The sequence below is a fragment of the Isoptericola sp. 178 genome (assembly GCF_030586525.1).
GTDB lineage: Bacteria > Actinomycetota > Actinomycetes > Actinomycetales > Cellulomonadaceae > Isoptericola > Isoptericola sediminis.
This window is the reverse complement of the sequence record NZ_JAUQYN010000002.1, coordinates 529569-760254: the sequence shown is the minus strand read 5'-3', so window position 1 is coordinate 760254 and position 230686 is coordinate 529569. Positions and strand designations below refer to the sequence as shown.

215 protein-coding genes, 7 tRNA genes and 1 other RNA gene (2 of these 223 only partly in view) are annotated in these 230686 nt (G+C 72.8%); 90 read left to right on the top strand and 133 right to left on the bottom strand.

The window, feature by feature from the left end; translation table 11 throughout:
* From Q6349_RS08050 to Q6349_RS08030, 5 genes are all read right to left on the bottom strand, one after another.
* Positions 1-1377, bottom strand: the 5' portion of a protein-coding gene (locus tag Q6349_RS08050; protein WP_304603612.1) for a BPTD_3080 family restriction endonuclease. It extends 1755 nt beyond the left edge of the window; only the first 1377 of its 3132 coding nucleotides appear in the window; it begins with the start codon at positions 1375-1377; the stop codon falls past the left edge of the window.
* Between the two features lie 180 nt (positions 1378-1557).
* Entirely contained in the window at positions 1558-5106 is a 3549-nt protein-coding gene (locus Q6349_RS08045; protein WP_304603611.1) for a helicase-related protein, read from the bottom strand.
* Complete coding sequence (locus tag Q6349_RS08040) at positions 5103-6917, bottom strand: phospholipase D family protein (protein WP_304603610.1); 1815 nt, start codon at positions 6915-6917, stop codon at positions 5103-5105. The genes Q6349_RS08045 and Q6349_RS08040 overlap by 4 nt, the downstream gene beginning before the upstream one ends.
* Positions 6917-8116 (bottom strand): DUF6361 family protein, encoded by a 1200-nt coding sequence (locus Q6349_RS08035; protein ID WP_304603609.1) that lies wholly within the window; start codon positions 8114-8116, stop codon positions 6917-6919. The genes Q6349_RS08040 and Q6349_RS08035 overlap by 1 nt, the downstream gene beginning before the upstream one ends.
* A 71-nt stretch (positions 8117-8187) precedes the next feature.
* Entirely contained in the window at positions 8188-8901 is a 714-nt protein-coding gene (locus Q6349_RS08030) for a hypothetical protein (RefSeq protein WP_304603608.1), read from the bottom strand.
* A gap of 385 nt (positions 8902-9286) precedes the next feature.
* Between Q6349_RS08030 and ddaH the strand changes: the two genes are divergently transcribed.
* A complete protein-coding gene (gene ddaH / locus Q6349_RS08025) occupies positions 9287-10048 on the top strand; it encodes a dimethylargininase (RefSeq protein WP_304603607.1) in 762 nt (253 codons plus the stop codon).
* A 50-nt stretch (positions 10049-10098) separates the two neighbouring features.
* On the opposite strand, the gene Q6349_RS08020 is transcribed toward ddaH, so the two are convergent.
* Together Q6349_RS08020 and Q6349_RS08015 are read right to left on the bottom strand one after the other, a co-directional pair.
* Positions 10099-10533: a hypothetical protein gene (locus Q6349_RS08020; protein ID WP_304603606.1), complete on the bottom strand. Its 435-nt coding sequence runs from the start codon at positions 10531-10533 to the stop codon at positions 10099-10101.
* A gap of 93 nt (positions 10534-10626) precedes the next feature.
* A complete protein-coding gene (locus Q6349_RS08015; RefSeq protein WP_304603605.1) occupies positions 10627-11268 on the bottom strand; it encodes a TetR/AcrR family transcriptional regulator in 642 nt (213 codons plus the stop codon).
* Between the two features lie 81 nt (positions 11269-11349).
* On the opposite strand from Q6349_RS08015, the gene Q6349_RS08010 reads away from it, so the two are divergent.
* From Q6349_RS08010 to corA, 5 genes are all read left to right on the top strand, one after another.
* Positions 11350-12297, top strand: coding sequence for an NAD(P)-dependent alcohol dehydrogenase (locus Q6349_RS08010; RefSeq protein ID WP_304603604.1), 948 nt, complete (start codon positions 11350-11352; stop codon positions 12295-12297).
* A 122-nt stretch (positions 12298-12419) separates the two neighbouring features.
* Complete coding sequence (locus Q6349_RS08005; protein WP_304603603.1) at positions 12420-13106, top strand: histidine phosphatase family protein; 687 nt, start codon at positions 12420-12422, stop codon at positions 13104-13106.
* 49 nt (positions 13107-13155) lie between these two features.
* Positions 13156-13797 carry a maleylpyruvate isomerase family mycothiol-dependent enzyme gene (locus Q6349_RS08000; RefSeq protein ID WP_304603602.1) on the top strand — a complete coding sequence of 214 codons (642 nt, stop codon included), beginning with the start codon at positions 13156-13158 and terminating at the stop codon, positions 13795-13797.
* Positions 13798-13902: 105 nt separating this feature from the next.
* The gene (locus Q6349_RS07995) at positions 13903-14946 is read left to right on the top strand and encodes an alcohol dehydrogenase catalytic domain-containing protein (protein WP_304603601.1); all 1044 of its coding nucleotides are present in this window, start codon (positions 13903-13905) and stop codon (positions 14944-14946) included.
* Between the two features lie 292 nt (positions 14947-15238).
* The gene (gene corA / locus Q6349_RS07990) at positions 15239-16396 is read left to right on the top strand and encodes a magnesium/cobalt transporter CorA (protein ID WP_304603600.1); all 1158 of its coding nucleotides are present in this window, start codon (positions 15239-15241) and stop codon (positions 16394-16396) included.
* A 9-nt stretch (positions 16397-16405) separates the two neighbouring features.
* Here corA and Q6349_RS07985 read toward each other — a convergent pair whose 3' ends face one another.
* Complete coding sequence (locus Q6349_RS07985) at positions 16406-16840, bottom strand: cold-shock protein (RefSeq protein WP_304603599.1); 435 nt, start codon at positions 16838-16840, stop codon at positions 16406-16408.
* A 114-nt stretch (positions 16841-16954) separates the two neighbouring features.
* Between Q6349_RS07985 and Q6349_RS07980 the strand changes: the two genes are divergently transcribed.
* Positions 16955-18175 (top strand): AI-2E family transporter, encoded by a 1221-nt coding sequence (locus Q6349_RS07980; RefSeq protein WP_304603598.1) that lies wholly within the window; start codon positions 16955-16957, stop codon positions 18173-18175.
* A gap of 36 nt (positions 18176-18211) precedes the next feature.
* Here the strand turns inward: Q6349_RS07980 and Q6349_RS07975 are convergent, their stop codons facing one another.
* The 4 genes from Q6349_RS07975 to Q6349_RS07960 form a co-directional block, all read right to left on the bottom strand.
* On the bottom strand, positions 18212-19000 hold the full coding sequence (locus Q6349_RS07975; protein ID WP_304603597.1) for an alpha/beta fold hydrolase: 789 nt from the start codon (positions 18998-19000) through the stop codon (positions 18212-18214).
* A 99-nt stretch (positions 19001-19099) separates the two neighbouring features.
* Positions 19100-19882 (bottom strand): coenzyme F420-0:L-glutamate ligase, encoded by a 783-nt coding sequence (gene cofE / locus Q6349_RS07970; RefSeq protein WP_304603809.1) that lies wholly within the window; start codon positions 19880-19882, stop codon positions 19100-19102.
* 53 nt (positions 19883-19935) lie between these two features.
* Entirely contained in the window at positions 19936-20946 is a 1011-nt protein-coding gene (locus Q6349_RS07965; RefSeq protein WP_171246802.1) for a TIGR03557 family F420-dependent LLM class oxidoreductase, read from the bottom strand.
* A 27-nt stretch (positions 20947-20973) separates the two neighbouring features.
* Positions 20974-21870: a GNAT family N-acetyltransferase gene (locus Q6349_RS07960; RefSeq protein ID WP_304603596.1), complete on the bottom strand. Its 897-nt coding sequence runs from the start codon at positions 21868-21870 to the stop codon at positions 20974-20976.
* A gap of 109 nt (positions 21871-21979) precedes the next feature.
* Between Q6349_RS07960 and valS the strand changes: the two genes are divergently transcribed.
* Positions 21980-24766 (top strand): valine--tRNA ligase, encoded by a 2787-nt coding sequence (gene valS, locus Q6349_RS07955; RefSeq protein WP_304603595.1) that lies wholly within the window; start codon positions 21980-21982, stop codon positions 24764-24766.
* Between the two features lie 87 nt (positions 24767-24853).
* Here valS and Q6349_RS07950 read toward each other — a convergent pair whose 3' ends face one another.
* The 7 genes from Q6349_RS07950 to Q6349_RS07920 form a co-directional block, all read right to left on the bottom strand.
* Entirely contained in the window at positions 24854-26095 is a 1242-nt protein-coding gene (locus Q6349_RS07950) for a hypothetical protein (protein WP_304603594.1), read from the bottom strand.
* A 180-nt stretch (positions 26096-26275) separates the two neighbouring features.
* Positions 26276-26653 carry a chorismate mutase gene (locus Q6349_RS07945; protein WP_171246798.1) on the bottom strand — a complete coding sequence of 126 codons (378 nt, stop codon included), beginning with the start codon at positions 26651-26653 and terminating at the stop codon, positions 26276-26278.
* A 77-nt stretch (positions 26654-26730) separates the two neighbouring features.
* Entirely contained in the window at positions 26731-27996 is a 1266-nt protein-coding gene (clpX, locus tag Q6349_RS07940) for an ATP-dependent Clp protease ATP-binding subunit ClpX (protein ID WP_171246797.1), read from the bottom strand.
* Positions 27997-28149: 153 nt separating this feature from the next.
* Positions 28150-28863: an ATP-dependent Clp protease proteolytic subunit gene (locus tag Q6349_RS07935; RefSeq protein ID WP_304603593.1), complete on the bottom strand. Its 714-nt coding sequence runs from the start codon at positions 28861-28863 to the stop codon at positions 28150-28152.
* A 50-nt stretch (positions 28864-28913) separates the two neighbouring features.
* On the bottom strand, positions 28914-29534 hold the full coding sequence (locus Q6349_RS07930; RefSeq protein WP_304603808.1) for an ATP-dependent Clp protease proteolytic subunit: 621 nt from the start codon (positions 29532-29534) through the stop codon (positions 28914-28916).
* A gap of 201 nt (positions 29535-29735) precedes the next feature.
* Positions 29736-31151: a trigger factor gene (gene tig / locus Q6349_RS07925; RefSeq protein WP_304603592.1), complete on the bottom strand. Its 1416-nt coding sequence runs from the start codon at positions 31149-31151 to the stop codon at positions 29736-29738.
* A 222-nt stretch (positions 31152-31373) separates the two neighbouring features.
* Positions 31374-31799: a DUF4190 domain-containing protein gene (locus tag Q6349_RS07920; protein WP_304603591.1), complete on the bottom strand. Its 426-nt coding sequence runs from the start codon at positions 31797-31799 to the stop codon at positions 31374-31376.
* A gap of 33 nt (positions 31800-31832) precedes the next feature.
* On the opposite strand from Q6349_RS07920, the gene Q6349_RS07915 reads away from it, so the two are divergent.
* From Q6349_RS07915 to Q6349_RS07895, 5 genes are all read left to right on the top strand, one after another.
* A complete protein-coding gene (locus Q6349_RS07915; protein WP_370375604.1) occupies positions 31833-32321 on the top strand; it encodes a YidH family protein in 489 nt (162 codons plus the stop codon).
* On the top strand, positions 32318-32668 hold the full coding sequence (locus Q6349_RS07910; RefSeq protein ID WP_304603590.1) for a DUF202 domain-containing protein: 351 nt from the start codon (positions 32318-32320) through the stop codon (positions 32666-32668). The genes Q6349_RS07915 and Q6349_RS07910 overlap by 4 nt, the downstream gene beginning before the upstream one ends.
* A 74-nt stretch (positions 32669-32742) precedes the next feature.
* Positions 32743-33528, top strand: a complete 786-nt coding sequence (locus tag Q6349_RS07905) for a methyltransferase domain-containing protein (protein ID WP_304603589.1) — start codon at positions 32743-32745, stop codon at positions 33526-33528.
* Entirely contained in the window at positions 33525-35198 is a 1674-nt protein-coding gene (locus tag Q6349_RS07900) for an FAD-dependent oxidoreductase (protein ID WP_304603588.1), read from the top strand. Before Q6349_RS07905 ends, Q6349_RS07900 begins: the two co-directional genes overlap by 4 nt.
* Positions 35195-36433, top strand: a complete 1239-nt coding sequence (locus Q6349_RS07895; protein ID WP_304603587.1) for a cytochrome P450 — start codon at positions 35195-35197, stop codon at positions 36431-36433. The genes Q6349_RS07900 and Q6349_RS07895 overlap by 4 nt, the downstream gene beginning before the upstream one ends.
* On the opposite strand, the gene Q6349_RS07890 is transcribed toward Q6349_RS07895, so the two are convergent.
* A complete protein-coding gene (locus Q6349_RS07890; protein ID WP_304603586.1) occupies positions 36376-36786 on the bottom strand; it encodes a hypothetical protein in 411 nt (136 codons plus the stop codon). The two genes, Q6349_RS07895 and Q6349_RS07890, sit on opposite strands and share 58 nt — an antisense overlap.
* Positions 36787-36827: 41 nt before the next feature.
* Between Q6349_RS07890 and Q6349_RS07885 the strand changes: the two genes are divergently transcribed.
* Positions 36828-37955, top strand: a complete 1128-nt coding sequence (locus tag Q6349_RS07885; protein WP_304603585.1) for a lycopene cyclase family protein — start codon at positions 36828-36830, stop codon at positions 37953-37955.
* A gap of 239 nt (positions 37956-38194) precedes the next feature.
* Here the strand turns inward: Q6349_RS07885 and Q6349_RS07880 are convergent.
* Positions 38195-38271: transfer RNA gene (locus tag Q6349_RS07880), tRNA-Pro, on the bottom strand.
* 161 nt (positions 38272-38432) lie between these two features.
* Here Q6349_RS07880 and Q6349_RS07875 point away from each other — a divergent pair.
* The 5 genes from Q6349_RS07875 to Q6349_RS07855 all read left to right on the top strand — a co-directional run bounded on the left by Q6349_RS07875 (position 38433) and on the right by Q6349_RS07855 (position 42137).
* Positions 38433-38503, top strand: a tRNA-Gly gene (locus tag Q6349_RS07875).
* Between the two features lie 505 nt (positions 38504-39008).
* A complete protein-coding gene (gene cysK, locus Q6349_RS07870; protein ID WP_171247605.1) occupies positions 39009-39941 on the top strand; it encodes a cysteine synthase A in 933 nt (310 codons plus the stop codon).
* Positions 39942-39946: 5 nt separating this feature from the next.
* Positions 39947-40579 carry a serine O-acetyltransferase gene (gene cysE, locus Q6349_RS07865; protein ID WP_304603584.1) on the top strand — a complete coding sequence of 211 codons (633 nt, stop codon included), beginning with the start codon at positions 39947-39949 and terminating at the stop codon, positions 40577-40579.
* Positions 40580-40770: 191 nt separating this feature from the next.
* Positions 40771-41127, top strand: a complete 357-nt coding sequence (locus tag Q6349_RS07860) for a GntR family transcriptional regulator (RefSeq protein ID WP_304603583.1) — start codon at positions 40771-40773, stop codon at positions 41125-41127.
* Positions 41124-42137, top strand: a complete 1014-nt coding sequence (locus Q6349_RS07855; RefSeq protein WP_304603582.1) for a DUF1648 domain-containing protein — start codon at positions 41124-41126, stop codon at positions 42135-42137. Before Q6349_RS07860 ends, Q6349_RS07855 begins: the two co-directional genes overlap by 4 nt.
* A gap of 3 nt (positions 42138-42140) precedes the next feature.
* Here the strand turns inward: Q6349_RS07855 and Q6349_RS07850 are convergent, their stop codons facing one another.
* On the bottom strand, positions 42141-42530 hold the full coding sequence (locus Q6349_RS07850; protein ID WP_304603581.1) for an MmcQ/YjbR family DNA-binding protein: 390 nt from the start codon (positions 42528-42530) through the stop codon (positions 42141-42143).
* 108 nt (positions 42531-42638) lie between these two features.
* On the opposite strand from Q6349_RS07850, the gene Q6349_RS07845 reads away from it, so the two are divergent.
* The gene (locus tag Q6349_RS07845; protein ID WP_304603806.1) at positions 42639-43670 is read left to right on the top strand and encodes an LLM class F420-dependent oxidoreductase; all 1032 of its coding nucleotides are present in this window, start codon (positions 42639-42641) and stop codon (positions 43668-43670) included.
* A gap of 1 nt (position 43671) precedes the next feature.
* On the opposite strand, the gene Q6349_RS07840 is transcribed toward Q6349_RS07845, so the two are convergent.
* Entirely contained in the window at positions 43672-44001 is a 330-nt protein-coding gene (locus tag Q6349_RS07840; protein WP_304603580.1) for an MGMT family protein, read from the bottom strand.
* Between the two features lie 64 nt (positions 44002-44065).
* Here Q6349_RS07840 and Q6349_RS07835 point away from each other — a divergent pair, with 64 nt between their 5' ends.
* Both Q6349_RS07835 and Q6349_RS07830 read left to right on the top strand, forming a co-directional pair.
* Entirely contained in the window at positions 44066-44515 is a 450-nt protein-coding gene (locus tag Q6349_RS07835; protein WP_304603579.1) for a GNAT family N-acetyltransferase, read from the top strand.
* On the top strand, positions 44437-45372 hold the full coding sequence (locus Q6349_RS07830) for a sterol carrier protein domain-containing protein (protein ID WP_304603805.1): 936 nt from the start codon (positions 44437-44439) through the stop codon (positions 45370-45372). The genes Q6349_RS07835 and Q6349_RS07830 overlap by 79 nt, the downstream gene beginning before the upstream one ends.
* A 9-nt stretch (positions 45373-45381) precedes the next feature.
* On the opposite strand, the gene Q6349_RS07825 is transcribed toward Q6349_RS07830, so the two are convergent.
* Both Q6349_RS07825 and Q6349_RS07820 read right to left on the bottom strand, forming a co-directional pair.
* On the bottom strand, positions 45382-46374 hold the full coding sequence (locus tag Q6349_RS07825) for an Fpg/Nei family DNA glycosylase (RefSeq protein WP_304603578.1): 993 nt from the start codon (positions 46372-46374) through the stop codon (positions 45382-45384).
* Between the two features lies 1 nt (position 46375).
* Positions 46376-46837, bottom strand: coding sequence for a ribose-5-phosphate isomerase (locus Q6349_RS07820; protein ID WP_171247592.1), 462 nt, complete (start codon positions 46835-46837; stop codon positions 46376-46378).
* A gap of 74 nt (positions 46838-46911) precedes the next feature.
* Between Q6349_RS07820 and Q6349_RS07815 the strand changes: the two genes are divergently transcribed.
* Positions 46912-48924, top strand: a complete 2013-nt coding sequence (locus tag Q6349_RS07815; RefSeq protein WP_304603577.1) for a M13 family metallopeptidase — start codon at positions 46912-46914, stop codon at positions 48922-48924.
* A gap of 90 nt (positions 48925-49014) precedes the next feature.
* Here Q6349_RS07815 and Q6349_RS07810 read toward each other — a convergent pair whose 3' ends face one another.
* Complete coding sequence (locus Q6349_RS07810; protein WP_304603576.1) at positions 49015-49746, bottom strand: hypothetical protein; 732 nt, start codon at positions 49744-49746, stop codon at positions 49015-49017.
* Between the two features lie 522 nt (positions 49747-50268).
* On the opposite strand from Q6349_RS07810, the gene pepN reads away from it, so the two are divergent.
* A complete protein-coding gene (gene pepN, locus Q6349_RS07805) occupies positions 50269-52842 on the top strand; it encodes an aminopeptidase N (protein WP_304603575.1) in 2574 nt (857 codons plus the stop codon).
* Positions 52843-53084: 242 nt separating this feature from the next.
* Here pepN and malQ read toward each other — a convergent pair whose 3' ends face one another.
* Positions 53085-55259 (bottom strand): 4-alpha-glucanotransferase, encoded by a 2175-nt coding sequence (gene malQ, locus Q6349_RS07800; RefSeq protein WP_304603574.1) that lies wholly within the window; start codon positions 55257-55259, stop codon positions 53085-53087.
* A gap of 137 nt (positions 55260-55396) precedes the next feature.
* Between malQ and Q6349_RS07795 the strand changes: the two genes are divergently transcribed.
* The gene (locus Q6349_RS07795) at positions 55397-56410 is read left to right on the top strand and encodes a mechanosensitive ion channel family protein (RefSeq protein ID WP_304603573.1); all 1014 of its coding nucleotides are present in this window, start codon (positions 55397-55399) and stop codon (positions 56408-56410) included.
* A 75-nt stretch (positions 56411-56485) separates the two neighbouring features.
* On the opposite strand, the gene Q6349_RS07790 is transcribed toward Q6349_RS07795, so the two are convergent.
* The gene (locus Q6349_RS07790) at positions 56486-56725 is read right to left on the bottom strand and encodes a glucose PTS transporter subunit EIIB (protein ID WP_171247583.1); all 240 of its coding nucleotides are present in this window, start codon (positions 56723-56725) and stop codon (positions 56486-56488) included.
* Positions 56726-56851: 126 nt separating this feature from the next.
* Between Q6349_RS07790 and Q6349_RS07785 the strand changes: the two genes are divergently transcribed.
* The 3 genes from Q6349_RS07785 (at position 56852) to Q6349_RS07775 (ending at position 60020) form a co-directional block, all read left to right on the top strand.
* Complete coding sequence (locus Q6349_RS07785) at positions 56852-57235, top strand: globin (RefSeq protein WP_304603572.1); 384 nt, start codon at positions 56852-56854, stop codon at positions 57233-57235.
* Between the two features lie 205 nt (positions 57236-57440).
* Positions 57441-58337, top strand: coding sequence for an acyl-CoA thioesterase II (locus Q6349_RS07780; RefSeq protein WP_171247580.1), 897 nt, complete (start codon positions 57441-57443; stop codon positions 58335-58337).
* Positions 58338-58406: 69 nt separating this feature from the next.
* A complete protein-coding gene (locus Q6349_RS07775) occupies positions 58407-60020 on the top strand; it encodes an SDR family oxidoreductase (protein WP_304603571.1) in 1614 nt (537 codons plus the stop codon).
* 100 nt (positions 60021-60120) lie between these two features.
* Here Q6349_RS07775 and Q6349_RS07770 read toward each other — a convergent pair whose 3' ends face one another.
* The 8 genes from Q6349_RS07770 to Q6349_RS07735 form a co-directional block, all read right to left on the bottom strand.
* Positions 60121-60618 (bottom strand): thioesterase family protein, encoded by a 498-nt coding sequence (locus Q6349_RS07770; RefSeq protein ID WP_304603570.1) that lies wholly within the window; start codon positions 60616-60618, stop codon positions 60121-60123.
* Positions 60619-60655: 37 nt separating this feature from the next.
* Entirely contained in the window at positions 60656-62332 is a 1677-nt protein-coding gene (locus Q6349_RS07765; RefSeq protein ID WP_304603569.1) for a GTPase family protein, read from the bottom strand.
* On the bottom strand, positions 62329-64392 hold the full coding sequence (locus Q6349_RS07760; RefSeq protein ID WP_304603568.1) for a dynamin family protein: 2064 nt from the start codon (positions 64390-64392) through the stop codon (positions 62329-62331). The genes Q6349_RS07765 and Q6349_RS07760 overlap by 4 nt, the downstream gene beginning before the upstream one ends.
* A gap of 184 nt (positions 64393-64576) precedes the next feature.
* A complete protein-coding gene (ettA, locus tag Q6349_RS07755) occupies positions 64577-66259 on the bottom strand; it encodes an energy-dependent translational throttle protein EttA (RefSeq protein WP_304603567.1) in 1683 nt (560 codons plus the stop codon).
* 83 nt (positions 66260-66342) lie between these two features.
* Positions 66343-66852, bottom strand: a complete 510-nt coding sequence (locus Q6349_RS07750; protein ID WP_304603566.1) for a single-stranded DNA-binding protein — start codon at positions 66850-66852, stop codon at positions 66343-66345.
* Positions 66853-66905: 53 nt separating this feature from the next.
* Positions 66906-68489, bottom strand: a complete 1584-nt coding sequence (locus Q6349_RS07745) for a GTP-binding protein (protein ID WP_304603565.1) — start codon at positions 68487-68489, stop codon at positions 66906-66908.
* Entirely contained in the window at positions 68486-70141 is a 1656-nt protein-coding gene (locus Q6349_RS07740) for a GTPase (protein ID WP_304603564.1), read from the bottom strand. Before Q6349_RS07740 ends, Q6349_RS07745 begins: the two co-directional genes overlap by 4 nt.
* 82 nt (positions 70142-70223) lie before the next feature.
* The gene (locus tag Q6349_RS07735; protein WP_171247566.1) at positions 70224-70544 is read right to left on the bottom strand and encodes a DUF3467 domain-containing protein; all 321 of its coding nucleotides are present in this window, start codon (positions 70542-70544) and stop codon (positions 70224-70226) included.
* 245 nt (positions 70545-70789) lie between these two features.
* Here Q6349_RS07735 and Q6349_RS07730 point away from each other — a divergent pair.
* The 8 genes from Q6349_RS07730 to Q6349_RS07695 all read left to right on the top strand — a co-directional run bounded on the left by Q6349_RS07730 (position 70790) and on the right by Q6349_RS07695 (position 76050).
* Positions 70790-70863 (top strand) — tRNA-Arg (locus tag Q6349_RS07730).
* 604 nt (positions 70864-71467) lie between these two features.
* Positions 71468-72106 (top strand): oligoribonuclease, encoded by a 639-nt coding sequence (gene orn, locus Q6349_RS07725; RefSeq protein ID WP_304603563.1) that lies wholly within the window; start codon positions 71468-71470, stop codon positions 72104-72106.
* A 58-nt stretch (positions 72107-72164) separates the two neighbouring features.
* A tRNA-His gene (locus tag Q6349_RS07720) sits at positions 72165-72240 on the top strand.
* Between the two features lie 94 nt (positions 72241-72334).
* The gene (locus Q6349_RS07715; protein ID WP_304603562.1) at positions 72335-72811 is read left to right on the top strand and encodes a GyrI-like domain-containing protein; all 477 of its coding nucleotides are present in this window, start codon (positions 72335-72337) and stop codon (positions 72809-72811) included.
* Positions 72812-72907: 96 nt separating this feature from the next.
* On the top strand, positions 72908-73741 hold the full coding sequence (locus Q6349_RS07710) for an ABC transporter ATP-binding protein (RefSeq protein ID WP_171247561.1): 834 nt from the start codon (positions 72908-72910) through the stop codon (positions 73739-73741).
* On the top strand, positions 73738-74376 hold the full coding sequence (locus Q6349_RS07705; protein ID WP_171247560.1) for an ABC transporter permease: 639 nt from the start codon (positions 73738-73740) through the stop codon (positions 74374-74376). The genes Q6349_RS07710 and Q6349_RS07705 overlap by 4 nt, the downstream gene beginning before the upstream one ends.
* A gap of 1 nt (position 74377) precedes the next feature.
* Positions 74378-75061: an ABC transporter permease gene (locus Q6349_RS07700; RefSeq protein ID WP_304603561.1), complete on the top strand. Its 684-nt coding sequence runs from the start codon at positions 74378-74380 to the stop codon at positions 75059-75061.
* A 74-nt stretch (positions 75062-75135) separates the two neighbouring features.
* Complete coding sequence (locus Q6349_RS07695) at positions 75136-76050, top strand: ABC transporter substrate-binding protein (protein ID WP_304603560.1); 915 nt, start codon at positions 75136-75138, stop codon at positions 76048-76050.
* A gap of 94 nt (positions 76051-76144) precedes the next feature.
* Here the strand turns inward: Q6349_RS07695 and Q6349_RS07690 are convergent, their stop codons facing one another.
* Together Q6349_RS07690 and Q6349_RS07685 are read right to left on the bottom strand one after the other, a co-directional pair.
* A complete protein-coding gene (locus Q6349_RS07690; RefSeq protein WP_171247555.1) occupies positions 76145-77059 on the bottom strand; it encodes a RimK family alpha-L-glutamate ligase in 915 nt (304 codons plus the stop codon).
* 65 nt (positions 77060-77124) lie between these two features.
* Positions 77125-78609 carry an NAD(P)/FAD-dependent oxidoreductase gene (locus Q6349_RS07685; RefSeq protein ID WP_304603559.1) on the bottom strand — a complete coding sequence of 495 codons (1485 nt, stop codon included), beginning with the start codon at positions 78607-78609 and terminating at the stop codon, positions 77125-77127.
* Positions 78610-78824: 215 nt separating this feature from the next.
* Here Q6349_RS07685 and Q6349_RS07680 point away from each other — a divergent pair, with 215 nt between their 5' ends.
* Genes Q6349_RS07680 through Q6349_RS07660 form a run of 5 tightly spaced genes read left to right on the top strand, consistent with a single transcriptional unit; the run spans position 78825 to position 83219 of the window.
* Positions 78825-79418, top strand: coding sequence for a biotin transporter BioY (locus tag Q6349_RS07680; RefSeq protein ID WP_304603558.1), 594 nt, complete (start codon positions 78825-78827; stop codon positions 79416-79418).
* Complete coding sequence (locus tag Q6349_RS07675; protein ID WP_304603557.1) at positions 79419-80834, top strand: class I adenylate-forming enzyme family protein; 1416 nt, start codon at positions 79419-79421, stop codon at positions 80832-80834. It begins immediately after the preceding gene.
* Positions 80831-81928, top strand: coding sequence for a thiolase family protein (locus Q6349_RS07670; protein ID WP_304603556.1), 1098 nt, complete (start codon positions 80831-80833; stop codon positions 81926-81928). The genes Q6349_RS07675 and Q6349_RS07670 overlap by 4 nt, the downstream gene beginning before the upstream one ends.
* On the top strand, positions 81925-82617 hold the full coding sequence (locus Q6349_RS07665) for an energy-coupling factor ABC transporter ATP-binding protein (RefSeq protein ID WP_304603555.1): 693 nt from the start codon (positions 81925-81927) through the stop codon (positions 82615-82617). The genes Q6349_RS07670 and Q6349_RS07665 overlap by 4 nt, the downstream gene beginning before the upstream one ends.
* The gene (locus tag Q6349_RS07660) at positions 82614-83219 is read left to right on the top strand and encodes an energy-coupling factor transporter transmembrane protein EcfT (RefSeq protein WP_304603554.1); all 606 of its coding nucleotides are present in this window, start codon (positions 82614-82616) and stop codon (positions 83217-83219) included. The genes Q6349_RS07665 and Q6349_RS07660 overlap by 4 nt, the downstream gene beginning before the upstream one ends.
* Before the next feature lies 1 nt (position 83220).
* Here the strand turns inward: Q6349_RS07660 and trmB are convergent, their stop codons facing one another.
* The 5 genes from trmB to Q6349_RS07635 all read right to left on the bottom strand — a co-directional run bounded on the left by trmB (position 83221) and on the right by Q6349_RS07635 (position 87128).
* The gene (gene trmB, locus Q6349_RS07655) at positions 83221-84033 is read right to left on the bottom strand and encodes a tRNA (guanosine(46)-N7)-methyltransferase TrmB (RefSeq protein ID WP_304603553.1); all 813 of its coding nucleotides are present in this window, start codon (positions 84031-84033) and stop codon (positions 83221-83223) included.
* 35 nt (positions 84034-84068) lie between these two features.
* Positions 84069-84476, bottom strand: a complete 408-nt coding sequence (locus Q6349_RS07650; RefSeq protein WP_171247546.1) for a pilus assembly protein CpaE — start codon at positions 84474-84476, stop codon at positions 84069-84071.
* 103 nt (positions 84477-84579) lie between these two features.
* Positions 84580-85230 (bottom strand): hypothetical protein, encoded by a 651-nt coding sequence (locus Q6349_RS07645; protein ID WP_304603552.1) that lies wholly within the window; start codon positions 85228-85230, stop codon positions 84580-84582.
* Positions 85231-85305: 75 nt separating this feature from the next.
* Positions 85306-86232: a hypothetical protein gene (locus Q6349_RS07640; protein WP_304603551.1), complete on the bottom strand. Its 927-nt coding sequence runs from the start codon at positions 86230-86232 to the stop codon at positions 85306-85308.
* 191 nt (positions 86233-86423) lie between these two features.
* Positions 86424-87128 (bottom strand): type II CAAX prenyl endopeptidase Rce1 family protein, encoded by a 705-nt coding sequence (locus tag Q6349_RS07635; RefSeq protein ID WP_304603550.1) that lies wholly within the window; start codon positions 87126-87128, stop codon positions 86424-86426.
* Positions 87129-87164: 36 nt separating this feature from the next.
* Between Q6349_RS07635 and Q6349_RS07630 the strand changes: the two genes are divergently transcribed.
* Together Q6349_RS07630 and Q6349_RS07625 are read left to right on the top strand one after the other, a co-directional pair.
* A complete protein-coding gene (locus Q6349_RS07630) occupies positions 87165-87809 on the top strand; it encodes a DUF2975 domain-containing protein (protein WP_304603549.1) in 645 nt (214 codons plus the stop codon).
* The gene (locus tag Q6349_RS07625; protein WP_304603804.1) at positions 87809-88099 is read left to right on the top strand and encodes a helix-turn-helix transcriptional regulator; all 291 of its coding nucleotides are present in this window, start codon (positions 87809-87811) and stop codon (positions 88097-88099) included. Before Q6349_RS07630 ends, Q6349_RS07625 begins: the two co-directional genes overlap by 1 nt.
* Positions 88100-88146: 47 nt before the next feature.
* Here the strand turns inward: Q6349_RS07625 and Q6349_RS07620 are convergent.
* The 3 genes from Q6349_RS07620 to Q6349_RS07610 all read right to left on the bottom strand — a co-directional run bounded on the left by Q6349_RS07620 (position 88147) and on the right by Q6349_RS07610 (position 88756).
* Positions 88147-88222: transfer RNA gene (locus Q6349_RS07620), tRNA-Lys, on the bottom strand.
* A gap of 71 nt (positions 88223-88293) precedes the next feature.
* Positions 88294-88369 (bottom strand) — tRNA-Lys (locus Q6349_RS07615).
* A 90-nt stretch (positions 88370-88459) separates the two neighbouring features.
* On the bottom strand, positions 88460-88756 hold the full coding sequence (locus Q6349_RS07610; protein WP_304603803.1) for a co-chaperone GroES: 297 nt from the start codon (positions 88754-88756) through the stop codon (positions 88460-88462).
* 178 nt (positions 88757-88934) lie between these two features.
* Between Q6349_RS07610 and bcp the strand changes: the two genes are divergently transcribed.
* The 4 genes from bcp to Q6349_RS07590 all read left to right on the top strand — a co-directional run bounded on the left by bcp (position 88935) and on the right by Q6349_RS07590 (position 92412).
* The gene (gene bcp / locus Q6349_RS07605) at positions 88935-89417 is read left to right on the top strand and encodes a thioredoxin-dependent thiol peroxidase (RefSeq protein ID WP_304603548.1); all 483 of its coding nucleotides are present in this window, start codon (positions 88935-88937) and stop codon (positions 89415-89417) included.
* A 36-nt stretch (positions 89418-89453) separates the two neighbouring features.
* Positions 89454-89538, top strand: a tRNA-Leu gene (locus Q6349_RS07600).
* A 90-nt stretch (positions 89539-89628) separates the two neighbouring features.
* Entirely contained in the window at positions 89629-89886 is a 258-nt protein-coding gene (locus Q6349_RS07595) for a hypothetical protein (RefSeq protein ID WP_171247534.1), read from the top strand.
* 210 nt (positions 89887-90096) lie between these two features.
* The gene (locus Q6349_RS07590) at positions 90097-92412 is read left to right on the top strand and encodes a glycosyl hydrolase (protein WP_304603547.1); all 2316 of its coding nucleotides are present in this window, start codon (positions 90097-90099) and stop codon (positions 92410-92412) included.
* A 72-nt stretch (positions 92413-92484) separates the two neighbouring features.
* On the opposite strand, the gene trxA is transcribed toward Q6349_RS07590, so the two are convergent.
* Positions 92485-92862: a thioredoxin gene (gene trxA / locus Q6349_RS07585; RefSeq protein ID WP_171247532.1), complete on the bottom strand. Its 378-nt coding sequence runs from the start codon at positions 92860-92862 to the stop codon at positions 92485-92487.
* 144 nt (positions 92863-93006) lie between these two features.
* Between trxA and Q6349_RS07580 the strand changes: the two genes are divergently transcribed.
* Positions 93007-93576, top strand: coding sequence for an NUDIX hydrolase family protein (locus Q6349_RS07580; RefSeq protein ID WP_171247531.1), 570 nt, complete (start codon positions 93007-93009; stop codon positions 93574-93576).
* A gap of 27 nt (positions 93577-93603) precedes the next feature.
* Here the strand turns inward: Q6349_RS07580 and Q6349_RS07575 are convergent, their stop codons facing one another.
* Complete coding sequence (locus Q6349_RS07575; RefSeq protein ID WP_304603546.1) at positions 93604-95229, bottom strand: ABC-F family ATP-binding cassette domain-containing protein; 1626 nt, start codon at positions 95227-95229, stop codon at positions 93604-93606.
* 149 nt (positions 95230-95378) lie between these two features.
* On the opposite strand from Q6349_RS07575, the gene Q6349_RS07570 reads away from it, so the two are divergent.
* Positions 95379-96323 (top strand): ABC transporter ATP-binding protein, encoded by a 945-nt coding sequence (locus tag Q6349_RS07570; protein ID WP_304603545.1) that lies wholly within the window; start codon positions 95379-95381, stop codon positions 96321-96323.
* Entirely contained in the window at positions 96320-97957 is a 1638-nt protein-coding gene (locus Q6349_RS07565; protein WP_304603544.1) for an ABC transporter permease, read from the top strand. The genes Q6349_RS07570 and Q6349_RS07565 overlap by 4 nt, the downstream gene beginning before the upstream one ends.
* A gap of 76 nt (positions 97958-98033) precedes the next feature.
* Here the strand turns inward: Q6349_RS07565 and Q6349_RS07560 are convergent, their stop codons facing one another.
* The 3 genes from Q6349_RS07560 to Q6349_RS07550 form a co-directional block, all read right to left on the bottom strand.
* Complete coding sequence (locus tag Q6349_RS07560; RefSeq protein WP_304603543.1) at positions 98034-98546, bottom strand: DUF1697 domain-containing protein; 513 nt, start codon at positions 98544-98546, stop codon at positions 98034-98036.
* Positions 98547-98729: 183 nt separating this feature from the next.
* Entirely contained in the window at positions 98730-100406 is a 1677-nt protein-coding gene (locus Q6349_RS07555) for a sodium:solute symporter family protein (RefSeq protein ID WP_304603542.1), read from the bottom strand.
* A complete protein-coding gene (locus Q6349_RS07550) occupies positions 100403-100726 on the bottom strand; it encodes a DUF4212 domain-containing protein (protein ID WP_171247526.1) in 324 nt (107 codons plus the stop codon). Before Q6349_RS07550 ends, Q6349_RS07555 begins: the two co-directional genes overlap by 4 nt.
* A 275-nt stretch (positions 100727-101001) precedes the next feature.
* On the opposite strand from Q6349_RS07550, the gene Q6349_RS07545 reads away from it, so the two are divergent.
* The 7 genes from Q6349_RS07545 (at position 101002) to rdgB (ending at position 107111) form a co-directional block, all read left to right on the top strand.
* Entirely contained in the window at positions 101002-101463 is a 462-nt protein-coding gene (locus Q6349_RS07545; protein ID WP_246246648.1) for a hypothetical protein, read from the top strand.
* Positions 101464-101525: 62 nt separating this feature from the next.
* A complete protein-coding gene (locus Q6349_RS07540; RefSeq protein WP_171247525.1) occupies positions 101526-101855 on the top strand; it encodes a hypothetical protein in 330 nt (109 codons plus the stop codon).
* Entirely contained in the window at positions 101852-103546 is a 1695-nt protein-coding gene (locus tag Q6349_RS07535; RefSeq protein WP_304603541.1) for a cation acetate symporter, read from the top strand. Before Q6349_RS07540 ends, Q6349_RS07535 begins: the two co-directional genes overlap by 4 nt.
* Positions 103533-104867 carry a histidine kinase gene (locus Q6349_RS07530; RefSeq protein ID WP_304603540.1) on the top strand — a complete coding sequence of 445 codons (1335 nt, stop codon included), beginning with the start codon at positions 103533-103535 and terminating at the stop codon, positions 104865-104867. The genes Q6349_RS07535 and Q6349_RS07530 overlap by 14 nt, the downstream gene beginning before the upstream one ends.
* Before the next feature lie 5 nt (positions 104868-104872).
* The gene (locus Q6349_RS07525; RefSeq protein ID WP_304603539.1) at positions 104873-105664 is read left to right on the top strand and encodes a LytTR family DNA-binding domain-containing protein; all 792 of its coding nucleotides are present in this window, start codon (positions 104873-104875) and stop codon (positions 105662-105664) included.
* A gap of 45 nt (positions 105665-105709) precedes the next feature.
* Positions 105710-106447, top strand: coding sequence for a ribonuclease PH (gene rph, locus Q6349_RS07520; protein ID WP_304603538.1), 738 nt, complete (start codon positions 105710-105712; stop codon positions 106445-106447).
* A gap of 1 nt (position 106448) precedes the next feature.
* The gene (gene rdgB / locus Q6349_RS07515; protein ID WP_304603537.1) at positions 106449-107111 is read left to right on the top strand and encodes an RdgB/HAM1 family non-canonical purine NTP pyrophosphatase; all 663 of its coding nucleotides are present in this window, start codon (positions 106449-106451) and stop codon (positions 107109-107111) included.
* Positions 107112-107202: 91 nt separating this feature from the next.
* Here rdgB and Q6349_RS07510 read toward each other — a convergent pair whose 3' ends face one another.
* The 5 genes from Q6349_RS07510 to clpS all read right to left on the bottom strand — a co-directional run bounded on the left by Q6349_RS07510 (position 107203) and on the right by clpS (position 110280).
* Positions 107203-107574 (bottom strand): DUF3054 domain-containing protein, encoded by a 372-nt coding sequence (locus Q6349_RS07510; RefSeq protein WP_304603536.1) that lies wholly within the window; start codon positions 107572-107574, stop codon positions 107203-107205.
* A gap of 26 nt (positions 107575-107600) precedes the next feature.
* Positions 107601-108407, bottom strand: coding sequence for an MBL fold metallo-hydrolase (locus tag Q6349_RS07505; RefSeq protein WP_171247519.1), 807 nt, complete (start codon positions 108405-108407; stop codon positions 107601-107603).
* A complete protein-coding gene (gene murI, locus Q6349_RS07500; RefSeq protein ID WP_304603535.1) occupies positions 108404-109207 on the bottom strand; it encodes a glutamate racemase in 804 nt (267 codons plus the stop codon). The genes Q6349_RS07505 and murI overlap by 4 nt, the downstream gene beginning before the upstream one ends.
* 93 nt (positions 109208-109300) lie before the next feature.
* Positions 109301-109969 (bottom strand): DUF2017 family protein, encoded by a 669-nt coding sequence (locus Q6349_RS07495; RefSeq protein ID WP_304603534.1) that lies wholly within the window; start codon positions 109967-109969, stop codon positions 109301-109303.
* Positions 109966-110280, bottom strand: coding sequence for an ATP-dependent Clp protease adapter ClpS (gene clpS / locus Q6349_RS07490; protein ID WP_171247516.1), 315 nt, complete (start codon positions 110278-110280; stop codon positions 109966-109968). Before clpS ends, Q6349_RS07495 begins: the two co-directional genes overlap by 4 nt.
* 96 nt (positions 110281-110376) lie before the next feature.
* Here clpS and Q6349_RS07485 point away from each other — a divergent pair, with 96 nt between their 5' ends.
* Entirely contained in the window at positions 110377-111807 is a 1431-nt protein-coding gene (locus Q6349_RS07485; protein WP_304603533.1) for a nicotinate phosphoribosyltransferase, read from the top strand.
* Between the two features lie 30 nt (positions 111808-111837).
* On the opposite strand, the gene Q6349_RS07480 is transcribed toward Q6349_RS07485, so the two are convergent.
* The 9 genes from Q6349_RS07480 to Q6349_RS07440 form a co-directional block, all read right to left on the bottom strand.
* Positions 111838-113619 carry a DEAD/DEAH box helicase gene (locus Q6349_RS07480; protein WP_304603802.1) on the bottom strand — a complete coding sequence of 594 codons (1782 nt, stop codon included), beginning with the start codon at positions 113617-113619 and terminating at the stop codon, positions 111838-111840.
* 65 nt (positions 113620-113684) lie between these two features.
* On the bottom strand, positions 113685-114002 hold the full coding sequence (locus Q6349_RS07475) for a DUF3039 domain-containing protein (protein ID WP_171247513.1): 318 nt from the start codon (positions 114000-114002) through the stop codon (positions 113685-113687).
* A 360-nt stretch (positions 114003-114362) separates the two neighbouring features.
* A complete protein-coding gene (gene nagB, locus Q6349_RS07470; protein ID WP_304603532.1) occupies positions 114363-115145 on the bottom strand; it encodes a glucosamine-6-phosphate deaminase in 783 nt (260 codons plus the stop codon).
* A 22-nt stretch (positions 115146-115167) separates the two neighbouring features.
* A complete protein-coding gene (locus Q6349_RS07465; protein WP_304603531.1) occupies positions 115168-116481 on the bottom strand; it encodes an extracellular solute-binding protein in 1314 nt (437 codons plus the stop codon).
* Positions 116482-116565: 84 nt separating this feature from the next.
* Positions 116566-117561, bottom strand: a complete 996-nt coding sequence (locus Q6349_RS07460) for an ROK family protein (protein WP_304603530.1) — start codon at positions 117559-117561, stop codon at positions 116566-116568.
* Between the two features lies 1 nt (position 117562).
* Positions 117563-118468, bottom strand: coding sequence for a carbohydrate ABC transporter permease (locus tag Q6349_RS07455; RefSeq protein WP_171247510.1), 906 nt, complete (start codon positions 118466-118468; stop codon positions 117563-117565).
* Positions 118465-119406, bottom strand: coding sequence for a carbohydrate ABC transporter permease (locus Q6349_RS07450; RefSeq protein WP_304603529.1), 942 nt, complete (start codon positions 119404-119406; stop codon positions 118465-118467). The genes Q6349_RS07455 and Q6349_RS07450 overlap by 4 nt, the downstream gene beginning before the upstream one ends.
* Positions 119407-119505: 99 nt before the next feature.
* Entirely contained in the window at positions 119506-120852 is a 1347-nt protein-coding gene (locus Q6349_RS07445; protein WP_304603528.1) for an extracellular solute-binding protein, read from the bottom strand.
* A 74-nt stretch (positions 120853-120926) separates the two neighbouring features.
* Complete coding sequence (locus Q6349_RS07440; protein WP_304603527.1) at positions 120927-122081, bottom strand: ROK family transcriptional regulator; 1155 nt, start codon at positions 122079-122081, stop codon at positions 120927-120929.
* 175 nt (positions 122082-122256) lie between these two features.
* Here Q6349_RS07440 and Q6349_RS07435 point away from each other — a divergent pair, with 175 nt between their 5' ends.
* Positions 122257-123225, top strand: coding sequence for a DUF4349 domain-containing protein (locus Q6349_RS07435; RefSeq protein ID WP_304603526.1), 969 nt, complete (start codon positions 122257-122259; stop codon positions 123223-123225).
* 169 nt (positions 123226-123394) lie between these two features.
* Here Q6349_RS07435 and Q6349_RS07430 read toward each other — a convergent pair whose 3' ends face one another.
* The 11 genes from Q6349_RS07430 to Q6349_RS07380 form a co-directional block, all read right to left on the bottom strand.
* A complete protein-coding gene (locus Q6349_RS07430; RefSeq protein ID WP_304603525.1) occupies positions 123395-125191 on the bottom strand; it encodes a BCCT family transporter in 1797 nt (598 codons plus the stop codon).
* A gap of 199 nt (positions 125192-125390) precedes the next feature.
* Positions 125391-125759: a transfer-messenger RNA gene (ssrA, locus tag Q6349_RS07425) on the bottom strand.
* A 143-nt stretch (positions 125760-125902) separates the two neighbouring features.
* Positions 125903-126409, bottom strand: a complete 507-nt coding sequence (gene smpB / locus Q6349_RS07420; protein ID WP_171247504.1) for an SsrA-binding protein SmpB — start codon at positions 126407-126409, stop codon at positions 125903-125905.
* Between the two features lie 98 nt (positions 126410-126507).
* Positions 126508-128061 carry a M23 family metallopeptidase gene (locus Q6349_RS07415; RefSeq protein WP_304603524.1) on the bottom strand — a complete coding sequence of 518 codons (1554 nt, stop codon included), beginning with the start codon at positions 128059-128061 and terminating at the stop codon, positions 126508-126510.
* 6 nt (positions 128062-128067) lie between these two features.
* A complete protein-coding gene (gene ftsX, locus Q6349_RS07410; RefSeq protein ID WP_304603523.1) occupies positions 128068-128979 on the bottom strand; it encodes a permease-like cell division protein FtsX in 912 nt (303 codons plus the stop codon).
* A gap of 3 nt (positions 128980-128982) precedes the next feature.
* Entirely contained in the window at positions 128983-129885 is a 903-nt protein-coding gene (gene ftsE, locus Q6349_RS07405) for a cell division ATP-binding protein FtsE (protein WP_171247501.1), read from the bottom strand.
* Between the two features lie 259 nt (positions 129886-130144).
* Positions 130145-131254 carry a peptide chain release factor 2 gene (gene prfB / locus Q6349_RS07400; RefSeq protein WP_171247500.1) on the bottom strand — a complete coding sequence of 370 codons (1110 nt, stop codon included), beginning with the start codon at positions 131252-131254 and terminating at the stop codon, positions 130145-130147.
* Positions 131255-131276: 22 nt separating this feature from the next.
* On the bottom strand, positions 131277-131645 hold the full coding sequence (locus Q6349_RS07395) for an ankyrin repeat domain-containing protein (RefSeq protein ID WP_171247499.1): 369 nt from the start codon (positions 131643-131645) through the stop codon (positions 131277-131279).
* 59 nt (positions 131646-131704) lie between these two features.
* Complete coding sequence (locus Q6349_RS07390; protein WP_304603522.1) at positions 131705-132922, bottom strand: globin domain-containing protein; 1218 nt, start codon at positions 132920-132922, stop codon at positions 131705-131707.
* 44 nt (positions 132923-132966) lie between these two features.
* Entirely contained in the window at positions 132967-133422 is a 456-nt protein-coding gene (locus Q6349_RS07385; RefSeq protein WP_304603521.1) for an Rrf2 family transcriptional regulator, read from the bottom strand.
* A gap of 84 nt (positions 133423-133506) precedes the next feature.
* Positions 133507-134622, bottom strand: a complete 1116-nt coding sequence (locus Q6349_RS07380; protein WP_304603520.1) for a magnesium and cobalt transport protein CorA — start codon at positions 134620-134622, stop codon at positions 133507-133509.
* A gap of 111 nt (positions 134623-134733) precedes the next feature.
* On the opposite strand from Q6349_RS07380, the gene Q6349_RS07375 reads away from it, so the two are divergent.
* From Q6349_RS07375 to Q6349_RS07365, 3 genes are all read left to right on the top strand, one after another.
* Positions 134734-135519, top strand: a complete 786-nt coding sequence (locus Q6349_RS07375; RefSeq protein ID WP_304603519.1) for an HNH endonuclease family protein — start codon at positions 134734-134736, stop codon at positions 135517-135519.
* A gap of 52 nt (positions 135520-135571) precedes the next feature.
* Entirely contained in the window at positions 135572-136264 is a 693-nt protein-coding gene (locus Q6349_RS07370) for an SRPBCC family protein (protein WP_304603518.1), read from the top strand.
* A 70-nt stretch (positions 136265-136334) separates the two neighbouring features.
* Positions 136335-136688, top strand: coding sequence for a hypothetical protein (locus Q6349_RS07365; RefSeq protein WP_304603517.1), 354 nt, complete (start codon positions 136335-136337; stop codon positions 136686-136688).
* Positions 136689-136784: 96 nt separating this feature from the next.
* Here Q6349_RS07365 and Q6349_RS07360 read toward each other — a convergent pair whose 3' ends face one another.
* The 13 genes from Q6349_RS07360 to Q6349_RS07300 form a co-directional block, all read right to left on the bottom strand.
* Positions 136785-138506 (bottom strand): vWA domain-containing protein, encoded by a 1722-nt coding sequence (locus Q6349_RS07360; protein WP_304603516.1) that lies wholly within the window; start codon positions 138504-138506, stop codon positions 136785-136787.
* Between the two features lie 161 nt (positions 138507-138667).
* Positions 138668-139555, bottom strand: a complete 888-nt coding sequence (gene cysM / locus Q6349_RS07355; protein ID WP_370375610.1) for a cysteine synthase CysM — start codon at positions 139553-139555, stop codon at positions 138668-138670.
* 127 nt (positions 139556-139682) lie between these two features.
* Positions 139683-140510: a hypothetical protein gene (locus Q6349_RS07350; RefSeq protein WP_304603514.1), complete on the bottom strand. Its 828-nt coding sequence runs from the start codon at positions 140508-140510 to the stop codon at positions 139683-139685.
* A gap of 268 nt (positions 140511-140778) precedes the next feature.
* Positions 140779-141567, bottom strand: coding sequence for an FAD:protein FMN transferase (locus Q6349_RS07345; RefSeq protein WP_304603513.1), 789 nt, complete (start codon positions 141565-141567; stop codon positions 140779-140781).
* Complete coding sequence (locus Q6349_RS07340; protein ID WP_304603512.1) at positions 141564-142109, bottom strand: FMN-binding protein; 546 nt, start codon at positions 142107-142109, stop codon at positions 141564-141566. Before Q6349_RS07340 ends, Q6349_RS07345 begins: the two co-directional genes overlap by 4 nt.
* A 6-nt stretch (positions 142110-142115) precedes the next feature.
* The gene (locus Q6349_RS07335) at positions 142116-143528 is read right to left on the bottom strand and encodes a ferredoxin reductase family protein (protein ID WP_304603511.1); all 1413 of its coding nucleotides are present in this window, start codon (positions 143526-143528) and stop codon (positions 142116-142118) included.
* 98 nt (positions 143529-143626) lie between these two features.
* Entirely contained in the window at positions 143627-144052 is a 426-nt protein-coding gene (locus Q6349_RS07330) for a hypothetical protein (RefSeq protein ID WP_304603510.1), read from the bottom strand.
* Between the two features lie 26 nt (positions 144053-144078).
* Positions 144079-144561 carry a pilus assembly protein gene (locus Q6349_RS07325; RefSeq protein ID WP_304603509.1) on the bottom strand — a complete coding sequence of 161 codons (483 nt, stop codon included), beginning with the start codon at positions 144559-144561 and terminating at the stop codon, positions 144079-144081.
* Entirely contained in the window at positions 144558-144908 is a 351-nt protein-coding gene (locus tag Q6349_RS07320; RefSeq protein ID WP_304603508.1) for a TadE/TadG family type IV pilus assembly protein, read from the bottom strand. The genes Q6349_RS07325 and Q6349_RS07320 overlap by 4 nt, the downstream gene beginning before the upstream one ends.
* 68 nt (positions 144909-144976) lie before the next feature.
* A complete protein-coding gene (locus tag Q6349_RS07315; RefSeq protein ID WP_304603507.1) occupies positions 144977-145171 on the bottom strand; it encodes a hypothetical protein in 195 nt (64 codons plus the stop codon).
* A 20-nt stretch (positions 145172-145191) separates the two neighbouring features.
* Positions 145192-146124, bottom strand: a complete 933-nt coding sequence (locus tag Q6349_RS07310) for a type II secretion system F family protein (protein WP_304603506.1) — start codon at positions 146122-146124, stop codon at positions 145192-145194.
* Complete coding sequence (locus tag Q6349_RS07305; RefSeq protein WP_304603505.1) at positions 146121-146978, bottom strand: type II secretion system F family protein; 858 nt, start codon at positions 146976-146978, stop codon at positions 146121-146123. The genes Q6349_RS07310 and Q6349_RS07305 overlap by 4 nt, the downstream gene beginning before the upstream one ends.
* On the bottom strand, positions 146978-148240 hold the full coding sequence (locus tag Q6349_RS07300; protein WP_304603504.1) for a CpaF family protein: 1263 nt from the start codon (positions 148238-148240) through the stop codon (positions 146978-146980). Before Q6349_RS07300 ends, Q6349_RS07305 begins: the two co-directional genes overlap by 1 nt.
* Before the next feature lie 220 nt (positions 148241-148460).
* On the opposite strand from Q6349_RS07300, the gene Q6349_RS07295 reads away from it, so the two are divergent.
* Complete coding sequence (locus Q6349_RS07295) at positions 148461-148997, top strand: hypothetical protein (protein WP_304603503.1); 537 nt, start codon at positions 148461-148463, stop codon at positions 148995-148997.
* 80 nt (positions 148998-149077) lie between these two features.
* Complete coding sequence (locus tag Q6349_RS07290; RefSeq protein ID WP_304603502.1) at positions 149078-150289, top strand: aminotransferase class I/II-fold pyridoxal phosphate-dependent enzyme; 1212 nt, start codon at positions 149078-149080, stop codon at positions 150287-150289.
* 225 nt (positions 150290-150514) lie between these two features.
* Here the strand turns inward: Q6349_RS07290 and Q6349_RS07285 are convergent, their stop codons facing one another.
* From Q6349_RS07285 to Q6349_RS07275, 3 genes are read right to left on the bottom strand one after another with little or no spacing between them, the layout of a single operon-like run.
* Positions 150515-151132 carry a LysE/ArgO family amino acid transporter gene (locus tag Q6349_RS07285; RefSeq protein WP_304603801.1) on the bottom strand — a complete coding sequence of 206 codons (618 nt, stop codon included), beginning with the start codon at positions 151130-151132 and terminating at the stop codon, positions 150515-150517.
* 28 nt (positions 151133-151160) lie between these two features.
* Positions 151161-152501, bottom strand: a complete 1341-nt coding sequence (locus Q6349_RS07280) for an LCP family protein (protein WP_304603501.1) — start codon at positions 152499-152501, stop codon at positions 151161-151163.
* Positions 152502-152557: 56 nt separating this feature from the next.
* A complete protein-coding gene (locus Q6349_RS07275) occupies positions 152558-153787 on the bottom strand; it encodes a multidrug effflux MFS transporter (protein WP_171247466.1) in 1230 nt (409 codons plus the stop codon).
* Between the two features lie 96 nt (positions 153788-153883).
* Between Q6349_RS07275 and Q6349_RS07270 the strand changes: the two genes are divergently transcribed.
* On the top strand, positions 153884-154666 hold the full coding sequence (locus Q6349_RS07270; protein WP_304603500.1) for an SOS response-associated peptidase: 783 nt from the start codon (positions 153884-153886) through the stop codon (positions 154664-154666).
* 4 nt (positions 154667-154670) lie between these two features.
* Here Q6349_RS07270 and Q6349_RS07265 read toward each other — a convergent pair whose 3' ends face one another.
* Together Q6349_RS07265 and Q6349_RS07260 are read right to left on the bottom strand one after the other, a co-directional pair.
* On the bottom strand, positions 154671-155711 hold the full coding sequence (locus Q6349_RS07265; protein ID WP_171247464.1) for an adenylate/guanylate cyclase domain-containing protein: 1041 nt from the start codon (positions 155709-155711) through the stop codon (positions 154671-154673).
* Positions 155712-155776: 65 nt separating this feature from the next.
* Complete coding sequence (locus tag Q6349_RS07260; RefSeq protein WP_304603499.1) at positions 155777-156637, bottom strand: biotin--[acetyl-CoA-carboxylase] ligase; 861 nt, start codon at positions 156635-156637, stop codon at positions 155777-155779.
* Positions 156638-156772: 135 nt separating this feature from the next.
* On the opposite strand from Q6349_RS07260, the gene Q6349_RS07255 reads away from it, so the two are divergent.
* From Q6349_RS07255 to Q6349_RS07195, 13 genes are all read left to right on the top strand, one after another.
* Positions 156773-158350 (top strand): acyl-CoA carboxylase subunit beta, encoded by a 1578-nt coding sequence (locus Q6349_RS07255; RefSeq protein WP_304603498.1) that lies wholly within the window; start codon positions 156773-156775, stop codon positions 158348-158350.
* Positions 158351-158375: 25 nt separating this feature from the next.
* Positions 158376-158918 carry a hypothetical protein gene (locus Q6349_RS07250; protein WP_304603497.1) on the top strand — a complete coding sequence of 181 codons (543 nt, stop codon included), beginning with the start codon at positions 158376-158378 and terminating at the stop codon, positions 158916-158918.
* The gene (locus Q6349_RS07245; protein WP_304603496.1) at positions 158915-159154 is read left to right on the top strand and encodes an acyl-CoA carboxylase epsilon subunit; all 240 of its coding nucleotides are present in this window, start codon (positions 158915-158917) and stop codon (positions 159152-159154) included. Before Q6349_RS07250 ends, Q6349_RS07245 begins: the two co-directional genes overlap by 4 nt.
* Complete coding sequence (locus Q6349_RS07240) at positions 159151-159708, top strand: hypothetical protein (protein ID WP_304603495.1); 558 nt, start codon at positions 159151-159153, stop codon at positions 159706-159708. The genes Q6349_RS07245 and Q6349_RS07240 overlap by 4 nt, the downstream gene beginning before the upstream one ends.
* Positions 159709-159805: 97 nt before the next feature.
* Positions 159806-160021, top strand: coding sequence for a DUF6458 family protein (locus Q6349_RS07235; protein WP_304603494.1), 216 nt, complete (start codon positions 159806-159808; stop codon positions 160019-160021).
* Positions 160022-160120: 99 nt separating this feature from the next.
* The gene (locus Q6349_RS07230; protein ID WP_304603493.1) at positions 160121-160903 is read left to right on the top strand and encodes a tyrosine-protein phosphatase; all 783 of its coding nucleotides are present in this window, start codon (positions 160121-160123) and stop codon (positions 160901-160903) included.
* Positions 160900-162648 (top strand): DUF885 domain-containing protein, encoded by a 1749-nt coding sequence (locus tag Q6349_RS07225; protein WP_304603492.1) that lies wholly within the window; start codon positions 160900-160902, stop codon positions 162646-162648. Before Q6349_RS07230 ends, Q6349_RS07225 begins: the two co-directional genes overlap by 4 nt.
* 1 nt (position 162649) lies before the next feature.
* A complete protein-coding gene (locus Q6349_RS07220; protein ID WP_304603491.1) occupies positions 162650-163570 on the top strand; it encodes an AEC family transporter in 921 nt (306 codons plus the stop codon).
* 105 nt (positions 163571-163675) lie between these two features.
* Positions 163676-164338, top strand: a complete 663-nt coding sequence (locus Q6349_RS07215; protein WP_304603490.1) for a nucleoside triphosphate pyrophosphatase — start codon at positions 163676-163678, stop codon at positions 164336-164338.
* A 158-nt stretch (positions 164339-164496) separates the two neighbouring features.
* The gene (locus Q6349_RS07210) at positions 164497-166290 is read left to right on the top strand and encodes a biotin carboxylase N-terminal domain-containing protein (RefSeq protein WP_304603489.1); all 1794 of its coding nucleotides are present in this window, start codon (positions 164497-164499) and stop codon (positions 166288-166290) included.
* Between the two features lie 15 nt (positions 166291-166305).
* The gene (locus Q6349_RS07205) at positions 166306-166803 is read left to right on the top strand and encodes an NUDIX domain-containing protein (protein ID WP_304603800.1); all 498 of its coding nucleotides are present in this window, start codon (positions 166306-166308) and stop codon (positions 166801-166803) included.
* Positions 166800-168818 (top strand): endonuclease/exonuclease/phosphatase family protein, encoded by a 2019-nt coding sequence (locus Q6349_RS07200; RefSeq protein WP_304603488.1) that lies wholly within the window; start codon positions 166800-166802, stop codon positions 168816-168818. The genes Q6349_RS07205 and Q6349_RS07200 overlap by 4 nt, the downstream gene beginning before the upstream one ends.
* A gap of 170 nt (positions 168819-168988) precedes the next feature.
* Positions 168989-169516, top strand: a complete 528-nt coding sequence (locus tag Q6349_RS07195; protein ID WP_304603487.1) for a hypothetical protein — start codon at positions 168989-168991, stop codon at positions 169514-169516.
* Positions 169517-169639: 123 nt separating this feature from the next.
* Here the strand turns inward: Q6349_RS07195 and Q6349_RS07190 are convergent, their stop codons facing one another.
* Positions 169640-171088, bottom strand: a complete 1449-nt coding sequence (locus Q6349_RS07190; RefSeq protein ID WP_304603486.1) for an NAD(P)H-quinone dehydrogenase — start codon at positions 171086-171088, stop codon at positions 169640-169642.
* 59 nt (positions 171089-171147) lie between these two features.
* Between Q6349_RS07190 and Q6349_RS07185 the strand changes: the two genes are divergently transcribed.
* Together Q6349_RS07185 and Q6349_RS07180 are read left to right on the top strand one after the other, a co-directional pair.
* Complete coding sequence (locus tag Q6349_RS07185; protein WP_171247451.1) at positions 171148-171999, top strand: purine-nucleoside phosphorylase; 852 nt, start codon at positions 171148-171150, stop codon at positions 171997-171999.
* Positions 172000-172012: 13 nt separating this feature from the next.
* Positions 172013-173779 carry a phospho-sugar mutase gene (locus Q6349_RS07180; protein ID WP_171247450.1) on the top strand — a complete coding sequence of 589 codons (1767 nt, stop codon included), beginning with the start codon at positions 172013-172015 and terminating at the stop codon, positions 173777-173779.
* A gap of 157 nt (positions 173780-173936) precedes the next feature.
* Here the strand turns inward: Q6349_RS07180 and Q6349_RS07175 are convergent, their stop codons facing one another.
* From Q6349_RS07175 to Q6349_RS07120, 12 genes are all read right to left on the bottom strand, one after another.
* A complete protein-coding gene (locus Q6349_RS07175) occupies positions 173937-174755 on the bottom strand; it encodes a siderophore-interacting protein (protein ID WP_304603485.1) in 819 nt (272 codons plus the stop codon).
* A 53-nt stretch (positions 174756-174808) separates the two neighbouring features.
* Positions 174809-175546: a deoxyribose-phosphate aldolase gene (gene deoC / locus Q6349_RS07170; protein ID WP_304603484.1), complete on the bottom strand. Its 738-nt coding sequence runs from the start codon at positions 175544-175546 to the stop codon at positions 174809-174811.
* Positions 175543-176646 carry an adenosine deaminase gene (locus Q6349_RS07165; protein WP_304603483.1) on the bottom strand — a complete coding sequence of 368 codons (1104 nt, stop codon included), beginning with the start codon at positions 176644-176646 and terminating at the stop codon, positions 175543-175545. The genes deoC and Q6349_RS07165 overlap by 4 nt, the downstream gene beginning before the upstream one ends.
* Positions 176647-176709: 63 nt before the next feature.
* Positions 176710-176958: a hypothetical protein gene (locus tag Q6349_RS07160; protein ID WP_171247447.1), complete on the bottom strand. Its 249-nt coding sequence runs from the start codon at positions 176956-176958 to the stop codon at positions 176710-176712.
* A 41-nt stretch (positions 176959-176999) separates the two neighbouring features.
* Entirely contained in the window at positions 177000-178295 is a 1296-nt protein-coding gene (locus Q6349_RS07155; protein WP_304603482.1) for a thymidine phosphorylase, read from the bottom strand.
* Entirely contained in the window at positions 178292-178687 is a 396-nt protein-coding gene (locus Q6349_RS07150; protein WP_171247445.1) for a cytidine deaminase, read from the bottom strand. The genes Q6349_RS07155 and Q6349_RS07150 overlap by 4 nt, the downstream gene beginning before the upstream one ends.
* Before the next feature lie 4 nt (positions 178688-178691).
* Positions 178692-179987: an ABC transporter permease gene (locus tag Q6349_RS07145; protein ID WP_304603481.1), complete on the bottom strand. Its 1296-nt coding sequence runs from the start codon at positions 179985-179987 to the stop codon at positions 178692-178694.
* Complete coding sequence (locus Q6349_RS07140) at positions 179984-181282, bottom strand: ABC transporter permease (protein ID WP_304603799.1); 1299 nt, start codon at positions 181280-181282, stop codon at positions 179984-179986. Before Q6349_RS07140 ends, Q6349_RS07145 begins: the two co-directional genes overlap by 4 nt.
* A gap of 56 nt (positions 181283-181338) precedes the next feature.
* The gene (locus tag Q6349_RS07135) at positions 181339-182859 is read right to left on the bottom strand and encodes an ABC transporter ATP-binding protein (RefSeq protein WP_304603480.1); all 1521 of its coding nucleotides are present in this window, start codon (positions 182857-182859) and stop codon (positions 181339-181341) included.
* A 117-nt stretch (positions 182860-182976) separates the two neighbouring features.
* Positions 182977-184077 (bottom strand): BMP family protein, encoded by a 1101-nt coding sequence (locus Q6349_RS07130; RefSeq protein ID WP_171247442.1) that lies wholly within the window; start codon positions 184075-184077, stop codon positions 182977-182979.
* 174 nt (positions 184078-184251) lie between these two features.
* Positions 184252-185430: an amidohydrolase gene (locus tag Q6349_RS07125; protein WP_304603479.1), complete on the bottom strand. Its 1179-nt coding sequence runs from the start codon at positions 185428-185430 to the stop codon at positions 184252-184254.
* On the bottom strand, positions 185427-186542 hold the full coding sequence (locus tag Q6349_RS07120) for a mannose-1-phosphate guanylyltransferase (RefSeq protein WP_304603478.1): 1116 nt from the start codon (positions 186540-186542) through the stop codon (positions 185427-185429). The genes Q6349_RS07125 and Q6349_RS07120 overlap by 4 nt, the downstream gene beginning before the upstream one ends.
* A gap of 214 nt (positions 186543-186756) precedes the next feature.
* Here Q6349_RS07120 and sdhC point away from each other — a divergent pair, with 214 nt between their 5' ends.
* The 4 genes from sdhC to Q6349_RS07100 are packed head-to-tail and all read left to right on the top strand — an operon-like array spanning position 186757 to position 190211.
* Complete coding sequence (gene sdhC / locus Q6349_RS07115; RefSeq protein ID WP_216077620.1) at positions 186757-187092, top strand: succinate dehydrogenase, cytochrome b556 subunit; 336 nt, start codon at positions 186757-186759, stop codon at positions 187090-187092.
* Positions 187092-187544 (top strand): succinate dehydrogenase hydrophobic membrane anchor subunit, encoded by a 453-nt coding sequence (locus tag Q6349_RS07110; RefSeq protein WP_171247438.1) that lies wholly within the window; start codon positions 187092-187094, stop codon positions 187542-187544. The genes sdhC and Q6349_RS07110 overlap by 1 nt, the downstream gene beginning before the upstream one ends.
* A gap of 58 nt (positions 187545-187602) precedes the next feature.
* Entirely contained in the window at positions 187603-189438 is a 1836-nt protein-coding gene (gene sdhA, locus Q6349_RS07105) for a succinate dehydrogenase flavoprotein subunit (protein WP_171247437.1), read from the top strand.
* Positions 189438-190211, top strand: a complete 774-nt coding sequence (locus Q6349_RS07100; protein ID WP_171247436.1) for a succinate dehydrogenase iron-sulfur subunit — start codon at positions 189438-189440, stop codon at positions 190209-190211. The genes sdhA and Q6349_RS07100 overlap by 1 nt, the downstream gene beginning before the upstream one ends.
* Positions 190212-190280: 69 nt before the next feature.
* Here Q6349_RS07100 and Q6349_RS07095 read toward each other — a convergent pair whose 3' ends face one another.
* The 7 genes from Q6349_RS07095 to sigE form a co-directional block, all read right to left on the bottom strand.
* Positions 190281-191291 carry a YihY/virulence factor BrkB family protein gene (locus Q6349_RS07095; RefSeq protein WP_304603477.1) on the bottom strand — a complete coding sequence of 337 codons (1011 nt, stop codon included), beginning with the start codon at positions 191289-191291 and terminating at the stop codon, positions 190281-190283.
* 67 nt (positions 191292-191358) lie between these two features.
* The gene (locus tag Q6349_RS07090; protein WP_304603476.1) at positions 191359-191922 is read right to left on the bottom strand and encodes a 2'-5' RNA ligase family protein; all 564 of its coding nucleotides are present in this window, start codon (positions 191920-191922) and stop codon (positions 191359-191361) included.
* Positions 191919-192974 (bottom strand): tryptophan--tRNA ligase, encoded by a 1056-nt coding sequence (gene trpS, locus Q6349_RS07085; RefSeq protein WP_171247434.1) that lies wholly within the window; start codon positions 192972-192974, stop codon positions 191919-191921. The genes Q6349_RS07090 and trpS overlap by 4 nt, the downstream gene beginning before the upstream one ends.
* Before the next feature lie 80 nt (positions 192975-193054).
* Positions 193055-193519, bottom strand: a complete 465-nt coding sequence (locus Q6349_RS07080; RefSeq protein ID WP_304603475.1) for a twin-arginine translocase TatA/TatE family subunit — start codon at positions 193517-193519, stop codon at positions 193055-193057.
* A 48-nt stretch (positions 193520-193567) separates the two neighbouring features.
* On the bottom strand, positions 193568-194926 hold the full coding sequence (locus Q6349_RS07075; RefSeq protein WP_304603474.1) for a S1C family serine protease: 1359 nt from the start codon (positions 194924-194926) through the stop codon (positions 193568-193570).
* Positions 194923-195816 (bottom strand): zf-HC2 domain-containing protein, encoded by an 894-nt coding sequence (locus Q6349_RS07070; RefSeq protein WP_304603473.1) that lies wholly within the window; start codon positions 195814-195816, stop codon positions 194923-194925. Before Q6349_RS07070 ends, Q6349_RS07075 begins: the two co-directional genes overlap by 4 nt.
* Entirely contained in the window at positions 195813-196367 is a 555-nt protein-coding gene (gene sigE / locus Q6349_RS07065) for an RNA polymerase sigma factor SigE (RefSeq protein WP_304603472.1), read from the bottom strand. Before sigE ends, Q6349_RS07070 begins: the two co-directional genes overlap by 4 nt.
* Before the next feature lie 15 nt (positions 196368-196382).
* On the opposite strand from sigE, the gene Q6349_RS07060 reads away from it, so the two are divergent.
* Positions 196383-197102, top strand: a complete 720-nt coding sequence (locus tag Q6349_RS07060) for an O-methyltransferase (protein WP_304603471.1) — start codon at positions 196383-196385, stop codon at positions 197100-197102.
* 98 nt (positions 197103-197200) lie between these two features.
* Here Q6349_RS07060 and Q6349_RS07055 read toward each other — a convergent pair whose 3' ends face one another.
* The 3 genes from Q6349_RS07055 to Q6349_RS07045 all read right to left on the bottom strand — a co-directional run bounded on the left by Q6349_RS07055 (position 197201) and on the right by Q6349_RS07045 (position 199179).
* The gene (locus tag Q6349_RS07055; protein ID WP_171247429.1) at positions 197201-197368 is read right to left on the bottom strand and encodes a DUF3117 domain-containing protein; all 168 of its coding nucleotides are present in this window, start codon (positions 197366-197368) and stop codon (positions 197201-197203) included.
* A 102-nt stretch (positions 197369-197470) separates the two neighbouring features.
* Entirely contained in the window at positions 197471-198403 is a 933-nt protein-coding gene (gene folP / locus Q6349_RS07050) for a dihydropteroate synthase (protein WP_304603470.1), read from the bottom strand.
* Positions 198400-199179, bottom strand: a complete 780-nt coding sequence (locus Q6349_RS07045) for a TIGR00730 family Rossman fold protein (protein WP_304603469.1) — start codon at positions 199177-199179, stop codon at positions 198400-198402. Before Q6349_RS07045 ends, folP begins: the two co-directional genes overlap by 4 nt.
* 154 nt (positions 199180-199333) lie before the next feature.
* Between Q6349_RS07045 and Q6349_RS07040 the strand changes: the two genes are divergently transcribed.
* Together Q6349_RS07040 and Q6349_RS07035 are read left to right on the top strand one after the other, a co-directional pair.
* Entirely contained in the window at positions 199334-202441 is a 3108-nt protein-coding gene (locus tag Q6349_RS07040) for a prealbumin-like fold domain-containing protein (RefSeq protein WP_304603468.1), read from the top strand.
* A 253-nt stretch (positions 202442-202694) separates the two neighbouring features.
* On the top strand, positions 202695-208907 hold the full coding sequence (locus tag Q6349_RS07035; RefSeq protein ID WP_304603467.1) for a prealbumin-like fold domain-containing protein: 6213 nt from the start codon (positions 202695-202697) through the stop codon (positions 208905-208907).
* A gap of 80 nt (positions 208908-208987) precedes the next feature.
* Here the strand turns inward: Q6349_RS07035 and dapE are convergent, their stop codons facing one another.
* Positions 208988-210133: a succinyl-diaminopimelate desuccinylase gene (gene dapE, locus Q6349_RS07030; RefSeq protein ID WP_369810833.1), complete on the bottom strand. Its 1146-nt coding sequence runs from the start codon at positions 210131-210133 to the stop codon at positions 208988-208990.
* 38 nt (positions 210134-210171) lie between these two features.
* Between dapE and dapD the strand changes: the two genes are divergently transcribed.
* Complete coding sequence (dapD, locus tag Q6349_RS07025; RefSeq protein WP_171247813.1) at positions 210172-211140, top strand: 2,3,4,5-tetrahydropyridine-2,6-dicarboxylate N-succinyltransferase; 969 nt, start codon at positions 210172-210174, stop codon at positions 211138-211140.
* On the top strand, positions 211140-212027 hold the full coding sequence (locus Q6349_RS07020) for a hypothetical protein (RefSeq protein ID WP_370375373.1): 888 nt from the start codon (positions 211140-211142) through the stop codon (positions 212025-212027). The genes dapD and Q6349_RS07020 overlap by 1 nt, the downstream gene beginning before the upstream one ends.
* A gap of 143 nt (positions 212028-212170) precedes the next feature.
* On the opposite strand, the gene Q6349_RS07015 is transcribed toward Q6349_RS07020, so the two are convergent.
* The 3 genes from Q6349_RS07015 to fdxA form a co-directional block, all read right to left on the bottom strand.
* Complete coding sequence (locus tag Q6349_RS07015) at positions 212171-213472, bottom strand: citrate synthase (protein ID WP_171247814.1); 1302 nt, start codon at positions 213470-213472, stop codon at positions 212171-212173.
* Between the two features lie 171 nt (positions 213473-213643).
* A complete protein-coding gene (dapC, locus tag Q6349_RS07010) occupies positions 213644-214792 on the bottom strand; it encodes a succinyldiaminopimelate transaminase (RefSeq protein WP_304603466.1) in 1149 nt (382 codons plus the stop codon).
* Between the two features lie 13 nt (positions 214793-214805).
* Entirely contained in the window at positions 214806-215123 is a 318-nt protein-coding gene (gene fdxA / locus Q6349_RS07005; RefSeq protein WP_171247815.1) for a ferredoxin, read from the bottom strand.
* A gap of 70 nt (positions 215124-215193) precedes the next feature.
* Between fdxA and Q6349_RS07000 the strand changes: the two genes are divergently transcribed.
* Positions 215194-215490, top strand: a complete 297-nt coding sequence (locus Q6349_RS07000) for a DUF6725 family protein (protein ID WP_304603465.1) — start codon at positions 215194-215196, stop codon at positions 215488-215490.
* 106 nt (positions 215491-215596) lie between these two features.
* On the opposite strand, the gene Q6349_RS06995 is transcribed toward Q6349_RS07000, so the two are convergent.
* The 12 genes from Q6349_RS06995 to Q6349_RS06940 form a co-directional block, all read right to left on the bottom strand.
* Positions 215597-216610, bottom strand: coding sequence for a prephenate dehydrogenase/arogenate dehydrogenase family protein (locus Q6349_RS06995; protein ID WP_304603464.1), 1014 nt, complete (start codon positions 216608-216610; stop codon positions 215597-215599).
* Positions 216607-217542: a prephenate dehydratase domain-containing protein gene (locus Q6349_RS06990; protein WP_304603463.1), complete on the bottom strand. Its 936-nt coding sequence runs from the start codon at positions 217540-217542 to the stop codon at positions 216607-216609. The genes Q6349_RS06995 and Q6349_RS06990 overlap by 4 nt, the downstream gene beginning before the upstream one ends.
* Positions 217539-218429, bottom strand: a complete 891-nt coding sequence (locus tag Q6349_RS06985) for a hypothetical protein (RefSeq protein ID WP_304603462.1) — start codon at positions 218427-218429, stop codon at positions 217539-217541. Before Q6349_RS06985 ends, Q6349_RS06990 begins: the two co-directional genes overlap by 4 nt.
* A complete protein-coding gene (locus Q6349_RS06980; RefSeq protein WP_304603461.1) occupies positions 218429-220711 on the bottom strand; it encodes a VanW family protein in 2283 nt (760 codons plus the stop codon). The genes Q6349_RS06985 and Q6349_RS06980 overlap by 1 nt, the downstream gene beginning before the upstream one ends.
* Before the next feature lie 99 nt (positions 220712-220810).
* Complete coding sequence (locus tag Q6349_RS06975; protein ID WP_304603460.1) at positions 220811-221224, bottom strand: DUF6113 family protein; 414 nt, start codon at positions 221222-221224, stop codon at positions 220811-220813.
* Positions 221225-221234: 10 nt separating this feature from the next.
* Positions 221235-222131 carry a PIG-L family deacetylase gene (locus Q6349_RS06970; RefSeq protein ID WP_304603459.1) on the bottom strand — a complete coding sequence of 299 codons (897 nt, stop codon included), beginning with the start codon at positions 222129-222131 and terminating at the stop codon, positions 221235-221237.
* Positions 222132-222208: 77 nt separating this feature from the next.
* On the bottom strand, positions 222209-224119 hold the full coding sequence (typA, locus tag Q6349_RS06965; RefSeq protein ID WP_304603458.1) for a translational GTPase TypA: 1911 nt from the start codon (positions 224117-224119) through the stop codon (positions 222209-222211).
* Between the two features lie 55 nt (positions 224120-224174).
* Complete coding sequence (locus tag Q6349_RS06960) at positions 224175-225971, bottom strand: BCCT family transporter (RefSeq protein ID WP_304603457.1); 1797 nt, start codon at positions 225969-225971, stop codon at positions 224175-224177.
* A gap of 104 nt (positions 225972-226075) precedes the next feature.
* Entirely contained in the window at positions 226076-227827 is a 1752-nt protein-coding gene (locus Q6349_RS06955) for an ABC transporter ATP-binding protein (RefSeq protein WP_304603456.1), read from the bottom strand.
* Positions 227824-228807 carry an ABC transporter permease gene (locus Q6349_RS06950; protein WP_171247824.1) on the bottom strand — a complete coding sequence of 328 codons (984 nt, stop codon included), beginning with the start codon at positions 228805-228807 and terminating at the stop codon, positions 227824-227826. The genes Q6349_RS06955 and Q6349_RS06950 overlap by 4 nt, the downstream gene beginning before the upstream one ends.
* On the bottom strand, positions 228800-229726 hold the full coding sequence (locus Q6349_RS06945; RefSeq protein WP_171247825.1) for an ABC transporter permease: 927 nt from the start codon (positions 229724-229726) through the stop codon (positions 228800-228802). Before Q6349_RS06945 ends, Q6349_RS06950 begins: the two co-directional genes overlap by 8 nt.
* A gap of 225 nt (positions 229727-229951) precedes the next feature.
* A protein-coding gene (locus tag Q6349_RS06940; protein WP_304603455.1) for an ABC transporter substrate-binding protein crosses the window boundary here: on the bottom strand, positions 229952-230686 show its final stretch. The gene runs 870 nt beyond the window's last position; only the last 735 of its 1605 coding nucleotides appear in the window; the start codon falls outside the window, past its right edge — the gene reads right to left on this strand; the stop codon is at positions 229952-229954.

The following is a 230686-nucleotide window of genomic DNA, read 5'->3' as shown; positions in this document are numbered from 1 at the left end:
GCTACGCAGCGACCCCTCAAGCTCGCCCGGCAGCTGCCACGTGCCCGGACGGGCGTCGGCGGTCTTGCGCTTCGGCAAGATCTTGCCGACGTGGTCCCACAGATTCAGGTACGTGACGCGGTCGTCCTGGGCGTCGTCGTCGACCGGGGTACGCGGCACCTTGACGATCCCGGCCTCGATCGCGTCCATGAGCGAGTAGTCGCTGACCACCCACGGGAAGATCAGTCCCTCCCGGTACCCCGAGCCAGAGATGTAGAAAGGCGTCGCCGAGAGATCGTAGACGGTCTTGATACCGACGCGCTTCATGACCCACTCAAGGCCCGTGAACCAGGTGCCAGCCTCCTTGTTGGCCTCCTCCTGGTCCTTGGAGAGCTTCTCCGCCAATTCCGGGTTGTACCGATAGCAGTGATGAGCCTCGTCATTGAACACGACGATCTCGCTGCCGAGCGACTTCCGGTTCTTGCCGGCGGGAAGCGTGAAGCCTCGCAGGACCCGCGAGACCACTGCGTCCGGCGTCTCACGGAAGGGATCGTCCTGCGTATATGCGGCGCCCCCCAGCAGGATCTGCCGCGTCGACTTGGCGACGCCCTTGATCTCCTTCGCGTCCCGCTGCTGGAACGCGTGGTAGTTGGTGATGACGACTTGTGCCTCACGCAGCGCCTTCTGGTACTGGGCCGGCACGAGGTCGCGGGCGTCATAGTAGTTGCCCGGCTCGCCGGGCTGCAGCACACGGAGTCTGTCGCGGATCGTGATGCCGGGCGCGACGATGAGGAACCGCTTGGCGAACCGGCCGTCGCGTGGGCTCATCACCTTGTTGATCGTCAGCCAAGCGATGAGCATCGCCATGACGACGGTCTTTCCCGAGCCGGTCGCCATCTTGAGCGCGACACGTGGCAGGCCCGCGTTGTACTCAGCGTTCGCACCGGCGAGAGGCTTGCGCCAGTCGGTGTTGCCCGCGCGGCCAGCCGCCTCGGCGAGGTAGATCGCAGTCTCTGCCGCCTCGCGCTGGCCGAAGAGGACCCGGTTCTCCCTGCCTTCGTCAGCCCAATGCTCCAGGAGCGTGCGGGTAGCCGGGGTGACGTGCGAGTAGCCATGGAGCCGCCACAGCTCGACCTCACGTCGGATGTCGTTGATGAGGTCGTTCCTGTCCACCCGCTCTCCGGTGAGCTCCAGGTCGAACGAGTCCTGGTGGACGTTCTCTGCCGGCTTGCGGCCCCGCTTCTTTGCCCGAGCGATGGGAACGAACGACTCACTGCGACGTCGACCCGGCAACACCACACCGGTCGGGCCCTGTGGCCCCAGTTCGAAGTGCGCCTCCGGAGCGTCATACGGGCCGTTGAGGATGGGGTTGGCGAGCGTGGCCACGGTTTCGCTCACTTCCGCCTCCTGACAATTCGTCGCTCCACGTACCGACCCTATAGTCCCAGGTGGCAGCCATCAGTCGTTGATGGATGTCTCGGGCTAGTTTCACCCGAACACGATCGCCCGGACACCACTCAGCAGCCATGACTCGGTGGGGTGGATCAGTCGGGCCCACCGTCTCCTCGCGGCACAATCTCACCACGCCAACTCGTCCGGTAGGTCCACGCCCAGCGCGTGCGCGCTCGCCTCCAGTTCCGTGCGACCGATGAACGTCAGCCACAGGCCGCCGTCGGTCCCGCGCGTCGCCCGCGTCCCGGCGACGCCACGCCCGTCGCCGTACCCGGCACGGCGTGCGATGTCCCGGTGCTCGGTCGGCGTCGCTCCGCGCCCCTCCCGGACGTTGATCGCGAGCAGCCCACCGTCGTACAGCACCTGCGACCACAGAACGGGCTCGCCGCTCCCCCACGGGTCCGGCAGGACGGGCGGCTCGTCCTTGACGGGGTCGAACACCGGCCGGTCCGCGGCCGGCGCCCTGCCGTCGGCCGCAGGCACCTCGACCGGCTCCGGCGTGAGGTCGACGCGCAGCCACGAGGCATCGGCCCCGCTCTCCCCCACGTACTGCAGCAGGTCGTCCTGGCGCGGCTGCCCGATCACCATCCGGTACGCCCCGACCGTGCGCTGGAGCCGGCGGTAGTGCTGCTTCTCGCGACTCAGCGGGAGCGCCGGGACGTACCGCTCGATCGCGGCTCCGCCGTCGCGCGCGTAGACCCAGTACGGCGTGATGTCCGACCCGTCGGTTGCGCACGCCCGTGACGCCGCGGCGAACACACCCGCCCACGGATCGCCGTCGAGGCCGCCGTCGAGGCCGTCGAGCACGGCCCCGCCGTGGTCGTCCGCGACGTTCTTGCGCACCGCGTGCCCCTTGTACCGGTGCACGCGCCCCTCGCGCTGCTCGAGGTCCACGGGGTTGCTCGGCAGGTTCCAGTGCACCAGGGCGTGGCTGTAGGTATGGAAGTCCAGGCCCTCCTGCCCCACCGACGTCGAGGCCAGCACGAACGGCCGGAACGGCGAGTTGTACGCCACGCGCACCGTCGACTCGCGCACCGCCGTCTGCTCGCTGGTCGCTGCCCGCCCGTACCGAGCCGCGAAGTGGCTCGCCATGCGGTGCTCGTCGAGCGCGATCCGGCCGTCGGCGACCCGCACCTGCTCGACGACGTTCGTCGCCGCGCGGATCGTGAGCGCCTCGGTCATGACGTCCGAGATCGTCACGGCCCGCTCCAGCCGATGCGCCTCCTGCAAGCCTTCGGACTCCACCAGCACGTGCGCGTACTCGTCGAGGACGGACTGCAGCACCCCGTCGAGGCAGTGGTCGAGCACGGCACGCCAGTAGCGCTCGTCGTCCTCCGCGCGCAGGATCGCCACGATCTCCGGCTTGTTGAACAGCGACCGCAGCCCCTGGGCGACGAAGAACGCCTCGCGCCGGATCACCGGATGACCGAGCGCCCGCTCCCCACCGGTCACCCGTGACAGCGCCCGCAACGCACACACTCCCGGGCCCGCCACCGCCATCTGCGCGAGCACCGTCGCCAGGTCGGCGGGCCGCCGGCCCAGCTCGAGCTCGGTGACCTGCTGCGCGAGCCGCAGGTGCGCGCCGAAGGCGGACCCGTCGTCGTGGCGGTCGTCGTCGCCGTCGGCGAGGAGATGCCAGAACGCTCCGTCGTCGTGCTCGCCCGCCAGGTCGAGCAGCATCGGGGCGGCCCAGTACCAGCGCCGGTCGACGTCACCGCTCTCACCGCCCGGGGGCAACGCGGCGAGCAATGGCTCGAGACGTCCGCGGACGACGTCGAGCACCGCCTGCGCGTCCGCGTCCAGCGAGCCGAACTCACGGGCGACGTCGAGCGGGTCCCCCAGCCGAGCGAGCACCGGGGACGGGTGGAGCAGCCCGAGCGTCGACATCGCTCCCGGTCGCGGATCGTCACCGGAGGTCATGCGGAACTGCAGCGGCGGCGTGACCGGACGGTCGTCGTACCGTCGCCGCGGCCGGCCGGCCGCGGGCGTGTCGCCCGACGACGCCTCCATCGCGCGCCGCTCGGAGCCGTAGCTCATCATCACCGCGACCGCCTTGGGCACCACCGCCCACGCGGAGAAGACGAGCCGCTTGGTGAACGACCGCAGCGCGGGATCCGCGTACGCCCCGGCCGGGGCGTAGTAGGGCAGCGACGGCGGCACCCACGCCAGCCGCCACGCACCGCGGTCCAGCACGTCGCTGACCAGCCCGCGCATCTTGGCGTTGCCCGGGTCGATCGCCCGGTAGTGGCGCACGTCGTCCCAGTTCAACAGCCCGGTCGCCTGCGCGAGCGCCGCGGCGACGTCCGGGTCGCCCCGCTCGACGGCTGCCTGGAACCGGGTCCGCACCTGGTAGGAGTCGCGTTCCATGAGGTTGAGCGGGTACGGCGTGGAACGCCAGTACTCGAAGACGTCGTGCCGGTCGATCTGCCGGGCCACGTCGTCGAAGGTCCGCCAGGAGCGCAGGTCGTCGGGCGTGAGGCGCACGTCGAGCGGCTTCTCGCAGAGCATGCCGTCCCGGTCGGGCGTCGCGGCGAGCCGTTCGGTGCGGCACATGACCTGACGCAGCTCGTGCTGGACGCGGTCGCGGGCGGCGCGGGCGCGGTCGGGGTCGCCACCGGCAAGAACCTCCGCGCGCAGGGTGCGCAGCTCGCGTTCGACGACGGCAGCACGCTCGTCGCCGCCGAGGAACCGGATAGTGCGGGTGAAGTCCCGGTAGTGGTCGTCGCCCTCGGGCTCGTCGGGCAGCGTGTACATCTTGTACGGCGTGGCCGAGAGCAGGAGCACCTTGGCGTCCGGGTGGTCGAAGACGGCGTGCGCCAGTCCGGCCCCCTCGTCGTCGGCACCCGCGTCGAGCAGATCCTTGAACCGCTGGAACTCGTCGAGGATCACCAGGTCCGGTTCCAGGTGCTCGACGGACGCGCGCGCGACGAGCTGGCGCAGCGTGCCGACGAGCCGGTCCCGGCGCCGGGCGAGCTCGCCCTCGGCAGGGCGGCGACGGTAGGCGAACTCGTCGACGCATGCCTCGAACTCGGCGGTGAGCGGTCCACCGCCGGGTCCGGTGGCCTGCGCGATCTCCTCGTCCAGCGACCGGCACAGCTCGTCGTCGAGGTCGTCGCGGTCGACGGTGGCGAGGCGTCGTTCGAAGTTCTCAAGGCTCATCCAGCCCTGGAAGAACTTCTTCCAGGCGTTGCGCCGGGTGAACTCGCCGCCGCGACTCTTGGCGAGCATCTGGTACAGCAGCGCCCGCTCCTCTGCCTTGCCGCCCGTGCTGCTCACCTGGAACGAGGTGCCCGGTGTGAACGAGACGAAGTTCAGTCGACTCCGGCGCAGGTCCCGGATGACGTGCGGCAGCAGGGTGAGGCGATCGGCGTGGCGCAGCTCGGTGCCGCCGACGACGTTGAGCCGGGACAGGTTCTGCCGGGCGATCTGGCTGTTGGAGCAGATGTAGACGATGTCGATGCGCCGGTCCGGGTCGTCCCACAGGTGGTCGACGGCCCGGGCGATGACTCCCTTGGCGACCATCGTCTTGCCGAGCCCGACCTCGTCCGCGACGAGGAACCGCTTGGTGGCGTCCTCGTCGGTGAACAGGCGCCGGAAGGCGTGCTCGACGGTGGCGCGCTGGAAGTCCTTGAGGCTCGCCAGCGTGCGCTCGACGTCGGGCCGGGTCTCGGTCATGCGCGTCCCTCCTGGTGCACCTGCCACACCACGTCCCACAGCTCGTCGAAACCGTCCGGCACGAGGTCCTCGGCGCGGTCGAGCTCGCGCAGCTCCTCGACGAGGCTGGCCACCCGCGCCAGGGCGTCCTCGTCACGGCCGGTGGCACGCACCAGCGGTTCGAAGAGCGCGACGTCCTCGACCGATTGCCCGGACCCGTCGTGGAAACCGGCACCGTCGACGCCGGCGAGCTGTGCGAACAACGCGTCGTACGAGTGATCACCGAGCAGCAGGACGAGGTAGCGCAGCACGTCGGCCTTGCTCTGCAGGACCGAGGCGACGGCGTCCTGCCGGCGCGAGTCCACCGCGCCGGTCAGGTCCGCCTTGATCACGCAGCGCCGCGTGGCGCGGGCGTCGCCGCTGCCCGCGGTGGTCTCCACGGCGACGAACGGGATGACGTGGGACGGGGCGACGGTCCACTCGACCTGGTCGGCCAGGGTCCGGGACTGGCCGTCCCCGGGCAGGGAGGCGAGCCAGACGCGGGTCTCGCCCGGCATGTCGTCCGGCAGGGTCAGCGTCAGCGTGGCGCGGACTCGCTCGTCGTCGAGCGGCTCGACGTGCAGGACCGGCCCACCCACCGCGAGCGCCCGGTGGAACGCCTCCAGGGCGTACGAAGTCTCGATCGCGGCGTCGTCGGCGCCCTCGGCCGTGGACACCGCGTGCTCGGCAAGCATCCGGCGCAGCCCGGGGGCCTCGTCGGACCCGTCGAGCGTCGCCGCCACGCCGCAACGCGCCGTCGGGCCGGTGAGGACGGCGTCGAACTCGACGCTGCGGCCCCAGGGCGCCGCGGTGAGGTTGGCGCTGCCGGTCACGGTCATCGACTGCGACCGCGGCATGTCGAGCACGAACGTCTTGGCGTGCAGGCCCTCGCCGACGGCGAACTCGTCGGGTGCCGACGGCGGTGCGTCGACGTCGGTACCGGCCTCGACCTCCGCCAGGCGCTGCAGCACGGTGGCCTCCCACCCCGCCAACGCCTGCGAACCGATGAGCTCCAGGGACTCGGGGCGGGAGACGAGCACCCGGTCGGTGCTCAGCGCGCCGAGCCGGCGCACCGCGTGCCGGGTCAGGAACGGGCTGATCGCGAGCAGCCGTCGCGCCTCCTCCGGGAACGGCCACACCGGCTCGTCCGCCAGACCGATCGGCAGCAGCCGGCCGCCGGTGAAGGGCTCCGGCGGCGAGAGGCTCACCTGGGCCAGCGTCGTGGCCAGGTCGTCGACCTGGGCGGCGCGGTCGGGCTGCAGCTCGCGGAGCGCCAGTCCGGGGAGTCCCCGCAGGAAGTCCGCGGCCGATGCCGCCTCGATCGTGCCGCCGTCGGACTCGTCCAGGACCAGTGCGGTGTCCCACGAGCGGTCGAAGGTCAGGTTCCGACTCAGCACCACCACGCGGTGCGAGAAGGCTCCGTCAGGTCCGGCGAACCGCAGCGCCCACACCTTGGGGTGGAACAGCGTGCGTCCCTCGGGCGGCATCACCTCGAGCACGCTGTCCTCGACGAACGTGTGGATCGGGCGGTAGGCCGCCGGGACGTGGATCCCGCCGGCCTGGCAGAACACGGTGGTGCGGGCGGTGTGCCGGCGCACCGCCTCGAGCAGGCGGACCGGGTCGACGGCGAGGACGTCGTCGCCGGAGTGGTCGTAGAGCGCGAACGACAGCGGCGCGAGCAGCAGGGCGGTGAGATCGAGCGAGTAGGAGGTCCCGACGGCGGTGTCGACCCGGTAGCCGGCGGGCGGACGCAAGGCGTCGGTGAGCATGACGCGGGTCTGGGGCGTGAGCATCAGGCCGCCACCTCGATCCCGCGGGCGCTGTAGAGGTCTTCGAGGTGGGACCGCGCCACGAGCCAGCGGAAGTCGTGGCGGCCGGTGCCGCTCGCGCCGGTCCACCGGTCCAGTGCCGACTGGTTGAGGAGGCGGGCACGGCCGCCTTTGATGCTCTTCTCCCGCGTGCTCACCAGGGTGCGCGCCTCGCCATTGTCGGTGACGCCGTCGTGCGCGGCGATCAGGTCGAGCCATCGATCCACGAAGGCGCGTGTCACCGCGCGGACCCGTGGGTTGCTGGCGTGGACCGTGGCCCAGAAGTCGGCGCGGTCCCAGCCCACGAGCGCCCGGGTCGCCTCCAGCTCGGAGCGCCAGTCACCGAGCGCGTCGCGGTAGGCCTCCACGAGCTCCTCCTGCTCGGAGGCCTCGGCCAGGAGCAGGTTGTACAGGAGCGCTGCCCCGTGGATCGCCAGGCTGTAGCGGCGGGCGTGGTCGACCGCGACGCGGAGGTGTTCCGGGGCCTCGTCGAGATGCTCGAGGTCCCACACCCGCCGCGGGAGCTCGCCCGGCGGGTGGTGGACGAGCCAGGCGAGCATCGAACCGCGCGTCGACGCCGCGATGCGGTCGGAGAGGTACTGCTCCTCGGCCGGTGCGAGAGCGAGACCCGTGGCGTTCAGCAGTTCGTCCGGTGCCGGCGGCAGGTGCTGGTCGATCCCCGACGCCGGGACGAAGGCACGGGATTCCGGGTCGTCGGTCGCGGCCGTGCGGCGCTGCAGGGCGCGCGTGTCGTGCATCCGGCGGAAGTACGCGTCGGCCGTCGCGACGTCGCGGACGCCCCACGCGTCGAGCGCCGACCAGTACATCGCGCTGGGCAGCTGCTTCAGATTCGTCCGCGCACGGTTCCCGATGACTCCCTGAGTCTCACCGCCCGCCATCAGGCTCGTGATCAGGCGGAACTCGAGGCGTCGGAACTCGGCACTCATCTCCGTCGGGCTGCTCTTGTGGGCGGCCCGCTGCATCAGCCACGGGACGAACAGCACGTACCTCAGCCGGGTGTGCAGCACGGAGGTGCCAGGGAAGAGCAGGTCGGAGATCGCGTCGCGGATGGTGCCGACCCCGAGGTCGTCGACCGTGCCCTGCTCCCGGAAGAGGTCCACGACCTCGAGCATCTTCTGCCGTTGCTGGGCATCGACGTCGAGCCAGCCGAAGGAGGACACCATGGGGTGATCCTTGCCGACCTGCCGGACGTGTGACCAGAGCACGCGTCCGGTTTCACCCGGTTGACGTGCTCCTACGTCAGCGACTTGCCATGCTCGAAGTACGCGTGCTGCACCTCGTCGCCCCGCACGGTGCGGCCGAGCTCGATCGCGGCCAGCCACGCCTGCTCCGCGGCGACGTCGAGCCACCGGGCGTACAGGTCGGCGGTCCACGGACCGTCCTCGGGCACCGACCACCCGTGGAGGTCGTTCAGTGCCCGGACCACGAACCGGTCCAGGATCAGCGCGTCACCGCCCCGCACCGTCCCCCGGGCACCGAAGTCCGCGACGTACAGGAACGTGGTGGCGAGCGTCGGGCCGAGGTGCTTCACGTTCGCCGACCCACCCCGGAGCATCGCGCGGTAGGCGTCGACGGCTCCGCGACCAGTCCCGAGGTGCTTGGCGGCCAGGCGCAGCCGGGACAGCAGCGCGGACGGATCCGTTCCGCCGAGGGCTCGCGCGCCGCGGCTCGCCACGAGGGCCCGGTCCCCCGCGCTCCACACGCCGGCCGCCAGCAGCGCCCACGCCTCCCAGTCGTCGGAGCCGTCGGCGGCGGCGAGCACCCCACCGCGCGATATCCGGCGGTACTCCCGACCGTCCGGGTCCTCGGGCAGCTCGTCGAGCCACCCCGACGCCGGTACGCGCGCCGTCCACCAGCGCGGACGGAACCGGACGTCCTGCTCGAGCAGCGCCTCCCGGCCAGGGAGTCGGTCGAGCAGGGACTGGCCACCGGCCAGGCGTGTCGCCATGGTCGTTGATGCTCCTTCGGAAGGCGTCGGACGGAGAGGGCTCGCCCCGTCACCGGAACGTGCGGGTCACGAGAAGAATCGTGGCGGACGGGACGCTGGGTGGCCAGTACCGAACGTCGCGATGCTTCGGCGTGTTGGCGGGGCGGTCGAACTCGTTGCGGATCGGCAGCCACGTCGGATGATCCGGCCGTACCCGGTCGTGGTCGACGCTTCCGCAGCTCAGGCCGCCATCCAGGCTGGACGAGGGCTCGCTACGCTACAGATAGCAGCGTCTCTACGCTGCAGATGGCAGAACGCCGGCACGACAGTTCGACGACGTGCACCCGTGCGGCGCCACGCCGCCCGTGGCGTCAGCGGCCAGGCGGCGGCACGCTACGGTCGCCTCATGCCCGGCACCCTGCTCGTCCGCCCACCGTCACCCCGTCTCGCCGAGGGTGAGCTGACCCACCTCGACCGCGTCCCTGTCGACGCCGAGCTCTCCCGCCGGCAGTGGCACGACTACGTCGAGGGGTTCCGGACCCGCGGCTGGGAGGTCCACGAGCTCCCGGCGGCCGACGAGCACCCGGACGGGGTCTTCGTCGAGGACGCCGTCGTGGTGTTCGACGACCTCGCCGTCCTGACCCGCCCCGGGACCGCGTCGCGCCGGGGTGAGGTCGCGAGCATGCGCCCTGTCGTCGAGTCGCTCGGCCTAGACGTCGCCGCGATCGAGGCACCCGCCACCCTCGAGGGCGGCGACGTCCTCAAGGTCGGGCGCACGGTCTACGTCGGGCGGAGCAGCCGCACCGACGACGACGGCGTGGAGCAGCTCCGCACGCTCCTCGAGCCGCGGGGGTGGCGGGTCGTGCCGGTGCCCGTGACGCGGGTGCTGCACCTCAAGAGCGCAGTGACCGCGCTGCCGGACGGCACCGTCATCGGCCACGAGCCGCTGGTCGAGGCTCCCGAGCTGTTCGATCGCTTCGTGCCGGTCCCCGAGCCCGAGGGGAACGCCGTCGTCGTCCTCGATGACCGCACGGTGCTGCTGTCCGCGAGCGCGCCGCGCACCGCGAACCTGCTCCGGGACCGTGGCCTGGACGTCGTCACCACACCGGTGACGGAGTTCGAGAAGCTCGAGGGGTGCGTGACCTGCCTGTCGGTGCGGGTGCGCTGACTCGCCGCCGATCGTCCTGACTCGCGGCCGGACGTCCTGACTCGCGGGGATCAGGCCGCCAGGGGCGGCTCGGCGATCAGGTCGCGCAACGGGACGCACCCGCTGGTCCCGAACGACGCCGCGGCGAGGCCACGCCGGACGGAGTCGACGAGCAGGTCGTGGCCGACGATCGCCGTCGCCCGGTCGGGGTAGGACTCCTCGTGCGTCGTCTCGTCGGTGAGCAGCAGCGAGACCGGGCTGTCGTCGTCGGCGCCCGCGGGCAGCACGTACCCCAGCGGGTGCACGGTCACCCGGTAGATCAGCGGGCGCTCGTGCCGGGCCTCCTCCCGGTCGACACCGACCCAGCGGACCTCGACGACGTAGTCGGCGCCCACCAGCGTCTGCGCCACGAGCCGCTCGGCCGTGTGCCACATGACGGCCCAGCGCGCCTGGGAGATGGGCATGCCGTCCAGGTCGTAGTAGCGCGGTCCGATCAGATCGTCCATGCCCCTGGCCCCTCGTCGACGTGCCCGACCCGGGAACCGTAACCTCGCGGACCGCCGTGCGGAACCCCCGGCGGCGGACGGGTTCCTTCGGAATCAGGCGTCGGCCAGCCGCCGCTCGAGGCCGTCCAGGACGAGTGCGAGCCCATCGTCGAACTGGTCGGCGAAACGGTAGTCGCCGCCGACCACGAGCTCGCCGACCATCTCGGCCAGGTGCGGGTACTCCGCCAGCGGCAGGTCGACGGCCGCCACGAACTCCCCGGCGTCCTCACCGGCCTCGAACGGGAGGCTCTGCTCGGTGAGGACGAACCCGTAGACGTAGGCGTCGATGGCCGCGAAGGCCTGGCTCGCGAGCACGACGGAGAAGCCGCCGGCACGCAGGCACCCGAGCACGGTGTCGTGATGGTGCAGCAGAGCGGGGCCGGGAGTGCGCCGTGACTCGACGAGGCCGAGGGCCCAGGGATGCGCCGCCAGGACCGTTCGCGCCGACTCGGCCCGGGCCGCCATCGCCGGTCGCCACGGGTCGCCGACGGTGGGCAGGGCGATCCGGGTGAACACCCAGTCGGCGAGCTGGTCGAGCAACGCCTCCTTGTTCGCGACGTGGTGGTAGAGCGACATCGCCTCGACGCCGAGACGTCGTCCGACGTTGCGCATGCTGACGGCCGTCAGCCCGCCCTCGTCGGCGACCTGGACCGCCGCTTCGACGATCTTCGTGCTGCTCAGCGTCGTGCGTGCCACGAATCCTCCCTGGACCCTTGCCGTTCTTACAGCTGTAAGCCTACAGTGGAGCCACCAGCCTTACACCTGTCAGGAGAGATCATGCGCGCAGCAGTCGCCCGGCGGTACGGCCCGCCCGACGTCGTCCACGTCGACGACGTCCCCGATCCGGTTCCGGGACCGGGCGAGGTGCTCGTCCGCGTGCGGGCCGCCGCGGTCACCGTCGCCGACGCCCGCATCCGGGGGTCGCGGTTCCCCGCCGGGTTCCGCCTCCTCGCCCGGCTCGGCCTCGGCCTCCGCCGTCCGCGCCGCCCGATCCTCGGCGGCGTCTACTCCGGCGTCGTGGAGGCGGTCGGTCCGGACGTGACCGGCCTCTCCCCCGGCGACGAGATCGCCGGGATGACCGGGGGCCGGATGGGGACCCACGCCGAGCTCGTCGTCGTCCCCGCCGAGCGGGCCGTCCCGAAGCCCGGGGGCGTCAGCCACAAGGACGCCGCGGCCGTGCTGTTCGGCGGCACGACGGCCCTGCACTACCTGACGCGCCGGGCGACGGTCACCGACGGCACGACGGTGCTCGTGGTCGGTGCCTCCGGCGCGGTGGGCACGAGCGTCGTCCAGCTCGCCCGCCACCTCGGCGCGACGGTCACCGGTGTCACGAGCACGGCCAACCTCGACCTGGTCCGGCGGCTCGGCGCCCAGCACGTCGTCGACTACACGACCACTGCCGTGGACGAGCTCACCGGCCGCTACGACGTCGTGGTCGACGTCGTCGGGGCGCTGAGCACCCGGGCCGGACGACGCCTGCTCACCGAGAACGGCGTCCTGCTGCTCGTCACCGGCACGTTCGGCCAGACGATCACCTCGTTCGGCCGGGTCCGTTCCGGCCCGGCACCGGAGAAGCCCGAGGACGTCGCGGAGCTGCTCCGCCTCCTCGCCGACGGGGAGCTCGACCCGGTCGTCGAGTCCGTCGGCGGGCTCGACGACGTCGCCGCCGCGCACGCACGTATCGACACCGGCCGCAAGGTCGGCAACATCGTCGTCACGCCCTGAGGGACAGGCGCCACGCATCCGCCGTCGGACCGCCGGCGCGCGTACACCGGCCGGCCACCGGCGGTCCACCCCGCGGCCCTACCGTCGAGGAGGAAGACACCCGACGAAAGGTCACACCGACGATGACCCTCACGCTCACGCTCGTCCGCCACGGGCAGACGACGCTCAACGCCCGACGTCACCTGCAGGGCGCCTGCGACTCCCCGCTGACACGGACGGGCCGCGCCGGCGTCCGCGTCACGGCGCAACACCTGGCCGACCGGTCCTTCGACGCGGTCTACTCCTCCCCGCAGGGCCGCGCCGTCCAGACCGCCGCGGAGATCCTCCAGCACCACCCCGGCCACCGGCTCCGCATCGAGGAGGGGTTGCGCGAGCTGTCGTTCGGCAGCTTCGAGCGGCGCCCGGAGCGCACCCTCGACGCCGAGGTCCCGTGGTCGGAGCTCGTCCCGGCCATGCTCGCGGGCACCCACCCGGGTGTCGGCGGGGGCGAGTCCGGCGGTGACTTCATGGACCGGGTGCGCTCGGTGTTCGCGCGCATCGTCGCGGCCCACGCGGCGCCGGACGGCGGCGCGACCGGCGCCGGTCGCGCCGACGGGAAGCACGTCCTCGTCGTCGGCCACGGCCTGACGCTGGCCGCCTACCTGTGGACGGTGGAGCCGTCCCGGCTGGCAGCCCTGCCGAACGCGTCGGTCTCGACGGTCGAGGTCTCCGACGGCGTCACCCGCGTCGTGCAGGCGGGCGTCGACGTCGCCGGCCACGGCGCGGTCGTTGCCCGTCCGGCCCCGGTCCCGGCGGCGGCCGCGCGCTGACGGCCGCCCCGGAGTGGCCCGCTCGCCGCCGATGCGCTGGGATAGGCGGGTGACGACGCACCACGAGCGCCTCTGGGCGCTGGTCCACACCGAACGGTCGGCGCTGGCCGACGACCTCGCCGAGGTCGACGACGCGCAGTGGCGAGCGCGCTCCTTGTGCAGCGACTGGACCGTCGAGGACGTCGTCGCCCACCTGGTTGCCGGGGCGAGTCTCGGGCGGTGGGCCTGGCTGCGCAGCATGGTCGGCGCCGGCCTCGACCCGGACCGCCACAACGCCCGCCGCCTGGCCGAGCACCGCGGGAGCACACCCGCGGAGACCCTGGCCCGGTTCCGGGCCGTCACCGCGAGCACGGTGGCGCCGTCCCGCGACGTCGGCGCCTGGCTGGGGGAGGTCGTCGTGCACGGCGAGGACGTGCGCCGACCGTTGGGCCTGGTCGGGGGGCCGTCCGTCGAGTCCGCCGTCGAGGTGGCGCAGTTCTTCGTGACCAAGGACGCCGCCGTGGACAGCCGCAGTGTCGCACGCGGCCTGGAGCTGGTCGCCACCGACTCTCCCTTCCGGCACGGGGACGGTCCGGTCGTCCGCGGTACGACGCTCGCCCTGGTAATGGCGATGGCCGGCCGGGCCGCGTTCCTCGACGAGCTCGATGGAGCAGGCGTCGAGCTGATGGGCGACCGCACGCGCGCTGCATGAGAACTGCCCCACCGGACCGTCCGCCCACGTGCGATCATCGCGACATGCCAACCGCAGCCCGTCCCCGCGCCGCGTCGCCCCGGCCGATGGCCGAGGAGGCCTGAGGTGCGCGCCGTCGTCTACGACGCCTTCGGCGGCCCCGTGACCGTGCGCGAGCTGCCCGACCCCGTCGCGCCCGACGGCGGCGTCGTCGTGCGGGTGCACGCCACCGGGCTGTGCCTGAGCGACTGGCACGGGTGGGCCGGCCACGACGGCGACATCACCACGTTCCCGCACGTCCCCGGGCACGAGCTCGCGGGCACGGTCGCCGCCGTCGGCGCGGGGGTGCAGCGGTGGCGCGTCGGGGACCGGGTCACCACGCCGTTCGTGTGCGGCTGCGGGCGCTGCGCCTGGTGCCGCGCCGGCGACGCCCAGGTGTGCCCGGACCAGACCCAGCCCGGGTTCACCCACCACGGTTCCTGGGCCGAGCTGGTGGCGCTGCACGCCGCGGACACCAACCTCGTCGCCGTGCCCGACGACGTCACCGACACCACCGCAGCCGGACTGGGCTGCCGGTTCGCCACCGCGTTCCGCGCGGTCACGCACCGGGCCCGGGTGCGTGCCGGCGAGCAGGTCACCGTCGTCGGGGCCGGCGGCGTGGGGCTGAGCGCCGTCATGGTCGCCGCCGCCCGCGGGGCCCGCGTCATCGCCGTGGACCGCGACCCGGCCGCGCTGGAGGCCGCGCGCCGGGCCGGCGCCGACCACACGCTCCTCGCCGACGGCGGCGACACGGTGGCGGCGATCCACGAGCTGTCCGACGGCGGGACGCACGTCGCGCTCGACGCCGTCGGCTCCCCGGAGACCTGCGCGACGGGGATCGGCGCGCTGCGCCGGCGCGGCCGGCACGTGCAGGTCGGGCTGCTGCCCGCCGTCGAGGGTCATCCCCCGGTGCCGATGGACCGTGTCATCGCGCTCGAGCTCGACCTGCTGGGCTCGCACGGCATGCCCGCCGCCGACTACCCCGCGATGATGGCCCTGGTCGCCGACCGCACCCTGCGCCCCCAGGACCTGCTCGACGACGTGGTCGACCTGGACACCGCCGCCCGCCTGCTGCCGGACCTGCGGACCACGAGCCGGGCGGGCATGACGGTCTGCGACCCGCGGCGCTGACGCGTGACCGATGCCACGGCGCCCGGCTCGGGCACCGTGAACAGGCCCGGAGTAGACTGACCTCGGCCAGGAGTCGGCGGCGCGAGCGCCGCCCGAACGTGAAGGAGGTACGCGCATGACCCGCAGCGAGCCTCCCAGTAGTCCGAGCCGCGACTGACCCGGCTCGACACGACCCGTCCGTCATCGGGCGGGTGATGCCACCGCTCCCCCACGCCGTCGGCACGGCGCACTCGTCGTCAGTCGCGGGATCCAGCACGCAGACCACCGTTCCTGCACGCCTGGGAGTCCCCTCATGGCCTTCAGCTCCAACCGTTCCGTCCGTACCCGCCAGATGCTGGGTGCCCTGCGCCCGCGTCGTCCCGGCGCGCCGGGCACGCCGCCGTACGCCGCGGAGACCCCGACCCCGCCGACGCCGATCCGCCCGCGCTCCGCGATGGTGGCCGCCGCCGTCTACGACGAGGAGGGGCACCGCAGCGCGAGCGTGACCCGGCTCGCCGACGCGTTCCGCGCGCTGCGCTCCACGCCGGGCGGCATGGCCTGGATCGGGCTCGAGCGCCCCGACGAGCACGAGCTCGCCGCCCTGGCGCGGGAGTTCGACCTGCACCCGCTGGCGATCGAGGACGCGATCCAGGCCCACCAGCGCCCGAAGATCGAGCGGTACGGCGACACGCTCTTCGTCGTCCTGCACGCCGCGCGCTACCTGGACTCGATCGAGGAGGTCGAGTTCTCCGAGCTGCACCTGTTCGTGGGACCGGACTTCGTGGTCTCGGTGCGGCACGGGGACTCCCCCGACCTGACCGCCGTGCGCGCCCGGCTCGAGTCGACGCCGCAGATGCTCGCCCGCGGCCCCGAGGCCGTGCTGTACGCGATCATGGACCGCGTCGTGGACGACTACGCGCCGGTCGTCTCCGGGCTCGACTACGACATCGACCAGATCGAGGGCGAGGTCTTCTCCGGTGACGCCCACGTGTCGCGGCGCATCTACGAGCTGTCCCGCGAGCTCGTCGACTTCCAGCGCGCGGTGCGCCCGTTGCAGAGCGTCTGCCTGTCCCTGGCCAAGGGGGCCGAGAAATACCAGGTCGACGAGGAGCTGCAGGCCTACCTGCGCGACGTCGCCGACCACCTCACGGAGGTCGCCGAGTCGGTGGAGACCTACCGCGTCGCGCTGCGCGACATCCTCACGGTGAACGCCACCCTCGTCGCCCAGCGGCAGAACGAGGAGATGACGCACCTGACCGAGGTGTCGATCCAGCAGGGTGAGGAGGTCAAGAAGATCTCCGGCTGGGCCGCGATCCTGTTCGCCCCGACCCTGGTGGGCACCGTGTACGGCATGAACTTCGACATCATGCCCGAGCTGCACTGGGCCTGGGGCTACCCGGTCGCGCTGGTGCTCATGCTCGGCGTCAGCGTGAGCCTGTTCGCCGTGTTCCGCTGGAAGAAGTGGATCTGACGACGTCCGTCAGGCGTCCAGCCAGCCGTGGCGTCGCGCCATCTTCTCGACCGCGGAGCGCACCGCCAGCACCTGCCGGCCGGTGAGGTCGCCGACCGTCGACAGCAACGTCTCGGTGACCTCGGACCGCAGCTCGGCGGTCGAGAGCACGTCGGCGTACCCGTCGTGCTGGTCGCCCGAGGCGGCGGGACTCGCCGGCGCGGCACCGTCTCGCGACGGTCCGCCCATCGCGGCATGCACCGCGTCCGCCACCGGGGAGGAGATCAGCGAGGCGCTCACCGCCCGCGGGCCGCGCTCGCCCATCTCGTGGGTGAAGTCGACGACGGTGCCGACCGCCATCAGCGCCTTGTCGAAGTCGAGGTCGTTGACGTGCAGGAACACGTCCTCGTCCAGCTCGTCGGACGCGACGAACGCGTAGCCCTTGATCGCGTCGTACCGCACCACGTCACCGCGCACCGTCCACCGCCCCCTGTCGCCGTCGCCCCGTCTCACTGCAGCATAACCGCGGGACGGCGCGGCGGCGGGCTGGAGAGTACACCCCGCGGCTAGGGTCGCCGTGTGACGTCCACGCCCGGCTCCCCGGCCAGCAGCACGCCTCCCCCGCACGGCGACCGCCGGTCGGCCGGGCCCGGGCCCGCGTCGTCCCCGGCGTCACGCACGCTGCTGGCCCTGGCCTGCGGCGTCGTGGTGCTCGCCGGCCTGCACGCGGCCGCCGAGGTGATCGCCCCCCTGTTCCTCGCCGCGGTGATCATCATCATCTGTCACCCGGTCCGGTTCCCGCTGCTGGCGCGGGGCTGGCCGCGCTGGCTGGCCACCACCGCCGTCATCGTCGTCGCGTACCTGATCCTCGCCGCGCTCCTGGCGATGCTGGTGTGGTCCGGCTTCCGGTTCGCCGCGCTGGTGCGCGACTTCGTGCCGCAGCTCCGCGACGCGGTCTCCGAGGTCGAGACCTGGCTCGCCACCGCCGGGCTGGACACCCAGATCGCCGACGCGGTCACCTCCTGGCTGCGGCCGACGAACATCCTGTCGCTGGCGGGCGGCGTGAGCGGGACGGCGCTGAGCATCGGGACCGCGTTCTTCTTCGTGCTCGCCTACGCGGTGTTCATGGCGGCCGACGCCGGCCGGTACGCCACCGCCCCCCGGTACTTCGGCGTCTCGCGTGCGGGCGCGATCGAGCGCGCCACCCGCTTCAGCAGCGGGGTGCGCCGCTACTACGTCGTCAACGCCACCTTCGGCGCGGTCGTGGCGGTCGTGGACGGGATCGCGCTGTCGCTGCTCGGGGTCCCGGGTGCCGCGATCTGGGCGATCCTGGCGTTCGTCACCAACTTCGTGCCGAACATCGGTTTCATCCTGGGCCTCGTGCCACCCATGGTCATGGCCTTCGTCGTGGGCGGGTGGCAGCTCGCCCTGGCCGTGGTGGCGATCTACTGCGTGGTCAACGTCGTCCTGCAGGTGTTCGTCCAGCCGAAGTTCGTCTCGGACGCCGTCTCGCTCTCGCTCACCCTGAGCTTCGTGTCCGTCGTGTTCTGGACGTTCGTCATCGGCCCGCTCGGCGCGATCCTGTCGATCCCGCTGACGCTGCTGGTCCGGGCCCTGCTCCTCGAGGGCGATCCCCGTCAGGACTGGCTGCGCTGGCTCTCCGGTGACGACGTCGAACCCGCGGCGGAGGACCGGGCCGCCCCGGACCCCGTGGTGGCGGCACCGGACCGGCCCGCCACCGCCCCGCAGGATCCGGAGGGCCCCGCCCGGGGCGACGCCGACGACGACGCGCCGCGCTGACCCCGGTCGGCGCACGCGCCGCCGCGTCGGCAGGACTCAGGTCTCGTCGCGGACGAACTGCACGATCTGGTCGGCCATCGCCCCGACGTCCCAGGTGTGGTCGGCGCCGGCGACCTCCCGTGCCTGGCCGCGGGTGACGGCGTCCGCGACGCGCTGGGCGGCGACCGGCATCTCGTCGAAAGTCCGCGTGCCGTAGGTCGCCAGGACCGGGACGGCGAGCTCGCGCAGGAGGTCCGCCTCGATGAGGTCGGTGGCCCGCACCAGCGCCTGGCCGTCGGCGCGCTGGCTGATCGAGGCCCGTGCGATCTGCTCGAAGTCCGGCGAGGCGCGCAGCCCCTCGAGCCACTCGCGCGGCAGGTCCTTCATGTACTGCTCGAGGGCGCCCACGTAGTCCTCGGCGTCCAGCCGCTTCTCGAACTCGGTGATCCACTCGTAGGTGTCGTCGGCAGACCGCGCCAACGGCGCCTCCCACAGCACGAGCCCGCAGACCGGCATCTCCGCGTCCGCGGCGCACAGCGCGAGCGCGGCGCCCGAGGAGTGACCGACCAGCACCACCGGCGCACCGGCGGCGTCGATGACGGCGTGGAGGGCGGACAGCTCACGCTCCAGGTCGAGCACCCCGTCCGCCGGGCTGTCGCCCCGACCCAACCGGTCGTACACCACCGCGGTCAGCCCCTGCCGCGCGCACCGCTGAGCGGTCTCGGTGGTCACGGGGTCGATCGCCCGGTACGGCCCCGCCCCGGCGACGAAGACCACCGCGGGCCCCTCGCCGTCGCGGTCGAACCCGACCCTGTCTCCGGCCACGCTCGTCACGTGGTGGGTCATCTCCGTCTCCTTCCCGCCGGGTGGTCGACCCGGTCGCCAGGGCCATAGTGCAGCACCCGGCGCCGCTCGGCGACGGGACGCCCCACCTCGTGAGGCCCGTCACCCCCGGCCGTCCGCCAGTCCCCGGGCGTACGCCTCGGCGCTCCCCTCGCGGAACAGGTCGTCGGGACCGGTCCGCGCGAGGCGGCGCGCGCCCGGTCCCGCACCGTCGTCACCGCCGAGCACGAACCGCCCGACGCCGCGCACCACGGCGACCGCCCGGCCCGTCGCCTTGCCGCGGACCAGCTCCGAGGCGGCGGCGATCTCGTCGGCCACCGCGGTGACCGTCACCGAGATCGGCCGCCCGTGGGAGTCCGTGCCGCCGCGCAGGTCGTCCAGCACCGTCAGACCGGCCGCGCCGATCGCGATGTCGGTGACACCCTCCCGCCACGGGCGCCCCGCGGTGTCGGTGACGACGACGCCGAGCCGGTCCAGCCCGTACCGTGCCCGCAGCCCCGCCCGCACCGAGCGCGCGGTGGCGTCCGGGTCCTTGGGCAGCAGCAGCACGGTGCCGTCGGGCGTGTTCGAGGCGTCGACCCCGGCGGCGGCCATCACCAGCCCGAGCCGGTTCTCGACGATCCGCAGCGGTGGCAGGCCGTCCGGCCGCTCGCGCGTGGCGACGACCCGCACGGTCTCGTCGGTGATCGCCTGCTCGCGGTCCGCGGCGCGCACCACGCGCCCCTCGGCCTTGGAGACGATCTTCGACGTGACGACGACGACGTCACCCTCGGCGAGGGCGTCACCGGTCCGGTCGGCGTCGGCCGCCAGCAGGTCGCCGACCAGCAGGGCGAGATCGTCGCCCGGGCGGACCTCGCCCAGGCCCGGCGGCGCCCAGAGCATCATCCGGGCGCCGTCGAGCAGGGCCGTGGCGCCGTGCGCCGCGTCGTCGGGACCGGTCACCGGACCAGCTTCGGCAGCACCTCGCGCCCGAAGACCTCGATCCACTGCTTCTGGTTCCGGCCCACGTTGTGCAGGTAGATGCGGTCGAACCCGAGGTCGACGTACTGCTGGATGGCCTGGCGGTGCTCGTCCGGGTCGGCGGAGACCACCATGCGCCCGGAGAAGTCCTCGGGGCGGACCAGCTTGGCCATCTGGGCGAAGTCGTGCGGCGACCGGATGTCGGCCTTGGGGAACTTCATGCCGCCGTTCGGCCACTCGGTCATGGCGTTGGCCATGGCCTCCTCGTCGGTCTCCGCCCAGGACATGTGCACCTGGAGGACCTTCGGCATCGTCGAGGCGTCCCGACCGGACTCCTTGACGCCCGCGTCGAACCGGCCGAACAGCATCTCGATCTTCTCCAGCGGCGCCCCCACCGTGATGAGGCCGTCCGCGTGCTTGCCGGCCCGCTTGGCCGTGATCGGCCCGGCGGTGGCGACGAGGATCTCCGGCGGGACCTCGGGCATGGTCCACAACCGCGTGGACTCCATCTTGTAGAACTGCCCGGAGTGCTTGACGTCCTTGCCCTCGACGCCGGAGGCGAAGAGCTTCTTGATGATGTCGATGGCCTCGAACATCCGGTTGATGCGCTCCGGCGCCTCCGGCCAGTAGCCGCCGGTGACGTGCTCGTTGAGCGCCTCGCCGGAGCCCAGCCCGAGCCAGTGCCGACCGGGGTACATCGCGGCGAGGGTCGCCGAGGCCTGCGCCACCATCGCCGGGTGGAACCGGAACGACGGGCAGGTCACCCCCGGACCGATGTCACCGCGTGTGCGCTCGCCGAGGGCGGTCAGCACGTTCCACACGAACGCGGCCTCCCCCTGCTGCGGCACCCAGGGCTGGAAGTGGTCGGCGGCCATCACGCCGTCGAATCCGTGCTCCTCGGCGTAGGCCGAGTAGTCGACCACGTCGGTGGGGTGGAACTGCTCGAGCATCGCGGCGTAGCCGACGGTCAAGTCCTTCGAAGCTGCCATGGGGACGACCATACGCCGCCGCGGACATCACGTGGTCAGGTCCTTGGCGAAGACGTGCGTCGCGGACGGGTCGTCGTCGTAGCGCTGGACCTGCCGGTAGCCGGCCTCCTCGGACATCACGACCGCATCGCCGAGGACCCCGTTCGTGTCGAGCACGACCTCCCTGTGCCCGAGCTCGACCGCGAGGTCCTCCAGGCGGCGCAGCAGTCGCGAGCCGAGCCCCGCACCGCGCCACGCGGGGTCGACCCACATCCGCTTGATCTCGGCGACACCGTCCCCCAGGTCCTGGACACCCCCGCAGGCGACCGGGTCCCCGCCGGAGGCGGCGACGACGAACCCGCCGAGCGGCGGGACGAGCCGTTCGGCGTCCGCGGCGAGCGCGGCGTCGACGTCGAACACCGCGGTGCCGCCGATACGGTCGCCGACCTCCGCGAAGAACGCGAGCACGGCCCGCCGCGCGACGGGATCGTCCGGCGCGACCGTCACCAGATCGACGGTGGCGGCGCGGACGAGGAGGTCCGCCTCGCCGAGCGCCGCCGAGAGCCGGGCACGCTGCCGCGCGGTGAGCGGGTCGACGAGCCGACGGGCCCGCTCGTCGGAGCGTCGGTCGAGCTCCTCCCAGGCGGTACGGCCCGCCGGCGTCAGGGTGACCCGCCGACGGCGCGGATCCTCCGGGTCGGGCGCGACGCTCACCAGCCCCTCCTCCTGCAGCCGACGCAGCAACCGACGCAGGTACTCGCGGTCCAGGCCGAGCCGCGCGCGCAGGGCGCGGGTCGTGTCCGGGGCGGCGCCGATCTCGTACAGCAGCCTCGCGGTGCCGAGCGCCATGCCCAGGCCCAGGAAGGACTCCTCCAGCACGCCCACCCGCTGGGTGTAGCTCCGGTTGAACCGCCGCAGGACGTCGACGTGACCCCTCACGCTCATGGGCCCGACCCTAGCCAGTCGTGCCGCTCGAGCACCACGCCCCACCCCGCGTTCCCCCGTGTCGGGCGGGCGTCCGCCCGCCCCGGGGGATCTGGGACAATGAGGCACCATGAGCGACTTCCCGAACCCCGGGGCGCCCGCCGCGCCCGCACAGACCCCCGCAGCGAACGCGACCTCCGGCAGCCAGGCCGAGCAGGTAGCCGACGTCGTGCGCGCGGTGGTCAGGGAGGTACCGGACAAGGTCAGCACGGACGGTCTGGAGCAGAAGTTCGACGAGCGGTGGGCCGCCGAGGGCACGTTCGCCTTCGACCGGTCGGCCACCCGCGACCAGATCTTCTCGATCGACACCCCGCCCCCGACCGTCTCCGGCTCGCTGCACGTGGGCCACGTCTTCAGCTACACCCACACCGACGTCGTCGCCCGGTTCCAGCGCATGCGCGGCAAGGAGGTCTTCTACCCGATGGGGTGGGACGACAACGGCCTGCCCACCGAGCGCCGCGTGCAGAACTACTACGGCGTGCGCTGCGACCCGTCGCTGCCCTACGACCCCGACTTCACCCCGCCCCACCAGGGCACCGAGGGCAAGAAGGTGAAGCCGGCGGACCAGGTGCCGATCAGCCGCCGCAACTTCATCGAGCTCTGCGAGGAGCTCACCGCCGACGACGAGCGCCAGTTCGAGGAGCTGTGGCGCCTGCTCGGCCTGTCCGTGGACTGGTCGCAGACGTACCAGACCATCGACTCGACCTCGCGCGCGGCCTCCCAGCGGGCGTTCCTGCGCAACCTGGACCGGGGCGAGGCCTACCAGGCCGAGGCGCCCGGGCTGTGGGACGTCACGTTCCAGACGGCCGTGGCCCAGGCCGAGCTCGAGGCCCGGGAGTACCCCGGCCACTACCACCGCGTCGCGTTCCACCGCGACGGCGGCGAGCCGGTCCACATCGAGACGACCCGCCCCGAGCTGGTGCCGTCCGTCGTGGCCCTCATCGCCCACCCGGACGACGAGCGCTACCAGCACCTGTTCGGCACCACGGTCACCTCGCCGCTGTTCGGCGTCGAGGTGCCCGTGCTGGCCCACCACGCCGCCGCGATGGACAAGGGTGCCGGCATCGCCATGTGCTGCACCTTCGGCGACCTGACCGACGTGCAGTGGTGGCGCGAGCTGCAGCTGCCGACCCGCTCGGTGATCGGCCGGGACGGCCGGCTCGCCCGCGAGACGCCCGAGTGGATCGCCGGCGGCCCCGGCGCCGACCTCTACGCCGAGGGACTGGCCGGCAAGACGTCGTTCAGCGCCCGCACCGCCGTCGTGGACGCGCTGCGCGAGTCCGGCGACCTGGACGGCGAGCCGACCCCGACCCAGCGCATGACGAACTTCTACGAGAAGGGCGACAAGCCGCTCGAGATCGTCACCTCGCGCCAGTGGTACATCCGCAACGGCGGTCGCGAGTGGAACGCCGACGGGACCCGGCGCGACCTGAAGGCCGAGCTGCTCGGACGGGGCAAGGAGCTGGACTTCCACCCCGACTTCATGCGGGTCCGCTACGAGAACTGGGTCAACGGCCTCAACGGTGACTGGCTCATCTCCCGGCAGCGGTTCTTCGGCGTGGCGGTGCCGGTCTGGTACGGCGTCGACGAGCACGGCGACGTCGACCACGACCGCCTCATCACGCCGTCCGAGGCCGAGCTCCCGGTGGACCCGACGTCGCAGGCCCCGGCCGGCTACGACGAGTCCCAGCGCGGGGTACCGGGCGGGTTCGTCGGCGACAACGACGTGATGGATACCTGGGCGACGTCCTCGCTGACGCCGCTCATCGTCTCCGGCTGGGAGCGCGACGCCGACCTGTTCGACCGCGTCTTCCCCATGGACCTCCGCCCGCAGGGCCAGGACATCATCCGCACCTGGCTGTTCTCCTCGGTCGTGCGCTCGCACCTCGAGTGCGGCGTGCTGCCCTGGAAGCACGCGGCCATCAGCGGCTGGATCCTCGACCCGGACCGCAAGAAGATGTCCAAGTCCAAGGGCAACGTCGTCACCCCGATGGACCTGCTGGAGCAGCACGGGTCCGACGCCGTGCGGTACTGGGCGGCCGCGGCACGCCTCGGGACGGACGCGGCGTTCGAGATCGGTCAGATGAAGATCGGCCGGCGCCTGGCGATCAAGGTGCTCAACGCCTCGAAGTTCGCGCTGACCTTCGGCGTCGACCCGGAGACCGGTGCGGGCGAGATCGCTCTGGACCCCGGGGCCGTGACCGTCGACCTGGACCGCGCCATGCTGGCCGGGCTGGCCGACGTCGTCGACCAGGCGACCACGGCGCTCGAGTCCTACGACCACACCCGGGCCCTGGAGCTGACCGAGTCGTACTTCTGGGCGTTCTGCGACGACTACCTCGAGCTCGTCAAGGACCGCGCCTACGGCGCCGACGGCACGGTGACCGCCGACACGCTCTCGGCCCGCACGGCGCTGGCGATCGCGCTGGACGTCATGCTCCGCCTGCTGGCGCCGTTCATCCCGTTCGCCACCGAGGAGGTCTGGTCCTGGTGGCGCAGCGGGTCCGTGCACCGCGCGGAGTGGCCGACGGCCCGGCCGCTGCGCGACGCCGCGGCCGGCGTCGACCCGACCGCCCTGACCGCCGCGGGCCACGCGCTGGCGGCGCTGCGCAAGCTGAAGTCGGCTGCCAAGGTCTCCATGAAGACCCCGATCCTGTCCGGGACGGTGGCCGTGCCCGCGCACCTGCTCCCGGGCGTCGAGTCCGCCGTGGTGGACCTGCGCGGCGCCGGCCGGGTCACCGGGCCCCTCGAGCTCGTCGAGGCCACCGACGGCCAGGGCGACCCGGACGTCCAGGGCGGCATCGTCGTGGTCGACCACGAGCTCGGCGAGCCGCCGGTCAAGAAGCCGCGCGGCTGAGCCCCCGGGCGCTCCTCCGCGGACACCCGCGACAGCACGAGGCCCCGGCACCCTTCCCAGGGTGCCGGGGCCTTGTCGTGCGACCTCTCAGTGGGCCATGGAGACCCGTCCGTCGTCGCCGCTCATCGTGGCCGCCGACTCGTGCGGCGTGCCGCCGTCGTCCCAGCGCAGCGTCGCCGCGACGCCGTCGCGCAGCTCGACCGACCCGGTCGGCGCGAAGACCAGCCCGGCGTCCTGGCCGATGGCGGCACGCAGCAGGGCCGTCGCGGCCGGGAGCTCCTCGAGGTCCCCGACCCCGTCGAGCTCGGTCCGCGAGGCCGCGATGTGCATCGGGTCCGGTCCGATCCAGAGCTGGAAACCGTTGAGCAGCCCACCGAGCCCGGGCTCGTCGACCGAACCGTCGACCCACGCGTGCAGCGCCCGGGCCGCGTCGTCCGCAAGCTCCTCGGAGAGCACGAGCTGCTTCACCTGGCCACGGGCCAGCACCTGGGCGACGTCACCGATGCTCGTGACGGCACCGGACTCACGGCCCAGGCCCTCACGCAGCGCGGCCAGCACCGCCTCGCGGCGGCGCTCCCGGAACGAGTCCAGCGCCTCGGCGACGGTCTCGGCGAAGTGCCCCGCGTGCACACCGTCGTCCCGGCCGCCGCCGGACACCTCGACGGTCAGCTGAGCCGCCTGCTGGCCGAGCGCGTCCCGGACCATGCTCACAGCCCTCACGTCGCCGGTGAGCAGCAGGATCTCCGGTCGGGAGGCGGCCACGCGGCGGTCGATCTCGCCGGCCATCGCCTCGGCGTTGCGGTGCCAGGAGTCCTCGGCCCGCGACTCGATCACCGACCGCTTCGTCGAGGTGCTCGAGGTCTTCGACACCTCGTCGTCGGGGCCCTCGAACGTCTCCTTGTCCCCGGACGGGAACCCGTCGGACCCCACCGGGAAGAAGTCGGCCCCCAGCCGGTCGACGGCGACGACCAGCGCGTCCACCTCCTCGTCGGCCGAGCGTGCCGCCTGCAGCAGGCTCGGCACGCGGTGCCAGACACCCGCCATCACCGGCGGCGGCTCCTTCAGCACCCGGTCGACGAGAACACCCTCGTCGTCGGCGATGAGCACTCGACCGTGCGGCCCGTGCACCCACGTCGGGCGGTCCACGGCGTCGTCCAGGTCGTTGAGGACCTGGTCCGTGGCACCCTGCTTGGCGAGCGAACGGCGCACGGAGCGCCAGCGGTTCGCCACATCCTTGTCACCGGCTTCGACCGAACGCGTGGCGTCGAGATAGACGGTCGCGAACGGGCCGGGGCGGCCGACCAAGGGCTTGAGCCAATCGATCTTCATGCAGTTCCCCCTCGGGTCCGTCGACTGTGAACCTCCAGCCTGCTCCGGATCGGCGCAGTGCGCATCCGCGATGGCGAAAAGGCCTTCTCACCAGGGGCGATGCACGGAGGGGCGCAGGTCCGCCGTGAACCGGGGCCGGGCGCGGCGAGGTGCTCGGGCGGCTCAGAAGCCGCCACCTCTTCAACTGTAGGTGTCCAGGGGTGGTACCTCGTCGGCACGCCCGGCGGCGGCGTGCTCGGCCGCGATGCGCTCGTGGCGGCGGATCACCTCGGAGACGATGAAGTGGCGGAACTGCTCGGCGAACTCGGGGTCGAGCCCGGCGCCCGAGGCGATGGCCTTCAGACGGTCGATCTGCTGACGGTCACGCTGCGGGTCCGCCGGCGGCAGCCCCTCGGTGGCCTTGAGCTCCCCGACGCGCTGCGTCGCCCGGAACCGCTCAGCGAGCAGGTGCACCAGGGCCGCGTCGATGTTGTCGATCGTGCTGCGCAGGCCGAGGATCTCGGTCGGCAGCGCACGACCGGTCTCGGGCACGGGCGCTTCGTCGAAGGGCTCAGCCATGGCTCGATCCTACGGGCGTCGACGTCAGCGCGACGGCCCGGCCACGATGTGGCCGCCGGCCGTCCGAGGCGGTGCGATCAGGCGGACTTGCGGTTGCGCACGGGACCGGAGGACCGCGGCACGATCGTCGGGTTGACGTTCTCCTCGACGACCTCGCGGGTGATGACCACCCCTTCGACGTCGTCGCGGCTCGGCACGTCGAACATCACCTGCTGGAGGACCTCCTCCATGATCGCGCGCAGCCCGCGTGCACCCGTCCCGCGCAGGAGCGCCTGCTCGGCGATCGCGTCGATCGCGTCGTCGGCGAACTCCAGGCGCACGCCGTCGATCTCGAACATGCGTTGGTACTGCTTGACCAGGGCGTTGCGCGGTTCGCTGAGGATGCGCACCAGGGCGTCTCGGTCGAGCGGCGAGACGGAGGAGATCACGGGCAGTCGACCGATGAACTCGGGGATCAGTCCGTACTTGTGCAGGTCCTCGGGCCGGACCTCCGAGAAGAGGTCGACGTCGGTGGTCGACTCCATCGGGGCGGAGAAGCCGATCCCGCGCTGCCGCGCCCGCGAGGCGATGATGTCGTCCAGACCCGCGAACGCTCCGGCGACGACGAACAGCACGTTCGAGGTGTCGATCTGGATGAACTCCTGGTGCGGGTGCTTGCGCCCGCCCTGCGGGGGCACCGACGCGCTGGTGCCCTCGATGATCTTCAGGAGCGCCTGCTGCACGCCTTCGCCCGAGACGTCCCGCGTGATCGACGGGTTCTCGGCCTTGCGGGCCACCTTGTCGATCTCGTCGATGTAGATGATGCCGGTCTCGGCCTTCTTGACGTCGTAGTCGGCGGCCTGGATGAGCTTGAGGAGGATGTTCTCGACGTCCTCGCCCACGTACCCGGCCTCGGTGAGCGCCGTGGCGTCGGCGATGGCGAACGGGACGTTGAGCATCTTCGCGAGCGTCTGCGCCAGGTACGTCTTGCCCGTCCCCGTGGGGCCGATGAGCAGGATGTTGGACTTGGCGATCTCCACCGCGTCCTGGTCGTCCTTCGCCGCCGGCGCCGCCTGCACGCGCTTGTAGTGGTTGTAGACCGCGACGGCCAGGGCCCGCTTGGCCGGCTCCTGGCCGATGACGTACTGCTCGAGGAAGTCGAAGATCTCTCGCGGCTTCGGCAGCTCGGTCAGCCCCAGCTCCGTGGTCTCACCGAGCTCTTCCTCGATGATCTCGTTGCACAGGTCGATGCACTCGTCGCAGATGTACACACCCGGCCCAGCGATGAGCTTCTTGACCTGCTTCTGCGACTTCCCGCAGAAGGAGCACTTGAGCAGGTCTGCACCGTCACCGATTCTCGCCACCGCGGGCCTCCTTGTTCTCGTGCGCGTCTCCGACCATTCCACACCACCCGGGCCCGGTTGTCAGCCGAGAACTCCGGTGTGGCGCGACCCGGGTGCCGACACGACGGTCGGCACCCGGGTCGCGAGCGGTGTCGTCACCGGTGAACCGGCTGCTCAGACACCGAGCTGAGCGGGCTTGCGGGAGTCGAGGACCTGGTCCACCAGGCCGTACTCCTGGGCCTGGGCGGCGGTGAGGATCTTGTCGCGCTCGATGTCGTCGCGGATCTCCTGCACGGGCTTGCCCGTGTGGTGCGCCAACGCCTCCTCCAGCCACTCGCGCATCCGGATGAGCTCGTTGGCGTGGATCTCGATGTCGGACGCCTGGGCGTAACCGCCACCCTCCATCGCGGGCTGGTGGATCAGCACCCGGGCGTTGGGCAGCGCGAGACGCTTGCCCCGCTGCCCGGCGGCGAGCAGCACGGCCGCCGCCGAGGCCGCCTGCCCGAGGCAGACGGTCTGGATCTGGGGCTTGATGAACTGCATCGTGTCGTACAGGGCGGTCATCGCGGTGAAGGAGCCGCCCGGGGAGTTGATGTAGATCATCACGTCGCGGTCCGGGTCCTGGGACTCCAGGACGAGCAGCTGGGCCATGATGTCGTCGGCCGACGCGTCGTCGACCTGGACGCCCATGAAGATGATGCGGTCCTCGAACAGCTTGGTGTACGGGTCCTGGCGCTTGAAGCCGTACGGCGTGCGCTCCTCGAACTGCGGCAGGACGTACCGCGACGACGGGGCGCCGTGCGGCAGCGCGATCCCGCCCGGGCGGGCGGCGTCGCCGGCGAGACGCGCGGCCCGCTCGGCGAACTGGTACTCGGCGGAGTAGCTCATGGTTCTCCTCGGTGGGAAATCAGCTGGGGTCTCGGTCGACCGTGGTCGGGTCACTCGGCGGTCGTGCCGCCGCCCCCGGACACCGAGGAAGCGTTGGCGACGACGCGGTCCACGAAGCCGTACTCGAGCGCCTCGTCGGCCGTGAACCAGCTGTCGCGGTCGTTGTCCTTGAGGATCTTCTCGAGCGGCTGGCCGGTCTGCTCGGCCGTGAGCTCCGCGAGCACCTTCTTCATGTGCATGATCAGCTGGGCACCGATCCGCACGTCGGTCGCGGTGCCGCCGACGCCGCCGGAGGGCTGGTGCATCAGCACGCGGGCGTGCGGCGTGATGTAGCGCTTGCCCTTCGCGCCGGAGGACAGCAGGAACTGGCCCATCGAGGCAGCCATCCCCATCGCGACGGTGGCGACGTCGGGCTGGATGAACTGCATGGTGTCGTAGATCGCCATGCCGGCCGTGATCGAGCCGCCCGGGGAGTTGATGTAGAGGTAGATGTCCTTCTCGGGGTCCTCCGCCGCGAGCAGCATCATCTGGGCGCAGATGGCGTTCGCGTTGTCGTCGCGCACCTCCGAACCCAGCCAGATGATGCGCTCCTTGAGGAGCCGGTTGTAGATGGAGTCGTTGAGGCCGAAGCCCTGGCCCTCGGCGCGGGCCTGCGGTGCCACGTCACCCATCTGCAGCAAGTCGTTCACGTCCGTCTCCTTCGCTTCGCTGTCGCTCGACCCTAACGTGCACCGGGTGCCCGCAGAGTCCCGGGAAGCGCCGGTTTCGCTGCAGGCGCACAGGCGCCGGGGCCCTCCGGACGGCCCGGGGACGACGACGGCCCGCACCCTCCGCGCGGAAGGTACGGGCCGTCGTCGTGCGGTGCGGGACCGTCAGGCCTTGGTGGCCTCGTCCGCGGACTCGCCGGAGTCCGCCGAGTCGGGCGAGTCGGCCGACGCCGCGGAGTCGCCGGACTCCGCATCGGCGATCTCGGACTGCGCCGCCTCGGTGGCGGCCGCAGCGGCCTCGTCGTCCTCCTCGGAACCGATGAACTCGGTCAGGTCGACGACGTTGCCCTCGGAGTCCTTGACCTCGATGTCGCGCAGGGCGACGGCGAGCGCCTTGGACCGGGCGACCTCGCCGACCATGGCCGGGATCTGACCGGACTGGTCGAGGGTCTGGATGAACTGCTGCGGCTCCATGCCGTACTGCTGCGAGGCCTGCACCAGGTACTCGATCAGCTCGCCCTGGCCCACCTGGACCTCAAGCTTCTCGGCGAGGGTGTCGAGCAGGATCTGGTTCTTGATCGCCTTGGTGGCGTCCTCGGTGACCTCGGCGCGGTGCTCGTCGTCCTCGAGACGACCCTCCTGCTCGAGGTGACGGTTCACCTCGGCCTCGACGACACCGGACGGCACCGGCACCTCGACGGCGTCCAGCAGCTTCTCCAGCAGGGCGTCGCGGGCGGCGACGGCCTGGTTGGAGGACTTCGACGACGCGACCTGCTCGCGCAGGTCCGCCTTGAGCTCTTCGAGGGTGTCGAACTCCGAGGCCATCTGGGCGAAGTCGTCGTCCGCCTCGGGCAGCTCGCGCTCCTTGACGGAGGTGGCGGTCACCGTGACGGTCGCCTCCTCGCCCTGGTGGTCGCCACCCGCGAGGTTGGTGGTGAAGGTGGTGGTCTCGTCGGCGGAGAGACCGGTGAGGGCCTCGTCCAGGCCGTCCAGCATGTTGCCGGCACCGATCTGGTAGGAGACGCCGGAGACCGAGTCGACCTCCTCGTCGCCGACGACGGCCTTGAGGTCGATGACGACGTAGTCGCCCTCGACGGCCGGACGGTCGACGCCCACGAGGGTGCCGAAGCGCTCGCGCAGCGAGTCGAGGCGCTCGGCCACGTCCTCGTCGGAGACCTCGGTGGAGTCGACGGTCAGCTCCATGGCGGACAGCTCGGGCAGCTCCAGCTCAGGACGGACCTCGACGTGGGCCACGAACTCGAGCTGGCCCTCGCCGGCCTTCTCGGGGATCCCGGTGACCTCGACCTCGGGCTGACCCAGCGGGCGCAGCTCCTCGGCGCTGACGGCGTCGCGGTAGAAACCGGAGAGGCCCTCGTTGACGGCGTGCTCGATGACGGCACCCCAGCCGACGCGCTGGTCGATGATGCGCGGGGGGACCTTGCCCTTGCGGAAGCCGGGGATGTTCACCTGCTCCGCGATGTGCTTGTAGGCGTGGTCGATGCTCGGCTTGAGCTCGTCGTACTCCACCTCGACGGTCAGCTTGACCTTGGTGGGCTCCAGGGTCTCGACGGCGCTCTTCACTTCGATGGTCTCCAACTGTCGGGTGCGTGCGCGCGCGTCGTGCCGGAGCGGGCCGGCGCGGTGTGCTGCGGCGCGGGGATGCTTGCGATGCTTGTCGAACCACGCCCGGAGGACGGGCGCACGGGCAACCCGACGATCATACGCCACGCGCCCCAGGGGACGACACCGCCCGTCCAGTGGCACACCCCACGGTGTGGCGCCCCGCCCCCCGGGAGACGGCCCTCAGAGGCCGACCGGCGCCAGGGCGACGGGGACGAGGAAGAGCATCATGAGACCGAGCGTCGCGACGCCGACCCACCCGAGCACGACGCCGGCGATCGCGATGCCACGGCCCTCCTGCGGGGCGTGCGGGGGCGCGTTGCTGATCTGTCTCAACGCCACGTGACCGAACACGACGGCCAGGACGCTGCCGACCCAGCCGAGCCACAGGATGCCCAGGACCAACGAGGCGACCGCCAGGCCGTTGGTGCGGCGCACCGGGTAGTGCCAGCCGGCGCCGGGATGGCCCGGCGCCGGACCGGCGGGGCTCGGGTACGACGGCGGTGCGGCGGGCGTGGCCGACGAGTGCGGCGGCACCGGCCGCGTCGGGCGCTGCTGCGGGTGCTCGCCGCCGTCGGGTGCGGCGTACGGGTCGTTCGGCACGGTCACGACGTCGACCCTAGCGGTCGCGACGGTCCAGCGGTGCGGCACCCCGCGCCGGTGGACCGTCCGGGTGCCACGATGGCCGGGCACCCCGCTCCCGACCCGGAGGCCACGTCGACCATGCCGCACGAGAACACCTCGGACGAGCGCCGCGACGCCGGGCGTCCGCGCACGGAACGCTTCCCGCGGTGGGTCTACGCCCGAGGCGACGAGCCGGACGCGCGCTTCTCGCTGGCGAACGAACGGACCCTGCTGGCCTGGATCCGCACCTCGCTGGGCCTCATCGCGGCGGGAACGGCTCTGGAGGCCCTCGACCTGCCGATGGAGCCGCACCTGCGGCTCACCGCGGCGGTGGTGCTGCTGCTCGCCGGTGTCGCCGTCCCCCTGGTGGCCGCTGTCGAGTGGGCACGCACCGAGCGGGCGATGCGCCTGAGCGCCGAGCTGCCCGGCGCGACGACCGGGTTCGTCCTCGTCGCGACGATGGCCGTCGTCGGCGTGCTCCTGCTGCTCGCGCTGCTCCTGCGATGAGCTCCCCCACCGCGCAGGATCCGGCGGGGCCGGAGGTCCCGGGCCGCTGGGCCGAGCGCACGGCGCTCGCGTGGCGCCGGACCCTGATCTCCTTCGCCGCCGCCACGCTCGTGGCGATCCACGCCTTCCCCACCGTCCAGGGCGCCGAGGCCCTGGCCGCGGCCGCCGTCGTCGCCCTCGTGCTCGTCACGCCGGGCTGGTGGTTCACCGCGCGTCACGCCCGCCACACGCGGACCGGTCTGGAGCAGGAGGTTCCCCGCCTGCGGCACGGGCGGCGGATCGTGACCGTCTGCGCCGCCACGAGCCTGCTCGCCCTGGGCGCGCTGCTGCTCGTCCTGCTCGCCTGAGGAGGTCGCGGACCGTGAACCGGACACGTCCGCAGGAGCCCGGACATCACGGACCGACGCCGTAGGCTGAGCCCGTGCTACGCAAACGCCCCGCCGCCGTAGGCCATGTCGAGACGCGCGGAGCGCAGCTCGCCGACGAGTTCGACCGCGCCGCCGACCGCTACGACCTGCTGACCCGGCTCAACCCGGGCTACCACGACGCCCTGCACGCCGCGGCGCGCGAGATGGTCTCGCTGCTGCCGCGGCGCTCCCGCGAGGAGCCGCTCGTGCTCTGGGACCTGGGGTGCGGTTCCGGGCTGTCGACGCGCGCCGTGCTCGACGCGGCCGGCGAGGACGCCCGCGTCGTCGGGCTGGACGCCTCCGCCGGGATGCTGAGCCGCGCCCGGGCCAAGGCCTGGCCGCAGGGTGTGCGGTTCGTGCAGGCGTTCGCCCAGGCCCTGCCCGAGGTGGCGAGCGACCACGGCCAGCGGGACGCGGACGGCGCGTTCGCCGCCTACCTCCTGCGCAACGTGCCCGAGGACCAGCGCGACGAGGTCGTGGCCGCGATCCGCGACGAGGTGCGGCCCGGCGGCTGGGTCACGCTGCAGGACTACCACGTCAAGGGCGACCGCGTGGCCCAGGTCGTCTGGACCGCCGTCTGCTGGGCGCTCGTCATGCCCCTGGCCGTCGTCCTGCGCGGCAACCCGTCGATCTACCGCTACCTGTGGCGCAGCGTCGTCGACAACGACAGCACCGCCCAGCTCCAGGCCCGCCTCGAGCGGGCCGGCCTCACCGACATCCGCTGGCGCACCGGCACGGGATGGCAGCGGGGCATCCTGCACACCGTCCTGGCCCGCCGACCCGAGAAGGACCTGACATGACCCGCCCCGTCCCGCCCGGCCGCGACGGCGCGGCCGTCCTCCACCCGGCCGCACCCGGCGCCGAGCGCGTCGCCGACGACCAGCACGTCGTCGTCGTCGGGGGCGGCATCGCCGGCCTCGCCGCGGCCGCGATCCTGGCCGAGCGGGGTGCGCGGGTCACGCTGCTCGAGGCCTGCGACCAGCTCGGCGGCCGGGTCCGCGCGTGGCCCGTCCAGGAGCACGCCGAGGACCCGGAGGGGCCCGCGGACGGCGACGGCCGCACGATGAGCCGCGGCTTCCACGCCTTCTTCCGGCAGTACTACACGCTGCGCGCGCTGCTGCGCCGCTCCGACCCGGAGCTCGACCACCTGGTGCCCGTCGCGGACTACCCGCTGCGCCGCGGCGACGGCCTCACCGACAGCTTCGCGGCGCTGCCGCTGACGCCGCCGGTCAACCTCGCGGCCTTCGTCGTCCGGAGCCCCACCTTCCCCGTCTCGGCGCTGCCCAAGGTGCACCTGCCCAGCGCCGTCGAGCTCGTCTCGGTCTCCTACCCCGCGAGCCACGAGCGCTACGACGGCGAGTCCGCCCAGGACTTCCTCGACCGCCTGCGCTTCCCCGAGGGCGCACGGCACCTCGCCCTGGAGGTGTTCGCCCGGTCCTTCTTCGCCCATCCGACCGACTTCGGAGCCGGCGAGCTGGTGGGCATGTTCCACACCTACTTCGCGGGGTCGTCGGAGGGTCTGCTCTTCGACGTCCCGGACGACGACTACGACACCGCGTTGTGGGCCCCGCTCGGCCGCTACCTCGCCGGGCTGGGCGTCGACGTCCGCACCGGCACCCGCGCGGAGGCGCTGGCGCGGGCCGAGGACGGCACGTGGCACGTGCACGCCACCTCCGGGGACCTCACCGCGGACGCGGTCGTGGTCGCCACCGATCCGCGGGTGACCCGTGAGCTGCTGGCGCCGCTGGCCGACGAGGCGGACGGCGGCGCCGGGACCCCGGAGCGCCAGGACTGGCACCGCCGGGTGGCCGCGGGCCGCAACGCCCCGCCCTTCGCGGTGCTGCGGCTGTGGCTGGACGGCACGGTCGCGCCGGAGCGGGAGGCGTTCCTGGGCACCAGCGGCTACGACCTGCTCGACAACGTCACCGTCCTGGAGCGTTTCGAGCAGGGAGCGGCCGACTGGAGCCGTGAGCACGGGGGCTCGGTCGTGGAGCTGCACGGCTACGCCGTCGACCCCGAGCGGGATCCCGACCTGGCCGGCGACGGGCCGCGCGGGCTGGACACCGAGCGGCTGCGCACCCGGCTCCTCGACGCGCTGCACGAGGTCTACCCCGAGACGCGCACCCTGCAGGCGGTCCACGAGGAGCTCCTCGTCGAGGACGACTGCGGCCTGGTCGGCACGGGCCCGTGGCGCGACCGGCTGACCGTCGACACCCCGTACCCGGGCCTGGCCCTGGCCGGGGACGGCCTGCGCGTCGACTGGCCGATCGCCCTCATGGAACGCGCCGCCGTGACCGGTGTGCTCGCGGCCAACCACCTGCTGCAGGGCTGGGGCGTGCGGGGCGAGGACGTCTGGACCGTCCCGCTGCAGGGCGTGCTGCGGCGTCGACCGGACCTGTCGGCGGCGGGCGCTGCCGTGGCCCGCGCGGCACGGTCCGTGCGTGACCGCCTCCCCGTCGGGCGGCGATGACGGCGCGACGGCGGGCCGTGCGCCCGGACGAGCCGAGCTCACCCCGCGTGGAGCGGCAGGGCGCCGACGGCAGCCCCGGGGTGAGCACCGTGTGGCGTATCCGGTCGCTGGAGGCCGCCCGGCAGGTGCTGCGCGCCCGGCACGCCACGACCCAGGCCGGCTTCACCGCGGAGGCGATCCCCCAGGGCCGGCTCAAGCACCACCCGATCCTCGTCTCCGACGGGCCGCTGCACGACGAGCAGCGCCGCAAGGTCGCCCGCTTCTTCGCGCCCGTGGTCGTGGCCGAGCGCTACACCGCGCAGATGGAGGAGTGCGCCGACCGCCTGCTCGGGGAGACCAAGCCGGGCGGCCGCCTGGAGCTCGACGAGCTCGCGCTGCACTACACCGTCGAGGTCACCGCCGAGGTGGTGGGGCTGACCGAGTCGTCGGTGCCGCGGATGTCGCGCCGCCTGGTGAGCTTCTTCCGCCAGCCGCCCTTCGACATCACCCGCCGCGACCTGGGCCGCACCCGACGCCAGTGGATGCGGGCGGCGTTCAACGGGCTGCTGCCGATCGGGCGGTTCTTCCTGGCGGACGTGCGCCCGGCCATCCGGGAGCGCCGCCGCGAGAGCCGCGACGACATCATCAGCCACCTGGTCGACGAGGGCTACACCGACGTCGACATCCTCGTCGAGTGCGTCACCTACGGCACGGCCGGCATGGTGACCACGCGCGAGTTCGTGACGATGGCCGCCTGGCACCTGCTGCGCGACGACGCCCTGCGCGCGCGCTATGCGGTCGCGGGGCAGGAGGAGCGCTTCGCGATCCTGCACGAGATCATCCGGCTGGAGCCGGTCGTCGGGCACCTGTACCGGCGCGCGCAGGACCCGATCGGCGTCACCGACGGCGACGGCTCGTGGACGATCGAGGCCGGCGACCTCGTCGACGTGTGCGTCCGGTCCGCCAACGCCGACCCGCAGGCGCAGGCTCCGGACGAGGACGGCCTGGACCTGTGCCCGGGTCGCTCCCTGCCGCGCGGCGTCAACGCCGCGGGGCTCAGCTTCGGCGACGGCGCCCACAAGTGCCCGGGCCAGCCGCTGGCGATCCTGGAGTCCGACGTGCTGCTCACCCGGCTCCTGGCACGCTCACCGCGTCTCGTGCGGGAGCCCGAGGTGGGTTGGGACGACCTCATCGAGGGTTACACGCTGCGGGGGCTGGAGCTGGAGCTGCCGGCCACCTCCTCCGGCAGCCGGTGACGGTAGGTCCACGACGTCAGCGCCGTCACGAGCACCGCGAGCAGCACGCCGACGAAGATGTGCAGCGCCCGCAGGTCCCCGCCGAGCCGACCGAGGGTGAACTGCACGGTCACCAGCACCGCCACCGCCACGGCCAGCGCCACGTTGACCGGACCCGCGGCACGCCGGAGCACGAGGTAGACCACGACGGCCAGCCAGGCGACCGCCAGGGTGACCCAGGCGCCCACCCGGTGCTGGTCGAGGTAGCCCGGCTCTCCGCCGAGGTAGGCCGAGGCCCAGCCGGCCTGCGCGATGACGCAGCTGATGAGCACGGTCGCGGCGCTGCGCAGCCAGATCAGGTGCGGGTGGGGCATGGCGATCTCCTGTCGACATAGGGTGTGGCCCGGAGGTGGACATGGCGGACGTGGCAGTGGTCGGGCTGGGCCCGGCAGGGCGTGCGCTCGCCTCGCGGTGCGCGGCCCACGGCCTGTCGGTGATCGCGGTCGACCCGCGGCCCACCGCGACGTGGACGCCGACGTACGGCCTCTGGGCCGACGAGCTCGGCGACCTGCCCTCCTCCGTGGTGCGCGCACGCGCGGAGAACCCCGAGCTGAGGGCCCTCGGCGTGCACCCGCTCGAGCGCGCCTACCTCGTCCTCGACAACGCGGCGCTGCAGACGGCCCTGCCCCTGGACGGCGTCGAGGTGCGCGCCGGACGACTCGACGACGCGCAGGTCGGCGCCCTGCGCGCCGAGGCCGCGGTGGTCGTCGACGCGCGCGGCGCACGACCCGCGGGCCTGCGCCCCGACGACCCGGCGCCGATGCAGACCGCCTACGGCGTCGTCGTGCCGGCCGAGGCTGCCGAGCCGGCCCTCCAGGGTGCCGAGTCGCTGCTGATGGACTGGCGCACCGACTGGTCGGCGCAGGAGCGACCGACCGCCACCCCGACCTTCCTCTACGCCATCCCGGTGGGTGCCGGCCGGATGCTGCTCGAGGAGACCTGCCTGGCCGCCGCGCCGGGCCTTCCCGTCGCCGAGCTGCGGACGCGGCTCCGACGGCGCCTGCTGGCCCGCGGTGTCGACCCGGCCGTCGTGGAGGACCCGCTCGACCGGGAGGTCGTGCGCATCCCCATGCGCGGCCGCGACGCTCCCCCACCGCCGGGGGTCCTGGCGGTCGGCACCGCGGGACGCGGCGGGCACCGCATCACCGGCTACTCCGTGGCGCACTCGCTGCGTCGCGCCGACGAGCTCGCGCGGGCCCTCGTACAGGGGGACGTGCCGGACGACGCCGACCCGATGGACGCCGCCGAACGCCTCCGGGAGGTCGGCCTGAACGCACTGCTGCGGCTGAGCACGCAGGGCACGTTGGAACTCTTCGAGGGCTTCGGCCGCCTCCCCGCCTCTCGGCGTCGCGAGCTCCTCGCCCGCGGCTCCGGAGCGGGCGAGCTGGCGCGCACCATGTGGGGGATGTTCACGCACATGCCGTGGGCCGCCAAGAGAGAGCTCGTCCGCGCCTCGCTGGGCACCACGCGGCCGCGCGGCTGACCCACGCTCCGTCGCGTACGTCGTTGCCGCGTCGCCGATGCCGAGGACCTCGTCGGCTGCGTCCACACCCCGCTCCTCGCTCTCGGACCCAGCCTTGCACACGGCCGTCCCTGAACGCGGCACTGGTCGCGGTGGTGCCACGATCTGCCGAGGATGCACCTGACCTGGCCTCGATGCCCGCGGGGACGCGTGAAGGGCCGCCGGCCCTGCACGACGCAGGTCGACGGCCCTTCGCTGTCTGGTCGGGGTGACAGGATTCGAACCTGCGACCCTCTGCTCCCAAAGCAGATGCGCTACCAAGCTGCGCCACACCCCGTGGTACCCGTCCGCCCGGGGACGGCGGGTCCGGTGGGTCAGTGTAGTGCGCGACGGCGGCACACCCGCCGCCGTACCGCGTGCGGAGGCACGGGTGCGACTTTGCTAGGCTGGCGCCCGCCGTCCGACGGGTTCGCCGTCGCGACCTGCTGTCGGACCGGTGCGGGCGTAGCTCAATGGTAGAGCCTCAGTCTTCCAAACTGATTACGCGGGTTCGATTCCCGTCGCCCGCTCGCTGGAGTCGGAACGGCCCCGGTCACCGCGGTGATCGGGGCCGTTCTGCGTCCCGGCCCCCTCCACGCACGCGTGGGCGGACGTCGCCGGGTGCCGCTGGAACCCATCGAACCGCTCGATATGTGAGCGTGATCTTGTCGATCGGACCGCACATGGTTAGGCTCGTCACTGCGGGACGTCCGACGCCCGCCGGAGCACTGCGCCACCGCACACCGCGCACCAGGAGGAGGGACGCACGATGATCATCGCACCCTCCCCCGTCTCCGGCCCCGACACCTCCGCCGCCGCTCTGCCCGAGCGGCGGCCGACGTGCGTCGGCCCCGCCGCCTGCTGCTGTCGGTAGAGCGTCCGCCTCACGCCTGACCCCCCCGGGGTCGTGGCGACCGCGCGACGCTCGCAGCCTGCTGGCCCCTGGACACCCGGGACGGCCCCGGCCGACGAGAACCTGCCGTCGGCGACCGGACACGACCACCGCATCACCCGACAAGTGAGGAACCTCCACCCATGACCATCTACGAGGACGCGACGAAGCTCATCGGCCGGACCCCGCTGGTGCGGATCAACCGCCTCACCGAGGGCGCCGGGGCGACCGTCGCCGCCAAGCTCGAGTTCTACAACCCGGCCAGCTCGGTCAAGGACCGCATCGGCGTCTCGATCATCGACGCGGCCGAGGCCTCCGGCGAGCTCCAGCCCGGCGGGACGATCGTCGAGGGCACCTCCGGCAACACCGGCATCGCCCTCGCCTTCGTCGGTGCCGCCCGCGGCTACCACGTCGTGCTGGCGATGCCCGAGACCATGTCCAAGGAGCGCCGCGCGCTGCTGCGCGCCTACGGCGCCGAGCTCGTCCTGACCCCCGGCTCGGAGGGCATGAAGGGCGCCGTCGCGGCGGCGGAGAAGATCGCGGCGGAGCGCCCCGGCGCGGTCCTGGCCCGGCAGTTCTCCAACGAGGCCAACCCGAAGATCCACCGGGAGACCACGGCCGAGGAGATCTGGGCCGACACGGACGGCGAGGTCGACATCGTCGTGGCCGGCATCGGCACGGGCGGCACCATCACGGGTGTCGGCCAGGTCCTCAAGGAGCGCAAGCCCGAGGTCCAGATCATCGCGGTCGAGCCCGAGGAGTCCCCCATCCTCAACGGCGGCGCCCCCGGCCCGCACAAGATCCAGGGCATCGGCGCGAACTTCGTCCCGGAGATCCTCGACACGGAGATCTACGACGAGGTCATCGACGTCAACGCCGAGACGGCCGTCGAGTGGGCGCAGCGCGCCGCCCGCGAGGAGGGGCTGCTCGTCGGCATCTCCTCCGGTGCGGCCCTGGCCGCCGCCGCCCAGGTCGCGAAGCGCCCGGAGAACGCCGGCAAGACGATCGTCGTCATCATCCCGAGCTTCGGCGAGCGCTACCTGTCCACCGTGCTGTTCGCGGACCTGCTGGACTGATCCCCATGTCCGACTCCCCGGCGCGCGCGTTCCTCCGCCTCCTCCGCGAGGACGCGGAGGTCGCGCGCGCCCAGGACCCGGCGGCGGACTCCCTCGTCTCGGTGATGCTGACGTACCCGGGCGTGCACGCCGTGTGGCACTACCGGATCGCCCACGTGATGTGGCAGTCGCCCGGCCTACGCATGCCGGCGCGCCTGCTGTCCCTCGCCTCCCGGCTGTTCACCGGTGTCGAGATCCATCCGGCGGCCCGGATCGGGCGGCGGCTGTTCATCGACCACGGCATGGGCGTGGTCATCGGCTCCACGGCCGAGGTCGGCGACGACTGCCTCCTCTTCCACGGGGTGACCCTCGGCGGGCGCACCATGAATCCCGGCAAGCGGCACCCCACGCTCGGCGACCGGGTCATGGTGGGATCGGGCGCGAAGGTGCTCGGGCCTCTGTGGATCGGCGACGACGCGAAGATCGGCGCCAACGCCGTGGTCACCAAGGACGTCCCGCGCGGTGCCGTGGCCGTGGGCGTGCCCGCCCGCAACAAGGTCCCGGCCCCGCCGGTGCCCGACACGTCCTCGAACGGCGAGTCCCGCAGCGCGCCGCGAGTGATCGAGGACCCGTCCCAGCTCATCGAGTACGTCATCTGATTGCGATTCGGCAACGGGACTTGAACGTCTGTGGCCCGTGCCACTAAGAAGGATAGTGGTGCGGCGCAATGGCGCGTTGCACCACTTACCTGTCTGACGCCCCATCGAGGCATCGGCCCCCTCCTGACGTCAAGAAGACGTCACGTGGACATCGTTTGTTCTAGTTGTCATAGAACTAGTATGCTCGTGCCGTGCTCTGGACCATCGACACGGGAAGCGACGAACCGCTGTACGCCCAGCTCGTCGCGCAGACCCATCTCGCCGTCGCACGGGGCGATCTCGCGCCCGGTGACCGACTGCCCGCCGCCCGTGAGCTCGCCACGTCGCTCGAGCTGAACGTGCACACGGTGCTGCGCGCCTACCAGCAGCTGCGGGACGAGGGACTCGTCGACCTCCGGCGCTCCCGCGGCGCGGTGATCACCGCCGCCGCCGCGAGGGACCTGACCGCCGTCGAGGACGCCCTGCGCACGTTCGTCGCGGCCGCCCGCGAGGCGCGCCTCTCCCCCGAAGCCACCACCACCCTCCTCCAGGAAGAGCTGAAGCGATGACCACGCCCCTCGACACGGTCCGCACCGACTGGCACCGACGCGCACGCCGCTCGACCCTCTGGTCCTCCGTGGCCGGGCTGGGGCTGACCCTCGCGGCAGCGGCCGTCGTGCGGAGCTGGCGGGACGACCTGCCCGCCCGGGTCGCCACCCACTGGGGCCCTGACGGCACCGCGGACGCCACGATGACGGTCACCGGACTCGTGACGGCCGTGCTCGCGCTCACCGTCGGGCTCCTCGCCCTGTTCGCCGTCGTCGGTCTGGTCTGGGGCAGCAGCGCCTCGACCCGCCGGATGGCGGCCGGTTCCGCCGTCTGGTCCGGGGGTCTCGGCGCCACCCTGCTGCTGGTCGGCGCCGGCGCCCAGCGCGGGCTCGACGACGCCTCGTCGGCGACCCTGTCGGGCTGGGCGGTGGCGGCGACGATCCTGTTGCCGCTGGTGCCGGCCGTCGTCGCCGCCCTGGTCGTCCCGGGCGACGCCCGGCAGCCCGCCGACGGCCCCGTCCCGCCGGAGGCGGCACGCACGCACCTGCGCGCGGACGAGCGGGCCGTGTGGCTGCGGACCGCGCAGGGCGGCACGGGCCTGGCGGTCGGCGCGGCCGCCGTCGTCGTCACGACCGTGCTCGCGGTGCTGACGCGCCAGTGGCCGTTGCTGCTCGTCCCGGCCGTGCTGACCCTGCTGTTCGCCGCGATGTTCGCGTTCCGGGTGCGCGTCGACGCCACCGGCCTCACCGCGCGCTCCGTCCTCGGGTGGCCGGGGACCCACGTCCCGGCGGACGAGGTCGTGGCGGCCTCGGTCGTCCACGTCGACCCCTTCCGCGAGTTCGGGGGCTGGGGCTGGCGCGTCGGGTTCCGGGGCGGACGGATCGGGATCGTGCTGCGCGCCGGTGAGGCCCTGCTGGTGGAGCGCACCGGGGAGCGGTCTCTCGTCGTCACCGTCGACGACGCGGCCACGGGCGCCGCGCTGCTCAACACCGTGGCCGACCGGTCCCGCGAGAACCGCACGCCCCACTGACGGTCAGCGATCAGGGCGGTACCGGGCGACCGTCGAGCGCGGGGCCCGGGCCGCCCACGCGTCCTCGACCGTCTCGGCGAGCACGTCGTCGTCCACCGCCTCCAGACGCACGAGCACCGCGGCGTGCCCCTCGAAGTGCGGGATGGTGAAGTGCGACCCGGGATGCTCCGCCAGGACGGCTTGCTTCTCGCCCAGGTCCTCGACGGCGGCCGCGAGGATCGGACCGGCGGGCACCGGATCGTCGCCGAACCGGCGCAGGTCCGCCTTCCGGAACGGTCGCTCCCAGACGAACTGGCGGCCCTCGACCTTCCACACCCGCCACCCGCGCGAGGTGACCTCGGTGGTGCCCGGCAGGTCGAGCGCCGTGCGCGCCACGTCGTCGAGGGTCGCCATCACTCCAGGGTGCGAGGCGCGGGCCGCACGCGCACCTCGGCTACAGTGACTTGTCCGAGACCGCACGTCCCGGATAACACCGACTCGACGAGGAGCCCCATGACCACCCTGCGCATCGGCATCCAGACCGGCTACTGGTCCCGCAAGCCGCCGGCAGGCATCGTCGAGGCCCTGCAGCAGGCGGAGGCCGCCGGTCTGGACTCCGTGTGGACCGCCGAGGCCTACGGCTCCGACGCGTTCACCCCGCTGGCGTGGTGGGGGTCGCACACCTCGCGGCTGCGGCTCGGCACCGGCATCGCGCAGATGGCCGCCCGCACCCCCACCGCCACCGCGATGCAGGCGATCACGCTCGACCACCTCTCCGGCGGGCGCTTCGTGCTCGGTCTCGGCGCCTCGGGTCCCCAGGTCGTCGAGGGCTGGTACGGCCAGCCCTACAAGCGGCCGCTCGCCCGCACCCGCGAGTACGTCGACATCGTGCGCGAGGTGATTTCCCGCGAGCGCCCCGTCGCGTACGACGGGGAGTTCTTCACGCTGCCGGTCGGCGAGGACACGCCCGGCGCGACCGGGCTCGGCAAGGCGCTCAAGCCGACCGTGCACCCGCTGCGGTCCGAGATCCCCATCCTGCTGGCCGCGCAGGGGCCCAAGAACGTCGCCCTCGCGGCCGAGATCGCCGACGGCTGGATGGCGGGCTTCTACGCCCCGAGCGCGGACGCCGAGCACCGCGAGCTCCTCGAGGCCGGGTTCGCCCGCCGCGCCGAGGAGCGGTCCCGGCCCGAGGACTTCGAGGTCGCGGCCACCATCCCGGTCGTGGTCCGCGACGACGTCGAGGCCGCGGCCGACCTCGTGCGCCCGCACATCGCCCTGTACGCCGGCGGCATGGGTGCCAAGGGCGCCAACTTCCACAAGGCGTCGCTGGACCGGCTCGGGTACGGCGAGGTCACCGACGAGGTGCAGCGGCTGTACCTGGAGGGCCGCAAGGAGGACGCGGCCCGGGCGGTACCCACGGAGATGGTCGAGGAGGTCGCCCTGGTCGGGCCGCCGGCCAAGGTCCGCGCGGACCTCGCCCGCTGGGAGCAGACGGCGCTGACGACGCTGCTGGTCCAGGGCGACCCGGCGTCCGTGGCGGTCCTGCTCGGCTGACTCAGGGCAGCCAGACGGCGCGGCGCAGGTCCACCCGGCGTCCGTCGCGGGTCATCGGGCAGCCCTCGGCGCGCAGCTCGGTCAGGGCCTCGTCGAGGTGGTGGGCCGGCGGCGAACCTGCCGCGTTGACCACCCGCCACCACGGCAGGCCCCCACCGGCCCGCGCCATGACCTGACCCACCTGTCGCGGCCCGCCCCGGCCGAGGACCTCGGCGACCGCCTCGGCGACGAGCCCGTAGGTCGTGGCGCGGCCGGGCGGGACCCGCTCCACGACCGCGAGCACCTCGGCGAGGTACTCGTCGGCGGAGCTCGGTCCGGTCGCGGTGGCCATGGCGCGAGGCTACCGGCGGGGATATCCCCTGGCGTGCCCCGGAGGGTCGGGCGAGGATCGAGCCATGCGCCTGGACACCCCCCTCCCGGACGGCTACCGCTTCCGGCCGCTCACCGCCGACGACCACCACGACGTGCTCGACCTCGACGCGTGGGCCTTCCCGGTCCCGGTCGAGACCGAGGAGATGGCGAAGATGCCCTCGCCGCTGACCTGGGAACGCGCCGTCGGCGTGCAGGTCGACGGGGACACCCCGGACGGCTCCCCGCTGGCGGCGATGCACGCCTCCTACCCGTTCACGCAGTTCCCGGTGCCGGGTGGCACCCTGCCGACCGCCGGGCTGACCTGGGTCGGCGTCCACCCGCAGCACCGACGGCGGGGTCTCGCCTCGGCGATGATCGACCTCCACCTGGCCCGTGCCGCGAGCGCGGGGAGCCGCTGTCGGCCCTGTACGCGGCGGAGTACGCGATCTACGGACGCTTCGGCTACGGGCGGGCCGCCGACGACGTGCGGGTGACCCTCCCCCGTGGGGCGGCGCTGCGGGACGTCCCCGGCGCGTCCGAGCACACCGTGCGCATCGAGCACGCCGACGCCGAGCGCCACCGGGACCTGGTGCTCGGCATCCACCGTGCCGCCGGGCAGGACGTGGGCGGGCTCGGGCTGAACCGGCCGGGCTGGGCCGGCCCGGAGACCGCGGAGCTGCAGGCGCACCGCTGGTACGACCCGGCCGCCTTCCGCCAGGGCTTCGAGTCCCGCCGGCTGGTCGTCGTCGAGCGCGACGGCGAACCCCGCGGCTACGCCCTGCTGCGGCGCAAGCTCGACTGGGACGTGACCGGACCCCGCGGCACCGTGAACGTGGCGGAGGCCGTCGCGCTGGACACCGCCTCCTCGCGCGCGCTGTGGGGCGTGCTCGTGGACCTGGACCTCATGAGCGAGACCAAGCCGTTCCTCGTCGCCCCCGACGACCCGCTGCTCAGCCTGCTCGTCGACCGTCGCGGCGCCGACCTGCGGATCTCGGACAACGTGTGGGTGCGGGTCGTCGACGTCCCGACGGCGCTGGCCGGCCGCCGGTACGCGGCCGACCTCGACGTCACCCTGGCCGTCACCGACACCCGCCTGCCGGACAACGAGGGCGTCTGGCACCTGCGGGCCGAGGCCTTCGGCCCGGCGTCCTGCACCGCGTCGGAGACCGCTGCCGAGGAGGCCGACCTGGCACTGGACATCCGGGAGCTCGGCGCCGCCTACCTGGGCGGCACGGCGTTGACGGCGCTGGCGGCCGCCGGGCTGGTCACGGAGCGGACCCCCGAGTCCCTGGCGCGGGCGTCGACCGCGTTCGGGTGGCCGGTCGCGCCGATGTGCTCCTGGGTGTTCTGACCGGACCGCTCAGGCCTGGCAGACGCCGCACCAGTACAGGGTGCGGCCGCCCAGCTCCTTGAGCAGCACCGGCGTCGCGCAGACCCGGCACGGCAACCCGTCGCGGTGGTAGACGTAGAACGCCTGCTCGGCAGGCACCGCGTCCGGGTCGTCGTCGGTGTTCTGCCGGGTCCGTCCCCGCCCTCCCGCCCCGGGCGGCGGATGCGCGCCGGTGTCCCGGTCCCCGGGACGCGTCGTGACGATCCGTCCGGTGCCGGCGCCGTCGCGCATCAGCACCACGAGGTCGTCCCAGATCGCGGCGAGCGTGTCCGCCGGGACCTCGCGGCCCGGCCGCAGCGGGTCGAGGCCGGCCCGGAAGAGCGCCTCGGCCCGGTAGATGTTGCCGACGCCGGCGATCACCGCCTGGTCCATGAGCTGCTGGCCGACCGTGACGCGCGAGCGCCGGACCCGGGCGACGAACGCCTCGCGGGCGGCCTCGGCGGACGCCCGGCCGCCGTCGGACCGGATCGGGTCCGGCCCCAGACGCGCCACGACGTCGTCCTTCTCCGCCGCGGTGAGCACCTCGCAGGCGGTCGGGCCGGTCAGGTCCGCCACCGCGTGCGCACCCAGCAGGCGCACCCGGACCGCACCCCGGGGCGCGGGCGGGGTCCACTCCCCCGCGGACGTCCGGTCGGGCGACCCCGCGGGGGTGCTGTCCCGCTCGCCGATCCGCCGGCGGGGCGCCCCGATGGCGTGCACGACGTCGGCGCTGCCGTCCCCGGCGAACGTCCAGGCGCCGTAGAGGCCGAGGTGGACCCGGAGCCAGCGGTCGTCCCCGGCCCCGGCGTCGAAGCGACAGAACAGCTGCTTGCCCCACGCCTCGGCCCCCGCGAACGGCATGCCGTCGAGCAGCGCGGCGCCGGCGTCGAACCGCCCCTGCGGGCTGCTGACGGCGACCCGCTGCCCGGCGAAGAGCTCGTCGAGCGTCCGGGCCAGCCGATGGACGGTGTGCCCCTCGGGCACGTCAGGACGCGGTCGGCCGGGCGGCCTCGTAGGCGGCGAGCTGGTCGATCCGGCGCTGGTGGCGGGCGTCGCCGGAGAACGGCTCCGCGACGAACGCCTCGACCAGCCCGGTCGCCTCGTCGAGGGAGTGCATGCGACCGCCGACGGCGACGACGTTGGCGTCGTTGTGCTGTCGGCCCAGACGTGCCGTCTCCGTCGACCAGGCGAGCACCGCGCGCACGCCCGGCACCTTGTTCGCGGCGATCTGCTCCCCGTTGCCGGACCCGCCGATGACGACGCCGAGCGACCCCGGCTCGGCGACGACGGCCTCACCGGCCGCGAAGCAGAACGCGGGGTAGTCGTCCTGCGCGTCGTAGGTGTGTGCCCCGTGGTCGACGACGTCGTGCCCGGCGGCGCGCAGGTGCTCGACGAGGTGGGACTTGAGCTCGAATCCGGCGTGATCGGCGGCGATGTGCAGACGCATGGCCCCATTGTCCACGACGAGGGCCACGGGCGACGCCGCGTCTCGCCGCCCGGGCGGCCGCGTAGTGTGGCGACATGACGACCGACGCGACCGGGCTGAGGTCCGGCATCGACACCGCTGCACTCGACGAGAACGTCCGGCCCCAGGACGACCTGTTCCGCCACGTGAACGGGCGCTGGCTCGCCTCGCACGAGATCCCGGCCGACCGCGCCATGGACGGCGCGTTCCGGGAGCTGCACGACCAGGCCGAGGACCAGGTCCGCGACATCATCACGGACGCCGGCGAGGCCGTGCGGTCCGGGACCGCCACCGGACCCCAGAAGCAGATCGGCGCGCTGTACGCCGGCTTCATGGACACCGAGCGCATCGAGGAGCTCGGCACGACCCCGATCGTCCAGGAGCTCGCCGCCGTCCGCGACGCCACCGACCGCGAGGGCCTGACCCGGGTCCTGGGCGCCCTGCAGCGCACCGGGGGCGGCGGGGCCGTCGCCTTCGGCGTGGACAACGACGCCAAGGACCCCGAGCGGTACGTGACGATCATGGTCCAGGGCGGCCTCGGCCTGCCCGACGAGGCGTACTACCGCGAGGACCAGTACGAGCCGGTCCGGGCCGCGTACACCCCGCACGTGGCACGGATGCTCGCGATCGCCGGCGTCGGCACCGACGACTGGGGCGTCAGCCCGCAGGAGGCCGCCGAGCGCGTGGTCGCCCTGGAGACCCGGCTCGCCACGCACCACTGGGACGTCGTCCGCGACCGTGACGCGACGCTCACGTACAACCCCATGTCCTTCGCCGACCTGGTCGAGTCGGCCCCCGGGTTCGACTGGGCGGCCTGGGCCGACGCGCTCGGCGCCCCCGCCGGGGCGATGGACGCCCTGGTCGTGCGCGAGCCGTCGTTCGTCACCGGCCTGGCCGAGCTGTGGTCGAGCCTCCCGCTGCAGGACTGGCAGCTCTGGGCGGCGTACCACCTGGTCACCGCCCGGGCCCCGTACCTCAGCGACGACATCGTCCAGGCGAACTTCGACTTCTACGGCAAGGTCCTCTCCGGCGCCGAGCAGGTGCGCGAGCGCTGGAAGCGTGGCGTGAGCCTCGTGCAGGGCGCCCTCGGCGAGGCCGTCGGCCAGGAGTACGTGGCCCGGCACTTCCCGCCGGAGCACAAGGAGCGCATGGACGTCCTGGTCGAGCACCTCATCGCCGCGTACCGCGAGTCGATCGAGAACCTCGACTGGATGACCGAGGAGACCAAGCAGCGTGCACTGACCAAGCTGGCGAAGTTCACCCCGAAGGTCGGCTACCCGGTCAAGTGGCGCGACTACAGCGGCCTGGAGCTGTCCGCGGACGACCTCGTCGGCAACGTGCGTCGGGCCCACGCCTTCGAGCAGGACTACGAGCTGGGCAAGATCGGCAAGCCGCTGGACCGCGACGAGTGGTTCATGACGCCGCAGACCGTCAACGCCTACTTCAACCCGGGGATGAACGAGATCGTCTTCCCCGCCGCGATCCTGCACCCGCCGTTCTTCGACCCGGAGGCCGACGACGCCGTGAACTACGGCGGCATCGGTGCGGTCATCGGGCACGAGATCGGCCACGGGTTCGACGACCAGGGCTCGAAGTACGACGGCGACGGCCGCCTCGAGGACTGGTGGACCGAGACCGACCGCACCGAGTTCGAGAAGCGCACGAAGGACCTCGTCGCCCAGTACGACCAGTTCCGCCCGGCCCAGCTCGGCGAGGACGGCCCGACCGTCAACGGCTCGCTCACCATCGGCGAGAACATCGGCGACCTGGGTGGCCTGTCCATCGCGATCGAGGCGTACCGGATCGCACTGGGCGGCTCGCTCGACGACGCCCCCGTCATCGACGGCTACACGGGCCTGCAGCGGGTGTTCCTGTCCTGGGCGCAGGTGTGGCAGGCCAAGGGCCGCGACGCCGAGGTGGAGCGCCGCCTGGCGACCGACCCGCACTCCCCGAACGAGTTCCGCTGCAACGGGGTGGTGCGCAACGTCGACGAGTTCTACCGCGCCTTCGACGTCACGGCGGACGACGCGCTCTTCCTGCCCCCGCAGGAGCGCGTCAGCATCTGGTGACGGCCACCGGCTGACCACCGCGGCGGACGCACGGACGCCCCGGACCCTCGAGGGTCCGGGGCGTCCGTCGTCGTGCCGGAGAGCTACCGGTCAGAACGTCCCGACGCCGGCCCGGGCCAGGGAGAACCCGTTGCCGCTGGGATCGTGCTGGCAGTACATGCCGTCGGTCTCGCTGGTGCAGGTGAAGTCGCCCTCGGTGCGGGACTCGCCGTAGGGCAGCTGCTCCATGTTCTTCGGCGCCTTCTTGGGCTTCTCCCCCTTGGCCAGGCACGGCAGCGAGACCTCGCCGCCGCCGGTCAGCGTGACGGCGTACCCGCTCGTCCCGTCGCAGTCCTCCACCGGGACGGGCTGCTGGTCCCGCTCGGCCAGACCGCAGGTGACCTGGTCGGCGTAGACCTCGCAGGTGATGTTGCGCGACGGCGAGGCGAACTCGGTCACCAGCTCACCCGGCCCGGAGTCGGCGTCCTGCTCGGCACCGCCCTGACCGTCGCCGTCGCCGTTCGCAGCGCCCTCGCCGGCGGCCTCCGCGGTGCCCTCGGCCTGGGTGTCGGGGAGGTCCGACCCGCCCAGCGCGCCCACCGCGAACACGAGGGCGACGACGAGGAGGACGGCGTCCAGCGCGATGAACGCGATCCAGCCGGCGCTGAGCCGACGGCCCCGCCCGCCGACGGACGGCTGCTGCGTCGTCCCGGACGGCGGGGTGCCGCCGCCGGGTGCGGCCGACGGCTGCTGGTAGGCGTACTGCTGCGGCGTGTAGCCGTACCCGTACTGCTGCGGAGGCATACCCGCGGGAACCCGCGACGGGGCCTGCTGCGGGGGCACGGGAGCCGAACCTGCCACCGGGGCGGTCGCGTTCCACGCGGTCGTCTGCGCGGCGTGCGGGGACGGGGACGCGGGCGAGGCCGTGGACGGCGAGGACGCCCCCGGGGCCGGGGGCACGGGGGCGTGCGGACGGGTCGCCTGCTCGTCCGGTGTCGCCGTCGTCTCCCGCCGACCGGCGCCGCGCGGCGCGAACGACGGCGGCGCCGCCGGGGCGGCGGAGGCCCGTCGGGGCGCCGCGGCGGGCGAGGACGCGCCACCGGGCTCCTGGGGACCAGGGCCGGGCGGCGGGGGTGGCGGCACCGTGCCGGACATCAGTTCTCCCTCCCGCGCCGGTCGGTGCCGACGCGTCACATGCATCGAGCAGGATGTCACGAGCGCGTGTCGGGGGTCGAACCCTTCCCCCGGACACCGGCTGACACCTCGCGAATCCGTTCGGTCGGGCACCCAGGAAGTGGCATGATCGTCGGCGTGCCGCGACGACCTCGCGACACGCCGCCACGACCACCATGCGAGGGAGCACCCGTGCCCGGAGAGAACCTGACCCGTGCCGAGGCGATCGCCCGTGCCGACGTCGTCACCGCCGTCGAGTCCTACGCGATCGACCTGGACCTGACCACCGGACCCGACACGTTCGCGTCGACCACCGTCATCCGGTTCTCGGCCACCGAGGGTGCGGGCACGTTCCTCGACCTCGTCGCCCCGCGGGTGCACGAGATCGTGCTGAACGGCCGGTCGCTCGACGTCGACGCGGTGTTCACCGACTCGCGGATCGCCCTCGACGGCCTGGCCGCCGAGAACGAGGTGCGCGTCGTCGCCGACTGCGCCTACATGAACACCGGCGAGGGCCTGCACCGGTTCGTCGACCCGGTCGACGACGAGGTCTACCTGTACACCCAGTTCGAGGTCCCGGACGCGCGCCGCGTGTTCGCCACCTTCGAGCAGCCCGACCTCAAGGCACCCTTCCAGCTGTCGGTGACCGCACCCGCCCGCTGGCAGGTCGTCGCCAACCAGCCGACCCCCGAGCCGACCCCGGCCACGCACGCGACCGACACCGGCGTCGAGGCGGCCCGCTGGGAGTTCGGGCCGACCCCGCGCATCTCCACCTACCTCGTGGCGCTCGTCGCGGGCCCCTACGCCGTCGAGCGCGGCGAGGCGACGTCGTCGGACGGCCGCGTGGTCCCGCTCGGCGTCTACTGCCGCGCCTCGCTCTCCGAGCACCTGGACGCCGAGGCGATCATGGAGACCACCCGGCAGGGCTTCGGCTTCTACGAGGAGACGTTCGGCGTCGCCTACCCGTTCGACAAGTACGACCAGCTGTTCGTGCCCGAGTACAACATGGGCGCGATGGAGAACCCGGGCTGCGTCACCTTCACCGAGTCCTACGTGTTCCGCTCCCAGGTCACCGACGCGATCCGCGAGCGCCGCGTCGTGACGATCCTGCACGAGCTGGCGCACATGTGGTTCGGCGACCTCGTCACCATGAAGTGGTGGAACGACCTGTGGCTGAACGAGTCGTTCGCCGAGTACGCCTCCACCCTCGCCACCGCCGAGGCCACCGAGTGGGAGGCGGCGTGGACCACGTTCAACGCCATGGAGAAGACGTGGGCCTACCGCCAGGACCAGCTGCCGTCGACGCACCCGATCGTGGCACCGATCAACGACCTGGAGGACGTCCAGGTCAACTTCGACGGCATCACCTACGCCAAGGGTGCGTCGGTGCTCAAGCAGCTCGTGGCGTGGGTCGGCCGTGACGAGTTCGTCGCGGGTGTCTCGGCCTACTTCCGCAAGCACGCCTGGGGCAACACCGAGCTGCGGGACCTGCTGGTCGAGCTCGAGGCCACCAGCGGCCGCGACCTGTCCGCATGGTCGCAGGCCTGGCTGGAGACCGCCGGGGTCAACACCCTGCGCCCCTCGATCGAGCTGGACGCGCACGGACGCATCACCTCGTTCGTCATCGAGCAGTCGGCGCACGAGGACTACCCGACGATCCGTCCGCACCGGCTCGGGATCGGCTTCTACGACTTCGACACCGCCGGGAACGTGGTGCGGACGCGGTCGGTCCAGGTGGACGTCGACGGCGAGCGGACCGAGGTGCCCGAGCTCATCGAGCTCGACCGGCCGGCCCTGGTGCTGATCAACGACGACGACCTGGCCTACGCCAAGGTGCGGCTGGACGACGCCTCGCTGACCTTCGCGGTCGAGAACCTGTCGCGGATCGCCGACCCGCTGGCCCGCTCGCTGGTGTGGAGCTCGGTGTGGGACGCGGTGCGCGACAGCGAGACGCCGGCCTCGGCGTACGTCGACCTGGTGCTGGGCAACATCGCCGCCGAGACCGAGTCGACGACGGTGCGGACGACCCTGGCGCAGCTCGGCCTGGCCACCCGCACGTACGTGGCGCCGGAGCGGCGTGCCGGGACGCTCCAGCGGGTCGGCGACACCCTGTGGGCCCTCGCCCAGAAGGCCTCGCCCGGCTCCGACCTGCAGCTGCAGCTCGTGAAGTACTTCTCGGCGCTGGCGTCCACCGAGGACCACGTCGCACCGCTGCGCGGCCTGCTGGACGGGTCGGTCGTCCTCGAGGGGCTGTCGGTGGACACCGACCTGCGCTGGGAGCTGCTGCAGGGACTGGTGCTGCTCGGCGCCGCCGACGAGGCGGAGATCGACACCGCCCAGGCCGCGGACGACACCGCGACCGGTCGTCAGGCCGCGGCCCGGGCCCGTGCGACGATCCCGACGACCGCCGGCAAGGAGCGCGCCTTCGCCTCCGTGGTCGACGACTCGGACGCACCGAACGCGATCATCCGCGCCACGGCCTCCGGGTTCGTGCACGTGACGGACCCGGCGGTGCTGGAGCCGTTCGCGCAGCGCTACGTCGACGCCCTGCTGCCGATCTGGGACAGCCGCAGCTACCACATCGCAGAGGAGCTCGTGGAGGGTCTCTACCCGGCCCCGCTGGCCTCGGTCGAGCTGCGGGACACCGTCCGCGGCTGGCTCGAGACGCACCCCGACGCACCGGCGGCGCTGCGCCGCATGGTCGTCGAGGGGCTCGCCGGTACCGAGCGGGCCCTGGCCGCGCAGGCGGTCGACGCCGCCTCCTGACACCCGTGCGTGGAGGAGGACGCGGGCTCGGCCGGATCGCTCCGGCCGGGCCCGCGTCCGTCACCGCGAGTCAGCGCGATTCCTCGCGAGTCAGCACGTCGAGGGCCGAGTCAGGACGCCGCGGCCGAGGCCCACGTCCGCACCCTCGCCGGTCTGACTCGTCGAGAACCGTCCTGACTCGCCGCCCGCGGCGCTGACCTGCGGGAGCCGGTGCTGACTCGCGACGGGCGGTGCCGACCTGCCTAGCGGGCGGAGGCCACCGCGGCGAACAGCGAGCGGAGCCGGGCGTTGTCGAACAGGTCCTCGACCAGCACGTTGTTGCCCGCCGAGTCGCCGAGCGGCACCTTCCAGTTCGGGTACTCGGTGTCCGTGCCCGGCTGGTTCTGCGAGCGCCGCTCCCCCACGGCGTCGACGAGCTGGACCCCGACCAGCGCGGCGCGTGACCGGCGCAGGTACCGGTGCAGCCCCTCGACGACCTCTCGCTCGGACGGCGAGTCCCCGACCAGTCCGCGCTGGGACAGGGCCACCACGGCCGCCTGCCGTTCCGCCCGCGCCTGCGCCCGCAGGACCTGGGGGTCCTCCGTGAGCAGTCCGAGCCGGTCGCGCAGGTCGACGTGCTCCCCGGCGAGGTACCCGGCCGTGGGCGGCATGTCGTGCGTGCCGACGGTGGCGAAGGTCAGGTGCCGGTAGTCCTCCGGCGGGGTGGGCCGCCCGTCGGACTTCTCGAACCAGAAGACCGAGGTGCCCAGCACCCCGCGCGAGGCGAGGTAGTCACGGACCCACGGTTCGAACACGCCCAGGTCCTCGCCGATGACGACGGCGCCGGCCCGGTGGGCCTCGAGGCAGAGGATCCCGACCAGGGCGTCGTGGTCGTAGCGCACGTAGGTGCCCTCGGTCGGGCGCATGCCGTCCGGGACCCAGAAGAGCCGGAACAGGCCGAGGACGTGGTCGACGCGCAGGGCGCCGGCGTGCCGCAGCGCCGTGCGCAGCATGTCCCGGTACGGGGCGTAGCCGGCCTTGGCGAGCATCCGCGGGTTCCACGGCGGCTGGGACCAGTTCTGCCCCTGCTGGTTGTACATGTCGGGCGGGGCGCCGACACCCACGCCTCGCGCCAGCACGTCGCCGAGGGCCCAGACGTCCGCGCCGTCCGGGTGCACACCCACGGCGAGGTCGTGCATGATCCCGAGCCGCATCCCGGCCTCGAGGGCGGTGCGCTGCGCGGCGTGCTTCTGCTCGTCAAAGACCCACTGCAGCCAGCAGTAGAAGTCGATGCGGTCGCCCAGCCGCTCCCGGGCCGCCGCCACGGCCGGTGACGCCGGGTCGCGCACGTCGTCGGGCCACGGCGCACCGGCCAGCTCCTCGGTCAGGGCGCACCACGTGGCGAAGTCCTGCAGCCCCTGCCCCTGCGAGGCGACGAACGCCTCGTAGGCGGCCTGCCGGGCCGCCCGGCGGGGGGCGGTGTGCACGACCTCGAGGGCTGCCTTCTTCGCCTCCCAGACCGCGTCCCGGTCCAGCGCGCCGGCGTCCGTGTCCAGGTCGCGCACCGGGTCGGCGGCCCACTCCACGAGCGACCGGTCCGCCGCGGAGAGGTAGGCGGTCTCGAGGATGTCCTCGACCCGGACGTAGATCGGGTTGCCGAACCGGCGCGACGTCGGCAGGTACGGCGACGGCGTCATGGGGACCGTGGGTTCGGCCGCAGACAGGGGGTTCACCGCGACGAAGTCGGCGCCGGCCTGGTGCGCCGTCAGCCAGGCCAGGTCGGCCAGGTCCGCCAGGTCGCCCATGCCCCACGAGGTGCGGGACCGGACGGAGTACAGCTGGGCGAGGACACCCCAGGCCTGGTGCCGCTCCAGGTCGTCGCCCAGCTCGAGCCGGGCGGGGGTGACCACCAGCGTGGCGGACCACTCCTGCCCCTCGGTCAGGGCGTGCAGGGTGTGCCAGCCGAGCGGCAGGCCGTCCGGCACGGCGAAGGTCGCGCGCCCGACCGGGCGGCCGTCGACCTCACGCGGCGGTACGAAGACGTCACGCTGCTCCAGGTCCCGGCGACGTCGCAGCTCGTGCGGGCGGGCCTCGGGCTCGGCCCCGTCGAGCTCGACCCAGACGTGCACGGACGCGCCGTCGCTGACGTGCACGGCGACGTCGCGCGGCTCGCCCTGGCGCACCACGACGGTCGGGGGCAGCACCGCGCGCCACTCCTCGTCGCGGGCCCGGCGCAGGCTCTGGGACACCTCCTGGCGCGTCGTCGCGGCGATGCCCAGCGCGGTCAGCACCGCCACGAGGGTGGCGTCGGAGACGTGGGCGACGCCACCGCCGAACTGGTGGTACTCGGTGAGCACACCGTGCGCCGCGGCGAGCTCGTGCAGCTCGCTGGGCGCATCGTCGTCGGAAACGGCCGAGGTCTGGTCGTCGAGGCTCACACGACGATCCTGCCACCATCGGCCCGGCCAGGCCGACACCGCGCGCCGGTCGAGGCGCTTCCGCCCAGGTCGGCCGACCCGTCTGGCCGCCGGGACGGCCTACCGAGCCGCGTCGGCAGGACGTTACCGTGTCCTGCGTGCGTGATGAATCCGTGATCTTGTCCCTGTCGTCCGACACCACCCCGGCACCCGAGCCCAGCACCTCCGAGGGGGTGCTGGAACTGACCCAGGAGGCCGGTAGCTCCTTCTGGGAGTGGTTCACCGGCTGGCCGCTGCAGGTCGTCCTCATCCTGCTGGTCGGCACGATCGTGCTGGTGGCGCTGCGCCGCGTCATCCGGCACACCGCCGAGCGCATCGCGACCGGCGGCGACAAGGCCCCCGCCGCCTCGCAGCGCGACGCGAAGAGCTGGTTCGGCTCCCCGCTCGTCGAGGACGCCGTGACCGTGGCGAACCCGCTGTCCAACGCACGGCGCGCCCAGCGTGCCCGCACCGTGGGATCGGTGCTCACCTCCACGGCGAACATCGTCGTCGGCGTCGTGGTGCTGCTCAGCGTGCTGTCGACGGTCGGCTTCGAGGTGGGACCGCTGCTGGCCTCCGCCGGTGTGGTCGGTGTCGCCATCGGTTTCGGCGCCCAGTCGCTGGTGCGCGACTTCATCTCCGGCATCTTCATCCTCATCGAGGACCAGTACGGCGTGGGCGACTGGGTGGACCTCGGTTCCGGCGCCGAGGGCGAGGTCGAGGAGGTCCAGCTGCGGACGACCAAGCTGCGCGCGCTGGACGGCACGCAGTGGTGGGTGCGCAACGGCGAGATCCTGCGCGCGGGCAACCGCACGCAGCGCTGGTCGCGCGCGCTGGCCGAGGTGCACGTGCCGGTGGACGCCGACGTCGACGGGGTGCGTGCGGCGCTCGGCCGGGCCGGCGACACCGTCGCGCGCAGCGAGGAACTGGGTCACGAGCTCCTCGAGCAGCCGTCGGTGCGCAGCGGCGTGGACTCGGTGTCGGACTTCTCGATGTCCTTCACGATCATGGCGCAGACGCGACCCGGCGCCCAGTGGACCGTGTCCCGTGCGCTGCTGCGGGCCGCGCAGGACGAGCTGCACACGATGGGCGCGGTGCGCGGTGAGCGCGTCGACGCCCCCGACAAGGCCTGATCGCAGACTGCTGCGGGCGGGTCCGGACGTCGCGACGACGCCGCGCCGGACCCGTCCGCCGGGGTCGCCGTGCCGTCAGGCCGAGGCGAGCCGTCCGTCGAGCTCGGCCGCGAGGTTGTCGGCCTCCGGGCCGACGATGACCTGGATGATCCGGCCGGACCGCACGACGCCGAACGCCCCGGACTCCTTGAGCGCCGGCTCGTCGACCTTCCCCGGGTCAGACACCTGGACGCGCAGCCGCGTGATGCACGGCTCGAGCTCGACCACGTTCGTGGTCCCGCCGAGTGCTGCGAGGATGTTCTCCGCCTTGCTCATTCGGTCTCTCCCCAAGGTGTCGTCGGATTGCGCCGTTGCAGTTCCGTGATCAGCCTAACCCCTCGCCGCCTCCGACGGTGACCTCGGCCACGGTGGGACGGCCCCGTCGTCTGGGAAGATGTGCGCGTGACGACCCCCACCTTCTACGACGACGTCGGCGGACACGAGACGTTCGTCCGGCTCGTCGACGTGTTCTACGAGGGCGTGGCGACCGACGAGGTGCTCCGCCCGATGTACCCCGAGGAAGACCTGGGCCCCGCGAAGGAACGTCTGACGATGTTCCTCGAGCAGTACTGGGGCGGGCCGACGACGTACAGCCAGCAGCGGGGACACCCCCGGCTGCGGATGCGCCACGCGCCGTTCAAGGTGAACCCCGACGCCCGGGACCGCTGGCTGGCGCACATGCGCACCGCCGTCGAGTCCCTGGACCTGGCCCCGGCCCTGGAGTCCCAGCTGTGGGACTACCTGGAGCGCGCGGCGTTCAGTCTCATCAACACCTTCGAGGAATGATGCGGAGCGAGGCGAGGGTGGGCCCGAGGAACGAGGGCCCGTCCCGACCCGAGCACAGCAGCATTCCGAGCAACCAGCACCAGGAATGATGCGGAGCGAGGCGAGGGTGGGCCCGAGGAACGAGGGCCCGTCCCGACCCGAGCACAGCAGCATTCCGAGCAACCAGCACCACCCCGCCCCGACGACCCGAGGAATGTGAACGAGCGTGAGCGACGCCCCCCACGGCCCCCTGGACCGGCTCCTGGCCGCCCTCGACCTGCGCGAGATCGAGGGCTGGGGCCCACGTGGCGAGGAGGACGTCTGGCGGGGTGAGTCCGTGCCCGGTCCCGGGCGCCGGGTCTACGGAGGACAGGTCCTGTCCCAGGCGCTGCTGGCCTGCGGCCGCACGGTGGAGGACGACCGGCTGCCGCATTCCCTGCACGCCTACTTCCTGCGGGAGGGGGCGCTGGACTCGCCGATCGACTTCGCCGTCGAGCGGCTGCGCGACGGCCGGTCCTTCAGCGCGCGCCGGACGCACGCCATCCAGGCGGGCCGACCGATCCTGTCGCTGACGGCGTCGTTCCAGGTGGACCAGCCGGGCTACGAGACGCAGGCCGCCATGCCCGCCGACGTCCCGCCGCCGGAGGAGGTGACCTCGGCGTTCGAGGCCCTGCGCGGCATCGACCACCCGGCGGCGCGGTACTGGGCGTTCGACTCGGCCTTCGAGCTCGCGCACATCGGGGGCGCGCTCTACGTGGGGCCCGCCGACGACCCCCGACCGGAGCAGATGGTCTGGATGCGAGCACGGCACGCGATCGACTCGGACGACCTGCTGCTGCACCGGGCACTGCTGGCGTACGGCTGCGACCAGGTCATGCTGGAGCCGGTCCTGCGGGCCGCCGGCAAGTCCTGGGCGGACGTCGGCGGCACCGTGCCGATGGCGTCGCTGGACCACGCGATGTGGTTCCACCGGGACGCCCGGGCCGACGAGTGGCTGCTGTACGTCCAGGAGTCGCCGGGGGCGCAGGGCGGTCGCGGCCTGGGCCTGGCCCGCGTCTACGACCGCGCGGGCGCCCTGGTGGCCACGATCGCCCAGGAGGGCATGGTCCGCCTGCCCGCCTGATCCTCACCGCGTCGCAGCCGGCGCAGCGTTCAGGCTGTGCCCGAGGCGTTCGGGCGGCAGACTGACGAGGTGCGAACCGACGACTCCCCTGCCCCGGACCCGGTGACGGCCGCGGTCCCGACCGCCACCCCCGCCACCGTCGCCGTCACCGGCGTGACCGGTTACGTCGGTGGACGGCTGGTGCCCGAGCTCCTCGAGGCCGGGTACACGGTCCGCGCCCTGACGCGGAACCCCGACCGGCTCGCGGGCCGCCGCTGGGCCGACGACGTCGAGGCGGTGCGCGTGGACGTCTCCGACCTGGATGCGACGCGGCAGGCGCTCGACGGCGTCGACGTCGCCTACTACCTGGTGCACTCCCTCGGGACCGGGCGCACCTTCGAGGTGCGTGACCGCCGCAACGCCCTGACGTTCGCGCGCGCCGCCCGGGAGGCGGGCGTCGGGCGGATCGTCTACCTCGGCGGTCTCTACCCGGACGTGCCCGAGGGTGAGCTGTCGCCGCACCTGTCCTCCCGCAAGGAGGTCGAGGAGATCCTGCTCGCCTCCGGGGTACCGACGACGGTGCTGCGGGCCGCGGTGATCCTCGGCTCCGGGTCGGCGTCGTTCGAGATGATGCGCTACCTGACCGAACGACTGCCCGCGATGACGACGCCCCGCTGGGTGGACAACCGCATCCAGCCGATCGCGATCCGCGACGTGCTGCGCTACCTGGTCGGTGCGGCCGCCATGCCCGCCGACGTCTCCCGCGGCTTCGACATCGGCGGCCCGGAGATCGTCACCTACCGGGAGATGATGCAGCGCTACGCCGAGGTGGCGGGTCTCCCCCGGCGCCTCATCGTCGGCGTCCCGGTGCTGACACCGCGGCTGTCGAGCCACTGGGTCGGGGTCGTGACGCCGGTGCCGTCCGGGATCGCGCGACCCCTGGTCGAGTCGCTGCAGCACGAGGTCGTGTGCCTCGAGGACGACATTCGCGAGTACGTCCCCGATCCGCCCCACGGACGACTGGACGTCACGCGCGCCCTCGAGCTGGCCCTGACGCGCATCCACGACGGCGAGGTGACGACCCGGTGGACGTCGGCCTCGGTCCCGGGTGCGCCGTCGGACCCGTTGCCGACGGACCCCGACTGGGCGGGCGGGTCGCTCTACGTCGACGAGCGCAGCACGGTCGTCGAGGCGCCGAGCGAGGTGCTGTGGCAGGTCATCGAGGAGATCGGCGGCCAGGACGGGTGGTACTCGTGGTCGCTGGCCTGGAGGATGCGGGGCCTGCTGGACCGGATCGTCGGCGGGCCGGGACTGCGGCGCGGCCGCCGCGACGAGCACCGCCTGCGGGTCGACGACGCGCTCGACTTCTGGCGGGTCGAGGCGCTGGAACCGGGACGTCGGCTGCTGCTGCGGGCGGAGATGCGGCTGCCCGGCCTGGCCTGGCTGGAGCTCCGGGTCGACGAGTCGGCTGCCGAGATGACCGACGAGGACACGACGGGACCAGCTCCCGAGGAGGCCGACGGACCGCACCGGACGTACTTCGCTCAGCGGGCACTGTTCTACCCCCACGGCCTGCTCGGCCAGGCGTACTGGTGGTCCGTCGCCCCGTTCCACGGGATCGTGTTCGGCGGCATGCAGCGCAACGTCGCCCGGGCTGCCGAGCAGCGGGCCGCGAAGCAGCACGACGCCGACTCGGGCGCCTGAGCGCTCCGCGAGCGCCGGCCCGCCGCGTTGTGGGTATGAAATCTGCAGCTCCGGACAGGTCCAGAGCTGCAGATTTCATGCCCACAACGGGTGGGGTGGGTCAGCGGCGCCGGCGGAACTCGATCGGGTCCTCCGCGAACCGCTCGAAGACGGACCGCTCCTCGGGCGTGATCCGCCGCGGCCGACCCGAGGCGGCGTCGATCACCACGATCGTCGTCGTGGCCCGGGTGTAGGGCTCCAGCCCCGACGCGGGACCCGTCCGCGGGAAGCCGCCGTGCGCCCCGTCGTACACCTCGTAGCAGACCTCGAGGGACGCGCCCCCGATCGCACCGATCCACATCTCCACGCGGACGGGGTCGCGCGTGAATCCCAGCGGACGCAGGTAGTCGGCCTGCTGGCCGGCCACCAGGGTGTGCGAGGTCGCGTGCGGACCGGTCTCCAGGACCGCTGTCGGCCACGGGTCCTCGGCCTCCGGGTGCCGCCAGAACGCGGTGATCCGCGCGTCCTCGAGCAGCCGGAGCATCGCGACGTTGTTGACGTGCTGGTAGGCGTCGAGGTCCGACCAGCGCAGCGAGACGGGGACGTGCAGACGAGTCATGGCGGCATCGTCGCACGCCGACGGCCGGCGGCCGTCCTCAGGCGGCGGCGACCGCCGCCGCCTCCCGGCACGTCGCCAGCGCCTCCATCTCGGCCGCCACCGGGCGGCGGACCTCGGCCTCGGCGACCTCGCTCACCGCGGCCCGGAGCCGCCGCCGGACCCGACCGGCGCGCCGTCGGGCACCCAGGGCGCCCGCCCCGCGGGAGAGGAGGGCGAGCAGCAGGCCGGCCACGATCCCTCCGAGGGCCAGGGCCGTGGGCCACGGCAGCTCGAAGGTTCCGCCGCCCCGGTCCGTGAGGTCCACGGTCAGGTCCGGCACGAGCAGCGGCGGCAGCTGGAAGTACGACAGCACGGCCGCGAGTCCGAGCCAGCCGAGCCCCACCACCGCCGCGGCGAGCAGCAGCCACTGCAGCACCCCGACGACCCGCCACCACAGGGGACGACGTTCCTCCTCGAGACGCGTGCCCGCGACGGCCTGGTCCAGGGCGTCGGGCAGGCGGTCGATCGCCGTCGACCCGCGGTCCCGGGCGGCCAGCACCCAGGCGTCCGGCGCCCCGTCGGTGACGTGGTCGACGTAGGAACGCACCGCGGTCGCCGTGGCCGCCCGCACGCTCGGCCGGGTCTGCGGCAGGGACGTGCGCGCGAGATCCGGACGGTCGACGGGAACGCGCAGGTCGTCGCGTCGCAGTCCGAGCCGACGCAGGGGGTCGTGGCGAGTCCGTCCGATCCAGCGGGTGACCGGCCAGCCGGTGGCCAGCCGCGCGTCCCGACGCGCCGACCTCCGCACCGCCTCGACCACGGTCGTCGCCCCGGCCGCGTCCTCGAGAGCGTCCACGAGCGCGCCCTGGGCACGGTCGGCGGCCCGGGCCGGCGGTGCCTGCCCGCTCTCGTCGAGGACCCGTCCGGCCACGGCTCGCACGTCGGCGGTCAGCCGGGCGGTGGACGCCTCGCGACGACGCGCCGCCTCGGCCAGCAGACCGCGCAGCGCGTCGATCCCCTGCCCGGTGCGGGCCGACACCGGCAGCACCCGGGCACCACCCAGACCGTCGGCGGCCACCAGACGACGCAGGTCCGCGAGGAGAGCGTCCGTCTCCGCCGACGACAACCGGTCGACCTGGTTCAGCGCGATCACGACCACCTCGGACCGCCCCGCCAACGGGCGCAGGTATCGCTCGTGCAGCGCGGCGTCGGCGTACTTCTGCGGGTCGACGACCCACACCAGCAGGTCGGCCCGTTCCACGAGACGCTCGGCACGCACGCGGTGCTCGACCACCACCGAGTCGTGGTCGGGCAGGTCGAGCAGCACGAGACCCGTCGAGATGCCGGCCGGCCGGGTGCGACGCAGCACGCCGGTCGCCGGTGCCTGTCCTTCGACGGGCTCCATCTCGTGCCGACGCGGCACGTCCAGCCAGTCCAGCAGCTCGTCGGCGCCCTCGCCCCAGACCGCGGCGAGCGCGTGCGCCGTCGTGGGCCGCTGGACGCCCGGCTCGGCGACGTCGGCGCCGGCGACGGCGTTGAGCACGCTCGACTTGCCGGACCCGGTGGCTCCGGCGAGCGCCGCGACGGTGTGCTCGGCGCTCAGCCCGCCGCGTTCGCGGGCACGCTCGACCACGCCGCGCGCCGAGTCCGCCAGCTCGCGGTCCAGCCGCCCCTGCCCGGCCTCGACGGCACGGTCGAGCGCCGCGGTCCGGGTCGACAGGTCGGGGGCCTTCATGCACGGTCCTTCCGTCGCCAGCGCTTCCAGAACGGTCGGCGGGGTTCCTCCCCGGACGGCGTGGCGCCCGTGTCCCGCCCGGCGAGCGTCCCCGGCACGCGGGGGACCCCGTCGGGACCGGTCGGGGGGCGGAACGTCCCGGCACCCCGCAGCAGGCCTCCGCTCCAGGGCCGGGTGAGCCCGTCGGCCGGGCGCTCGCGCCCCGAACGTTCCGTCCGGGCCGCCTCGGCGACGTCCTGCGCCGCGTCCCGGAGGCGCCGTCCGTCGGCCCGGTCGGCGCCGAGGGCGTCGAGCTGGGCGGTGTAACGGGCCGCCTGCCCGCGCAGCACGGTGTCCACGCGAGCGGTGAGCCGTTCCTTGGCCTGCGCCGCCAGGCGCCGCACCGCGTCGTCGCCGAACACCGCCTCGAGGAGCTTCTGCGCGGCCACGGCCGTGCCGCCGGCGATCCCGATCTCCAGGCCGGTCAGGCCGGCGGTCGAGGCGAAGACGAGCACCATGAGGCTCACGCCGAGGGCGTTGACACCGAAGGACAGCACCCGGGCGGTTCCCCGGCGCCCCTCCCCCTGCTCGCGCACCAGGGCCAGGACGTCGCCCTGCCAGCCGCGGATGGCCTCGGCAACCTCGGCGCGCAGGTTCGGGGCGGTGCGGGACAGCTCGAGGCCGTCGAGCAGGGCGGAGCCGGCGACGTCGTCGCGCCAGTCCGCGTAGGTGCGTTCGGCAGCCTGCTCGGCCCCGTCGAGGAGCACGGACTCCAGGCCGTGGGCGATGGCCTGCTCGACCTGCGGCGCCTCCTTGGGGCGGCCCCGGAAGAACCGGCCGAGGGCGTCGCGGACCTTGCCGACACCGGCCTCGAGCGACCGGAAGAACTCGCCGGTGCCGATGAAGTCCTGCCACCGGGCGAGGACCTCCCCGCGCAGCAGGGCGCCGTCGGACGTGGCGGCCTCCACCTGGCGCAGCGCCTCACGGTGGTGCCGCTCGACGGCGCCGCGCAGTCGGGCGTCGGCCGCCTGCTGGGCGTCGGCGGCGTCGGCCAGGGCGTTGGTGCGGCGCACGAGGTCGTCCACCACGCCGTCGCGGGTGGCGGTGATGACGCGGGCGCGCGAGTCCGGGTCCCCGCCGACGCCGGACAGCCAGGTCGCCAGCTCGCTCACGGCGGACTCGGGCAGCAGCCCGTCGATCATCCGCTCCTCGCCGACGGCACCGGTCTCGGGCACGACGAACAGCGAGGCCTCGCCCAGGCCGTGCTCGGTCATGAGGCGCCGCAGGTCGGCGGCGACCTCCTCCGTCCCCGGGTCGACACGGTCGAGCACGAGGGCGACCTGCGCCCGGCGCGACGCGGCGGTGGTCAGCAGCTCCCAGGGGACGGCGTCCGCGTACCGCGCCGCGGTGGTGACGAACAGCCACAGGTCGGCCGCGCCGAGGAGCTGGCCGGCGAGCTCGCGGTTGGCCTCCTCGACGGAGTCGACGTCCGGGGCGTCGAGCAGAGCCAGCCCCTGGGGCAGGTTGGCGCTGGGCACCAGGCGCAAGGTCCGGGTTCGCGCCCCGGCTCCGTCGGGGTCCGGGGACGCCTCGGTCGACCCGCCGTGCGTCGCGACGCGTGCGAGCCCGGGCAGCACGCGGTCGGCACCGAACCAGCGCGCGTCCAGAGGATGGTGGACGAGCACCGGTGACCGGGTGGTGGGTCGCAGCACGCCGGGTGTCGTGACCTGTTCGCCGAGCAAGGAGTTGACCAGGGTGGACTTGCCCGCGCCGGTCGACCCGCCGACGACGGCGAGCAGGGGTGCGCGCTCGGCCCGGAGCCGGGGCATCAGGTAGTCGTCGAGCTGGTCCGTGGCCCGGGCCAGGTCCTCGCGGGCGTGGGCGGCCCCGGGGACCTCCAGGGGGAGCCGCAGCGCACCGAGCCGGGCGCGCAGCCCCTCGAGCGCGTCGACGAGGGCGGCGGTGGTCGCGTCCGAGGTCAGCGCCGAGCTCGCCGAGACCGGCTGCTCGGCGGGTGCGGTGGTGTCCTCGGGGGTCGACGACGGCTCGGCGGGTTCCTCCTGCGGGCCGGTCTGCGTCATGTGCCCAGTCTGCACACTCCGGACGTTCGGTGCAGGGGCGTCCCGGTGTCCGTGTCGTCCCCTGCTGCGGCCCACCGGGTGACGATGCTGGTCAGGAGCGCCGTCGCTGCTCCGTGACCCGGAGCACGGCGAAGCCCGTGACCCGACGTCGTCGAGGTCACGGGCTTCGCCCGCGAGGGGAGGATCAGTCGCGGGTCAGGCGACGGTAGGTCACGCGGTGCGGCCGAGCCGCCTCGGCGCCGAGCCGCTCGACCTTGTTCTCCTCGTAGGAGGCGAAGTTGCCCTCGAACCAGTACCAGTTCGCGGGGTTCTCCTCGGTGCCCTCGTAGGCCAGGATGTGCGTGGCCACGCGGTCGAGGAACCAGCGGTCGTGGGACACGACGACGGCGCAGCCGGGGAACTCGAGCAGCGCGTTCTCCAGCGAGCCGAGGGTCTCGACGTCCAGGTCGTTGGTGGGCTCGTCGAGCAGCAGCAGGTTGCCGCCCTGCTTGAGGGTCAGCGCCAGGTTCAGACGGTTGCGCTCACCACCGGAGAGCACCCCGGCCGGCTTCTGCTGGTCGGCACCCTTGAAGCCGAAGGACGCCACGTAGGCGCGCGAGGGGATCTCGACGTTGCCGACCTGGATGAAGTCGAGACCGTCCGAGACGACCTCCCACAGTGACTTGTCCGGGTCGATACCGCCGCGGGACTGGTCGACGTAGGAGATCTTGACCGTCTCGCCGACCTTGAGGTCGCCGCCGTCGAGGGGCTCCATGCCGACGATCGTCTTGAACAGCGTCGTCTTGCCGACACCGTTCGGCCCGATGACGCCGACGATGCCGTTGCGCGGCAGCGTGAAGCTCAGGCCGTCGATGAGCTGGCGGTCGCCGAAGCCCTTCTGCAGGTTCTCGGCCTCGAGCACCACGTTGCCCAGCCGCGGACCGGCCGGGATCTGGATCTCCTCGAAGTCGAGCTTCTTGGTGCGCTCCGCCTCGGCGGCCATCTCCTCGTAGCGGGCCAGACGCGCCTTGGACTTGGTCTGCCGACCCTTGGCGTTCTGCCGCACCCAGTCGAGCTCGTCCTTGAGGCGCTTGGACAGCTTGGCGTCCTTCTTGCCCTGGACCTTGAGGCGCTCCTGCTTCTTCTCCAGGTAGGTGGAGTAGTTGCCCTCGTAGGGGTAGAGGCGGCCGCGGTCGACCTCGCAGATCCACTCGGCGACGTGGTCGAGGAAGTAGCGGTCGTGGGTGACCGCCAGGACGGCGCCCGGGTAGGTGGCCAGGTGCTGCTCCAGCCAGAGGACGGACTCGGCGTCCAGGTGGTTGGTGGGCTCGTCCAGCAGCAGCAGGTCGGGCTTCTCGAGCAGCAGCTTGCACAGCGCGACGCGGCGGCGCTCACCACCGGACAGCACCGACACCTCGGCGTCCGGCGGGGGGCAGCGCAGCGCGTCCATCGCCTGCTCGAGCTGGCTGTCGAGGTCCCAGGCGTCGGCGGCGTCGATGGCCTCCTGGAGCTCACCCATCTCGGACATCAGGGCGTCGAAGTCCGCGTCGGGCTCGGCCATGAGAGCGGAGATCTCGTTGAACCGGTCGACCTTCGCCTTGATCGGGCCCACCCCCTCCTCGACGTTCCCGAGGACGGTCTTGGACTCGTTGAGCGGAGGCTCCTGCTGCAGGATGCCGACCGTGTAGCCCGGGGAGAGGCGCGCCTCGCCGTTGGAGGGCTGGTCGAGCCCGGCCATGATCTTGAGGATCGTCGACTTCCCGGCGCCGTTCGGGCCGACGACGCCGATCTTGGCGCCGGGCAGGAAGTTCAGCGACACGTCGTCGAGGATGACCTTGTCGCCGTGCGCCTTGCGCGCCTTGTACATGGAGTAGATGAACTCAGCCACTGGCTTGCTTCCACCGTTCGATCGCGCTTCGTCTGGGGTTCCGGCAGACACGCCGCCTCGCGGCGTGCGGCCGGTGACCCAGCCTACGCGACGGCGGCCTCCGCGGCGGGATCGAGGGCATCTTCGGGGTCGTGGGCTCCGTCGCGGTCCTCCGCCGCGTCGGCCCCGCCGTCCCAGGGGTCGGGCGGGGTCGCCGAGCCGGACGGCGTCCGCTCCGTGGCCGGGTCGTCGTGGGTCACCTTGGTGAACCGCGTCAGTCCACGGGTCGCGTCGGGGCCGACGGCGTCGGCGTCGATGATCAGCGCGTACCGGTCCCGGCCCTCCTTGTCGACCCACTCCTCGGTCGAGGGGCGGCCCGTGACGACGACGGGCTGTCCCGGCGTGATCGACTCGCAGATCGTGCGCGCCGCACCGCGGAAGGCCTTGACGGTGAACCACGTGGTCCGTCCGTCGCGCCACTCCCCCGTGGCGGCGTCACGCAGCCGCCGGGTGCTGCCCACCCGGAAGCTCGTCCACGGCACGTCGTGGGCCGACAGGTGCAGCACCGGGGCCGTCCCGACGTAGCCGGTCACGGTCACCTTCGCGTCGCTCATCGCGTCCTCCTGGGATCCTCGGGCCGGCGCGGTGCCGGCCGTCCGCCCCAGGTTCACGTCACGGCGCCGGCTCGGTCCCCCTCGTCGGTCGCGTCGGTGGACGACGCGGCGATCTCGTCCGCTGTGGGTAGCCGGTGGCTCCCGGTCAGCGGTGCCGCCGACGGCAGCTCCCGCACGGACAGGGCGTGGTCGCGCACCTGTCGGTGCTCGCCGAGCACGCGCTCGGTGGGCTCACCCAGCCGGGCCACCAGCACGTCCCGGACGGCCCGCCGCCCTTCGGAGCGCACCTCCTCCTGCCGACGCCGAGCCTTGCGACGACGCTGCACCACCCGCACGACCGCGAGCACCGCGGCCGCCACCACCAGGGCACCGCCGGACGCCGCCAGCACCAGCCCCCACGGCTGGGCCAGGGTCAGCACGTCGCCGAGCGCGAGCCCACCGACCACCCCGAGCACGACGCCCAGGGCGAGGCAGACCCACGCCACCCGGCGCAGCGCCCGCGCGTGCCGCGGGCCGCTCACGTCCAGGTCGACCTCACGCAGCGCCGCGGTCACCGCGGCGCGCAGCTGGTCGGCGGAGGCGGCCGACTCGGCCAGCGACCGCTGCCACCCGGGACGCAGCGACGCCCCGGCGCGGGTCAGCCAGCGTGCGCGCGCCAGGGCGATGGCGTCCCGGTCCGGCGCGGGCAGCTCCGGCATCCCGTACCGGTTGCGCACCGCGGCACCCACCTGGCTGGCCACGGCGTCGAGACCGGTCGCGGCCACCACCGGTTCGAGCTCACGGTCGACCGCCGCGTCGAGCCGCCAGGGCACGTCCGCCGGCGTCTGCGCCAGCAGCGCGGCCCCGGCGGCGTCGAGCTCGGCCGCGGCCCGCCCGGCTGCGACGGACCGGCGCGCGCAGGCCTCCTCGAGCACCTCGCGCACCCGGGCGACACCTTCACCGGTGCGCGCGGAGACCGGCTGGACGAGGACGTCGTGCAGGCCGTCGTCGGCGAGCAGCCGCTCCAGGTCCTCCACCAGGTTGTCGCGCTGGGAGTCCGGGACGGTGTCGACCTGGTTCAGGACCACGACCATCGAGGACTCCGAACCGACCTGGGCACGCAGGTAGCCGGAGTGCAGGGCGTCGTCGGCGTACTTCTGCGGGTCCACGACCCACACCAGCAGGTCGACCAGCGGCAGCACCCGGTCCACGACCTCCCGGTGGGCCGGCTCGACGGAGTCGTGGTCGGGCAGGTCGAGCAGCACCAGACCCGCCATGGCCCCGGCGCCGTCCCCCTCGAGGACCTCGGAGTGGGTGATGCGCCGCTCGCGGTCGACGCCGACCCAGTCCAGCAGCGGATCGGCCTCGTCGGACCACGAGCAGGCCGTCACGCGGGCGGTCGTCGGCCGCTTGACGCCCACGTCGGCGAACGACAGCCGGGAGATCTTGTTGAACAGGCTCGACTTGCCCGATCCGGTGCCGCCGGCGAGCGCCACCACGGTGTGGTCGACGCCGAGGTCGAGGCGTTGCCGCACTCCCTCGACCGCGGTCCGGACCCGCTCGGCGGTCGCGGCGTCGAGACGCGGGCCGGCGAGGTCGAGGGCCCGGGCGAGGTCCTCGGTGCGGGCCCGCAGGGTCGCGTCGTGCGAGGGGTTCACGTGAGCCTCCTCAGCTCGGCGAGGCGCAGGCGCAGCGGGGAGGCCGCGTCGTCGGCCAGGTGGGGTGAGTCCAGGCCCTCCAGCACGGCGTCGACCTCGCGGTCGACGACGGCGGCGGCCCGGTCGGCGAGGTCGTCGCGCAGTGCGTCGACCTGGTCGTCCAGCACGTCCCCGAGCACGCGGTCCAGCAGCCGGCGCGCGTCGTCGCTGCCGGCCGCCGCGGCGAGCAGCAGGGTCGCCAGACCGCGCTCCCCGAACGCCCGGGCGGCCGCGGTGACGGGTCGGGACGGCTCGGCGCCGAGGACGTCGGCGACCCGGCGGTCGGCCTCGTCGGCCCAGGCGGAGACCGTCGCGGGGACGGCCTGCTCGCGGTCGGTCGCCCGGTCGTCCGCGTCCGGCAGGACGGCCGCGCCACCGGGCGGCGCGGCCGGACCGTCCAGCACGGCACGCAACCGGTCGGCGACACGGGCTCCGGAGGCCGTGAGGGTGTGCTCGGCGGCCTGCCGGATGTCCTCGCGCAGCACGTCGAGACCCGCCGAACGGATCCGCCCGGCACGACGCGTGCTGCGGACGTGGTCACCGCGGAACTTCAGCCGGTCGATCCGGGCCGTGCCCGACAGCTCGCGCCACCGTGCCTCGACCGCGGCACCCGCGACGACGCCGGCGCCGACGGCGTCCCGGGCGAGCCCCCGGGCGGCGGGCACCTCGGCCTCCACGGTGCGACGGAGCGTCGTCGCGGCCGCGGCCTGGGCCTCGACGGCGTCGGCCAGGGACGTCACCCAGCCCGGCAGGGCGTTCAGGGATCCCTTGAGCGTGCGCACCACGACGGCACGGGACCGCTCCGGCCCGGCCAGCATCGTGAGCCAGCGCTTGACCTGGGCGACGGGCTTGTCCTCGAGCAGCCCCTCGTGGGGTCCGACGTCGGGCACGACGAAGAGCGGCGTGTCGACCATGCCGTGCGCACGGAGCCGGCTCATGAGGTCCCCGCGGATGGTGACCAGGTCCTCGCGCGGGACGCGGTTGAGCACCATCGCCACGGAGGCGCCGCGTTCGGTCGCCCGCGCCAGGGCCTGCCAGGGCAGCGCGTCGCCGTACCGGGAGGCCGTGGTGACGAACAGCCACAGGTCGGCGGCCTCGAGGAGCTGCTGGGCCGTGGACCGGTTCTCCTGGACGAACGAGTCGAGGTCGGGGGCGTCGAGCAGAGCCGTGCCGCGGGGCACGCCCTCGTGGTGCACGACCCGGGACAGCTCGGTGACCGGCCCCTCGGCGATGACGTCGGCGTCGGCCGGGTTGAAGGCGAGCACCGGTTCACGGGTGGTCGGGCGCAGCACGCCGGCGGCGGAGATCTCCTCCCCCAGCAGCGAGTTGTACAGCGTCGACTTGCCGGCGCCGGTGGAACCCGCGACGACGACGATCGCGGGCGAGCTGAGCTCGGCCATCCGCGGCAGGAGGTGCTCGTCGAGCTGGGCGAGCAGCCGGTCGCGCGAACCCTCCGCCTCGGCGGCTCCGTCGAGGGGCATGGGCAGCCGCACCGCGGCGACGTCGCGCCGCAGGTCCTTGGCGACGTCGTAGACGGTGAGACCGATCTCCGCGTCCGCATCGGCGCCGGACCGTCCACCGAGGAACCGGCTCGAGCGCATGGAGGTAGTCACGCCAACATCCTGGCCTGCCGGGCGGTCGGTGCCAAACGCGCGCGCCGACCGGCCGACGTTTCCGCCGTCCGGACCAGGGCGGTCAGTCCTTCGGACCGGACCCGTCCGCCTTGTGACCAGTCTCCCGCTCCCACGCGTCGAGCTGCTGGGTCAGGGCGCGCGCCAGCTCGAACACCTGCTGCGGCGGGATCCGCACGCGGGAGACGACCCGGGCGGGCATCACCCTCCCGCCCGTCTCGGCCCCGGTCGTCTTGTCGACGGCCGCCTTGGCCGGGGACTTCGCGGCGACGAAGTCGAGGACGAACGAGGCCGACGTGTGCCACACGGAGGCGAAGTCGGCGGGCACCCCCGTCTCGTGCTCGGTGGGCAGGTCGACCTGGAGCCGGAGCTCGCTGCTGGCCATGACGGTCCTCTCGCGACAGGGAGTCGGTCCCCTCGACCGTACCCGGCCGACACACCGCGATCGGGGAAGCGCGACACGATCGGCGAGACTCCGGAATCCGGCGGCGTCCAGCACCCTGGACCGCCGGCCGTCCCTTCTGGAGGCCCCCGAGGGAGGCCCCGTCGGTCGTTGCGGACGGACCGGGCGACGGACCGTGCTCGAGCCCGCTCGGACCGTCCGGGTGCTCCGCTAAACTCGGCACGCTTGCCTCCGTAGCTCAGCTGGACAGAGCGGGTCACTTCTAATGACTAGGTCGCGGGTTCGAATCCTGCCGGGGGCACCGACACAGCGACGCACGACGTCGTCGGCTCGCCGACCGCCCTCGTGACCGGGACATCCCGGGACCCACCCCGGCCGGCCGCGGTGGGTGAAGTCGGGCCCGAAACGTACTCCGGACGCCTCCCCCGGCTCCCTGTCAGAAAAGACCGTGCATTCGGTCCACCCCTCGAGGCATCCTCGAACCACACCGCGGTGACGTCGTCCGGACCCTTCCGGGCGCACGGGTGGCCCCTGGCCCGGGCCATATCTCCCCACGTCACGAAAGAAGTCGATCCATGCATCCCCTCGAAGCACATGCCGTCGCCCGAGCCCTCCACGAGGAGCGGCAGGCGGAGGCAGCACGTGCCCGGCATGCCCGGGAGCGGCGCGCCGCCCCGCAGGCGTCAGCATCCCCGCGGCGGCCGCGACTGCGGCACCTGTTCCCGGTGCGGCGGCCGTCCGTCGGCCACGTGTCCGGCGTCCGTGTGGCATGACGCCCCGGCACGACCACCCGTCCACCGAGCCCCGGCGGACCGCGACCTCTCCGAGCGTCCGGACCGCCGGGGCTCCTTGCTGCGGCGGGCCGCTCCCCCGACCCGTGCCGCGCGGAACGTAGGCTGATCCCCGTGAGCCCGAGCAACCCGAACGACCGCATCGTGTGGATCGACTGCGAGATGACCGGCCTCGACACCCGGGCGGACGCCCTGGTGGAGGTGGCCGCCGTGGTCACCGACTCCGAGCTCAACGTGCTCGGGGACGGCGTCGACGTCGTCATCCGACCGCCGGCCGAGGCCCTGGAGCAGATGAACGACTTCGTGCGCGAGATGCACACGACGTCCGGCCTGCTCACCGAGTTGGAGAACGGCACCACGCTGGCCGACGCCGAGGCTCGTGTGCTGGCGTACGTCCGCGAACACGTGCCCGAGGTGCGCAAGGCGCCCCTGGCCGGCAACTCCGTGGGCACCGACAAGGTGTTCCTGGAGCGGGACATGCCCGAGCTGACGGGCCACCTGCACTACCGGATCGTCGACGTGTCCTCCGTCAAGGAGCTCGCCCGCCGCTGGTACCCGCGGGTCTACTTCGCCTCCCCGCCCAAGGACGGGGGCCACCGCGCGCTGGCGGACATCCTGGAGTCGATCGACGAGCTGCGGTACTACCGCGAGGCGCTGTTCGTGCCCCAGCCCGGTCCGGACACCAAGACCGCCCGCCAGGTCGCTGCCCGGATCAAGGAGACCTCGGTCACGAACTCGACCTCGATGTCCTGATCACGTCCCTGACCATGTACACTTTTCGACGGCCGCAAAGCTCTGCGCGGCGGCCGTGGTGGCTATAGCTCAGTCGGTAGAGCGCCTGGTTGTGGTCCAGGAGGTCGCCGGTTCAAGCCCGGTTAGCCACCCCATCGAGACGGTCTCGGCGCGACGCGCCGGGACCGTCTCCTCGTCTCCCGGCTCGCTAGGATCGATCCCACCGCACCGACGCGAGGGAGTCCGACCATGTCCGCACCGTCGTTCACCGACCCCACGATCGAGACCCGCGGCGAGCAGCACCTCGCGGTGGTCCGCGAGACGGTCGCCCTCGCCGACATCCCCGCTCTCTACGACCGGGCCTTCCCGCTGATCTTCGCGGCCCTGGGCCGCGCGGGCGTCGAACCCGTCGCGCCGCCGCTGGGCATCAGCCACCGCATGCCCGCCGAGACCCTCGACCTGTCGGTCGCCGTCCCGGTCGCGGAACCGTTCGCCGACGACGGCGAGGTCGCCGGCGAGACCCTGCCCGCCGGCCGGGCGGCCACGGTGCTGGTACGCGGCGAGTACGACCAGATCGCGCCCGCCTACGAGCACCTCTTCGGCTGGGTCGCCGCCCAGGGCCTCGTCCCGACCGGGATCGCCTGGGAGCAGTACCTCACCGAACCGTCGCCGGGCGGCGACCCGTCCCGCACCGAGACGCTCGTCGGCGTCGATCTCGTGGGCTGAGAGCCGCCGCGACCGGCGGGTTCGCTCGCACACCGCGCCCAGGTGTGATCGGCTGGGGCCGGTATCCCCGCGAGCGCCCGGAGGCGAGCAGACCCGATGATCGAGTTCCGGTCGGTCACCAAGACCTATCCCGACGGCACGCACGCCGTCGACGACTTCTCCCTGGTCGTGCCCGCCCACACCACGACGGTGCTGGTCGGTTCCTCCGGCAGCGGCAAGACCACCCTGCTGCGGATGATCAACCGCATGGTGGAGCCGACGTCGGGCACCATCGAGATCGACGGCGAGTCGATCGCGGAGCGCGATCCCGTGCGGTTGCGGCGCAGCATCGGGTACGTGCTGCAGAACGGCGGCCTGCTCCCCCACCACCGCGTCGTCGACAACGTCGCCACCGTGCTGCGGCTGGAGGGCACGCCCAAGCAGCAGGCCCGGGACCGCGCGATGGAGGTGCTCGACGTCGTCGGCCTGGACCGCTCGCTGGCCACCCGCTACCCGAGCCAGCTCTCCGGGGGCCAGCAGCAGCGCGTCGGGGTGGCGCGCGCGCTGGCCGCCGACCCGAACATCCTGCTCATGGACGAGCCGTTCGGCGCCGTCGACCCGATCGTGCGGGCCGAGCTGCAGACGGAGACGCTGCGCCTGCAGCAGGAGCTGCACAAGACCGTCGTGTTCGTCACCCACGACATCGACGAGGCGTTCCTGCTCGGGGACCAGGTGGTGATCCTCGAGACCGGTGCGCAGGTCGCCCAGATCGGCTCCCCGAGCGAGATCATCGAGAACCCGGCGAGCGAGTTCGTGGCCAGCTTCATCGGCACCGAGCGGGGCGCCCGGGCGCTGCGCACCAAGGAGACCGGTCACGGCACGGTGCTGGTGGACGCCACGGGCCGCACCCAGGGGCGGCTGGTCGGGGACGACGACGAAGGCACCGCATGAGCTGGGTCGTCGAGAACCTCGACCTCATCGGTCGGCTGACGGTCGAGCACCTGCGGCAGAGCGCGCTGCCCATCGTCCTGGGGCTGCTGCTGTCGATCCCGGCGGGCTGGTTCGCGTTCCGCTTCCGCCTCACCCGCGGCGTGGTGCTGACAGCCGTGGGCCTGCTGTACACGATCCCGTCGCTGGCGCTGTTCGCGCTGCTGCCGCCGCTGCTGGGCATCAGCTTCCTGTCGGAGGTCAACCTGATCGTCGCGCTGACGATCTACGCCGTGGCGATCATGACCCGGTTCGTCGCCGACGCGCTGTCCTCCGTCGAGCCGTCCGTGCGGCAGGCGGCCGACGCCGTCGGGTACGGCACGTGGCGGCGGTTCTGGCAGGTGGACCTGCCCCTGGCCGGCCCGGTCGTGCTGGCCGGCCTGCGGGTGACCGCGGTGTCGACCATCTCGCTGTGCACCGTCGGCATCCTCATCGGGATCGACAACCTCGGCTACCTGTTCACCAACGGCTACCAGCGCCAGATCATCCCCGAGATCCTCGCCGGCGTGGTCGCCGTCGTCGTCATCGCGCTGCTGGTGGACTGGCTGCTGGTGCTCGCGGGGCGGGCGCTCATGCCCTGGACCCGGAAGGGGGCGTGAGATGGACCTCTTCGCCGACGCGATCGCCTGGATCTTCTCCCCCGACGCGCAGTCGGGTTCGCTGCCTCTTCCCGAGGCGATCTGGACCCACCTGGCGTTCACGTTCGTGTCCGTGCTCATCGCCGCGGCCGTGGCCGTCCCGGCCGGCTGGCTCGTCGGGCACACCGGCCGGGGTCGCGAGGCCGCGGTCGCGCTGTCGGGCGCGGCGCGGGCGGTGCCGTCGTTCGGTCTGGTGCTGCTGCTCGTCCTGGTCTTCGGGGTCACCCACAAGGTGGGGGCGTCGACGACGGCGTTCGTCCTGCTCGCGATCCCGCCGATCCTCGCAGGCGCCTACTCCGGCGTGGAGGCCGTGGAGCGCCGGGTGGTCGACGGCGCACGGGCGGTCGGCATGACGTCACGTCAGGTGCTGGGCAAGGTGGAGATCCCGCTGGGTCTACCGCTGCTGATCGGCGGCCTACGCTCGGCGACCCTGCAGGTGGTGGCCACGGTGACGCTCGCCGGGTACGTCGGGAGCTGGGGGCTGGGCTTCTACATCGTCCAGGGCATCCAGATCCGCGACTTCGCGCAGATCCTCGGTGCGGCGCTGGTCATCGTGGTGCTCGCCGTCGTGCTCGACCTGCTGTTCGCGCTGCTGGAGCGCGCGGTCGTGCCGCACGGTGTCGCGGCCCGACGCTCCGCCGACTGAACAGGACGAACCGGGCACCCCGTGCTTGACTGGGACGGCCCACGCCGACCTGGCACCTGGAAAGAGGCACACAGATGCGCACCATCCGACGCACCACCGCACTCGTGGCCGGCGCAGCAGCGGCACTGCTGACCCTCACCGCGTGCGGGGGCGACTCGGACCCGCTGGAGCAGGACACGGGCGACGGCGGCGAGGAGACGTCCTCCGACACGATCGTCGTCGGCTCGCAGGCCTACTACTCGAACGAGATCATCGCCGAGATCTACGCCCAGGCCCTGGAGGCCGACGGCTTCACCGTCGAGCGCAACTACTCCATCGGCCAGCGGGACGCCTACATGCCGGCGCTCGAGGCCGGCGAGGTGCAGGTCTTCCCGGAGTACACCGGCAACCTGCTGCAGTACTACGACCCGGAGACGACCGCGACCTCGGCGGACGACGTCTACGCCGAGCTCGCCGACGCCCTGCCGGAGTCGCTGACCGTGCTGGACCAGTCACCGGCCACCGACCAGGACTCCTACAACGTGACGGCCGCGTTCGCCGAGGCCGAGGGGCTGACCTCGATCGGGGACCTCGCCGGCCTCGAGGACCTCACGCTCGGCGGTCCGGCCGAGCTCGAGGAGCGCCCGTACGGTCCGCAGGGGCTGTCGGAGGTCTACGACGTCGACGTCGCGTTCGAGGCCACCGGTGACACGACCGTGCAGGACCTGGTGGCGGGGACGGTGGACGTCGCGAACGTCTTCAGCGCCGACCCGCGCATCCAGACCGAGGACCTCGTGACGCTGGAGGACCCCGAGGGTCTGTTCCTCGCCTCCAACGTCGTGCCGCTGGTCAGCACCGACGTGGCCGACCAGGTGGCGGACGTCATCAACCCGGTCAGCGCCGCCCTGACCCCGGAGGGTCTGGTCGACCTCAACGTCCAGTCCACCGAGGAGCAGCGCTCCAGCGAGGACATCGCCGCCGACTGGCTCAGCGAGAACGGTCTCGCCTGACCGTCCCGCACGCACATCGAGCGTGCTCGCTCGGGCCCTCATTCGCTCAGGAAAGGGCCCGAGTGAGCACGCTCGATGCGTGTCCGGGGTGGCCTCAGCCGAGGCGGGCGACGATCGCGTCGGCGAGACGCTCCGCGGTCCCCGCGTCACCGGCGTGCTTGAGCCACAGCGACGGCTCGGTGAGCTCCAGCTCGATGACGGTCGGGGTGCCGTCCTCGCCCGTGACCAGGTCGACCCGGGCGTAGAGGAACGGCTTCGTCACCCCGAGGCGGTCGTGCGCCACGGCGATCGCCCGGCGGGCCACGTCGACCTGCGCCGCGGTGGGCTCGACCGGCTCCATCTGCTCCTTGCGGTACAGCCCCGCGGTGGGCCGGCTCGGGCCGGTCAGCAGCGCGTTCTTGCGCACCGCGTGCTGCACCTCGCCGTCGACGAAGACCAGGCAGGTCTCCCCGGCGGTGTCGACGCTGGTGACGTAGGGCTGGATCATCACGGCACGGCCGTCGTCCAGCAGCGCCTTGGCGTGCTCGATCGCCAGGGCCCGCGACTCGGCGCTCACCGGCTGGTAGCGGCCGGTGTCCTTCGCGCCCGCCGACACGACCGGCTTGACGACGAAGTCGCCGAAGGCCGGCATCCGGGTGTGGATGGCGCGCTTGCCGAGGTGGCGCTCGGGGTCGAGCCAGATCGTGGGGATCACCGGGACGCCCGCCTCGTCGAGGGTCTGCAGGTAGGTCTTGTCGGTGTTCCAGGCGATGACGTCGGCGGCGTTGGCCAGGTTCGGCACCGACCGGGCCCACTCGATGAACTCGTCGCGGCGCGGGGAGTAGTCGTAGGTGGATCGCACCACGACGAGGTCGTAGGACGACCAGTCGACGTCCGGGTCGTCCCACACGACCGGCTCCGCGGTCACGCCGCGTGCGGCGAGCGCGGGGAGGATCGGACGGTCGTCCGCGTCGAGGTCGGGCAGGACGGAGCAGGTGGCGAGTCCGACTCGCTTCGTCGTGGTGGTCACGGGCCCCAGGATATCGGGGCCTCGCGGGACCGGGCGCGAGCGACCGGCAGGCGGACCGCCCTGGCTCACAGGCCGTAGGCCTCCAGCAGGCGCAGCCACATCTCGCTGACCGTGGGGAAGGCGGGCACCGCGTGCCACAACGTGCCCAGCGGCACCTCGGCCACGACGGCGATGGTGGCGGCGTGCAGCATCTCGGCGGCGTCCGGACCGACGACGGTCGCCCCGACGATCACCTCGCGCTCGGTGTCGACGAGCACCTGGACGCGTCCGGCGTAGTGCGGCGAGGTGACCGCGGCGCCGGCGACGCCGCCCAGGTCGACGGAGACCGTCCGCACCGGCAGGCCGGCACGGGTCGCCTCGGCCTCGGTCGGACCGACCCAGGCGACCTCGGGGTGCGCGAACACGACGTGCGTGCGCGCCCCGTGGTCGGCCCGGGCGGCGTACCGGCTCCACCCGGAGCCCGACGACGCGGCTGCCGCCTCGCCGTCCCCGCCGGACCCGTAGAGGGCGGCGATCACGTCCCCGGCCACGCGCGCCTGGTACTTGCCCTGATGGGTGGTCCCGACCCGCCCCGTCACGTCGCCGCACGCGAACAGCCACGGGTGCCCGACGACGTCGCGTGCGACGCCCTGCACGGCGGTCGAGTCCTCGATCGTCAGGGGCGTGCCCGGCTCCAGCCCGACGCTGTCCAGCCCGACGTCCCCGGTGCGGGGACGCCGGCCGGTGGCCACGAGCAGCTCGGCCCCGGTGACGGGCCCGGGCCCGTCGTCACCGGCGACCGTCACGGTGACGGGCCCTCCGGGTGCCGGTCGCTCGACCCGCCGGGCCTCGACCCCGAGGCGCACGTCCACCCCGGCGGCACGCAGCGCGTCGGCCACCATCTCCCCGGCGAAGGGTTCGGCGCCCTCGAGCAGCCCCTCACGGGCGAGCAGGGTGACCCGCGCGCCGAGGTCGGCGTAGGCGGTCGCCATCTCGACCCCGACGACGCCCCCGCCGAGGATCACCAGGGACTCGGGCACGGCCTCGGCCGCGGTGGCCTCGCGCGAGGTCCACGGGTTGGCGGCGGCGAGTCCGGGTACGTCCGGGACCACCGGCGCGCTCCCCGTGGAGACGACGACGGCGCAGCGCGCGGCCAGCCGGTGCGTCTCCCCCTCGGCGTCGTCGTCGACACCGGTGGCCGGGACCACCTCGACGAGGCGTTCACCGACGAGACGGCCGTGGCCCCGCACCAGCGTGATGCCCACCGAGGCGAGCCAGTCCTCCTGGCCGGAGTCGTCCCCCTCGCCGGTCATCTCGTCGCGCCGGGCGAGCACCGCCGACACGTCCAGCGGGCCGGGGTCGGCGACGCCGGCCGCGTCGCGCGCCACCTGCCGGGCCGCCCCGGGGTGCAGCAGCGTCTTGGAGGGGATGCATGCCCAGTACGAGCACTCCCCACCCACCAGCTCGGCCTCGACGACCGCGACGGACAACCCGCCGCGCGCCGCCCGGTCGGCCGCGTTCTCCCCGACGGGGCCGGCCCCGATGACGATGACGTCGTAGGTCTGCTCCATCGGTGCATCGTGTCGCGTCGCGGCGGGTTCCGCAGCGTGAGTCGTGCTGCGGTGTCCCACCACCCGGGGACCGCGAGGTTGGCCGAACCCGACAACCGCTTGTGGGATTCGTGCACGATGGTGGGGCCGGGCTGGCCGACCGGACCGGCGCCCCGCACGCGGCGGGGACAGCAGAGTGGGATCGCCCCCGCACCGCGCACGACGAAGGAGCACCGTTGACCGACACCGTCGCCGGGACCACGACCCGGACCACCACCACCGCCGACGCCGCGCGGATCGCGACCTTCGCCGCCCTCATCGCCGTCCTCGGCCTGCCGGGGTCGATCGCGCTGTTCGGCAACGCCGTCCCGATCACCCTGCAGACGCTGGGGGTCATGCTCGCCGGGGCGATCCTGGGCGCGCGGCGTGGTGCACTGGCCGTGCTGACGCTGCTCGCCCTCGTGGCGGCCGGACTGCCGCTGCTCGCGGGGGGCCGCGGCGGCCTGGGCGTGTTCGTCGGCCCCTCGGCCGGATACCTCGTCGGGTTCGTCGCGGGCGCCTTCGTCGTGGGCTGGCTCGTCGAGCGGCAGCGCCGCGTGACCTTCCTCGGGGTGCTGGCCGCCGCGCTCGCCGGCGGGGTGGGCGTCGTCTACGCCGTCGGGATCCCCGTCCAGGCCCTGCTGACCGGCGTCCCCCTGCCCGAGACGGCGATGCTGTCGCTGGCCTTCCTCCCCGGGGACGTGCTCAAGGCGCTGGCCTGCGCCGCCGTCACCGCCGCCGTGGCACGGGCGTACCCGTCGGCGCTGCGCCGGCCGGGGCAGGAGGGCTGAGTGCCGGTCGCCCACCACGTCCTGCGCCACGCGCACGGCCCCGCCGCCGACCGGGTCGCCGTGCGCGGCGGCGAGCGCAGCCGCACCTACGCCGAGCTCGCGGCCGACGTCGTCGCGGGGGCCGGGCACCTGCGGGCCACCGGCACGGTCACCGGCGACCTCGTGGTGCTGTCGCTCCCCGACCCGCTGGACACCCTGGTCGCGCTGCTGGCCGTGGACCACGCGGGCGGCGTCGGACTGGTCGGCGACCCCGCCTGGCCCGGGCACCAACGGTCCGAGGTGCTGCGCGCCCTGGCTCCGGCCACCGAGGTGCGCACCCCGCTCCCCCGCGGCCACGGCGGTCCTCCCCCGTCCCCCGGGCCCGCCCCGGACCTGTCGACCCCCGCCTGGGCCGGGTTCTCCTCGGGCAGCACCGGGCGCCCGCGGGCGGTGGTGCGCAGCCGCGGGTCGTGGACGGCGTCGTTCGAGCACGTCTCCCGGCTGACCGGGACCCGACCCGAGGACACGGTGCTGGTCACCGGGCCGCTCACCAGCTCGCTGCACTGCTTCGCCGCGGTGCACGCCCTGGCGACCGGTGCCGGCGTGACGCTCGCACCCTCCGCCCCCGCCACGACGGCGGCGCTCGCCGCGGCCGACGTCGCCCACCTGGTGCCGTCCCGCCTCGACGACGTGCTGGACGCCCTCGACGCCGGGATGCCCTCCCGGCTGCGCACCGCCGTGGTCGGCGGGGCCGGGACGGACCCCGTCCAGCACGAGCGGGCCCGCGCCCACGGGGTAGAGGTCGTCACCTACTACGGCGCGGTCGAGCTGAGCTTCGTGGCGATCGACACCGGAGCCGGGCTCGTCCCGTTCCCCGAGGTGGAGGTCCAGGTGCGTCCGCAGCCGGGCACCCGCCTGGGCGAGGTCTGGGTGCGCTCGCCCTGGACGGCGACGGGGTACCTCGCCGGCGCCTCCGGGCCGCTGCGCACGGAGGACGGCTGGTGCACGGTCGGCGACCTGGCCGACCTGCCGACCTCCGGCGCCCCGTCGCTGCCCGCCGACGGCGCGCTGCGGCTGCGCGGCCGTGGTGACGGCGCGATCCTCACCGCCGGCGCCACCGTGGTCCCCGAGGACGTGGAGGCGGCGCTGCGCCCGGTGCCCGGGGTGCGCGACGTCGTGGTCGTCGGGGCGCCGCACCGCCGGTTCGGCGCGGTCGTCGTCGCCGTGGTCGAGGCCGACGAGCGGTCCGGCCTGCGCGCGCACCTCGAGCGCGTCGCACGCGCGACGCTCACCCCCGCGCAACGGCCTCGCCGCTGGTACCGGCTCGCCGCGATGCCCCGGACCTCCAACGGCAAGGTTGCGCGGTCCGCGCTGGGCGCGGCCGTGGCGGGACACGACCCGTCCGCGCGCGTCGGCGACCTCACGGTGCTGCGGTGAGCGTGGTCGTCGCGGCACGCCGCACCTGGGTCGGGCGTCCTGCCGCCGGGCACGCCCACGCGGACGAGACACGGCTGGCCGCCGCCGTGCTCAGCGCCGCGGCGCAGGACGCGTCCGCCGGGCGGGTGGACGACGTGGTGCTGGGCAACGCCGCCGGGCACGGCGGGAACGTGGCCCGGCGGGCGGCGCTCGCCGGCCTCGGCCTCGCCGTGCCCGGGATCAGCGTGGACCGGCAGTGCGCCTCCGGGCTGGCGGCCGTGGCGACGGGCGCGGCGCTGGTCGACGCCGGTCACGCGGACGTCGTGCTCGCTGGTGGGGTGGAGAGCACGACCCGCGCACCGGCGCGGTCGCACGGCCGCCTCGACTACCGCCGGGCCTCGTTCGCCCCGCCCCCGTGGGCCGACCCGGAAGCGGGTCAGGCCGCGGACCGGCTCGCCCGCGCTCGCGGCGTCACCCGCGAGCGCCAGCACGCCTACGCCATCGCCTCGCACAGCCGCGTACGAGCGGCCCACGAGGCCGGGTGGTTCGGGCCGGAGGTCACCGGCGTCGGCGGCCTGGACCGCGACGAGCACGCCCGACCGCTGCCCGGCCGGGTCCTGGACCGGCTGCCGGGCGCCTTCGACCCCGACGGGTCGGTGACGGCGGCCTCGGCGGCCCCGGCCGCCGACGGGGCCGCCGCCGTGGCGCTCGTCCCCGACGGACCCCCCGGGCTGCGCGTCCGCGGTGCGGCCACCGTCGCGTGCGGTCCGGACATGCCTCTGCTCGCGCCGGTGCGGGCGGTGCGCACGGTGTGCGAGCGCACCGGTGTCGGGCCGGCGGACCTGGCGGCGGTCGAGCTGGTCGAGGCCTTCGCCGTCCAGGCGCTCGTCGTGGCCGAGGACCTGGGGCTGGACCCGCTGGGTGACCCGCGCTGGAACCCGGACGGCGGCGCGCTGGGGGCCGGGCACCCCTTCGGGGCGAGCGGGGCGATCGCCGTCGTGCGGCTGTACTCCCGCCTGGTCCGCGGCGGGGCACCGGCCGGGGCGCTGGGCGTGGCCACGGCCGCCGGCACCGGGGGCGTCGGCGTGGCGCTGCTGCTGGAGGTCGTGCGATGAGCGAGATCGTGCTCGACGACGTCCACGTGCGGCGCGAGGGCCGGCACGTGCTGCGCGGGGTGTCGGTGCGGCTGACCGAGCGGCGGGTGGCGGTGATCGGCGCCAACGGGTCCGGCAAGTCGACCCTGGCCCGGCTGCTCAACGGACTGGTGACCCCGACGTCGGGCCGCGTGCTGGTCGACGGGCTGGACGTGCGGCGGCACGGCCGGGCCGTCCGTCGCCGGGTCGGGTTCGTCTTCACCGACCCGGACGCGCAGATCGTCATGCCGACCGTCGCCGAGGACGTCGCCTTCTCGCTGCGCGGCTCGGGGCTGTCCCGCGCGCAGGTCCGGGACCGGGTGGCGGCCGAGCTGGCACGGCACGGGCTGGCGGACCACGCCGGCCACCCGGCGCACCTGCTCTCGGGCGGGCAGAAGCAGCTGCTCGCGCTGTCGAGCGTCCTCGTGACCGCCCCCGACCTGGTGGTGGCCGACGAGCCGACGACGCTGCTGGACCTGCGCAACACCCGGCTGATCGCGGACCGGCTGGCGGCCCTGGAGCAGCGGGTCGTGCTCGTCACCCACGACCTGGACCTCGTGGACGGCTACGACCGGGTGCTCGTGGTCGACGAGGGTCGCGTCGTGGTGGACGACGTCCCGGCGGTGGCCGTGCCGGCCTACCGGGCGCTGATGGCGGCCCCGGTCCGATGACCGGGACCACCTCCGCGGCCCCGACCGGCGGCTCGCCCGTGCACCGGCTCGGCGCCGGCCCGAAGCTGGTGGCGCTGTGCCTGTGCTCGCTCGCGCTGCTGGGCGTGCGCGGTCCGCTCGGGGCGGGGATCGCCGTCGTCGGTGTCGTCGCGCTGCACGCGCTCGCCGGTCTCGGCCCCCGCGTGCTGTGGGCTCACGTCCGCCCGCTGCGCTGGGTGGTCGTGTGCCTGCTGGCGGTGCAGTGGTGGCTGCTGGGCCCGGTCGAGGCCGTCGTGCTCAGCACCCGGCTCGTCGCCCTGGTGGCCCTCGCCGGTCTCGTGACGGCCACCACGGCGACGCAGGACGTCCTGGACACCCTGGAGAGCGCGCTGCGGCCGGGCCGCCGGTGGGGCGTCGACCCCGAGCGGGTGGCGCTCGTGCTGGCCCTGACGCTGCGTTCGGTACCGGTCCTGGCGGACCTGGCCGCGCGGGTCCGGGACGCCCAGCGGGCGCGGGGCCGGGAGGCGGACGTGCGCGCGTTCGCCGTCCCGCTGGTCGTCGGGTCCCTGCGCCGGGCCGACGCCCTCGGCGAGGCCCTGCGGGCCCGTGGGCTGGACGACTGAGTCAGACCCGGACGTACTCCAGGTCCGTCACCGAACGGCCGGCGTTCAGGCCCTTGCGCTCGAAGCTGGTCATGACCCGGCCCTCGAAGCGCGGCGCCCGGCCGCCCGGTCCGTGGGCGTTGCGGAAGCCGTCGGCGGCGTCGCCGACCTCCAGCATGACCTCGCCGTACTCGGCCCAGTCGGTCGCCAGCCGCCATCGGCCGCCGGGCCGGATCGCGCGGGCCGCCAGCTCGGCGAAGGCCGGGGTCACGAGGCGGCGCTTGTGGTGCCGCTTCTTGGGCCACGGGTCCGGGAAGAACACCCACAGCTCGTCCAGGCTGCCCTCCGGCAGCCCGTGACCGAGCAGCTCGGCGGCGTCGACCTGCATGATCCGCAGGTTGTCGAGCTCGTGCCCGGGGTCCCCGCCGGCCACCGCCGGGTCGGCACCGGCGTGCCCGGCCCGCACGATGGTCTGCGCGACGCCCGGCCGGTAGACCTCGACCGCCAGGTGGTCACGCTCGGGGTGGGTCGCCGCGGCGTGCACGACGCACTCGCCGAGGCCCGTCCCGATCTCGAGCACGAGCGGGGCCGTGCGGCCGAACTCCGCGACCGGGTCGAACTGCCAGTCGGGGTGCACCGAGAGGTCCCGGTGCTCGTGCGGGACGTCCACCAGGTAGCGGTGACGGCGCGTGTCCCACGCCTTCTGCTGCCCCGGGGTCAGACGCGCGGTGCGCCGCACGAAGCTGAGCGGACGGCGGTGGTGACGGGTGTCGACGGTGTCGTCTCCCGGGGTGTCCTGCGGGGTCCCGGGGTTCTCCTGCGATGGGTTCGGCACCGGACCAGGGTAGTCGTGCCCGCCGCCGGCGCGGGTCACACCGAGGACAGCCCGATGAGCGCCAGCAGCGCCTCCCCGTAGGCGTCGGACGCGTCGCGGGCCTCGAAGACGCGCTGCTCGCCGAGCAGCTCGACCTCGACGGCGAATACCTCTCCGTCGTACCGCAGGGCCCGGAAGGTCCTGCCGAGCAGCTCGCGGAGCTGGTCCTCGCGCGGCAGCCACAGCGTGTCGTCGAGGTCGACGGAGTCCAGCGCCCACTCGGTGGTGCCGTTGAACCCCAGGATCGTGCCGGTGTCGAAGTGGTGCGCCTCCACCACGAGCGTCGAGACCGTGAAGACGTCCTCGAGGAGGTCGGGCGCGTCGATGTGGAAGCGGTCGCCGTCGGCGGGCTTCCAGAGGAGTCCCGCGTCGCGCAACCGGGTGGCGAGCTCCGTGGAGATCATCACCCCATCGTGCACCGTCAGGCCGTGGACGCCAACGGGTCGCCGGCGGCGCGGGCGGCCCGGCCGGGGTGCGCTCCCGGCCGGGCCGCGGCTCCTCGACGGGTCAGCCCTGCGGGTGGATCCCCACCTGCTGGACCGGCTGCGGCCCGGACTCGTACAGCACGGGCTTCACAGGTCCGTGCACGAGCTCGTTGACCTGCACGTCGACCAGGTCGTGCCCCGCGACCTGCGAGACGTCCGTCAGGTGGATCCTGACCTGCACCGCGCTTCCGCGGGGCAGCCCGGTGCTCCCCGGGTCGCGCAGCACGGCCTGCCCGCTGACGACGGCCTGCTGCCCGGCGCCGTCCACGGCCGCGTCCGGGAAGGCCAGGTGGCCGTCATGGCCGTCATGGCCCCCGCCGTGACCGCCGCCGGGGCCGTGACCGCCGCCTTCACCGCCGACCATGACGCGGTGGACCTCGAGGTCCGCCAGGCGCAGCCCGTCGGACCCGGGCGTCTGCAGGACCAGCGAGCCCCAGCAGTCGATGGTCGCGTCCTGCGGCCGGCACGACGTCACGCCGTCACCGTCCGTCCCGCTGTGCGCCGTCAGGGCGATCCGCAGCCCGCCGTCGCGCAGCGCGGACGCCGGGTTGACCGCCGTCATGGTGACCCCGGGGGTGGACTCCCCCTCCGCCGCCGCGGCCACCTGGGCGGAGGCTCCGACGAGGAGCACCGCCAGCAGGGTCCGCGACACCCTGCTCACCATCCTGGACATGTCCCACTCCTCTCCGCCAGCCGGCCGGGTCGGGTGCCACCCGTGGCGGCACCCGACCCACGCGGCCCGGCCGGATCAGCCCCGGCCGAGGGCGTTGCCGCCGCCCTGGCCGCCGTTGCCACCTCGGGGACGGTCGGCCGGACGGCCGCCGTTGCCGCCACCGTTGCCGCCGCCCTTGTTCCCGACGTTCACCACGAGGGTGACCGTGTCGTCGACGCCGTCGCCGTCGCTGTCGCTGAGCGTGCCGGCATCGGTCGCCCCGAGCCCGACGGCCGGCGTCGTCACGGTGATCAGGTACTCACCGCCGACGGGCTTCTGCCAGTTGTACCCGTAGACGACCCGGCCGGTGGAGTTGACCTCGGCGCCGTAGGCGATCTCGTCCGCCACCACGACCGAGCCGTCGGTGGTGCGGATGTCGAGGGTGGCGCCGCCGTCCCAGGCCCGGACCTCCGGGTACGGGGACTCCTCGACACCGAGCGTCCCGTAGTGGGACTCGCGGTCCAGCAGCGTCGGGTCCAGCTTCACCACCGTGTACCCCGGCATCGGGAACGCGGTCGGGTCGGCGAACAGGCCGATCTCCACCCGGATCGGGGTCCCGGCCTTCAGGGGGGCGTTCTGCAGGTTGTCCCCCCACTCGGCACCGACGGTCAGCGTGTCGGCCGCGGCCTCGGCGCAGTCGGCCTGCCAGGTGGCGATCCCCTGGACCCAGTAGTCCAGGTGCTCGTCGGGGATCCCGTCACCGTCGGTGTCGACGCCCTTCGTCCCGGCCGGGTCGACCGAGTCGTCGCCGTCCGTGCAGGTCCCCCCGAACGGCGACCCCGCCGCGCCGGGCACGAAGACGGTCGGGACGGACAGGTTGTTGGCCCCCAGCTCGCCCTCGTCGCCCGGGGGATGGGGCGGGCCGCCGCCCCCGGGCGCCGCCTGGACGCCGGTGATGCTCATCGTCGTCAGCAGGACCGCTCCCGCGACAGCTCCGACGCCACGTCGCGTCGACCTCGTCATCATGATCGTTCGCCTCGCTCCCGTGCGCGGGATCTCGACCACCGAGGGGCCACGCTGGTCCGGGGCGGCACCGGATCCCTGAGATGTCCTTCGATCGTCACGCCGGACATCCCTGTCCGGACAGTGCAGGACGACCCTGTGCGACCGGGACCTTGGACGCTGACCCGACAATGCGGTCACGGCGGTCCGGGTCACCCGTGCTGGACGACCAGCGCCACGATCACGGTGGCGTTCCAGCACGAGTGCGCTACCACCGGCGCGGTGAGACGCCCCGTGCCGACGAACAGCGCCGTGTAGGTCGCCCCGGCGACGAGGATCGAGACCAGGTCGGGCACGGTCGCCGGCAGGTGCAGCACGGCGAAGAGCACGACCGAGACCACGACGGCCACGGCCCGGGCCCGACGACGATCGGCGAACACCTGCGGGACGGCGCCGACGAGGACGCCGCGGAACCACAGCTCCTCGGCCAGCCCGCCACCCACCACGCCCAGGACCAGCGCGCCCACGACCGCCGACCAGCCACCCGACGTCAGGCGCAGGACCTCCTGGACGCCCTCGTTCGCCACTCCCCCGGCCAGCGGGACGAGGACGCCCAGCTCGAGCGCCAGCCGGGGCGGGACCGTCGCCAGGGCCAGCAGCGTGTCGCGCCGCCACCGACCGGCCCCGATCCCGACGGCGGCGGGCCCGGCCCCGCGGCGTCGCAGCCACCACGCGGCCGTCCCCGCCGCCCCCGCGAGCTGGACGGCGGCGAGGCCGACCAGCATGACCGGTCCGAGGTCGGTGAGGACGCCGACGACGATCGGCGCGCCCACGAACCACAGCAGGCAGCCGACCAGGAAGAGGGTGACGGTTCCGGCCCGGGTCCGGGCGCTGGTGCGGGAAGGGACGGTCGACATCGGGCACCTCACTGGCATATCGATTATCGTGATGCCATGACCCTAGCGTATCGATTGTCGATATGGCGCCGTCGGCGGACCGACGACGCCTCCACACCACGACGGACGGCCTCACGCGCCGTCACCGTGCTGACCGTGCTGGCCGCCGTGGCCGCCCTGCTCGCCGGGACCGGTGCGCTCGTCGCGGACAACATCCTCGTCCCCGTCACCGGGCAGGCGGCGACCACCGCGAGCGACGACGGCCGCCACCTGCTGGGCGGGACCACGACCTCGACGCTGACGATCGTCGAGCCCACGGCCGGCGAGCGCCTGTGGGTGTTCGCCCCCGCCGTGGCGTGGTGCCTCACCGCGGTCGCCTGCGGGCTGCTGCTGCGCCGTGTCGTCCGGACGACCGAGACCGGCGACGCCTTCCACCCCGACAACGCGCGGCACCTGAGGCGGGTCGGCACGGTCGTGCTGGGCGGGGGCCTGCTCGCCGCGGCCGTCGCGACGGCCGGCCATCTCGTGCTCGTGCGCGACGCCGTCGCCGCCGGCTCCCTCACGGCACCGGGGGCGACCGTCCCGGCGGGCGAGGTCGTCGTGCCCGTGACGGCGTTCGCGGTGGCCGCGACCCTCTGGGGGGTGGCGGTGCTGCTGCGGCACGGGGCCGCCATGCGGGACGAGCTGCGAGGACTGGTGTGATACCACGCGACGACGCCACGGACGGCCCCCCGCACCGCGTGGTGGCCCACCTCGACCGGCTCCTCGAACGTCGCGGGCTGACCCTCGCCCAGCTCGCCGAGTCCGCGGGCGTCACCGTGGCGAACCTCTCGGTGCTCAAGAACAACCGGGCCCGGGCGATCCGCTTCTCGACGCTCACGGCGGTCTGCGACGCGCTCGGGTGCCAGCCCGGCGACCTGCTCAGCGTGGACCCCGGCCCGGACGGCGAGGGCGACCGCGGCGACGGAACCGACGGCACGGACGGCCGCTAGGACAGAGCACGAAGGCCCCCGTCGCCGGAGCGACGGGGGCCTTCGGGTGGTGCGCCATCAGGGACTCGAACCCCAAACCCGCTGATTAAGAGTCAGCTGCTCTGCCAATTGAGCTAATGGCGCTACACGACGGCGTCGAGTGCTCGATGCCGGCCGCTGTGCGCGCGGAGACCACGTCGTGAGCTCCGCGTGCGTGGTGCGCCATCAGGGACTCGAACCCCAAACCCGCTGATTAAGAGTCAGCTGCTCTGCCAATTGAGCTAATGGCGCGTAGCGGTATGGAACTCTACCAGCACCGCGGCGCGGGGTGACAACCGGATCTCGCCGCGCGGTGTGTGACCTCCGCGACAGCGGCGCAGGTCACAGGTACAGACCCGTCGCCCCGCCGTCGTCGGACCGCTCGGCGACGGCGTGCACGTCGCGCTCGCGCAGCAGCACGTAGTCGGTGCCACCCAGGTCGACCTCGGCGCGCTCCTCGGGGTCGTAGAGGACCCGGTCGCCGACCTCGACCTGGCGCACGTGCTCGCCCTTGGCCACGACCTTCGCCCACGCCAGCCGCTTCGGACCGCTGGCGGTGGCCGGGATGACGAGCCCGGCCGAGGACTGCCGCTCGGCCGAGTCGACCTCGGGGTCGACCAGGACCCGGTCGTGGAGCATGCGGATCGGCAGCGGTTCGACGGCCTGCTCGCCGTCCCCGGCCGCGGTGGGAGGTGCTGCGGGACTCACGAGGTCCACGCTACGCGAGAACCGTCCGCGCACCGCATCGCCCGACGTCGTCGCGCGACCTGCGGATAGGCTGAGCGACGGTCCCGTCCCCGCAGCACCAGGAGCACCCGTGACCCGTCTCGCCACCGGCGACACCGCCCCCGACTTCACCCTCCCCACCGCCGACGGCAGCACCGTGTCGCTGGCCACGCTGCGCGAGAGCGCCGAGCAGGGTGTCGTCGTGTACTTCTACCCCGCGGCGATGACGCCGGGGTGCACGAAGGAGGCCTGCGACTTCCGCGACTCCCTGGGGGCGCTGCAGGGGGCCGGGTACGCCGTCGTCGGCATCTCCCCCGACGAGCCGGCCAGGCTCGCCACCTTCGCCGAGCGCGACGGCCTGACGTTCCCGCTGGCCTCGGACCCGGACCACGAGGTCCTGGAGGCCTACGGCGCCTGGGGCGAGAAGAAGAACTACGGCCGCACCTACGTCGGCGTCATCCGCTCGACGGTGGTGGTCGGCACCGACGGGACCGTCGAGCTCGCCCAGTACAACGTCAAGGCGACCGGGCACGTGGCACGGCTGCGCACGAAGCTGGGGATCGACGCCGCCTGACCCGGGCACGCCGCCCCGTAGGATCGGGGTGGCCACGCGCGAGTGGCGGAACAGGCAGACGCGCCAGGTTTAGGTCCTGGTGTCCTCGGACGTGCGGGTTCGACTCCCGCCTCGCGCACCATCCCGCGCCGCGCGGGCCGTCGCGGCGTACCGTCGAGGATGACGGCGCGCACGCGGCGCGAGCCGTCGCGGCGGTGAAGGGAGCGACGTCATGTCCACGCTGAGCGCATTCCTCAAGGCCCGGATCTCCGAGCTGCTGGAGCACGAGGGCAAGCACCGCGGGGAGCACGGTCACGTCCCGCTCACCCCCGAGCGCGAGGCGGAGCTGCGCGAGCTCCACGCCCACGCCGACCAGTACGAGCAGGGCCTGTTCGGTCCCGCGCAGGCCTCCTGGGCCGAGGGGCTGATGCGCGAGAGCGCGGCGGACTTCTCCGACCACCCCGACTACCGCGACGAGTGGCGACCCTGACGACCCGCTCTCGAGCCGGGTGGCGCCCCGACGGGTCACCGCACCCTGCTGACCTGCACGCTCCCAGGGACTGAGACATTGGTTGCACGTGTCACCACCGTGTCACTAGGGTCGTGGGATCGCTCCCACGCGATCGTTCGGAGCCGGTGACGACGCCGGCGAGGCTGCCGACGGTCGTCGAGGCCGAGCGACCGACCGATGAGGTGAACGATGACGTTCTGGAACTCCGCCCGGCGTCGGCGCACTGCACGGATCGCGGTGCCCGCGCTCCTGCTGGCCGGCATCGTGTCCGCCACCGCTCCCCCGGCCTCGGCCGACGTCGTGGACGTGGGGTCGGGCAGCTACACGACCGACCCCGTCGGGCCGACGCCCGAGGGCTGCGCCGCCGTGACCGCTGACGCCCGCGCCTTCGTCACGCCGGACGCGCCCAGCACGCCGCTGCCCACCAACGACTGGTGGTCGTCGCTGGCGTACAAGTTCTCCGACTGCCGCTTCAGCACCCCGCTGCACGCCCACCCGGCGTCGTTCAAGCCCACGAACACGGGCCTCGGCATCGGCTACACCACCGAGCCGACCCTGAGCACCAACGAGTACCACTACGCCTACTCCCAGGACGTGCTCGCGGGCGTCAGCGGGCTCTCGGCCCAGGACGTCAAGGTGGCCGACTGGACCGACTGGACCGTGACCCCCGTGTGGGACGACGGGCAGCAGACGCTGCGCGCCACCATCGGCCACGGGCTGCCGATCTCCTGGTTCGAGGCGACCGGCGGCGACGCACAGCTGACCACGCAGGGCCCGGCGTCCGTCTGGCTCGACGAGCCCGGCCGCATCGGGTTCACCTCCGGCGGCAGCGACTACCTCGCGGTCGCACCCGAGGGCGTGAGCTGGGGCGTGCGCGGCCGCTCGGTCACCGCGCCGACGCAGCGGTACGCCGTCGCCGTGATGCCGGACGTCAGCACGGCGCAGCGCGACGCGCTCGTGGACGACTACACCGCGGCGGGGCGCGCCCCGGTCACGTCGACCCGCATGGACTACAGCTACGACGAGGCCGCCGGCCAGGTCACCACCACCTACACGTTCGAGACGACCCCGTGGCCGGGTGCCACCGACGCCGGCACGGTCGCCGCGCTGTACCCGCACCAGAGCGCGTACCTGCAGGGTGCGACGCCCGCGACCGGCACCTACACCTCGGCGCGCGGTGACATGACCGTGCTCACCGGCGTCGACTCGTTCACCACGGCCACGCCGTTCGGCGGCGTCCTGACGGAGGTCCCCGCCGTCGCGACGGGCACCGGGGCCGAGCAGGCGGAGCTCGAAGCGCTGCTGGACCAGATCTCCGACCCGCTGGACCTCCAGCGGACCGACACCTACTGGACGGGCAAGGCGCTCGGCCGGGCGACCCGTGTGATCGAGATCGCCGACCAGCTCGGCCGCACGCAGCAGCGTGACGAGGCCCTGGCCTCGGTGCGCTCGGTGCTCACCGAGTGGTTCACCGCGACGCCCGGCAAGACCGAGCAGGTGTTCGGCTACGACGCCGAGTGGGGCACGCTCATCGGCTACCCCGGCTCGTACGGCTCGGACACCGAGCTGAACGACCACCACTTCCACTACGGCTACTACATCGCGGCCGCGGCGACCCTCGCCCGGTTCGACCCCCAGTGGGCGGCCGACTACGGCGGCATGGTGGACCTGCTCATCCGGGACGCGAACAACTACGACCGCACCGAGACGCGGTTCCCGTACCTGCGCGACTTCGACATCTACGCGGGTCACGACTGGGCCTCCGGGCACGCCGGCTTCAACGCCGGGAACAACCAGGAGTCGAGCTCCGAGGGCATGAACTTCGCCGGTGCCCTGGTCCAGTGGGGCGAGGCCACGAGTGACACCGCGGTCCGCGACGCCGGCGCCTACCTCTACGCCACGCAGGCCGCGGCGATCGAGCGGTACTGGTTCGACACTGAGGGCACCACGTACCCCGACGCGTTCGGGCACCCCGTGGTCGGGATGGTCTGGGGCGACGGCGGCGCCTACGCCACGTGGTTCAGCGGCGAGGCCGAGATGATCCAGGGCATCAACACCCTGCCGATCACCGGGTCCCACCTCTACCTGGGCACCTCGCCCGAGACGGTGCGCGCCTCGTACGACCACCTGGAGCAGGTCAACGGCGGCCCGCCGACCGTCTGGCAGGACATCCTGTGGCAGTACCTGGCCCTCGGCGACGGGGACCGCGCCCTGTCCCTGCTGCAGTCGACGACGTTCACCCCCGAGGAGGGCGAGACGCCGGCGCACACCTACCACTGGATCGCGAACCTGGCCGCGCTCGGCACGGTGGCGACCGACGTGCACGCCGACGACCCGATGGCGGCGGCCTTCGACGGGACGGGCGGCCGCACCTACGTGGCGTCGAACGTCACGGCGACGGACCAGACGGTGACCTTCTCCGACGGCACCGTCGTCGACGTGCCGGCGGGCCAGGTCGTGGCCACCGGCGCCCGGTCGTTCAGCGGGGGCGGCTCGACTCCCTGACGCCACTGCGCTGAGACGACGAACGGCCGCCCCGGGACCTGTCCCGGGGCGGCCGTTCGTCGTGCGGTGGTCTCAGTTCTGCTGCTGACCGTTCTCCGCGGCGGCGATCTGGGCGCGGACGTCGTCCATGTCCAGGTCCTTGACCGCGTCGACGACCTGCTTGAGGGCGGGCGCGGGAAGCGCACCGGCCTGGTTGAAGACCATGATGCCCTCGCGGAACGCCATCAGGGTCGGGATGGCGCTGATGCCGGCGGCAGCGGCGATCTGCTGCTGAGCCTCGGTGTCGAGCTTGCCGTGCACGACGTCCGGGTGCTCCTCGCTCGACGCCTCGTAGACGGGCGCGAACTGGCGGCACGGGCCGCACCAGGAGGCCCAGAAGTCGACCAGCACGATGTCGTTGTCCTTGATCGCCTGCTCGAAGGTGGAGTCGGTGAGCTCGACGGTGGCCATGCGAAGTCCTCTCGTTGGGATGTGCTGCTACGGGTGCGAGCAATAAAACCCCACTGGGTATTCCCGGCCCGTCGCGTCCGGCCTCCGACCAGCAGATCACACCTGCGCAGGCCCCAGCCACCGCGCGACTGGTAGAAACGAGGGGTGACCGACACCGCCGAGTTCCCGCCGGACGACGACAACGGGCCCGAGTCCGCCCCCACCGGCTGGCTGACGCCCGAGGACCTCGCCGCCGTGCGCGCGCAGCTGCCCCTGGTGTACGTCGACGCCGTCCCGGTACGCGTCGACGACTCGGGAGACGTCGTGGCCGTCGGGCTGCTGCTGCGCGCCAGCCCGCTGGGCAACATGACCCGCGCTCTGGTCACCGGACGGGTGCTGTACCACGAGCGGGTGCGCGACGCCCTGCTGCGACACATCGAGAAGGACCTCGGGCCCGTCGCGCTGCCGCGCGTGCCGGCCTCGCCGCAGCCGTTCACGGTCGCCGAGTACTTCCCCACCCCCGGGATCACCCCGTTCCACGACCCCCGCCAGCACGCCATCTCGCTGGCCTACGTCGTGCCCGTCACCGGGGACTGCCGACCCCAGCAGAACGCCCTGGACCTCGCCTGGCTCACGCCCGAGGAGGCGTGCAGCGACACCGTGCAGGCCGAGATGGTCAACGGCCAGGGCACCCTGGTGCGCCAGGCGATGGCGCACGTCGGACGTCTCGACTGACCCGGCCCGGGAGCGGGCGGCCCGCCGTCAGCCGAGGTCGAGGACCGGCCAGCCGGCCAGGTCCGCGCGCATCCGCCGGTCGTGGGTGGCCACGACGACGGCCGCCGGGGTGCGCTGCAGCGCCGGCGTCAGGGCGTCGACCAGGTCGACGGACAGGTGGTTCGTGGGCTCGTCGAGCACGAGCAGGTGCGGGGCGTGCAGCAGCGCCAGCGCCAGGTCCAGACGGCGCTGCTGTCCCACGCTGAGCTCGGTCACCGGCCGGTCCAGCTCGTCCTCCGTGAGCAGCCCCAGCGCCGCGACGGGCACCACGTGGTCCGGGTCGAGCTCGCCGCGGTCCAGGAGCGTCAGCGCCTCGGCCGCGTAGGTGTCGAAGCCGCTCCGCGCGCCGTCGGGCACCCGCCCCTCCTGCGCGACGGTGCCGAGACGCACCCCCGGCCGCAGCGTGCGGGTACCGCGGGCCAGCGTGCCCGTCCCGGTCAGCGCCGACAGCACGGTGGACTTGCCCGTGCCGTTGGGCCCCACGACGAGGAGCCGGCCCGACGGCGGGATCGCCAGCCGCGTCCCGGGCAGGTCGAGCATCAGGCCGCCGTCCGGGGCCACGACCCGGGGCGATCGCAGCTCGACCAGCGGGTCGCCGGGGTCCCAGCCCGGCGACATCGCCGGCAGGTCCGGGAAGGCCAGCTCCAGCGGCGGGGGCGGGACGTCGAGCGCCTCGGCCTCCAGCTTCTCCACGAGGCGGTCGGCCGCCTTGACGTGGATGCGGGCTCGCGTCCCGCGGCGGTGCTTCTGGGAACCCTTGGGCGGGCGCCACTCGTCGGAGAGTCCCTCGTAGGACCTGTCCCGGCGGAACCACAGCGTGGCGGCGCGTTCCTGCTCCGCCCGGTAGCGCTGCTGCCAGCGGGCGAGCATCTGCGCCTTGCCGAACCGGTAGGCGTGGTAGCCGGGCTGCCCGTACAGCACGGGCCGGCCGTCCATCGAGGGGTCGAGGTCGTAGACGGCGGTCACGACGTCGTCCAGCAGCTGCCGGTCGTGCGTGACCAGGACGACGCCGCCGCGCCACGTCCGCAGCTGCTCGGTCAGGTAGTCGACGCCGGAGTCGTCGAGGTGGTTGGTGGGCTCGTCCAGCAGCAGCAGGTCGGCCCGTTCGGCGAGCCGGCACGCCAGCCGTACGCGGTAGCGCTGCCCGACCGACAGCGTGTCGAGCCGGCGGGCGTGGTCGCGGACGGCACCCAGCCGGGTCAGCGCCTCGTCGACGCGGCGGTCGGCGTCCCACGCCGCGAGGTGCTCGACCCGGCCCAGCAGCTCCCCCAGCGCGCGCAGGTCGCCACGGTCGTGGTCGAAGGCCTCGGCGGCCCGCTGCAGGTCGGTGGCGAGCGCCCGCAGGTCGGCGAGGGTGCCGGCGACGAGGTCGCCGACGGTGCGGCCCGCCGCCTCCGTGAGCTCCTGGGTCACCAGCGCCACCGACCCGTGCCGCTGGAGTCGTCCGCCCTGGAGCGGCAGGGTGCCGGCGAGCAGGTGCAGCAGCGTGGACTTGCCGGACCCGTTCTCCCCCACGACGCCCAGGCGCACGCCGTCGGAGACGCGCAGGTCCACGCCCCGGAGCACGGGGTGCTCCGGGTAGGCGTAGGAGAGGTCGGACGCGACGAGCTGCACCGGACCAGCCTAGGCACGTCGACGTGGGCACCCGACCGCTGGGCGGGCCGGCGACCGCTCGCAGGTCGGCGATGCGAGTGTCCCGGTGATGGAGTGTGCTGTGGTCAGGCCGCCGTGTCCGGCGGCAGGCACCCGAGAGGACCCAGCACATGAGCGGATCGGACCCGGTGATCGAGGTCGTCGGGCTGACCAAGTCCTACGGCAGGTTCCCGGCGCTGCGGGGACTGGACCTGCAGGTGGAGCGGGGCCAGGTGCACGGTTTCCTGGGCCCGAACGGGGCCGGGAAGTCCACGACGATCCGGGTGCTGCTGGGCCTGCTGAAGGCGGACGGCGGCACCGTCCGGATGCTGGGGCAGGACCCGTGGTCGGACGTCGTCGCGCTGCACCGCCGCCTCGCCTACGTGCCCGGCGACGTGTCGCTGTGGCCGGGCATGACCGGCGGTGAGGCGATCGACCTGCTCGGCTCGATGCGGGGCGGCCTGGACGAGACGCGGCGCGCCGACCTGGTCGAGCGGTTCGAGCTGGACCCGACCAAGCGGGGCCGGCAGTACTCGAAGGGCAACCGGCAGAAGGTCGCGATCGTCGCGGCCCTGGCCTCGGACGTCGAGCTGCTGATCCTCGACGAACCCACCAGCGGCCTGGACCCGTTGATGGAGGCCGTGTTCCAGGAGGTCATCGGCGAGGCCGGGCAGCGCGGGGCGACCGTGCTGCTGTCCAGCCACATCATGGCCGAGGTCGAGACGCTGGCCGACCGGCTCAGCATCATCCGCGAGGGACGGATCGTGCAGACCGGCACCCTCAAGGAGCTGCGCGGTGACGTGCGCACGACCGTGCGCGCGGTGCTCGAACGGGCTCCCGCGATCGACGAGCTGTGCTCGCTGCACGACGTCCACCTGGACGGCGACCGGCTCACGGCGACGGTGGAGTCCACCCGGATCGGCGAGGCGATGACCTTGCTCACCGACTACGGTCTGGTCTCGCTCACCGTCGAGCCGCCGTCGCTCGAGAGCCTGTTCCTGCGCCTGTACGAGGACGAGCAGGCGTCCGCCCCGACCGGGACGACGACCAGCGGCGAGACCGGGACCGCACCGTGAGCACGACGGCCACGGCCCACCACCCGGCGCACGCACAGCCCCGGGGCGGCCACCTGACCGGCACCGCTCCGCTGCTGCGCACGTCGCTGCGGCACGACGGGCGGCTGCTCGCCCCGTGGATCGCGATCGCCACCCTCTTGTCCGCCTCGTCGGTGCTGGTCTACCCCTGGGTGTTCCCCACCCAGCAGAGCCGTGAGGGTCTGGCGGCCGCGGTGGGGTCCAACCCCGCTCTCGGCCTGATCTTCGGCCCGGCCTACGACCTGTCCACCGCGGACGGTTTCAACGCCTGGCGCGCCCTGGCCCTCGGCGGCTTCCTGTCCGCCCTCGGTGCGATCTTCGCGGTGATCCGGGCCACCCGGGCCCAGGAGGACTCCGGCCAGGCCGAGCTGCTCGCGTCCGGCGTGCTGGGGCGCGGCAGCCGGCTGCTGACGGGCGCCGCGATGGCGTTGATCGGCTCCCTCGTGCTGGGCGTGGTCGCCGCTCTGGTCACCGTGCTGTGCGGCGGCGGGTGGGAGGCCACGCTGCTGCTCGGTGCCACCTTCACCGCGACCGGCTGGATGTTCACCGGCGTCGCCGCGGTGACCGCCCAGCTCGGTGCCGACGCCCGCACCGCCAGCTCGATGGCCGTGGGCACCCTCGGGGTGCTGTTCGTGCTGCGCGGTTTCGCCTACTCCGTCGACGCCCCGGGGTGGACCTCCTGGGTCAATCCCCTGTCGTGGATGACCGAGACGCGTCCCGCCAGCGGGAACACCTGGTGGCCGCTGGCGCTCGCCGTCGCCCTGACCCTGGTGCTGCTCGCCGTCGCGTTCACCCTCCAGGCCCGTCGCGACTTCGGCCAGGGCACGATCACCCCCGGCCCCGGCCCGGCCCGCGGGAAGGACACCACGGCCTGGCGCCTGGCCGTGCGGCTCAACCGCGGCCCCCTCGTCACCTGGGCCCTGGCGTCCCTCATGCTCGGCGTCGTCTTCGGCTACCTCGCCACCTCGATCACGGACATCTTCGGCGCGGACCCGGCCGTGCAGCAGATCCTCGCCGCCGGCGCCACGAGTCCCGACGAGCTCACCTCGGCGTTCGTCGTCACGATCCTCAGCCTGGTCGGCATCATCGCCGCCGTCCCCGGTGTGCAGATCATGCTCAAGGTCCGCAGCGAGGAGACCGTCGACCGCGTCGAGCCGATCCTGGCCACCGCCGTCTCACGGACCCGCTACTACGCACGTCACGTGCTCCTCGCCCTGGGGGCGTCGAGTCTGTACGTCCTGGTCGCGGGGGCGGTCATCGGATGGCTCGCCGGCACCGCCGACATCGGCGTCGGCGTCGGCGACGTCCTACGCCAGGCCGTGGCCACCCTGCCCGCCGTCTGGACGGTCGTCGCGGTGTCCGTCGCCGTCGTCGGCGCCCGGCCGGCCGTCGCCCTCGTCGCCTGGGTCGGCGTCCTCGTCTCGTTCCTCCTCACCCTGCTCGGCCCGACGTTCGGCCTCGACGACTGGGTGCTCGGCATCAGCCCCTTCTGGCACGTCCCGGACGTCAGCGCCGCGGACGTCGACCTCACGGGGCTGGCCTGGATCAGCCTGGTCACCGTGGGGTTCCTCCTCGTCGGGTTCGTCGGCTTCCGCCGGCGGGACCTGGCCCGGTGACCGCCCGCGCCGAGGTTCCGGCGGCGCCACGATCCGCCCGTCCGCGCGACGCCGACCTGGACGCCGCGTCCCGGGGTCAGCCGCCGAACCGCTCCACGAGCCCGGCCAGGGTCGGCACACCGCGCGACGTGGCGCGCCGGGCCCCGGCCGCCTCCAGGGCCGGTGTCCCGTTGCTCTGCCGGTCGCGGTCGTTCTGCACGACCGCCCAGCCCGGTCCGCGGTCGACGACCGCGCACCGGCGGCGTCTCGCCTCGTGGGCCAGGACGTCGTCGGCGATCACCACGGTGCCCGGGAACAGCGTCAGCTCGCAGCGGTGCGCGTCCGGTCCGGCGTGCCGGTCCACGACCTGCTCGAGGAACGCGAGGGGCCGCACCAGGACCAGGTCGTGATAGGAGGTGCGCACGGCCAGCGCGGTCAGGACGTCGTCCACCACGGCGTCGGGGTCGTCGCCCGCGAAGACCACCGTGCCGTTCGACCGGTACGGCTCGGCCACGGCGGCGCCGGCCTCGGCGAAGACCGCCCGCAGGTCGGCCGTCGTGGGCTGCGAACGCTGACCCTGGTTGAGATTCCGGAAGAAGGCCACGTGCACGCACCCATCCTGCCTGAGCGGTCCGCTCTGACCCGACGCGTCCGGGCCCTGACCCCACGCGGGGTCCGGGCCCGGACGTCGAGCACGGGGACGACGTCCCCTCGCGCGGTCGTCAGACCGGAAGCGGAGGGCGCGCAGCGCCCGTGAGCGCGACCGCGCGAGGGGTCGTCCTCCCGTGCACCACTACTCGGTCTCCGCCACGGGGGACGTCACCCGGCGCGCCGGGTACCGCAGCTCCTCGACCATCTCCTGCACGTGCTCCGTCGGTGGCGTCGTCAGCTGCGAGACGACGACCGTGACGACCACGTTCACCAGCGCACCCAGCGCGCCGATGCCCTCCGGCGAGATGCCGAACAGGAACTCGTGCGACGACGTCCCGAAGACCTCGAGGGTGTAGATCATGTACGCCCCCGTGAACGCCAGGCCGGAGATCATGCCGGACGCCGCCCCGACGGCGTTGGCGCGCTTCCAGAAGATCCCCAGCACGAGGATCGGGAAGAACGTCGACGCCGCCAGCCCGAAGGCGAAGGCGACCACCTGGGCCACGTACGCCGGCGGGTTGATGCCGCCGTAGATCGCCACCAGCACCGCGGCACCCATCGCGATCCGCCCCACGAGCAGGCGGCGCGAGTCCGACGTCGGCTTCTTCACGACCCGGAAGTACAGGTCGTGCGACACCGAGGAGGAGATGACGAGCAGCAGACCGGCCGCCGTCGACATCGCGGCGGCCAGGCCACCGGCCGCGACCAGCCCGACGATCGGTGCCGGCAGCCCGGCGATCTCCGGGGTGGCCAGCACCAGGATGTCGTTGTTGACGACGAGGTCCGCTCCCGAGGCGGGGTCGTTGCTCAACGTCGTGATCGTCGACGCGGAGTCGGAGACCGTCACCAGCCCCGTGGCGGCCCAGTTGTTCACCCAGGCCGGCAGGGCGTCCACCGCCACCCCGTTCACCGACTGCATGAGGTTCAGCTTGGTGAACGCCCCCACGGCCGGGGCCGTGGTGTACAGCAGGCCGATGAACACCAACGCCCACAGCGCGCTGAACCGGGCACCGCGCACCGACTTCGTGGTGTAGAAGCGGATGATGACGTGCGGCAGACCCGCGGTGCCGATCATCAGCGACAGGGTCACCAGGAACACGTCGAGCTGGGGCCGCACGGCGAACGCCTCGGTGTACTGCTCGAGGCCGAACTCCTGGCTCAGCGCGTTCAGCTCGTCGAGGATCTGCCCGAACGTCACCTGCGGCACCGGGAAACCGGTCATCTTCTGCGCGATCGTCCACGCCGGGATGAGGTAGGCGACGATCATCACCGTGTACTGGGCGACCTGGGTCCAGGTGATGCCCTTCATCCCGCCCAGCACCGCGTACAGGAAGATGACGCCCGCGGCCACGGCCACGCCGCCCTCGATCGTGAGGTTGAGGAACCGGCTGAACACGATGCCGCCGCCGCGCATCTGTCCCACCACGTAGGTGAAGGACACGATGATCGCGGCCACCGCCGCGATGAGCCGCACGTACTCCGAGTACCGGTCCCCGACGAACTCGGGGACGGTGAACTTGCCCCACTTGCGCAGGTACGGGGCGAGCAGCAGCGCCAGCAGCACGTAGCCGCCCGTCCAGCCCATGAGGTAGACGGAACCGTCCGACCCCAGGAAGGCGATGAGGCCCGCCATGGAGATGAACGACGCCGCGGACATCCAGTCGGCGGCGACGGCGGCACCGTTCGCCACGGCGGGGATGCCCTGGCCCGCGACGTAGAAGCCCTTGGTCTCGCGGACGCGGCTGCGCCACGCGATGGTCAGGTAGGTCCCGAAGGACAGACCCACGAAGACGAGGGTCCAGATCTGGATGTCGCTCACAGCCGCCGGCCCTCCTCGTCGCGCTCGGCCACGCCGTACTCGTCGTCGAGCCTGTCCATGCGCAGCGTGTACACGAGGATCAGGACGATGAACGTGTAGATCGAGCCCTGCTGGGCGAACCACAGCCCCAGGGGGAAGCCGAAGACCTCGATCGTGTTGAGCTGCTCGATGAACAGGATCCCGCACACGAACGAGACCAGGAACCAGATGCTGAGCAGCACGATCATCAGCCGCAGGTTCTTCTTCCAGTACTCCTGGCGCCACCCGTTGTCGGGCGGTGGCCCGGGATCCGGCGAGCTGCCTCGCTCGGTGTCGACCATCGGACGCTCCCTTCGTCGCGTTCCCCCGGACGTCGTCGTCCGGGGCACGTCCGTCCTCGTACGCACCCGAGCGAAGCGCAGCGGTGACCGCGGTCACAAGACCTTCACACCCCGGCGGCAGGGTCCGTCCCGCGAACGGTCGGCAGACGGCGCCCACCGGTCGCCCCCGCGCGACCGCACCGCTCGGGCGGCCCGACCGACCGCCCGCGGGACGAACCGCGCCGCTCACCGACTCCCGGGCTCCCTCCCGCCGTCCGGGACCTACAGTCGGACCCATGGCCTCGACGACGAGCACCTCCCTGGGCAACCTGCTGCGCGCCGGCGGACGCACGCCGGCCCGACGGACCCGGGTCTTCCACCCGGGCAGTCTGGGCATGCTGCTCGGGGCGCTCGCCGTGATCGTCGGCAGCCTCCTGCCCTGGGTCATCACCCCGGTCGGCACCCTGAGCGGCACCGCCGGCCCCGGGCTGTGGACGCTGTGCGCAGGGTTCGTCGCCGTGGCCGGCGCGGTGATCCCGCGCCGCTGGGTCGCGATCTCCCACAGCCTCGTCGCCGGCACCTCCGTGGCCTTCGTGGTGGGCTGGCAGCTCGTGCGCCTCGGCGAGGTCAGCGCGGCCACGGACTCCTGGGGCCAGGCCATGCCCGGCATCGGCCTGGTCATGGCGGCCGGTGGTGCCGTCGTGCTGCTCGCCACGGGTGTCCGGGTGCTGCGCTCCCCCGCCGTCGCCGCGTCATGACCCGGCGGGGCGCCCCGTCCGGCTCTTCCCCGCCGGCCCGGCGCTCCGTACAGTGCTCGGTCATGGACGACGACGTCGGCACGCGGGACACGCCCGCCGAGGTGGATGCGACCTTCCGCACCCTGCGACGCGTCGCCGTCGGCTACTTCGTCGTGTTCCTGCTCGGCGTCGCGGCCTTCCCGGTGCTGACGCTGACCCTCGACTGGTGGTCCCAGGCACGCCTCGTCGGCGGCATGAGCCCGGGCTTCCTCGTGGCCGCCTTCGGGCTGTACGGCTTCTTCGCCGTGCTGGGGATCGCGGCCGCCCGGCTGTCCTCGGCCGTGGAGCACCGGATGCTGGGCGAGGCCGCCCAGCCCGCGGACGACACCGTGGACGAGGAGGACGCCCGGTGACGCTGGCCAGCGGTCTGACGCTCACCGTCGTCCTGGCCCTCGTGTCGGTGGTCGCGCTGGTGATGCGCCCGCGCGGGACGTCGACCGTCGACTTCTACCTCGCCGGGCAGCGCGTGGGCGTGGCGACGAACGCGTGGGCGATCTGCGGCGACTACTTCTCCGCCGCCTCGTTCCTGGGCGTGGCCGCCGCGGTGTACGCCACGGGCCTGGACGGCGCCTGGTACGCCGTGGGCTTCGCCGCCGGGTTCGTCCCGGTGCTGCTGTTCGTCGCCGCCCCGCTGCGCCGGTTCGGCGAGTTCTCCATCCCGGACTTCCTCGGCCGGCGGCTCGGCTCGGAGCGGGTGCGGCTCGTCGCGGTCGGCGTGGTCCAGCTCGTGATCCTGTCCTACCTGGTCCCCCAGACGGTCGGGTCCGGCATCACCTGGGAGCTGCTGGTCGGTCAGGGCGTGGCCGGGCTGAGCCCGTACGCCACCGGCATCGTGGTGTCCACGGCGGTGGTGGCCGCCCTCGTCTCGTTCGGGGGCATGCGGGGCACCACGTGGACGCAGGCGGTGCAGTTCCTGCTGCTGCTCGGGGCGCTGCTGTGGCTCGCCGCGACCGTGATCGGCGAGGGCTTCCACTACGGCGACGCCGTGGAGCAGATCTCCACGGCGCCGCTGGGGAACCCGGCGCCGGACGGCGGGCTGGCCACGGAGCCCAACGCCCTGCACCCGGGCGAACCCGCGGTGTTCGGCGAACCGGGTGCCCGCTACGACGTGCTGGGCCAGATCGCGCTCATGGTCACGCTCGCGATGGGCACCGCCGGGCTGCCGCACGTGATGAACCGGTACTTCACCTCCCCCACCGGCAGCGCCGCCCGCACCACCACCGTGTGGGTGCTGTGCCTGGCCGGGGTGTTCTACGCCGTGGCGGTCATGCTGGGCACCGCGGCCCGCGAGATCGTCCCTGGCGCCGTGGCCGACAACCCGTGGCTCGACGAGCTCACCGTGGACGGCGTGCTGACGGTCCCCGAGCACGCGCTGCCGGTGCTGGGCCGGATCTACGGCGGCGACGCGGGGCTCGGCGTCGTCGCGGCCGGTGCCCTCATCGCGGTGCTGTCGACCATCGCCGGTCTGCTGCTCGCCGCGGCCGCGTCCTGGGGCCACGACGTCTACGAACGCCACCTCAACCCCCGCGCCACCCAGCGGCAGGCCGTGCGCGCCGGGCGCATCACCACCCTGGTGACCGCCGGCACGGCGGCCGGGATCGGGCTGGTGCTGCGGCCGGAGGCCTTCGCCGCCTCGACCCCCTCGATCGTGGCCACGATGGTCACCTGGGCGTTCGCGGTCGCCGGCTCCGCGCTGACCCCCGTGTTCCTGCTGTCGATCTGGTGGCGCCGCACCACGGCGGCCGGTGCCGTCGCCGGGATGACCACCGGCGTCGTGGTCGTGATCGCGATGCTGACCGCCGGGACGGGCGCCGACGGCTCCCCGTGGCCCGACCTGCTGCTCGCCCCGACCCTGCTGGCCGCACCGCTGACCACCGTGGTGACCGTCGTCGTCTCCCGGTCCACCGCGCCGCCGCCCGACGTCGAGCGGTCGTGGCTGATCATGCACGGCACGGCAGCCGACCGGCACACGCAGGCGCTGGCCCGGCTCGTCCTCGCCGAGTCGCGCCGACGGCGCCGGGAGGTGCGACGTGCGCGGCGGTAGCTGGCTGCTGGCGGCGGTGCTCGTGGCGGCCTGGGGGCTGGTGTACCTGGTCACCCAGGTGCTGGTCACGCCCCCGCTCGGGGTGCTCGCGACGATGGTCGCCGGTCTCGTGGTGAGCACCGTCGTCGTCCTGGGCTACCCGTCGGCCCTGCGCGGGCCGCGGTCCGGGTCCGGCACCCGCACGCGGGCCTGGCGCCCGGCGTCCCGGCCGCAGGACCCCCGCGGCCTGCGCGACGGTCTGACGATCGCCGCGGCGGGCCGGTCCGTCCCGCTGCGGAACGGGCTGACCAGGGACGCGGCACGGCGCACCGCCCAGCTCATCCGGCCGCTGCTCGGCGGGGACTCGATCGCCATCACCGACACCGAGCAGGTGCTCGCGTTCGTCGGCCCGGGCAGCGACCACCACAAGGTCGGCCAGGCGATGCAGACCCGCGTCTCCCGGCTCGCGCTCGGCAAGGGCCGCACCGTCGTCGTGCACGCCCGCGAAGGCATCGGCTGCCCCGAGCCCGGCTGCCCCCTGCGCACCGCCGTGGTCGCCCCGCTGGCGGTCGCGGACCGGATCGTCGGCACCCTGAAGGTCTACCGCACCCAGGACGAGCCGGCCCCGCGGGTGCTCGTGGACGACATGGCCTCCATGCTGTCGCTGCACCTGGAGCTGGCCGAGATGGACCGCGAGCGCCACCTCGCCTCCGACGCCCAGCTCGACGCCCTGCGGGCGCAGATCAACCCGCACTTCCTGTTCAACATCCTCAACACCATCGCCTCCAAGTCCCGCACGGACCCGGACGAGGCCCGTCAGCTCCTGCTGCGGCTGAGCGACTTCTTCCGCTACGCCGTCCGCCAGGACGGGCACTTCGCGGAGTTCAGCCAGGAGTACTTCTTCGTGCGCACCTACGTGTCGCTGGAGCAGGCGCGGTTCGGCGACCGGCTGCGGGTGCGCTACGACATCGACCCGCAGGTGCTGACCTCCCGCGTGCCGGTGCTGGTCATCCAGCCGCTGGTCGAGAACGCCGTCAAGCACGGGATCGCCGACTCCGTCTCGGGCGGCACGGTGCACCTGCGGGCCCGCGTGGACCCGCTGACCCGCACGACCTCGATCCGGGTCAGCGACGACGGCGTCGGCATGCCGCCGGAGACGCTGGAACGTCTCCTGGCCGGCCGGCGACCCGACCCCGCGGCGTCGGGCGCGCACCACTCCGGGGTGGGCATGTGGAACATCTCCCAGCGCCTCGACGCGTTGTTCGGGGACCGGTACTCGTTCGACGTCGCCTCGCGGCCGGGCAAGGGCACGACCGTCGACCTGCGGATCCCGCTAAGGTGACGCCCGTGCGACCGAAGGCGCTGATCGTGGACGACGAGGCCCCCGCCCGGGCCGAGCTGCGCTACCTGCTCGAGGAGGTCGGCCAGGTCCAGGTCGTCGGTGAGGCCACCAACGGCGAGGAGGCCCTGCTGCTGCTGGGCTCCCTCGACTACGACCTCGTGCTGCTGGACGTGCGGATGCCCGGCGGCTCCGGGCTCGACGTCGCCGCCGCCCTGCGGGACCGTCCCCGCCCGCCCAAGGTCATCTTCACCACCGCGTACCCGGACCACGCCGTGGACGCCTTCGACCTCGCGGCCGTGGACTACCTGCTCAAGCCGTTCGACGCCGACCGGCTGCAGCGTGCCCTGGAGCGCGCCCTGCGCACCGACGGCGGAGGCACCGCGGAGCCGGCCGCCGACCGGGGCGACGACAGCGCGACGAGCCCGCCGCCCGGTCCGCGCCCGCCGTCGGGCGGCGAGGCCGACACCCTCGTGCGCATCCCCGTGCAGCGTGACGGCCGCACCGTCCTGGTCGACGGTGCCTCGATCGTGTACGCCAGCGCGGCCCGCGGGTACTCCTACCTCAAGCTCGCCGACGAGCGGCTGCTGGTCACGATGTCGCTCAACGAGCTGGAGCGACGCCTGCGCGGACACTTCTTCCGGGCCCACCGGTCCTACCTGGTCAACCTCGACCACGTGCGCGAGCTCGTCCCGGACTTCCAGGGCTCTCTCGTGGTCGTCATGGACGACCGGCAGCGGTCCCGGGTCGAGGTCTCGCGGCGTCACGCCCGCGAGCTGCGGCGACGGTTCGGCATGTGACGCGGGCCCGACGGGTGCCCGGCCCGCCCCGTTAGGGTGAGGGCCATGACCACGCGTGCAGACGGCCGTACCCCTGACCAGCTCCGCCCGGTGACGATCACCCGCCACTGGAGCGAGAACGCCGAGGGCTCGGTGCTCATCGAGTTCGGCAAGACCCGCGTGCTGTGCACCGCGTCGCTGACCGCGGGCGTTCCCCGCTGGAAGAAGGGTTCCGGCGAGGGTTGGGTGACGGCCGAGTACGCGATGCTGCCGCGCGCGACCAACGAGCGCAGCCCGCGCGAGTCCGTCAAGGGCAAGATCGGCGGCCGCACGCACGAGATCTCCCGTCTCATCGGCCGCGCGCTGCGCGCCGTCGTCGACGTCTCGGCGCTGGGCGAGAACACGATCGTGCTGGACTGCGACGTGCTGCAGGCCGACGGCGGCACCCGCACCGCCGCGATCACCGGCGCGTACGTGGCGCTCGCCGACGCCGTGGAGTGGGGCACCCGGCACGGCGTCATCACCCCGGGCGGCAAGACGGTCCTGACCGGGTCCGTGGCCGCCGTGAGCGTCGGCATCATCGACGGCACCCCGATGCTGGACCTGCCCTACGTCGAGGACGTGCGCGCCGAGACGGACATGAACGTCGTCACCACCGGTGACGGCGCCTTCGTCGAGGTCCAGGGCACCGCGGAGGGCGTCCCCTTCCGTCGGGACGAGCTGGACGCGCTGCTCGACCTCGCGGTGGCGGGCACCACCGAGCTCACCGCCGCCCAGCAGGCGGCGCTGGCCGAGGGCGCCTGAGGTGGCCGGCGCCCCGGCGTCGGCCCGGCTGGTGCTGGCCACGCACAACCGCAAGAAGCTCGTCGAGCTGCTGGCGATCCTGCACGCCGAGCCCGGGCTGGCCGACCTGCCCGACGACGCGGTCGTCACCGCCGGGGACCTGGACGCCCCTGAGCCGGTCGAGGACGGCGTGACCTTCGCCGAGAACGCGCTGATCAAGGCGCGCGCCCTGGCGTCCGCGACGGGGCTGCCCGCCGTCGCGGACGACTCCGGGCTCAGCGTCGACGTGCTCGGCGGCGCCCCGGGGATCTTCTCGGCCCGCTGGGCGGGCCGCCACGGTGACGACGCGGCGAACCTGGAGCTGCTGCTCGGTCAGCTCGGCGACGTGCGCGACGAGCACCGCGCGGCGGCGTTCGTCTGCGCGGCCGCCCTGGTGACCCCCGACGGCCGCGAGGAGGTCGCGATGGGCGAGATGCCCGGGGTGCTGGTGCGCTCCCCGCGCGGCGCGGGCGGGTTCGGGTACGACCCGATCCTCGTGCCGGTCGAGCAGCCGGCCGGCCCGGACGGCGCCCCTGGCAGGCGCACCTCGGCGGAGCTGAGCGCCGCCGAGAAGAACGCGATCTCCCATCGCGGCAAGGCGTTGCGCTCCCTGGCCCCGGCGATCGCCGCCGCGCTGCGCCCCTGACCCCGTCCGCCCGCCACGGTTGTGGGCATGAAATCGGCAGCTCGACCCGGGGGTCGAGCTGCCGATTTCATGCCCACAACGTCCCGATTGGTCAGGACGTCTGGCGGCGGCGCTGGGCGAGAGCGGCCAGCAGCCGCCAGCCGATCATGGTCAGCGCCAGGAACACCGCGGTGACCAGGCTGAACGACCAGGCGAACCCCCCGGTGAACAGCGGGCGCAGCAGCAGGCCGAGAGCCGCCGTCGCGAACCAGATCGCCACGCCCGTCGGCCACGGCTGCGCGGGCGCCCGCCACCCGCGGGTCGCGAGCCAGCCGACGGCCAGCCCGATCACGAACGGCGCGGCCACGGCCACCACGTGACCGGCCGACCCCGCCGAGGCGTGGCTCGCCGTGCCGACGAGGGTGAAGGCCAGCACGCACACGAGGTCGGCGATCACGGCCGGCCAGACGGGAAGCTTCTGCACGGCGTCGAGCGTACCCACCCGCCGGCTCAGAGCGTGTGGACGCCGCCGGCGACGGCGAGCTCCGTCGGGCCGTCGAACACGCCGCGGGCCTCGGCGAGCGTGTCGGCCGGGTCGGTCCACGCGGGCAGGTGCGTCAGCAGCAGCCGGCCGACAGCCGCCTCGGCGGCGACCTTCCCGGCGCGCCGGCCCGTGAGGTGGATGCCGCGCTCCACGCCGTCGTCACGTCCTTCGAGGAACGCCGCCTCGCACAGCAGCAGGTCGGCGCCCCGTGCCCCCTCGACCAACCCGGGGCACATGTCCGTGTCCCCGGAGAACACCAGGGTCGCGGACTCCCCCGCACGGTCCGACGACGGCCCGGTCACCCGCACGCCGTAGGCCTCGACCGGGTGGTTGACGCGAAAAGGCTCCAGCGTCATCGGGCCGACCCGGACCGGCGACCCGGGCTCCCAGGTGCGGAAGGCGTACTCGGTGGCCATGTCCTCGCCCGGTTCGAGCCCGTACATCGCCGCGGCCCGCTCGCAGGTCGCGGACGGCCCCAGCACCGGCAGCTCGCGCGGGACCCCGGTGCGGACGACGCCGCGCTCCGGGTGGTACTTGAGGTACACGTACAGCCCGCTCAGGTCCGAGCAGTGGTCGGGGTGCAGGTGGGACAGGCCGATCGCGTCGAGGTCGGCCGGGTCCACATGACGCTGCAGCGGACCCAGCGCACCCGACCCCAGGTCGAGCACCACGTTCCAGGTCCGCTCCGCGTCGTCGGCCTGCACCAGGTAGCAGGACGCGGGCGAGTCCGGCCCCGGCAACGAGCCGGAGACACCGACGGTCACGAGTCTCATGCAGCCTCCACGAGGTCGACCTCCGGTCCGAGGAACCGGCGGGCCAGGTCCGCGAACGGTGCCGGGCTCCCGGTCGCGGCGAAGCGGTGCTCCGGCGCGGGAGCGTCCAGCGACCGCTCCAGGTCGTGCGCCACGAGCTTGCGGTACACGTCCAGGGCCGTCTCCTCCGCCGAGGACACCAAGGTCACGTCCTGTCCCATCACGTACGAGATCGGGCCCGCCAGCAGCGGGTAGTGCGTGCAGCCCAGCACCAGCGTGTCCACGCCGGCCGCCCGCACCGGGGCGAGGTACCGGGTCGCGATGTCGAAGACCTCCGGTCCCGACGTCGTGCCCTCCTCGACCAGCCGGACGAACTCCGGGCACGCCTGGCTCGTCACCTCGATCCCGGGGGTGACGGCGAAGGCGTCGTCGTAGGCCAGCGAGTCCACCGTCGCCTTGGTCCCGATGACACCGATCCGACCGGAGCGGGAGGCGACGACGGCCCGGCGCGCCGCCGGCAGGATTACCTCGACCACGGGGATGCCGCGGCGGACGGTGTACCGCTCGCGCGCGTCCCGCAAAGCGACCGCCGAGGCGGAGTTGCAGGCGATGACGAGCATCTTCACGCCGTCGTCCACCAGCCGGTCCATCACGGCGAGCGCCATGGCACGCACGGCGGCCAGCGGCTTGGGCCCGTACGGGCCGTTCGCCGTGTCGCCGATGTAGTGCAGGCGTTCGTGCGGGAGCTGGTCGAGGATCGAGCGGGCGACGGTGAGACCGCCCACCCCGCTGTCGAAGATCCCGATCGGGGCGTCGTTCACGGCTGGCAGCCTAACGTCGCGACGTCCTGAGCACCGGTTTCGTGATCGGAGCCACGCGTGGCACGCACCACAGCACCGGGCCGCCGACGGCCCTCAGTCCGTGCCGCGGCGGGCCCTGAGGTCGGCGAGGAGCTCGTCCATCAGGGACTCCTGGGCGAACCCGGCCGCGACGAACACCCCGCCCCAGTAGACGCGCTGCTCGGCGTCGAACCCCGAGACCTCGTCCGGGTCCCCGTCGTCCTCGTGCTCGTCCTCGTCCTCGGACATCAACCCCGACATGACCTCGTCGTGCAGCCGTTCGACGTCGCCGTCGTCGTCGAGGCCGAGCCGCTCGGCGAGCACGAGCCGCACGTCCGTCAGGGCGGCGGCGAAGTCCTGGGCGCCGTCGCGCTCGACGAGCACCTGGTCGCCGTCCCCCGGGTCGGTGACCGGTTCGACGGACGGGTCGACGGTCTCGGCGAACCCCCGCAGCCGGGCGACCTTGCCGGCGGCCAGGTCCGTCTGGGTCAGGTGGCGGAACTCGGCGGCGACCTCCTCGTCCTCCCGGTGGGCGTCCGGCAGCAGCCGCTGGACGGCCGGGTCGCGCGGGACGCGGGCGACCCCCGTGAAGGCGACCTCGGCGGACTCCGCGGCGTCCTCGGGGAGCCCCGAGTCCGCGCTGAGCAGGTCGGCGACGTCGCGGGCGACGCGCGCCAGCACCTCGCGCTCGACGGGCTCCCAGGTGGCGACGTACCCGGCAGGGGTGGACCGGAACGGCGTCATGCCCCCTCCCCTGCCGCGCCCGGCGCGTCCGACTGCTGCATGGTGGCCCACAGGCCGAACCCGTGCATCGCCTGCACGTCGACCTCCATGCGCTCCTTCGGGCCGGTCGACACGACCGCTCGGCCCTCGTGGTGCACCTGCAGCATCAGGGTGCGGGCCTTCGCCTCGGGGTACCCGAAGTAGCTCTCGAAGACGTACGAGACGTAGCTCATGAGGTTGACCGGGTCGTTCCACACGATGGTGACCCAGGGGTCGGCGAGTCCGAACACCTCCTCGGTGCTGGTGTCCTCCTGCGTCGCCGCTTCCGTCATGCCACCACCCTACGGGGACGGCCGCGCGGGGGCGGGACCGCACGCGCCGCACCGTTCCTCCTGCCCGAAGCGGCGCGCGCGCCGTACCGTAGGGGCATGACCGACGAGCGAGGGGCCGACGACGACCCGGCGACGAGCCCCCTGACCGTCCCGCCGTCCTCCTCGGACGTCCCCCTGACCGCACCCCGGCCCTCGCTCGGGCTCCTCACCGACCGGTACGAGCTGACGATGCTCGCGGCGGCGCTCGCCGACGGGACCGCCCACCGCCACTGCGTCTTCGAGGTGTTCACCCGTCACCTCCCGGCCGGCCGACGGTACGGCGTGCTGGCCGGTACGGGCCGGCTGCTCGAGGCGCTGCCCGCCTTTCGTTTCGGGGACACCGAGCTCGACTTCCTGGCCCGGCAGCGCGTGGTCGACGACCGGACCCTGGAGTTCCTGCAGGACTTCCGGTTCACCGGCACCGTCACCGGCTACGCGGAGGGCGAGACGTTCTTCCCGGGGTCGCCCGTGCTGCAGGTCGAGGGCACCTTCGCCGAGGCGGTGGTGCTGGAGACGCTGGTGCTGTCGATCCTCAACCACGACTCCGCCATCGCCTCGGCCGCGTCCCGGATGACCAGCGCCGCGGTGGACCGCCCCGTGATGGAGATGGGCTCGCGGCGCACGCACGAGGTCGCCGCGGTCGCCGCCGCCCGGGCCGCCGTCGTCGGCGGGTTCGTCGGGACGTCGAACCTCGAGGCCGGCTACCGCTACCGGCTCGAGACGATCGGTACCGCCGCCCACGCGTTCACGCTCCTGCACGACGACGAGAGCTCGGCGTTCTCCTCCCAGGTCTCGTGGCACGGGGTCGGGACGACGCTGCTGGTGGACACCTACGACGTGCGACGCGGCGTGGACCGGGCGATCGAGGCGGCCGGCACCGGGCTGGGGGCCGTCCGGCTGGACTCCGGCGACCTCGGGGCGATGGCGATCGACGTCCGGGCCCGGCTCGACGAGCTCGGGGCCACCGGCACCAAGATCGTGGTGACCTCCGACCTGGACGAGCACGCCATCGCCGGCCTGGCCGCCGCACCGGTGGACGCCTACGGCGTCGGCACCGCGCTGGTGACGGGTTCGGGCGCCCCGACCTGCGGGATGGTCTACAAGCTCGTGGCGCGCGCCGACTCGGCGGGCCGGCTGCAGGCGGTGGCGAAGGCCTCGGCGCACAAGTCGACAGCGGGCGGGCGCAAGGCGGCCGCCCGCCGGCTGGACGAGGACGAGCGGGCCGTCGAGGAGGTGCTGTTCACGGGTCCGGACGAGGACGTCGTGGCGTGGGAGCCGCCCGAGAGCGCCGCCGACGGCGGCCGACTGCGCCCCCTGCAGGTGCCGCTGGTCACGGACGGGGCGATCGACTCGCGGTGGGTCGGCGCCCACGGGGTGAGCACGGCGGCCGAGCAGCACACCAGGTCCCGCAACGAGCTGCCCCGGGGAGCCCGGCGGCTCTCGGCCGGCGACCCGGCGATCCCCACGGTCACCGAGTCGTTGTCCTGACCGGCCGCGGCGGGGCCGCGGGAGCGCGCGTCAGCGCTTGCCGACGAACCAGCCGCGCACGGTCTCGACCCGGGCGTCGAGCTGGTCGGCGGTGGCCAGCGGCACCTCGGGACCGCCGCAGCGCCGACGCAGCTCGTTGTGCACCTTGCCGTGCGGGGTCCCGCTCTTGCGCGCCCAGGCGGAGACCAGCTTCGACAGCTCCTTGCGCAGCGCCGCCGCCCGGCGGTGCTCCTGCTCGGACTGCTCCAGGACGGCCTCGCCGGTGGTGGCGCCGTCGCGGCCGCGGGTCTGCGCCGCCTGACGCTGGCGCAGCAGCGTGGAGACCTGGTCGGCGTCCAGCAGCCCCGGGATCCCCAGGAAGTCCTGCTCGGCGTCCGATCCGATGTCGCCACCGGTGCCGAACTCGCCGCCGTCGAACAGCACACGGTCGAAGGAGGCCTGCGCGTCCAGCGCCTCGAAGGAACCCGTCAGCTCCCCCGACGCCTTCTCCTCCTTGTTGGCCGCGGCCAGCAGGGCGGCCTCCGGGTCGTACTCGATCCCCTGCTCCTCGGCCGTCTGCGGGCGGTCGAGGGCGTGGTCGCGCTCCGCCTCCAGCTCGTTGGCGAGGCCGAGCAGCAGCGGCACGCTCGGCAGGAACACCGACGCGGTCTCGCCGCGTTTGCGGGCGCGGACGAACCGGCCCACCGCCTGGGCGAAGAACAGCGGCGTCGAGGTGCTCGTGGCGTAGACGCCCACGGCCAGCCGGGGCACGTCGACGCCCTCGGAGACCATGCGCACCGCCACCATCCAGCGGTCCGTCCCGGCGGAGAACTCGTCGATGCGCGCCGAGGCGCCGTCGTCGTCGCTGAGCACGACCGTCGGCGAGGTCCCGGTGATGCGGGCCAGGTGCCCGGCGTACGCGCGGGCGTCGGCCTGGTCCGTGGCGATGACGAGGCCGCCGGCGTCCGGGACGGAGCGGCGCATCTCGGTCAGCCGCCGGTCGGCCGCCGCCAGCACCGAGGGGATCCACTCGCCGCGCGGGTCCAGGGCCGTGCGCCACGCCTGGGAGTGCATGTCCTTGGTCATGTCCTCGCCGAGGCGTGCGCTGACCTCGTCCCCGGCGCGGGTCCGCCAGCGCATCTCGCCGGAGTAGGTCATGAACAGCACCGGGCGCACGACGTGGTCGCGCAGCGCGTCGCCGTAGCCGTAGGTGTAGTCGGCCCTCGAGCGCCGGATGCCCTCGGCGTCGGCCTCGTAGGTGACGAACGGGATCGAGGCGGCGTCCGACCGGAACGGGGTGCCGGTGAGCGCGAGACGTCGCGTGGCGTCCTCGAACGCGTCCCGGATGGCGTCGCCCCAGCTCAGGGCGTCACCCCCGTGGTGCACCTCGTCGAGGATGACGAGGGTGCGGGCGGCCTCGGTGCGCGCCCGGTGCAGGGCGGGCTTGGCGGCCACCTGGGCGTAGGTCAGCGCGACGCCGTCGTAGTGCGACCCGTGCTTTCCCTGGGCGTTCTTGAACGACGGGTCGATCCGGATGCCCACCCGCGCGGCGGCGTCCGCCCACTGGTGCTTGAGGTGCTCCGTCGGCGCGACGACCGTCACCCGCCGGACCACGCCGGCGTCGAGCAGCTCGGTGGCCACCCGCAGGGCGAACGTGGTCTTGCCGGCGCCCGGCGTGGCGACGGCCAGGAAGTCACGGGCCGAGCGCTGGTGGTAGAGCTCCAGGGCCTCGGCCTGCCACGCCCGCAGGTTCGACGCCGTCCCCCACGGGGCACGACGCGGGTACGCGGGGCTGAGGTGGGAGGCGGCCGAGACCGAGGGCGACTGCGGCAGCGGTTTGGCCGGCTCGGCGGCGGCGGCGAAGAGGTCGACGGACTCCGACTCGGGAACCGGCAAGCTCACGACTCGGAGTCGGAGTTGCCGTCGTCGCCGTCCTGCGGGTCACGCAGGCCGTCGTAGATCTCCTTGCAGATCGGGCACACCGGGAACTTCGCGGGGTCGCGGCCCGGCACCCAGACCTTGCCGCAGAGCGCGATCACGGGCTTGCCGGACATCGCCGACTGCATGATCTTCTCCTTGCGCACGTAGTGCGCAAACCGCTCGTGGTCACCCGGCTCCGCCGACTGCTCCCGCGTGTCGGGGCGCTCGAGCACGCTCGTCCCCGACCCGGTGTCCTGCGAGGGGTCGGCCGGCGGGGTGGAGAGGGGCTCGCTCATGCGCCCCATCCTACGTGCCGGACATCGTGGGTCGAGGCGAACCGGCACCTCCACCGAGGCGTCCCGGACGGGTCACGAGTCAGGTCCGCACGCGCCGGGTCAGGGCACGTTCCGCCGAGTCAGGGCGCTGCCGTGCGAGTCAGGACGGTCCTCCGCGAGTCAGGGCGGGCCCGGGACGAGGAGGTGCGCCCGCCGACGGTTCGGCCCGGGCGCACCAGGACGCAGCGCGCGGAACGTCACACCGTGACGTGCTCCGCGCTGCCGTCCCCTGACCCGCGGCAAAGAATCCTGACTCGCGACCAGGCATCCTGACTCGCGACCGAGCATCCTGACCCGCGACCAGGCATCCTGGCCCGCGGGTCAGAGGCCCTGCCAGGCCGGCTTGGAGTCGTACGTCTGGCGGTAGTAGCTCGCGAGCTGGAGCCGCGAGGCCGCGGCCTCGTCGACGAGGACCGTGGCGTGCGGGTGGAACTGCATCACCGTCGCCGGCCACAGCGCCGAGACCGGCCCCTCGACCAGCTGGTGCACGGCCTCGGCCTTGTGCCGGCCCGTGGCCAGCAGCACCAGGTGCCGGGCCTCCATGATCGTGCCCAGCCCCTGGGTCAGGCAGTGGGTGGGCACCTGCTCGACGTCCCCGTCGAAGAACCGCGCGTTGTCCACCCGCGTCTGGGTCGTCAGCGTCTTGATCCGCGTGCGCGAGGCCAGCGACGACCCCGGCTCGTTGAAGGCGATGTGCCCGTCCGTCCCGATCCCGAGCAGCTGCAGGTCCACTCCCCCGGCGTCCGCGATCGCCCGCTCGTACGCCGCGCACGCGGCCGAGAGGTCCGACGCGAGCCCGTCCGGTCCCTGCACCTGGTCCGCCGGCCAGTCCACCCGCTCGGCGATGTCGGCGGCGATGACGTTGCGGTACCGCTCCGGGTGGTCGGCGGCCAGCCCCACGTACTCGTCGAGCATGAAGCCGCGGGCCCGGGCGAACGACAGCCCGCCCTCGGCGTGGCGTCGCGCCAGCTCGTCGTACACCTGCGAGGGGCTGGACCCCGTGGCCAGACCGAGCACCGCCTGCGGCCTGCGCCGCAGCAACGCCTCGATCGCCTCGGCGGCCAGCACCGCCAGCTCCTGGGCGGGAGCGATCACGACCTCCATCGAGGTCTCCTTCCTTCGTCGGTCATGCGCCGTCGTCGGCCGTGCCGTCGAGCAGCGGGGTGATGAGCGCGTCGTACTCCCGGGCGACCGCGGCGACGTCGCCGCCGCGCGCGATCTCCTCGAACAGGTCCTCGTAGAGACCTCGGGACTCGATCTCCGCCCAGCCGGGCGCGGCCGGGGTGAGCCGTGAGGCCTCCGCCGTCGCCACCAGTGTGCGACCGAAGACGTCGTCGGTCATCAGGTCGGTGAACCGGGTGTCGGCGGGACCCAGCCCGGACTCGGCGAGCATCGTCTGGTACGCGTCCGAGTAGACGACGCGCAGCAGGTCCTCGGAGAGCGCGGCGTTGCGGGTCAGCGACGAGATCGCCAGGTTCGAGCCGCCGGCGAACACCGGCGCGACCCCGCCGTCGACGCCCGGGAGCGCGAACACCCCCCACGTGTCCTCGTCGGCCATGCCGTCGCGGACCTCGACGCCCTGGTCGTCCCGGACCAGGTCCCCCATCTCCCAGCGGGCCCACGAGGGGGCCATCATCGCGGCCGCCGCCGGGACGCCGGACTCGACGCCGTCGTTGAGGTACTCCCAGTAGCCGGTGTCGACCTCGGTCGTGGGCAGGAACGAGGCGTGCCGGTAGACGTCCTGCCAGGCCTCGAGCCCGGCCACCGTGTCCGGGTCGGACAGCGTCGAGACCCACGAGCCGTCCCGTTCGACGGCCAGGTCGCCGCCGTGGGCGAACACCCAGGAGATCCCGTTGCGCCAGTCCTGGCCGCCCAGGGCGAACCCGGCACGACTGCCCGTGGTGAGCGTCGTGACGGCGTCGCCGAACTCGCCCAGCGTCTCGGGCACCTCGACCCCGGCGCGGCGCCACACGTCCTTGCGGTAGAAGACGTGGCGGGAGCCGAAGTAGTAGGGCAGGGCGTACACGGTGCCCGCGACCGACCCCGCCTCGACGAAGGACGGCAGCAGGTCGTCCCCGCCGAGCTCGGCGTACAGCGCGGGCGAGATCTCACGGAACGCACCCGCATGGGTGAACGTCGGAGCCTGCGTGTTGCCGAGCTCGACGACGTCGGGGGTCGCGGCGGGATCGCCCAGGGCCCGGTGGAGGTCGTCGACGAGGGTGGGCCACTGCTTCTCCTCGATGGTCAGCGTCGCGCCGGGATGGCGCCGCTCGAAGGTCGTCACGAGGTGGTCGCGCAGCTCGTCACCGGTGTCGGCGCCGACGAGCCACAGGACGATGTCGTCCGAGACCTCCGGCTCGACCTCGCCCGCCCCGCACCCGGCGGACAGCGCGGCGAGCACGACGGCGGCCGTCGCGGCCAGGGCCCGGCGGAGTCGCACGGTCGATGGTTCCTCTCGGTCGTGCCCGCGTCGGCGGCGTGCCGGACGGGCGGGGTGTCGGCGCAGGGCCGGTCGGGACGCGCCTCAGCGCAGGTCGGGCACCCGGGCAGCGTGCCCGCGCCCGACGACGGCGGCGCCGACCGCTCCCACCGGTACCCGGCCGGGGGCCAGGCGGACGCGGCCGGGAAGGTCGAGGCTGCGCAGGAACCCGGAGGCCGCGGACTCGTCCTCGAGGGCCCCCTGCACGGCCTCGAGCAACGGCCGGCCGAGCTGGGAGACGCCGCCGCCCAGGACGACGTAGCGCACGTCGACGCTGAGCACGAGCAGGCGGACGGCGGCCGCGACGGCGCTCGCGTACCGGTCGCGCACGGCGACGGCCCGCGGGTCCCCGGCCTCGGCCGCCTCGAACAGCTCGACCGGGGCGGGCCGGCCCGACGTCGTCGGCCAGACGGCGCTGATCGCCGAGCCCGAGGCGTAGAGCTCGAGGCAGCCGCGCTGGCCGCACGCGCACGGCGGACCGGCGGGGTCCACGGGGACGTGACCGATCTCGCCGGCCGCCCCGTGGCTGCCGCGACGGAGCCTGCCGTCCAGCACGACCCCGGCGGCCAGACCGGTGCCGAGGGCCAGGAACGCCAGGTCGACAGGTCCGGAGGTGGGGTCGGCGACCTCGAGGAGGTGGGCGGCCCCGACGGCGGCGACGTTCAGGTCGTTCTCGACGCCGACGCCGATCCCGCCGAGCCGCGCGGAGAGCAGCGTCGCGAGCTCGAAGGCCTCCCCGTCCAGGCCGAGGTTGACCGCGTGGCGCACGCTGCCGTCGACGGCGTCCACCAGACCGGGGATGCCGACGCCCACCCCGGTGACGTCCTCGACCGGGACGTCCGCCGCGCGGGTGACACCCTCGACGGCGCGCACGGCGCCGTCGAGGACGCCGCGGGGCCCGGGGGCCGTCGGGAGGCGCGTCTGCGCCGCGACGGTGCCGTCGGGGGCGAGGAGGACGGCGAGCGTCTTGGTGCCGCCGATGTCCAGGCCCACGCTGGGTCCGGGCGACGCCGGAGGCGTCGCCGTGCCGTTCTCGTCCACGTCAGCCCTTCACCGCCCCGGAGACCAGACCCGAGGTCATCCGCCCCTGCACGAACAGGAAGAAGACGATCACCGGCACGGCGATGAGCGTGGAGGCCGCCATGACCTCCGCCCAGTTGATGCCCCGGTTGGCCGACGCCGACAGGAAGCTGCGCAGCCAGATCGGCAGCGTCTGCGCCGACTCGGCGGGCAGGATCACCAGCGCGGTCGTGAACTCGTTCCACGCCTGCAGGAACGCGTACACCCCGGAGGCGACGAGACCGGGGGCCAGCAGCGGGAACGTGATCCGCAGGAAGGCCCGCGGCCGCGAGAGCCCGTCGACCATCGCGGCCTCCTCCAGCTCGATCGGGACGCCCGCGACGAACCCGCGCAGCATCCAGACGGTGAAGGGCACGAGCATGGCCACGTACAGCACCGAGATGCCGATGACCTGGTTGAGCAGACCGAGGCTGGACATCATCTGGTACTGGGCGATGAACAGACCCTCGGCCGGCAGCATCTGGATGAACAGCACCGCGAGGATGAAGCTCGTCCGGCCCCGGAACCGCCACCGGCTGATCGCCAGGGCCGCGAGGAACGCGAAGGCCAGCACCAGCGTGATTGTCAGGAACGTCACCATGACGCTCATGCCCAGGGCGTTGAGGAACCCGGAGTCGGTGAGCACCGATCGGAGGTTGGTCAGCGTGAAGCTGACGGGCAGGAGCTGCGGGGTGTCGGCACCGAGGATCGCGTCCGGGGTGACCGCCGAGTTCATCATCCAGTAGACCGGGAAGACCCACACGAGGGCCATCAGCAGGCCGAGGGCGCTCAGCAGGATCTTGCCCGGCCGGATCCGACGACGGCGCACGGGACGTCGCTCCCCGGTGCGTGCCGCGGGGGCTGCGGTGTCCGCAAGGACGGCGCTCATGCCGCGTCCTCCTTCATGAGATAGCGCACGTACGGCCCCGACAGGACCATCGTGAGCACCAGGACGAAGAGCGAGACGGCGGCGGCGCCGGCGAAGTCCTGGCTGCCCACCCCGAGCTCGTAGATGTAGTTGCCGAGCAGGTTCGTCTCGGAGATCGGGGCGCCGGCGTCCTGCAGGAGCCGGATCTGGGCGAAGACCCGCAGGTCCCAGATGATCTGCAGCAGCAGCACGATCGCGATGACCGGCCGCACGAGCGGCATGATGATCCGCCACAGGATCTGCCGCGAGCCCGCACCGTCGATGCGCGCGGCCTCGAGCACCTCCTCGGAGACCTGGGTGAGCCCGGCGTAGATGGACAGAGCCACGAACGGCACCGACATCCAGATGACGACGAGCGATGCCACCAGGAAGAACGTCCAGACGTTGCCGAGCCAGTTGTACCCGTCGAGGTTCTCCCGGCCGAGCTGGACGAACATCCAGTTCACGACGCCGTTGCGGTCGTCGAAGAGCCAGCGGAACACGGTCACGGCGGCGACCAGCGGGGTGGCCCAGGCCAGCAGCAGGGTGATCTGCATCGACATGCGCACCCAGCCGGGCACCGCCCGCATCAGCACCGCGAGGCCGAGGCCGAGACCGACGGTCACCAGGGCGTTGACGAGGCAGAACGCGATGGACTTCGCCACCACGGACCAGACCTCGGGGTCGGTGAAGATCCGGGTGTAGTTGTCCAGGCCGATGAACTCCGGCGGGGCACCGAACTGCTGCATGAGCCCGAACTCCTGCAGCGAGGTGATGATCTGCCAGTAGACGGGGTAGCCGAGGCCGACCAGGAGGGCGGCGACCGCGGGGATCAGCAGGAGATAGGGGGTGGCCGGCTTGCGCCGACGGCGGATCGCGATGCCGTCCGATCCGGCGGTCCTGCCAGTGGTCAGGGTCATGCGGTCCTCCTTCCCGGTCATGGGACGAGCGGGGTGGCGGCCTGGTCGTGCGGCGCCACCCCGCCCGTCAGGGTGTTGCGTGCGGTGACGAGCCGGTCGTCAGCCCGCCTGGCCGTTGAGCATCGGCGTGATCGTCTCGTCGTACTCGGCGGCGAGCTCGGCCACGTCACCGCCCTCGGCGATCTTCTGGAAGAGCTCCTCGTAGACCGAGGCACCCTCGACGGCGGCCCAGCCCGGGGCGGCCGGCGTCAGCTTCGAGTTCTCAGCGGTCTCGACGGTGACCTCACCGAACTTGTCGGTCTCCATCACCGAGGTGAACTCCGTGTTGGCCGGCCCCAGGCCGTTCTCGGCGAGCATCGTCTGGTACTCGTCCGAGTAGATGACCCGCAGGAGGTTCTCGGCCAGCTCGGGGTGCTGCGACTGGGCCGAGACCGCCATGTTCGAGCCACCGGCGAAGACGGGGGCCACGCCGCCGTCGACACCCGGCAAGGCGAAGATGTCGAACGTCGAGGCGTCGGCCATGCCGTCGCGGACCTCCTCGCCCTCGTCGTTCTCGGTGAGGTCACCGATCGACCAGCGGGCCCAGCCCGGCGCCATGATCGTCGCCGCGTCCGGGGCGCCGCCCTCGGCGGTGTCGTTGAGGAAGTCCCAGTAGGCCACGTCGCGGTCGGTGGCCGGCAGGTTCGAGGCGCCCTGGTAGACGTCCTGCCACTGCTCGAGACCGGCGATCGTGTTCTCGTCGGAGAGGGTGGAGACCCACTCGTCGCCCTCCTTGACGGCGAGCTCGCCGTCGTGGGCGAAGATCCACGAGATGCCGTTGCGCCAGTCCTGGCCCCCGAGGGCGAAGCCGGACATGTCGTCGGTGCGCAGCTCCTTGACGGCCGCGCCGAACTCGTCGAGCGTCGTCGGGACCTCGAGGCCGGCGTCCGACCAGATGTCCGCGCGGTAGAACATGTAGCGCGAGCCGAAGTAGTAGGGCAACGCGTAGACGGTGCCGTCGACCGAGCCCGCCTCGACGAAGGACGGCAGCAGGTTGTCCCCGCCCAGCTCCTCGTAGAGTTCCGGCGAGATCTCGCGGAACGCGCCGGCGTTGGTGAAGGTCGGGGCCTGCGTGTTGCCGAGCTCGACGACGTCCGGGGTGTTCTCGGCGTCGGGCAGCGCGGTCGTGAGCTTGGTGACCAGGTCGCCCCAGTCCTGCTCCTCGATGGTCAGCGTCGAGCCCTCGTTCTCGGCCTCGAAGGTCTCGACGAGGTACTCGCGCAGCTCGTCGGGGGTGTCGCCACCGGCCACCCACATCGTGAGGTCGGCGGCCTCCGGTTCGCCGGCAGCCTCGGTCTCCGTGCCCTCCGAGCCGGTGTCGGTGGTGTCGCTGCTGCAGGCCGTCAGCGCCAGGGTCAGGGTGATCGTCGAGGCCGCGGCGGCGGCGACGAGTCGGGTTCTCTTCACGGGATGGTTCCTTCCACGGTGTTGCGGGGACGGCTCTGTTCGCGCCGCCGATGGATGAGGTTCGGAGGGACGGGTCACGAGACGCCGAGCTGGGCGCCCAGGACGAGGACGGCCGCCCCGGCCAGGACGACGTCGTCGTCCAGGGCGGCCATGCGCAGGTCCAGGCCGGCCGAGGTGGCCGGCATGGTCCGCGCGGTGATGGTCTCGAGCGCCGCGGTCCGGAGCGGTTCCGCGAGCAGCTCGGGCGGGCCGGCGAGGATGACCTCGCCGAGGTTCAACGCACCGACGACCGGCGCGAGGGTCTTGCCGAGCGTGCGGCCGACGTCGGCCAGCACGGCCTCGGCCTGGTGCGCGTCGAGCCCCTCGGTCGCGCGCCGGAGCGCCGGGGCGGACAGGACCGTCTCGAGGCAGCCGCGCCGCCCGCAGGCGCACGGCTGACCACCCTCCTCGACGACGGTGACGTGCCCGAGCTCTCCGGCGGCGTCACCGGCACCGTGCACGCGGGCACCGTCGACCATGACGCCGGCGCCGACACCCTTGCCGACGGTCAGCACGATCATCGAGTCGCCGCCCCCGCCGTAGGTGTACTCGGCGAGCGCCGCGGAGTTGGCGTCGTTGGCCACGTGCACCGGGAGGCCGAGCCGGTCGGTGAGCAGCGCGGCCAGGGGCAGGTCGCTCCACTCGACGTTCGGCGCCTCGACGACGCGCCCGGTGTCGTCGACGACGCCCGGCGAACCGACACCGATGCCGATGACGGGGCGGGTCGCCGACGCGACGAGGCGCCGGGCGAACCGGGCCAGCAGGTCGACCAGGTCCTGTCCCCGCCGGCCGTCGACCGGCAGGACCTGGCGGTCGACGGCCTCGCCGGTGAGGGTGAGGACGGCGCCGCGCAGGACGGTGTCGTCGGAGAGGTCGAGCCCGACGATCTGGTACGCGTCGGTCCGCATCCCCACGAGGATCGCCGGCTTGCCGACGCGGCGTCCGGGCTGCGTCCCGAGCTCCTCGACCAGGCCCTCGGCCAGCAGGACGCCGACGAGGTCGGAGACCGTGACCCGGGTCAGGCCCGTGGACCGGGAGAGGCCGGCCCGCGAGGTCGGCCCCTCGTGGAACAGGTGCTGGAGCACCAGCGACCGGTTGTGCGCCCGAGCGTGCTCGGGGAGCACCTTGGAGGTCGCTCGCAGACCGCCGCCCAGGCCCCGTCGGCTGGTGCGCGTCGTTGTCGTGGTCATGTTTGTTAGTAGAGCGTCCTTACAGATCGCCTGTCTATCGTACGGAGCCCTTCGTTATTTGATCGTTACCTGCCCTGGACTCGTCCCGGGCCGGATGTCACGGTCCTGGCACGGTCGCATCACGATCGGTGCGAAGGACCGGATCCTCGCTGGTCAGGGGCCTAGAGTCGGGGTCATGCCGACCCGCGCACTCGGTCGCCGAGCCACCGCCCTCACCGTCGTTGCGATCCTCACGTTCGGGCTCGCCGCCTGCACGGGCTCCGACGAGAACGTCTCCGTCGGCGTGGACACCGCCACCGACGACGTGGCGAGCACGTCCGCCGCCGACGCCGCGGCGGTCGCCGAGGAGTCCGTCGTCACCGAGGCGGACCGCACCGCCGCCGTCGACCGCGAGGTGGTGGTCACCGGGTGGATCGAGATGACCTCCCCCGACCCCTCCCGCACGACGGCCGAGCTGACCCGGATGGTCGAGGGGGCCGGCGGACGCGTCGACCAGCTCACCGAGTCGCCCGACCTCGACGGCGAGCCGGGCCCCGCGTCGATGACCGTGCGGATCCCGGCGGCACGGACGACCAGCGCCGTCGAGGCGCTCTCGGAGCTCGCGACCGTCCAGCACGTGGAGGTCACGAAGGACGACGTCACGAGGCAGGGACAGAACCTGGACGCGCGGATCTCGGCTCTGACGACCTCCACGAAGCGCCTGGACGAGCTGCTGTCCCAGGCGACCTCGACCGAGGACCTGCTCGAGGTCGAGCGTGAGCTCGCGGCCCGCCAGGCGGAGCTGGACTCCCTGGTCGCCCAGCGCGAGGCGCTCAGCGACCAGGTCGCGATGTCGACGCTGCACATCCAGATCACCCCCCGGACGGCTCCGGTGACGGCGCCGGCGAGCGGGTTCGTCGACGGGCTGGAGACCGGGTGGAGCGCGCTCGTGGCCGCCGCGAAGACCGTCGTGCTCGTCCTCGGCGTGCTGCTGCCGTGGCTGCTGCCGATCGGTGCCGTCGGCCTGATCGTGTGGTTCCTGCGTCGGCGGCGGTCCTCCGCTCCCCCGTCCGGGCCGGGCCGGGGCGAGGACGACCCCCGGGGTCCGGGGTCGCCCGCCCCGAGCACGGGCGCGTCGGACCGCGAACCCGAGCTGGTCGGCTGACCGCAGCCGGCCACCGGGCCGGCGGACCCGGGTGCGCCGGCAGGACGACGCCCGCCCCTCGAGCAGGTCGCGCGCAGGTCTGGTGCACGGCCGAGGGGGCCCGGGACGTCATGCCCCGGGCCCCCTCGGCCCTGCGACCTCGGCCGCGCCGCCGTGCGGCGGCGACCGGTCAGTCGGTCCTGGTCCCGGTGTCCGGCTCCCCGGGCCCCGTCTCGGGCGGCTCCTCACTGCCGGTTGCGGAGCGCTCGGTCGCCGCAGCGCTCCCGGTCGTCGCCCCGGACGACACCGCGGCCCCCTGCAGCGCGGCCGCACGTGCCGACGCCCCGCGTTGCCCCGCGCCGGCGCGCCCCATGAAGCGCCATCGGGCCATCAATCCGGCGAACTGGGCCTCGACGGCGGTATGGCGTTCGGTCCGCAGCGACTTGTAGAGGCTGAAGACCATCAGGAAGTTCAGGATGAAGATCGGGAGCCCGATCACCGTGATCACCTGTTGGAGCGCGGCGAGACCGTCCCGGCCGGTCACCCCGCCGAGGATGATCAGCGACGCGGCCAGCATGCCCTCGCTGACTCCCCAGAACACGCGCTGCCGGGTGGGGCCCGAGTCGGCGGTGCCCACGCAGAGCATGTCGACCACCAGGGACGCGGAGTCCGACGACGTGGCGAAGAACAGGGCGACGACGATGACGGCGATCCCCGAGACCAGGGTGGCCGCCGGGTAGTTCTCGAAGAAGGTGAACATCGCCAGCGCCACGTTGTCGGCCACGGCCTCCGAGATCGCGCCTCCGCTGCCGCCGATGCCGTCGAGCTCCATCGCCGACCAGCCGAAGATGACGAACCACACCATGGTGAACACGGACGGGGCGATGAGCACGCCGCCGACGAACTGCCGGATGGTGCGGCCCTTGGAGATGCGGGCCAGGAACACGCCCATGAACGGCGCCCAGGTCACGGTCCACGTCCAGTAGAAGACCGTCCAGCCACCCTGCCAGCCCCAGCCTCCCTCGCTGGTGAACTGCGACATCGCGTCGTTCCAGAAGGCCAGCCCGATGAGGTCCTGGGCGTAGACGCCCACGCTCTCGGGGATCTGGCGCAGCAGGAACAGGGTGTCCCCGGCGATGAGGACGAAGATCATCAGGCCGACGGCCATGAGGATGTTGATGTTCGACAGGCGCTTCACGCCCTTGTCCAGCCCGGCCACGATGGAGCTCACGGCCGTGATGGTCAGCACGGTGATGACGACGACCTGCAGCAGCGTGCCGTTCTCGATGCTGGGGAAGAGCGCGTTGACCCCCGCCCCCACCTGGGAGGTACCGAGACCGAGGGAGACCGCGAGGCCGAACAGGGTGCCGAGCACCGCGAAGATGTCGATCGTCTTGCCGATCGGTCCGTGGATGCGCTCCTTGAGGAAGGGGTAGAAGACGGAGCTGACGCGCAGCGGCAGCTTGTACCGGTAGACGAAGTAGCCGAAGGCCAGGCCCGGCAACGTGAAGATCGCCCAGGTGTGCAGGCTGAGGTGGTACAGCGAGATCGACATCGCGTCGCTCGCCGCCTCGGCGGAGTACGGGGCCACGTCGTCGAACGGCGGCGTCGAGAAGTGCGAGATCGGTTCCGCCACGCCCCAGAACATCAGCACCGTGCCGATGCCGCCGGCGAAGAGCATCGCGAACCACGACAGGTTCGAGTACTCGGGCCGTGATTCGTTGTCACCCAGGCGCAGGTGACCGTACTTGCTCAGGGCCACGTAGGCGAGGAACACCAGCCAGAACGTCACGCCGATGATGAAGAACCAGCCCAGGTTGGTGACGATCCACTCCCGGCCGGCTCCGAACGCGTCACCGATCTGCGTGGGGAAGACCAGCAGCAGGAGCAGGAACAGCACCATCAGGCCGGCGGAGGTGAAGAAGATCGTGGGGTTCGTCTCCAGGCCCAGCCGCCGGGCGAGCCTGTCGAGTCGTGCTTCGGCCATGGCCGACCTCTTTTCGCACTCGGGCGGGTGGTCCCCGTCACGCCGGGATTCGTCCACCTTGGCGAAGGTGGACCACGCTGTCCACCGCAAGCGCGAATTCGTCGGACTCGCCGGGCCGGCCGTCTTCCCTGACCGACCGCGGCCCCCGGGCACGACGAAGGCCCGCCTGACGCGGTGTCAGGCGGGCCTTCGTCGTGACGAGTGGAGCTGCCGGGAATCGAACCCGGGTCCGGTAGCGCTTTTCCAGGGCTTCTCCGGGCGCAGTCTGCTGCGATTTTCTCGGCCCCCGCACTCACGCAGACAAGGTGCGGACGGGCCCAGTCATCTGGAAGTCCCCGTCGCCCCGATGACGAGGGCGACGAGCAGTGGCTCTCTAGATGACGTGAGCTACCGGGTCGAGAGCGCTCCCGGGCTCACGGACTTCGGAGCTCGCTCAGGCGGCGAGGGCGAAGTCGGTGCGCTTGTTATCGGCACCTATAGGTTTGCAGGCAAGCGTTAACGAGATGAGCACTGCATCCTCGGCCCGCTTCCCCTGGAAGCACGACCACCGTCGAAACCGATCAGCCCCTATGGATTTGTCAAGATCCGCACCGGCCGTGGCGGACCACCGCCGGTCTGTCCATCGTAGTGGATGAACGCCCCAGGTCGCACAGATATTTCCGCACCGGGGCAGCGCCGCCGCGAGCCGCGGCACGGTGCGCCGCAGCGCCGTCAGCCGAGCAGCTCCTGGCGTCGCATGGCGCGCTGGGCCTCCCGCAGGTCCTGCTTCTCGCGCAGGGCCTGGCGCTTGTCGAACTCCTTCTTGCCGTGGGCCAGCGCGATCTCGAGCTTGGCCCGCCCGTCCAGGAAGTACAGCCGCAGCGGGACGATCGTCTTGCCCTTCTCCCGGGACTTGACCCCGAGGCGGTCGATCTCGTCGCGGTGCAGCAGCAGCTTGCGTCGACGGCGCGGCGCGTGGTTGTTCCAGGTGCCCTGGAAGTACTCGGGGATGTGCGCGTGCTCGAGCCAGACCTCGTCGTGGTCGACGGTGACGTAGCTCTCGGCCAGCGACGCACGCCCCATGCGCAGCGCCTTGACCTCGGTCCCGGACAGGACGATCCCGGCCTCGAGCACGTCCTCGATCACGTAGTCGTGGCGGGCCTTCTTGTTGTTCGCCACGACCTGGCGCGGGTCCGCCGACTGCTGCTTCTTCTTGGCGCCCTTGGACTTGTTGGACACGGTCTCCTCCTCCCTGGGTGACGCGACGCTCCAGGATACGCGGCCTCGGACCCGGGACCAGCGGATTTTCGCTCAGGGCGGTCACGCCGCTCCGCAGGTCAGTTCAGCCAGCCCCGCATCGGGTCGACCGTGCTGCCGTTGAGCCACACCTCGAAGTGCAGGTGGCACGCCCCGGAGGACCCGCTGCTCCCGGAGTACCCGATCACCTGGCCCTTGGAGACCTTCTGCCCGACGTAGACCACGTCGCGCGACAGGTGCAGGTACCGGCTCATGACGCTGTCCCCGCGGTGCCTGCCGTGGTTGATGAGCACGTTGTTGCCGGGGCTCGACCCGTAGTAGGCCTGCTCCACGTACCCGCTCTGGGCGGCGTAGATGGGGGTGCCGCAGTAGCTGCGGATGTCCGTGCCCGCGTGCAGCCGGGTGTAGCCGTACATCGGCAGGTAGCGCATGCCGTAGCTGCTGGTCACCACCCGGTAGTTCGTCGGCCAGCCCAGGAACGGACCCGAGGGGGTCGACGAGCCGCCGGAGCTGGACCCGCCTCCGCCACCCGCGCTCGAGCCACCGCCGGAGCCCGAACCGCCGCCCGAGCCGGAGCCGCCCCCGCCGCCCGAGCCGCCGCCGGAGCCGGAGCCTCCCCCGCCGCCCTGGCCCGACCCGCCACCGGAGTCCTGCTGGCCGCGCTCCGCCGCACGCTGCTCGGCGGCGCGCTGCTCGGCCTCGCGCTCGGCCTGCCGGCGTGCCTCGGCCTCCTGGCGTCGGCGCTCCTCGGCCTCACGACGCTTGCGCTCCTCCTCGAGCCGACGGTCGCGCTCGGCCTGCTTGGCGATGATGTCCTTGATCTCGGACTGGAGCTGGTCGCGCTCGGCCTCGTTCTCCTCGAGCTCCGCGATCGTCTCGTCCCGCTGGTCCGCGATCGTGGCCTTGAGCCGCTTCTGCTCCTCGATGAGCCGCTCCACCTCGGCCTTGCGCTCCGCCGCCCGCTGCTCGGCCTCCTGCGCGACCACGACGTTCGCGTCCGCCTCGGCCTTGAGGACCGCGATCGTCTCCCGGATCGCGTCGAGCCGCGCCTGCTGGTTGCGGGCCACGGTCTCGGCCTCCTGCAGCTCGGTCACCGAGCGGGACCGGCTGCGCGCGGCCGACGCCGTCACGGACAGGTCGTCGAGGAACTCCTCCGTGGACTGCGCCCCCGTGACCAACCCGATGGTGCTGGCGTCGTCCCCGCGGCGGTAGGCCTCGCGCGCCATCGCGGCGACGTCGTCCCGCGCCTCCTCGACCTTGCCCTCGCCGGCCTCGATCTCCTGGGCGACGGCCTTCTCCTCGTCCTCGGCGTCGGCGAGCCGGTCGGCGAGCACCGCCGCCTTGCGGCGGGCCTCGGCGAGGGCGGCCTGCGCCTCGGCGAGCTCGGCCTGCGCCACCGGCAGACGCCCCTCGACCTCGTTGAGGTCGAGCACCGCCTGGGCGAACTTGTCGTTGGTGTCCTCGAGCTCGTGCTGCAGGTCCTGGCGCTCCTCGCGCTTCTGGCGCTGCTGCTCCTCCGCGGCGGCACGCTGGTCGTCGAGCTCGTCGGCGACGACCGGTGCCGTCGGGCCGATCAGCAGCAGCGCGGCCAGCACCCCGGCGAGGGCGCGGCGCAGGCGGACGACGTCGGGCACGGCGGATCACACCCTCGTGTAGCGGTGGAGGGTCACGGCGGAGGACACGGCGGCGACCGCCACGGCCAGGCCCAGCAGCAGCGGGGCGATGGTGAGCACGTCGGCCGGGGTCACGTGCTCGACCCAGTCCACCGACGCGGCGAGCCAGTCGACGACGAGGTACTGCACGGCCGCCCAGAGCCCGACGACCGCCAGGACGGCCCCGAGCAGTGCCGCGATGGCGCCCTCGAGCATGAACGGCAGCTGGACGAACAGGGTCGAGGCACCCACGAGCCGCATGATCCCGGTCTCGCGCTGCCGGGACACCGCGGAGAGCCGGATCGTGGTGATGATCAGCAGCGCCGCAGCGACGAGCATGACGACGGCGAGACCGACGGCCACCAGCGAGGCACGGTTCAGCGCCAGGAACAGCGGGTCGAAGATCGCCCGCTGGTCCTCGACCACCTCGACGCCGTCCCGACCGGAGAGCACCTCGTCCACGACCTGGTACTGCTCGGGGTCGGCGAGCTGGAGACGGAACGAGGCCTGCATGTCGTCCGCGGTGAGCTGGGTGCCCTGGTAGCCGTCGGGATACTGGGCGGAGAAGGCCTCGAAGGCGTCGGTCTTCGACTCGAAGTACACCGTGGACACGACGCCGTCGAGCTCGGTGCTGATCGTGCGCTCCAGGGTGCTGATCTGCTCGGGGCTGGCCTCGCCCTCGGCGCACGTCGGCTCGGTGGAACCCTCGGGGCAGAGGAAGACCGAGACCTCGACGAGGTCGTACCAGTCACCCTTGAGCTTGTCGATCTGCACCTGCAGCAGCGCGGCGGCTCCGACGAACGTCAGGGAGACGAACGTCACCAGCACCACCGAGACCACCATCGTGGCGTTGCGGCGCAGACCACGCAGGACCTCGCCGAAGACGAACTGCAGGCGCACCGCTCAGGCCTCCTCGGCCCGGGACGCCCCCGACATCGCCCGGACCTCCTCGTCGTCGGTCTCCGCCGGCGGCGGGTCCACCCCCCGGGCCGCGGCCTGGTCGGCCGCACGTTCCGCGGCGACGTCACCGGGTTCGGGGCGCACCGAGATGCGGCGGGCGGGCACCCCCCGCCCGGGGGCGTCCAGGACGGCGACGGGGCCGACCTGCGGCAGGATCTCCTCGCGGCGGCCGTAGACGGCGTCCTTCTCGTCGCGCACGACGTGCCCGGTGGAGAGCTCGACGACCCGGCGGCGCATCTCGTTGACGATCTCGTCGTCGTGGGTCGCCATCACCACGGTGGTCCCGGTGCGGTTGATCCGGTCCAGCAGCCGCATGATGCCCTGGGAGGTCGTCGGGTCGAGGTTGCCGGTGGGCTCGTCGGCGAGCAGGATCTTGGGGCGGTTGACGAAGGCGCGGGCGATCGCGACGCGCTGCTGCTCCCCGCCGGACAGCTCGTGCGGCCGCCGCTTCTCCTTGCCGTCGAGCCCCACCCACTCCAGCACCTCCGGCACGGTCGTGCGGATGTGGTGGCGTGGGCGCCCGATGACCTGCAGCGCGAAGGCGACGTTCTCGTAGACGGTCTTGTTCGGCAGCAGCCGGAAGTCCTGGAAGACCATGCCGATGCCCCGACGCAGACCGGGCACCCGCCAGGGCGAGAGCCGGGTCAGGTCGCGCCCGGCGACGTACACCCGCCCGCCGGTGGGGCGCTCCTCGCGCAGCACGAGCCGCAGGAAGGTGGACTTGCCGGAGCCGGACGCGCCGACGAGGAACACGAACTCGCCCCGCTCGACGTCGACGGAGACGTCGTCGAGCGCGGGTCGCGCCCCCCGCGCATAGACCTTCGAGACGTTCTCGAACCGGATCACGGCGTACCTCCCACCGGGTGGATGCCTGCCAGGCGCAGGCGTTCACCCGATCCGAGAGTCGCACGCGAGATCCTGCCCCCGACGGCAGACACGCGGCGTGTCGCGGGCACCGGTCCGTTGCTGGCCGCAATCGTCCGGGATTGTCCGGTGGGCCGGGCCGGCACACCTCGTGCCGGGTCAGGGCGGAACGCGCCGAGTCAGGCCCGACCGTGGCGAGTCAGGGCGGAACGCGCCGAGTCAGGGCCGGGCCGGACGGACCTCAGTTCTCCGACTGGTTGCGGCGCCAGCGGATGCCGGCCTCGATGAACTCGTCGATCGCGCCGTCGAACACGGCCTGGGTGTTGCCGGCCTCGTGCTCGGTGCGCAGGTCCTTGACCATCTGGTACGGGTGCAGGACGTAGGAGCGCATCTGGTCGCCCCAGCTCGCCTTGATGTCGCCGGCGAGCTCCTTCTTCTTCGCGGCCTCCTCCTGCTGACGGAGCAGCAGCAGGCGGGACTGCATGACGCGCAGCGCCGCGGCGCGGTTCTGGATCTGCGACTTCTCGTTCTGCATCGACACGACGGTGCCGGTCGGGATGTGCGTCATGCGCACGGCGGAGTCGGTGGTGTTCACCGACTGGCCGCCCGGCCCGGAGGACCGGAACACGTCGATCTTCAGCTCGTTCTCGGGGATCTCGATGTGGTCCGTCTGCTCGATGAGCGGGATGACCTCGACCGCGGCGAACGACGTCTGGCGCCGTCCCTGGTTGTCGAAGGGCGAGATGCGCACCAGGCGGTGGGTGCCGGCCTCGACCGACAGGTTCCCGAACGCGTAGGGGACGTTGACCTCGAAGGTGGCGGACTTCAGGCCCGCCTCCTCGGCGTAGGAGGTGTCCATGACCTTGGCCGGGTAGCCGTGGCGCTCGGCCCAGCGCAGGTACATGCGCATGAGCATCTCGGCGAAGTCCGCGGCGTCGACGCCACCGGCGCCCGCGCGGATCGTCACGACGGCCTCGCGGGCGTCGTACTCGCCGCTGAGCAGGGTACGGACCTCGAGCGAGTCGAGCTCCTTGCGCAGCGCGGTGATCTCGGACTCCGCCTCGGTCAGGGAGTCGGGGTCGTCCATCTCGTGGCCGAGCTCGACCAGGGTCTCGACGTCGTCGATCCGCTGGGACAGCCGCTTGACCCGCTCCAGCTCGTCCTGCGCGTGCGAGAGCGCGGACGTGACCCGCTGCGCGTTCTCCTGGTCGTCCCAGAGGTCGGGAGCGGCCGCCTGCTCGGAGAGCTCGGCGATCTTCGCCTCCAGGGCAGAGGGGTCGCTCACCGACTCGATGGACTCGAGGGTGGAGCGGAGCCCCTTGATCTCGGCGGGGAAGTCGATAGTGGCCACGAGGAACCAGCCTACCTTTCGCTCACGACTCCCCCGGCACCGGCTGACCGAACATCTCGGCCGTGGTCCGGGCGCTCGGTCGGCCGGCGTCGACGTCGGCCCCGGCCTCGACGAGGACGTCGATCACGTGGGGGTCGCCCTTGAACACGGCTCCGGCGAGCGGCGACTGGCCCCGCTCGTTGAGCCGGTTCACGTCCGCCCCGCGCCGGGCCAGACCGCGGACGAGGTCGGCGTGCCCGTGGTACGCCGCCAGCATGAGCAGGGTGTTGCCGTGGGCGTCCGCGTGGTCCACCGGCACGCCGGCGTCGACGAACTCCAGCAGGAGGTCGGCGCCGGCCCGGGCCAGCTCGAACATCTGGTTCAGATCGACGGGGAGCTTGTCGTCGGCCATACCTCGAGCCTAGTGGACCGGGCCGGGCCGACGGCGCCCCGCCGGCCCGGCCCGACGGCTCAAGCGGCCGCCACCTCCTCGCCGGGACCGAACACCTCGTGGTGGATGCGGTCCGCCGGGACGCCCCTGCGCAGGAGCTCGCCACGGACGAGACTCATGAAGGGCAGCGGGCCGCAGACGTAGACGTCCGCGTCGGCCGGCAGGTCGACGCCGTCGAGGTCGAGGTAGCCGGGGCGCAGGCCGTCGCCGACGGGCCGGGCGCCGAGGTCCTCGTACCACCGGTGCAGCGTCGCCGAGGGAATCTGGTCGACCAGCCCGGCCAGCTCGGCCCGGTGCGCGTGGCGCGCCGGGGACCGGTCGGCGTGCAGCACCGTCACGGGGCGGTCGGTGCCGGTGCGGCGCAGGTGGTGCAGGAACCCGATCATCGGCGTGATGCCGATCCCGGCGGACACGAGGACCAGCGGCCGCGTGCTCTCGGTGAGCCGGAGCTCGCCGAAGGGCATCGAGACCTCGAGCACGTCCCCTTCGAAGACCGTGGCGTGCAGATGGTTCGACACCTCCCCGGCCGGCGCGATCCGGTCGCCGTCGTGCGACGCGGGGATCGCCTTCACCGAGACGCTCCACGCGCCCGTGTCCGCCGCGCCGGTCAGGCTGTACTGCCGGATCTGCCGCGCGCCGTCGGGCAGGCGGACGGCGACCGACAGGTACTGGCCGGGCCGGCCGGCGGGCAGGGCGGCACCGTCGGGATCGGCGAGCTCCAGCGAGATGGTGTCGGGCGACTCCTGGACCCGACGCCGCACCCGGACCGAGCGCCAGACGTCACCGGTGGCGACACCCGCCTCGTCGTAGAGCCCCTGCTCGATCTGGATGAGCGCCTCGGCCATGTGCCAGTAGACCTCGTCCCACGCCGCGGCCACCTCCGGGGTGACGGCGTCGCCGAGCACCTCCGCGATCGCCTCGAACAGGTGGTCGTGCACGATCTGGTACTGCTCCGGGAGGATCCCGAGCGAGGCGTGCTTGTGGGCGATGCGCGCGAGCACCGACCTCGGGTCCGGCCCGTCCTCGTCGACGAGGAGCGTGGCGTACCCGGCGATCGAGGCCGCGAGCGCCCGCTGCTGGTCGCCCTGCGCCTGGTTGCCGCGGTTGAACAGGTCGCGTTCGAGCTCGGGGTGCGCGGCGAACATCTTGCGGTAGAACAGCGGCGTGATGTCGCCGATCGCGGCCCCGACCACGGGAAGCGTGGCACGGACGACGGCGGTGGACTCGGCAGTGAGCATCGGGAGGGATCCTTCCTCGGGTACCTGCAGGGTGGCGGGCGACGTCACGGCGTCGACCCGGCGGGCGGTCCGGCTCCGAGGGTGAGGAGGACGGACCGGGTCGGTGGGGCGGCCATGTCGGCGATCGTCAGGGGGTCGAGCACGGCGAAGAAGGCCTCGCGCGCGCGGGCGAGCGCCCCGCGCAGCCGGCAGCCGTTGCGCAGGGGGCACGGGTTCGCCCCCTCGCAGTCGACCACCTCCCCGTCGCCCTCGAGGTCCCGCGCGATGCGACCGATCGACAGGCGCTCGGCGCCGTCGGCCAGACGCAGCCCGCCGGCGCGACCGCGGCGCGCCTCGACGACGCCGAGGCGGGCGAGCCGGGTGACGACCTTGGCGGCGTGGCTGGCCGGCACGTGCAGCTCCTCGGCGAGCACGCCGGTGGTGGCGTGCTCGGCCTCGCCGAGCACGGAGAGCCTCATGACGATCCGGAGGCCCAGGTCGGTGAACGCCGTGAGCTGCATGACCCGCACCGTATCTAAAGACGCATCTCAGATTCGCCTTTTGGCCGTGTGCATCACGTCACAGGCTGCGGAGGCCGTCCCGGACTACATCCACCGGCCGCGCTTGAACACCACGAACAGGACGACGGAGAACGCCACCATCAGGGTGACCGCCATCGGGTACCCGAACACCCAGTGCAGCTCGGGCATCACGTCGAAGTTCATGCCGTAGACGGCGGCGACGAGGGTGGGCGCGAAGAGGATCGCCGCCCAGCCGGAGATCTTCTTCATGTCCTCGTTCTGCCGGTGCGCCACCAGCGTCGCGTTGACGTCGAGGATCTGCCCCAGCGCCTCGCGGTACTCCGCCACCCGCGCGGTGGCGCGGGTGAGGTGGTCCGAGACGTCCTGCAGGTAGGTCTGGAGCTCGGTCGCGATGGCGGGCTCGGCGGACCCCGCGCGCAGCGCCTCGACGACCTCCGTCATCGACGAGGTCGCGTGCTGCATGTCGATGACCTCCTGGCTGAGCCGGTAGATGCGCTCGGCCACCGCGGCGTCGCCGCTGAACACCTGGCGCTCGATCTGCTCCTTGTCGATGGCCACGCCCTGCAGCACGGGGGTGTAGCCGTCGACGATGGCGTCGAGGAACCGGTAGACGACCGCCTCCGGACCGAGCCGCAGCAGGTCCTCGCCCGGGAGCAGCGCACGGGCCTCCTCCTCGGACCCGAACGTCGACTCGTCGAGGCGCTCGGCCGGCGTGCCGTCGATCCACCGTCCGTCCTGGCAGAGCACGGCGACGGCACCCGGGCGCACCAGCACGTGGAACTCGGCGAGGACGACGTCCTCCTCCGCGTCGACGTACCAGGCGGAGCGCACCACGAGGAACAGCAGGTCGCCGTAGCGTTCGACCTTGGGTCGCTGGCGGGCGTGCAGGAGGTCCTCGACCACCAGCGGGTGCAGCTCCCAGGCCTCGGCGAGCTCGTGGATCGCGGCCGTCGTCGGCCGCGGGTAGAGCGACATGGTCATGCGGTCGGAGGCACCGTCGGCGAACCGCAGCCCGTCGGCCACGCTCGCACCCTCGGGGGCCGGGCTCGGGCGTCCGTCCTCGACGTAGCGGGTCAGGCGCGGGACCTCGGCCACGGCGGGCGTCGCCGCGACGCCCGACCGCCGGCGCAGCCTGTCCCTGCGGCGCGACGGCGGGTCCGCCTTCTCCCCTTCAGCCATGCAGCCACCCCTCTCCTCGACCGTGAGCATACGCACGAGATGTCGTCCCAGCAGGGGCGGCACCGGCGTGGGCGCCGCGACGAAGTCGCCTGGACCTGGTGGGGTGTGCGGATGCGTCGCACACTCCTCGGCCTGGCTGCCGCCTTCCTCGTCGCCCTCGTCCTCGTCCAGGTCACCGGCAGCGGTGGGGACCTCGACCTGGACTCCGTCGCCGACGACGCCAGGGCCGTCATCGGCGACGCCGCCGAGGACGTCGCCTCGCTCGACGACGGGTCGGGGGACGGTGGTTCCGGGGACGGTGGTTCCGGTGGCTCGGGGGCGAGTCCCGACGGGTCGGTGGACGTCACCAAGGTCACCCGGCAGCTCGACGGGCTCACCGTCAAGGGCAAGGCCCCGCAGACCGGCTACGACCGCGACGAGTTCGACCACTGGACCGACCCGGACGGCAACGGCTGCGACGCCCGCAACGACATGCTCGCCCGCGACCTGAGCGACGAGAAGGTGGACGACGACGGCTGCACCGTCCTGTCCGGGACCTACGACGTCGAGCCGTACACCGGCGAGAAGAACCGCGCCTTCGAGCGCGGCAGCGACGACCTGGCCGTCTCCCTGGACGCCGAGCACGTCGTCGCCCTGCAGAACGCGTGGATCTCCGGCGCCCACGACTGGAACGACAACCGCCGCGAGAAGTTCGCCAACGACCCGGCGAACCTGCTCATGGTCGACCCCGGCGAGAACCGCACCAAGGGAGCCGCGAACGCCGCCGAGTGGCTGCCGCCGAACAAGGCGTTCCGCTGCGAGTACGTCGCCACCCAGATCCAGGTCAAGGCCGCGTACGAGCTCGCGATCACCCAGCCCGAGAAGGACGCGATGAACCGGGTTCTCGAATCCTGCTGACGATCTGCCGCCGCGCCGTGCGACCGCGGGCGTTCGGAGCAGACTGGACACCGTGGGCGAGAACGACAGCGAACAGGACGCCCCGCGGCGGGGACGACGCCGTGCACTGACGGCGGCGCTCGCGGCGCCGGTCGTGGCAGGTCTCGCCGCCGGCGCGGCGGTGCTCGTCACCGGTGCGCACCGACGGCTCGGCGCCACCGAGCCCGAGACGCGCGCCTGGTTGCCCGGCGACGAGCTGATGACCGGTGGCGTCGTGCAGGCCGACCGGGCCTGCACCATCGCGGCCACGCCCGCGGAGGTCTGGCCCTGGGTCGCCCAGATCGGGCAGGACAAGGCCGGCTTCTACTCGTTCGAGGCGCTGGAGAACCTCGTCGGGTGCCAGATCACCGGTGCCACGACCATCCACCCCGAGTGGCAGGACGTCCACCCCGGCGACGCCTTCCGGCTGCACCCGGACGTCGCGCTGCGGGTGGCCGAGGTGAAGCCCGGCAGCGACCTCGTCGTGACGTCCCAGGGCGCCGAGGGCGCGCCCGAGGGCCACGACTTCACGTGGGCCTTCCACCTGGAACCGGTGCACGTGGGCCCGGCGCCGGCGACGCGGCTGCACATGCGCGAGCGGTACGAGTCGGAGCGGCCGGTCGACCGGGCCGTCTCCGAGGTGCTCAGCACCGTCAGCGCGGTGATGAGCTGGCGCATGATGCACCGGCTCACCGAGCTGGCGACCGCTCCGCCGCGGTCCGGCTGAGCCGCCTTCCACGACACGAGCAGGATGCCTCGTCGACGAGCCAACGGTGACAGCGAGGAGGGTGATCGGTATGAAGGAGACCGAGGTCGAGCGACGGTTCGCCGACCATCTCACCGCTCAGGGCTGGAAGGTCACGCTGGACGACCCGGGCTATGTCGACGTCATCGCGAAGCGCCCCGAGGAGAGGACGCTCGTCGCGGAGACAACAGGTCACACCAGCAGTCCCGGACTCGACGTTGACACGATGTTCGGGCAGCTGCTCCGGCGCATGACGGACCTGAGCGGTGCGACGCGCTACGCCGTCGTCGTCCCGGAGGACGTGGTGCCAAAGGTGCGCCGCATCCCACCCGAGGTACTGCGGACGCTGCGGATCGAGGTGTGGTGCGTCCCCGCGTCGGGAGCACCCGAACGCATCGACGAATAGGTGCGTCGCAGCGGATCGTGGTCGTGGCCGGTACCCGGAGTGTGACGTCCGGGTACCGGCCACGCCGGTGTCAGGCAGGGGCGGTCGGTTCGGCCGTCACTGCGGGGCGGGAGGGACGAGGCAGGCCACGGGGTCCGACACGTTGCCGGAACCGTCGACGGCGGTGATCTGCGCGTCGCCCTGACCCTTCAGCGCCCAGTCGACGGCACCCGAGCCGGCCTTCTCGCTGGGATCGGCCCCGTTGGCCTCGGTCCACTTGAGGTTGGTCGGGTTCGCGTAGGGGCCGAAGACGGTCCCGGTGCCGTCGTCGATGACGAAGACGTCGAGGGACTCAGCGCCCCAGACGTCGTCGGTCGCCGTGATCGTGTAGAACCCGTCCTGGTTCTGTCCCTGGCCGCCCTCGCCGGGGGCGGCGGGGATCTGTCCGCCCGGGTTGGGTCCGGGCTCGCACGTGGCCGTCGGCGGCGTCGTGTCCACCCACTCCTTGGTCACGTCCACCGTGGCGGAGTCACTGTTGACGGTGACCGTGGCCGAGATGGTGTCGGTGCCCAGGCTGTTCGGCTCGACCGGGACGCTGTAGGTGAAGGTCACCTCACCGTCGGCGTCGGTCTCGCACGAGGCGGGGGCGCACGTCCCGCTCGCCCCGGCGTTCTGCCCGGTCACGGCGAACTCGACCGGCCATCCCGCCAGCTTCCCGGCGGGCCCGTCCACGGTGGCGGTGACGGTGTGCTCGTTGTCCGACCCGAGCTCGTTGGTGGCGGTCTCGGGAGTCAGGGAGAACGCGTACACGTCATAGGTCTCGCACTGCGTGACCGTCTGCTCCGAGCTCGCATCGCTCTTCGGCCCCGTGCCGGTCGCGGACGCGCACACCTCGTGCGCACCCGGCGCCTGGTCGGCCGCGGTGGCCGTGAAGTCCGTGCTGCCCGGGCCGTCGAACGGGGGCGTCTGCGTGAGCGTGTCGAAGGACGTGCTCACCGTGTCGACCTCGAGGGCGACGTCCGTCATCGCGGTGTCGGTGACGTTCTGGACGATGTCGGGCAGCGTGGCCGGGTTCGGCACGTTGGTGCAGGTGCCGCCGGTCGCGTCGGCCATCGCCTGGAGCGTGCCGTCCGATCCGCCGGCGCAGCTCGCACCGCTACCGACGGCGAACGAGTAGATCGTGGCACCCGCGGAGTCCAGCGCGGCAACTGCCGCATTGAAGTTGCCGCCGCCCAGGTTGGATTCGCCGTCGGACAGGAAGACGACGTTCTTGGACGCGGCGGTGGACGCAGAGACGCTGGTGCCCGCCGCTGTCAGTCCGGCGCTGAAGTTCGTGTCGTTGGGGTTGACCGCGCGCGGGGTGTAGAGGTTGACGCCTCCGATCACGATCGAGCCGATGACGACGTCGACTCCCGGGTCGTCCGGAGCCACGATCGGCTGGTTGCCGGCGGCGCCACTCATGTCCGCGGACGCGCCGCCGCGCCCGAACACGCTGACGCCGACGTCCTTGCCGGACCCGTCGGCGACCACCGCATTGTTGAGGTTGGTGACGGCCTGCTTCTCGCAGTCCAGCACGGTGCCGCCGACCGATCCACAGCCGGCGCCGGTGCTGCCGCTGACGTCGACGACATAGGTCCAGTGCACGTTCGGCTCGCCCTCGCCGATCGAGGCACTGCCTTCGACGGGGACGTCGACGGTCGTCGACCCCGTCGGGACCAGGAACGTGTCCCCCGTGGTCGGGGTACTGACCGTCACCGACAGGTCAGCCCCGTTGGCCAGCGTCGTCGAGTCGGTCCCCGCCACCGCGTAGCCGGCCATCATCACCCCCGCTGCAGCCATTCCGAGAACGGCCCCTGCACGCATCGACCGCTTCATGGGTCGGCCCTCCCTTTGAGGTCTTGAAGGCGACCCTGCGGTCGCCCACCAACCTTGCGACCATGACCTACACGCGCCTACGAGAGCGTCACGACAACGTCACCAGCGCGTCACGCACGCGACTCTCAGGCGGGGAACACGCCGCTGGAGAGGTACCGGTCGCCGCGGTCGCAGACCACGAAGACGATCGTCGCCCCCTCGACCTCCTCGGCCACCTGCAGGGCGGTCCAGCACGCACCGGCCGCGGAGACACCGCCGAAGATGCCCTCCTCGCGGGCCAGCCGGCGGGCCATCTCCTCGGCGTCGGTCTGGCTGACCTCCACCGTCCGGTCCACCGCCGACGGGTCGAAGATCCTCGGCACGTACTCCGGCGGCCAGGCGCGGATCCCGGGGATCCTCGAGCCCTGCGCGGGCTGCGCCCCGACGATCTGGACATCGGGGTTGCGGGACTTGAGGAACCGCGAGACCCCGGTGATCGTGCCGGTGGTGCCCATCGCGGACACGAAGTGCGTGATCCGTCCCTCGGTCTGGCGCCACAGCTCCGGGCCCGTGCCGACCTCGTGGGCACGCGGGTTGTCCGGGTTACCGAACTGGTCCAGGACCCGGCCGCGCCCCTCCCGCTCCATCCGCGTCACGACGTCGCGAGCCTCTTCCATGCCGCCCTTCGCCGAGGTGAGAACCAGGTCGGCTCCGTACGCCTTCATCGTCTGGATCCGCTCGGTGGAGGCGTCCTCGGGCATCACGAGGGTCAGGGGGTATCCGCTGATCGCCGCCGCCATCGCCAAGGCGATCCCGGTGTTGCCGGACGTGGCTTCCAGCAGGGTGTCGCCGGGGGAGATCTCCCCTCGCTCCTCGGCGCCCCGGATCATGCTGATCGCCGGCCGGTCCTTGACCGAGCCGGCCGGGTTGTTCCCCTCGAGCTTGGCGAGCAGCACGTTGCCGCGGCGTTCGTTCTCCGGCCCCGGCAGGCGCTGCAGACGCACCAGCGGGGTGTCGCCGATGACGTCTTCCATCGTGGGGTATGCCGGTGGGTTGCTCACCCGCCGGAGTCTACGGCGGCGGTCGCCACGAGAGGTCCGCCGCCCCGGTGGCCGGCGCCAGCCCAGCAGCGAGATCCGGCCTCGTGACCAGCCCCTGGACCTACGCGCCGACGAGCACCACGAGCTCGTAGACGTCGATCCGCTCGCCGTCCACCGTCAGCTCGAGCACCAGCGGGCTCTCCCCCGGCGCCGTACCGGTGATGGTGAACCGCCAGGCCGGCAGGAACGAGTGCCGCACCTCCGGGTCGACCTCGCTGAAGTCTCCCGGCGAACGGGCCGGACCCAGGTCGACCGGGCCGTCCACCGCGACCACGCCGCCGTCGTGGTCGGCCACCTGCCACGCCGTGTCCGGATGCAGGGCGTTCGCGGTCAGGACCAGCTCCGTCTCCTCCCCCACCCCCAGGTTCACCTGCTCGCCGTGGTTCAGCGCCTGGAGGTACTGCGGCTGGTAGGAGAACAGCTCCCCGCCGCAGCGGTTGGCGACGGCGGCCGTCTCGGCCGCGCAGGCGTCGTCGAACACGTCGACCGTGTACTCCGCGACGTCGACGCGTTCGCCGTCCACGACGAGCTCAAAGCGCAGCGGCGTCCGGCCCACGTCCACCCCGACGAACCCGAAGACGGTCGTCGAGATGTGCGGGTCGCCGGGGCGGTCCGACCCGGGCGGCGGCACCTCGTGCTCGCTCGTGGTCAGGCGCAGCACCGCGTCGTCGGCCTCGACGAGCTCCCACGCCTGGTCGGGGTGGAGGTTGTTGCCGTCGAGGCCGACCCACAGCTCTTCCTCCGGCTCGATCGCAACGAGCCACCCGTCGTCCCAGGCGGACAGGTCGAGGGGCAGGTCGCGGTAGTCGGCCCCGAGGCAGCCCGCGACCAGCAGGGCCGACGCGGCCGACAGCGCCAGGCCGGCAAGTCGTCCACGGGATCGGGCCACGCCCCCATCACCCCATCTGTCACGATGCGAGGGACGCCTTTGTCCCCCCTGGCACGTCAGCGTCGAACGTGCACGGTCGCCGTGTGACCCATCGTCGATGACAAAGAGGACCGAGGCGCGTTCAGCGGGGAGAAATCACCCTCATCACCCGGTGGCTCCCGGGGTGCCGGGGGGGTGCGGCAGGCGAGACATTGCGTGAACCGGGTAGGCCTCTGACGCGGCCGGACCCCACCGTGCGGCGACGTTGCACGCCAGTCGTCCCGGCAGATCATCGGGACCCGATGCCGGCGAACGGCTCGGCACGCCCGTCCGCCCAGACCACCAGCCCCGTCTCCCCCGGCCGCGTCCGCAGCCAGTCGCGGCCGTCGGCACCAAGCGCGAAGGCACTCGTGGCGTCGATGTCCGCCCACGTCAGGCTCGGCCCGACGACGGTCACGGACGCGAGCGCCGTCGGCGTCCGCCCGGAGCGCGCATCGACGACGTGGTCTCCCCGGTGCGCGAGCCCGGAGGTCGCCACGGCGCCGTCCCGCACCGGCACGACGGCGACGAGCCGCGCCGGGGCGTGCGGGTCCTCGATCCCGACCCGCCAGGGCTCGGCGTCGTCGCCGGCCACGTGGCAGACCATGTCGCCGCCGGCCGAGAGGCAGAAGTCGGTTCCCTCGAGGTCTCGCAGGTGCCGGGCCGCCCGTTCGACCGCCCAGCCCTTCACGACGCCGCTCGGGTCGAAGGTCTCGGTGCCGTCCAGGTGCCGCTGCACGACGTCGAACGCGCCGTCGGACGCCCGGCGGGCCTCCTCCCCCAGCGCCAGCACCTCGCGCACCTCGCCGGGCAGGGCGTCGACGCCGATCTCGCCGCGCGCCAGCCGGCTGATCACCGAGTCGGCCCGGTAGGTGCTGAAGGTGGCGTCCACGTGCCGCAGCTCGGCGACCACCCGGTCCCAGGCCCGGTCCGCGGCGGGCCCCTCGGCGTGGCGGCCCCTCAGCGCCACGCTGACGGGCATCCCCATGACGTGCACGACCCGGCGGCGGACCGCCGGCCGGGTCCCCGCGCCGCTCACAGCCCCGCCTGGTCGAGCGCGCTCTGCAGCGACTGCGTGTACCCCGTGCTCGTCACGGTGGCGCCGCTGACCATGTCGATCGAGGCGCTCTGGGCGTCGAGCGTCTCCTGGACGAGCACCGGCAGCGCGTACCCGTTGATCTGCCGGTCCTTGCCGTTGTCGTCCGGGTACACCGGGACGTCGACGGCCGTGATCTCTCCGTTCTTGACGGTGATCTCCACCTGCAGCGGGCCCCACCGGGTCTGGACGACGTCGCCGGACGCCGTCGTGCTCACCGACCCGGACGATCCCCCGCTGCCGTTCGAGGACCCTGACCCGTTCGAGGTGTCGGTCGACCCGGAGCCGGTGGACCCGCCGGCTCGGTCACCGGTCGTGCTGCCGGTCGACCCAGGGCTGCTCGTCGATCCCGACGTCGTCCCGGTCGCCGCCTGCACCACCGACGTCGACGTGCTCAGCGCGTCGGGGTCGGTCGAGGTGCGATAGCCCAGCAGCAGGACCAGGACGGTGACCGTCGACAGCACCCAGAGGACGATCTTCTTCATCTCGCGTCACCATCCGAAGTCTTCGCTGTGGATCTGCGCGGCGGGGACGCCGGCAGCGAGGGCGGCCTCGCGGACGCTCTGCGTCCAGGCGGGCGGTCCGCAGACGTACACGTCGCGCTCGGCGACGTCGGGCACCCAGCCGCGCAGGACCCGCTCGTCGTCGTCCCCGTCGAACCCGGGCCCGACCCACGAGCCGTCGGCCCGGCGTCGTCCGGGCAGCCGCACCACCCCCAGGCCCCGGGTGGCGGCGAGGTGGTCGAGCTCGGCCGCGAACAGCGGGTGCTCGCGGTACCGCTCGATGAGCACGGCCTCCCCGGGTGCGTAGTCCAGGCCCTCGGCCAGCGCGCGCAGCGGTGCGAGCCCGGAGCCCGCACCGATCAGCAGCACCTTGCGCCGGGTGCGCGCGCGGCGGGTGAGGCGGCCGTAGGCTCCCTCGACGACGACGCGGGTGCCCGGCTGCAGGTCGGCGGCCGCGGTGCTGGCCGGGCCGACGGCGGCGATCGTCACGCGGGCGGAGCGGGACGTCGGGGCGCTGGAGACCGAGTACGGCTTGCCGCGGGTCCAGCCCTGCCGACCCAGGAACCGCCAGACCAGGAACTGCCCGGGCTCGACCAGCCGGTGCAGGCGCCGGCCCGTCAGCTGCACGGACACCACGCCGGGCGCCTCGGGCACGACGCCGGTGACCTGGATCTGGTGACGCCAGGTGCGCCAGGCCGGCAGCGCGACCCGCCACACGAGGACGGCGGCGAAGACCAGCGCCCACACCGTCCACCACACGGCCGTGACGGCGGGGCGGGCCAGGAACTGCTGACCGGTCCAGAGTTGGTGCGGCAGGGCGAGCGCCGCCCCGAGATACCCGTACAGGTGCAGCAGGTGCCAAGACTCGTAGCGCAGCCGGCGTCGGGCGGCCCGCACGCTGGTGACCACGACCAGTACCAGCGCCACGGTCCCGCCGACGGCCAGCAGCATGCCCGGGTACTGCCACATCAGCTCCCAGAACGTCGCGGGCCACGCAGTGATGCTCCCGGCGGCGTACCCCCAGGTGATGAGGACGAGGTGGGCGACGAGCAGGTTGAACGACCACAGGCCGACCAGCCGGTGGATGCTCACGAGCCGGTCGCGCCCGAATGCCGCCTCCAGCGCGGGCACCCGGGCCATGAGCAGCACCTGGGCGAGCAGCAGCGCCGCCGAGGCCAGCCCCGTGATCTGCCCGAGCGAGGTCAACGCGGTGTCCCAGGCGGTGAGGGCCTGCAGACCGCCGTCGGCGGCCCACATCCAGTCGACACCGAGCAGCGCGAGCCACAGCGCTGCGACGGCGACGTACCGGACGGCCGCGTCCCGCCGGACGCGGGACCGCGCAGGGTGCCGGTCCGCCACGAACGGGACGGAAGGGCCGGGGTGGCTCGTCGTCGCTGTCATAGGTCCACAGTGCGCGGCCTACCCGGGGAGAGCCTGCGACGAACCTACGAATTGCCTGGGGATCGCGGCGTCGGACGCCGGCGAACGACAGAACCTGCTCAACCTGCCCGTGCCGTTGCCGTGGCAGTCACGGTGATGCCCCCACCGAAGGCGTCGGTGAACCAACGAATCAACGGCGGGTGGGAGGTGGCGATCAGGTTCACGCGGGCGCTGCGGCCGTCCGGCGTGGCGGCCTCCTGCACCCTCACGCCGCGCAGTCCTGGGGCCGAGGATGCCGGTTGCACGGCCAGGTGCTCGGCCACGGCGGTGCGCACGCCGTCGTCCGTCAAGGTCAGCACGCCCGACCCGTCCGGGGCCATCGCCTCCCCGTAGTACGTCTCCCGGGTCATCGAGTCGGCACCGGCCACCGCCAACGAGTCCGCCAGGTCGAACAGGTGCTTGCGGTCCAGGTGCACGGACGCGGCCGAGGCCACCATGCCGACCAGCATCAGCCCCACCGTGACGAAGCCCGCGGTGAGCAGCATGATCCGCCCTTCCTCGCGTGCCGCCGTCACGGCCGGGTCCCGACGTGCTCCTCGACCGGTGCGACGTGGGCCGCCTCGACCGGGATGCTCAGCGGCACCCAGTCCTGCAGCGCGGGCGGCGCCAACGGCAGCGGCACCTCGACACGGACCCGCACGCCGACCGTCGCCCCCGGTGTCAGGCACGGGTTCGCCGAGCACTCGAGCTCCAGGACATCGGCGCCGTCGACGACGAAGCCCTGATCTGCCAGCGCCACCTCCGTCGCCGCCCGAGCACGTGCGGCACCGGTCGCCGACGACTCGGCGGTCACCACCGCCCGCGCGGCGTCCCGGGCCGCGCCCTCGACGGCGAACCCCGCGGCGTGGATCTGGCCGACGGTGACGACCAGGTACACGAGCGGGACGAGCAGCAGCACACCCACTCCCAGGAACTCGACCACGGCGGCACCTTCCTCCCCAGATCCGGTCGGTGACGACTCGGGGTCGTCGGGGCCGTCTGGACGCCCGGTCATGCCGACTCGTCCACGGCATGCCCCTCGACGGTCATCGCACCTGACGGGCCGAGCAGACCCACCACGGGCAGCGGCGCGGTGACCGTGACGCGGACGAGGTCCAGTCCACCGCGCCTCGTCGTGCCGACCACGACGTCGCCCGCGTACCGCTCGCTCAGCGCCGACGCGAGCAGGTCCCGGGTCCGCTGGGCACCGGCACCGAGGTCGTGGTCGGTCCGCGCCGCCAGCCGTGCGCCTTCAGCCGCCGCATCGATCGCGACGGCCCGGACGTGCAACGCGAGCGCGACCTGCACGACGCCGAGGAAGAGAGCCACGAGCAGCGCCGAGACGAGGGCGAACTCCGCCACCGCCGAGCCGCGCTCACCGTCGGACCGGCCGGCCGCCGAGCCATCGGCTCGTGCCCACGACCCGGACGTCACAGACCCGTGACGCTCTCGATCGCCTGGGTGAAGGCGTCCTCGAGCAGCGGACCCGCCAGTGCCCAGAGCGCGACGACCAGACCTGCCGTCATGAGCGTGACGAGAACCCAGCCGGGGACGTCGCCGCGTTCCGGGTCGTCGGCCTCGGGCAGGTGCCGGGAGCGCGTGCTGTCGGGCGGGTTGGTGGTCATGGAGCATCCTTTCGTCGAGGTCACAGACCGATCTGCAACGTGGCCAGGGAGGGGAAGACGGCGAAGACGACCGTGATCGGCAGGATGAGGAAGACCACCGGCACCATCATGGCGACCTCCTTCTTCCCGCCGGCCTCCATCAGGGCCCGACGCCCGGACTCCCGGACGTCCTGTGCCTGGGCACGGAGGACGTCTGCCAGAGGTGTGCCGCGCTCCAGCGCGACGGCCACGCCTTCGGCGAACCGCGACAGCGTCGGCAGACCGGTGCGGTCGGCCATCGCCGTGAGAGCGGCCGTGATCGGTGCTCCTGCCCGGACGTCGGCCAGCATCGCGGAGAACTCGCCGGACAGCTCGCCCCGGGCGGTCGTCGCGACCCGCTCGAGCGCCGGCACCGGCCCCTCGCCGGCCGTGACTGCGAGCGCCAGAAGCTCTGCGACGGTGGGGAACTCGGCGAGCATCCGCTCCTCCCGCCGCCGTGCAGCACCGGAGAGCCTCTGGTCACAGCCGACGAAGCCGGTCGCACCGGTGAGCAGCACCAGGACGGCCAGCACGACGACCGAGGAGCCTCGGGTCGCGGCGAGCAGGACAGCCAGCAGGAGGCCGCCGGCCAGCCCCAACGTCGTCCACACGAGCTGCCGTGCGCGGAATTGCTCGACGGTCTCGCGCAGACCGGCACGGTCCAGCCGACGCTGGACGTCCTCTCGCGTCGAGCCGAACCGCTCGAACCACGCGGCGGCGTCGTCGACCCACGGGGCGAGGAGCTGCTCGAGCACCCCGAGAGGGCCGCGCGTCGCCTGCTCGCGCAGCAGCCCCGAGGTCGCGTCCCGGGGCCGCAGGGTCGGGGCGAGCCGCTCGTCGAGCCTGATCCGTCGCCCCCGGACGCCGGCAGCCACCAGCAGCAGGCCGCATCCCGCGAGGAGGCCCAGCAGGGCACCGGTCACGATCGGCGTCATCGCAGCACCCGACCTTCCTCGGGCAGCCGGCCGATCCGGCGCATCGCGCGGTATGCCACGACGGAGCAGGCCGCACCGGTCAGCAGCACCGCGACCCCTGCCGCCGAGTTGTACGCCTGCGCCGTCTCCGGACGACTGGCGAGCAGGGCCAGCACGACCCACGGGCCGGCGGCTGCCACCCGCGCACCGTTCACGGTCCAGGACTGACGCGCCTCGAGCTCGCCACGGGTCTGCAGGTCCTGGCGCAGGAAGCTCGACAGGCTGCGCAGCAACCGACCGAGGTCCGTCCCGCCGACCTCACGTGTCAGGCGGAGGGCCTCGATGATGCGGTCAGCCACAGGGTCGGCGAGGCGGTCCTTGAGGAGATCGAGGCATTCGCCGAAGCGCCCGGTCGCCCGGTGGTCGGCAGCGAACTGGGCGAACGGTTCCCGCAGGGCCTGCGGCCCACGTTCGCCGAGCTGCGCGACCGCCTCCGGCAGGGAGAGACCGGCCCGCACGCCGCTGGCGAGGTGGTCGACGACGTCCGGCCACACCTCGCGCAGGTCGTCGCGGCGTCGGCGTGCCCGTGCCCGGACCAGCGCCTCCGGCGCCACGACCGCCATGACCGCGAAGCAGGCGGCGATGGCCGGGGACCGCGTCAGCACCAGCCCGAGCAGGAGGACGACGAGGGCGAGCCCGATGCTGAGGACGTAGAGGGCCGCCGGGGTCACCGTCGGCGCACCGGCCTGGACGAGCAGGTCCTGCACCGTGCGGTGTCGACGACTGCGCCGCCGGCCGCGTTCCGGCTGCTCCCAGCAGGACCACCAGAGGCAGAACAGCCCGGCTCCGCCGACGAGCCCGACGACCACTCCCATCAGCACTCCCCGGCCAGCAGCGCGTGCACGTCGACGCCGACACGCTCGAACTTCTCGACCTCGGCCGGGAAGCCGTCCCCGCGCACGAGCTCACCACCGGCCGAGGCGGGCCTGCGACGGAAGAGCTGGGCCGTCTCGACCCGTCCCTCCTCGACACGTCCCGTCACCGCCACGATCTCGCGGCACTGCCGCACCCCTCCCGGCGTCACCCCGAGGTGCACGACCACGTCCAGCGCTGCCGCCACCGTCGGCGTGACGAACCGGTCCGAGATGTTCTCTCCGGCGAGCAGCGGAAGCGTGCACATCTTGGTGATCGCCTCACGGGCCGAGTTCGCGTGCACGGTTCCCGTCCCGGGAACTCCCGCGTTCAAGGCGATGAGCATGTCGAGGCTCTCGGCCTCCCGCACCTCTCCGATGACGATGCGGTCCGGCCGCATCCGCAGCGCCTCCTTGACCAGACGTCGCAGCGGGATCTCCCCGGTCCCCTCGAGACTCGGTTGCCGGCACTGCATCGCGACGTGGTCGCGCACGGGCAGTCGCAGCTCGAAGACCTCCTCGCAGGAGATGACGCGTTGACCCGCCGGCGTGGACCCCGCCAGAGCGTTGAGCATCGTCGTCTTGCCCGCCTGCGTGGCGCCGGAGACCAGGATGTTGGCCCCCGCGCGGACGGCCGCGTCGAGGAAGGCGGCAGCGTGCGTCGTCAGGGAGCCGAGGCGGACGAGGTGGTCGAGGTGGTGGGCACGCACGACGTGCTTGCGGATGTTGACAGCCAGGTGCTCGCGGGTGACGTCCGGGATCACCACGTGCAGGCGCTCGCCGCCAGGCAGGGTGGCGTCGACGAACGGCGAGCTCAGGTCGAGCCGGCGCCCCGAGGACTTGAGCATCCGTTCGACGAGGTCCCGGACCTGCTGGCCCGTGAGCAGCGTCGTCGTCAGCTCGCTGACTCCGCGACGCGCGACGAACACCTGGGCCGGGTTGTTGATCCAGATCTCCTCGATCTCCGGATCGTCGAGGTAGGGCTGCAACGGACCGAACCCGCCGAAGGTGTCGATGAGCGCACGAGTGGTGGCAGCCGGGTCGACCAGCGGCGGAACGACCCCGAGGGTGGCCCGGTCCCCGTAGTCGGCCACGGCCTCCCCGACCAGGCGGTCGAGTCCGTGGCGATCGGTCACCGGGTCGATGCCACGGCGGCGCACGAGCTCGCGGACCTCGCCGGTCAGCAGGCTGCCCGCCTCGTCGTGGGTCAGAACGTCGGCGTCCACCCGTGGAACCTCTCCGTCGGGGTCAATCGGGCAAATCCACTCAAGCGCGACCGAGCGTAGCGAAGTTCCCGCCCGCTGCGCCTGGGGCCATCCACCCTGTGGACAACGCCGGTCAACGGATCGGTGGACAGAGCCGGCGCCCCCGGCTCCCAGGTTTCATCCGGAGTCGCGGGTCACGAGCGAGCTGAGCCGACGCTGACTAGCGTGGCTTCTTGTGGACGTGACCACGTTCGCGACGTTGCTGGCGGGGGTCGCGGCGATCGCCGCCCCCATCCTCGCGCTGCTCTCGAGGGCATGGTCCGGCGAGTTCTCCGCCCGGAAGCTCCACAGGCTGCAACGGCTCGCCACACTCCGCGGGACGTTGGCGGAGCAAGGTCAGGCCACCGGTGTGCTGGATCGTCGGATCGCCGAGGAGTTGCGACGAATCCAGACGGAGACGAACCTGGACCGCGACGAAGACCTCCGTCACGAACTCTGGCTGGACATGCCTGCCTGGAAGCGTGTGCTCTCCGGACTCCTCCTCGGGATCGGTGCGATCATCGTCCTTCTCGGGATCGGGCTCCTCGTCGACGGCCTCATCAGGATCACGACCGGCGCCGGGACCACGGCTGACGGCAGCCTGATCGCTCCTGGAGTCATCTGGGTCGCTTTCGGGCTCACTCTGATCGTCCCCACGAGGCGATGGCGGCGGCGCAGCCTGGTCCGACGGCTCAGGGAGAACGGCATGAACACCGCCGATGGGCGTGCGATGGACTGACGCCTCGCCGCAGGCGTCCGACGCGCGGCCGCGGCCGCTCACCACCACAGTTCTCTCGACCCGTCGGTAGTGTCGCCTGCATGACGTCCACACCTCGGTGGCGCCAGGTCGCCGCCGCCACCGGCCTGCTCTCCGACGACGGGACGATCGCCCAGACGATCTTCGCCGAGATGACGGTGCTGGCGAACCGCACCGGCGCGGTCAACCTCGGCCAGGGCTTCCCCGACGTCGACGGCCCCGACTACGTCAAGGAGGCCGCCAAGGCCGCCATCGACGCCGGCCGCAACCAGTACGCCCCCGGCGACGGCGTACCCGAGCTCCGCCACGCCATCGCCGACCACCAGCGCCGCCGCTACGGCCTCGACGTCGACCCGGACACCGAGGTCCTGGCCACCACGGGCGCCACCGAGGCGCTCACCGCCGCGATCCTCTCGCTGACCGGGCCCGGCGACGAGGTCATCACCCTCGAGCCCTTCTACGACTCCCACGCGGCCGCGATCGCCATGGCCGGCGCCACCCACGTGCCCGTGCCGCTCACCGCCGACCTGCGCCTCGACGCCGACGCCCTGCGCGCCGCCGCGACCGACCGCACGGCGATGATCCTGGTCAACACCCCGCACAACCCGACCGGCACCGTGCTCACCCGCGCCGAGCTGGAGCAGGTCGCCGCCGTCGCCCGCGAGCGCGACACCCTCGTCCTCACCGACGAGGTCTACGAGCACCTCGTGTTCGACGACGCCGTGCACGTCCCGATCGCCACACTGCCGGGGATGGCCGAGCGGACGCTGACGGTGTCGAGCTCGGGCAAGACGTTCAGCCTCACCGGCTGGAAGGTCGGCTGGATGCACGGCCCGGCCGAGCTCATCACGGCGGTGCGCACGCTCAAGCAGTTCATGACCTACACCTCGGGCTCGGCGTTCCAGCCGGCGATCGCCCTCGCGCTGGCCGACGAGGAGACCCCCCGCGCCCTGGCGGCCTCCCTCGCGGAACGCCGCGACCTGCTCTGCGCGGGCCTCGAGCGGGCCGGGTTCGACGTCGTCGTGCCGCAGGGCACCTACTTCGTGGTGGCCGACGGCGCGGCGCACATGGAGCGGCTCGGCTTCGAGGACGGCCACGACCTGTGCCTGCGGCTGCCCGAGCTGGTCGGGGTGGTCGGCGTGCCGGTCTCGGCGTTCTGCCGCCCCGGGTCGACGGCGGCGCAGACGATGCGCTCCCGGGTGCGGTTCACGTTCGTCAAGCAGCCCGAGGTGCTGCGCGACGGCATCCAGCGGCTGGCCGCGCTGACCCGCTGACCCGCGTCCTGACTCGCCGCGGATCGCCCTGACCCGCGGCACACGGTCCTGACTCGGCAGGGACCGACCCTGACCCGTGCCACACGACCCTGACCCCTGCCGAGGTCGTACCTTCCGTCACGTGGTCGTACCCCGCGGGTACGACCACGTGACGGAAGGTACGACCCGGGCGACGTGGCGACCTGAGCGACGCGGCGGGCTGGGACGGGACCGGGCGAAGCGGGGTCAGGCGCCGGCGACCAGCGAGACCGCGACGGCCACCATGATCACCGCGATGACGCCGTCGACCACCCGCCACGCCCCCGGCCGGCGCAGCACCGGTGCCAGCAGGCGGGCGCCGTAGCCCAGCGCGGTGAACCACACGATGCTGGAGAGCACGGCACCGGCGCTGAACAGCCAGCGGTCGTCGCCGTAGGTGGCGGCCACCGACCCCTGCAGCACCACGGTGTCCAGGTAGACGTGCGGGTTGAGCCAGGTCAGCGCGAGGGCCGTGAGCAGCACGGGGCGCAGGCGCCGCCCCTCGTCACCGGACGCGCCGTCGGTGGCAACGCGCAGTCCCTCCTCGCCGCGCAGCGCCCGCCGGGCGGCGAGCGCCCCGTACCCGAGCACGACGGCGGCACCCGCCCACCGGGCGACGTCGACGACCACGGGGTTCCGTTCCACCAGGGCCCCGAGGCCCGCTCCCCCGGCCGCGTACAGCACGGCGTCGGAGGCGGCGCACACGAGCACCACGACGCCGACGTGCTCGCGGCGCACCCCCTGGCGCAGCACGAACGCGTTCTGGGCGCCGATGGCCAGGATCAGGGACAGCCCGAGACCGAAACCCGAGAGGAGGACCAGCACACCGGGCACGCGACGACGAAGCCGTCGCTCAGCTGCACACGCCGGGCAGCAGCGACGGGCTGGGCGACGGGCTCGGCGAGGGGTCGGAGGTGCCGGGGTTGTCCGCGCTCACGGTGCCGCCCTGGCCACCCCCGCCGGCGCCGTCACCGGACTCGTCGACCGCGCCGTCGGAGCCTGCCGACCCGGTGCCCTCGTCGGCGGTGGTCTCCGCCTCGACCACGCCGTCCTCGGGCGAGTCGCTCGGCGTGGGTGTGGGCGTGGCCTCGCCGTGCAGCGGGACGTCGTCGGCGAACCGCTGCCACAGGTCGGCCGCCTCGTGGGTCCAGACCACGCGGTTGGCGTCGGTGGGGGCCTCGACCACCGGGACCGACTCGAAGACGATGCTGGACGGGTCGACGTTGCGCAGGCTCCAGGCCAGGCCGGCCAGCGCGCTGGGGCTCGCCAGCTCCGGGCTGGTGGACATCGACTTCAGCGACGCCCGCACCATCCGGTACAGCTTCGGGGTGTTGGTGATGAGGTTCTGGTCGAGGACCTCGCGGAGCATGGAGTCCACGAACGCCTGCTGACGCTCGATGCGCCGCAAGTCGCTGCCCAGCTCGAGCCCCATGCCCTCGCCCTTGCGCACCCGCAGGAACTGGATCGAGGTCTCCCCGTCCAGCACCTGGCGTCCGGCGTCGAGCTCCAGGTCGCTGTACCGCGAGTCGCCGATCACCGGTTCCGGCAGGCACATCGGCACCCCACCGAGGGCGTCGACGATGTCCACCACGCCGGCCATCTTGACCACGACGTGGTCGTCGATCGTCAGGCCGGTGAGCGACTCGACGGTCAGGAGCGTGCAGGCCGCGGCCGCGGTGAGGTCCTGCTCCGGTCCGCCGCCCAGGGAGAACGCGGTGTTGAACATCGCGTTGCTCTGGGGCGCGGTGGAGCTGCCGTCGGGCCGGGGGCAGGCCGGGATGTCCACGAGCGAGTCGCGTGGGATGGAGATCGCCTCGATGCGGGTCCGGTCGCCGCTGATGTGCATCACCAGCGTGCTGTCGGAGTGGAACTCGTCCCCGGAGCCGGCGATCTCGGCGTTCTCCGCGTCGCGGTAGTCGGTCCCCATGACCAGGATGTTCCGGTCCTGCCCGGCGAAGGGGTCGCTCGGGTCGGCCGGCTCGTCGGAGGCCGCGGCCACCGGGTCGCGTTCCGGTCGCTGCCGGCCGATCAACGCGTCGACGTCGGAGACCTCGATCTGCGACTTGAGGTCGACGTACGCGGCGATCGATGCCGCTCCGACCAGCGCGAGGACCGCGGTCACCCCCAGGGCGACCCAGCGCAGTACCGGGTGCCCGGCAAGGTGCCCGAGATGCCGGGGACTGGATTCCTTCACCCTGTCACCCTAAACCGACGCCTCCTCGCACGGGCGGTCGACGGCGTGTCCCGGGCTCAGGCGAGGTGGACCCACCCGCCACGGCGGAAGGCGGGCGTGGCGAAGGCGAGCACGCAGATCGCCGCGGTCCACGCCCCGAGCATGACCGTGGTCATCGCGACGGCGTCACCGCCGAGGACACCGACGAGCGGCGAGACGGCACCGGCGGTCCCGGCCTGCACGGCGCCGATGACGGCGGCCGCGGACCCGGCCCGCTCACCGTGGCGGGACAGCGCGATCGCCGAGGCGTTGGCGGGGATGAGCCCCTGGAAGGCGAGCACGATCCACAGCAGCGCCAGCAGGCCCAGCAGGCCCCCGAACTCCGTCCGCGCGACCACGACCAGCCCCACGGCGAACACGCCCTGCAGCACCAGCGCGGCCCGCAGCAGGCGGATCGGCGCGACCCGGCGCACCAGGGCGGCGTTGATCTGGGCCGAGACGACCAGGCCGAGGCCGTTGAGGGCGAAGAGGAGGGAGAACTGGGTGTGGCTGAGGCCGTAGTACTCCTGGAAGACGAACGGCGAGCCGACGACGTAGCTCATGAGCACGGCCTGGCCGAGGCCGGGCAGGACCGCGAGCCCCATGAAGTGCCGGTCGCGCACCAGGTCCCGGTAGCCGCGCAGCACGCTGCCGGCTCCGCCGGGCTGGCGGCGTGCCGCCGGCAGCGTCTCGGGCATGGCGCGCCAGACGACCACGGCCAGGCTCGCACCGCCGACCGCGAGGACGGCGAAGACCCAGCGCCAGCCCGCGGCGGCGGCGACCGCGGAGCCGAAGGTCGGCGCGAGCATCGGCGCCACGCCGATGATGAGCATGAGCCGCGACAGGATGCGGGCGGCCTCCGCCCCGACGAAGCGGTCGCGCACCACGGCCATCGCGGCCACGGTGCAGGCGGCGTTGAAGAACCCCTGCAGCAGCCGCAGGACGATGAGTGCCGACATCGTGGGCGCCAGGGCGCACAGCAGCGAGGTCACCACGTGCAGCGCCAGCCCCCACACCAGCGGGGCGCGGCGTCCGAACCGGTCCGAGAGCGGCCCGATGACGAGCTGGCCGGCGGCGCCACCGATGAGCATCACCGAGACGGACAGCTGGGCGTAGGAGGCCGTGGAGCCGAGGTCGTCGGCGACCTCGGGCAGCGACGGCAGGTACATGTCGACCGTGAAGGCCGGCAGGGCCGCGAGAGCACCGAGCATGAGGATCCAGCGGAACGGCGAGCGGGCGCGCTGGAGCACGGTGGTCTTCTCGGGCATGGGCTTCATGCTATCGAAACGATACGACGATCACGAGGGCCGCTCGCCGTGACCCCTCTCACCGCCGATGTCGGCGGTCCGGGGGACGATGACCTCATGTGCGGCCGCTTCGCCTCCTTCACCGACGCCCAGGACCTCGCCGACGAGCTCGCCGTCGCCGAGATCGCGGACGACGCCCGCCTGCTCGGGCCGCGCTGGAACGTCGCCCCGACCGACCCGGTGCGGATCGTCGTCGAACGTCCCCGGCGCGAACCCCTGCCCGACGGCGGCACCACCGCCGGGGAGATCACCCGCACGTTGCAGGTGGCCCGGTGGGGGCTCGTCCCCTCCTGGGCGAAGGACCCCGGGATCGGCGCCCGCATGATCAACGCCCGCCGCGAGACCCTCCTGGAGAAGTCCGCGTTCGCCAAGCCGCTGGGGGTCCGGCGCTGCCTGGTCCCCGCCGACGGGTACTACGAGTGGCGGAGGCTCGAGGCTCCGCCCGGCACCCGCAGGACCCCGAAGCAGGCGTACTGGATCCGGCCCGCCGACGGTGAGGTCGCCGCCTTCGCGGGGCTCTACGAGTTCTGGCGGGACCGCACCCGCGCCGACGACGACCCCGACCGGTGGCTCGTCTCCACGACCGTCATCACCACCGCGGCGGCGGACGGCCTCGAACGCATCCACGACCGGATGCCGGTGGCCCTGCCGCGGCAGGCGTGGGACGCATGGCTCGACCCGTCCGTCGATGCCGAGCACGCGAGCGCCCTCCTGGAGAACCCCTCGGCACCGATGCACACCCGGCCGATCGGACCCCGCGTCGGGAACGTCCGGTTCGACGACGAGGGACTCATCGCCCCCGACCCGGAGCCGCGGGACCCCGAGCCGGTGCTGCTCTGAGGCCTCAGCCGGTGTAGGCGCGCTGCAGGCGCACCGGGGTGATCTCGCCCAGGCCCTGGACCTCCCGCGGCGCCTGCGCCGTCAGGGCGTAGCGCGCCGACGAGGCCAGCAGGGCGGCCGTCGGCGGGTCGACGAGCACGGTCGCCGGCTCGGCCAGCTCCGAGATGCGCGAGGCCAGGTTCACGTCCGGGCCGAACACGTCGCCGAACCGCGACAGCACGCGCCCCCAGACGAACCCGACGCGCACGGGGATCTCGTCGGTGGAGTGGGGCGCGGCCAGCCCGAGGGCGCACTCGGCGCCCGTGGCGACGTCGTCGGCGACGAACAGCACGGCGTCCCCGATCGTCTTGACCACGCGACCGCCGGCCTCGGTGATGACGTCCCGGGCCCGGGACTCGAAGAGCTGGACGTACTCGGACAGCTCCTGCGACCCGAGACCGGCCGTGCGCTTGGTGAACGACACGATGTCGGCGAACCCGATCGCCCGACGCAGGGGCAGCTGGTCACCCGGCAGCCGGGCCTCGTTCGAGCTGCCGAACTCGGTGGCGAACCGGCCCATGAGCGCGGCGAGCTGGCGGCGCCAGGCGTGCTCGAGCTGCCGGGCCAGCACGTCGGCGAACCCGGGGATCCGGTCCACCGCGGCCAGGCGCGCGCTGACGTCGTCCAGGGCGTAGCGACGACCCAGGTGCTCGACGAACGCCTCCACCTGCCACAGCGCCAGGCGGTCCGAGGTGTGCCCCAGGGACCGGACGAGGGTCATCTGCGCCTGCTGGTCGAGCTGGCCCTCCTCGATGAGGGTGCCGATCTCGCGCAGCGACTCCATGTCGGCGGCCGTGAAGCGCGCCTCCTCCGGGTGGGTGACCGGCAGACCCAGCCAGCGCCAGTAGTTCTCGACGAACTCCGTGGAGAGCCCCGTCCCCGCCACGAGGTCGGCCAGCGTGTACACCCGCGGCCCGCCCAGGATGGCCTCGTCGGTGCGGCGGGCCGTGTCGGCACGCTCCTGAGCGGTGCGATCACGCGGGTCGGGGGAGGTCTGGCTCGTCACGGGGCCACTGTAACGGGGGTCACCTGTGCGGGACCTGGACGTCCGGGGGCGGTCCTCGCCGGGACTCAGACCGCGCGCAGGTGGTGCACGTCGCCCGCGGTGACGACCCGCTCCCCGGCGGCCGTGGCCAGGACGAGCGCCCCGTCGTCGGCCACCCGGACGGCCTCGCCGTCGACGACGTCGCCTCCGCCCGCGAGCTCGGCCCGCACGGCCCGGCCGAGCGTGGCGCTGACCTCGGCGTACTCCCCCGCGAGCCCGGCCTCGACCGCGTCGCCCCCGGCGGCCTCCCAGCGGGCGACCAGCGTGAAGAGCTCCCCCGTGAGCCCGACGAGCAGCTCACCGCGGTCGAGCTCCTGCCCCGCCAGTGCCAACGACGTCGCGGCCGGCACCGGCAGCTCGTCGACGGACTGGTCCACGTTGAGCCCCACGCCCACCACGACGGCGGTGCCTTCCTGCCCCTCCCCGGCGCCGGTCGGGGCTGCGTCCGGCACCACCTCGGCCAGGACACCCGCGACCTTGCGGTGACGGCCGAGTCCCTCGCACTCCGAGGGGGCCGGCAGCAGGACGTCGTTGGGCCACTTGACCCACGCCGAGACCCCCTCGGCGCGCAGGGTGCGCGCCAGGGCCAGCCCGGTCAGCAGCGGCACCCAGCCGAGCTCGTCGGCCGGGACCTGGGGACGCAGCAGGAACGACACCGTCAGCGCCGCCCGCGGCGGCGTCTGCCACGCCCTGCCGGCCCGACCGCGCCCCGCCTGCTGGTGCTCGGCGACGAGCGCCGCGGGGATCTGCGACCCGGCGCGGGCGCGGGCGACGAGGTCGCTGTTGGTCGACGCGGCGGTCTCCACCACGTCGACCCGGGCGAGGGGTCCGGTCGGGGCGAGCAGGGCGGGTCGCAGCGCGGCGACGTCGAGAGGTGGGCGCGTCATGCCTCCATCGTGGTGCCTCGCGGCGGGTTCCCGGGACCGTCCGGGGGCGGATTGTAGGAATCCTCCAAGATCACCGGGGTCGACACGGCCTGTCGCGCATCGCCCCACGCGCCGGGGAGTCCTAGGGTCGCCAGTGTGAAGACCACTGCCGAGAAGCTCGCCGAGCTCGACCGACGCCGCGCGGCCGCGGTCACCGAGCCCGAGGAGAACGCCCGCACCAAGCAGCACGCGCGCGGCAAGAAGACCGCCCGCGAGCGCATCGACGACCTGCTCGACGGGGGCAGCTTCACCGAGCTGGACGCCCTGGCGATGCACCGCAGCCGCAACTTCGGCATGGACAGCAAGCGCCTGCCCGGCGACGGTGTCGTGGTCGGCCACGGCACCATCGACGGCCGCCAGGTCTGCGTGTTCTCCCAGGACTTCACCGTCTTCGGCGGGTCCCTCGGCGAGGTGCACGGCGAGAAGATCGCCAAGGTCCAGGACCTCGCGCTGCGGATCGGGGTGCCGATCATCGGCATCTCCGACGGCGGCGGGGCCCGCATCCAGGAGGGTGTGGCCGCGCTGACGCAGTTCGCCGAGATGTTCCGCCGCAACGTCGCGGCCTCGGGCGTCGTCCCGCAGATCTCGCTCATCCTGGGGCCGAGCGCCGGCGGCGCCGTGTACTCCCCGGCGCTGACCGACTTCATCGTCATGGCCGACCAGACGTCGAACATGTTCATCACCGGCCCGGACGTCATCAAGACCGTCACCGGCGAGGACGTGGACTTCGAGACGCTCGGCGGCGGGCACACGCACAACGCCACCTCCGGCGTCGCGCACTACCTGGGTGCCGACGAGGACGACGCGATCGACTACGTGCGCCACCTGGTGGGGTACCTGCCGCAGAACAACCTCTCGGACGCGCCCACGTTCCCGCCCGAGGAGGAGACCGCGCTGGAGGCCACGCCGGACGACGAGGCGCTGGACGCGATCGTCCCGGACGGCGACAACCAGCCGTACGACATGCGCACGGTGATCGAGACGGTCCTGGACCCGGACTCGTTCCTCGAGGTGCAGCCGCTGTACGCGCAGAACGTGCTCGTCGGGTTCGGCCACGTCGAGGGTCAGAGCGTCGGGGTCATCGCCAACCAGCCGCAGTCGATGGCCGGCACCCTGGACATCGCCGCCTCGGAGAAGGCCGCCCGCTTCGTGCGCACCTGCGACGCGTTCAACATCCCGGTCCTGACCTTCGTCGACGTGCCGGGGTTCCTCCCCGGTGTCGGCCAGGAGCACGACGGCATCATCCGCCGCGGCGCCAAGCTCATCTACGCCTACGCCGAGGCGACGGTGCCGCTGGTCACCGTGATCACCCGCAAGGCGTACGGCGGGGCGTACATCGTCATGGGGTCCAAGCAGCTGGGCGCCGACGTCAACCTCGCGTGGCCGACGGCGCAGATCGCCGTCATGGGCGCCTCGGGGGCCGTGAACATCCTGCACCGGCGGGCGCTGAAGACCGCGGCGGCGGACGGGCAGGACGTCGAGGCCGAGCGGACCCGGCTCACCGACGAGTACACCGACGCGATCGTCAACCCGTGGGACGCGGCCGAGCGCGGCTACGTCGACGCGGTGATCCGCCCCTCGGAGACCCGCGTCCAGGTGGTCCGGTCGCTGCGTGCCCTGCGCACCAAGCGCGCCAGCCTGCCGCCGAAGAAGCACGGCAACATCCCCCTGTGAGGGACGTGTCTGAGAAGATCGAGCGATGAGCCACGAGGACGCCACCCACGGACCGGCGCCGCTGGGCGACGTCGACCCGGACCCGATGCACCGTGCCGTGGACTCGCTCGCCGAGGCGCTGCACCGGTACGTCGACGCGGCCGTCGGGGTGCGGGCCGAGTTCGGCGCCACCGAGGCCGACGAGGACCCGCGGATCCTCGCGCTGGAGAACCAGGTCGGCACGCTCAACGCCGCCCTGTTCGACACGCTGCACGACGCGCTCGGGATGCACCCGGACCTGACGACGTCCGTCTGGGAGCCGGAGCCCGGCAGCCGGCCCGCGACCGACGAGGAGGACCTGCCCGAGGGGACGGTCTCCGCGGAGGTGTTCTACCTGGGCTTCGTCGTCGCCGACCCCCCGCCCGGGGCGTCGATGACGCTCGACGGCGTCATCGAGCTGCTCGACGAGGCCGGCCAGGACGCGGCGACCCGGATGACCGAGGGCGGGTACCAGGTGATGGAGTGGGCCGCCTCGCGCGGCCTGGCCCCGGGGTTCGGCAACGACCCCGACGACGAGGAGGACGCATGACACCCCAGGTGCGCGTGGTGCGCGGAGCGCCCGACGACCTCGAGGTCGCGGCGCTCGTGGCCGGTCTGGCGGCCGTGTCGGCGCAGGACGACCTGCCGGACGACGTCGCGCCCGTGGACGAGTGGACCAACCGGGCCCGGAACCTGCGCGGCAACGGTGCGGCCACGGCCCGCAGCTTCGGTGGCCGGTCCGGACGCCACAACGTGGACGCCTGGCGCTGGAGCTTCCGGTCGTGAGCGTGCGCTGGGAGCAGGCCGGGTCGGCCGCCGCCGTCGAGGCACCCCTGGGCGACCTGCCGACCCCCGAGCGGCCCGGCTGGCTGCGCCGCTGGCTGTGGGCCCCCGCCCTGGCGGCGACCGCCGGCGTGTACGCGACGCAGCGCCTGGTCGAGAACCCCTCGGGCGAGCTGGAGCTCGGCCTGATGCTGGCCCTGCTCGCCCTGCTGGCCGTCACCGCCGTGGCGGCCCTGGTCCGCTACCGCGACGACCAGCGGCTCGCCCGCGAGACCCGGGGCGTGGAGGCGCTGCGCCGGGACGCCCGGTCGACGACGGGCTCGGTGACGGTCACCGAACGTCCCGTCGGCGACGGCGTCATGCTGCGGGGACTGCTCAGCTACCCCCGCGACGGCGACACGGCCGAGGACACGTGGTCGCTGCTCGTGTCCGACGGCGACCCCCTCGGCCCGCGCCCGGGCGATCCCGTCGCCGTGTGGTGGGCCCCGGGCTCCGACGACGTCGTGGCCCGCTACCACCGCGACTGGGCCGACCAGGTCCGCCGCCGGACCCGCTGACGGCGTCTTCCCCCGCGCCCTCGTGTCGCGAAGATGCGACATCTCGGCAACCATCGGGGCGACGGACGCACCGGCGTCCGGGAACGGAGGAGTGCCGATGGGCATCGGAAGCGGAATCTTCCTCATCGTGGTCGGGGCGATCCTCGCCTTCGCGATCGCGCCCGACACCTGGGAGGTCGTCAACCTCAACATCGTCGGGTACATCTGCATCGCGGCGGGGATCCTGGCGCTGATCCTCGGGCTGGTCCAGAACCGGCAGCGCACGCACCACCGGGTGGAGCGCTACGAAGACCGCACACCGCCGCCGGCGTGAGGTTCCTCTACCCTCGTGATCGAGCGTCTCTGTTCGTGCCGCACGACCTGTGGTCCGGCACAGCAGAGACGCTCGACCTGTGCCCGGTAGGGTGCCGCGATGCGTGACCTGCCCTGGGACGGCTACCCGAACGTCCGTGACCTCGGAGGTCTGGTGACGCCACTGTCACCGACGGGCCGGACGCTGACGGGGCGGGTCGCCCGCGGGCCGCGCCGTGAACGGCTCACGGCGGCGGGCTGGACGGCGGCCCGTACCTGGGGCGTGCGCACCGTCGTGGACCTGCGCTGCGCCGACGAGGTCGGCCCCCGCGACGGCGACCCCGTGGTCCCGCGGACGGCGCACGACGGCGTCACGATGGTGGCGGCACCCACCGAGGACCGCGCCGACCCCGAGTTCCGCCGGACCTGCTTCCCGATCCTCGACTCCCCGGAGTACTGGCCGCACAACTGGCGGATCCTGCCGGACCTCGTGCGCACCGCCCTCGAGGCGGTCGCGGACGCCAGGCCCGGGGTGCTCGTGCACTGCTCCGCGGGACGCGACCGCACGGGCATGATCAGCGCCCTGCTGCTGGGGCACGCGGGCGTCTCCCCGGACGACGTGGCCGACGACTACGCCGCGTCCGTCCGCGCGATGGCGGGCCGACCGTCCCACGCACCGACGGCGGACCGGCAGCAGACGTGGACCACGGCACAGGTGGAGTCCTGGGTGTCACGCACGACGCCGCTCGTCGCCGAGGTGGCGGCACGCACCGAGGAGGCGTTCGACGTCGTCGGCCTGGCGACGGAGCACCGCCGACGGCTCCGCGCGCTGCTCACCGCGACCACGGCGGGGGACGACCGGAGCGAATCCCCTCGACACGCTGGGATAGCCTCGGTCGGGTGACCCACGACACCCTCGGCGCCGCCACCTCGAGCGCCACCACGCCCCGCACCCCCACCGCTCTCGACGCCGCCGCGGACGCCTACGTCCTGCGGTCCGCCGCGCTCGACCCGGTCGCGGCCTCGTTCATGGGCCTGCCCGGGCACGACCACGAGCTGCCGGACTTCTCGCCCGCCGGTCACGAGGCACGTGCCGACCTGGACCGCGCGATCCTGCGTGAGCTCGACGAGCTGGAGGCCGCCGGCGAGGCACCCGTCGACGACGTGGACCGGGTCACCCTGGCGGCGATGCGCGAGCGCATCGGCCTGGGCCTCGAGCTGCACGCCGCGGGCGAGGTGCAGGCGATGCTGAACAACATCGCCTCCCCGGTCCAGGAGCTGCGCGACGTGTTCGACGTGGTCCCCACCGGGACCGTGGAGGCCTGGGAGAACATCGCCGCGCGGCTGAACGCCGTCCCGGAGGCGCTGGCCGGCTACACCGCGTCGCTGCGCTGGAGCGCCGAGCGGGGCCGCGTGGCGGCGATCCGTCAGGTGCGCGCCGCCATCGGGCAGGCCCGCGACCTCGCGGGCCCGGAGTCGACGTTCACCGCCCTGGTGCGGGGTGACGACGCCGCGCGCGTGCTGGACGACTCGGCCGCCTGCAGCCTCGTGCGGGCCGAGCTGGAGCGGGGTGCCGCCGCCGCGTGCGCGGCCTACGGCGAGCTGGCGGACTTCCTGGAGCACGAGCTCGCACCGCAGGCCCCGGAGCACGACGCCGTCGGCCGCGAGCGCTACGCGCTGGCCTCCCGCGCGTTCCTCGGCGCCACGGTCGACCTGGACGAGACCTACGAGTGGGGGCTGGCCGAGCTGGCCCGCATCGTGGCCGAGCAGGAGGCCGTCGCCCGGGAGATCGCGGGCCCGGACGCGACCGTCACCGACGCCGTCGCGGTGCTGGACGCCGACCCCGAGCGGCAGCTGCACGGCACCGACGCGCTGCGCACCTGGATGCAGACCACCGCCGACGCGGCGATCGAGGCCCTGGCCGGCACGCACTTCGACATCGAGGGCCCGGTCCGGACCGTCGAGTGCCGCATCGCGCCCACCCAGACCGGGGGCATCTACTACACCCCGCCGAGCGACGACTTCTCCCGTCCGGGCCGCATGTGGTGGTCGGTCCCGCCGGGCGTCACGGAGTTCACGACCTGGCGCGAGACGACGACCGTCTACCACGAGGGGGTGCCGGGGCATCACCTGCAGTGCGCCGCGGCGGTGTCCGCGTCGGACACGCTGAACCGGTGGCGCCGCCTGGCCTGCTGGGTCTCCGGCCACGGCGAGGGCTGGGCGCTGTACGCCGAGCGCCTCATGGCCGACCTCGGGCACCTGGACGACCCGGGTGACCGCCTCGGCATGCTCGACGCCCAGCGGCTGCGGGCGGCCCGCGTCGTCCTCGACCTGGGCGTGCACCTGGGCAAGCCGTGCCCGGAGGAGTGGGGCGGCGGCACCTGGGACGCCGACAAGGCCTGGCACTTCCTGACCTCGAACGCGGACATGGACGCGGACTTCCTGCGCTTCGAGCTGGACCGCTACCTCGGCTGGCCGGGACAGGCCCCGTCGTACAAGGTCGGCCAGCGGCTGTGGGAGCAGATCCGCGACGACCACCGCGCGGCGGCGGAGGCCCGGGGCGAGGAGTTCGACCTGCGGGCCTTCCATGCCCGGGCGCTGGGTCTGGGGTCGGTCGGGCTGGACGTGCTGCGCTCCTCGCTCGCCTGACGTGCAGGGGGTCCTCACCGGCTTCGCGATCATCGGGTTCGTCGTCGCGGCGGGCTACGTCGCCGCCCGGCTGCGGATCGGTGGGGTCCACGCCCGGGAGGCGCTGAACCGGGTCGGGTTCTTCATCGCCTCCCCGGCCCTGCTGTTCACGATCGTGGCCGACGCCGACCTGGGCCGGCTGCTGGGGGCCCCGCTGCTCGTCCAGCTCGTCGCGGCGCTGACGGCGGCCGGCGTGTTCGTGGTCGTCAACCGCCTCTGGTGGCGGCTGCAGGTCCCCGAGACCGCGATCGGCGCGCTGGGATCGGGGTACGTCAACGCCGGCAACATCGGCCTGCCGGTGGCCGCGTACGTCATCGGCGACGCCACGGCGGTGGTGCCGATCATCGGCCTGCAGCTGCTCATCGTCTCGCCGCTGGTGCTGCTCCTGCTGGACTCGGCCACCAGCCGACGGGTGTCGCTCGGGTTCGTCCTCAGCCAGCCGGTGCGCAACCCCATCATCCTGGGCGCCCTGGCCGGGGCGGCGGTCTCCCTGACCGGCGTGACGGTCCCCGACGTCGTGCTGGCCCCGCTGGAGATCCTCGGCGGCGCCGCGGTGCCGATGATCCTGCTGGCGTTCGGCATGTCCCTGCACGGCTCGCGGCCGCTGCGCGGCGAGGAGGGCCGGGCGCCCGTGGTCGTGGCGACCGTGCTCAAGGCGCTGGTCATGCCCGCGGTCGCGTTCGCCGTCGCCCGGTTCGGGTTCGGCCTGGACGACGAGGCGGTCGCGACGGCGGTGACGCTCGCGGCCCTCCCGGCGGCGCAGAACATCTACAACTACGCGGCCCGGTTCCGGCGGGGCGAGGTGCTGGCCCGGGACACGGTGCTCATGACGACCCTCGCCTCGCCCGTGGTGATGATCGCCGCGGCCGCCCTGCTCACCTGACGTCGCTCCGGACGTTGTGGGCATGAGATCTGCGGCCCCGCCCCCGACGAGGGCTGCAGATCTCATGCCCACAACGTCGGGGGTGGGGCGGGTAGGGTGCCGAGCGTGACGCGACTCGTCCTGGCCAGCCAGTCCCCCGCCCGCCTCTCCACCCTGCGCAGCGCCGGCGTCGACCCTGCCGTGCTGGTGAGCGGCGTCGACGAGGACGCGGTGCTCGCCGCGGCCCGGGAACGCTACCCGGACCTGCCGCCGTCGGACGCCGTGCTCGTCCTGGCCCAGGCCAAGGCCGAGGAGGTGGCCCGCCGGATCGAGGAGGGCGACGCGGGCGACACCGACGGCCTGGTGCTGGGCTGCGACTCGATGCTGGAGATCGACGGCGAGGTCGTCGGCAAGCCGGCCGACGCGGACGAGGCACGCGAGCGCTGGCGCACGATGCGCGGCCGGTCGGGTGTGCTGCACAGCGGCCACTGGGTCGTCGACGCCCGCGACCCGGACGACGGCGGCACCGGCGCGACTCTCGGCGCCACGAGCTCGACGACGGTCTGGTTCGCCGACCTCGACGACGAGGAGATCGACGCCTACGTCGCCACCGGCGAGCCGTTGCACGTGGCGGGCGCCTTCACCATCGACGGTCTCGGCGGCCCGTACGTCGAGCGGCTCGAGGGTGACCACCACGGCGTGGTCGGGGTGTCCCTGCCGCTGCTGCGCGCGCTGCTGGCGGAGATCGACGTGCCGTGGCACACCCTGTGCCACGGCACCGGAGCCTGACGAAACCGCCAACGCACGCCCCTCCCCCGGGCCCCCGGACCCCCGGTCCATGTGGGATGTGCACAAACGGCCGTGACCGGCGTTGGCACCCGGCACAGACTTCTCCCCGAGGGCGCGGGGAGTACGGGCTGAGCGGTCGGTGCGCGTTACCGTGAGCCGTGCCCTCCATCAGCAAGGTCCTCATCGCCAACCGTGGTGAGATCGCCGTCCGCATCGCCCGTGCCTGCGCCGACGCCGGCATCGCCTCCGTCGCGGTCTACGCCGACCCGGACCGGCAGGCGCTGCACGCCCGGCTCGCCGACGAGGCGTTCGCGTTGAACGGCGCTCGCGCCGCCGACACCTACCTGGACGTGGACAAGCTGCTCGACGTCGCCCGCCGCTCGGGCGCCGACGCCGTGCACCCCGGCTACGGGTTCCTGTCCGAGAACGCCGGGTTCGCCCAGGCCGTCATCGACGCCGGACTCACCTGGATCGGCCCGCCGCCCGCCGCCATCGAGTCCCTCGGCGACAAGGTCAGCGCCCGGCACATCGCCCAGCGGGCCGGCGCGCCGCTGGTGCCCGGCACCGCCGACCCGGTGGCGGACGCGGCCGAGGTCCGCGCCTTCGCCGCCGAGCACGGGCTGCCGATCGCCATCAAGGCCGCCTACGGCGGCGGCGGCCGCGGCCTGAAGGTGGCGCGCACGGACGACGAGATCGCCGAGCTGTACGACTCCGCCGTGCGCGAGGCCGTCGCCGCCTTCGGCCGGGGCGAGTGCTTCGTCGAGCGCTACCTGGACCGGCCCCGGCACGTGGAGACGCAGTGCCTCGCGGACACCCACGGCAACGTCGTGGTGGTCTCCACCCGTGACTGCTCGCTGCAGCGCCGCCACCAGAAGCTCGTCGAGGAGGCCCCCGCGCCGTTCCTCACCGCCGAGCAGGAGGCCGAGCTCGACCGGGCGTCGAAGGCCATCCTGCGCGAGGCCGGGTACGTGGGCGCCGGCACCTGCGAGTTCCTCGTGGGCACCGACGGCACGCTGTCGTTCCTCGAGGTCAACACCCGCCTGCAGGTCGAGCACCCGGTCACCGAGGAGGTCACGGGCATCGACCTGGTGCGCGAGCAGCTGCGGATCGCCGCCGGCGAGGAGCTCGGCTACGACAGCACGACCGTGCGCGGCCACTCCCTGGAGTTCCGGATCAACGGCGAGGACCCGGCTGCCGGGTTCCTGCCGGCACCGGGCACCGTGTCGACGCTGCGCTGGCCGTCCGGGCCGGGCGTGCGTGTCGACACCGGCGTCGTCGAGGGTGACAGCGTCTCGGGCCTGTTCGACTCGATGATCGCGAAGCTGATCGTCACCGGCGCCACGCGCACGCAGGCCGTGCAGCGCGCCCGCCGCGCGCTGCGCGAGCTGGAGGTCGCCGGCATCCCCACGGTGGTCCCGTTCCACCGCGCCGTGCTGGAGGCCCCCGACTTCGTGCCGTCCGGCGGCGAGGACTTCGCCGTGCACACCCGCTGGATCGAGACCGACTTCGCCGACACTCTCCCGTCCCTGTCCCCCACCGGCGCCGCACCTGCCGCCGAGACCGAGGACGCGGTCGAGGAGGCGCCGGAACGCGTCGTCGTCGAGGTCGGCGGGCGCCGGCTCGAGGTCGTGCTGCCGGCCGGTCTGGGCATGGCCGCCGGCCGTGCCCGACGCGCCGACGCCGCACGCCCGGCGCGCCGCGCGCGGCGCAACGGGCGCCCGACCGGCGGCGGCAACGCCGGCACGACCCTCGCCTCGCCCATGCAGGGCACCATCGTCAAGGTCGCCGTCACCGAGGGGGACGAGGTGGCCGAGGGCGACCTCGTGGTGGTGCTCGAGGCCATGAAGATGGAGCAGCCCATCACGGCCCACCGCGCGGGCACCGTGACCGCGCTGACCCTGGCACCGGGCGTCGGCGTCTCGGCGGGCACCGCGATCTGCGAGATCTCCTGACCGGTGCGTCCCGTGCTGCCCGGTCCTGCGCACCACCGTCACCCCGGTGACGGCTGGGTGGTCTGCGGCGACCACCGGCACTGGGGCCTGCACGGCGCCGCCGGGCTCTTCCTGGTGCGCCGCGACGTCGGCTCCTCCGGCGAGGCCACGCACGTCGTCCTGCAGCACCGCGCGACGTGGTCCCACGAGGGCGGCACGTGGGGCATCCCGGGCGGAGCCGTCCACCCGACCGAGTCCCCCGAGGCGGGTGCGCTGCGCGAGGCCGCCGAGGAGGCCGGGATCGACCCTGCCGGGGTGCTCGTCGTCGGCGAGCACGTGCTCGACCACGGGGTGTGGACCTACACCACCGTGGTCGGTCACGTGGCCGACGGCGTCGAGCTGGTCCCGGCGGCGACCGACCACGAGAGCATCGAGGTGGCCTGGGTGCCGGTCCCGGCCCTGGCCGAGCTGCCGCTGCACCCCGCGTTCGCCGAGGCCGTGCCGCGCCTGCTCGCGATAGCCTCCCGAGGGTGAACCCGACCTCGCGCGACCGGCACCTGCTCGTGCTGCTCGCGCTGGTCACGGCGGTGGTCGCCGAGCTCGTCCGGGCGAGCGGACCGCTGCTCGACCACGCCCTGGCCGACGGCGTCGCCACGGCGTCGGTCGCCGCACTGGTCACGTACCTCGCGCCGACGGTCGTCGTCGCCGCGCTGACCCTCGGCCGGCCGGTCACGGGGCGCACCGTGCTGGTCGCGGTGTCCGTGCTGGTGGCCGCGCGCCTCGCCCTCGAGCTGCTCGGGACGCGGATCGCCGCCGTGCCGCTGGCCCCCGAGCTGGGCGTGGTCCGGTTCTACGGCGGGCTGGGCACCGTCGCCCTCGGCCTCGGCACGCTCGTCCTGGTCGCCGCGCTCGCCTCCGGGACTCCGCCCGCGGCCGCCGGCACCGGGCAGGACCGCGCCCCCGCGCCGGGCTCCCTCGTGGCCCGCGGCGTGACGCTGGGTCTGCTCGGCTCCGCCGCCGTGCTCGTGCTGCTGGACACCTGGGACGCCGTCTGGCGCGCGGACGTGGCGGGCTGGACCGTCACGGCCGCTCTCGGCGCCGGAGCCCTGTGGACCGCGGTGCGTCTGCGCCGCGGCCCGGCACGGCCGGGCGCCCGGGGGCTGTGGCTGCTCGGGCCGTTCGTCGCCCTCGGGGTGCAGTCGTTCGCGAACCCGGCCTTCGTCGCCGCGACCACCGAGCTGCCGATGGCGGTCGCGGCGGCCGGCACGGCGCTCGCAGCCCTCGCGGTCGGGGTCGCGCTGTCCGTGCACCGCCCCGTCGTCGGGCCGTGGGCGTCCGCCGTGACGTTCGTCGGCGGCACCTGGCTGCTGTTCCTCACCGTGCCCCGCCTCGCCGACCCGCCGGTGGTCTGGTCGGTGACGTTGCTTCTCGTGGCGGCGGTGCTGCCCGCCGCCGGGGCCCGGACGCTGACCGCCGCGTGGTCGCGACCGGCCCGGAACCTCGGCGGCCGGCGGCTGGTCGGGGTCACGGCGGCCACCGGCCTGGGCACGGCGCTGCCCCTGCTGCTCTACCAGGTGCACTTCGACGTCCCCCTGCCGGTGCCCGCCGGCCTGGTGCCCGTGGTCACCGCCGCGACGGTCGCCCTGCCCTCCCTCATCGGCTCACGCCGGCTGGCCCGCCTGACCCCGACCGCGGGGCCCCTGCTCACCGGTGCGGTGGCCGCGCTGGCGGTGGTCGGCGTCGTGGTGACGGCCACCGCGGGGACGGGCCGCGACGGTACGACCGCTCCCGGCCCGGCGGACCGCGGGCAGCTCACCGTGCTGTCCTGGAACGTGCACTACGGCGTCAGCGCCGACCCGTCGGTGCGCCTCGGCGAGATGGCCGAGGTCATCCGCTCCTCCGGCGCCGACGTCGTCGCTCTGCAGGAGGTCTCCCGCGGCTGGGTGGTCGGCGGCGGGGCCGACATGCTGACCTTCCTGGCTCACGAGACGGGCCTGGAGCACGCGTTCGTCCCCGCGGCGGACCGGCGGTTCGGCAACGCGCTGCTGTGGGACCCGGCCCGCGTCACGGCGAGCGACGTGGAGCGCGTCGAGCTGCCGTACGGGGAGGGCCCGCAGGACCGGTCCGCGCTGGCCGCGACGTTCCGTCCGCTCGACACGGCCGGGCCGGCGAGCACCGAGCAGGTCCGCGTCGTGGTCACGCACCTGCAGCATCGCGAGGAGAACGGGGCGACCCGGCGCGACCAGCTCGAGGCCCTGATCGCCGCCGAGCCGGTCGACGGACCCTACCTGCTGGCCGGCGACCTGAACGCCGAACCCGGCTGGCCCGAGCTCGAGGTCCTCGACGACGCCGGGCTGGTCAGTGCCCAGGACGCCGCCGGCGACCCGGCCGCGCTGACCTCGCCGGCCGCCGCTCCCCGCTACCGCGTGGACTGGGTCTACGTCTCCGCAGACCTGACGGTCACGTCGTTCGAGGTGCTGGACGTCGTCGCCTCCGACCACCGGCCGCTCCTGGTGACCGTCGAGGGCGCCGACGGGACGGCGGGCTAGGTGTACTTCCTGGCCGCGGGGAGCACGCGGTGCGGCCGGGCGAGCTCGCCTCTAGAAGTCCTGCGGAGCCCGGCGTAGTGTGATATGGGGAATCCGCATCGACGCAACGGGGGCGTCGGCCGGGTCCGGGGACGCCCAGGTATCAGCGGTTCCCTGGAGAGGAATCGACCATGTTCACCCAGCGAGTCGCCGCTGCCCTGGCAGCGGCAGGGGCAGCCTTGCTGATCACCGCGAGTCCGGCATTGGCCGCACCCAACGGCAACCCGCACTTCATCGGGAACTTCATGGAGGCGTCCGTCGACGGCGACTTCGACCTCACGGTCTCGTTCAAGGAAGCAGGTCTTCCGAGCGGCGCCGTCGAGACGATCACCGCGTACGCCGATCTCGAGGCGACGTACCAGTGCATCAACGGCGGGGGCAACAACCCGGCCGACCCGAAGAAGACCACGATCACCACGCAGGTCTCCGGCAGCGACACGTTCACCGCGGGGAAGAACGGGCAGATCGTCGGCTCGGTGACCCTCGCGGTCGTCCCGGCCGCCGACGTCCTGGAGTGCCCCGGCGGACAGACCTCCACGCTGACCGCCGGCACCTGGACCAACATCTCCATCGAGGACGAGACGAGCGGGGCGTTCTACTCGTTCGGCGACGAGTCGTTCTCGTTCGGAGCACCTGTCGGCCACGGCAAGAACACGTAGGGACACGAACACCGCATCAGGAGCCGGGGAGGTCCGGCCCGCACGACGCCGCCCCCTTCCCGTCGCCGGTTCGCCTGCCGACGACGGCGAAGGGGGCGGTTCCGCATCGCCGACGGCCCCGGGTCAGTCCGTCAGCTGGCCGTGCAGGACCCGTGCGGTCTCCCCGATCGTGCCCGTGAGCGACGGGTAGACGGTGAACGCGTCCGCGACGTCGTCGATCGTGAGCCGGTGGGAGACCGCCAGCGTGATCGGGAAGATCAGCTCGCTGGCGCGGGGGGCCACGACGACGCCGCCGAGCACGACCCCGGCCTCCGGGTGGGCGAACAGCTTGACGAAGCCGTCGTGCACCCCGTGCATCTTCGCGCGCGGGTTGCGCGCCAGCGGCAGCGTCGTGGTGATGTAGCGCGACCCGCGCTCGCGCAGCCGGGCCTCGGACTCGCCCACCGTGGCGATCTCCGGGGCGGTGAAGATGTTGGCGGCCACCGTGCCCAGACGCAGCGGCGCGACGGCGTCGCCCAGAGCGTGCGCCATCGCGACCCGGCCCTGCATGGCCGCGACGGACGCCAGCGGCAGCACCCCCGTGCAGTCGCCCGCGGCGTAGACGCCGCGCACCGAGGTGCGCGAGACGCGGTCGACGTCGACGTGACCGGACGGGCGCACGTCGACGCCGGCCTCGGCCAGCCCGAGCCCCTCGGTGTTCGGCACGCCGCCGACGGCGATAAGGACGTGGGAGCCCTCGACCACGCGGCCGTCCTCCAGCGTGACGGCGACACCGTCCTCGGTGCGCTCGGCGGCGGCGGCCCGCGAGCGCGACATCACGGTCATGCCGCGGGACCGGAACACGCCCTCGAGCAGCTCGGCGGCGTCCTCGTCCTCACCGGGCAGCACCCGGTCGCGCGAGGAGACGAGCACGACGTCGGACCCGAGCGCCTGGTACGCCCCGGCGAACTCGGCGCCGGTGACGCCCGACCCGACGACGATGAGCCGCTCGGGCAGCTCGTCGAGGTCGTACAGCTGGGTCCAGGTGAGGATGCGCTCGCCGTCCGGCTCGGCCGTCGGCAGCGTGCGCGGCGTGGCGCCGGTGGCGAGCAGCACGATGTCGGCGTCCAGGGTCTGCTCGGCGCCGCCGGCGGACGGGGTCACGACCACCCGGCTGGGGCCGTCGAGACGCCCGGAGCCCTCCACCACGACGACGCCCTCACGCTCGAGACGGGACCGGATGTCGGACGACTGGGCGGCCGCCAGGGCCAGCACCCGGGCGTTGACGGCCTCCAGGTCGACCAGCGCCCGCCGGGTCTCCTGGTCGTCCCCGGGGACGACCGGGGACCCACCGGTGCGGATGCCGAGCTCGGGGGCGGACTCGGCGAACGTGAGCCACTCGGCGGTGGCGATCAGCGTCTTGGAGGGGACGACGTCGGTCAGCACGGCCGCGCCGCCGAGCCCGTGGCGCTCGACCACCGTCACCTCGGCTCCCGCACGTCGGGCCACGAGCGCGGCCTCGTAGCCTCCGGGGCCGCCGCCGATGACGACGACGGTGCGGTTGGGTCCGGCAGGGGCAGTCTTCTCGGCCATCACGGGTGCCATTGTGGCAGCACCGGCGGACCGCCGTTCGCAGGGATACCCTCGGGTCCATGAGCACCACACCTGCTACGACGCCGGATCTCGACGATCCGGCCACCGACCCGTTCGACGTCGCCCGCGCAGCAGCCGACCACATCGCCGAGGTCACGGGCGTCAGCGGCCACGACGTCGCGCTCGTCCTCGGGTCCGGTTGGGGCGGCGCCGCCGAGCTGGTCGGCGACGTCGTGGCCGAGTTCCCCACCCACGAGATCCCCGGGTTCGCGCGGCCCTCGGTGGACGGGCACGTCGCCACGACCCGCTCGATCCGGGTCGAGCGGCCGGACGGTTCCACCCGCAACGCGCTCGTCATCGGCGGACGTACCCACCTGTACGAGGGCCGCGGGGTCCGGCGCGTCGCGCACGGCGTGCGGACCGCGGCGGCCACCGGCTGCACGACGGCGGTCCTGACCAACGGGTGCGGCGGACTGCACATGGCCTGGCGCCCCGGGCAGCCCGTGCTGATCAAGGACCACCTGAACCTGACCGCCACCTCCCCGCTGGAGGGGGCCACCTTCGTCGACCTCACCGAGGTCTACTCGGCGCGGCTGCGCGACCTGGCGCGGACCGTCGACCCGGAGCTGCCGGAGGGCGTGTACGCCCAGTTCCCCGGCCCGCACTACGAGACGCCCGCCGAGGTGCGGATGGCCGGCGTGCTGGGCGCCGACCTCGTGGGGATGTCCACCACGCTGGAGGCGATCGCGGCGCGGCACGCCGGCATGGAGGTGATGGGGATCTCGTTGGTGACGAATCTCGCAGCCGGTGTCAGCCCGCACCCGCTGTCGCACGCCGAGGTGCTCGAGGCCGGACAGGCCGCCGGCCCGCGGATCAGCGACCTGCTGGCCCGCATCGTCCGCGAGATCTAGGGGGAAGACCAGGATGACGGAGTCCTTGGACGAGCTGCTCGTCCGCGTCGAGCACTGGATTCGACACGACATCGACGACACGGACGTCGACGAGCTGACCCGCCTGGTCGGGTACGCCTCCGCCGACGGCGGCACCCGGCACCCGTCGGCGCTGGCGGACCTGCGGGACCGGTTCGACGGCACCCTGGAGTTCGGCACGGCCGGTCTGCGCGGCACGATGGCGGCCGGCCCCAACCGCATGAACAGCGCCGTCGTGGTGCGTACCGCGGCCGGGCTGGGCGCCTACCTGCACGACACGCTCGGCCCCGGTGCCGGTCCGCGCGTCGTGGTCGGCTACGACGCCCGCCACCGGTCGGCGACCTTCGCCCGGAACACCGCCGCGGTCCTCACCGCCGCCGGCGTCGAGGTCCTGCTCCTGCCGGCCGCGCTGCCCACGCCGGTCCTCGCCTACGCCGTCCGGCGCCTGGACGCCGACGCGGGCGTGATGGTCACCGCGAGCCACAACCCCGCCGCCGACAACGGCTACAAGGTCTACCTCGGGGGTCGTGTCGTCACCGACGAGGGACAGGGCGCCCAGCTCGTCTCGCCCCACGACGAACGCATCGCGGCTCACGTCACGGACGTGGGCCCGGCCGACGAGGTCCCCCGCGCCGACGACGGGTGGACGGTGCTCGGGCGGGAGATCGTCCAGGAGTACCTCGCCTCGCTGGCGCCGCTGCGCACCGCCGCACCGGACGCGGCCGCGAACCTGACGATCGTGACGACGTCGTTGCACGGCGTGGGCGGGCCGATGCTCGCACGGGCCCTCGGCGACGCCGGGTTCACGCGCGTCATCCCCGTCGAGGAGCAGGTCGCGCCGAACCCCGACTTCCCGTCGGTCGCGTTCCCCAACCCCGAGGAGGCCGGGGCGATGGACCTGGCGCTCGGGCTGGCGATCGACTGCGGCGCCGACCTGGTGATCGCCAACGACCCGGACGCGGACCGCTGCGCGGTCGCGGTGCTGGACATCACCCAGGGCACCCACCAGGGCGTGGAGACCGCACGGTCGAGCGGCTGGCGGATGCTGCACGGCGACGAGGTCGGCATCCTGCTCGGCAGCGAGGCGGTGGCCCGGTCGGTCGGCCGTCCCGGTTCGACGGTCGCGAGCTCGGTGGTGTCCTCCCGTGCGCTGGCGCGGATCGCCGCCGACGCCGGGGTGGACCACACGACGACCCTGACGGGGTTCAAGTGGATCTCCCGCGCACCCGGCCTGGTGTTCGGCTACGAGGAGGCGCTCGGCTACTGCGTCGACCCGGAGCACGTCCGGGACAAGGACGGGATCAGCGCCGCCGTCGTGGTGGCCTCCCTGGCCGCACGGCTCAAGGCCTCGGGCCGCACGCTCATCGACGCGCTCGACGACGTGGCCCGCGCGCACGGCCTGTTCGTCACGGGCCAGCTCTCGGCCCGGTTCAGCGACCTGTCCGAGATCCCCGCCGCCGTGTCACGGCTCCGCGCCGAACCGCCTCGCGAGCTCGGGGGGTCACCGGTGCGGGTCGTCGCCGACCTGGCGGACGGCTACGAGGGACTCCCCCCGACGGACGGCGTCCTGCTGCTGGCCGAGGACGACACCCGGGTCGTGGTGCGCCCGTCGGGCACGGAGCCGAAGCTGAAGTGCTACCTCGAGGTCGTCACGGACGTCGGGGTCGACGCGACGGCTCTCGACGTCGGCACGGCCCGGGTCGAGGCCCGGGAACGGCTGAACTCCCTCGCCAAGGAGATGAACGCGGCGCTGGGCTTCTGACGCCACTCGCCCTCCGCCGACCGTCACCGTCACCGTCACCGTCACCGTCACCGACGAGCGTGCTCGTTCGGTCCCTCATCCGATGAGATGAGGGACCGAACGAGCACGCTCGTCGGTCACGAGGGGGTGGTCACGGAGGGGATCTCCTCGGGGGCGGTCAGGACGGGGTGGCCGCGATGGCGGCGTCGTCCTGCTCCACGGCGGACTTCCAGTCCTTCTTCACGGCGCGCCAGGACTCGTCGTCGTGACCACGTCGCCAGTAGCCGGACGCCGACAGCAGCTCGCGCGGCACCCCCAGCACGGTGCGGGCCCACCGGCGCAGCTCGCGGACGCTGCCGGCCTCCCCGTGCAGGAACGCGTGCGGGACGCCGTCGGGCAGCTCGCCGGCCGCGTGCAGGCCCCGGACGGTGTCCTCCAGCGTCGCGGTCCCGCGGTGCACCCAGGTCAGCGTGACGTCCGCCGCCGTGTCGACCGGCAGCTCGTCCTGCGGACCGGCCACCTCGACGACGGCGTGCGCCCGGACACCTTCCGGCAGCGCCTCGAGCGTCGCCGCCACGGCGGGCAGCGCCGACTCGTCACCGACGAGCAGGTGCCAGGGAGCAGCGGGGTCGGGCGCATAACCGCCGCCGGGTCCGAGGAACGTGACCTCGTCCCCCGGCTGGACCGTGGCGGCCCAGGGCCCGCCGAGGCCCTCGTCGCCGTGCACCACGACGTCCAGGTCCCAGGAGGCGCCCCGGACAGCCCGGATGGTGTAGGCCCGCACCACCGGGCGCGCGCCCTCGACGGGGGGCGGCCCCAGCACGAGCTTGACGTACCGGTCGGTGCACCCGGTCGGGTCGACGTCGGGCAGGTCGCCCCCGGACAGGGTCACCCGGACCATGTGCGGGGTCAGCCGGCGCACGGCGCTGACCGTCGCGGTCCTCGGCGTGCGCCGGTCCGCGGGCGGAGCACCGCGGCTCGCCGTCGTGTCAGTCATGGTAGGCAAGCCTAACCTCCGACGGCGGACCCGTCAGCGGGGGCGGCCCCGGATCAGTAGCCGTCGGTCCCGGCGGGCGCCTCGTCCGCACCGCCCTCGTCGAACCCGGCGAGCACCGCACCGGTGCCGGAGAGCCCGAGCCGGGTCGCGCCGGCGGCGATCATCGCCTGCGCGTCGTCCAGGGTGCGCACGCCGCCCGACGCCTTGATCCCGAGGCGGCCGCCGACCGTGGCGGCCATGATCTCGACGGCGTGCACCGAGGCTCCGCCGGCCGGGTGGAAGCCCGTGGAGGTCTTCACGAAGTCGGCCCCGGCCGCCTCGGCGGCGCGGCAGGCGGCGACGATCTCGGTGTCCGTGAGAGCGGCGGACTCGATGATGACCTTGAGGATCTTGTCCGACGGCACGGCGGCACGGACCGCGGCGATGTCCTCCTGGACGAGGTCGAAGCCGCCGGCCTTGGCCGCACCGATGTCGATGACCATGTCGACCTCGTCGGCACCGTCCAGCACCGAGCGCGCGGCCTCGGCGGCCTTGATCTCCGAGGCGTGCTTGCCCGAGGGGAACCCGCACACCGTGGCGACGGCGAGCCGGCCCCCGGCGGACTCGACCGCGTGCGAGACGAAGGTGGGTGAGACGCAGACGGAGAAGACCCCGAGCGCGGCACCCTCGGTGACCAGCGCGGAGACGTCGGCGGCCGTCGCCTCGGGCTTCAGCAGCGTGTGGTCGACGTAGCGGGCCAGCGCGGCACGGTCGGTCGGGACGGTCGGGTCGGTCATGGGTTCGGTGCTCATCGCAGAGCCCCCTCGATCTTCTGGTAGCCGGGCAGGATCAGGTCGTCGACGAGCGCGCGCCGCTCGTCGTGGTGGATGAAGGCGCTCCACGCGGCCGTCATGGTGACGTCGGCGAGGTCGTCGATCGTCCAGCCCGCCTCCGAGACGAGCAGCCGCATCTCGTGCGACATCGACGTCCGCGACATCAGCCGGTTGTCCGTGTTGAGCGTGACGGCGAAGTCGAGCTCCTTCAGGCGGGTGATGGGGTGGTCGGCGACCGTGGTGACACCGGGCGCGGCGGCGGTCTGCAGGTTGGAGACCGGGCACACCTCCAGGGCGATCTGGTGGTCGCGGACCCAGTGCGCGAGCCGGCCGAGCGTGGCGGACCGGTCGTGCTCCGAGAAGACGATGTCCTCCATGATCCGCACGCCGTGCCCGAGCCGGTCGGCCTGGCCCAGGTGCACCGCCTGGGAGATCGACTCCAGGCCGGCGGCCTCACCCGCGTGGATCGTGGTCGGGAAGTTCTGCTCCGCCAGGAAGCGCCACACCTCGGCGTGCCGGTCCGGGGCGAAACCGTCCTCGGGCCCGGCGATGTCGAAGCCGACGACCCCTGCGTCGCGGTAGGCGACGGCGAGCTCGGCGATCTCGACCCAGCGGTCGGTGTGGCGCATGGCGGTGACGAGCTGGCCGACCCGGATGGTGCGGCCCTGCTCGGCCGCCTCGCGCACACCCTCGTCGATGCCGTGCTGCACGGCCTCCACGGTGTCGGGCAGGGACATCCCCCGCTGCAGGTGCTGCTCGGGCGCCCAGCGCTGCTCGGCGTAGACCACGCCGTCCGCGGCGAGGTCCAGCACGGCCTCGCGTGCCGCCCGGGCCAGCGCCTCCGGCGTCTGCATGACCGCGATCGTGTGGTCGAAGGTCTCGAGGTAGCGCGGCAGCGACCCGGAGTCGGCGGCGTCGCGGAACCAGGTGGCGAGCGCGTCGGCGTCGTTCGCGGGCAGCTCGTGCCCCACCGCGTCCGCGAGCTCGAGCACCGTCTGCGGCCGCAGCCCGCCGTCGAGGTGGTCGTGCAGCAGGACCTTGGGCAGATCGCCGATGGCGTCGAGAAGGGCTTGCGTCATGGCCCCCAACCTACCTGCGCCCACGGCACGGCGGAGGACTCCTCCGCCGCGCCGTGAGCGGACTCACGCGGACGCGGTGCCGCCGAGGTCGTCCGGATCGTCGGACGGCACCTCGATGTCCTGCTCGACCACGTCCGCCTCGTTGGCGGACCCCTCCAGGTCCGGCCGGGGGAAGCCCGGGTGGTAGTCCTCGACCTCGGCCTCGTGCTGCGGCCGCGCAGGCGGCGCCCCGGCCTCCTCGACCAGGCTCGTGGTGTCGTCGGGGGTCTCCAGACCCGCGTCCCGCCAGGCGTCGTTCGGGGTGGTGCTCATGCCCCCATGGTGTCGTGCCGAGCGCCTCGACGCGAGGTGGCTCAGTGCAGACGGTCCAGGACGATCGGACGACGCGACACGGCCGTGCCGACCGGGCCCAGCGACCACCCGCCGTCGAGCGCGTCCAGGGCACGCTCGAACCGCTCGGGCGTGTCCGTGTGCAGCGTCAGGACCGGCTGACCGGCCACCACCTGCTCGCCCGGCCGCGCATGGATCTCGACGCCGGCGCCGGCCTGCACCGGGTCCTCCTTGCGGGAGCGACCCGCACCGAGGCGCCAGGCCGCGACGCCGACGGCGTAGGCGTCGAGCTCGGTGACCACGCCGTCACGGTCGGCGACGACCTGGTGCTGGTGCGTCGCCGTCGGCAGGGGCGCGTCCGGGTCACCGCCCTGCGCGGCGATCATGCGCCGCCAGACGTCCATGGCCCGTCCGTCGCTCAGGGCGCGGCGGACGTCGTCCTCGTCCGCGGGACGACCGGCCGCGGCGAGCATCTCGACGGCCAGCGCCACGGTCAGGTCGACGACGTCGTCCGGGCCGCCGCCGTCGAGCACCTCGACCGACTCCCGGACCTCCAGCGCGTTCCCGGCCGTGCGCCCGAGCGGGACCGACATGTCGGTCAGCAGGGCGACGGTGCGGACCCCGGCGTCGGTGCCCAGCTCGACCATGGTGCGGGCGAGCTCGCGCGCCTGGGCCAGCTCCTTCATGAACGCGCCGGAGCCGACCTTGACGTCCAGGACGAGCGCGCCCGTGCCCTCGGCGATCTTCTTGGACATGATCGAGCTCGCGATGAGGGGCACCGCCTCGACGGTGCTCGTCACGTCCCGCAGCGCGTAGAGCTTCTTGTCCGCCGGGGCGAGTCCCGCACCCGCGGCGCAGATGACGGCGCCGACGTCGTCGAGCTGGGCGAGCATGTCCTCGTTGCTCAACGCGGCGCGCCACCCGGGGATCGACTCGAGCTTGTCGAGCGTGCCGCCGGTGTGGCCGAGACCGCGGCCCGAGAGCTGCGGGACGGCCACACCGAACGCCGCGACCAGCGGGGCCAGCGGCAGGGTGATCTTGTCCCCCACGCCACCGGTCGAGTGCTTGTCGGCCGTCGGTCGCGTCAGCGAGGAGAAGTCCATCCGCTCGCCGGAGGCGATCATCGCCTGCGTCCAGCGGGAGATCTCGCCCCGGCTCATCCCGTTGAGCAGGATCGCCATCGCGAGGGCGGACATCTGCTCCTCGGCGACGACACCCCGCGTGTAGGCGTCGATCACCCAGTCGATCTGGGCGTCCGACAGGTGGTGTCGGTCCCGCTTGGTGCGGATGACGTCGACGGCGTCGAACGGTTCGCTCATCGTTCCAGGTCCTCCGGTCCGAACGCCTGCGGCAGCAGGTCGGACATGGGTACGACGCCGAGAGGCGTCTCGACGATCAGGTCGGCACCGCCGTGCTCCCACAGCAGCTGGCGGCAACGGCCGCAGGGGGTGATGACGCGGCCGCGGGCGTCGACGCACGTGAAGGCGGTCAGCCGCCCGCCACCACCGGTCACCAGGGCCGAGACGAGGGAGCACTCGGCGCACAGCGTGACGCCGTAGGCGGCGTTCTCGACGTTGCAGCCCACCAGCAGCCGGCCGTCGTCCGCGTACGCCGCCGCGCCGACGGCGTACCCGGAGTACGGCACGTAGGCGTGGCGGGTCACGTCCGTGGCGGCCGACCGCAGGGCGTCCCAGTCGATCGAGGACGTCACGGCGCTACTCCTTCGTGTACGGCCTGGCCAGCGCTGCTGGTGGCCGCGACCGGCCGACGAGCCCGGCGACGGCGAACAGCGTCACGATGTACGGCAGCATCAGCATGAACTGGCTCGGCACCGGCGACCCGACGACCGAGAGCACGTTCTGCAGGTTCGTGGCGAACCCGAAGAGCAGGCCGGCCAGGGCCGCCCGGACGGGGTTCCACTTGCCGAAGATCATCGCGGCCAGGGCGATGAAGCCCGCGCCCGCGGTCATCTCGCGGTTGAACTGGTTGATGGAGACCACCGTGTAGAACGCACCGCCCATGCCGCCCACGGCACCGGCGATCAGCAGCGCGCGGTACCGGGTGCGCAGCACCTCGATGCCGACGGTGTCCGCGGCGCGCGGGTGCTCGCCCACGGCACGCAGCCGCAGCCCCCACCGGGTGCGGAACAGGCCGTACCAGACGAGGAAGACGACGACGGGCATCAGGTACACGACGATCGTCTGGTCGAACAGCACCGGGCCGATGACGGGGATCCGCTCGAGGAACGGGATCGGCAGGCGCTCGAACCGGGTCGTGGAGTTCAGCGTCTGGGTGTTGGGGACCAGGACCAGCGAGTAGAAGAAGCTCGTCAGGCCGATCACCAGCACGTTGAGGACCACACCGACGATGATCTGGTTCACCCGGTAGGTGATCGTGAAGACCGCCAGGACGAGGCCGACCAGCGCAGCGGCGATCATGGCCGCCACCAGCCCGGCCCACGGGCTGTTGGTCAGCGACCCCACGACCGCCGCGGTGAACGCACCGGCCAGGAGCTGGCTCTCGATGGCGATGTTGATCGTGCCCGACCGCTCACCGATGACACCGCTCAACGAGCCGTACACCAGCGGCACGGACAGCGCGACGGCGCCACCGAGTAGCCCGACGACGGACAGGTCGCGCGGGCTGCCCGCGGCGGCCCAGGCGAGGAAGCCGAAGAGCAGGGCGGCGGCGTACACGCTGGTCACCCACAGCGGCGTCCGGCGACCGTCACGGGTCGCCAGGACCGAGACGACGAGCAGCGCCGCGGCGACGGCGGCGCACACCCAGGCGGTGCCCATGCCCGGGATCACGTACACCGGGATCTGGAAGAAGTCCGTCGGGGTGGACAGGGCGAAGCGTGCGCTGCCCTCGCGCGGGGCGAGCAGCATCAGCAGGGCGTACAGCGCCAGCACGACGGCCAGCGCGATCGGCGTCTTCCACGAGATGGTGCTGACGGTGCGGGGCGCGTCCGGCGCACCCGTGGTGGCGCCGTCCACGGTCGGGGCGGTCATGCCGCCACCTCCTTCCGCGCGGCCTGCGACCGCTTCTTCTTCGGCTTGCTGCCCGGCTGCGGGAGCCGGAAGATCGCGCGCACCAGCGGCGGTGCCGCGATGAACAGCACGATGAGGGACTGCACGACGAGCACGATCTCGATGGGGATGCCCTCGGCGGCCTGCATCGCGGAACCACCCGCCTTGAACCCGCCGAAGAGGATGCCCGCACCGAGCACGCCGATCGGGTTCGAGTTGCCCAGCAGGGCCACGGTGATGGCGTCGAAGCCGATCCCGGCGTCGATGTCCGCCCCGAACCCGGTGGTCACGGTCCCGAGGACCTGGGTGACACCGGCCAGACCGACCAGCGCACCGGCGACGAGCATCACCGAGACGGTGGACCGCGAGACGTCGATGCCGGCGACCCGCGCGGCGCGCGGGTTCTGCCCCACGGCCCGGTAGGAGAAGCCGACGGCCGAGCGGTTGAGGATCCACCACACGACGGCGACGGCGATCAGCGCCAGGATGAAGCCCCAGTGCAGGTTGTACCGCTCACCGAGGAGCGGGGGCAGCTGTGCGGACTCGGGTGTCGGCGGGGTCTTCGGGTTCGCCGACCCCGGTGCCTGCATCAGCCCGGGCGTCGCCAGGAAGTACGACAGCAGGTAGAACGCGACGTAGTTGAGCATGATCGTCACGATGACCTCGTGGGCCCCGGTGCGCGCCTTGAGCAGACCCGCGATACCGGCCCAGAGGGCGCCGGCGAGGATGCCCGCGACCAGGGCGAGGATCAGGTGAAGCGGGAACGGCAGCCCGGTGACGCCGAACCCGACCCAGCCGGCCGCGGCGGCGGACATGAGCATCTGGCCCTGACCACCGATGTTGAGCAGGCCCGCGCGGAAGGCGATCGCCACGCCGAGACCGGCGGCGATCAACGGCGTCGCGTTGGTCAGCGTCTGCGTCAGCGGCCGGATGGCTCCGGCGAACGTCTCGGCCTGGAAGTTGTACACGGCCCCTTGGAAGAGGGCCGAGTAGGCGCCCCCGACGGCCTCTCCGACCGCCGCGAACGTGTCGGAGGGCCGGGAGAAGAAGTAGCCGGACGCCTGCTGGACGGCCTCGTCGGTGACGATGATCATCAGCGACCCGGCGAGGACGGCGAGCAGGATCGCGCCGAGCGACACGGCCCAGCCACCGGAGATGATCCGGTGGAAGGCGTCCTGCCAGCGACCGTCCTCCTCGGCGAGCTCGGCCTCGCGGGCGCGGTCCTGCTCCAGCGCCTCGGCGAGGCCCGGGTCGGCCGCGGGGTCGACCTTTTCCATGTCGGCCGCGAGCCGGTTGTCGGAGGAGTCGGCGGAGTGCCGGTCCGGAGTCTCGCTCACGCGGCGTCTCCTTCGCTCTCGGGCGCGACGCCGGCCATCATGAGGCCGAGCACGTCGCGCGGGGTGTCGGCGGGCACGATGCCGACGACGCGACCGCGGTACATGACCATGATCCGGTCGGCGAGGGCCACCGCCTCGTCGAGCTCCGTCGAGACCACGACGACCGGGATCCCCTGGTCACGGGTCTCGACGATGCGCTTGTGGATGAACTCGATGGAGCCGACGTCGACGCCGCGGGTCGGCTGGGCCGCCACGAGCAGCCGCAGCTCGCGGGACATCTCCCGCGCGAGGACGACCTTCTGCTGGTTGCCGCCGGACAGGCGACCGACCGGCAGGTCGATACCCGTCGTCCGGACGTCGAACTCGTCGACCTTCTCGCGCGCGAACTCGTCGCGCAGGCCGAGCTGCAGCGACCCCGCCCGCACGAACGGTGCGCCGTCGGTCCGGTCGAGGATGAGGTTCTCGGCGATCGTGAACTCGCCGACCAGGCCGCTGGTGCTGCGGTCCTCGGGCACGAAGCCGACTCCCGCGTCGAGGACCTTGCGGACGCTGCGGCCCTTGAGCTCCTCGCCGTCGAGGCGGATCGACCCCTCGAAGTCCGGGTACAGGCCGATGAGCGCCTCGGTGAGCTCCGTCTGCCCGTTGCCCTGCACGCCCGCGACCACGAGGATCTCGCCGCCGTGGACGGTGAAGCTGACGTCGTCGACGACGACCTGGCCGTCCGGGCGCGCGACCACGAGGTGCTCCACGGCGAGCTCGTTCTCGCCGTGCCGCGGGGGCTCCTTGTCGACGGTGAGCTGGACCGCCCGGCCGACCATGAGCGAGGCGAGCTCGTTGTCCGACGCGGTCGGCTCGGCCTCGCCGACGACCTTGCCGTGCCGGACGACGGTGATGCGGTCGGCGACCTCGCGCACCTCGCGCAGCTTGTGGGTGATGAAGACGATGGCCTTGCCCTCGTCCTTGAGCTGACGCATGATCGCCATCAGCTCGTCGGTCTCCTGCGGTGTGAGCACCGCGGTCGGCTCGTCGAAGACGAGCACCTGGGCGTCACGGCTGAGCGCCTTGATGATCTCCACGCGCTGCTGGACACCGACGGGCAGGTCCTCCACGAGCGCGTCCGGGTCCACGTGGAACCCGAAGCGGTCGGCGGTGCTGCGGACGGTCTCGCGCGCCGCCGCCAGGTCGAGGATGCCCGGGCCCGACGTCGTCTCGTGGCCGAGCATGACGTTCTCGGCCACGGAGAACACCGGCACGAGCATGAAGTGCTGGTGCACCATGCCGATCCCGGCGCCCATCGCGTCGCCGGGGCCCTGGAAGTTCTGGACCTCGCCGTCCAGGAGGATCTCGCCCTCGTCGGCGTCGTAGAGCCCGTACAGGACGTTCATCAGCGTGGACTTGCCAGCGCCGTTCTCGCCCAGGAGGCAGTGGATCTCCCCCGGTTCGACCACCAGGTCGATGTGGTCGTTCGCCACCAGCGCGCCGAAGCGCTTGGTGATCCCACGCAGCTCGAGCCTCATCGCGGTCAGCCGCCCTTTCCTTACGTTTCTGCCGGCCAGCCTAGGCCGCGCCGCACGGCGGGACACGGTGGGCGAACCCACCGTGTCCCGCCGTCGCGGCAGTCGGTCCTCAGCCGGTCACTCGGCCAGGTACGACGTGACCTCGAGCTCGCCGTCGATGATCTGCTGGCGCAGCTCGTCGACCTCGGTCATGAGCTCCGGGTCCACCTTGTCCTCGAAGTCGTGCAGCGGAGCCAGGCCGACGCCCTCGTTCTCCAGCGTGCCGACGTAGGTCTCCGGGTCGAACTCGCCCTGACCCGCCGCGAGGACGGCCTCGTAGGTGGAGACGTCCATCCGCTTGAGGATGGAGGTCAGCACGTACTCCTGGGTGGTCGGGTCCGTCTCGTAGAAGTCGGCGTCGACGCCCACGAGCGCGACGTCGCGCCCGGAGTCCTCGATCGCCGCGATGGCCGACTGGTAGATCGGGCCACCGACGGGGAGGATCACGTCGACACCCTGGTCGAGGATGTTCTTCGCCGTGGTCTTGGCCGTCTCGTTGGCGGTGAAGCCGCCGGTGAAGGCACCGTCCTCGCCGCCGGAGTAGCCGATGACCTCGACGTCCGCGTCGTTGACCTCGTTGTAGTGCTCGACGCCCTGCTTGAAGCCGTCCATGAAGATCGTCACGGTCGGGAACGGCTGGCCGCCGAAGGTGCCGACCTTGCCGGCCTCGGAGTAGCCCGCCGACAGGTAGCCCGCCAGGAACGCGGCCTCGGCCGTGTTGTACAGCAGCGGCTTGATGTTGTCCGCGTCGGTCTCGCCGTCGAAGTCGTTGTCCGCGGCGTCGTCGACGAGGATGTAGTGGGTCTCCGGGTTGGCGTTCGCCGACTCGACCGTGTCGGCCGAGAGGGCGAAGCCCACCGACACGATGGCGTCGCAGCCCTGGTCGACCAGCGACTGCAGGTTCGGCTGGAAGTCGGTCTCGGACTGCGACTGCACGTCCGTCAGCTCGGCGCCGAGCTCCTCGGCCGCCTGCTGGGCGCCTTCGAAGCTGAGCTGGTTGAAGCTCTTGTCGTCGAAGCCGCCCTGGTCGGAGACGATGCACGGGGAGAAGTCGACGGCCTCGGTCTCGGCCCCCGTCTCCGTGCTCTCGTCGGCCGTGTCCTCCGGGGCCGCTCCGCACGCCGCGAGGGTCAGCGCGGCCGCGCCGGCGAGGGCGGTGAACTTGATCGCACTCTTCACCTGTCGCTCCTGTCGATGAGGGTGGTGGGTGAGCCCGGGATCGTCCCCGTCTCACGATCAGAGATGACAGCCTAACCATGCGTGCGGGCCCGCAGGACCACGAGCCCAACCCGTGTCCGAGTCGTTATCGAATGGGAACGACGGCGGAATGACGTACGTCACAGCCGGTCGGGATCACCCGAGCGCGACCCTCGCCAGGACCCGCGCACCGATCGCGATGGCACGCTCGTCGACGACCAGGTCGCCCTGGTGGATGTCGTACCGGCGCTGCCCCGGGGTCGCGGTGCCGAGCCGTGCCATCGCCCCGGGCACCTTGGTCAGGTACCAGGCGAAGTCCTCCCCGCCCAGGGACTGCTCGGTGAGCACCACGCCGTCCTCGCCGAGCACCGCGGCACCCGCCGCCTCGAGGGCGGCCGTGACCTCGGCGTCGTTGTCGACCGGCGGGACGCCGCGCAGGTGGTAGACGCTGACCTCGACGTCGTACGGGGCCACGACCTGCTCGACGGCGTCGAGCAGGACCTGGCCGGCCCGCTCCCACGCCCGCACGTCCAGGCACCGCAGGGTGCCCTTGGCCACCCCCGTGGCCGGGATGGCGTTGTGGGCGTTGCCCGCCTCGACGGCGCCCCAGGTGAGGTTGACGCCCGAACGCGGGTCCAGCCGTCGCCCGAGCACCGCCGGCACCTGGGTGATGACCTGGCCCAGGGCGTAGACGACGTCACCGGTCAGGTGCGGCCGGGAGGTGTGCCCGCCGCTGGAGGAGAGCGTCACGGTGACGAGGTCGGAGGCGGAGGTGATCGGGCCGATCCGCGTCCCGAGCCGCCCGACGTCGAGCTTCGGCTCGGTGTGCACCGCGACGATCCGCTCCACACCGTCCAGGACCCCCTGGGCCAGGACGTCGTGGGCACCGCCGGGCATGATCTCCTCGGCCGGCTGGAAGATCAGGCGGACCCCGGTCTCCAGGAGGCCTTCCTCGGCGAGCCGCGCCAGGGCGAGACCGGCGCCGAGGACGACCGCCGCGTGGACGTCGTGGCCGCACGCGTGCGCCACCCCCGGCACGGTCGAGACGAAGTCGCAGCCGCACACGTCGTCCAGGGGCAGGGCGTCGATGTCCGCGCGCAGGGCCGTGCGCCCCCGGCCCGGGACGTCCGGGCCGACGTCGCACGTCAGCCCGGTCCCGTCCAGCAGCCGGGGCTGCAGCCCGGCGGCCCGCAGCCGCTCGGCCAGCACCGCCGTCGTCCGGACCTCCTGACGCGCCGTCTCCGGGTGGGCGTGCAGGTCACGGCGCACCGCCACGACCTCGTCCTCCAGGGCGGCGACGACCTCGTCGAGGCGCGCCCGGGCCGCCGCGCTCACAGCAGGTCCTCCCGCCCGTGGTCGCGGACCGCGTCGACCATGCTCCGGACCTGCTGGGCCCGGGCACGCGTGGTCACCAGGACGGCGTCGGGGGTGTCGACGACGACCACGTCGTCGATGCCCAGCAACGTCACGGTCCGGCCGCTCGCCGGGACGACGACCGACCCGGCGCTCTGGACCCGGACGACGTCGGCGCTCTCGCCGAGCACCTTCGACCCCGCGTCGTCGTCGGCCGGCAGCAGCGCCGCCAGGGAGTTGAAGTCACCGACGTCGTCCCAGCCGAACGGGCCCGGGACCATGGCGACGCCGCCGTCCGCGGCAACCGGCTCGGCGACGGCGTGGTCGATGGCGATCCGCTCCAGCCCCGGCCAGGTCTCGGCCAGCACCCGGTCACGGTCCGGCGTGTCCCACGCCGCGGCGATCCGGCGCAGCCCGTCGTGCAGCGCCGGGCGCTGCGCGGCCAGGTGACCGAGCAGCACGTCCGTGCTCGCGACGAAGATCCCGGCGTTCCAGCGGTACTCCCCCGAGGCCAGGTAGGTGCGCGCCGTCTCGGCGTCGGGCTTCTCCGTGAACCCGCTGACGTGCACGGCGCTCGGCGCCCCCTCGAGGCCGAGGGGCTCGGCCCCGTGGACGTAGCCGAACGCGGTCGAGGGGCGGGACGCGGCGATGCCGATCGTCGTGACGTACCCCGCCCGGGCGGCCTCCACCGCCTCGCGCACCGAGCGCTCGAACTCGCGGGTGCCGGAGATGACCTGGTCCGCGGCGAAGGACCCGAGGACGACCTCGCCGTGGCGTCGCTCCAGCACGGCCGCGGCCAGCCCGATCGCCGCCATCGAGTCGCGCGGCGACGGCTCGGCCAGCACCTGGTCCTCGCCGAGCCCGGGGAGCTGGGCGCGCACGGCGGCGGCGTGCGCCGTCCCCGTGACGACGACGACGCCGTCGGGACCGGTGAGCGGCGTCAACCGGTCGGCGGTGCCCTGCAGCAGGCTGCGCCCGGAACCGGTCAGGTCGTGCAGGAACTTCGGGGCGCCCGCGCGCGAGAGCGGCCACAGACGGGTCCCGGACCCCCCGGCGGGGATGACGGCACGGAACCCGGGAATAGCAGAAAGCATGTTCGCAGCATAGTGACGCCGGGCGTCGGGACGACGTGACCCCTGTGGGATCGATCACAGATCCACCACGCGGACGCCATTTTTTCGGCGGCCGTGACCCGATCGCAACCGGGTGTCACTACAGTGTCCTCACGTAACCCCGCCAGCATCCGCCAATGGAGGCCCCACCGTGCCGACTGCCCCCGCTGGCACGCTCTACCGCGGCCGTGAAGGCATGTGGTCCTGGGTCGCGCACCGCGTGACCGGCGTGTCGATCTTCTTCTTCCTGCTCGTGCACGTGCTCGACACGTCGCTCGTGCGCGTCTCCCCCGAGGCGTACAACGCCGTCATCGGCACCTACCAGACGCCGATCATGGGGCTGGGAGAGGCCGGCCTGGTGGCCGCGATCGTCTTCCACGCGTTCAACGGCCTGCGCATCGCGCTCGTCGACTTCTGGTCGGAGGGGGCCCGCTACCAGCGAGTCATGCTCTGGGTCGTGCTCGGCCTGCTCGTCGTGACGATGGCCGGATTCCTGCCCCGCCACCTGATGAACGTGTTCGGAGCCGAATGATGACTACGCAGACCGACATCCCCACGCCCCGCTCCCCGTACGTGCGTCGCAAGACCACCCGGGGCAACTACGAGCTCTACTCGTGGGTCTTCATGCGGGCCTCCGGCGTCCTCCTCGTCGTGCTGGTCTTCGGGCACCTCTTCGTCAACCTCATGGTCGGCGACGGCGTCAAGGCCATCGACTTCGCGTTCGTCGGCGGCAAGTGGTCGAGCCCCTTCTGGCAGATCTGGGACCTGCTGATGCTCTGGCTGGCCATGATCCACGGCACCAACGGCGTCCGGACGATCATCAACGACTACGCCCAGCGGGACGTCACCCGCGGCGTGCTCAAGAGCCTGCTGTACCTGGCGTTCACCATCACCGTCGTGCTCGGCACGCTGGTGATCTTCACCTTCGACCCGTGCCCGCCGGACGCCCCGGCGGAGCTGCTCGCCTCGTTCTGCACGGCCTGAGCCGCGCGCACCACCCCACCCGCTGAACCACCACCGTCCGCAGGAGGCATCGGAACCGATGCAGACCCACCAGTACGACGTCGTCATCGTCGGCGCAGGTGGCGCCGGCATGCGCGCGGCGCTCGAGGCGTCCAAGGGCGCCCGCACCGCCGTCATCTCCAAGCTGTACCCCACGCGCTCCCACACCGGCGCCGCCCAGGGCGGCATGTGCGCCGCCCTGGCGAACGTCGAGGAGGACAACTGGGAGTGGCACACCTTCGACACGATCAAGGGCGGCGACTACCTCGTCGACCAGGACGCCGCGGAGGTGATGGCCAAGGAGGCCATCGACGCCGTGCTCGACCTGGAGCGGATGGGACTGCCGTTCAACCGCACGCCGGAGGGCCGGATCGACCAGCGCCGCTTCGGCGGGCACACGCGCAACCACGGTGAGGCGGCCGTGCGTCGCGCCTGCTACGCCGCGGACCGCACGGGTCACATGATCCTGCAGACGCTGTACCAGAACTGCGTGAAGCAGGACGTCGAGTTCTACAACGAGTTCTATGTGCTGGACCTGCTCACCGACCACGACCTGACGACCGAGCAGATCGAGGACGGCGCCGAGGTCAACGCCACCGGCGTGGTCGCCTACGACCTGGCCACCGGCGAGCTGCACGTCTTCCAGACCAAGGCGGTCGTGTTCGCCACCGGCGGTGCGGGCAAGATCTTCAAGACGACCTCCAACGCCCACACCCTGACCGGTGACGGCATGGCGCTGGCCTACCGCCGCGGCCTGCCGCTGGAGGACATGGAGTTCTTCCAGTTCCACCCCACGGGTCTGGCCGGCCTGGGCATCCTGCTGTCCGAGGCGGCCCGCGGCGAGGGCGGCATCCTGCGCAACGCCGACGGCGAGCGGTTCATGGAGCGCTACGCCCCGACCATCAAGGACCTCGCGCCCCGCGACATCGTGGCGCGGTCCATGGCGAACGAGGTCCGCGAGGGCCGCGGCGCCGGCCCGAACAAGGACTACGTCCTGCTGGACCTGACGCACCTCGAGCCGGCGCACATCGACGCCAAGCTGCCGGACATCACCGAGTTCGCCCGCACCTACCTCGGCATCGAGCCGTACACCGAGCCGGTGCCCGTCTACCCCACCGCGCACTACGCGATGGGTGGCGTGCCGACGAACATCAAGGGCGAGGTCCTGCGCGACGGCCACAACGTCGTCAAGGGGCTCTACGCCGCCGGTGAGGTCGCCTGCGTCTCCGTGCACGGGTCCAACCGTCTGGGCACCAACTCCCTGCTCGACATCAACGTCTTCGGCAAGCGGGCCGGCCGGTCGGCCGCCGCCTACGCGCAGACCGTCGAGCAGCACCTGCCGATCGTCGAGGAGCCGACGGCACGGGTCGAGGCGCAGCTCTCCGAGATGCGCGACCGCCCCGACGGCGAGCGCGTCGCCGACGTGCGCCAGGCGCTGCAGGAGACGATGGACGCCAACGCCCAGGTCTTCCGCACCGACGAGTCGCTGAACAAGGCCGCCGCCGAGATCCGCGAGCTGCAGAAGCGGTACCGCAACGTGTCGGTCCAGGACAAGGGCTCGCTGTTCAACACCGACCTCCTGGAGGCGATCGAGCTGGGCTTCCTGCTCGACATCGCCGAGGTCACCGTCGTCGCGGCGCTCAACCGGCGCGAGTCCCGGGGCGGTCACTACCGCGAGGACTTCCCGGACCGGGACGACGACAACTACATGCTGCACACGATGGCGTACCGCCGTCCGACGTCGGCCCCCGACGCCGCCGACGGGCATGTCGCGGGCTACTTCGACCACGTCGAGGACTTCGGGGACTACAAGGTCGTCCTCGGGTCCAAGCCCGTCACCATGACGCGCTACGAGCCGATGGAGCGGAAGTACTGATGACTGCTGTTCTCGAGAACTCGACCGACACCTCCGGCTCGGAGTCGCAGGCGGGTGCCGTCTCCTCCTTCCAGGTCACGCTGAAGATCCGCCGGTACAACCCGGAGGTCGCCTCCGAGCCGTACTGGGAGGAGCACACGGTCACCGCGCACGGCACCGACCGTGTCCTGGACGCCCTGCACAAGATCAAGTGGGAGCTCGACGGCTCGCTGACGTTCCGCCGGTCCTGCGCACACGGCGTGTGCGGCTCGGACGCCATGCGGATCAACGGCCGCAACCGGCTGGCGTGCAAGACGCTGCTGAAGGACATCAACCCGGACAAGCCGATCACCGTCGAGGCCATCAAGGGCCTGCCGGTGCTCAAGGACCTCGTGGTCGACATGGAGCCGTTCTTCGCCTCCTACCGCGAGATCATGCCGTTCCTCATCACCTCGGGGAACGAGCCGAGCCGGGAGAACATCCAGTCGCAGGCCGACCGCGACCGGTTCGACGACACCACCAAGTGCATCCTGTGCGCGGCGTGCACGTCGTCCTGCCCCGTGTTCTGGACCGACGGCCAGTACTTCGGCCCGGCGGCGATCGTCAACGCCCACCGGTTCATCTTCGACTCTCGCGACCAGGGCGGCACCCAGCGCCTGGAGGTCCTCAACGACAAGGAGGGCGTGTGGCGCTGCCGCACGACCTTCAACTGCACCGAGGCCTGCCCGCGAGGCATCGAGGTCACCAAGGCGATCCAGGAGGTCAAGCGGGCGATGATCACCCGCGCCTTCTGAGCACCTGCCTCACTCGGTGAAGCCCGGCACGACGGTCGTCGTGCCGGGCTTCGCCGTCCGTTCAGCGGTTCAGGGGGTGTAGCGTGCGCGGCGCACCCCGCGGACCACCGGGCTGTACGGCTTCCCGCGACCCGCGCCCTGGCGAGCCATGCGCTCGATCTCCTCGGCGTGCCGCATCGCCTCGACCTCCTCCTCGGCGCGGACCACCTCGTCCATCCGCGGGGGGTCGTGCATCCAGGCGCAGATCATCAGCAGCACGCGGGACAGCACGTTCGCGAGCAGCAGGATCGTGCCGAGGGTGACGAAGGAACCGAGCAGGATGTTGCTCGACACGCTCGACGTCACCAGCGAGGTCCCCGCGGAGCGCAGCGCCCCCGAGACCGCCGCGGCCACCAGGCACCCGATGACCAGGTCCCGAGCCCGGCGCGGCCGGACCCTGCTCAGGACGCGCACCATGAGGAAGACGATGACGGCGTCCAGCACCAGGGCGACCGCCAGGCTCCCGGCGGAGAGCAGCGCGCCCAGGGCACCCGAGTCACCGAGCCAGTCCTCGACCTGGGTGGTCACGATGCTCGCGGCCGCCGTCACGACGATCATGGAGCCGAGCAGGACGAACCCGGCGAGCTGCCAGACCTTCGCCAGCACGGGGTTCACCCCGACGACGGGCGCGTCGAACATGGTGCGGATCGAGTGGCGCAGCGCGCCCATGAAGCTGATGGCGGTCCACAGCAGCACCACGGCGGCGACGAGCGTGGTCACGTTCCAGAGGTCCTGGACGACCAGGTCCGCGGGATCGAGCTGGTTCTCACCGTCACCGATCAGCCCGGGCAGCCACAGCTCGATCTCGTCGGTCACCTGCGCCATCAGCTCGTCGTTGCTGCCCAGGGTCCTGGAGTACACCGAGAAGCCGATCGTCAGACCCGCACCGAGGGCGAAAAGCGCCGTGTAGGCGATCCCGCCCGACAGCAGGTTGCCGCGCCGGGCCATGTACCACTGCAGCGCGCGGACCTCACGCCGGTCCTTGACCCACCCGACCAGGCGGGTCGCCCGGTCCTTCCACCGATCGAGACGTTCGGACACGTCCTCGACCCTAGCCGCCGGTCCTGTCGGCGGTGGGGCGTCGCGGTCGGCGCGGCGGCGACCGCGGTCAGGACGGCCGGAGCATCTGCTTCCGGCCGCGCAGCGTGAACGGACGCTGGGGACGCCAGACGCCGTCGTCCCCGTGCTCGTACTGCCAGATCTCCGTGACCTCGAAGACGGCCTCGTAGCCGGCCATCTCGTCGAAGGCGCGGTCGAGCGCGGGTTCGGGCACCTCGTGGGCGATCGTGACGTGCGGGTGGTAGTTGAACCGGAGCTCCTGGGCGAGCACCCCGGACCGGGTCTGCTGCTCGAGCAGCTCGCACTCGGCGATGCCCTCGGCCAGCGTCATGAACACGACCGGGGACACCGGCCGGAACGTGCCGGTACCCCGCAGGTGCACCCGGAAGGGGGGCATCTCGTCGGCGACCTTCCGCAGGTGCTCGCCGACGGTGGGCATGTCGGCACGGTCCACGACGGTCGGCCCGATGACGGTGATGTGCGGCGGGATCGCCTGGGCCAAGGGGTCCTCGAACCGCGACCGGGCGTCCTGCAGCTGCGAGGCGTACGGCTCGGGCACCGCGATGGCGATGCCGATCCGCACCTGGCCGGGGCCCCGGGGAGGGATCCTCACCGGACGCCCCGCGGCAGCAGCCCGAAGCGGTCGAAGAGCCGGTCCTTCACCCCGCCGGCGATCTCCCGCGCCCGGGCCGCGCCGTCGTCGAGCACCTTGTCGAGCTCGGCCGGGTCCGACAGGTAGGTGTTCGCGCGCTCCTGGAACGGCTCGAGGAAGGCCACGACGGCGTCGGCGAGGTCGACCTTGAGGTACCCGTACCCGCGCCCGTCGTACTCCGCGGCGATGTCGTCCACCTCCCGGCCGGTCACGGCCGAGTAGATCGACAGCAGGTTGGAGATCCCGGGCTTCTTCTCCCGGTCGAAGTAGACGGCGTAGGAGTCGTCGGCGTCGGTGACCGCCGACTTGATGGCCTTCGCGGCCTTCTTCGGGTTCTCCAGCAGCCAGATCACGCCCTTGCCGCCCGCGTTCGACTTCGACATCTTCGCGGTGGGGTTCTGCAGGTCCTGGATCTTGGCGGTGGCCGTGACGATGTGGGCCTCGGGCACGACGGCGGTCCCTGCGCCGAACCGGGCGTTGAGCCGCTCGGCGAGGTTCCGGGTCAGCTCGAGGTGCTGACGCTGGTCCTCGCCGACCGGCACCAGGGCGGCGTCGTAGACCAGGATGTCCGCCGCCATCAGCACGGGGTAGGTGAACAGCCCGACGGTGGTGCCGTCGGTGCCCTGGCGCGCCGACTTGTCCTTGAACTGCGTCATGCGGCTGGCCTCGCCGAACCCCGTCTGGCAGCTCAGCAACCAGGCGACCTCGGTGTGCTCCGGCACGTGGGACTGCACGAACAGGGCCGAGCGGGCCGGGTCGACGCCGCCCGCCAGGTACTGCGCGGCCGTGGCCCGGGTCCGCTCGCGCAGCGCCGCCGGCTCCGGGTTGACGGTCAGTGCGTGCAGGTCGACCACGCAGTACAGCGCCTGGTAGTCGTCCTGCAGGGCCACCCACTGCGTCAGCGCACCCAGGTAGTTGCCCAGGTGCAGCGAGGAGTCGGTCGGCTGCATGCCGGACAGGATGCGCGGGCGGGTGCCGGACGGTGCGCCCGGTGCGGAGGGGGATGCGGACATGGTCTTCATTCTGGCAGGTCTGACGGGTGGGCCTGAATCACCCGGGAGGTCGAGGTCGTGGGACGCGCGGGGCGAGACCGTCACGTGGCCTCGTCGTCGAAGGGTGCGGGCCCGTCGAGGGGCGCGTCGCCCGGGGGCCGTGCGGGCGTGGGCGGGCCAGCAGAGGCCATGGGCACGGCGGTGTTGCCGGCCACGCCCAGCCCTCCTGCCGTCGCCGTCGCTCCGGCCGCGGCCCCTGCCGCCGCACCGGCCCGTGCGGACGCCCGCTGCGCGGGTCGAGCCGGGGGGTCGTCGAGCAGGGCTTCCTTGACGATGCGTCGGGGGTCGTACTGACGCGGGTCGAGCTTCTGCCAGTCGACGTCGCGGAACTCGTCGCCCAGCTCGTCGTCCACCCGGGTCTTGGCGTCCTGCAGCATCGCCTTGCCCTGACGGACCAGCCGCCCGAGCTGCGCGGCGTAACGCGGCAGACGCTCGGGGCCGACGAGCACCAGCGCCAGCACGATGATGACGACGAGCTCGCCCCCGTTGATGCCGAAGACTCCCACGTCCGACAGCCTAGTCCGTCCCGACTCGCGGGCGGTACCGCGCCGTCGTCATTCGCTGGCGCGCTCCTGCAGCACCACCCGCACCTCGCGCTCCTCGCCGTCGCTGCGCACGCGCAGCGTCACCGCGTCGCCGGGCTGGCGGGCCCGGATCGCCACGATCAGCTCGTCGCTGCGGGACACCGGCCGGTCGTCGATCGCGAGGATCACGTCGCCGGCCCGGACCCCGGCGACGTCGGCCGGGCCGTCCGGCGTGACCGGCGGGATGCCCTCCTGCGCCTCGGTGGACACCTGGACGCCCTCCCCCGAGTACGAGGTGTCCAGCAGGACGCCGATGACGGGGTAGGTGGCCTGGCCGGTCTCGATGAGCTGCTCGGCCGTGGTGCGCGCCTGGTTGGCCGGGATCGCGAATCCCAGGCCGATGCTGCCGGTGGCCTGCGTCGCACCCGGCGGCTGGGCGATCGCGGAGTTGATGCCGACGACCTCGCCGTCGGCGTCGACCAGCGGTCCCCCGGAGTTGCCCGGGTTGATCGCCGCGTCGGTCTGGATGGCGTCGATGAACGCCGTCGTCGCCTGGTCGCCGGCCTGCACCGGACGGTGCAGGGCGCTGACGATCCCCGCGGTGACGGTCGAGTCCAGCCCGAGCGGCGCACCGACGGCCAGGACCGCGTCTCCGACGACGACGTCGTCGGAGTCGCCGAGCACGAGCGGGGTCAGTCCGTCGACGTCGATCTTGACCACGGCCAGGTCGTAGTCGCTCGTGCGCCCGACGATCTCACCGTCGTGCTCGCTGCCGTCGGCGAGCACGACCACGACGTCACCGCCCCCGCCGGCACCCGGCGCGACCACGTGGTCGTTGGTGAGGATGTACCCGTCCTCGCGCAGCACGAACCCGGACCCGGAGGAGCCCCCGCCCCCGGAGCGGGTGATCTCCAGGGACACGACCGAGGGCAGCACGCCGGCCGCGATGGCGGCGTGCGACCCGGCCGGCCGCGAGTCGTCCGCACCGTCGTCCTGCACCCCGGCGCTGACCGGGAGGTCGGCGCTGACCGGGGCGTCCTCGCCCGCGCGGTCGGTGATCCGGCCGCCGAGCAGCCCGCCGAGCAGCCCGACGACGAGCGCCAGGACGACGACCAGTGCCGTCCGCCCGGCGCCGAGGGACACCGGACGCCGACGGTGGGCGGCGTGCGGCGGTGGAGCGGTCGGGGCGGTCGTGGGGGCCACCGGCGCCTGCGGAGCCGTGGGCCCCGCGTCGTGCTCGACGTGCTCGCCGGCGGGCCGTTCCTCGGGACGGTCGGCGCCGGCGTCCTCGGCAGGACGTGGCACCCGGGCGGCGGGCGTCGGCGCGGGGTCGGGGCGACGGGCCGGGGGCTCCGGGGTGGCGAAGAGGTCGTGGTCCGGGGATGTCATGGGAGGGTGAGGGCTCCAGTCACGGTCGACCAGCCACGGGTGATCTGCGGCAGGACTCCGGCGTCGTAGTCACGTTCCGGGAAAGCGGCGACGATCTCGGCGAGGACGTCCTCGGGTGCGTCGGTGGTCACCTCGACGACGACGTCCCCAGCCTGCCACGCCACGTGCCAGGGGTCGCGCGAGAAGACGACGACGTCGTCGCGGCCGGCCTCGCCGGCCCGGACCGACGCACCGGTCTGCTCCGCCAGCCGCCCGACCTGCTGCCGGACGACGACGGGGCCGTCGGGACCGGTCAGGTCGATCACGCAGGACGTCGCCCCGGCACGCACGGCCGCCACCTCGTAGCCGGGCGGCAGCGACGACGGCGTCGCGAACCCGGTGCCGCCGAGGCCGGCCTCGCTCACCGGCTCACCGGCGGCCGCGTCCTGCCCGGCGAGGGTCGTCAGGGCGGACACCCGCGAGGTGTCCGGCGTGACGACCGGCGCCTGACCGAGCACGAACAGCGCACAGCCGAGCACGCCCGCACCCCCGGCACCGACGAGCAGGGCCCGACGCCGTCGGCGGCGTCGCTCGGCGCCGACGACGTCACCCGTCAGGGTGGTGTGCCACGCCTCCGGAGCGGCCCACCCCGTGTCCCGCTCCGGGGCACGCAGCGGGTCGCCGTCCGCGGGCGGGATCGAGGCGGACAGGTCCAGCAGGCGCTGGGTGAGCTCGGCCGTGGGGTGCACGTCCGCGGCGGAGGCCAGCCGGCGGCGGGCCGCACGAGCGGACTCGAGCTCGGCCGAGCACAGCGGGCAGCACGCGACGTGGGCCAGGGCGCGCTCCGCCTCCCCCGGCGGCAGCTGTCCGTCCGCGAGCGCGCTCACGCGGTCCCCGAGGTGGGCGCTCATCGGCCCACGTCCGCGCGACGGTGGTCCAGGACGTCCCGCAGCTGGGCACGGGCCCGGTGGATCCGCGACCGCACGGTCCCGATCTTGATGCCCAGCGTGACCGCGATCTCCTCGTAGCTCAGCCCCTCGATGTCGCACAGGACGACGGCGGCGCGGTACTCGGGCCGCAGCCCGTCCAGCGCGGCCTGGACGTCGTGGTCGAGGTTGCCGTGCTCGTACCCGCGTTCGGGCCGGCTGCGGTCGTCGGTGGACTGGACGCGGGAGGCGTCCTCGCCCATGGCCTCGAAGCGGATGCGCTTCTTGCGCCGCACCTGGTCGAGGAAGAGGTTCGTGGTGATGCGGTGCAGCCAGCCCTCGAACGTCCCGGGGGTGTAGCTCGACAGCGACCGGAACACCCGCAGGAACGTCTCCTGGGTGAGGTCCTCGGCGTCCTGGCGGTCACCGGTCAGCCGGTAGGCGAGCCGGTAGACACGTGCGGAGTGCTCGCGCACGATCTCGTCCCACGTCGGTGGGACCCACGTGGCGGTGCCGCCACCGGCTGTCTCGGTCATCATGGTCATCGTGCCATGCGAACGTGTGAGCAACCTGGGAGGTTCCCACGTACCATCGGCCCAGCGATCAGGGGGGGCCGAGTCATCTTCACCGAGGCGGAGGCCCAGGACGACCGCCGGGTCGCCTGGGCGTTCAGCGAGTCGTTCCTCACCGAGGACGCGACGCTGCGGCGTGCCCGCGAACGGGCGTTCGGGCTGGGCTGCCCCACCATCTCCCCCGGCACGGGTGCGTTGCTGCGGGTGGTCGCGGCGGCGACCCAGGCACGGACGGCGGTCGAGATCGGCAGCGACGCCGGTGTGACGGCGCTGTGGGTGCTGCGGGGCATGCTGCCCGACGGTGTCCTGACCACGATCGACCCGGACCCTGCCCGACAGCGCGCCGCGAAGGCGGTGTTCGCCGACGAGCAGGTCGCGGGCTCCCGCACGCGCGTCATCACGCGACCGCCGCTGGACGTCCTGCCGCGCCTGACCGACGGGGCGTACGACGTCGTGCTGGTCGCCGTCGACGCCCTCTCGCTCGCTCCGCACGTGGAGGCGGCCATCGGGCTGCTGCGGCCCGGCGGTGTGCTGGGCGTCGTCGACGCGGCGCTCGCCGGCCGTGCCACCGACGCCGAGGGCCACGGCGAGACGGCCGCGGCCGTCCGGGCGGTGGCGCTCGCCGTCCGCGCGGACGACCGGCTCGTCCCGGCGATGGTCCCCACCGGGGACGGGCTGCTGCTCGCCGTCCGGCGCTAGGGACGCCCGCACCGGTCCCGGAAAGACGCGACGGGCGTGGTCCGGGGGCCGCACCCCGTCCCACGCCCGTCCGTCACGGGAGTCTGCTGCCGATGTCGTCAGCCGACGACACCCTGGAGGGCCTCGCCCAGCTCGCCGGCCTCGGTCGCGTTCAGCTCGACGACCAGCCGACCACCGCCCTCCAGCGGAACACGCATGACGATGCCGCGTCCCTCCTTGGTGACCTCGAGGGGCCCGTCGCCCGTCCGCGGCTTCATCGCAGCCATGTGTGGCTCTCCATTCCGTTGTCCGGTTCCTCCGCCCCGTTACTGCACGTGGCAGGATGAGGTGCGTCTCACCATTCTACTGGCCGACCCGGACAGCCGGTGTCAGGCGAGGCCGCGCAGGGCGACCCGCGGGGGCGCCTCGTCCCGCACGGCGGCGACCATCTCCAGCGCCTGGCGGGTGGCCGCGACGTCGTGGCTCCGGAACACCTGCGCACCGTGCCACGCCGCGAGCGCGGTGGCGGCGAGGGTGCCCGGCAGCCGCTCCTCCGGGGGGAGGTCCAGGGTCTCGCCCACGAAGTCCTTGCGGCTGAGCGCCATGAGCACGGGGTACCCGAGCGCGACCAGCTCCGGGGTCCGACGCAGCAGGTGCAGGGAGTGCCACGTGTTCTTGCCGAAGTCGTGCGTGGGGTCGACGAGCACGGACGACGGCGGCACCCCGCAGGCGACCGCCCGTTCCGCGCCGGCCCGCAGCGTGGTCAGCACGTCGTGCACGACGCCGTCGCGGGGGTCGCCGGCGTCGGCCCCGTCGGCGACCGGATAGGCCACCCGGTAGGGGTCGGTCCGGGGCTGCGCCCCGCCGGTGTGGGAGCAGACGACCCCGACCCCGGCCGCGCCCGCCACCTCGACGAGTCCCGGGTCGTGCCCCGCCCAGGTGTCGTTGACGAGGTCGGCCCCGGCCTCGATCGCCGCCGCCGCGACCTCGGAGCGCCAGGTGTCGACGCTCAGCAGCAGCTCGGGGATCTCCTGGCGGACGAGGGCCAGGAAGGGGACGACCCGGTCGATCTCCTCCGCCGCACTCACCGCGGGTCCCGTCCCGGCGCGGACCCCGCCGATGTCGAGGATCGCGGCGCCGTCCTCCCACGCCCGGTGGGCGGCGGTCAGCGCCGCGCCGTCGTCGGCGAGCCGCGCCGGGGCGTAGAAGGAGTCGGTCGTGCGGTTGACGATCGCCATGACGACCGGTCGCCGCGCCCCGTCGGCGTCCCGGCCGACCTCGCGACCACGCAGGACGAGCGGGGTGCCGGCCGGTGGGATCACGCGCGTCGCTCGGCGGCGAGCTGGCGGCCGCGCCGGATGACGTGGGAGACGGCGTCCTCCGCGCTGTCGGTCACGTACAGCAGGTCCAGGTCGGACTCCTTGATCATGCCTCGCGCGGCGACGACGGTCCGCAGCCAGTCCAGCAGGCCGCCCCAGTAGTCGCTGCCGACGAGCACCACGGGGAACTCGGTCACCTTGTGGGTCTGGACGAGGGTGAGCGCCTCGAAGAGCTCGTCGAAGGTGCCGAAGCCCCCGGGCAGGACGACGAAACCCTGGGCGTACTTGACGAACATCGTCTTGCGGGCGAAGAAGTACCGGAAGCTCACGCCGCGGTTGACGTGCTCGTTCATCCCCTGCTCGAAGGGCAGCTCGATCCCCAGGCCGACGGAGGTGCCCCCGGCCTCGGCGGCGCCCTTGTTCGCCGCCTCCATGATGCCGGGCCCACCGCCGGTGATCACCGAGTACCCGGAGGCCACCAGGAGCTTGCCGACCAGCTCCCCGAGCGCGTAGTCGGGGTGGTCGGGTGCGGTGCGGGCCGAACCGAACACCGACACGGCGGGGCCGACCTCGGCGAGCGCACCGAAACCTTCGACGAACTCCGCCTGGATGCGCATGACGCGCCACGGGTCGGAGTGGACCCACTCCGACCCCTCCCCCGGTGCCAGCAGGCGCTGGTCGGTGGTCGAGGTGGGGATCTGCGTGCCCCGCAGCAGCAGCGGTCCCTTGCGGTACCCGCGGCCGACCTCGGGGACGCCTTCGTCGGTCCGTTCGCTCATGGTTCGAGCCTATGACCAGTTCCGGAATCTCGGAGCGGGTGAACTCCGCATCCTGCACTGTGCGCGTGAAGAGAACGTGGATACGCTCCAAGCGGACTTGACATTCGTCACACCTGCCGGTATGTGGGCAGATCGGATAGATCGGACGAGACACATGCGCATCAGGAGTTCACACCGCAACGACGCGACAGCTCCACGCAGAGGCCGGCACACCGGCCCCGTCGCCGCACTGGCCGCCACAACACTCGCCCTCGGGTCCGTCGTCGCGCTGAGCACCAGTGCCGCCGCCGTCCCGAGCACCTTCGAGATCGACGGCAACCAGGTCACCAACACCACCCTCGACTGGGAGACCGCCGAGCCGGACGTCATCAAGGACCCCATCGGCAACGCCGACACCACGACGTTCGCCGGGTCCAACAAGGAGGACCCGAACAACCCGGCGCAGGGGTGGGACAACTGGTCGGCAGGCAACCCGGGCACCAACTCCGGCAAGTCCGACCTCGGCAACGTCCTGGTGGACAGCGAGGTCGTCAACGACGGCAACGAGTACACCCAGTGGCTGCACATCGCCTGGGACCGCGACGGTGACTCCGGCACGGTGAACTACTACATCGAGCTGAACCAGGAGCCCAACCAGGACATGATGAATCCGGACCGCACCGACGGTGACATCCGGATCGTCGTCGAGGAGGACGGCAACAACGACCTCATGTGCATCGGGGTCGACACCTGGGACGAGGGTGCGAACGACTGGGTCGACCGGCAGGACTGCGACGGTCTGTTCGACTTCGCCGTCAACTCGGAGCCGATCCTCGACTACTTCGGCTCGGCGAACGCCGACGAGAACAAGATGATCAGCGAAGACCGGTTCGTCGAGATCTCGCTGAACCTCACCGCGCTCGGCATCGGCACCCTCTGCCCGGCGTCCGGGTTCAGCACGCTGAACATGCGCACCGAGACCGGCGAGTCCCTGAACTCGGCGCTCAAGGACCTCGCCACGGGTGACATCGACGTGCCGAGCCTCTGCGCGGACCTGACGATCGTCAAGGAGGACGAGGAGGGCAACCCGCTGCCGGGCGCCACGTTCACGATCTTCCCGAACCCGATCGACCCGGAGAGCGAGGAGCCGTACGAGTTCACCGTCGGTGAGGACGGAACGTTCAAGCTCCCGGAGATCGGTCAGGAGCTGTGGGGCACCGAGTTCACGATCACCGAGATCGAGGCACCCGACGGCTACCTGCTGCCGGCCGAACGGTCACAGATGGTCACGGTCGGACCCGCCGAGTCCGCGACGGTGACGTTCACCGACCCCATGCCGTGGGAGCCGCTGGAGATCGACGTCTCGGCCGAGCAGTTCGTCACCCGGACGTGGACCAACGACAAGGAGGTCGACAGCGAGAACTTCGTCCTGCTGCCGGCCGACCAGGAGTCGATCGAGCTCGACTACGTCGTCGAGGTGTTCTGGAGCGACACGGTGCTCGATCAAGGCGGCCGCACGGTAGAAGTGACGGTCAACAACCCCAACGAGGACCCGGTCACCGGCAACCTGAGCGTCGACCTCAACGGCGAGCCCTGCGAGTACATGGGAACCGCCCTGAACGAGTGGGAGAACGCGTTCGCCAACGGCGACACCGTCCTGGAGGTCGTCTGCCCCAACCCGCCGCTCAACGGCGAGGTCGACGCCACCGTCACCTGGGACCGGGGCGTGTACCCGCAGGACCAGGACGACGTCGACGACCCGGAGAACGCGCCGCAGGGTGAGGCCTCCGACAGCACGGTGATCGTCACCACCGACAACGGCGAACCGGCCGTGGACGTCTGGGACGACTTCACCAGCCCCGACGAGGAGCCGGTCTACCTGGGCCAGGCCGTGGCCACCGAGGACGCGGGCTCCGAGGAGTTCCCGTTCAGCAAGGTGATCGACGTCCCGCTGGGCGAGTGCGTCATCGTCACCAACGACGGGTACATCGTCGCGGTCGGGGACGGCGCCGACGGCGACCGGATCGACGAGGCCACCGTGGAGGTCGAGGTCTGCCGCGAGAAGCCGGCCGACCTGACCATCTACAAGCTCCCCAAGGCGATGAACGAGGAGGACCAGGGCGACGGCTACCTGCCCGGCGCGAAGTTCACCATCTCCCCGGACCCGACCGACCCCGAGAACACGGAGCCTCTCGAGTTCACGACCAACGAGCTCGGGATCTACGTCTTCGAGGACGTCGTCCACTTCGGCGAGTACGAGGTGACGGAGATCGAGGCCCCCGAGGGGTACCTGCTGCCGGCTCCGGCCGACCGCACCCAGGTGGTCACGCTCGAGCCCGGTGACGACAAGGCGCTCACCTTCTTCGACCCGAAGCCGTGGGAGCCGCTCACGGTGGACGTCGAGGCGGAGCAGTTCGTGGACCGGACGTGGACCATCGACAAGGAGGCGAGCGCCACCAAGATCCACCTGCCCGCCGACAAGTCCACCGCCACGGTCGACTACACGATCGAGGTCATGGAGAGCGACCCGTTCCTCGACCCGGAGGAGGACCCGGCACGGTGGGTCATGGTCACGGTCGACAACCCCAATGAGAAGCCCGTCACCGGGATGATGACCGTCGACCTCGACGGCGAGTTCTGCACCCTCGAGGGCACCGACCTCGACATGTGGGAGAACGAGTTCGCCAGCGGTGCGAACGAGTTCATGGTCGTCTGCGAGGACCCGCCGCTGTTCGGCGCCGTCGAGGCCACCGTCACCTGGGACCGCGGGGTCTACCCGCAGACCCAGGAGGACGTCGACGACCCGGAGAACGCCCCGGCGGGCATGGCGTCCGACAGCGTCGAGCTTGCCGACGTCACGGTCGACAACGGCGTGATGTCGGTCGACGTCTGGGACGACTTCAGCAACCCGAACGAGGAGCCGAAGTTCCTCCAGACCATCGTGGCCACGGGAGCGGCCAACACGACCACGATCGAGTACTCCAAGGAGTTCGAGGTCGCAGCCGGCGCATGCATGACGGTGGACAACACCGCGTACATCGTCGAGACCGACGCGGGCGCCGAGGGTGACCGGATCGACGAGGACGACGCCTCGGTGAAGATCTGCCGTGACGCTCCGAAGCCGACGCCGACACCGACTCCGACGCCCACTCCGCCGGTGACCCCGCCGTCGCCGCCGCTGCCGAAGACGGGTGCCGACATGGCCATGGCGGGCATCGCCGCCCTGCTGCTCATCGGCACGGGTGCCGGGATCATGTTCGTCCGTCGCCGCCACCAGGGCTGAGTCCCTCACACCGGAGCCGGTGGCACCGCCCCTCGGGCGGGGCCACCGGCTTCGTCGTGCCCGGCTTCTCCCCCGCTCTCCATCGGCGGTCACCCGTCGGTTCAGGGCGTGCGGAAGCGCCCCGACCAGCTCGCCCAGCAGGCCTCCGGAGGCCCGGCATCAAGCCGTTCACGAACCCGGTCCGCGACGAGCGGGTGAACTCTGCGTCCTGCCCTGTGAGTGCCGTCAGAGCGGGGATACGCTCCTTGAGGATGTGACGTTCATTACGCCTGCCGGCCACGGCGGCCCCGGATGGATCGGACAGAAGATGCGCTCCTGGAATTCACACCGCAAGGCCGCGACAGCCCTCCGGAGAGGCAGGCTCTCGCGTCCCGTCGCCGCCCTGGCCGCCACGACGCTCGCCCTCGGTTCCGTGGTCGCGCTGAGCACGAACGCGACGGCCGTGGGGTCCGTGTTCGAGATCGACGGCAATCAGGCCCACGACACGAACTTCGACTGGGAAGACCTGGAGGTCGGGGACGACAACTTCAGCCTGATCCAGGACCCGATCGGCAACGCGGACACGACCACGATCGGTGAAGGGTCCAGCGAGAGCAACTATCCGAGCTGGACGGCCGGGTCGGACGGGACCGCCTCCGGCAAGTCCGACATCGGCAACGTGCTGGTGTACTCCGATGTTGAGGACGCCACGCTCGACCAGTGGGTTTTCGTCGGCTTCGACCGCCAATCCGGCCAGGGCACGGGTCGCTACTACATCGAGTTCAACCAGCTCGAGCAGGACGGTCTCGTCCCGGTACGCACCGACGGAGACCTCCGGATCATCATCGCTGACCGCGGGAACCAAGGTCTGGAGTGCCAGAGAGTCGACACCTGGGACGGGGACACAGAAGACTGGATCGAGGGGCCGGACTGCTCCGGCTACGACGTCGCCGTCAACACTGCACCCATCACCGACTTCTTCGGGTCGCCCAACGCGGTGGACGGCCAGATCCCGGCGAACCAGTTCGTCGAGCTGAAGATCAACCTGACCGACCTCGGTGTCGGGGGGCTGTGCCCGGGCACCGGGTTCGCCGGCCTGCACATGCGGTCCCAGGAGGGCGGCCAGAACGGCGACACCAGCGCGCTGAAGGACTATGCGGTCGGGGACATCGACATCCCGAACCTGTGCTCCGACCTGACGATCCTCAAGGAGGACGAGGACGGGACCCCGCTGGCCGGGGCGACGTTCACGATCGACCCGGACCCGAACGGCGGTGAAGGACCGTTCGAGTTCACCACCGGTGAGGACGGGACCTACACCTTCCCCGAGATCGGGCAGGACCTGTGGGGCACCGAGTTCACCGTCACCGAGACCGCGGCCCCCGACGGCTACCTGCTGCCGCCTCCCGCTGACCGAACCCAGATGATCACGGTCGGCCCGGCGGAGTCCGCGACGGTGACCTTCACCGACCCGAAGCCGTGGGAGCCGCTGGAGATCGAGGTCTCGGCCGAGCAGTTCGTCACCCGGACCTGGACGAACGACAAGCAGGTCGACGGCGAGAACGAGGTGCTGCTGCCCGCCGACCAGGAATCCGTCATGCTCGACTACGTCGTCGAGGTGTTCTGGAGCGACACGGTGCTCGAGGAGAACGGCCGCACCGTCACGGTCACGGTCGACAACCCCAACGAGGACCCGGTCACCGGGATGCTGACCGTCGACCTCGAGGACAACTTCTGCACCTACATGGGCACCGACCTCAACGAATGGGAGAACGAGTTCGCCAGCGGCCTCAACGAGTTCATGGTCGTCTGCGACGACCCGCCCCTCTACGGCGAGGTCGACGCCGTCGTCACCTGGGACCGTGGCGTGTACCCGCAGACCCAGGACGACGTCGACGACCCGCAGAACGCTCCTCAGGGCGAGGCCTCCGACAGCCTCCAGCTCCTCGACGTCACCACCGACAACGGACTGCCGGCCGTGGACGTCTGGGACGACTTCACCAACCCCGACGAGGAGCCGGTCCAGCTCGGGACGGCCGTGGCCACCGAGAACGCGGGCTCCGAGGAGTTCCCGTTCACCCAGGAGATCTTCGTCCCGCTGGGCGAGTGCATCGAGGTCACCAACGACGGCTACATCGTCGAGGTCGAGGCCGGCGCCGACGGCGAACGCATCGACTCCGCGACCGAGGTCGTCAACGTCTGCCGCGAGAACCCGGCGGACCTGACGATCTTCAAGGCGAACGCCGACGGCCTGCTCCTGCCGGGCGCGACCTTCACGATCAGCCCGAACCCGGTCGACCCGGCCGGTGACGACCCCCTGGAGTTCAGCACCGGTGAGACCGGCGAGTACACCTTTGAGGACGTCGTCTACTTCGGCGAGTACGAGGTGACGGAGATCGTGGCCCCCGAGGGTTACCTGCTGCCGGCTCCGGCTGACCGGACCCAGATGGTCACGCTCGCTCCGGGGGACGACAAGTCGCTGACGTTCATCGACCCGCTGATCTGGGAGCCGCTGGAGCTCGACGTCAACGCCACGCAGTACATCACCCGGACGTGGGCGAACGACAAGGAGGCGGACGCCACCACTATCAACCTGCGGGCCGACGAACCCACCGCCGAGATCAACTACACGATCGAGGTCACCGAGAGCGACGAGTTCCTCAGCCCGACGGCCGACCCGGCGCGCTCCGTCACCATCACGGTCGACAACCCCAACGCGGGCGCGGTGACCGGTCTGGTGGTCGTAACTCTCGACGGCGAGTTCTGCACCTACGAGGGTGACGAGCTCAACGCCTGGGAGAACGAGTTCGCCAGCGGCGAGACCATCCTGGATGTCGTCTGCCCGAACCCGCCGCTGTACGGCGAGGTCCAGGCCATCGTCACCTGGGAGCTGGCGGACTACCCGCAGACCCAGGGGCACGTCGACAACCCGGGCGCCGCCGGCACCGACTCGAGCTTCGACTCCCTCGACCTCGAGAGCGCCACCTTCGACACCGGCATCCAGTCGGTCGATGTCTGGGACGACTTCACCAACCCCGACGAGGCGCCGGAGTTCCTCCAGACCATCGAGTCCGAAGGCCAGGCGACCACCACCACGGTCGAGTTCTCGAAGGAGTTCGAGGTTCCCCAGGGCGAGTGCATCGACGTCGACAACACGGCCTACATCGTCGAGACCGGAGACGGTGCCGACGGTGACCGGATCGACGAGGCCAGCGCCTCCGTCGAGATCTGCCGCGAGGCCCCAGCCGAGTTGAAGATCATCAAGGTCGGCGAGGACCAGCAGCCCATCCCGGGCGTGGTCTTCCACGTCAGCCCCAACCCGCTCGACCCGGAGAGCGAGGAGCCCCTCGAGGTCACCACCGGTGAGGACGGGACGTACACGATCGAGCAGATCGCGGACTTCGGCGAGTACGACGTCACCGAGATCTCGGTACCGGCCGAGTCCGGCTACCTGCTGCCCCCGCCCGATCAGCGCACCAAGACGGTCGACCTCGTCGAGGGCGAGACCACCGAGGTCGAATTCGTCGACCCGCTCGCCTGGGAGCCGCTGGACCTGGAGCTGTCGGCGGAGCAGTTCGTGACCCGGACCTGGACGAACGACAAGCAGGTCGACGGCAACGACACCGTCCTGCTGCCGGCCGACCAGGAGTCCATCGAGCTCGACTACATGATCGAGGTCTACGAGAGCGACACGGTCCTCGACCCGGAGGAGGACCCGAACCGCTCGGTGACCGTCACCGTCAACAACCCGAACGCGGGTGCCGTGACCGGTCTGGTGGACGTCACCATCGACGGCGCGTTCTGCACCTACATGGGTACCGACCTGGACCAGTGGGAGAACGCGTTCGCCAGCGGCGACACCGTCCTGATGGTCGAGTGCCCCAACCCGCCACTGTTCGGCACGGTCGACGCCACGGTGACCTGGGAGCTGGCGGACTACCCGCAGACCCAGGACCACATCGACGACCCGGAGAACGCGGGCACCGACTCCGACACCGACAGCCTCGAGCTGGGGCAGGTCACGACCGACAACGGCCTGCTGTCCGTCGACGTCTGGGACGACTTCACCAACCCCGACCTGCCCCCGACCTACCTGGGGACGGTCGACGCCATCGGCAGCGCGAACACCACGCAGTACCCCGTCACCCAGGTGATCGACGTCCCGCTGGGTGAGTGCGTCGAGGTGGTCAACGACGGCTACATCGTCGAGGTCGAGGCGGGCGCTGACGGCGAACGCATCGACTCCGCCACCGAGGTCGTCGAGGTCTGCCGCGAAGCCCCCGCCGACCTGACCATCTTCAAGGTCGACGAGGACCAGCAGCCGCTGCCCGGCGCGACCTTCACGATCAGCCCGAACCCGGTGGACCCCGAGGGTCCGAACCCGCTGGAGTTCAGCACCGGTGAGACCGGCGAGTACACGTTCGAGGACGTCGTCTACTTCGGCGAGTACACCGTCACCGAGACGGTCGCACCCGACGGCTACCTGCTGCCGGCCCAGCGCAGCCAGATGGTCACCCTGGCCACCGGCGACGAGAAGGCCCTCACCTTCGTCGACCCGCTGATCTGGGAGCCGCTGGCGGTGGAGGTCTCGGCCGGTCAGTTCGTGACCCGGACCTGGACGAACGACAAGCAGGTCGACGGCAACGACACCGTCCTGCTGCCGGCCGACCAGGAGTCCATCGAGCTCGACTACATGATCGAGGTCTACGAGAGCGACACGGTCCTCGACCCGGACGAGGACCCGAACCGCTCGGTCGCGGTCACCGTCAACAACCCCAACGCGGGTGCCGTGACCGGCCTGGTGGACGTCACCATCGACGGCGCGTACTGCACCTACATGGGCACCGACCTCGACGCCTGGGAGAACGAGTTCTCCGCCGGCGACACGGTGCTGATGGTCGAGTGCCCGAACCCGCCGCTGTTCGGCACCGTCGAGGCCACCGTCACCTGGGAGCTGGCGGACTACCCCCAGACCCAGGACCACATCGACGACCCCGACAACGCCGGTACCGACTCGGCCGGCGACAGCCTCAACCTCGAGGAGGTCACCACCGACAACGGCCTGGCTTCGGTCGACGTCTGGGACGACTTCACCAACCCGGACTTCGAGCCGGAGCAGCTCGGCACCGTCGACGCCACGGGTAGCGAGAACACCACCCAGTTCCCGGTCACCCGAGTGATCGAGGTCCCGCTGGGCGAGTGCGTCGAGGTGGTCAACGACGGCTACATCGTCGAGGTCGAGGCGGGCGCCGACGGCGAACGCATCGACTCCGCCACCGAGGTCGTCGAGGTCTGCCGCGAGGACGGAGCCGACCTGACCATCTACAAGGAGGACGAGCAGGGCGAGGCATTGGCCGGCGCGACCTTCGAGATCAGCCCGAACCCGGTCGACCTGGCCGGCGACGACCCGCTGGAGTTCACGGTCGACGAGAACGGCGAGTACACGTTCGAGGACGTCGTCTACTTCGGTGAGTACACCGTCACCGAGACCGTCGCCCCGGAGGGATACCTCCTGCCGGCCCAGCGCAGCCAGATGGTCACCCTGGCCACGGGCGACGACAAGGCCCTCACCTTCGTCGACCCGCTGATCTGGGAGCCGCTGGACATCGACGTGATGGGTATGGGTGAGCAGTTCGTCAGCCGCACCTTCACCGTCGACAAGGAGGCCGAGACCCACCCGGTCACCCTGCCGGCCGACCAGGCCGAGACCACCGTCGAGTTCACGGTGCGGGTCGTCGAAGGACCGACGACCATCGACGACGCCCAGCTCATCGAGGCGGGTGCCGTGGTGACCAACCCGAACGACCACCGAGTGATGGGCACCGTGGAGGCGACGTTCGAGGCGATGTCCGAGGCCAGCGAGTGCACGATCACCGCAACCGAGGACGGGGAGGACGTCGTGCTCGACGGCCCGTACTCGTTCGGGCTGGAGACGCCGTTGACGTTCACTTGTGAGAACGTCAACGACTTCGAGGGCACTCTCAAGGCCACCGTCACCTGGGACCTCGGGGAGTACCCGCAGACCCAGGGCGACGTCGACGACCCGGAGAACGCCGGCACCGACTCGGCCTCCGACCAGGTCGCCATCGACCCGAGCGTCATCGACAACGGGCCGACGTCGGTGGAGGTCTGGGACGACTTCACCATCTGGGGCGGCCTTACCAGCCCCAGCCTCCCGCCGGTGCTGCTCGGGACCGTGGAGGCGAGCAAGCCCGGAGCCGTCACGGAGTTCCCGGTGAGCACGACCGTCATGGTCGAGCAGGGCGAGTGCCTGGACGTCACCAACGAGGCTTACCTCCTCGACGGTGACACCGAGCTCGACCGCGACTCGGCGTCGGTGGAGATCTGCCGCGACGTCCCGGTCACGCCGCCGACGCCGCCGCTGCCGCGGACCGGTGCCGACATGGCCATGGCGGCTCTCGCCGCCCTGCTGCTCATCGGCACCGGCGCCGGGATCATGATCGTCCGTCGCCGCAACCAGGGCTGAGTCCCTCACACCGAAGCCGGTGGCACCGCCCCCTCGGGGTGGCGCCACCGGCTTCGTCGCGTGGTGTCCGGATCGCGTGCCTACGCGCCGCGCAACCAGTCGCGCAGGGCGCCCCGGCAGACGGCCAGCTCGGCGACCCGCACCCGCTCGTCGTCGGCGTGCGCCAGGAGCGGGTCCCCGGGGGCGAAGTTGACCGCGGGGATCCCCAGCTCGGCGAAGCGCGCCACGTCCGTCCAGCCGAACTTCGGCTTCGGCGCTCCCCCGGTCCGCGCCAGGACGGCCGCGACGAACTCGGCGGCCAGCGGGTCGTCCAGGCCCGGACGCGCCGCCGGGGAGGCGTCGGTGACGACGACCTCGTGGTCGGCGAACAGCTCACGCAGGTGCTGCTCGGCCTCCGCGAGCGTGCGCGACGGCGCGAAGCGGTAGTTGACCGTCACGGTGCAGGCGTCGGGCACCACGTTGCCGGCGATGCCGCCGGTGATGCCCACGGCGTTCAGCCCCTCGCGATACACGAGCCCGTCGACCTCGACCTGTGCGGCGTCGTAGCCGGCGAGCAGCGCGAGGATCGGTGCCGCGGCGTGGATGGCGTTCTCGCCCCGCCACGACCGAGCGGAGTGGGCCGCCACCCCTCGGGTGCGCACGTCGACGCGGAGCGTGCCCTGGCAACCGCCCTCGATGTCCGCCGACGTCGGCTCCCCGAGCACGGCGAAGTCTCCCGCGAGCAGGTCCGGACGGTTCCGGGCGAGGCGCCCGAGCCCGCTCTTGGACTCCTCGACCTCCTCGTGGTCATAGAACACGTACGTCACGTCGGCGACCGGCTCGGCGCCCGGACGGCCCAGCTCGACGGCGAGCGCCAGCATGACCGCGATCCCGGCCTTCATGTCGACGGTGCCGCGTCCCCAGAGCTCCCGGTCGTCCCCGGTACCCGTCAACCGCGTGGGCAGGTTCGGCGGATCGGTGAGCGGCACGGTGTCGAGGTGCCCCGCGAGCACGACGCGACGGTCCCGGCCCAGCGTCGTGCGCGCGACGACGGCGTCGCCATCACGGTGCACGTCGAGGTGCGGCTGGTCGCGCAGCAGCGCCTCCACCGCGTCGGCCAGGGCGGTCTCGTCGCCCGAGACGGACTCGATGTCGCAGATCGCGGCGAGCAGGTCCACGAGGTCGGAGCTCGGGAGGGTCGCGGGATCCGTCAGGGCCGGGTCGAGTCGTGTCTGCGTGTCGGTCACCCCGTCATCGTGCCACCTCGCGCGGATAGGCTGGGCCCATGACGACGCCCAGCACCTCTCCCCGCACCGCCTGGGGCCTCGGCCTCGCCACGGTCGCCGACGACGGCAGCACGCTCGACGTCTGGTACCCGGCGCCCGTGCTCGGCACCGCGCCCGACGACGTCGACGTCCCCGTCGACCTGGCCGCGCTCACCCGGCGCGACGACGCCCGCCGCGTGGACGTCTCGGTGGTGCGCACCGAGATCGACCTGGACGCGCCGCCGGCCGACACCGCGGACGCCTACCTGCGTCTGCACCTGATCTCCGCGCGCCTGGTCCGGCCGCACGGGCTCAACGTCGAGGGCATCTTCGGCAAGCTCACCAACGTGGTGTGGACGTCCCGCGGGCCGTGCGCCGTGGCCGACTTCGAGACCACGCGGCTCCGGCTGCGCGCCGCCGGCGACGGCCCGGTCACCGTCTACGGCGTCGACAAGTTCCCGCGCATGGTCGACTACGTCGTCCCGACGGGCGTGCGCATCGCGGACGCCGACCGTGTCCGCCTGGGCGCGCACCTGGCCGAGGGCACGACGGTGATGCACGAGGGCTTCGTGAACTTCAACGCCGGCACGCTCGGCTCCTCGATGGTGGAGGGGCGCATCTCCGCGGGCGTGGTCGTCGGCGACGGGTCCGACGTCGGGGGCGGCGCCTCGATCATGGGGACGCTGTCCGGGGGCGGCAAGGAGGTCATCTCCCTCGGCGAGCGCTGCCTGCTGGGAGCGAACGCCGGTCTGGGGATCGCGCTGGGCGACGACTGCGTCGTCGAGGCCGGTCTCTACGTCACCGCAGGCACCAAGGTCACGGTCCTGGACGAGATGGGCGACGAGGGCGAACCCCGCGTGGTCAAGGCCCGTGACCTCTCCGGCCGTGACGGCCTGCTGCTGCGGCGCAACTCGCGCACCGGCGCCGTGGAGGCCCTGACGCGGAGCGGCGTCGGCGTCGAGCTGAACGCCGCGCTGCACGCGAACTGATGTCGACGCGGCGGCGGCCGGCCCCGGGGGCCGGCGCCGTCGTGGCGGTGCTCGCCGTCGGCGCCGCCGCGGTGACCGGCACGCTGCTCTACCAGGGGGTCAAGGACGGCCGCCCCGGCGCGCAGGAGTGCACGGCCCGTCTCGACGGGACGGAGTGGTCGCTGAGCACCGTCCAGGCGCACAACGCCGCGCTGATCGTGGGCACCACGATCCAGAGGTCCCTGCCCGCGCGCGCCGGCACGATCGGGGTGGCCACCGCGCTGCAGGAGTCCCAGCTGGTCAACATCGACTACGGGGACCGTGACTCCCTCGGCCTGTTCCAGCAGCGTCCCTCGCAGGGATGGGGCACCCCGGACGAGATCCTGGACCCCGTCTACTCCACCGGAGCCTTCTACGACGGGCTCGTCGAGGTCGAGGGGTGGCCGACCATGGCGGTGACCGATGCCGCGCAGGCCGTGCAGCGCTCGGCGTTCCCGACCGCGTACGCCCAGCACGAGTCCCGTGCCCGGGCGTGGGCGTCGTCGCTGACGGGCCACTCCCCCGGGTCGGTCACCTGCACGCTGAGACCGGCCGATCCCGCCACGGCGCACGTCGGCGTCCCCGAGCGGCTGGACCGGGATCTGGGCCTGGGGGCCGACGCGGTGCGCTCGGACGGCGCCACGGTCCGCGTCGATGCCGCCGGACTGCACGAGGGGGACACGGACCGCGGGACGTGGACGGTGGCGCACTGGGCCGTGGCGACGGCCAACGCCACCGGGGCCACCGAGGTCCGCGCCGCGGACCAGGTCTGGACCCGCGAGTCGGGCACGTGGTCCACCCTGACCGCGGACGATGACCCCCCGCGTGACGGCGTCGTGCGCATCCGCGTCATCCAGCCCGCCGGCTGACGACCGCCCGGGCGAGGGCCGCCCGTCGGGATGTCAGGAAACGCACGAGCGGGCGGGCGCCGTCCCGCACGGTCGTCAGACGCGAAGCGCCCGTGAACGCGACCGTGCGGGGCGGTGCCCGCCCGCTCTCTCGCTGAGGAAGTTCAGCGCTGGTCGAGCGGCACGTAGGGCCGCTCGGTGGGACCGGTGTAGATCTGCCGGGGACGGCCGATCTTCGTCTGCGGGTCCTTCATCATCTCGCGCCACTGGGCGATCCAGCCCGGCATGCGACCCAGCGCGAACAGCGGGGTGAACATGGCCGGCGAGAAGCCCATCGCCTTGTAGATGAGGCCCGTGTAGAAGTCGACGTTCGGGTAGAGCTTGCGCTCGACGAAGTAGTCGTCGTTGAGCGCGATCTCCTCGAGGCCCCGGGCGATGTCGAGCAGCTCGTCCTTGGCACCGAGCTCGTCGAGCACGGCGTCGGCGTGCTTCTTGACGATCGCGGCGCGCGGGTCGTAGCTCTTGTACACCCGGTGGCCGAAGCCCATCAGCCGGACGCCGTCCTCCTTGTTCTTGACCTTCTTCATGAAGGTCTCCACGGAGTCCTCGCCCGAGCGGATGTTCTCCAGCATGAGCAGCACGGCCTCGTTGGCACCGCCGTGCGACGGGCCGGACAGGGCGTTGATGCCGGCCGACACCGAGGCGTAGAGGGTCGCGTTCGAGGAACCGACGACGCGCACCGTCGAGGTCGAGCAGTTCTGCTCGTGGTCCGCGTGCAGGATGAGCAGCTTGTCCATCGCCGCCACGAGGGTCGGGTTGGCCTGCCACTCCTCGTACGGCCGGGCGAAGGTCATCCGCAGGAAGTCGTCGACGTACCCGCGGGCGGCGTCGGGGTACAGCAGCGGCTCGTCCCGCATGGAGCGGTGCACGTAGGAGGTGATGGTGCGGATCTTGGCGAGGATCAGCACCGTCGCGAGCTCGACCGCCTCGTCGTCGTGCGGGTCGAGCGACTCGGGGTAGTACGTGGCGAGCGCGTTCACGGCCGAGGCCATGATCGCCATCGGGTGACCGCCGCGCGGGAAGGTCCCCAGGAAGGTCCGGAAGGCCTCCGGGACGAGGGTGTGGCGGTTGATGCGGTCGGTGAACGCCTCGAGCTGGGCGGGCGACGGCAGCTCGCCGTGGATCAGCAGGTAGGACACCTCGAGGAACGACGAGGAGTCGGCGAGCTGCTCGATCGGGTAGCCGCGGTAGCGCAGGATGCCCTGGCCGCCGTCGATGTAGGTGATCGCGGACTCGCAGGAGGCCGTGTTGGTGAAACCGGGGTCGACGGTCACCATCCCGGTGTCCTTGAGCAGGGAGGACACGACGATGCCGTCGTTACCCTCCGTCGCGGCCACCACGGGCAGTTCTCGGCGCGTGCCGTCGACGCTGAGCTCGACCGTGGCGGTCTGCTGGGTTGACGTCATGTCTTCCTTCCCTGACGGGCCCTCGGCCTCCGTCGTCGGAGGCTCCGGCACGTGAACTCATGGCATGGTCACGGACTACCTGACGTGCCCGCCTGGACGGTGTCACCGCAGAGCAGCCTCGGCCTGCAGATCAAAATACCCCCCTCATCCCATGCGGTTCCAATCGTCACGTCAAGAAGATGTGAGCCGTGCCACAGCATCGGTCACGGCATCGTCGGCAGCCGTCAAGGCCACCCTCACGTGCGACCCGCCCGCGACTCCGTAGAACTCTCCCGGCCCGACCAGGATCCCACGGGTCGCGAACCACCGCGCCAGGTCGCGTGAGGTCGTCCCGTCGGCGGCGCCGTCGGCCCACCGGGCCCACAGGTAGAGGCCGGCCTCGGAGTGATCGACGACGAACCCGGCCTGCCGCAACGCCGGCAGGAGGGCCGCACGGCGACGCCGGTACCGCTCCCGCTGCGCGTCGACGTGCGCATCGTCACGCAGGGCTGCGCGCAGCGCCTCCTGCACGGGTGCGGGCATGATCATGCCCAGGTGCTTGCGGGTGGCGACCAGGTCCGCGACGAGGCGGGAGTCCCCGGCCACGAACGCCGCGCGGTACCCCGCGATGTTCGACTGCTTCGACGCGGAGTAGGCGACGAGCAGGCCGTCGAGCGAGCCGTCGGTCACCCGGGGGTCGAGCAGGCTGGGCACCGTGCTGACGCCGTCGGCGCCCGCCCACGGCGCGTCCCACGCCAGCTCGGCGTAGCACTCGTCGGACACCACGACCGCGCCGATCTCGCGGGCCGCCGCGACCACGGCGCGCAGGTGCTCGACGTCGGCCACGGCGCCGGTGGGGTTCGACGGGGAGTTGACCCACACCAGACGCACGTCGGCGCGCCCGGCCCACGTGGCGACGTCGTCGCTCGGCAGCGCCGTCGCCCCCGCGAGCCGCGCGCCGACGTCGTAGGTGGGATAGGCGACCGCGGGGTGGACGACGACGTCACCCGGGCCGAGGCGCAGCAGAGACGGGAGCAGACCTACCAGCTCCTTGGAGCCGACCGTCGGCAGCACGCCGGCGGGGTCCAGCCCGGGCACGCCCCGGCGCCGCGCGAACCAGTCGACGACCGTCTCGCGCAGCGCCGGGGTGCCGTGGGTGGTCGGGTAGCCGGGGGCGTCCGCCGCCGTTCTCAGGGCGTCCTGGACGACCTGGGGCGTGGGGTCCACGGGGGTGCCGACGGACAGGTCGACCATCCCGCCGGGGTGAGCAGCCGCCGTCGAACGGACGTCGCCCAGGGTGTCCCAGGGATAGGGCAGGTCACGCAGGTCGGCGAAACCCATCCGGCGTCCGGGGTCAGCCCTGCGGGGGCAGGGCGGCGATCATCGGGTCGTCCTTCTCGATGACGCCCATCTTCGCCGCGCCGCCCGGGGAGCCCAGGTCGTCGAAGAACTCGACGTTGGCCCGGTAGTAGTCGGTCCACTCCTCGGGGACGTCGTCCTCGTAGTAGATGGCCTCGACCGGGCAGACCGGCTCGCACGCACCGCAGTCCACGCACTCGTCCGGGTGGATGTAGAGCGACCGCTTCCCCTCGTAGATGCAGTCCACGGGACACTCCTCGATGCACGCCTTGTCCTTGAGGTCGACGCACGGCTGAGCGATCACGTAGGTCACTGCAGTTCCCTTCCGGGGGATCGGGGAGCAACGCTCCGGTGGTTCGGGGGCTCACTCTAGTATCGCTCACGTGAGAAACCAGCACGCCGCCGACGGTCCGTCCGACTGGCGAGACTGGCCGGTCGGCACCCGCGCCGTGGTGCGACGCCGGCTCTCCCCCGACGAGGCGCTGACCAGCGGCAAACGCTGGACGGACGTCATCGGCGTGGTGGTGAGATGCGACACCTCGGGCATCACGTTGCGCCGCGACCCGGCCCGGCCGTCGGCCCCCGACGCGGGTGTCGAGGTCCGGATCGCCGCCGAGGACATCGAGGCGACGCGGATCCTGCCACCACGCCCGGAACGGCGTCCTCGCAGCCAGGGCTGACTCGCGGCCGGGCGACCTGACTCGCGGCCCGGCGCCCTGACTCGCGGCCGGGCGACCTGACTCGCGAGAGACCGTCCTGACTCGCGGCTGGACGGGGCGTGCCCCGTCAGGCGTGTCGCGGCGCCGTCAGCCGGACGGTGTCGTCGTCCAGACCCACGACGACCGCTCCCGCGGTGCAGCGCTCGACCAGCACCGCCGGCCACCCGGCGGTCCGCGGCACGGCGACGGGCTCGCCCGGCGCGTCGGCACCCTTCCCCGCCGCGTCCCGGCGTTCCGCGCGCAGGGAGTCCGCCGCGTGGAAGTAGTCGTGCACGGAGGCGTTCGACTCGAGCCGGTGGACGACCAGCTCCAGGTCGCGCACCACCTTGCGCAGCGCGGGTGCCACCCAGGTCGCGTTCTCGGTCACCATCGCCTCGGTCCGGGCCGGGTCGGTGAGCGCCACCCGGGTGCCGTCGCGGAAGCTGCCCGCCGCCAGCAGTCGGGCCACCGGACCCACCGGCGCACCGGCCACCGCGTTGAGCAGCTGGGTGGCGACCACGTGGGGCACGTGACTGACCAGCGCCGCGGCCTCGTCGTGGACGTCGTCGGTGAGGACGACCACGCGGCCGGCGCACGGCCCGGTCACCCAGGTCAGGACCTCGGCCACACGCTCCGTGTCGGCCGCGACGGCGTCGTCGACGGTCACCGCCCACACGACCCCGTCGAGCAGCCCGGCGTCGGACGCCCCGAACCCGCTGTGCTCGGTCCCCGCCATCGGGTGGGCGCCCACGTAGCGGCCCGCGAGCCCGGCGTCGGCCATCGCCGCGCGGACCGGGGTCTTGACGCTGCCGACGTCGGTGATCGTGGCGGTCGGCGACGCGTGGACGGCCACCTGCTCCGCCACCGACGCCATGGCGCGCAGCGGCACCGCCAGCACGACGAGGTCGGCCCCCGTCACGCAGCCGGCCACGTCGTCCGTCACGGCGATCCCTGCCCGACGCGCCGCCCCGCGGACGGACGGGGAGGCGTCGGTGGCCACCACCTCGGCTCCGCGCGCGACCAGCAGCCGGGCCAGCGACCCCCCGATCAACCCCAGGCCGACGACCGCGACACGCCCGGACGGGGCGGCGTCGCCGGTCACCACAGCAGCCCCTCGGCCAGGACGGCCTCCGGGTCGCCCGCACGCACCGACCCGGTGGGCGCCTCGTCCGCGAGCGCGCCGTCGAGCCCGCCCTCTCCCGGCGAGGCCGGGTAGGCACCCAGCACCTTCAGGGCGTCCCCGGCGGCCAGCAGATCGCCGAAGAGGTCCCGGACGGCGGGCTCCCACGGAGCGGCGTCCAGGGTCACCACGAAGACGTACTGGCCCTCGCGCGCCTTGAGCGGGCGGGTGACGAGGCTCGACATGTTGACGTCGCGCACGGCGAACGCGTCCGTGACGCGGGCGAGCACGCCGGGCCCCGTGATCGTCGGCGTGACGGCCAGCATGGTGCGCCAGGTGGTGGCCCGTCCGGAGTCCTCGGCGAGGCGGTCCCGGGCCCGGTCGCGCCGGTCCAGGACGAGGAACCGGGTGCGCGCACCGGCGAAGTCGGCCACGGACCGCGCGAGCGTCTCCAGGCCGTACAGCTCCCCGGCCACGGGCGGCCCGAGGGCGACCTGGTGGTCGCCCACGTCCCGGCACGCGGCCGCGTTGGACGGCGCCGGGACGGGTGTCAGGCCGCGCGCCTCGACGAACCGGCGGCACTGCGCGAGCCCGTGCGGGTGGGCGGTCGCCTCGACGAGCTCGCCGTGGCCGGGGCGCACGAAGGCGTCGAAGGTGATGTCCAGGACGACCTCGTCGACGGCGACGACGTCCGCGCTGGCGAGCAGGGCGTCCAGGGACGGCACCACGTAGCCCTCGACCGAGCTCTCGATCGCCACCACGCCGACCGCGGCGGACCCGGCGGCGACCGTGTCGTGCACGCCCTGGACGTCCGCGCAGGGCACGACCTCGGCACCCGTGGCCGCACGGTCGGTCCAGAGCCGGGCCGCCTGGTGGGTGAAGGTCCCCTCCGGGCCCAGGTAGGCGACCCTCACGCGCCGACCCATCGCGGGGTCAGTCCCTCGGGTCCGGGCGCGAAGCGGTCGCCCGGCAGGACCGCGAGCGTGCGGTGCGCGACCGACCGGGCGTCCAGCTCCGCGACGAGGCCGTCGAGCACGGCGACGTCCGGGCACCGGAACGACGTGAAGAACACGTGCGGGCCGTAGGTCGAGGGATGGCTGCGCAGGTGCTGCAGGTCGACGCCGGCGTCGACGAGCACCCCCAGCGTCTGGCGCAGCGACCCGCGGTGGTCGTCGCTCGGGCCGAACGCGAGCCAGACCTGGGCCGGTGCGGTGAACCGCGGCCACGCGGCCCGCGCCTCGAGCAGCCCGTACCAGACCGGCGCCAGCTCGTTCAGGTGCTCGCTGCCGGGCACCTCGGTCCAGCCGGCCGGGACCCGGGGGCGCTCCACGACCAGCGACCCCTGCTCCCCCGCCAGCGCCGCCCGTTCCGCGACGGGCGTCGCCGTCGGCACCAGCCGCGGGCTGACACCCATGGTGCGCAGCACGTCGGCGCAGTCCCGCATGCCGGCCTCGTCGACGACGACCTGCCCACCGACGACGCCCGGCGGCGCGACCCAGGTCCACCGCGTCCGCACGGTGGTGGCAGCGGTGAGGATCAGCCGTGGGTCACCGGCGAGCAGCGCCTGCTCCAGGGCGGGCGACGGCTGCTCCGGGTGCCCGAGGTGGACGACGGCCGCCAGGTCGTCGATGCCCGCCACGGTCGCCAGCGCCTGCGCGATGGTCCCGAGGTCCAGCAGCTCGGTCGACTCGTCACGCACGGCTGACACCACCGTCGAGCCCGGCGCGACACCGGACCAGCCGGCCTCGTGGGCGGCCGCCGCGGCGTGCGCCGACGACTCGCGGGAGACGCGTCCGAGCATCAGTCGCCCCCGTCCTTCTTCTCGGAGTCCTTCTCCGGTTCGCAGCTCACGGCGTCGTCGGGCTTGTAGCGCCAGAAGTCGGACTCGTCCTTGACGAGGTCACCGTCGTGGTACACCTTGCGGTACACGGTGATGGCGAACCCCGCCTCGCCCCCGGAGTACGGCTCGCAGTCGGGGTCGCCGGACTTGTTCACCGTGGAGACCGGCACCACGTCCTGCTTGCCGGAGTCGGAGGCCTCGACGTCGTAGTACTTCGTCGACCAGACCTTCACGTGCAGGCGTCCGCCCGAGACGTAGCTCTGCAGCAGTGCGCCGTACGGGGTGTCGTTGCGGAACTTCATGTCGATGGCGCCGACGTAGATCGTCGCCTCGCGTCCGGCCGGGTACCGGCTGAACCAGTAGCTGTGCTGACGGTGCTCGACGTCGTCGAACCCGGCGAAGAAACCGGCGTTGTAGGTGGTGGTGGCCATCTGGGAGAGACCGCCGCCGACGGCGTCGACGTGCACGCCGTTGCTCACCACACCGGCCGCGAAGTAGCCGTTGGACTCCTCGATCGGCGAGAGCGTGTCGACGAGCGAGAAGGTCTCGTCCGGCCGGACCAGGGTGCCGTTGACCAGCTCGGCACCACGCACCAGGTTCTTGGTGCGGATCGGCTCGGCGGTCAGCGGGGTCGAGAACTCGGAGACGACCTCCTGGACGCCGAGCTCCTCGAGCGAGGCCCGCGAGTCCTCGGGGTCCGACTCGACGAGCTCCACCTGCGTGGACCGCTCCGCGCCGCGCGCCGCGCCGCCGACGGCCTCGGCGACCTGCTGCGGGTCGAGGGTCGTGCCCGTCTCCCCGCCGACGATCACCGGCCTGCCGTCGGAGAACTCGAAGTGAGCGTCGTTCGGTTCGCGCAGCAGGTCGTTGGTCCGCTCGACGATGGCGGACGTGAGCCGATCACCGTCGAACCGCGCGACGAGCTCGCCGTCCTGCGCGGCGAAGGACGTGGAGCGGGCCAGCACCCGGGCGGGGAGCTCCGGGTTCTGGGCGTCCACCTGGACCGTGACCGGACCCGAGACGATCTCCCGGGCCTCGACGAGGGCGGCGTCGGTGTCGGCCTGGTCGATCGCGGGGTCCACCGACTCGGTCGGCAGGTCGACCGGACCCTCCGAGACGAGCCAGGCGTCGACGATCGCGTCGTCGGCGGAGGCGACGACGACCTGCGTCCCGGCGACGGCCTCGGTGGCCACCGCCTCGCCGTCGGTGAACCGGACGCTGCCGTCGACCGGCTCGGTCGCCAGCGACTCGGCGACACCGTTCACCGTCGCCGTCAGGGCACCGCGGTCGACCGTCACGGCCGGCGCCACCTCGTCGCCGCCGACGAGGTGCTCCAGCAACCGGGAGGGGTCCAGCGTGAACCCGGTGAGGTCCTCCACCGACCCCGCGGAGTCGAGCCGCAGTCCCGACTCGGCCGGGTCGATCGTGCTCGTGGCGTCGCCGGCACGCACGGTCAGCGGCTCGGCGGCACGCGGTCCGAGGCCCTCGTCCAGCGCCGTGGCCGCCTCCGGCGCGGTCAGACCGCCGACGTCGACGCCGGCGACCGTCGTGCCCTTCGGCACGGTGTCCGCGACCATCCACTGCGCGCCGACGTACAGGCCGGCGAGGACGACGAGCCCGGTCAGCACACCGAGCAGCACCTTCGGGGTGCGGCTGGGTGCGCCGTCGCCGAGCAGGCCACCGAGGGTCGCGCCGATGCCGCCGGACCGCGAGCCGGTGGCCCCGTCCGCCGAGGACGGGCTCGTGGAGCTGCCGGCCGACGTCGACGACACGGCGGGGATGGCCTCGGTGGGGGCGGCCGGCGCTCCGCCGGGCGCGCGGACGGTCCCGACCTGACGAGGACGCTCCCAGGCGCGCACGGACGGCTCGTAGGGGACCTCGGACTCCTCGGGCTCCGGCGACGAGGCGCCGGACGGCGGGGTGGCCGCCGCGGGCGACGAGGACTCGGAGGGCTCCGGAGCCGCGTCGGCGGGACCCGGCGTCCCCGGCTGGTCCGGCTGCGGCTGCTCCGGCTGCGGCTGGTCGGGTGCGGCTCGGGTCGCGTCCGGTTCGTCCGCCGCGTCCACCGGCTCGTCGGAGCCGGTGGGCTCCGCCGGCGCGGCGTCGGACGGCGACGTCGCGGGCTCCTCCCACGCACGCACCGGGGGCTGGTACGGGACGTCCTCGTCGGGGGCGTCGGCGGGCGACCGCCCTGGGTCCCGCTGCTCGGGAACCCGGTCGTCACCGTCGGTCGGCTGGCCCATCGACACGCTCCGTGCTGGTCTCTCGTGGGGGTCCCACGACCCCCGGGACGTCCTGGGCGTGGCGGACGCCACGCGAGTAGGCATCCTACTCGGCGCAGGTCACCCCGCGTCGGGGTCGTCCACGAACCATCGCCGGGGCAGGAACGCCGCCACGGCGAAGAGCACCAGGCCACCGTAGGTCCAGACGTACCCGATCGCGTCGGCCGGCACGAGCACGTCACCGCCCGGCCCCTCGGCGGCCAGCACCTGGACGGTCACGAGCCACCCGGCACCGCACGCCAGCAGCGTGCCGACACCGGACCACGCGCGGCAGAGCACCGCCGCGGACAACGTCAGCGCCAGGGCCAGCGCGGGCCCGACGGGCAGGTCGCCCCAGAGCATCCGGTGACCGACCGTACCGATGAGCCCGACGACGGCGCCGAGCAGGAGCCCGAGCAGCAGCCGCCAGACGACCAGCAGGGGGCTGCCCGCGCGGGGCGCGCGCTGCACGTGGTGGGGCGGGGGCGAGATCACCGGACAGACCCTACCGGCGCACCCGGACGGTCGCGTCGACGAGAACCGGGGCGAGCTCGCCGTTGCTCAGCGCGTAGTGCGCGCACACCCCCGGCAGGTCGGTGGCCCCGGCGTGCTGCACCTGGGTGGCGTGGGCCCGTAGGGCGGCGAGCACCCGGTCGAGCACCGGCTCCACCGCGACGGTGACGACCTCGTCGGCCGCCAGCTCGGGGTCGGGGACGGCGACCGGCGGCGGGTCCACGTCCGGTGCGGGCAGGGTCAGCCCCGCCTCCGTGGCGAGTGCGCGGTGCCGCGCGGACGCTGCCACCTCGGTACGCGCGGCGTGCCAGCGGTCGGCCGGGACCACGACCTCCCAGCGCTCGGGGACACGCCAGGGTTCGCCGTCGACGTCGGCGCCGGGGTCCGCCGCGAGGTCGAGCGCCCGCACGGTGGTCTCGTAGGTGCGCACGTGGTCGGGGTGCCCGTAGCCGCCACCGGCCTCGTACGTGACGACGACGGCGGGACGGCGGTCGCGCAGCACGGCGGCCAGGCGGCCCGCGGCCGCGTCGAGCGGCACGCGGGTGAACGCCGTCGGACCGGAGTCCGGTGCCGGACCGGCGATGCCCGGGGCGACCCAGGCCATCCCCGAGTCCTCCAGGCGCCCGGGTCCGCCGACGGTGTCGAGGAACAGCCGGTCCGTCACGCCGAGCGCGTCGAGCGCGGCCGCGAGCTCCTGCTCCCGGTGGGCGGCCAGGGCCGGGCCGTCACCCTCCAGGTGCGCCACCCCGGTGGGATGGGTGGGCGTGTCGATGACCTCGCCCCGCTCGCCGCGCGTGCACGTCACCACGGTCACCGGCGCTCCCGCGGCCGCCCAGGTCGCCAGCAGCGCACCGGTCGCCAGCGTCTCGTCGTCGGGGTGCGCGTGCACCGCCAGCAGGGGCCCGACCGACGGATCAGCCGACCGGGTCCCCGGCGACGTGGTCTCCCCCGGACGCACGACCGGACTCAGGAACGCTTGGCCCGTGCGGCGGCCCGAGCGCGTTCCGTGGCGTTGAGGTTGACCTTGCGGATACGGACGATCTCGGGCGTGATCTCGACGCACTCGTCCTCGGCCGCGAACTCCAGCGACTCCTCGAGCGTCAGCTTCTTCGGCGGCACCAGGTTCTCGAAACTGTCGGCGGTCGAGGACCGCATGTTCGTCAGCTTCTTCTCCTTGGTGATGTTGACGTCCATGTCCTCGTTGCGGGAGTTCTCGCCCACGATCATGCCCTCGTAGACCTCCTGGGTGGGGTCCACGAAGAACGTGCCGCGCTCCTGCAGGTTGATCATGGCGAACGGCGTCACGGCACCGGCACGGTCGGCCACCAGGGACCCCGTCAGGCGGGACTCGATGGTCCCGTGCCACGGCTCGTAGCCCTCGGCGTACGAGGAGGCGATGCCGGTGCCGCGCGTCTCGGTGAGGAACCGGGTGCGGAACCCGATGAGGCCGCGGGCCGGCACGACGAACTCCATCCGGACCCAGCCGGTGCCGTGGTTCGCCATCGTCTCCATGCGGCCCTTGCGCGCCGCCATGAGCTGCGTGACGGCGCCGAGGTACTCCTCGGGCACGTCGATCGTCATGCGCTCCATCGGCTCGCAGGTCTTGCCGTCGATCTGCTTGGTGACGACCTGCGGCTTGCCGACGGTCAGCTCGAACCCTTCGCGGCGCATCTGCTCGACGAGGATCGCCAGGGCGAGCTCGCCGCGTCCCTGCACCTCCCAGGCGTCCGGCCGGTCGGTGGGCAGGACCCGCAGCGAGACGTTGCCGATGAGCTCGGCGTCCAGGCGGTCCTTGACCTGCCGGGCGGTGACCTTGTGCCCCTTGCCGCCCTTGCCGGCCAGCGGGGAGGTGTTGATGCCGACGGTCATCGAGATCGCCGGGTCGTCGACCGTGATGCGCGGCAGCGGACGCGGGTCGTCGGCGTCCGTGAGCGTCTCGCCGATCATGATGTCGGCGATCCCCGCCACCGCGACGATGTCACCCGGGCCGGCGGACTCGGCAGGGACGCGGTCCAGCGCCTTCGTCTCGAGCAGCTCGGTGATCCGCACCTGGCTCAGCGTGCCGTCCTGACGCGCCCAGGCGACCGTCTGGCCCTTGCGCAGCGTGCCGTTGTGGACCCGCAGCAGGGCCAGACGGCCGAGGAACGGCGAGGCGTCGAGGTTCGTCACGTGCGCCTGCAGCGGCATCGTCTCGTCGTACGTCGGCGCCGGGACGGTCCGCAGGATCGTGGAGAACATCGGCTCGAGGTCCTCGTTCGCGGGCAGCTCGCCGTCGGCGGGCTGCTCGGTGGAGGCACGCCCCGCCTTGGCCGAGGCGTAGACCACCGGCACGTCGAGGACGGCGTCCACGTCGAGGTCGGGGACCTCGTCGGCCAGGTCGCTCGCCAGCCCGAGCAGCAGGTCGGTCGTCTCGGCGACGACCTCCGTGATGCGCGAGTCCGGGCGGTCGACCTTGTTGACGACGACGATCACCGGCAGCTTGGCGGCCAGCGCCTTGCGCAGCACGAACCGGGTCTGCGGCAGCGGACCCTCGGAGGCGTCCACGAGCAGCACGACGCCGTCGACCATGGACAGACCCCGCTCGACCTCGCCGCCGAAGTCGGCGTGGCCGGGGGTGTCGATGACGTTGATCGTGACGCCGTCGGACTCCCCGGCCTCCGCCGCCGACGGTCCGGCGTACCGGATCGCCGTGTTCTTGGCGAGGATCGTGATGCCCTTCTCACGTTCCAGGTCACCGGAGTCCATGACCCGGTCGTCCACCTGCTGGTGCGCGGCGAAGGCACCCGCCTGACGCAGCATGGCGTCGACCAGGGTGGTCTTGCCGTGGTCGACGTGAGCGACGATCGCCACGTTGCGCAGGTCGGAGCGCACAGACATCAAGGGTTCTCTTTCCGTGGAGGGGGCGGCCCCGGGATCCCGGGGCCGCACCATCCTACCCGGAGGTGTCCGTCGTGCCCGGACCGGAGCCCTCGGGGCCCGGACCGGAGCCCTCGGGCCCCGGCCCGGCCGTGCGGCGGCGCCAGGCCTTCGGACCGCGACGACGTGCGGTCACGGGGGTCCCGGCACCCTCACGCTCCGGGTTCTCCACGACGGGGGTCTGCCCGGTCATCTCCGAGAGCTGCTCGTTGACGTGCACCGTCACGTGCTCCGTCACGTGCTCGGTGACCTCTTGCTTGAACTCGCGCTGCCGCAGCCGACGCTCGGCACGCATGATCGCCCGATGCTCGGTCTCCAGGGCCTTCCACACGGAGACCATCATCGCGAGGAGCACCACCGAGAACGGTAGGGCGGTGAGGATCGAGGCGGTCTGCAGGGTGGCGAGCCCGCCGGCGTACAGCAGGGCCGCCGCGACGGCGCCCTCGAGGATCGCCCAGAACAGACGGCTCCACAGCGGCGGGTTCTGGTCGCCGCCGTTGGCGAGCATGTCCACGACGAACGAGCCCGAGTCGGACGAGGTCACGAAGAAGACCACGACGAGGATCATCGCGATGACGGCGAGCCAGGCGCCCCCGCCGGGCAACGTGTCGAACAGCTGGAACATCGCCGTGTCCGAGTTCACGGTCCCGGTCTCCGGGTCCAGCATCGAACCCGGTTCCATCATCTCCTGCCGCAGGGCGGCGCCACCGAACACGCTGAACCAGACGGTCGTCACCAGCATCGGCACGAGGAGCGTGCCGAGGACGAACTCACGCACGGTCCGGCCGCGGGAGATGCGCGCGATGAACAGCCCCACGAAGGGCGCCCAGGAGATCCACCAGCCCCAGTAGAAGATGGTCCAGCTGGACTCCCAGGCGAGTCCGTCCTGCCCCTGGAACGCCAGGGTGTCGAAGGTCATCTGCATGACGTTCTGCAGGTAGAAGCCGAGGGACTGGACCCACTCGCGCATCACGAACAGGGAGGAGCCGAGGAGCAGCACGACGACGATCAGGGCGCCGGCGAGCATCATGTTGCCGTTGGACAGCCACTTGATGCCGCGCTCCAGGCCGGAGGCCACGGAGAGCGCCGCGGTCGCCGTGATGGCGACGATCAGACCCATCTGCAGGGCGACGGTGGACTCGGCGACACCGAGGTACTCGAGGCCGGCCGAGAGCTGCAGCACGCCGAGACCGAGCGACGTGGCGACACCGAAGACGGTGCCGAAGATGGCCAGCACGTCGATGAGGTTGCCGAGCCAGCCGTTGACGCGCTTCTCCCCCAGCAGGGGCTCCAGGGCCCAGCGGATGGACACCGGGCGGCCCTTGCGGTGGATGGCGTACGCCAGGGCCAGGCCGATGACGACGTAGATCGCCCAGGCGTGGAAGCCCCAGTGCAGGTAGGTCTGCCCCATCGCCTGACCGGCGAGGGAGGCGGAGTCACCGGTGACGCCCGGCTTGGGATCGGTGTAGTGCCACAGCGGCTCCGCCACGCCGAAGTAGACGAGGCCGATGCCCATGCCGGTCGCGAAGAGCATCGCGAACCACACGGGGAGCTTGAAGTCGGGCGTCTCGTCGTCCTTGCCGAGGGTGATGTCACCGAAGCGGCTCAGCCCGACGTAGATCGCGAACACCACGAAGAGCGCCACGATGAGGACGTAGTACCAGCCGAAGCCGTTGATGACCATGGCCTGGAGGGTCGACATGAGGTCCGCCAACCAGTCGGTGGCGAAGATTCCCAGGAGGACGAAGACCAGGATCAGTCCACCTGCGGGATAGAAGACAGCGGGTGCGAGGGTCGATGGTCGGCGTGGCATAACTCTCAGACTGTCGGCATCAGGGAAGAACGGCAACCGCAGGACGCCGCAGACCCGGTGGGGTCCGCGGCGTCCTGGGTCGCGCGGGTGCGGTGCGGCGCTGGTCAGCCGCCCGCGACGTTCCCGACCAGGTGAGCGCCGGGAATCGCGTCGAGGAGGTCGCGTGTGTACTGCTTGCGCGGGTTGTCGAAGACCTCGTCGGTCGTGGCCTGCTCAACCACCTTGCCGTTCTGCATGACCACGACGTCGTCGGCGATCTGCCGCACGACGGCGAGGTCGTGGGTGATGAACAGGTAGCTCAGACCGAGGTCCGACTGCAGGTCGTCGAGCAGGTCCAGGATCTGGGCCTGCACGAGCACGTCGAGGGCGGAGACCGCCTCGTCGAGCACGACCACCTCCGGCTTGAGCGCCAGGGCACGCGCGATCGCGATGCGCTGGCGCTGACCGCCGGAGAGCTCGTTCGGGAACCGGCGCATGGCCGACTGCGGCAGCGAGACCATGTCGAGCAGCTCGCGGACCCGCTTCTCCCGTCCCTTCTTGGACCCCACGCCGTGCAGCTTGAGGGGCTCCTCGATGGAGCGGAAGATCGAGAACATCGGGTCCAGGGACCCGTAGGGGTTCTGGAAGACCGGCTGGATCCGACGCCGGAACTCGAACGCCTGCTTCGGGTTGAGCGTGGAGACGTCGGTGCCGTCGAACTCGACGGTGCCCGACGTCGGCTCCAGCAGCCCCAGCACCATGTTGGCCGCCGTGGACTTGCCCGAGCCCGACTCCCCGACCAGGGCGAGGGTCCGGCCGCGTCCCAGCGTGAACGAGACGTCGTCGACCGCGGTGAAGTCCGTCGACGACCCGGGGCGCGCCCCGCGGATCTGGAACACCTTGGTCAGGTCGGTGACCTTGACCGCCTCGTTCGTGGCCGGCGGCTTCTGCCCCAGGTGGTGGGCGTGCAGCTCCTCGGACTCCCGGCCCTGGACGTGTGCCGACTGGATGCGGCGCGACGCCAGCGACGGCGCCGAGGCCACCAGTCGCTTGGTGTACGGGTGCTGGGGGTCCGCGAGGATCTGCTGGGCCGGGCCCGACTCGACGATCTGCCCCTTGAACATCACCACGAGGTGCTCGGCACGCTCGGCGGCGAGCCCGAGGTCGTGCGTGATGAACAGCAGGGCGGTGCCGAGGTCCCGGGTCATCTCGCCCAGGTGGTCGAGGATCTGGCGCTGCACGGTCACGTCCAGGGCCGAGGTCGGCTCGTCCGCGATGAGCAGCTGCGGCCGGGAGGCCAGACCGATGCCGATGAGCGCGCGCTGGCGCATGCCGCCCGAGAACTCGTGCGGGTACTGGCGCGCCCGGCGCTCGGCGTCCGGCAGGCCGGCTTCGGCCAGCACGTCCGCGACGCGGGTGCGCAGCTCGGCCTTGGATCCCTTGAACCCGTTGGCCTTCAGCGCCTCGGTCACCTGGGTGCCGATGCGCCAGACCGGGTTGAGGTTGGACATCGGGTCCTGCGGGACCATGCCGATCGCGCGGCCGCGCAGCGCTTCCTTCTCGGCGCGGGGCGCACCGACGAGCTCACGGCCGGCGAAGCGGATGGACCCGCCGGTGACCTTGCCGGTCCCGGGCAGCAGGTCGATGATCGCGGCCGCCGTGGTCGACTTGCCCGATCCGGACTCGCCGACGATGGCCACGTTCTGGCCGGGGTAGACGGTGAGGTTCGCGCCGCGCACGGCGTGCACCTCACCGACCCCGGTGGTGAAGGAGATCTGCAGGTCGCTGATCTCCAGCAGGGGCGTGTTGGGGTCGACGACCGCGGGACCGTTCTCGGACTTCGCGTCGCCGTTGCTCACGGGGAACTGTGTCGTCATCGCTTCCGAGCCTTCGGGTCGAGGGCGTCGCGCACGACGTCGCCCATCATCATGAAGCCGAGCACCGTCACGGCCAGGCCGCCGGCCGGGTAGAGCAGGATCTCCGGGTCGGTCCGGATCGCACCCTGGGCGGCGTTGATGTCGCCACCCCAGGAGACCACGTCCGGCGGGAGACCGATGCCGAGGAAGCTCAGCGTCGCCTCGGCGACGATGAACTGGCCCAGGGCCACGGTCGCGTAGACGATGATCGGAGCGGCCGAGTTCGGCAGCACGTGCCGCAGCAGGATCTGGCCGCGCCCCATGCCCAGCGAGATCGCGGCGGTGACGAACTCGTTGTTCTTCACCGACAGCACGGTGCCGCGGGTGATGCGGGCGATCTGCGTCCAGCCGAAGATCGCCAGGACCCCGGCGACCAGGAGGCTCGTGCGGTTGCTGGACACCGACATGATCACGATGGCACCGAGCACCAGCGGGATCGCGAAGAAGATGTCCGTGACGCGGCTGAGGATCGTGTCGAACCACTTGCCGTAGTAGCCGGCGATCGCACCGATCGTGGTGCCGAGGATCACGACCATCGACGTGGCGAGCACGCCGACGACGACCGAGGCGCGGGCGCCGTAGATCGTGCGCGAGTAGATGTCGCAGCCCTGCCGGTCGAAGCCGAACGGGTGGCCCGGCTGGGCGCCCTCCAGAGCCTTCGACAGGTCGCACACACGCGGGTTGATCGACGTGAACATCCCGGGGAACGCCGCCACCAGGACGACGACGACGATGACCGTCCCGGCGATCCAGAACAGCGGCCGGCGGCGCATCTGGTTCCACGCGTCGCGCCAGAGGCTGGTGGGCGTCTCGTCGGTCTTGACCGCGTCGACGGCGCCGAGGCCGCCCTCGTCGCTCGGTGCGGTGAAGTGCTCCTGCCCGGGGCGCGGGGCCGGGACCGCCGGCGCGCCGAGCGGTTCTTCGTAACGGTTCTCAGGCATAACGGATCCTCGGGTCGAGGGCGGCGTAGAGCAGGTCGACCAGGAGGTTCGCTCCGATGTAGACCAGCACCAGCACGGTGGTCAGCGACACGACGGTGATGCTCTCGCCACGGATGATCGCGTCGTAGAGCGTCCCGCCCACACCGTTGATGTTGAAGATGCCCTCGGTGATGATCGCACCGCTCATCAGGGCGCCGATGTCGGCACCGAGGAACGTCACGACGGGGATGAGGGAGTTGCGCAGCACGTGCCGGCCGGTGACCTGCGTGCGACGCAGACCGCGGGCGCGCGCCGTGCGCACGTAGTCGGCCGAGAGGTTCTCGGCCACCGACGTCCTCGTCAGTCGCAGCACGTACGCGAAGGACACGGCCGCCAGCACCATCGCCGGCATCAGCAGACTGATGAAGTCGGGATCTCGTCCTGCGGTGACGGGCAGCCAGCCGAGCTGGACCCCGACCACGATCTGCAGGACGAAACCGACGACGAACGTCGGGACCGCGATGAAGACGAGGCTGACGACCAGCGCCGTCGCGTCGAAGATGCCACCCTTGCGCATCCCGGCGACGAGCCCGAAGCCGATGCCGAAGACCGCCTCGATGACCAGAGCCATCAGAGCGAGCTGGATCGTGACGGGGAAGGCGTTGGCGATCACCTCGGTGATCTCGCGGCCGCGGAAGTCGACGCCGAAGTCCAGCGTCGCGACACCGCGGAGGAACAACAGATATTGAATGATGAAGGGCTGATCCAGGTTGTACTCGGCCCGGATCTGCTCCTGCACCGCCTCGGGAAGCCCGCGCTCACCACCGAGCGCGGCCACCGGGTCACCGGGCCGCAGGAACACCATGGCGTAGAGCAGCAGGGTGGCCCCGAGGAACACAGGGATCACCTGTAGGAGCCTGCGTCCGAGATACCAGAGCATGCGATTTGTCTCCTCGTGTGCCCAGGGGGTCCCCCCAGGCTACGGGTTTTCATCGTGCCGCGACCGAAGGAGGACGCGGACAGCGGTGGGGCGGGGGTGCCGATGGGCACCCCCGCCCCTCGCGACGAGTGGTCGACGCAGACCGTACCGGATCGGGTCGACTACTCGAAAACAGACGACGGACGAGGCACCCGAGGCGGGTGCCCCGTCCGTGTCAGCGGTGGATCACTCCTTGGTGATCTGGTACAGGATCGGGTCGCTGTCCCAGCCGAACTCGACGTTCTCGACGGTCTCGGCGTAGCCGCCGGTCGCGTTCTGGTACCAGAGCGGGATACCCGGGACGTCCTGGAACAGGATCTCCTGGGCCTCCTTGTACAGCTCGACGGCGGTCTCCTGGTCCTCGGCGGCGGCCGCCTCGGCGAGCTTGGCGTCGAACTCCTCGTTCGAGTAGTTCATGTCGTTCGAGCCGGCCCCGGTGCCGTAGATCGGCCCCAGGAAGTTGCTCATCGACGGCCAGTCGGCCTGCCAACCACCGCGGAAGATGCCCTCGACCGTCTCGTTGTCACGCGCGTCGAGGAACTCGTCGAACGTGGTGTACGGCGCGAACTCGCAACCGATCTCCAGGTCGGCGCGGATGGTGTTGCACGCCGCGTCGATCCAGTCCTGGTGGTCGGAGTCGGCGTTGGACGAGATCTGCAGCGTGTAGTCGCCGATCGGGTCCATGTCCTCGGCCTCGTCCCACATCTCCTTGGCGGCCTCGGGGTCGTACTCGAGGATCTCGGAGCCCGGGATGTCCTCGGAGTAGCCGTCGATGACCGGGGAGGTGAAGTCCTTCGCCGGGGTACGAGCACCGCCGTAGAGCTGCTCGGTGATGGTCTGGCGGTCGATCGCCATGGAGATGGCCTTGCGACGCATGACGCCGGCCTCACCCTGGAACTCCTCGCGCCACTCGGGCACGTT

Bases quoted from the DNA above. Each gene is read 5' to 3' on its own strand.
- Q6349_RS08045 (WP_304603611.1), bottom strand. From the start codon at position 5,106: ATGACCGAGACCCGGCCCGACGTCGAGCGCACGCTGGCGAGCCTCAAG.
- Q6349_RS08040 (WP_304603610.1), bottom strand. From the start codon at position 6,917: ATGCTCACGCCCCAGACCCGCGTCATGCTCACCGACGCCTTGCGTCCG.
- Q6349_RS08035 (WP_304603609.1), bottom strand. From the start codon at position 8,116: ATGGTGTCCTCCTTCGGCTGGCTCGACGTCGATGCCCAGCAACGGCAG.
- Q6349_RS08030 (WP_304603608.1), bottom strand. From the start codon at position 8,901: ATGGCGACACGCCTGGCCGGTGGCCAGTCCCTGCTCGACCGACTCCCT.
- ddaH (WP_304603607.1), top strand. From the start codon at position 9,287: ATGCCCGGCACCCTGCTCGTCCGCCCACCGTCACCCCGTCTCGCCGAG.
- Q6349_RS08020 (WP_304603606.1), bottom strand. From the start codon at position 10,533: ATGGACGATCTGATCGGACCGCGCTACTACGACCTGGACGGCATGCCC.
- Q6349_RS08010 (WP_304603604.1), top strand. From the start codon at position 11,350: ATGCGCGCAGCAGTCGCCCGGCGGTACGGCCCGCCCGACGTCGTCCAC.
- Q6349_RS08005 (WP_304603603.1), top strand. From the start codon at position 12,420: ATGACCCTCACGCTCACGCTCGTCCGCCACGGGCAGACGACGCTCAAC.
- corA (WP_304603600.1), top strand. From the start codon at position 15,239: ATGGCCTTCAGCTCCAACCGTTCCGTCCGTACCCGCCAGATGCTGGGT.
- Q6349_RS07975 (WP_304603597.1), bottom strand. From the start codon at position 19,000: ATGACCCACCACGTGACGAGCGTGGCCGGAGACAGGGTCGGGTTCGAC.
- cofE (WP_304603809.1), bottom strand. From the start codon at position 19,882: ATGATGCTCTGGGCGCCGCCGGGCCTGGGCGAGGTCCGCCCGGGCGAC.
- Q6349_RS07965 (WP_171246802.1), bottom strand. From the start codon at position 20,946: ATGGCAGCTTCGAAGGACTTGACCGTCGGCTACGCCGCGATGCTCGAG.
- Q6349_RS07960 (WP_304603596.1), bottom strand. From the start codon at position 21,870: ATGAGCGTGAGGGGTCACGTCGACGTCCTGCGGCGGTTCAACCGGAGC.
- valS (WP_304603595.1), top strand. From the start codon at position 21,980: ATGAGCGACTTCCCGAACCCCGGGGCGCCCGCCGCGCCCGCACAGACC.
- Q6349_RS07950 (WP_304603594.1), bottom strand. From the start codon at position 26,095: ATGAAGATCGATTGGCTCAAGCCCTTGGTCGGCCGCCCCGGCCCGTTC.
- Q6349_RS07945 (WP_171246798.1), bottom strand. From the start codon at position 26,653: ATGGCTGAGCCCTTCGACGAAGCGCCCGTGCCCGAGACCGGTCGTGCG.
- Q6349_RS07935 (WP_304603593.1), bottom strand. From the start codon at position 28,863: ATGAGCTACTCCGCCGAGTACCAGTTCGCCGAGCGGGCCGCGCGTCTC.
- Q6349_RS07930 (WP_304603808.1), bottom strand. From the start codon at position 29,534: ATGGGTGACGTGGCACCGCAGGCCCGCGCCGAGGGCCAGGGCTTCGGC.
- Q6349_RS07910 (WP_304603590.1), top strand. From the start codon at position 32,318: ATGAGCTCCCCCACCGCGCAGGATCCGGCGGGGCCGGAGGTCCCGGGC.
- Q6349_RS07900 (WP_304603588.1), top strand. From the start codon at position 33,525: ATGACCCGCCCCGTCCCGCCCGGCCGCGACGGCGCGGCCGTCCTCCAC.
- Q6349_RS07895 (WP_304603587.1), top strand. From the start codon at position 35,195: ATGACGGCGCGACGGCGGGCCGTGCGCCCGGACGAGCCGAGCTCACCC.
- Q6349_RS07890 (WP_304603586.1), bottom strand. From the start codon at position 36,786: ATGCCCCACCCGCACCTGATCTGGCTGCGCAGCGCCGCGACCGTGCTC.
- Q6349_RS07885 (WP_304603585.1), top strand. From the start codon at position 36,828: ATGGCGGACGTGGCAGTGGTCGGGCTGGGCCCGGCAGGGCGTGCGCTC.
- cysK (WP_171247605.1), top strand. From the start codon at position 39,009: ATGACCATCTACGAGGACGCGACGAAGCTCATCGGCCGGACCCCGCTG.
- cysE (WP_304603584.1), top strand. From the start codon at position 39,947: ATGTCCGACTCCCCGGCGCGCGCGTTCCTCCGCCTCCTCCGCGAGGAC.
- Q6349_RS07855 (WP_304603582.1), top strand. From the start codon at position 41,124: ATGACCACGCCCCTCGACACGGTCCGCACCGACTGGCACCGACGCGCA.
- Q6349_RS07850 (WP_304603581.1), bottom strand. From the start codon at position 42,530: ATGGCGACCCTCGACGACGTGGCGCGCACGGCGCTCGACCTGCCGGGC.
- Q6349_RS07840 (WP_304603580.1), bottom strand. From the start codon at position 44,001: ATGGCCACCGCGACCGGACCGAGCTCCGCCGACGAGTACCTCGCCGAG.
- Q6349_RS07835 (WP_304603579.1), top strand. From the start codon at position 44,066: ATGCGCCTGGACACCCCCCTCCCGGACGGCTACCGCTTCCGGCCGCTC.
- Q6349_RS07820 (WP_171247592.1), bottom strand. From the start codon at position 46,837: ATGCGTCTGCACATCGCCGCCGATCACGCCGGATTCGAGCTCAAGTCC.
- Q6349_RS07815 (WP_304603577.1), top strand. From the start codon at position 46,912: ATGACGACCGACGCGACCGGGCTGAGGTCCGGCATCGACACCGCTGCA.
- Q6349_RS07790 (WP_171247583.1), bottom strand. From the start codon at position 56,725: ATGAGCAAGGCGGAGAACATCCTCGCAGCACTCGGCGGGACCACGAAC.
- Q6349_RS07770 (WP_304603570.1), bottom strand. From the start codon at position 60,618: ATGACTCGTCTGCACGTCCCCGTCTCGCTGCGCTGGTCGGACCTCGAC.
- Q6349_RS07765 (WP_304603569.1), bottom strand. From the start codon at position 62,332: ATGAAGGCCCCCGACCTGTCGACCCGGACCGCGGCGCTCGACCGTGCC.
- Q6349_RS07760 (WP_304603568.1), bottom strand. From the start codon at position 64,392: ATGACGCAGACCGGCCCGCAGGAGGAACCCGCCGAGCCGTCGTCGACC.
- Q6349_RS07750 (WP_304603566.1), bottom strand. From the start codon at position 66,852: ATGAGCGACGCGAAGGTGACCGTGACCGGCTACGTCGGGACGGCCCCG.
- Q6349_RS07735 (WP_171247566.1), bottom strand. From the start codon at position 70,544: ATGGCCAGCAGCGAGCTCCGGCTCCAGGTCGACCTGCCCACCGAGCAC.
- Q6349_RS07715 (WP_304603562.1), top strand. From the start codon at position 72,335: ATGTCCGCACCGTCGTTCACCGACCCCACGATCGAGACCCGCGGCGAG.
- Q6349_RS07710 (WP_171247561.1), top strand. From the start codon at position 72,908: ATGATCGAGTTCCGGTCGGTCACCAAGACCTATCCCGACGGCACGCAC.
- Q6349_RS07705 (WP_171247560.1), top strand. From the start codon at position 73,738: ATGAGCTGGGTCGTCGAGAACCTCGACCTCATCGGTCGGCTGACGGTC.
- Q6349_RS07700 (WP_304603561.1), top strand. From the start codon at position 74,378: ATGGACCTCTTCGCCGACGCGATCGCCTGGATCTTCTCCCCCGACGCG.
- Q6349_RS07695 (WP_304603560.1), top strand. From the start codon at position 75,136: ATGCGCACCATCCGACGCACCACCGCACTCGTGGCCGGCGCAGCAGCG.
- Q6349_RS07685 (WP_304603559.1), bottom strand. From the start codon at position 78,609: ATGGAGCAGACCTACGACGTCATCGTCATCGGGGCCGGCCCCGTCGGG.
- Q6349_RS07665 (WP_304603555.1), top strand. From the start codon at position 81,925: ATGAGCGAGATCGTGCTCGACGACGTCCACGTGCGGCGCGAGGGCCGG.
- Q6349_RS07660 (WP_304603554.1), top strand. From the start codon at position 82,614: ATGACCGGGACCACCTCCGCGGCCCCGACCGGCGGCTCGCCCGTGCAC.
- Q6349_RS07650 (WP_171247546.1), bottom strand. From the start codon at position 84,476: ATGATCTCCACGGAGCTCGCCACCCGGTTGCGCGACGCGGGACTCCTC.
- Q6349_RS07645 (WP_304603552.1), bottom strand. From the start codon at position 85,230: ATGTCCAGGATGGTGAGCAGGGTGTCGCGGACCCTGCTGGCGGTGCTC.
- Q6349_RS07640 (WP_304603551.1), bottom strand. From the start codon at position 86,232: ATGACGAGGTCGACGCGACGTGGCGTCGGAGCTGTCGCGGGAGCGGTC.
- Q6349_RS07635 (WP_304603550.1), bottom strand. From the start codon at position 87,128: ATGTCGACCGTCCCTTCCCGCACCAGCGCCCGGACCCGGGCCGGAACC.
- Q6349_RS07630 (WP_304603549.1), top strand. From the start codon at position 87,165: ATGACCCTAGCGTATCGATTGTCGATATGGCGCCGTCGGCGGACCGAC.
- Q6349_RS07610 (WP_304603803.1), bottom strand. From the start codon at position 88,756: ATGCTCCACGACCGGGTCCTGGTCGACCCCGAGGTCGACTCGGCCGAG.
- Q6349_RS07595 (WP_171247534.1), top strand. From the start codon at position 89,629: ATGTCCACGCTGAGCGCATTCCTCAAGGCCCGGATCTCCGAGCTGCTG.
- Q6349_RS07590 (WP_304603547.1), top strand. From the start codon at position 90,097: ATGACGTTCTGGAACTCCGCCCGGCGTCGGCGCACTGCACGGATCGCG.
- trxA (WP_171247532.1), bottom strand. From the start codon at position 92,862: ATGGCCACCGTCGAGCTCACCGACTCCACCTTCGAGCAGGCGATCAAG.
- Q6349_RS07570 (WP_304603545.1), top strand. From the start codon at position 95,379: ATGAGCGGATCGGACCCGGTGATCGAGGTCGTCGGGCTGACCAAGTCC.
- Q6349_RS07550 (WP_171247526.1), bottom strand. From the start codon at position 100,726: ATGGTCGACACCGAGCGAGGCAGCTCGCCGGATCCCGGGCCACCGCCC.
- Q6349_RS07545 (WP_246246648.1), top strand. From the start codon at position 101,002: ATGGCCTCGACGACGAGCACCTCCCTGGGCAACCTGCTGCGCGCCGGC.
- Q6349_RS07540 (WP_171247525.1), top strand. From the start codon at position 101,526: ATGGACGACGACGTCGGCACGCGGGACACGCCCGCCGAGGTGGATGCG.
- rph (WP_304603538.1), top strand. From the start codon at position 105,710: ATGACCACGCGTGCAGACGGCCGTACCCCTGACCAGCTCCGCCCGGTG.
- Q6349_RS07505 (WP_171247519.1), bottom strand. From the start codon at position 108,407: ATGAGACTCGTGACCGTCGGTGTCTCCGGCTCGTTGCCGGGGCCGGAC.
- Q6349_RS07495 (WP_304603534.1), bottom strand. From the start codon at position 109,969: ATGACGCCGTTCCGGTCCACCCCTGCCGGGTACGTCGCCACCTGGGAG.
- clpS (WP_171247516.1), bottom strand. From the start codon at position 110,280: ATGACGGAAGCGGCGACGCAGGAGGACACCAGCACCGAGGAGGTGTTC.
- Q6349_RS07485 (WP_304603533.1), top strand. From the start codon at position 110,377: ATGACCGACGAGCGAGGGGCCGACGACGACCCGGCGACGAGCCCCCTG.
- Q6349_RS07475 (WP_171247513.1), bottom strand. From the start codon at position 114,002: ATGAGCGAGCCCCTCTCCACCCCGCCGGCCGACCCCTCGCAGGACACC.
- nagB (WP_304603532.1), bottom strand. From the start codon at position 115,145: ATGGAGGTCGTGATCGCTCCCGCCCAGGAGCTGGCGGTGCTGGCCGCC.
- Q6349_RS07455 (WP_171247510.1), bottom strand. From the start codon at position 118,468: ATGAGCGCCGTCCTTGCGGACACCGCAGCCCCCGCGGCACGCACCGGG.
- Q6349_RS07450 (WP_304603529.1), bottom strand. From the start codon at position 119,406: ATGACCCTGACCACTGGCAGGACCGCCGGATCGGACGGCATCGCGATC.
- Q6349_RS07440 (WP_304603527.1), bottom strand. From the start codon at position 122,081: ATGACCACGACAACGACGCGCACCAGCCGACGGGGCCTGGGCGGCGGT.
- Q6349_RS07435 (WP_304603526.1), top strand. From the start codon at position 122,257: ATGCCGACCCGCGCACTCGGTCGCCGAGCCACCGCCCTCACCGTCGTT.
- Q6349_RS07430 (WP_304603525.1), bottom strand. From the start codon at position 125,191: ATGGCCGAAGCACGACTCGACAGGCTCGCCCGGCGGCTGGGCCTGGAG.
- Q6349_RS07395 (WP_171247499.1), bottom strand. From the start codon at position 131,645: ATGGCCGACGACAAGCTCCCCGTCGATCTGAACCAGATGTTCGAGCTG.
- Q6349_RS07390 (WP_304603522.1), bottom strand. From the start codon at position 132,922: ATGCTCACTGCCGAGTCCACCGCCGTCGTCCGTGCCACGCTTCCCGTG.
- Q6349_RS07385 (WP_304603521.1), bottom strand. From the start codon at position 133,422: ATGCAGCTCACGGCGTTCACCGACCTGGGCCTCCGGATCGTCATGAGG.
- Q6349_RS07380 (WP_304603520.1), bottom strand. From the start codon at position 134,622: ATGGCTGAAGGGGAGAAGGCGGACCCGCCGTCGCGCCGCAGGGACAGG.
- Q6349_RS07375 (WP_304603519.1), top strand. From the start codon at position 134,734: ATGCGTCGCACACTCCTCGGCCTGGCTGCCGCCTTCCTCGTCGCCCTC.
- Q6349_RS07365 (WP_304603517.1), top strand. From the start codon at position 136,335: ATGAAGGAGACCGAGGTCGAGCGACGGTTCGCCGACCATCTCACCGCT.
- Q6349_RS07360 (WP_304603516.1), bottom strand. From the start codon at position 138,506: ATGGCTGCAGCGGGGGTGATGATGGCCGGCTACGCGGTGGCGGGGACC.
- cysM (WP_370375610.1), bottom strand. From the start codon at position 139,555: ATGGAAGACGTCATCGGCGACACCCCGCTGGTGCGTCTGCAGCGCCTG.
- Q6349_RS07340 (WP_304603512.1), bottom strand. From the start codon at position 142,109: ATGAAGAAGATCGTCCTCTGGGTGCTGTCGACGGTCACCGTCCTGGTC.
- Q6349_RS07335 (WP_304603511.1), bottom strand. From the start codon at position 143,528: ATGACAGCGACGACGAGCCACCCCGGCCCTTCCGTCCCGTTCGTGGCG.
- Q6349_RS07330 (WP_304603510.1), bottom strand. From the start codon at position 144,052: ATGCTGCTCACCGCGGGCTTCGTCACGGTGGGGCTGATGCTGGTCGGC.
- Q6349_RS07325 (WP_304603509.1), bottom strand. From the start codon at position 144,561: ATGACCGGGCGTCCAGACGGCCCCGACGACCCCGAGTCGTCACCGACC.
- Q6349_RS07315 (WP_304603507.1), bottom strand. From the start codon at position 145,171: ATGACCACCAACCCGCCCGACAGCACGCGCTCCCGGCACCTGCCCGAG.
- Q6349_RS07310 (WP_304603506.1), bottom strand. From the start codon at position 146,124: ATGACGCCGATCGTGACCGGTGCCCTGCTGGGCCTCCTCGCGGGATGC.
- Q6349_RS07305 (WP_304603505.1), bottom strand. From the start codon at position 146,978: ATGGGAGTGGTCGTCGGGCTCGTCGGCGGAGCCGGGCTGTTCTGCCTC.
- Q6349_RS07290 (WP_304603502.1), top strand. From the start codon at position 149,078: ATGACGTCCACACCTCGGTGGCGCCAGGTCGCCGCCGCCACCGGCCTG.
- Q6349_RS07275 (WP_171247466.1), bottom strand. From the start codon at position 153,787: ATGCCCGAGAAGACCACCGTGCTCCAGCGCGCCCGCTCGCCGTTCCGC.
- Q6349_RS07270 (WP_304603500.1), top strand. From the start codon at position 153,884: ATGTGCGGCCGCTTCGCCTCCTTCACCGACGCCCAGGACCTCGCCGAC.
- Q6349_RS07260 (WP_304603499.1), bottom strand. From the start codon at position 156,637: ATGACGCGCCCACCTCTCGACGTCGCCGCGCTGCGACCCGCCCTGCTC.
- Q6349_RS07250 (WP_304603497.1), top strand. From the start codon at position 158,376: ATGAGCCACGAGGACGCCACCCACGGACCGGCGCCGCTGGGCGACGTC.
- Q6349_RS07245 (WP_304603496.1), top strand. From the start codon at position 158,915: ATGACACCCCAGGTGCGCGTGGTGCGCGGAGCGCCCGACGACCTCGAG.
- Q6349_RS07235 (WP_304603494.1), top strand. From the start codon at position 159,806: ATGGGCATCGGAAGCGGAATCTTCCTCATCGTGGTCGGGGCGATCCTC.
- Q6349_RS07230 (WP_304603493.1), top strand. From the start codon at position 160,121: ATGCGTGACCTGCCCTGGGACGGCTACCCGAACGTCCGTGACCTCGGA.
- Q6349_RS07195 (WP_304603487.1), top strand. From the start codon at position 168,989: ATGTTCACCCAGCGAGTCGCCGCTGCCCTGGCAGCGGCAGGGGCAGCC.
- Q6349_RS07190 (WP_304603486.1), bottom strand. From the start codon at position 171,088: ATGGCCGAGAAGACTGCCCCTGCCGGACCCAACCGCACCGTCGTCGTC.
- Q6349_RS07185 (WP_171247451.1), top strand. From the start codon at position 171,148: ATGAGCACCACACCTGCTACGACGCCGGATCTCGACGATCCGGCCACC.
- Q6349_RS07180 (WP_171247450.1), top strand. From the start codon at position 172,013: ATGACGGAGTCCTTGGACGAGCTGCTCGTCCGCGTCGAGCACTGGATT.
- Q6349_RS07175 (WP_304603485.1), bottom strand. From the start codon at position 174,755: ATGACTGACACGACGGCGAGCCGCGGTGCTCCGCCCGCGGACCGGCGC.
- deoC (WP_304603484.1), bottom strand. From the start codon at position 175,546: ATGAGCACCGAACCCATGACCGACCCGACCGTCCCGACCGACCGTGCC.
- Q6349_RS07165 (WP_304603483.1), bottom strand. From the start codon at position 176,646: ATGACGCAAGCCCTTCTCGACGCCATCGGCGATCTGCCCAAGGTCCTG.
- Q6349_RS07160 (WP_171247447.1), bottom strand. From the start codon at position 176,958: ATGAGCACCACCCCGAACGACGCCTGGCGGGACGCGGGTCTGGAGACC.
- Q6349_RS07155 (WP_304603482.1), bottom strand. From the start codon at position 178,295: ATGAGCGAACCGTTCGACGCCGTCGACGTCATCCGCACCAAGCGGGAC.
- Q6349_RS07145 (WP_304603481.1), bottom strand. From the start codon at position 179,987: ATGACCGCCCCGACCGTGGACGGCGCCACCACGGGTGCGCCGGACGCG.
- Q6349_RS07140 (WP_304603799.1), bottom strand. From the start codon at position 181,282: ATGGAAAAGGTCGACCCCGCGGCCGACCCGGGCCTCGCCGAGGCGCTG.
- Q6349_RS07135 (WP_304603480.1), bottom strand. From the start codon at position 182,859: ATGAGGCTCGAGCTGCGTGGGATCACCAAGCGCTTCGGCGCGCTGGTG.
- Q6349_RS07120 (WP_304603478.1), bottom strand. From the start codon at position 186,542: ATGCTTTCTGCTATTCCCGGGTTCCGTGCCGTCATCCCCGCCGGGGGG.
- sdhC (WP_216077620.1), top strand. From the start codon at position 186,757: ATGTGGTCCTGGGTCGCGCACCGCGTGACCGGCGTGTCGATCTTCTTC.
- Q6349_RS07110 (WP_171247438.1), top strand. From the start codon at position 187,092: ATGACTACGCAGACCGACATCCCCACGCCCCGCTCCCCGTACGTGCGT.
- sdhA (WP_171247437.1), top strand. From the start codon at position 187,603: ATGCAGACCCACCAGTACGACGTCGTCATCGTCGGCGCAGGTGGCGCC.
- Q6349_RS07100 (WP_171247436.1), top strand. From the start codon at position 189,438: ATGACTGCTGTTCTCGAGAACTCGACCGACACCTCCGGCTCGGAGTCG.
- trpS (WP_171247434.1), bottom strand. From the start codon at position 192,974: ATGTCCGCATCCCCCTCCGCACCGGGCGCACCGTCCGGCACCCGCCCG.
- Q6349_RS07075 (WP_304603474.1), bottom strand. From the start codon at position 194,926: ATGACATCCCCGGACCACGACCTCTTCGCCACCCCGGAGCCCCCGGCC.
- Q6349_RS07070 (WP_304603473.1), bottom strand. From the start codon at position 195,816: ATGAGCGCCCACCTCGGGGACCGCGTGAGCGCGCTCGCGGACGGACAG.
- sigE (WP_304603472.1), bottom strand. From the start codon at position 196,367: ATGACCGAGACAGCCGGTGGCGGCACCGCCACGTGGGTCCCACCGACG.
- Q6349_RS07060 (WP_304603471.1), top strand. From the start codon at position 196,383: ATGCGAACGTGTGAGCAACCTGGGAGGTTCCCACGTACCATCGGCCCA.
- Q6349_RS07055 (WP_171247429.1), bottom strand. From the start codon at position 197,368: ATGGCTGCGATGAAGCCGCGGACGGGCGACGGGCCCCTCGAGGTCACC.
- Q6349_RS07045 (WP_304603469.1), bottom strand. From the start codon at position 199,179: ATGAGCGAACGGACCGACGAAGGCGTCCCCGAGGTCGGCCGCGGGTAC.
- Q6349_RS07040 (WP_304603468.1), top strand. From the start codon at position 199,334: ATGCGCATCAGGAGTTCACACCGCAACGACGCGACAGCTCCACGCAGA.
- dapD (WP_171247813.1), top strand. From the start codon at position 210,172: ATGACGACGCCCAGCACCTCTCCCCGCACCGCCTGGGGCCTCGGCCTC.
- Q6349_RS07020 (WP_370375373.1), top strand. From the start codon at position 211,140: ATGTCGACGCGGCGGCGGCCGGCCCCGGGGGCCGGCGCCGTCGTGGCG.
- Q6349_RS07015 (WP_171247814.1), bottom strand. From the start codon at position 213,472: ATGACGTCAACCCAGCAGACCGCCACGGTCGAGCTCAGCGTCGACGGC.
- dapC (WP_304603466.1), bottom strand. From the start codon at position 214,792: ATGGGTTTCGCCGACCTGCGTGACCTGCCCTATCCCTGGGACACCCTG.
- Q6349_RS06985 (WP_304603462.1), bottom strand. From the start codon at position 218,429: ATGCTCGGACGCGTCTCCCGCGAGTCGTCGGCGCACGCCGCGGCGGCC.
- Q6349_RS06980 (WP_304603461.1), bottom strand. From the start codon at position 220,711: ATGGGCCAGCCGACCGACGGTGACGACCGGGTTCCCGAGCAGCGGGAC.
- typA (WP_304603458.1), bottom strand. From the start codon at position 224,119: ATGTCTGTGCGCTCCGACCTGCGCAACGTGGCGATCGTCGCTCACGTC.
- Q6349_RS06960 (WP_304603457.1), bottom strand. From the start codon at position 225,971: ATGCCACGCCGACCATCGACCCTCGCACCCGCTGTCTTCTATCCCGCA.
- Q6349_RS06955 (WP_304603456.1), bottom strand. From the start codon at position 227,827: ATGACGACACAGTTCCCCGTGAGCAACGGCGACGCGAAGTCCGAGAAC.
- Q6349_RS06950 (WP_171247824.1), bottom strand. From the start codon at position 228,807: ATGCCTGAGAACCGTTACGAAGAACCGCTCGGCGCGCCGGCGGTCCCG.
- Q6349_RS06945 (WP_171247825.1), bottom strand. From the start codon at position 229,726: ATGCTCTGGTATCTCGGACGCAGGCTCCTACAGGTGATCCCTGTGTTC.